The sequence below is a fragment of the Halomarina halobia genome (assembly GCF_029338575.1).
Taxonomy (GTDB): Archaea; Halobacteriota; Halobacteria; order Halobacteriales; family Haloarculaceae; genus Halomarina; species Halomarina halobia.
This window is the reverse complement of the sequence record NZ_CP119992.1, coordinates 493,851-714,035: the sequence shown is the minus strand read 5'-3', so window position 1 is coordinate 714,035 and position 220,185 is coordinate 493,851. Positions and strand designations below refer to the sequence as shown.

Annotated in this window: 232 protein-coding genes, 3 tRNA genes and 2 pseudogenes (2 of these 237 running past the window's edge); 116 read left to right on the top strand and 121 right to left on the bottom strand. The window is 69.7% G+C overall.

The window, feature by feature from the left end; all coding sequences use genetic code 11:
* From ppc to P1K31_RS03775, 3 genes are all read left to right on the top strand, one after another.
* Window positions 1–2,640: the 3' portion of a phosphoenolpyruvate carboxylase gene (gene ppc, locus P1K31_RS03785; RefSeq protein ID WP_276304948.1), read on the top strand. It extends 48 nt beyond the left edge of the window; 2,640 of the gene's 2,688 nt are visible here — the last part of the coding sequence; the start codon falls outside the window, past its left edge; its stop codon occupies window positions 2,638–2,640.
* 60 nt (window positions 2,641–2,700) lie between these two features.
* Entirely contained in the window at window positions 2,701–3,420 is a 720-nt protein-coding gene (queC, locus tag P1K31_RS03780) for a 7-cyano-7-deazaguanine synthase QueC (RefSeq protein WP_276304947.1), read from the top strand.
* An 86-nt stretch (window positions 3,421–3,506) separates the two neighbouring features.
* Window positions 3,507–3,668, top strand: coding sequence for a hypothetical protein (locus P1K31_RS03775; RefSeq protein WP_276304946.1), 162 nt, complete (start codon window positions 3,507–3,509; stop codon window positions 3,666–3,668).
* Between the two features lie 260 nt (window positions 3,669–3,928).
* Here the strand turns inward: P1K31_RS03775 and P1K31_RS03770 are convergent, their stop codons facing one another.
* Window positions 3,929–4,414 (bottom strand): hypothetical protein, encoded by a 486-nt coding sequence (locus P1K31_RS03770; protein WP_276304945.1) that lies wholly within the window; start codon window positions 4,412–4,414, stop codon window positions 3,929–3,931.
* An 805-nt stretch (window positions 4,415–5,219) separates the two neighbouring features.
* Window positions 5,220–5,660 (bottom strand): hypothetical protein, encoded by a 441-nt coding sequence (locus P1K31_RS03765; RefSeq protein ID WP_276304944.1) that lies wholly within the window; start codon window positions 5,658–5,660, stop codon window positions 5,220–5,222.
* Window positions 5,661–6,228: 568 nt separating this feature from the next.
* On the opposite strand from P1K31_RS03765, the gene P1K31_RS03760 reads away from it, so the two are divergent.
* Entirely contained in the window at window positions 6,229–6,366 is a 138-nt protein-coding gene (locus P1K31_RS03760) for a hypothetical protein (RefSeq protein WP_276304943.1), read from the top strand.
* Between the two features lie 438 nt (window positions 6,367–6,804).
* Here the strand turns inward: P1K31_RS03760 and P1K31_RS03755 are convergent, their stop codons facing one another.
* The 3 genes from P1K31_RS03755 to P1K31_RS03745 all read right to left on the bottom strand — a co-directional run bounded on the left by P1K31_RS03755 (window position 6,805) and on the right by P1K31_RS03745 (window position 10,831).
* Window positions 6,805–9,441, bottom strand: a complete 2,637-nt coding sequence (locus P1K31_RS03755) for a heavy metal translocating P-type ATPase (protein ID WP_276304942.1) — start codon at window positions 9,439–9,441, stop codon at window positions 6,805–6,807.
* Window positions 9,442–9,564: 123 nt separating this feature from the next.
* Complete coding sequence (locus tag P1K31_RS03750; protein WP_276304941.1) at window positions 9,565–10,155, bottom strand: AsnC family transcriptional regulator; 591 nt, start codon at window positions 10,153–10,155, stop codon at window positions 9,565–9,567.
* 97 nt (window positions 10,156–10,252) lie between these two features.
* On the bottom strand, window positions 10,253–10,831 hold the full coding sequence (locus P1K31_RS03745; RefSeq protein WP_276304940.1) for a peroxidase-related enzyme: 579 nt from the start codon (window positions 10,829–10,831) through the stop codon (window positions 10,253–10,255).
* Between the two features lie 211 nt (window positions 10,832–11,042).
* Between P1K31_RS03745 and P1K31_RS03740 the strand changes: the two genes are divergently transcribed.
* A complete protein-coding gene (locus P1K31_RS03740; RefSeq protein WP_276304939.1) occupies window positions 11,043–11,519 on the top strand; it encodes a metal-dependent hydrolase in 477 nt (158 codons plus the stop codon).
* 25 nt (window positions 11,520–11,544) lie between these two features.
* Here P1K31_RS03740 and P1K31_RS03735 read toward each other — a convergent pair whose 3' ends face one another.
* The 4 genes from P1K31_RS03735 to udk all read right to left on the bottom strand — a co-directional run bounded on the left by P1K31_RS03735 (window position 11,545) and on the right by udk (window position 14,327).
* Window positions 11,545–11,796, bottom strand: a complete 252-nt coding sequence (locus P1K31_RS03735) for an MTH865 family protein (protein ID WP_276304938.1) — start codon at window positions 11,794–11,796, stop codon at window positions 11,545–11,547.
* A gap of 88 nt (window positions 11,797–11,884) precedes the next feature.
* Window positions 11,885–12,046: a hypothetical protein gene (locus P1K31_RS03730; protein ID WP_276304937.1), complete on the bottom strand. Its 162-nt coding sequence runs from the start codon at window positions 12,044–12,046 to the stop codon at window positions 11,885–11,887.
* A gap of 36 nt (window positions 12,047–12,082) precedes the next feature.
* A complete protein-coding gene (locus P1K31_RS03725; protein WP_276304936.1) occupies window positions 12,083–12,874 on the bottom strand; it encodes an HAD-IIA family hydrolase in 792 nt (263 codons plus the stop codon).
* Between the two features lie 814 nt (window positions 12,875–13,688).
* Window positions 13,689–14,327: a uridine kinase gene (gene udk / locus P1K31_RS03720; protein ID WP_276304935.1), complete on the bottom strand. Its 639-nt coding sequence runs from the start codon at window positions 14,325–14,327 to the stop codon at window positions 13,689–13,691.
* A gap of 116 nt (window positions 14,328–14,443) precedes the next feature.
* Here udk and P1K31_RS03715 point away from each other — a divergent pair, with 116 nt between their 5' ends.
* From P1K31_RS03715 to P1K31_RS03690, 6 genes are all read left to right on the top strand, one after another.
* Window positions 14,444–15,178: a sugar phosphate isomerase/epimerase family protein gene (locus tag P1K31_RS03715; protein WP_276304934.1), complete on the top strand. Its 735-nt coding sequence runs from the start codon at window positions 14,444–14,446 to the stop codon at window positions 15,176–15,178.
* A gap of 142 nt (window positions 15,179–15,320) precedes the next feature.
* Window positions 15,321–16,664 carry a 3-phosphoshikimate 1-carboxyvinyltransferase gene (gene aroA, locus P1K31_RS03710; protein WP_276304933.1) on the top strand — a complete coding sequence of 448 codons (1,344 nt, stop codon included), beginning with the start codon at window positions 15,321–15,323 and terminating at the stop codon, window positions 16,662–16,664.
* Between the two features lie 103 nt (window positions 16,665–16,767).
* Entirely contained in the window at window positions 16,768–18,036 is a 1,269-nt protein-coding gene (locus P1K31_RS03705; RefSeq protein WP_276304932.1) for an alkaline phosphatase family protein, read from the top strand.
* A 41-nt stretch (window positions 18,037–18,077) separates the two neighbouring features.
* Window positions 18,078–19,280, top strand: coding sequence for an iron-containing alcohol dehydrogenase family protein (locus P1K31_RS03700; protein ID WP_276304930.1), 1,203 nt, complete (start codon window positions 18,078–18,080; stop codon window positions 19,278–19,280).
* Window positions 19,281–19,320: 40 nt separating this feature from the next.
* The gene (gene mch / locus P1K31_RS03695) at window positions 19,321–20,253 is read left to right on the top strand and encodes a methenyltetrahydromethanopterin cyclohydrolase (RefSeq protein ID WP_276304929.1); all 933 of its coding nucleotides are present in this window, start codon (window positions 19,321–19,323) and stop codon (window positions 20,251–20,253) included.
* On the top strand, window positions 20,250–20,741 hold the full coding sequence (locus P1K31_RS03690; protein WP_276304928.1) for a double winged helix-containing putative transcriptional regulator: 492 nt from the start codon (window positions 20,250–20,252) through the stop codon (window positions 20,739–20,741). The genes mch and P1K31_RS03690 overlap by 4 nt, the downstream gene beginning before the upstream one ends.
* Window positions 20,742–20,799: 58 nt before the next feature.
* On the opposite strand, the gene P1K31_RS03685 is transcribed toward P1K31_RS03690, so the two are convergent.
* The 4 genes from P1K31_RS03685 to P1K31_RS03670 form a co-directional block, all read right to left on the bottom strand.
* Window positions 20,800–21,039, bottom strand: coding sequence for a hypothetical protein (locus P1K31_RS03685; protein WP_276304927.1), 240 nt, complete (start codon window positions 21,037–21,039; stop codon window positions 20,800–20,802).
* Window positions 21,040–21,192: 153 nt separating this feature from the next.
* Complete coding sequence (locus P1K31_RS03680; protein WP_276304926.1) at window positions 21,193–22,806, bottom strand: GTPBP1 family GTP-binding protein; 1,614 nt, start codon at window positions 22,804–22,806, stop codon at window positions 21,193–21,195.
* Between the two features lie 118 nt (window positions 22,807–22,924).
* Window positions 22,925–23,602, bottom strand: coding sequence for a phosphoglycolate phosphatase (locus tag P1K31_RS03675; protein WP_276304925.1), 678 nt, complete (start codon window positions 23,600–23,602; stop codon window positions 22,925–22,927).
* An 83-nt stretch (window positions 23,603–23,685) separates the two neighbouring features.
* Window positions 23,686–24,228 (bottom strand): J domain-containing protein, encoded by a 543-nt coding sequence (locus tag P1K31_RS03670; RefSeq protein WP_276304923.1) that lies wholly within the window; start codon window positions 24,226–24,228, stop codon window positions 23,686–23,688.
* A 364-nt stretch (window positions 24,229–24,592) separates the two neighbouring features.
* Here P1K31_RS03670 and P1K31_RS03665 point away from each other — a divergent pair, with 364 nt between their 5' ends.
* A complete protein-coding gene (locus tag P1K31_RS03665; protein ID WP_276304922.1) occupies window positions 24,593–24,802 on the top strand; it encodes a hypothetical protein in 210 nt (69 codons plus the stop codon).
* Window positions 24,803–25,298: 496 nt separating this feature from the next.
* Here the strand turns inward: P1K31_RS03665 and pyrF are convergent, their stop codons facing one another.
* From pyrF to P1K31_RS03650, 3 genes are all read right to left on the bottom strand, one after another.
* A complete protein-coding gene (gene pyrF, locus P1K31_RS03660; RefSeq protein ID WP_276304921.1) occupies window positions 25,299–26,102 on the bottom strand; it encodes an orotidine-5'-phosphate decarboxylase in 804 nt (267 codons plus the stop codon).
* 176 nt (window positions 26,103–26,278) lie between these two features.
* The gene (locus P1K31_RS03655) at window positions 26,279–27,580 is read right to left on the bottom strand and encodes an oxidoreductase (protein WP_276304920.1); all 1,302 of its coding nucleotides are present in this window, start codon (window positions 27,578–27,580) and stop codon (window positions 26,279–26,281) included.
* Window positions 27,581–27,627: 47 nt separating this feature from the next.
* On the bottom strand, window positions 27,628–28,002 hold the full coding sequence (locus tag P1K31_RS03650; RefSeq protein ID WP_276304919.1) for a DUF7993 family protein: 375 nt from the start codon (window positions 28,000–28,002) through the stop codon (window positions 27,628–27,630).
* A gap of 148 nt (window positions 28,003–28,150) precedes the next feature.
* Between P1K31_RS03650 and P1K31_RS03645 the strand changes: the two genes are divergently transcribed.
* Window positions 28,151–28,810 carry a DUF1028 domain-containing protein gene (locus P1K31_RS03645; protein ID WP_276304918.1) on the top strand — a complete coding sequence of 220 codons (660 nt, stop codon included), beginning with the start codon at window positions 28,151–28,153 and terminating at the stop codon, window positions 28,808–28,810.
* Window positions 28,811–28,856: 46 nt separating this feature from the next.
* Here the strand turns inward: P1K31_RS03645 and P1K31_RS03640 are convergent, their stop codons facing one another.
* Window positions 28,857–29,297, bottom strand: coding sequence for a DUF2240 family protein (locus P1K31_RS03640; protein WP_276304917.1), 441 nt, complete (start codon window positions 29,295–29,297; stop codon window positions 28,857–28,859).
* Window positions 29,298–29,378: 81 nt separating this feature from the next.
* On the opposite strand from P1K31_RS03640, the gene P1K31_RS03635 reads away from it, so the two are divergent.
* Complete coding sequence (locus P1K31_RS03635) at window positions 29,379–29,756, top strand: 30S ribosomal protein S8e (RefSeq protein WP_276304916.1); 378 nt, start codon at window positions 29,379–29,381, stop codon at window positions 29,754–29,756.
* Window positions 29,757–29,997: 241 nt separating this feature from the next.
* Here the strand turns inward: P1K31_RS03635 and P1K31_RS03630 are convergent, their stop codons facing one another.
* Window positions 29,998–30,993 carry a PhoU domain-containing protein gene (locus P1K31_RS03630; protein ID WP_276304915.1) on the bottom strand — a complete coding sequence of 332 codons (996 nt, stop codon included), beginning with the start codon at window positions 30,991–30,993 and terminating at the stop codon, window positions 29,998–30,000.
* A gap of 296 nt (window positions 30,994–31,289) precedes the next feature.
* Between P1K31_RS03630 and phoU the strand changes: the two genes are divergently transcribed.
* Window positions 31,290–31,967: a phosphate signaling complex protein PhoU gene (gene phoU / locus P1K31_RS03625; RefSeq protein ID WP_276304914.1), complete on the top strand. Its 678-nt coding sequence runs from the start codon at window positions 31,290–31,292 to the stop codon at window positions 31,965–31,967.
* A gap of 566 nt (window positions 31,968–32,533) precedes the next feature.
* Here the strand turns inward: phoU and P1K31_RS03620 are convergent.
* From P1K31_RS03620 to P1K31_RS03610, 3 genes are all read right to left on the bottom strand, one after another.
* Window positions 32,534–33,064 (bottom strand): MFS transporter, encoded by a 531-nt coding sequence (locus P1K31_RS03620; protein WP_276304913.1) that lies wholly within the window; start codon window positions 33,062–33,064, stop codon window positions 32,534–32,536.
* Window positions 33,061–33,519 carry an MFS transporter gene (locus P1K31_RS03615; protein WP_379793827.1) on the bottom strand — a complete coding sequence of 153 codons (459 nt, stop codon included), beginning with the start codon at window positions 33,517–33,519 and terminating at the stop codon, window positions 33,061–33,063. Before P1K31_RS03615 ends, P1K31_RS03620 begins: the two co-directional genes overlap by 4 nt.
* 288 nt (window positions 33,520–33,807) lie before the next feature.
* Window positions 33,808–36,027 (bottom strand): CDC48 family AAA ATPase, encoded by a 2,220-nt coding sequence (locus P1K31_RS03610; RefSeq protein WP_276304911.1) that lies wholly within the window; start codon window positions 36,025–36,027, stop codon window positions 33,808–33,810.
* Window positions 36,028–36,157: 130 nt separating this feature from the next.
* On the opposite strand from P1K31_RS03610, the gene larC reads away from it, so the two are divergent.
* Together larC and P1K31_RS03600 are read left to right on the top strand one after the other, a co-directional pair.
* The gene (larC, locus tag P1K31_RS03605; protein WP_276304910.1) at window positions 36,158–37,561 is read left to right on the top strand and encodes a nickel pincer cofactor biosynthesis protein LarC; all 1,404 of its coding nucleotides are present in this window, start codon (window positions 36,158–36,160) and stop codon (window positions 37,559–37,561) included.
* Between the two features lie 22 nt (window positions 37,562–37,583).
* Window positions 37,584–37,850, top strand: a complete 267-nt coding sequence (locus P1K31_RS03600) for a hypothetical protein (protein ID WP_276304909.1) — start codon at window positions 37,584–37,586, stop codon at window positions 37,848–37,850.
* Between the two features lie 263 nt (window positions 37,851–38,113).
* On the opposite strand, the gene P1K31_RS03595 is transcribed toward P1K31_RS03600, so the two are convergent.
* Both P1K31_RS03595 and radB read right to left on the bottom strand, forming a co-directional pair.
* Window positions 38,114–38,866: a hypothetical protein gene (locus tag P1K31_RS03595; RefSeq protein WP_276304908.1), complete on the bottom strand. Its 753-nt coding sequence runs from the start codon at window positions 38,864–38,866 to the stop codon at window positions 38,114–38,116.
* Window positions 38,867–38,932: 66 nt separating this feature from the next.
* A complete protein-coding gene (gene radB, locus P1K31_RS03590; protein WP_276304907.1) occupies window positions 38,933–39,625 on the bottom strand; it encodes a DNA repair and recombination protein RadB in 693 nt (230 codons plus the stop codon).
* An 81-nt stretch (window positions 39,626–39,706) separates the two neighbouring features.
* Between radB and P1K31_RS03585 the strand changes: the two genes are divergently transcribed.
* Complete coding sequence (locus P1K31_RS03585) at window positions 39,707–40,411, top strand: helix-turn-helix domain-containing protein (RefSeq protein ID WP_276304906.1); 705 nt, start codon at window positions 39,707–39,709, stop codon at window positions 40,409–40,411.
* 84 nt (window positions 40,412–40,495) lie between these two features.
* Here the strand turns inward: P1K31_RS03585 and P1K31_RS03580 are convergent, their stop codons facing one another.
* A complete protein-coding gene (locus tag P1K31_RS03580; RefSeq protein ID WP_276304905.1) occupies window positions 40,496–40,885 on the bottom strand; it encodes a secondary thiamine-phosphate synthase enzyme YjbQ in 390 nt (129 codons plus the stop codon).
* A 127-nt stretch (window positions 40,886–41,012) separates the two neighbouring features.
* Between P1K31_RS03580 and P1K31_RS03575 the strand changes: the two genes are divergently transcribed.
* Window positions 41,013–42,017, top strand: coding sequence for a DHH family phosphoesterase (locus P1K31_RS03575; RefSeq protein WP_276304904.1), 1,005 nt, complete (start codon window positions 41,013–41,015; stop codon window positions 42,015–42,017).
* Window positions 42,018–42,159: 142 nt separating this feature from the next.
* On the opposite strand, the gene gcvH is transcribed toward P1K31_RS03575, so the two are convergent.
* Window positions 42,160–42,543: a glycine cleavage system protein GcvH gene (gene gcvH, locus P1K31_RS03570; RefSeq protein ID WP_276304903.1), complete on the bottom strand. Its 384-nt coding sequence runs from the start codon at window positions 42,541–42,543 to the stop codon at window positions 42,160–42,162.
* Complete coding sequence (gene gcvT / locus P1K31_RS03565) at window positions 42,540–43,628, bottom strand: glycine cleavage system aminomethyltransferase GcvT (RefSeq protein WP_276304902.1); 1,089 nt, start codon at window positions 43,626–43,628, stop codon at window positions 42,540–42,542. Before gcvT ends, gcvH begins: the two co-directional genes overlap by 4 nt.
* A 213-nt stretch (window positions 43,629–43,841) precedes the next feature.
* On the opposite strand from gcvT, the gene P1K31_RS03560 reads away from it, so the two are divergent.
* Complete coding sequence (locus P1K31_RS03560; protein ID WP_276304901.1) at window positions 43,842–44,162, top strand: DMT family transporter; 321 nt, start codon at window positions 43,842–43,844, stop codon at window positions 44,160–44,162.
* Window positions 44,163–44,172: 10 nt separating this feature from the next.
* Here P1K31_RS03560 and P1K31_RS03555 read toward each other — a convergent pair whose 3' ends face one another.
* Window positions 44,173–44,406 (bottom strand): hypothetical protein, encoded by a 234-nt coding sequence (locus tag P1K31_RS03555; RefSeq protein WP_276304900.1) that lies wholly within the window; start codon window positions 44,404–44,406, stop codon window positions 44,173–44,175.
* Window positions 44,407–44,469: 63 nt separating this feature from the next.
* Window positions 44,470–44,640, bottom strand: a complete 171-nt coding sequence (locus P1K31_RS03550) for a hypothetical protein (protein WP_276304899.1) — start codon at window positions 44,638–44,640, stop codon at window positions 44,470–44,472.
* A 62-nt stretch (window positions 44,641–44,702) separates the two neighbouring features.
* On the opposite strand from P1K31_RS03550, the gene P1K31_RS03545 reads away from it, so the two are divergent.
* Window positions 44,703–45,143, top strand: coding sequence for a hypothetical protein (locus P1K31_RS03545; protein WP_276304898.1), 441 nt, complete (start codon window positions 44,703–44,705; stop codon window positions 45,141–45,143).
* Here P1K31_RS03545 and P1K31_RS03540 read toward each other — a convergent pair.
* From P1K31_RS03540 to P1K31_RS03530, 3 genes are all read right to left on the bottom strand, one after another.
* Window positions 45,127–45,306 carry a hypothetical protein gene (locus tag P1K31_RS03540; RefSeq protein ID WP_276304897.1) on the bottom strand — a complete coding sequence of 60 codons (180 nt, stop codon included), beginning with the start codon at window positions 45,304–45,306 and terminating at the stop codon, window positions 45,127–45,129. The two genes, P1K31_RS03545 and P1K31_RS03540, sit on opposite strands and share 17 nt — an antisense overlap.
* Before the next feature lie 134 nt (window positions 45,307–45,440).
* Entirely contained in the window at window positions 45,441–47,216 is a 1,776-nt protein-coding gene (locus P1K31_RS03535; protein ID WP_276304896.1) for a Na+/H+ antiporter, read from the bottom strand.
* 105 nt (window positions 47,217–47,321) lie between these two features.
* Entirely contained in the window at window positions 47,322–48,914 is a 1,593-nt protein-coding gene (locus P1K31_RS03530; RefSeq protein ID WP_276304895.1) for a S8 family peptidase, read from the bottom strand.
* A 120-nt stretch (window positions 48,915–49,034) separates the two neighbouring features.
* Between P1K31_RS03530 and P1K31_RS03525 the strand changes: the two genes are divergently transcribed.
* The 7 genes from P1K31_RS03525 to P1K31_RS03495 all read left to right on the top strand — a co-directional run bounded on the left by P1K31_RS03525 (window position 49,035) and on the right by P1K31_RS03495 (window position 55,797).
* Window positions 49,035–49,490 (top strand): NYN domain-containing protein, encoded by a 456-nt coding sequence (locus tag P1K31_RS03525; protein ID WP_276304894.1) that lies wholly within the window; start codon window positions 49,035–49,037, stop codon window positions 49,488–49,490.
* Window positions 49,491–49,525: 35 nt separating this feature from the next.
* Entirely contained in the window at window positions 49,526–50,356 is an 831-nt protein-coding gene (locus tag P1K31_RS03520) for a TatD family hydrolase (protein ID WP_276304893.1), read from the top strand.
* Window positions 50,357–50,393: 37 nt separating this feature from the next.
* Window positions 50,394–50,975 (top strand): DUF2150 family protein, encoded by a 582-nt coding sequence (locus P1K31_RS03515; RefSeq protein WP_276304892.1) that lies wholly within the window; start codon window positions 50,394–50,396, stop codon window positions 50,973–50,975.
* Between the two features lie 185 nt (window positions 50,976–51,160).
* The gene (gene hmgB / locus P1K31_RS03510) at window positions 51,161–52,501 is read left to right on the top strand and encodes a hydroxymethylglutaryl-CoA synthase (RefSeq protein ID WP_276304891.1); all 1,341 of its coding nucleotides are present in this window, start codon (window positions 51,161–51,163) and stop codon (window positions 52,499–52,501) included.
* 198 nt (window positions 52,502–52,699) lie between these two features.
* Window positions 52,700–54,031, top strand: coding sequence for an aminomethyl-transferring glycine dehydrogenase subunit GcvPA (gene gcvPA / locus P1K31_RS03505; protein WP_276304890.1), 1,332 nt, complete (start codon window positions 52,700–52,702; stop codon window positions 54,029–54,031).
* The gene (gene gcvPB / locus P1K31_RS03500) at window positions 54,028–55,497 is read left to right on the top strand and encodes an aminomethyl-transferring glycine dehydrogenase subunit GcvPB (protein WP_276304889.1); all 1,470 of its coding nucleotides are present in this window, start codon (window positions 54,028–54,030) and stop codon (window positions 55,495–55,497) included. The genes gcvPA and gcvPB overlap by 4 nt, the downstream gene beginning before the upstream one ends.
* A gap of 150 nt (window positions 55,498–55,647) precedes the next feature.
* Window positions 55,648–55,797, top strand: a complete 150-nt coding sequence (locus P1K31_RS03495; RefSeq protein ID WP_276304888.1) for a hypothetical protein — start codon at window positions 55,648–55,650, stop codon at window positions 55,795–55,797.
* Between the two features lie 62 nt (window positions 55,798–55,859).
* On the opposite strand, the gene P1K31_RS03490 is transcribed toward P1K31_RS03495, so the two are convergent.
* Window positions 55,860–56,906 (bottom strand): guanosine monophosphate reductase, encoded by a 1,047-nt coding sequence (locus P1K31_RS03490; RefSeq protein ID WP_276304887.1) that lies wholly within the window; start codon window positions 56,904–56,906, stop codon window positions 55,860–55,862.
* Between the two features lie 189 nt (window positions 56,907–57,095).
* Between P1K31_RS03490 and P1K31_RS03485 the strand changes: the two genes are divergently transcribed.
* A complete protein-coding gene (locus tag P1K31_RS03485) occupies window positions 57,096–57,776 on the top strand; it encodes a haloacid dehalogenase type II (RefSeq protein WP_276304886.1) in 681 nt (226 codons plus the stop codon).
* On the opposite strand, the gene P1K31_RS03480 is transcribed toward P1K31_RS03485, so the two are convergent.
* Window positions 57,773–57,874, bottom strand: coding sequence for a C2H2-type zinc finger protein (locus tag P1K31_RS03480; RefSeq protein ID WP_276304885.1), 102 nt, complete (start codon window positions 57,872–57,874; stop codon window positions 57,773–57,775). The genes P1K31_RS03485 and P1K31_RS03480 overlap by 4 nt on opposite strands.
* Before the next feature lie 135 nt (window positions 57,875–58,009).
* On the opposite strand from P1K31_RS03480, the gene P1K31_RS03475 reads away from it, so the two are divergent.
* Entirely contained in the window at window positions 58,010–58,465 is a 456-nt protein-coding gene (locus P1K31_RS03475) for an HTH domain-containing protein (protein ID WP_276304884.1), read from the top strand.
* 2 nt (window positions 58,466–58,467) lie between these two features.
* Here P1K31_RS03475 and P1K31_RS03470 read toward each other — a convergent pair whose 3' ends face one another.
* The 3 genes from P1K31_RS03470 to P1K31_RS03460 all read right to left on the bottom strand — a co-directional run bounded on the left by P1K31_RS03470 (window position 58,468) and on the right by P1K31_RS03460 (window position 60,550).
* Window positions 58,468–59,868, bottom strand: a complete 1,401-nt coding sequence (locus P1K31_RS03470; protein WP_276304883.1) for a dihydrolipoyl dehydrogenase family protein — start codon at window positions 59,866–59,868, stop codon at window positions 58,468–58,470.
* 99 nt (window positions 59,869–59,967) lie between these two features.
* Window positions 59,968–60,153 (bottom strand): DUF7331 family protein, encoded by a 186-nt coding sequence (locus P1K31_RS03465; protein WP_276304882.1) that lies wholly within the window; start codon window positions 60,151–60,153, stop codon window positions 59,968–59,970.
* 214 nt (window positions 60,154–60,367) lie between these two features.
* A complete protein-coding gene (locus P1K31_RS03460; protein WP_276304881.1) occupies window positions 60,368–60,550 on the bottom strand; it encodes a DUF7838 family putative zinc beta-ribbon protein in 183 nt (60 codons plus the stop codon).
* Window positions 60,551–60,660: 110 nt separating this feature from the next.
* On the opposite strand from P1K31_RS03460, the gene P1K31_RS03455 reads away from it, so the two are divergent.
* From P1K31_RS03455 to P1K31_RS03440, 4 genes are all read left to right on the top strand, one after another.
* Entirely contained in the window at window positions 60,661–61,194 is a 534-nt protein-coding gene (locus P1K31_RS03455) for a cob(I)yrinic acid a,c-diamide adenosyltransferase (protein WP_276304880.1), read from the top strand.
* Between the two features lie 221 nt (window positions 61,195–61,415).
* Window positions 61,416–61,682 carry a DUF7553 family protein gene (locus tag P1K31_RS03450; protein WP_276304879.1) on the top strand — a complete coding sequence of 89 codons (267 nt, stop codon included), beginning with the start codon at window positions 61,416–61,418 and terminating at the stop codon, window positions 61,680–61,682.
* A gap of 43 nt (window positions 61,683–61,725) precedes the next feature.
* Window positions 61,726–61,800, top strand: a tRNA-Val gene (locus P1K31_RS03445).
* 233 nt (window positions 61,801–62,033) lie between these two features.
* Entirely contained in the window at window positions 62,034–62,369 is a 336-nt protein-coding gene (locus P1K31_RS03440; RefSeq protein WP_276304878.1) for a hypothetical protein, read from the top strand.
* 125 nt (window positions 62,370–62,494) lie between these two features.
* Here P1K31_RS03440 and P1K31_RS03435 read toward each other — a convergent pair whose 3' ends face one another.
* The 3 genes from P1K31_RS03435 to P1K31_RS03425 all read right to left on the bottom strand — a co-directional run bounded on the left by P1K31_RS03435 (window position 62,495) and on the right by P1K31_RS03425 (window position 65,444).
* The gene (locus P1K31_RS03435) at window positions 62,495–62,866 is read right to left on the bottom strand and encodes a DUF8160 family protein (protein WP_276304877.1); all 372 of its coding nucleotides are present in this window, start codon (window positions 62,864–62,866) and stop codon (window positions 62,495–62,497) included.
* A complete protein-coding gene (locus P1K31_RS03430) occupies window positions 62,863–63,633 on the bottom strand; it encodes a ParA family protein (RefSeq protein ID WP_276304876.1) in 771 nt (256 codons plus the stop codon). Before P1K31_RS03430 ends, P1K31_RS03435 begins: the two co-directional genes overlap by 4 nt.
* Window positions 63,634–63,773: 140 nt before the next feature.
* The gene (locus tag P1K31_RS03425; RefSeq protein WP_276304875.1) at window positions 63,774–65,444 is read right to left on the bottom strand and encodes a bacterio-opsin activator domain-containing protein; all 1,671 of its coding nucleotides are present in this window, start codon (window positions 65,442–65,444) and stop codon (window positions 63,774–63,776) included.
* Between the two features lie 244 nt (window positions 65,445–65,688).
* On the opposite strand from P1K31_RS03425, the gene P1K31_RS03420 reads away from it, so the two are divergent.
* Window positions 65,689–65,820 carry a hypothetical protein gene (locus tag P1K31_RS03420; RefSeq protein ID WP_276304874.1) on the top strand — a complete coding sequence of 44 codons (132 nt, stop codon included), beginning with the start codon at window positions 65,689–65,691 and terminating at the stop codon, window positions 65,818–65,820.
* Window positions 65,821–66,265: 445 nt separating this feature from the next.
* Here P1K31_RS03420 and P1K31_RS03415 read toward each other — a convergent pair whose 3' ends face one another.
* On the bottom strand, window positions 66,266–66,433 hold the full coding sequence (locus P1K31_RS03415; protein WP_276304873.1) for a DUF1059 domain-containing protein: 168 nt from the start codon (window positions 66,431–66,433) through the stop codon (window positions 66,266–66,268).
* Window positions 66,434–66,485: 52 nt separating this feature from the next.
* Window positions 66,486–67,652: a helix-turn-helix transcriptional regulator gene (locus tag P1K31_RS03410; protein ID WP_276304872.1), complete on the bottom strand. Its 1,167-nt coding sequence runs from the start codon at window positions 67,650–67,652 to the stop codon at window positions 66,486–66,488.
* A 164-nt stretch (window positions 67,653–67,816) separates the two neighbouring features.
* Between P1K31_RS03410 and P1K31_RS03405 the strand changes: the two genes are divergently transcribed.
* Window positions 67,817–68,437, top strand: a complete 621-nt coding sequence (locus P1K31_RS03405) for an OsmC family protein (protein WP_276304871.1) — start codon at window positions 67,817–67,819, stop codon at window positions 68,435–68,437.
* Here the strand turns inward: P1K31_RS03405 and P1K31_RS03400 are convergent.
* Together P1K31_RS03400 and P1K31_RS03395 are read right to left on the bottom strand one after the other, a co-directional pair.
* Entirely contained in the window at window positions 68,399–68,899 is a 501-nt protein-coding gene (locus tag P1K31_RS03400; protein ID WP_276304870.1) for a DUF7552 domain-containing protein, read from the bottom strand. The genes P1K31_RS03405 and P1K31_RS03400 overlap by 39 nt on opposite strands.
* An 8-nt stretch (window positions 68,900–68,907) precedes the next feature.
* Window positions 68,908–69,801 (bottom strand): ABC transporter ATP-binding protein, encoded by an 894-nt coding sequence (locus P1K31_RS03395; protein WP_276304869.1) that lies wholly within the window; start codon window positions 69,799–69,801, stop codon window positions 68,908–68,910.
* A 92-nt stretch (window positions 69,802–69,893) separates the two neighbouring features.
* Here P1K31_RS03395 and P1K31_RS03390 point away from each other — a divergent pair, with 92 nt between their 5' ends.
* From P1K31_RS03390 to P1K31_RS03380, 3 genes are all read left to right on the top strand, one after another.
* Window positions 69,894–70,034, top strand: a complete 141-nt coding sequence (locus P1K31_RS03390; RefSeq protein ID WP_276304868.1) for a hypothetical protein — start codon at window positions 69,894–69,896, stop codon at window positions 70,032–70,034.
* Window positions 70,035–70,584: 550 nt separating this feature from the next.
* Window positions 70,585–71,913 carry a hypothetical protein gene (locus tag P1K31_RS03385; RefSeq protein ID WP_276304867.1) on the top strand — a complete coding sequence of 443 codons (1,329 nt, stop codon included), beginning with the start codon at window positions 70,585–70,587 and terminating at the stop codon, window positions 71,911–71,913.
* A 636-nt stretch (window positions 71,914–72,549) separates the two neighbouring features.
* Window positions 72,550–74,139 (top strand): putative sodium/potassium/calcium exchanger, encoded by a 1,590-nt coding sequence (locus P1K31_RS03380; protein ID WP_276304866.1) that lies wholly within the window; start codon window positions 72,550–72,552, stop codon window positions 74,137–74,139.
* A 908-nt stretch (window positions 74,140–75,047) separates the two neighbouring features.
* Here P1K31_RS03380 and P1K31_RS03375 read toward each other — a convergent pair.
* The gene (locus P1K31_RS03375) at window positions 75,048–75,215 is read right to left on the bottom strand and encodes a hypothetical protein (protein WP_276304865.1); all 168 of its coding nucleotides are present in this window, start codon (window positions 75,213–75,215) and stop codon (window positions 75,048–75,050) included.
* A gap of 7 nt (window positions 75,216–75,222) precedes the next feature.
* Between P1K31_RS03375 and P1K31_RS03370 the strand changes: the two genes are divergently transcribed.
* The 4 genes from P1K31_RS03370 to P1K31_RS03355 all read left to right on the top strand — a co-directional run bounded on the left by P1K31_RS03370 (window position 75,223) and on the right by P1K31_RS03355 (window position 79,642).
* Complete coding sequence (locus P1K31_RS03370) at window positions 75,223–76,218, top strand: putative sodium/potassium/calcium exchanger (RefSeq protein ID WP_276304864.1); 996 nt, start codon at window positions 75,223–75,225, stop codon at window positions 76,216–76,218.
* Between the two features lie 523 nt (window positions 76,219–76,741).
* Window positions 76,742–77,209, top strand: coding sequence for a cupin domain-containing protein (locus P1K31_RS03365; protein WP_276304863.1), 468 nt, complete (start codon window positions 76,742–76,744; stop codon window positions 77,207–77,209).
* 412 nt (window positions 77,210–77,621) lie between these two features.
* Window positions 77,622–78,851 carry a Cdc6/Cdc18 family protein gene (locus tag P1K31_RS03360; RefSeq protein WP_276304862.1) on the top strand — a complete coding sequence of 410 codons (1,230 nt, stop codon included), beginning with the start codon at window positions 77,622–77,624 and terminating at the stop codon, window positions 78,849–78,851.
* A 350-nt stretch (window positions 78,852–79,201) separates the two neighbouring features.
* Window positions 79,202–79,642 carry a GNAT family N-acetyltransferase gene (locus P1K31_RS03355; RefSeq protein ID WP_276304861.1) on the top strand — a complete coding sequence of 147 codons (441 nt, stop codon included), beginning with the start codon at window positions 79,202–79,204 and terminating at the stop codon, window positions 79,640–79,642.
* Window positions 79,643–79,884: 242 nt separating this feature from the next.
* Here P1K31_RS03355 and P1K31_RS03350 read toward each other — a convergent pair whose 3' ends face one another.
* The 9 genes from P1K31_RS03350 to P1K31_RS03310 all read right to left on the bottom strand — a co-directional run bounded on the left by P1K31_RS03350 (window position 79,885) and on the right by P1K31_RS03310 (window position 87,448).
* A complete protein-coding gene (locus tag P1K31_RS03350) occupies window positions 79,885–80,658 on the bottom strand; it encodes a nucleoside phosphorylase (protein WP_276304860.1) in 774 nt (257 codons plus the stop codon).
* A gap of 192 nt (window positions 80,659–80,850) precedes the next feature.
* The gene (locus tag P1K31_RS03345; RefSeq protein WP_276304859.1) at window positions 80,851–81,657 is read right to left on the bottom strand and encodes an SDR family NAD(P)-dependent oxidoreductase; all 807 of its coding nucleotides are present in this window, start codon (window positions 81,655–81,657) and stop codon (window positions 80,851–80,853) included.
* Window positions 81,658–81,776: 119 nt separating this feature from the next.
* Window positions 81,777–82,145 carry a hypothetical protein gene (locus P1K31_RS03340; protein ID WP_276304858.1) on the bottom strand — a complete coding sequence of 123 codons (369 nt, stop codon included), beginning with the start codon at window positions 82,143–82,145 and terminating at the stop codon, window positions 81,777–81,779.
* 97 nt (window positions 82,146–82,242) lie between these two features.
* Window positions 82,243–83,607 (bottom strand): cytochrome P450, encoded by a 1,365-nt coding sequence (locus P1K31_RS03335; RefSeq protein ID WP_276304857.1) that lies wholly within the window; start codon window positions 83,605–83,607, stop codon window positions 82,243–82,245.
* A 23-nt stretch (window positions 83,608–83,630) separates the two neighbouring features.
* On the bottom strand, window positions 83,631–84,422 hold the full coding sequence (locus tag P1K31_RS03330; protein WP_276304856.1) for a class I SAM-dependent methyltransferase: 792 nt from the start codon (window positions 84,420–84,422) through the stop codon (window positions 83,631–83,633).
* A 49-nt stretch (window positions 84,423–84,471) separates the two neighbouring features.
* Window positions 84,472–85,341, bottom strand: a complete 870-nt coding sequence (gene sucD, locus P1K31_RS03325; RefSeq protein WP_276304855.1) for a succinate--CoA ligase subunit alpha — start codon at window positions 85,339–85,341, stop codon at window positions 84,472–84,474.
* Complete coding sequence (gene sucC / locus P1K31_RS03320; RefSeq protein ID WP_276304854.1) at window positions 85,338–86,492, bottom strand: ADP-forming succinate--CoA ligase subunit beta; 1,155 nt, start codon at window positions 86,490–86,492, stop codon at window positions 85,338–85,340. The genes sucD and sucC overlap by 4 nt, the downstream gene beginning before the upstream one ends.
* 300 nt (window positions 86,493–86,792) lie before the next feature.
* Window positions 86,793–87,119 (bottom strand): hypothetical protein, encoded by a 327-nt coding sequence (locus P1K31_RS03315; RefSeq protein ID WP_276304853.1) that lies wholly within the window; start codon window positions 87,117–87,119, stop codon window positions 86,793–86,795.
* A gap of 128 nt (window positions 87,120–87,247) precedes the next feature.
* Entirely contained in the window at window positions 87,248–87,448 is a 201-nt protein-coding gene (locus tag P1K31_RS03310; protein WP_276304852.1) for a hypothetical protein, read from the bottom strand.
* A gap of 127 nt (window positions 87,449–87,575) precedes the next feature.
* Between P1K31_RS03310 and P1K31_RS03305 the strand changes: the two genes are divergently transcribed.
* Window positions 87,576–88,529 (top strand): NADPH:quinone reductase, encoded by a 954-nt coding sequence (locus P1K31_RS03305; protein ID WP_276304851.1) that lies wholly within the window; start codon window positions 87,576–87,578, stop codon window positions 88,527–88,529.
* A 48-nt stretch (window positions 88,530–88,577) separates the two neighbouring features.
* Window positions 88,578–89,288, top strand: a complete 711-nt coding sequence (locus P1K31_RS03300; protein WP_276304850.1) for an SDR family oxidoreductase — start codon at window positions 88,578–88,580, stop codon at window positions 89,286–89,288.
* 58 nt (window positions 89,289–89,346) lie between these two features.
* Here the strand turns inward: P1K31_RS03300 and P1K31_RS03295 are convergent, their stop codons facing one another.
* Window positions 89,347–90,348, bottom strand: a complete 1,002-nt coding sequence (locus P1K31_RS03295) for a DUF7972 family membrane protein (RefSeq protein WP_276304849.1) — start codon at window positions 90,346–90,348, stop codon at window positions 89,347–89,349.
* A 190-nt stretch (window positions 90,349–90,538) separates the two neighbouring features.
* On the opposite strand from P1K31_RS03295, the gene P1K31_RS03290 reads away from it, so the two are divergent.
* The gene (locus P1K31_RS03290; RefSeq protein ID WP_276304848.1) at window positions 90,539–91,888 is read left to right on the top strand and encodes a sodium-dependent transporter; all 1,350 of its coding nucleotides are present in this window, start codon (window positions 90,539–90,541) and stop codon (window positions 91,886–91,888) included.
* Window positions 91,889–92,009: 121 nt separating this feature from the next.
* On the opposite strand, the gene P1K31_RS03285 is transcribed toward P1K31_RS03290, so the two are convergent.
* Window positions 92,010–92,636 (bottom strand): uracil-DNA glycosylase family protein, encoded by a 627-nt coding sequence (locus P1K31_RS03285; protein WP_276304847.1) that lies wholly within the window; start codon window positions 92,634–92,636, stop codon window positions 92,010–92,012.
* 151 nt (window positions 92,637–92,787) lie between these two features.
* On the opposite strand from P1K31_RS03285, the gene P1K31_RS03280 reads away from it, so the two are divergent.
* Both P1K31_RS03280 and P1K31_RS03275 read left to right on the top strand, forming a co-directional pair.
* On the top strand, window positions 92,788–94,332 hold the full coding sequence (locus P1K31_RS03280) for an acyl-CoA carboxylase subunit beta (RefSeq protein ID WP_368410879.1): 1,545 nt from the start codon (window positions 92,788–92,790) through the stop codon (window positions 94,330–94,332).
* On the top strand, window positions 94,329–94,571 hold the full coding sequence (locus P1K31_RS03275) for a DUF8022 family protein (RefSeq protein ID WP_276304845.1): 243 nt from the start codon (window positions 94,329–94,331) through the stop codon (window positions 94,569–94,571). Before P1K31_RS03280 ends, P1K31_RS03275 begins: the two co-directional genes overlap by 4 nt.
* Here P1K31_RS03275 and P1K31_RS03270 read toward each other — a convergent pair whose 3' ends face one another.
* Window positions 94,572–95,255 carry a glycerophosphodiester phosphodiesterase gene (locus P1K31_RS03270; protein WP_276304844.1) on the bottom strand — a complete coding sequence of 228 codons (684 nt, stop codon included), beginning with the start codon at window positions 95,253–95,255 and terminating at the stop codon, window positions 94,572–94,574.
* Between the two features lie 118 nt (window positions 95,256–95,373).
* Between P1K31_RS03270 and P1K31_RS03265 the strand changes: the two genes are divergently transcribed.
* Window positions 95,374–97,224 (top strand): acetyl-CoA carboxylase biotin carboxylase subunit, encoded by a 1,851-nt coding sequence (locus P1K31_RS03265; protein ID WP_276304843.1) that lies wholly within the window; start codon window positions 95,374–95,376, stop codon window positions 97,222–97,224.
* A gap of 77 nt (window positions 97,225–97,301) precedes the next feature.
* On the opposite strand, the gene P1K31_RS03260 is transcribed toward P1K31_RS03265, so the two are convergent.
* Entirely contained in the window at window positions 97,302–98,783 is a 1,482-nt protein-coding gene (locus tag P1K31_RS03260) for a DUF4397 domain-containing protein (RefSeq protein WP_276304842.1), read from the bottom strand.
* Window positions 98,784–99,076: 293 nt separating this feature from the next.
* Between P1K31_RS03260 and P1K31_RS03255 the strand changes: the two genes are divergently transcribed.
* The 4 genes from P1K31_RS03255 (at window position 99,077) to P1K31_RS03240 (ending at window position 101,122) form a co-directional block, all read left to right on the top strand.
* Window positions 99,077–99,352: an ArsR/SmtB family transcription factor gene (locus P1K31_RS03255; RefSeq protein ID WP_276304841.1), complete on the top strand. Its 276-nt coding sequence runs from the start codon at window positions 99,077–99,079 to the stop codon at window positions 99,350–99,352.
* A 52-nt stretch (window positions 99,353–99,404) separates the two neighbouring features.
* Entirely contained in the window at window positions 99,405–99,686 is a 282-nt protein-coding gene (locus tag P1K31_RS03250) for a DUF8036 family membrane protein (protein ID WP_276304840.1), read from the top strand.
* Between the two features lie 85 nt (window positions 99,687–99,771).
* The gene (locus P1K31_RS03245) at window positions 99,772–100,077 is read left to right on the top strand and encodes a NifU family protein (RefSeq protein WP_276304839.1); all 306 of its coding nucleotides are present in this window, start codon (window positions 99,772–99,774) and stop codon (window positions 100,075–100,077) included.
* Between the two features lie 100 nt (window positions 100,078–100,177).
* Window positions 100,178–101,122, top strand: coding sequence for a biotin--[acetyl-CoA-carboxylase] ligase (locus P1K31_RS03240; protein ID WP_276304838.1), 945 nt, complete (start codon window positions 100,178–100,180; stop codon window positions 101,120–101,122).
* Window positions 101,123–101,125: 3 nt separating this feature from the next.
* Here P1K31_RS03240 and P1K31_RS03235 read toward each other — a convergent pair whose 3' ends face one another.
* The 3 genes from P1K31_RS03235 to P1K31_RS03225 all read right to left on the bottom strand — a co-directional run bounded on the left by P1K31_RS03235 (window position 101,126) and on the right by P1K31_RS03225 (window position 104,808).
* A complete protein-coding gene (locus P1K31_RS03235) occupies window positions 101,126–102,139 on the bottom strand; it encodes an amidohydrolase family protein (protein ID WP_276304837.1) in 1,014 nt (337 codons plus the stop codon).
* 24 nt (window positions 102,140–102,163) lie between these two features.
* Window positions 102,164–103,390, bottom strand: a complete 1,227-nt coding sequence (locus P1K31_RS03230; protein ID WP_276304836.1) for an HD domain-containing protein — start codon at window positions 103,388–103,390, stop codon at window positions 102,164–102,166.
* Between the two features lie 122 nt (window positions 103,391–103,512).
* Window positions 103,513–104,808, bottom strand: coding sequence for a hypothetical protein (locus tag P1K31_RS03225; RefSeq protein WP_276304835.1), 1,296 nt, complete (start codon window positions 104,806–104,808; stop codon window positions 103,513–103,515).
* A 165-nt stretch (window positions 104,809–104,973) separates the two neighbouring features.
* Between P1K31_RS03225 and P1K31_RS03220 the strand changes: the two genes are divergently transcribed.
* Complete coding sequence (locus P1K31_RS03220; protein ID WP_276304834.1) at window positions 104,974–105,627, top strand: helix-turn-helix domain-containing protein; 654 nt, start codon at window positions 104,974–104,976, stop codon at window positions 105,625–105,627.
* On the opposite strand, the gene P1K31_RS03215 is transcribed toward P1K31_RS03220, so the two are convergent.
* Window positions 105,628–106,026, bottom strand: a complete 399-nt coding sequence (locus P1K31_RS03215; RefSeq protein ID WP_276304833.1) for a DUF6114 domain-containing protein — start codon at window positions 106,024–106,026, stop codon at window positions 105,628–105,630. It abuts the gene before it with no gap.
* A 12-nt stretch (window positions 106,027–106,038) separates the two neighbouring features.
* A complete protein-coding gene (locus tag P1K31_RS03210; RefSeq protein ID WP_276304832.1) occupies window positions 106,039–106,635 on the bottom strand; it encodes a DUF6230 family protein in 597 nt (198 codons plus the stop codon).
* A 274-nt stretch (window positions 106,636–106,909) separates the two neighbouring features.
* On the opposite strand from P1K31_RS03210, the gene cofD reads away from it, so the two are divergent.
* The 4 genes from cofD to P1K31_RS03190 are packed head-to-tail and all read left to right on the top strand — an operon-like array spanning window position 106,910 to window position 110,140.
* On the top strand, window positions 106,910–107,905 hold the full coding sequence (gene cofD / locus P1K31_RS03205) for a 2-phospho-L-lactate transferase (RefSeq protein WP_276304831.1): 996 nt from the start codon (window positions 106,910–106,912) through the stop codon (window positions 107,903–107,905).
* The gene (locus tag P1K31_RS03200) at window positions 107,902–108,726 is read left to right on the top strand and encodes a tRNA-dihydrouridine synthase (protein WP_276304830.1); all 825 of its coding nucleotides are present in this window, start codon (window positions 107,902–107,904) and stop codon (window positions 108,724–108,726) included. Before cofD ends, P1K31_RS03200 begins: the two co-directional genes overlap by 4 nt.
* Window positions 108,726–109,559 carry a triphosphoribosyl-dephospho-CoA synthase gene (locus P1K31_RS03195; RefSeq protein WP_276304829.1) on the top strand — a complete coding sequence of 278 codons (834 nt, stop codon included), beginning with the start codon at window positions 108,726–108,728 and terminating at the stop codon, window positions 109,557–109,559. Before P1K31_RS03200 ends, P1K31_RS03195 begins: the two co-directional genes overlap by 1 nt.
* Window positions 109,556–110,140 (top strand): DUF447 domain-containing protein, encoded by a 585-nt coding sequence (locus P1K31_RS03190; RefSeq protein ID WP_379801542.1) that lies wholly within the window; start codon window positions 109,556–109,558, stop codon window positions 110,138–110,140. Before P1K31_RS03195 ends, P1K31_RS03190 begins: the two co-directional genes overlap by 4 nt.
* Here P1K31_RS03190 and gvpO read toward each other — a convergent pair.
* Window positions 110,137–110,688: a gas vesicle protein GvpO, halophile-type gene (gene gvpO / locus P1K31_RS03185; RefSeq protein WP_276304828.1), complete on the bottom strand. Its 552-nt coding sequence runs from the start codon at window positions 110,686–110,688 to the stop codon at window positions 110,137–110,139. The genes P1K31_RS03190 and gvpO overlap by 4 nt on opposite strands.
* 29 nt (window positions 110,689–110,717) lie before the next feature.
* A complete protein-coding gene (gvpA, locus tag P1K31_RS03180; RefSeq protein ID WP_276304827.1) occupies window positions 110,718–110,999 on the bottom strand; it encodes a gas vesicle protein GvpA in 282 nt (93 codons plus the stop codon).
* A gap of 177 nt (window positions 111,000–111,176) precedes the next feature.
* Between gvpA and P1K31_RS03175 the strand changes: the two genes are divergently transcribed.
* From P1K31_RS03175 to P1K31_RS03130, 10 genes are all read left to right on the top strand, one after another.
* Window positions 111,177–111,809, top strand: coding sequence for a GvpL/GvpF family gas vesicle protein (locus P1K31_RS03175; RefSeq protein WP_276304826.1), 633 nt, complete (start codon window positions 111,177–111,179; stop codon window positions 111,807–111,809).
* Window positions 111,809–112,060, top strand: coding sequence for a gas vesicle protein GvpG (gene gvpG / locus P1K31_RS03170; protein ID WP_276304825.1), 252 nt, complete (start codon window positions 111,809–111,811; stop codon window positions 112,058–112,060). The genes P1K31_RS03175 and gvpG overlap by 1 nt, the downstream gene beginning before the upstream one ends.
* Window positions 112,061–112,067: 7 nt before the next feature.
* Window positions 112,068–112,886 (top strand): hypothetical protein, encoded by an 819-nt coding sequence (locus P1K31_RS03165; RefSeq protein WP_276304824.1) that lies wholly within the window; start codon window positions 112,068–112,070, stop codon window positions 112,884–112,886.
* Complete coding sequence (gene gvpJ, locus P1K31_RS03160) at window positions 112,879–113,355, top strand: gas vesicle protein GvpJ (protein WP_276304823.1); 477 nt, start codon at window positions 112,879–112,881, stop codon at window positions 113,353–113,355. Before P1K31_RS03165 ends, gvpJ begins: the two co-directional genes overlap by 8 nt.
* On the top strand, window positions 113,342–113,662 hold the full coding sequence (locus P1K31_RS03155; RefSeq protein WP_276304822.1) for a gas vesicle protein K: 321 nt from the start codon (window positions 113,342–113,344) through the stop codon (window positions 113,660–113,662). The genes gvpJ and P1K31_RS03155 overlap by 14 nt, the downstream gene beginning before the upstream one ends.
* A complete protein-coding gene (gene gvpL / locus P1K31_RS03150; protein ID WP_276304821.1) occupies window positions 113,655–114,554 on the top strand; it encodes a gas vesicle protein GvpL in 900 nt (299 codons plus the stop codon). Before P1K31_RS03155 ends, gvpL begins: the two co-directional genes overlap by 8 nt.
* Entirely contained in the window at window positions 114,541–114,831 is a 291-nt protein-coding gene (gene gvpM, locus P1K31_RS03145; protein WP_276304820.1) for a gas vesicle protein GvpM, read from the top strand. Before gvpL ends, gvpM begins: the two co-directional genes overlap by 14 nt.
* A gap of 685 nt (window positions 114,832–115,516) precedes the next feature.
* A complete protein-coding gene (locus tag P1K31_RS03140; RefSeq protein ID WP_276304819.1) occupies window positions 115,517–115,705 on the top strand; it encodes a 30S ribosomal protein S17e in 189 nt (62 codons plus the stop codon).
* 140 nt (window positions 115,706–115,845) lie between these two features.
* Window positions 115,846–116,883: an aspartate-semialdehyde dehydrogenase gene (gene asd / locus P1K31_RS03135; protein WP_276304818.1), complete on the top strand. Its 1,038-nt coding sequence runs from the start codon at window positions 115,846–115,848 to the stop codon at window positions 116,881–116,883.
* Window positions 116,884–116,974: 91 nt separating this feature from the next.
* Window positions 116,975–117,349, top strand: a complete 375-nt coding sequence (locus P1K31_RS03130) for a VOC family protein (protein ID WP_276304817.1) — start codon at window positions 116,975–116,977, stop codon at window positions 117,347–117,349.
* A gap of 28 nt (window positions 117,350–117,377) precedes the next feature.
* Here P1K31_RS03130 and P1K31_RS03125 read toward each other — a convergent pair whose 3' ends face one another.
* The 4 genes from P1K31_RS03125 to P1K31_RS03110 all read right to left on the bottom strand — a co-directional run bounded on the left by P1K31_RS03125 (window position 117,378) and on the right by P1K31_RS03110 (window position 123,985).
* Window positions 117,378–117,641: a hypothetical protein gene (locus P1K31_RS03125; RefSeq protein ID WP_276304816.1), complete on the bottom strand. Its 264-nt coding sequence runs from the start codon at window positions 117,639–117,641 to the stop codon at window positions 117,378–117,380.
* Window positions 117,642–117,952: 311 nt separating this feature from the next.
* Window positions 117,953–121,066, bottom strand: a complete 3,114-nt coding sequence (locus tag P1K31_RS03120) for an FAD-binding and (Fe-S)-binding domain-containing protein (protein ID WP_276304815.1) — start codon at window positions 121,064–121,066, stop codon at window positions 117,953–117,955.
* A 349-nt stretch (window positions 121,067–121,415) separates the two neighbouring features.
* Entirely contained in the window at window positions 121,416–122,939 is a 1,524-nt protein-coding gene (locus P1K31_RS03115; RefSeq protein ID WP_276304814.1) for an amidase, read from the bottom strand.
* A gap of 98 nt (window positions 122,940–123,037) precedes the next feature.
* Complete coding sequence (locus tag P1K31_RS03110) at window positions 123,038–123,985, bottom strand: D-2-hydroxyacid dehydrogenase (protein ID WP_276304813.1); 948 nt, start codon at window positions 123,983–123,985, stop codon at window positions 123,038–123,040.
* Window positions 123,986–124,133: 148 nt separating this feature from the next.
* Here P1K31_RS03110 and P1K31_RS03105 point away from each other — a divergent pair, with 148 nt between their 5' ends.
* The gene (locus tag P1K31_RS03105) at window positions 124,134–124,733 is read left to right on the top strand and encodes a CFI-box-CTERM domain-containing protein (RefSeq protein ID WP_276304812.1); all 600 of its coding nucleotides are present in this window, start codon (window positions 124,134–124,136) and stop codon (window positions 124,731–124,733) included.
* On the opposite strand, the gene P1K31_RS03100 is transcribed toward P1K31_RS03105, so the two are convergent.
* From P1K31_RS03100 to P1K31_RS03090, 3 genes are all read right to left on the bottom strand, one after another.
* Window positions 124,693–125,241 carry a hypothetical protein gene (locus P1K31_RS03100; protein ID WP_276304811.1) on the bottom strand — a complete coding sequence of 183 codons (549 nt, stop codon included), beginning with the start codon at window positions 125,239–125,241 and terminating at the stop codon, window positions 124,693–124,695. The two genes, P1K31_RS03105 and P1K31_RS03100, sit on opposite strands and share 41 nt — an antisense overlap.
* Window positions 125,238–125,639, bottom strand: coding sequence for a hypothetical protein (locus P1K31_RS03095; protein WP_276304810.1), 402 nt, complete (start codon window positions 125,637–125,639; stop codon window positions 125,238–125,240). The genes P1K31_RS03100 and P1K31_RS03095 overlap by 4 nt, the downstream gene beginning before the upstream one ends.
* Before the next feature lie 68 nt (window positions 125,640–125,707).
* The gene (locus tag P1K31_RS03090) at window positions 125,708–127,453 is read right to left on the bottom strand and encodes an Nramp family divalent metal transporter (RefSeq protein ID WP_276304809.1); all 1,746 of its coding nucleotides are present in this window, start codon (window positions 127,451–127,453) and stop codon (window positions 125,708–125,710) included.
* Between the two features lie 178 nt (window positions 127,454–127,631).
* On the opposite strand from P1K31_RS03090, the gene P1K31_RS03085 reads away from it, so the two are divergent.
* Together P1K31_RS03085 and P1K31_RS03080 are read left to right on the top strand one after the other, a co-directional pair.
* On the top strand, window positions 127,632–127,808 hold the full coding sequence (locus P1K31_RS03085; RefSeq protein WP_276304808.1) for a hypothetical protein: 177 nt from the start codon (window positions 127,632–127,634) through the stop codon (window positions 127,806–127,808).
* Between the two features lie 56 nt (window positions 127,809–127,864).
* Window positions 127,865–129,226 carry an NAD(P)/FAD-dependent oxidoreductase gene (locus P1K31_RS03080; protein WP_276304807.1) on the top strand — a complete coding sequence of 454 codons (1,362 nt, stop codon included), beginning with the start codon at window positions 127,865–127,867 and terminating at the stop codon, window positions 129,224–129,226.
* A 488-nt stretch (window positions 129,227–129,714) separates the two neighbouring features.
* Here P1K31_RS03080 and P1K31_RS03075 read toward each other — a convergent pair whose 3' ends face one another.
* The gene (locus P1K31_RS03075; RefSeq protein WP_276304806.1) at window positions 129,715–130,374 is read right to left on the bottom strand and encodes an HAD family hydrolase; all 660 of its coding nucleotides are present in this window, start codon (window positions 130,372–130,374) and stop codon (window positions 129,715–129,717) included.
* A 109-nt stretch (window positions 130,375–130,483) separates the two neighbouring features.
* Here P1K31_RS03075 and P1K31_RS03070 point away from each other — a divergent pair, with 109 nt between their 5' ends.
* Genes P1K31_RS03070 through hisD form a run of 3 tightly spaced genes read left to right on the top strand, consistent with a single transcriptional unit; the run spans window position 130,484 to window position 132,946 of the window.
* The gene (locus tag P1K31_RS03070) at window positions 130,484–130,693 is read left to right on the top strand and encodes a hypothetical protein (RefSeq protein WP_276304805.1); all 210 of its coding nucleotides are present in this window, start codon (window positions 130,484–130,486) and stop codon (window positions 130,691–130,693) included.
* Window positions 130,694–130,753: 60 nt separating this feature from the next.
* Window positions 130,754–131,530: an ArsR/SmtB family transcription factor gene (locus P1K31_RS03065; RefSeq protein ID WP_276304804.1), complete on the top strand. Its 777-nt coding sequence runs from the start codon at window positions 130,754–130,756 to the stop codon at window positions 131,528–131,530.
* A gap of 45 nt (window positions 131,531–131,575) precedes the next feature.
* A complete protein-coding gene (gene hisD, locus P1K31_RS03060; protein WP_276304803.1) occupies window positions 131,576–132,946 on the top strand; it encodes a histidinol dehydrogenase in 1,371 nt (456 codons plus the stop codon).
* Here hisD and P1K31_RS03055 read toward each other — a convergent pair.
* Both P1K31_RS03055 and P1K31_RS03050 read right to left on the bottom strand, forming a co-directional pair.
* Window positions 132,947–133,099, bottom strand: a pseudogene (locus P1K31_RS03055) (GNAT family N-acetyltransferase); the annotation flags it as partial.
* Window positions 133,100–133,126: 27 nt separating this feature from the next.
* A complete protein-coding gene (locus tag P1K31_RS03050; protein WP_276304802.1) occupies window positions 133,127–133,492 on the bottom strand; it encodes a hypothetical protein in 366 nt (121 codons plus the stop codon).
* Between the two features lie 31 nt (window positions 133,493–133,523).
* Here P1K31_RS03050 and P1K31_RS03045 point away from each other — a divergent pair, with 31 nt between their 5' ends.
* Complete coding sequence (locus P1K31_RS03045; protein ID WP_276304801.1) at window positions 133,524–133,889, top strand: HesB/IscA family protein; 366 nt, start codon at window positions 133,524–133,526, stop codon at window positions 133,887–133,889.
* 58 nt (window positions 133,890–133,947) lie between these two features.
* On the opposite strand, the gene P1K31_RS03040 is transcribed toward P1K31_RS03045, so the two are convergent.
* The 6 genes from P1K31_RS03040 to P1K31_RS03015 form a co-directional block, all read right to left on the bottom strand.
* Complete coding sequence (locus tag P1K31_RS03040) at window positions 133,948–134,145, bottom strand: dodecin (RefSeq protein ID WP_276304800.1); 198 nt, start codon at window positions 134,143–134,145, stop codon at window positions 133,948–133,950.
* 85 nt (window positions 134,146–134,230) lie between these two features.
* On the bottom strand, window positions 134,231–134,893 hold the full coding sequence (locus P1K31_RS03035) for a DUF2238 domain-containing protein (protein WP_276304799.1): 663 nt from the start codon (window positions 134,891–134,893) through the stop codon (window positions 134,231–134,233).
* Window positions 134,890–135,477, bottom strand: a complete 588-nt coding sequence (locus P1K31_RS03030) for a hypothetical protein (protein WP_276304798.1) — start codon at window positions 135,475–135,477, stop codon at window positions 134,890–134,892. Before P1K31_RS03030 ends, P1K31_RS03035 begins: the two co-directional genes overlap by 4 nt.
* Before the next feature lie 129 nt (window positions 135,478–135,606).
* Entirely contained in the window at window positions 135,607–136,533 is a 927-nt protein-coding gene (locus tag P1K31_RS03025; protein WP_276304797.1) for a metal-dependent hydrolase, read from the bottom strand.
* Window positions 136,534–136,610: 77 nt separating this feature from the next.
* Window positions 136,611–136,925, bottom strand: a complete 315-nt coding sequence (locus P1K31_RS03020) for a DUF7116 family protein (RefSeq protein WP_276304796.1) — start codon at window positions 136,923–136,925, stop codon at window positions 136,611–136,613.
* A gap of 147 nt (window positions 136,926–137,072) precedes the next feature.
* A complete protein-coding gene (locus P1K31_RS03015) occupies window positions 137,073–137,312 on the bottom strand; it encodes a DUF5816 domain-containing protein (protein WP_276304795.1) in 240 nt (79 codons plus the stop codon).
* Window positions 137,313–137,471: 159 nt separating this feature from the next.
* Between P1K31_RS03015 and P1K31_RS03010 the strand changes: the two genes are divergently transcribed.
* Together P1K31_RS03010 and P1K31_RS03005 are read left to right on the top strand one after the other, a co-directional pair.
* The gene (locus P1K31_RS03010) at window positions 137,472–138,815 is read left to right on the top strand and encodes a bifunctional metallophosphatase/5'-nucleotidase (RefSeq protein ID WP_276304794.1); all 1,344 of its coding nucleotides are present in this window, start codon (window positions 137,472–137,474) and stop codon (window positions 138,813–138,815) included.
* Between the two features lie 35 nt (window positions 138,816–138,850).
* A complete protein-coding gene (locus P1K31_RS03005) occupies window positions 138,851–139,249 on the top strand; it encodes a universal stress protein (RefSeq protein WP_276304793.1) in 399 nt (132 codons plus the stop codon).
* On the opposite strand, the gene P1K31_RS03000 is transcribed toward P1K31_RS03005, so the two are convergent.
* The gene (locus P1K31_RS03000; protein WP_276304792.1) at window positions 139,246–140,355 is read right to left on the bottom strand and encodes a mechanosensitive ion channel family protein; all 1,110 of its coding nucleotides are present in this window, start codon (window positions 140,353–140,355) and stop codon (window positions 139,246–139,248) included. The two genes, P1K31_RS03005 and P1K31_RS03000, sit on opposite strands and share 4 nt — an antisense overlap.
* A gap of 76 nt (window positions 140,356–140,431) precedes the next feature.
* On the opposite strand from P1K31_RS03000, the gene P1K31_RS02995 reads away from it, so the two are divergent.
* Complete coding sequence (locus P1K31_RS02995) at window positions 140,432–141,172, top strand: proteasome assembly chaperone family protein (protein WP_276304791.1); 741 nt, start codon at window positions 140,432–140,434, stop codon at window positions 141,170–141,172.
* A 58-nt stretch (window positions 141,173–141,230) separates the two neighbouring features.
* On the opposite strand, the pseudogene P1K31_RS02990 reads toward P1K31_RS02995, so the two are convergent.
* Window positions 141,231–142,474: pseudogene (locus P1K31_RS02990) on the bottom strand (RNA-guided endonuclease InsQ/TnpB family protein).
* A gap of 682 nt (window positions 142,475–143,156) precedes the next feature.
* Between P1K31_RS02990 and P1K31_RS02985 the strand changes: the two are divergent.
* The gene (locus P1K31_RS02985) at window positions 143,157–143,375 is read left to right on the top strand and encodes a DUF8106 domain-containing protein (protein ID WP_276304790.1); all 219 of its coding nucleotides are present in this window, start codon (window positions 143,157–143,159) and stop codon (window positions 143,373–143,375) included.
* Window positions 143,376–143,546: 171 nt separating this feature from the next.
* Here P1K31_RS02985 and P1K31_RS02980 read toward each other — a convergent pair whose 3' ends face one another.
* Window positions 143,547–144,380: an eIF2B alpha/beta/delta subunit family protein gene (locus P1K31_RS02980; protein ID WP_276304789.1), complete on the bottom strand. Its 834-nt coding sequence runs from the start codon at window positions 144,378–144,380 to the stop codon at window positions 143,547–143,549.
* Between the two features lie 64 nt (window positions 144,381–144,444).
* Window positions 144,445–145,233, bottom strand: a complete 789-nt coding sequence (locus P1K31_RS02975) for a DUF502 domain-containing protein (protein WP_276304788.1) — start codon at window positions 145,231–145,233, stop codon at window positions 144,445–144,447.
* Window positions 145,234–145,318: 85 nt separating this feature from the next.
* Between P1K31_RS02975 and P1K31_RS02970 the strand changes: the two genes are divergently transcribed.
* From P1K31_RS02970 to P1K31_RS02955, 4 genes are all read left to right on the top strand, one after another.
* On the top strand, window positions 145,319–145,804 hold the full coding sequence (locus tag P1K31_RS02970) for a GNAT family N-acetyltransferase (RefSeq protein ID WP_276304787.1): 486 nt from the start codon (window positions 145,319–145,321) through the stop codon (window positions 145,802–145,804).
* 406 nt (window positions 145,805–146,210) lie between these two features.
* A complete protein-coding gene (gene ggt / locus P1K31_RS02965) occupies window positions 146,211–148,052 on the top strand; it encodes a gamma-glutamyltransferase (protein ID WP_276304786.1) in 1,842 nt (613 codons plus the stop codon).
* Between the two features lie 77 nt (window positions 148,053–148,129).
* Entirely contained in the window at window positions 148,130–149,311 is a 1,182-nt protein-coding gene (priS, locus tag P1K31_RS02960; protein WP_276304785.1) for a DNA primase small subunit PriS, read from the top strand.
* Window positions 149,308–150,195: a DNA replication complex subunit Gins51 gene (locus P1K31_RS02955; protein WP_276304784.1), complete on the top strand. Its 888-nt coding sequence runs from the start codon at window positions 149,308–149,310 to the stop codon at window positions 150,193–150,195. The genes priS and P1K31_RS02955 overlap by 4 nt, the downstream gene beginning before the upstream one ends.
* Window positions 150,196–150,441: 246 nt before the next feature.
* Here P1K31_RS02955 and P1K31_RS02950 read toward each other — a convergent pair whose 3' ends face one another.
* Together P1K31_RS02950 and P1K31_RS02945 are read right to left on the bottom strand one after the other, a co-directional pair.
* Complete coding sequence (locus P1K31_RS02950) at window positions 150,442–152,706, bottom strand: CDC48 family AAA ATPase (RefSeq protein ID WP_276304783.1); 2,265 nt, start codon at window positions 152,704–152,706, stop codon at window positions 150,442–150,444.
* On the bottom strand, window positions 152,703–152,936 hold the full coding sequence (locus P1K31_RS02945; RefSeq protein WP_276304782.1) for a DUF7127 family protein: 234 nt from the start codon (window positions 152,934–152,936) through the stop codon (window positions 152,703–152,705). The genes P1K31_RS02950 and P1K31_RS02945 overlap by 4 nt, the downstream gene beginning before the upstream one ends.
* Window positions 152,937–153,157: 221 nt before the next feature.
* Between P1K31_RS02945 and P1K31_RS02940 the strand changes: the two genes are divergently transcribed.
* Entirely contained in the window at window positions 153,158–153,946 is a 789-nt protein-coding gene (locus tag P1K31_RS02940) for an alpha/beta fold hydrolase (RefSeq protein ID WP_276305768.1), read from the top strand.
* A 54-nt stretch (window positions 153,947–154,000) separates the two neighbouring features.
* On the opposite strand, the gene P1K31_RS02935 is transcribed toward P1K31_RS02940, so the two are convergent.
* From P1K31_RS02935 to panB, 3 genes are all read right to left on the bottom strand, one after another.
* Window positions 154,001–154,783 (bottom strand): sulfite exporter TauE/SafE family protein, encoded by a 783-nt coding sequence (locus tag P1K31_RS02935; protein WP_368410825.1) that lies wholly within the window; start codon window positions 154,781–154,783, stop codon window positions 154,001–154,003.
* A 9-nt stretch (window positions 154,784–154,792) separates the two neighbouring features.
* A complete protein-coding gene (locus P1K31_RS02930; RefSeq protein WP_276304781.1) occupies window positions 154,793–156,073 on the bottom strand; it encodes an Nramp family divalent metal transporter in 1,281 nt (426 codons plus the stop codon).
* Window positions 156,074–156,319: 246 nt separating this feature from the next.
* Window positions 156,320–157,132, bottom strand: a complete 813-nt coding sequence (gene panB, locus P1K31_RS02925; RefSeq protein WP_276304780.1) for a 3-methyl-2-oxobutanoate hydroxymethyltransferase — start codon at window positions 157,130–157,132, stop codon at window positions 156,320–156,322.
* 151 nt (window positions 157,133–157,283) lie between these two features.
* Between panB and P1K31_RS02920 the strand changes: the two genes are divergently transcribed.
* On the top strand, window positions 157,284–157,514 hold the full coding sequence (locus tag P1K31_RS02920; RefSeq protein WP_379793956.1) for a DUF5822 domain-containing protein: 231 nt from the start codon (window positions 157,284–157,286) through the stop codon (window positions 157,512–157,514).
* A gap of 3 nt (window positions 157,515–157,517) precedes the next feature.
* On the opposite strand, the gene P1K31_RS02915 is transcribed toward P1K31_RS02920, so the two are convergent.
* From P1K31_RS02915 to P1K31_RS02895, 5 genes are all read right to left on the bottom strand, one after another.
* Window positions 157,518–158,054 carry an HAD family hydrolase gene (locus tag P1K31_RS02915; RefSeq protein ID WP_276304778.1) on the bottom strand — a complete coding sequence of 179 codons (537 nt, stop codon included), beginning with the start codon at window positions 158,052–158,054 and terminating at the stop codon, window positions 157,518–157,520.
* Window positions 158,055–158,084: 30 nt separating this feature from the next.
* Window positions 158,085–158,486, bottom strand: a complete 402-nt coding sequence (locus P1K31_RS02910) for a DUF7522 family protein (protein ID WP_276304777.1) — start codon at window positions 158,484–158,486, stop codon at window positions 158,085–158,087.
* Window positions 158,487–158,574: 88 nt separating this feature from the next.
* Entirely contained in the window at window positions 158,575–159,696 is a 1,122-nt protein-coding gene (locus P1K31_RS02905; protein WP_276304776.1) for an acyl-CoA dehydrogenase family protein, read from the bottom strand.
* Between the two features lie 673 nt (window positions 159,697–160,369).
* The gene (locus tag P1K31_RS02900) at window positions 160,370–161,578 is read right to left on the bottom strand and encodes an alanyl-tRNA editing protein (RefSeq protein WP_276304775.1); all 1,209 of its coding nucleotides are present in this window, start codon (window positions 161,576–161,578) and stop codon (window positions 160,370–160,372) included.
* Between the two features lie 61 nt (window positions 161,579–161,639).
* Entirely contained in the window at window positions 161,640–162,158 is a 519-nt protein-coding gene (locus tag P1K31_RS02895; RefSeq protein ID WP_276304774.1) for a helix-turn-helix domain-containing protein, read from the bottom strand.
* Between the two features lie 121 nt (window positions 162,159–162,279).
* On the opposite strand from P1K31_RS02895, the gene P1K31_RS02890 reads away from it, so the two are divergent.
* Window positions 162,280–162,364, top strand: a tRNA-Leu gene (locus P1K31_RS02890).
* Window positions 162,365–162,579: 215 nt separating this feature from the next.
* Here the strand turns inward: P1K31_RS02890 and P1K31_RS02885 are convergent.
* On the bottom strand, window positions 162,580–162,960 hold the full coding sequence (locus tag P1K31_RS02885) for a hypothetical protein (RefSeq protein WP_276304773.1): 381 nt from the start codon (window positions 162,958–162,960) through the stop codon (window positions 162,580–162,582).
* A 209-nt stretch (window positions 162,961–163,169) separates the two neighbouring features.
* Between P1K31_RS02885 and P1K31_RS02880 the strand changes: the two genes are divergently transcribed.
* The 4 genes from P1K31_RS02880 (at window position 163,170) to P1K31_RS02865 (ending at window position 165,827) form a co-directional block, all read left to right on the top strand.
* Window positions 163,170–163,727, top strand: a complete 558-nt coding sequence (locus P1K31_RS02880; protein WP_276304772.1) for a DUF420 domain-containing protein — start codon at window positions 163,170–163,172, stop codon at window positions 163,725–163,727.
* A gap of 53 nt (window positions 163,728–163,780) precedes the next feature.
* On the top strand, window positions 163,781–164,098 hold the full coding sequence (locus P1K31_RS02875) for a DUF5785 family protein (RefSeq protein ID WP_276304771.1): 318 nt from the start codon (window positions 163,781–163,783) through the stop codon (window positions 164,096–164,098).
* A 135-nt stretch (window positions 164,099–164,233) separates the two neighbouring features.
* Window positions 164,234–165,238 (top strand): zinc-binding dehydrogenase, encoded by a 1,005-nt coding sequence (locus P1K31_RS02870; protein WP_276304770.1) that lies wholly within the window; start codon window positions 164,234–164,236, stop codon window positions 165,236–165,238.
* Window position 165,239: 1 nt separating this feature from the next.
* Entirely contained in the window at window positions 165,240–165,827 is a 588-nt protein-coding gene (locus P1K31_RS02865; protein WP_276304769.1) for a hypothetical protein, read from the top strand.
* A gap of 42 nt (window positions 165,828–165,869) precedes the next feature.
* Here the strand turns inward: P1K31_RS02865 and P1K31_RS02860 are convergent, their stop codons facing one another.
* Window positions 165,870–166,559, bottom strand: coding sequence for a helix-turn-helix domain-containing protein (locus P1K31_RS02860; RefSeq protein ID WP_276304768.1), 690 nt, complete (start codon window positions 166,557–166,559; stop codon window positions 165,870–165,872).
* A gap of 524 nt (window positions 166,560–167,083) precedes the next feature.
* On the opposite strand from P1K31_RS02860, the gene P1K31_RS02855 reads away from it, so the two are divergent.
* The 8 genes from P1K31_RS02855 to P1K31_RS02820 all read left to right on the top strand — a co-directional run bounded on the left by P1K31_RS02855 (window position 167,084) and on the right by P1K31_RS02820 (window position 173,274).
* On the top strand, window positions 167,084–167,461 hold the full coding sequence (locus P1K31_RS02855) for a 6-pyruvoyl trahydropterin synthase family protein (protein WP_276304767.1): 378 nt from the start codon (window positions 167,084–167,086) through the stop codon (window positions 167,459–167,461).
* Window positions 167,461–168,543, top strand: coding sequence for a glycosyltransferase family 4 protein (locus tag P1K31_RS02850; RefSeq protein ID WP_276304766.1), 1,083 nt, complete (start codon window positions 167,461–167,463; stop codon window positions 168,541–168,543). Before P1K31_RS02855 ends, P1K31_RS02850 begins: the two co-directional genes overlap by 1 nt.
* Entirely contained in the window at window positions 168,540–169,451 is a 912-nt protein-coding gene (locus P1K31_RS02845) for a class I SAM-dependent methyltransferase (protein WP_276304765.1), read from the top strand. The genes P1K31_RS02850 and P1K31_RS02845 overlap by 4 nt, the downstream gene beginning before the upstream one ends.
* Window positions 169,448–170,050 (top strand): hypothetical protein, encoded by a 603-nt coding sequence (locus P1K31_RS02840; RefSeq protein WP_276304764.1) that lies wholly within the window; start codon window positions 169,448–169,450, stop codon window positions 170,048–170,050. Before P1K31_RS02845 ends, P1K31_RS02840 begins: the two co-directional genes overlap by 4 nt.
* Window positions 170,051–170,099: 49 nt before the next feature.
* Window positions 170,100–170,447, top strand: coding sequence for a DUF7344 domain-containing protein (locus P1K31_RS02835; protein ID WP_276304763.1), 348 nt, complete (start codon window positions 170,100–170,102; stop codon window positions 170,445–170,447).
* A 58-nt stretch (window positions 170,448–170,505) separates the two neighbouring features.
* Complete coding sequence (locus tag P1K31_RS02830; protein WP_276304762.1) at window positions 170,506–171,300, top strand: GTP cyclohydrolase III; 795 nt, start codon at window positions 170,506–170,508, stop codon at window positions 171,298–171,300.
* Between the two features lie 24 nt (window positions 171,301–171,324).
* On the top strand, window positions 171,325–171,837 hold the full coding sequence (locus tag P1K31_RS02825; RefSeq protein ID WP_276304761.1) for a CBS domain-containing protein: 513 nt from the start codon (window positions 171,325–171,327) through the stop codon (window positions 171,835–171,837).
* A gap of 165 nt (window positions 171,838–172,002) precedes the next feature.
* A complete protein-coding gene (locus P1K31_RS02820) occupies window positions 172,003–173,274 on the top strand; it encodes an ABC transporter substrate-binding protein (protein WP_276304760.1) in 1,272 nt (423 codons plus the stop codon).
* A 45-nt stretch (window positions 173,275–173,319) separates the two neighbouring features.
* On the opposite strand, the gene P1K31_RS02815 is transcribed toward P1K31_RS02820, so the two are convergent.
* From P1K31_RS02815 to P1K31_RS02790, 6 genes are all read right to left on the bottom strand, one after another.
* Window positions 173,320–174,114, bottom strand: a complete 795-nt coding sequence (locus P1K31_RS02815; RefSeq protein WP_368410824.1) for an ABC transporter ATP-binding protein — start codon at window positions 174,112–174,114, stop codon at window positions 173,320–173,322.
* A complete protein-coding gene (locus tag P1K31_RS02810) occupies window positions 174,111–174,971 on the bottom strand; it encodes an ABC transporter ATP-binding protein (protein WP_276304759.1) in 861 nt (286 codons plus the stop codon). The genes P1K31_RS02815 and P1K31_RS02810 overlap by 4 nt, the downstream gene beginning before the upstream one ends.
* Entirely contained in the window at window positions 174,964–176,292 is a 1,329-nt protein-coding gene (locus tag P1K31_RS02805; protein WP_276304758.1) for a branched-chain amino acid ABC transporter permease, read from the bottom strand. Before P1K31_RS02805 ends, P1K31_RS02810 begins: the two co-directional genes overlap by 8 nt.
* The gene (locus tag P1K31_RS02800) at window positions 176,289–177,371 is read right to left on the bottom strand and encodes a branched-chain amino acid ABC transporter permease (protein ID WP_276304757.1); all 1,083 of its coding nucleotides are present in this window, start codon (window positions 177,369–177,371) and stop codon (window positions 176,289–176,291) included. The genes P1K31_RS02805 and P1K31_RS02800 overlap by 4 nt, the downstream gene beginning before the upstream one ends.
* A 922-nt stretch (window positions 177,372–178,293) precedes the next feature.
* On the bottom strand, window positions 178,294–179,214 hold the full coding sequence (locus tag P1K31_RS02795) for an endonuclease/exonuclease/phosphatase family protein (RefSeq protein ID WP_276304756.1): 921 nt from the start codon (window positions 179,212–179,214) through the stop codon (window positions 178,294–178,296).
* 330 nt (window positions 179,215–179,544) lie between these two features.
* On the bottom strand, window positions 179,545–179,802 hold the full coding sequence (locus tag P1K31_RS02790) for a hypothetical protein (protein WP_276304755.1): 258 nt from the start codon (window positions 179,800–179,802) through the stop codon (window positions 179,545–179,547).
* 80 nt (window positions 179,803–179,882) lie between these two features.
* Between P1K31_RS02790 and P1K31_RS02785 the strand changes: the two genes are divergently transcribed.
* Window positions 179,883–180,407 (top strand): RDD family protein, encoded by a 525-nt coding sequence (locus tag P1K31_RS02785; protein ID WP_276304754.1) that lies wholly within the window; start codon window positions 179,883–179,885, stop codon window positions 180,405–180,407.
* Here P1K31_RS02785 and P1K31_RS02780 read toward each other — a convergent pair.
* The 8 genes from P1K31_RS02780 to P1K31_RS02745 all read right to left on the bottom strand — a co-directional run bounded on the left by P1K31_RS02780 (window position 180,404) and on the right by P1K31_RS02745 (window position 188,154).
* On the bottom strand, window positions 180,404–181,513 hold the full coding sequence (locus tag P1K31_RS02780) for an ABC transporter ATP-binding protein (protein ID WP_276304753.1): 1,110 nt from the start codon (window positions 181,511–181,513) through the stop codon (window positions 180,404–180,406). The genes P1K31_RS02785 and P1K31_RS02780 overlap by 4 nt on opposite strands.
* Complete coding sequence (locus tag P1K31_RS02775) at window positions 181,510–182,379, bottom strand: carbohydrate ABC transporter permease (protein WP_276304752.1); 870 nt, start codon at window positions 182,377–182,379, stop codon at window positions 181,510–181,512. Before P1K31_RS02775 ends, P1K31_RS02780 begins: the two co-directional genes overlap by 4 nt.
* The gene (locus tag P1K31_RS02770) at window positions 182,376–183,323 is read right to left on the bottom strand and encodes a carbohydrate ABC transporter permease (RefSeq protein ID WP_276304751.1); all 948 of its coding nucleotides are present in this window, start codon (window positions 183,321–183,323) and stop codon (window positions 182,376–182,378) included. Before P1K31_RS02770 ends, P1K31_RS02775 begins: the two co-directional genes overlap by 4 nt.
* Before the next feature lie 57 nt (window positions 183,324–183,380).
* Window positions 183,381–184,847, bottom strand: a complete 1,467-nt coding sequence (locus P1K31_RS02765) for an ABC transporter substrate-binding protein (RefSeq protein WP_276304750.1) — start codon at window positions 184,845–184,847, stop codon at window positions 183,381–183,383.
* A gap of 349 nt (window positions 184,848–185,196) precedes the next feature.
* Window positions 185,197–185,270 (bottom strand) — tRNA-Thr (locus P1K31_RS02760).
* Between the two features lie 6 nt (window positions 185,271–185,276).
* Window positions 185,277–185,762, bottom strand: a complete 486-nt coding sequence (locus tag P1K31_RS02755) for a GNAT family N-acetyltransferase (RefSeq protein ID WP_276304749.1) — start codon at window positions 185,760–185,762, stop codon at window positions 185,277–185,279.
* Window positions 185,762–186,946 (bottom strand): phosphoglycerate kinase, encoded by a 1,185-nt coding sequence (locus P1K31_RS02750; protein ID WP_276304748.1) that lies wholly within the window; start codon window positions 186,944–186,946, stop codon window positions 185,762–185,764. The genes P1K31_RS02755 and P1K31_RS02750 overlap by 1 nt, the downstream gene beginning before the upstream one ends.
* A gap of 797 nt (window positions 186,947–187,743) precedes the next feature.
* Window positions 187,744–188,154, bottom strand: a complete 411-nt coding sequence (locus P1K31_RS02745; RefSeq protein WP_276304747.1) for a type IV pilin domain-containing protein — start codon at window positions 188,152–188,154, stop codon at window positions 187,744–187,746.
* A gap of 446 nt (window positions 188,155–188,600) precedes the next feature.
* On the opposite strand from P1K31_RS02745, the gene P1K31_RS02740 reads away from it, so the two are divergent.
* The 4 genes from P1K31_RS02740 to P1K31_RS02725 are packed head-to-tail and all read left to right on the top strand — an operon-like array spanning window position 188,601 to window position 194,174.
* Window positions 188,601–190,463, top strand: coding sequence for a transglutaminase TgpA family protein (locus P1K31_RS02740; RefSeq protein ID WP_276304746.1), 1,863 nt, complete (start codon window positions 188,601–188,603; stop codon window positions 190,461–190,463).
* Complete coding sequence (locus P1K31_RS02735; RefSeq protein ID WP_276304745.1) at window positions 190,463–191,305, top strand: DUF7269 family protein; 843 nt, start codon at window positions 190,463–190,465, stop codon at window positions 191,303–191,305. Before P1K31_RS02740 ends, P1K31_RS02735 begins: the two co-directional genes overlap by 1 nt.
* A complete protein-coding gene (locus P1K31_RS02730; RefSeq protein WP_276304744.1) occupies window positions 191,302–192,618 on the top strand; it encodes a DUF58 domain-containing protein in 1,317 nt (438 codons plus the stop codon). Before P1K31_RS02735 ends, P1K31_RS02730 begins: the two co-directional genes overlap by 4 nt.
* Complete coding sequence (locus P1K31_RS02725) at window positions 192,615–194,174, top strand: DUF7519 family protein (RefSeq protein ID WP_276304743.1); 1,560 nt, start codon at window positions 192,615–192,617, stop codon at window positions 194,172–194,174. Before P1K31_RS02730 ends, P1K31_RS02725 begins: the two co-directional genes overlap by 4 nt.
* A gap of 30 nt (window positions 194,175–194,204) precedes the next feature.
* Here P1K31_RS02725 and P1K31_RS02720 read toward each other — a convergent pair whose 3' ends face one another.
* Window positions 194,205–195,188: an AAA family ATPase gene (locus tag P1K31_RS02720; RefSeq protein WP_276304742.1), complete on the bottom strand. Its 984-nt coding sequence runs from the start codon at window positions 195,186–195,188 to the stop codon at window positions 194,205–194,207.
* Between the two features lie 94 nt (window positions 195,189–195,282).
* Between P1K31_RS02720 and P1K31_RS02715 the strand changes: the two genes are divergently transcribed.
* From P1K31_RS02715 to P1K31_RS02705, 3 genes are all read left to right on the top strand, one after another.
* Window positions 195,283–195,759 (top strand): Lrp/AsnC family transcriptional regulator, encoded by a 477-nt coding sequence (locus P1K31_RS02715; protein ID WP_276304741.1) that lies wholly within the window; start codon window positions 195,283–195,285, stop codon window positions 195,757–195,759.
* A gap of 137 nt (window positions 195,760–195,896) precedes the next feature.
* Window positions 195,897–196,367 carry an NAD-binding protein gene (locus P1K31_RS02710; RefSeq protein ID WP_276304740.1) on the top strand — a complete coding sequence of 157 codons (471 nt, stop codon included), beginning with the start codon at window positions 195,897–195,899 and terminating at the stop codon, window positions 196,365–196,367.
* A 107-nt stretch (window positions 196,368–196,474) separates the two neighbouring features.
* On the top strand, window positions 196,475–197,725 hold the full coding sequence (locus P1K31_RS02705; protein ID WP_276304739.1) for a cation:proton antiporter: 1,251 nt from the start codon (window positions 196,475–196,477) through the stop codon (window positions 197,723–197,725).
* A 3-nt stretch (window positions 197,726–197,728) separates the two neighbouring features.
* Here P1K31_RS02705 and P1K31_RS02700 read toward each other — a convergent pair whose 3' ends face one another.
* Genes P1K31_RS02700 through glpA form a run of 3 tightly spaced genes read right to left on the bottom strand, consistent with a single transcriptional unit; the run spans window position 197,729 to window position 202,135 of the window.
* Complete coding sequence (locus P1K31_RS02700; RefSeq protein WP_276304738.1) at window positions 197,729–199,126, bottom strand: anaerobic glycerol-3-phosphate dehydrogenase subunit C; 1,398 nt, start codon at window positions 199,124–199,126, stop codon at window positions 197,729–197,731.
* Window positions 199,123–200,424 carry a glycerol-3-phosphate dehydrogenase subunit GlpB gene (gene glpB, locus P1K31_RS02695; RefSeq protein ID WP_276304737.1) on the bottom strand — a complete coding sequence of 434 codons (1,302 nt, stop codon included), beginning with the start codon at window positions 200,422–200,424 and terminating at the stop codon, window positions 199,123–199,125. Before glpB ends, P1K31_RS02700 begins: the two co-directional genes overlap by 4 nt.
* Window positions 200,414–202,135, bottom strand: coding sequence for an anaerobic glycerol-3-phosphate dehydrogenase subunit GlpA (gene glpA, locus P1K31_RS02690; RefSeq protein ID WP_276304736.1), 1,722 nt, complete (start codon window positions 202,133–202,135; stop codon window positions 200,414–200,416). The genes glpB and glpA overlap by 11 nt, the downstream gene beginning before the upstream one ends.
* Before the next feature lie 283 nt (window positions 202,136–202,418).
* On the opposite strand from glpA, the gene glpK reads away from it, so the two are divergent.
* The 5 genes from glpK (at window position 202,419) to P1K31_RS02665 (ending at window position 207,844) form a co-directional block, all read left to right on the top strand.
* Window positions 202,419–203,960, top strand: coding sequence for a glycerol kinase GlpK (gene glpK, locus P1K31_RS02685; protein ID WP_276304735.1), 1,542 nt, complete (start codon window positions 202,419–202,421; stop codon window positions 203,958–203,960).
* A complete protein-coding gene (locus P1K31_RS02680) occupies window positions 203,961–205,040 on the top strand; it encodes a DUF7973 family transport facilitator (protein ID WP_276304734.1) in 1,080 nt (359 codons plus the stop codon).
* Between the two features lie 79 nt (window positions 205,041–205,119).
* Entirely contained in the window at window positions 205,120–206,286 is a 1,167-nt protein-coding gene (locus tag P1K31_RS02675) for an AAA family ATPase (protein WP_276304733.1), read from the top strand.
* Between the two features lie 58 nt (window positions 206,287–206,344).
* Entirely contained in the window at window positions 206,345–206,773 is a 429-nt protein-coding gene (locus P1K31_RS02670; protein ID WP_276304732.1) for a universal stress protein, read from the top strand.
* A gap of 153 nt (window positions 206,774–206,926) precedes the next feature.
* Window positions 206,927–207,844: a mechanosensitive ion channel family protein gene (locus tag P1K31_RS02665; protein ID WP_276304731.1), complete on the top strand. Its 918-nt coding sequence runs from the start codon at window positions 206,927–206,929 to the stop codon at window positions 207,842–207,844.
* Window positions 207,845–207,930: 86 nt separating this feature from the next.
* On the opposite strand, the gene P1K31_RS02660 is transcribed toward P1K31_RS02665, so the two are convergent.
* The gene (locus tag P1K31_RS02660) at window positions 207,931–209,553 is read right to left on the bottom strand and encodes a gamma-glutamyltransferase family protein (protein WP_276304730.1); all 1,623 of its coding nucleotides are present in this window, start codon (window positions 209,551–209,553) and stop codon (window positions 207,931–207,933) included.
* 190 nt (window positions 209,554–209,743) lie between these two features.
* Between P1K31_RS02660 and P1K31_RS02655 the strand changes: the two genes are divergently transcribed.
* Entirely contained in the window at window positions 209,744–210,394 is a 651-nt protein-coding gene (locus P1K31_RS02655) for a DUF1028 domain-containing protein (protein ID WP_276304729.1), read from the top strand.
* A gap of 26 nt (window positions 210,395–210,420) precedes the next feature.
* Here the strand turns inward: P1K31_RS02655 and P1K31_RS02650 are convergent, their stop codons facing one another.
* The 5 genes from P1K31_RS02650 to P1K31_RS02630 form a co-directional block, all read right to left on the bottom strand.
* Window positions 210,421–211,779 (bottom strand): ABC transporter ATP-binding protein, encoded by a 1,359-nt coding sequence (locus P1K31_RS02650; protein ID WP_276304728.1) that lies wholly within the window; start codon window positions 211,777–211,779, stop codon window positions 210,421–210,423.
* Entirely contained in the window at window positions 211,776–212,810 is a 1,035-nt protein-coding gene (locus P1K31_RS02645; RefSeq protein ID WP_276304727.1) for an ABC transporter ATP-binding protein, read from the bottom strand. The genes P1K31_RS02650 and P1K31_RS02645 overlap by 4 nt, the downstream gene beginning before the upstream one ends.
* Before the next feature lie 64 nt (window positions 212,811–212,874).
* Window positions 212,875–213,873 (bottom strand): ABC transporter permease, encoded by a 999-nt coding sequence (locus P1K31_RS02640; RefSeq protein WP_276304726.1) that lies wholly within the window; start codon window positions 213,871–213,873, stop codon window positions 212,875–212,877.
* Entirely contained in the window at window positions 213,873–214,823 is a 951-nt protein-coding gene (locus P1K31_RS02635; protein ID WP_276304725.1) for an ABC transporter permease, read from the bottom strand. The genes P1K31_RS02640 and P1K31_RS02635 overlap by 1 nt, the downstream gene beginning before the upstream one ends.
* A 1-nt stretch (window position 214,824) precedes the next feature.
* On the bottom strand, window positions 214,825–216,489 hold the full coding sequence (locus P1K31_RS02630; RefSeq protein ID WP_276304724.1) for an ABC transporter substrate-binding protein: 1,665 nt from the start codon (window positions 216,487–216,489) through the stop codon (window positions 214,825–214,827).
* Window positions 216,490–216,593: 104 nt separating this feature from the next.
* Here P1K31_RS02630 and P1K31_RS02625 point away from each other — a divergent pair, with 104 nt between their 5' ends.
* On the top strand, window positions 216,594–217,295 hold the full coding sequence (locus P1K31_RS02625; protein ID WP_276304723.1) for a helix-turn-helix domain-containing protein: 702 nt from the start codon (window positions 216,594–216,596) through the stop codon (window positions 217,293–217,295).
* Window positions 217,296–217,352: 57 nt separating this feature from the next.
* Here P1K31_RS02625 and P1K31_RS02620 read toward each other — a convergent pair whose 3' ends face one another.
* A complete protein-coding gene (locus tag P1K31_RS02620) occupies window positions 217,353–218,663 on the bottom strand; it encodes a 5'-deoxyadenosine deaminase (RefSeq protein ID WP_276304722.1) in 1,311 nt (436 codons plus the stop codon).
* 103 nt (window positions 218,664–218,766) lie between these two features.
* Here P1K31_RS02620 and P1K31_RS02615 point away from each other — a divergent pair, with 103 nt between their 5' ends.
* The 3 genes from P1K31_RS02615 to P1K31_RS02605 all read left to right on the top strand — a co-directional run.
* Complete coding sequence (locus P1K31_RS02615) at window positions 218,767–219,090, top strand: ArsR/SmtB family transcription factor (RefSeq protein ID WP_276304721.1); 324 nt, start codon at window positions 218,767–218,769, stop codon at window positions 219,088–219,090.
* A gap of 67 nt (window positions 219,091–219,157) precedes the next feature.
* Window positions 219,158–219,469, top strand: coding sequence for a DUF8036 family membrane protein (locus P1K31_RS02610; protein ID WP_276304720.1), 312 nt, complete (start codon window positions 219,158–219,160; stop codon window positions 219,467–219,469).
* A gap of 146 nt (window positions 219,470–219,615) precedes the next feature.
* Window positions 219,616–220,185 carry the 5' portion of a ferritin-like domain-containing protein gene (locus tag P1K31_RS02605; protein WP_276304719.1) on the top strand. Its footprint extends 150 nt past the window's final position, so only the first 570 of its 720 coding nucleotides appear in the window; its start codon is at window positions 219,616–219,618; its stop codon lies off the right edge, out of view.

Below are 220,185 nucleotides of genomic sequence, written 5' to 3'. Positions count from 1 at the left end.
GCGCTGCTGGAGGACGTCATCCGAACGCAGGAGCCGCCCGAGGCGTTCGAGACGGTCGTGGGGGCGCGCGAGGCGGCGCTCGACTACCGCCGCGGGCGGACCGAGACGCGCGAGGCGCTGCGAGACAGTCTGAGCGAGGCGGATCAGGAGACGGCCAACGCCGTCGCGCGGGCGTTCACCACCTACTTCGAGCTCGTCAACCTCGCCGAGGAGCGCCAGCGGGTGCGCGCCATCCGCGACGCGGACGACGAGGGGACGCTCGGGGACGACCTCGACGCGGCGGCCGCGGAGCTGGCGGAGACGCCCGATCTCGTCCCCGAGATCCTGGCGGACGTGTTCATCGCGCCGACGTTCACGGCCCACCCGACGGAGGCCCGGCGCAAGACGGTGAAGGCGAAGCTGTGGGACATCGCGCGCTACCTGGAGACGCTCGACGAGCGGAACCTCACAGAGGCGGAGCGCGAGCGCGTCCACCGCGCGCTCCGCGCCGCGGTCACGAGCCTCTGGCAGACCGCGCAGGTCCGTGATCGACGGCCGACGCCCGCCGACGAGGCGCGGAACGTGCTCTACTACCTCGACAACGTCCTGCTCGACGTGGTCGGTGAGGTGTACGAGGAGGTCGAGCGGGCGCTGTCGGACGAACTGGGCGACACCGACGTCCCCGAACTGTTCGCCTTCCGCTCGTGGGCCGGCGGCGACAGCGACGGCAACCCCTACGTCACGCCCGACACGACCGAGGAGGTGCTCGAGCGCCAGCGCGAGGTCGCGGTGGAGCGCTACCGCGAGGAGCTGAAGACGCTCTCGGGCGTCCTCAGCCAGGACGGCCGTCGCATCGGGGTCGGGCGCGACTTCGAGCGGTCGCTCGCGCTCGACAGTGACCGCTTCCCCGGCATCGCCGCGGCGGCCAGCGACCGCTACCCGAACGAACCGTACCGACAGAAGCTCCGCCTGATGCGCGAGCGCCTCGACCGCGTGAACGACGTCAGGCCCGGCGGCTACGAGCGCGCCTCGGAGCTCGTGGACGACCTCCGCGTCCTGCGCGAGAGCCTCGCCGCGAACGGCGCGGAGCCGGTGGCGCGATCGCACGTCGATCCGATCCTGCGGCAGGTCGAGACGTACGGGCTCCACCTGGCGAGCCTGGACCTGCGCGACCACCGCGCCAGCCACACCGAGGCAGTGACGGAGGCGTTCCGGCGCGTCGGCGTCGCCTACGACCAGTTGGACGAGGACGAGCGCGTCGAACTGCTGACCGACGCCGTCCTGCAGGAGCGCCCGGTCGTCGACCTCTCGGAGACGGCGGAGTGCTCGGAGACGGCGGCGCGCGTGTTCGAACGCTTCGACCGCCTCTCGGACTGGCAGGACGAGTACGGCCCCGATGCAGTCGACGCCTACTGCATCAGCATGACCGAGGAGCCGAGTCACGTCCTCGAGGTGCTCTTCCTGGCCGATCAGGCGGGCGTCGTCGAGCTGCCCGACTACTGCGCCGTCGACGTCGTTCCGCTGCTGGAGACGGAGGCGGCGCTCTCGGGCGCGCGGGAGCTGATGGGGACGCTGTTCGAGAACGAGGCGTACGGTGCCGCCCTCGCCGCCCGCGGCGACACCCAGGAGGTGATGCTCGGCTACTCCGACTCGAACAAGGAGAACGGCTTTCTCGCGGCCAACTGGGACCTCTACCGGAACCAGCGCCGCCTGGCGGAGATCGCTGACGAGTTCGGCGTCACCCTGCGGCTGTTCCACGGCCGCGGCGGCTCCATCTCCCGCGGCGGCGGGCCGATGAACGAGGCGCTGCTCGCGTTGCCCGCCGAGACGGTGACGGGGAGCGTCCGCTTCACCGAGCAGGGCGAGGCCATCGCCGAGAAGTACGGCAACCCCCACATCGCCGAGCGCGAACTCGAACAGATGCTCAACGCGCAGCTCCGCGCGCGACAGCGCGCCCTCCGGCACGGCGTCGAGTACGTCCCCGAGGACTGGAGCGACGCGATGGAGACGATGGCGGCCGCCGCGCGAGCGGCGTACCGCGACCTCCTCGACACCGAGGGGTTCGTCCGCTACTTCGAGCACACGACTCCCATCACGGTCATCGAGCGGCTGAACCTCGGCTCGCGGCCCGCCTCGCGCTCGGGCGGCGAGCGGACCGTCGAGGACCTCCGGGCGATCCCGTGGGTGTTCTCCTGGACGCAGTCCCGGTGCATCCTGCCGGGGTGGTACGGCCTCGCGACGGGGCTCGACGCCTACCTCGACGACGGCGGGGAGGTCGAGGACCTCCGGGAGCTCTACGCCGAGTGGCCGTTCTTCGGGACGATGCTCGACAACGCGGCGCTCGCGCTCGCCCGCACCGACATGGGGATCGCCGCCGAGTACGCCCAGCTCGCAGACGAGGCCGACCGCGAGCGGTTCTTCCCCCAGTTCGAGGAGGAGTACGAGCGCGCGGTCGAACTCGTGCTCGCCGTCACCGAGCGCGAGGACGTGCTCAGCCGCGAGTGGCTCCGCGAGAGCCTCCACGAGCGCAACCCCCGCGTCGACCCCCTCAACCTCCTCCAGGTGGCGCTCCTCGGCCGGTCCGACCGGACGCCCGTCGGCGAGCGGACCCTCCGCCTCACGGTGCAGGGCATCGCCGCCGGGATGAAGAACACCGGCTGACCCCGACACGAACACCCGAAGGGATAAGCCCGGGACCGCCCGACGGACGACGAGAGCGACATGAGCGACAGCGAATCCGACGCCGACTCCGACCCCGCACCCCGCGCCGTCGTCCTCGTCTCCGGAGGGATGGACAGCGCGACCGCCGTCTACGAGGCGACGGCGCGGGGCTACGAACCCCTGTTCCTTCACACCTCCTACGGCCAGCGGACCGAGACGAAGGAGTACGAGTGCGCCCGCAGGCTCGCGGCGGAAGCCGACGCCGCGGACTTCATGCACGTCCGAACGGATCACCTCGCGCGCATCGGCGGGTCGTCGCTCACCGACGAGTCGATGGCCGTCGCCGACGCCGACGCGGAGAGCGAGGCGGTACCCGCCACGTACGTCCCCTTCCGCAACGCGAACCTGCTCGCGATGGCCGTCTCCTGCGCCGAGGCGCGGGGCGCGGAGGCAGTCTTCGTCGGCGCGCACTCTGAGGACTTCGCGGGCTACCCCGACTGCCGACCCGAGTTCTTCGAGGCGTTCCAGCGCGTCGTCGACGTCGGGACGAGGCCGGACACGCGGATCGGCGTCGAGGCCCCCTTCGCCGAGTGGTCGAAGACCGACATCGCGGAGCGGGGCCTCGAACTCGGCGTCCCCTTCGAACACACCTGGTCCTGCTACCGCGAGGAGGCCCCGGCCTGCGGCACCTGCGACTCCTGTGCCCTTCGCCTCGAGGCGTTCCGCGCGGCCGGCGCGCGCGATCCGATCGAGTACGCCGAGCGCCCCGAGCGGGCGTGACCCTCTCACCGACCGGACGACACCCGCCGCCGGTAAGCGGTCGGCGGTCGGAAAGGTTCATACCTCGAGGAGTGGTATGTCACTTCATGGCAGACACCAAGCGCGGACGCGAGCGCAAGGGCGCTGACAAGGCACATCAGCTCGTCGAGCGCGAGTACGACCGCGAAGTCGCCATCGTCGAATCGCCCGAAGCGGAACCCGAACCCGAAGCGGAGTCCGAGGAGCTCGAGCTCCTCGAATCCGAGTGACGGCCCCCTCCACCCCGTTCAGCGCGGCGTCGAGCGACCGCGTCTGCCGCACCAGTCGCACCTTTATCGCTCGTGGCAACGCGCGTTAACACGCTGGGGTCGCGTGATTCACCCTGATCCGTCGGCGAAGCGTTCCGCTTTTCGACCGAGCTGACGACTCGTCGACGTCTCGCTCGCGAAGCTGCGCCGTTCGGTTCGTCGGGTAGACCGATCATCGAACCGTAGAAAAAGCGCCGTTGGGCCGTGAACCGCTCGGGACTTCAGCCCTGGGACTGCGCCTGCACCTGGGTGTTGGACTGGGACTGGCTCTGGGTGTTGAAGGCACCGCTCTGCTGCTGAGCCTGTGCCTGGAAGTTGTTCTGATCCTGGTCCTGGTAGTTGAACGCGCCGCTCTGGCTCTGGGCCTGCGCCTGGAAGTTGTTCTGGTTCTGCTCCTGGTCGTTGAACACGCCGCTCTGCTTCTGGGCCTGGAGCTGCGTGTTACGCTGGTCCTGGTCCTGCCAGTTGAACGCGCCGCTCTGGCTCTGAGCCTGGAGCTGCGTGTTACGCTGGTTCTGCTCCTGGTCGTTGAACACGCCACACTGCTTCTGGGCCTGCGCCTGGAGGCTCTTCTGATCCTGGTCCTGGTAGTTGAAGGCACCGCTCTGCTGCTGAGCCTGCGCCTGGAGGTTGTACTGGTCCTGGTCCTGGTAGTTAAAGAACGCCGGACACTTCTTCGCGCTCTTCTTGTGGTCCGCTGCGGCCATACCCGCCGTCCCCGCGAGGGCGAGCGACACGACAACAGCTAGAATGATCAGCCGTCGAGAGTTCTTTCCAAACATGGTTATGTTGCTCCGCCGGCGTCCTATCGACACCGACGTAGGGGGATTAGCGGGTCCCGTATTTGTTATGCATCGAGACATGTTATTTAGAATACAAACTTCCACGTGACCGATACGCTCCCGGTTCGAAGGAGGACAGTCGCTATGATAGCGGACTGATCAATTACGGAAGCGGGGGTGAACGTCCGATCGGTCCGAAGCCGAACAGATACGGGACGTGGCGGTTGCCCGACGGTTTCACACTGTTTCTCCGAGAGCGTCGGGACTCGTCGGGGACTAAACCACAACCCGACGTCCGAACGTCCGTAAGGTCCACATATTCGGCGCCGTGGACCTACTGAATTGGGTTCTCTCCCCGTTCTAGCACCGTGAGAACAACAATGACGAATCAGTCCGTAATGAAGGAACGTTGAGGGTTCCACTACCGGGACAACTACCAGAGGAGTGTCACGACTCCGGAAGCGGTTCCTCCGGAGACGCCGAGAGTAGTGTGCCTGCAGCGGGAGGGATCGACGCTCGCCGGTGAGAGACCTCGACGCTCCCGGACCGGCGGTCGGACCGGGGAAGCGGTCACCGGTGACTGTTCCGTCGTGGTACCGATCGCTCCTCGACTCCCTGCTCCCGGAGTAGACAGGTCGTTCACGGAGCGACGCCCCTCCGGTGGTCGAGATCTCGGACCGCTATCGCGTCGGTCGAAAAAGGCGGTTACACGACGGTCCGTTCGGGATCGTCAGCCCTGAGACTGCGCCTGCACCTGGGTGTTGGACTGGGACTGGCTCTGGGTGTTACCGACGCCGCTCTGGCTCTGAGCCTGGAGCTGCGTGTTACGCTGGTCCTGATCCTGGTCGTTGAACGCGCCGCTCTGCTGCTGGGCCTGCGCCTGGAAGTTGTTCTGTTCTTGCTCCTGGTCGTTGAACACGCCACACTGCTTCTGGGCCTGCGCCTGGAGGTTGTTCTGATCCTGGTCCTGGTCGTTGAACGCGCCGCTCTGCTGCTGGGCCTGCGCCTGGAAGTTGTTCTGGTCCTGGTCCTGGTCGTTAAAGAACGAGATACACTTCGTCTGCTGTTTCTTGGTGTGGTCACCGTCCGCCGAGACCGCACCCACGCCGCCGAGGGCGATCATGGCGACCACGGCCAGGATGACGAGTCGTCGAGAGTTCTTTCCGAACATGATTATCTTGGTCCGTCGGCATCCTTATCGACGCCGACGTGAGGTCGGTCGGTCGGTTCCGTATTTGTTATCCACTCCGACATGTTATAGGACAAATAAAATTAAACGGCGCCGATACGCTCACGTTTCAACGGATGACCGTCGTCGTGGCACCGACGTGAACAGTTAGCGGAGTGGAGAGAACGCGACCGATCGGTTCGAAAACGGTACGTACAACGTTCGACGGTTGTCCGGCAGTTTCACGCCACCTCACCCCCAGCGACCGACTATCGGGGGGATTAAACCCCGACTGGGCGCACGATCGGCCTCGACGCGTACATAAACGACGGCTGGAATCTACTCGAACGGCGTCTGTCCCCGTCGGCTGATCCCAGAGACGACGGAGGTGATTCATCCACGTCAGGCGAGTATTGAAATATTGGTTACCGTGATAACTACCACGCCGGTGACACAGCTCTCCGAGCTCTCCTCCCGGGTGCGCTGACAGTGGTGCACACCTCTATGAGGTGACCGAGATTCACTTGTGAGGGCCAAAACAGTCATGGGCGAATCCGGTGTATTGACTCTCATGACGCGAGTAGTACGATCGGCGGTGCAGCATCGGATGCCGGACTTCGGCGAGATGCGCCGGGCGATCCGGGCGCTCTCGGACGTGAGCGACGTCCAGCGGGCGCTCGACTCCGTCTCCCCGATGTACGACGAGTGAGCCGACCAGTTCGGTCCCGGCACTCGGTACGACCGCCCTCCTGAATCACCGGTTCTCGAACTGTTCGCGACTACCAGCGTTAGCGGCCGCCTCCGCGATCACCTGTCGACGTCGTCGAGTCCGAACGTCCCGCCGAGAGTGGAGCCGATCCGGGGTCAGTGCCGGCTACTCGGCGCACGATTGCAGTCGTGGGATCTATCCTATATAATCGAAACGTGGCTTTCCCTGGAGGCGCTTCGTTCTTCGCCCTGAAACAGTCGGAGACGACTGATAGCCCGAGCCGACTGTGATCGACGAGGTGAGTTCTACGATCGAGACGTCCCACCGCGGTCTGCGTTGGACGTAGCGCGATCGAGTACGCGCCCGTCCGATCGTTCGGCCCCGGCACGTTGCGACGGGGTCGTCCGAATCGAACGGGATCGGCGGTCGTCCCCGCCGTCAGCGCCGGAGGAATCCGAGGAGGCGGTAGTCGCGGTCGGGGTCGTAGGCGCGAAACAGCGTACTGTTGGTCAGCACGCTCACGCTGGAGAGGGCCATCGCCGCGGCGGCGAGCACCGGCTGGAGCAGGCCGAGCGAGGCCAGCGGGATCATCGCCGTGTTGTAGCCGAGCGCCCAGAAGAGGTTCTGCCTGATCTTCGCGAGCGTCCCCTCGCTGATGCGGACTGCGCGCACCACGTCCCGGGGGTCGTCGCGCATGAGGGTCACGTCCGCCGCCTCGATGGCGACGTCCGCGCCGCTCCCGATCGCCGTCCCGACGTAGGCGGCGGCCAGCGCGGGCGCGTCGTTCACCCCGTCGCCGACCATCATCACGCGGCGCCCCACCGCCTGGATCGACTCGACGGCGTCCGCCTTGTCCCCGGGGAGGACCCCGGCGCGGACGTTCTCGGGGTCGATCCCGACCCGCTCCGCGACCGCCCGAGCGGTGCGCTCGTTGTCGCCGGTGATCATGTGGACCGCGACCCCCCGCGCGCGGAGCGCGGAGACGGCCGCCGCCGCGCTCTCCTTCGCGGTGTCGGCGGTGGCGACGACGCCGGCGAGGCGACCGTCGCGCGCGACGAGCATTGCGGTCTTACCCTCGCGTTCGAGTCGCTCCATCGTCGCCTCGGCCGGCGCGGGGTCGATCCCCGCGTCGCGCAGCAGCTTTCGGTTACCGACGAGGACCGTCGATCCCTCCACGGTCGCACGGACGCCGTGACCGGGGACGCTCTCGAACGACTCGGGTGCGTCGAGGTCGAGACCGCGCTCGTCCGCGCCGGCGACGACGGCGCGCGCGATCGGGTGCTCGCTGTCGCGCTCTGCGGTGGCCGCGAGGCGGAGGACGCTCTCCTCGTCGGACCGCTCGACGGCGGCGAGTCGACCCCCGTCGGTCGCGGCGTCCCGGCGATCCGACGGGGCCGGGAGATCGTCCGCGGGCACCACGTCGGTGAGGCGCATCTCCCCCCTCGTCAGCGTCCCCGTCTTGTCGAAGACGACGGTGTCGACGTCGCGGACGCGCTCGAGCACGTCGCCGCCCTTGAACAGCACGCCGTGCTGCGCGCCGATGGTGGTCCCGACCATCGTCGCGGCGGGGGTGGCGAGCCCGAGGGCGCAGGGGCAGGCGATGAGCACCGCGCTGGCGAAGACGATCACCGCGAACTCGAAGGCGGTGACGCCCCCGCCGGCCACCTCGGGTCCGCCGGCGACGGGCCCCCAGAGCGGCAGGGCGTTCACGATCCCGGCGAGCGCGTCGGGAGAGAGGTACCAGAGGCCGGCCCACAGGAGGGCGTTGGCGATGACCGCGGGGACGAAGTAGGCGCTGATGCGGTCCGCGAGGCGCTGTACGTCCGGCTGGCGCGACTGGGCGTCCCGGACCAGCCGGACGATCCGCCGGAGGGCCGTCTCCTCGCCGACCCTCGTCGCCTCGACGACGAGCGAGCCGTTCTCGTTGACGGTCGCGCCGAGCACCTCGTCGCCCTCGCCCTTCTCGACGGGGACGGACTCGCCGGTGACCATCGACTCGTCCACGGCGGATTCGCCCTCGACGACGACGCCGTCGGTGGGGATCTTCTCGCCGGGGCGGACCTTCATGCGGTCGCCGACCTCGACCTCCTCGACCGGCACCTCACGCTCGATGCCGTCGGCCGAGACGACGGTGGCCGTGTCGGCCCCCATCTCCAGCAGCTGCCGGAGCGCGTCGCCCGCGCGGGACTTCGATCGGGCTTCGAGATAGTTCCCCAGCGTGATGAACACGAGGATGAGCGCGGCCGTGTCGAAGTAGAGGCCGCCCGCGACGAGACCGAGCAGGACGGCCACGCTGTAGGCGTACGCCGTCGTCGAGCCGAGGGCGATGAGCACGTCCATGTTGGCCCGCCGGTTCCGCACGACCGCGTTGTAGGAGTTCTCGTAGAACTCCCGCCCGAGGAAGTACTGGATCGGGGTGGCGAAGGCGAACGCGACCCAGCCGAGGGGCAGTCCCGTCCTCGGAATTTCCGTCGGGAGCAGGCCGGGCACGAACAGCTCCGCGACGAGCATCGCCAGCAGGGGCACCGACAGCGCCGCGCCGAACAGCGTCAACCGGCGGAGCCGCTCGGTCACCGCCGCCCGGGCGGCGTCGCGACGCGTCCGCCCGCCGTCCGGCCCGTCGCCCTCGTCGCCCCCGTCGCCTCCGCCCCCGTCCTCGCGGATCGGTTCGTATCCGGCGCGCTCGATCGCGGCGTAGAGGTCCTCCCGGGAGGCGTCCTCCGGGTTGAAGCGCACGCGCGCCTCGTCGGTGGCGAAGTTGGCGTCCGCCTCGATCACGCCCGGGACCCCGCACAGAGCGGACTCGACCGTCCCGGCGCAGTTCGCGCAGGTCATGTCCGCGATGGCGACGGTCGCCGTCTCGTCGACCGCGCCGTACCCCGCGTCGTCGATGGCCGCGTAGATCTCCGCGAGGGACGTCCGGCCCGCGTCGTAGGACACGGTCCCCTCGTCGGTCGCGTAGTTGACGGTCACCTCCGTTACGCCGTCGAGCGATTCGAGCGCCCCCGTCACCGTCCCCGCGCAGTTCGCGCAGGTCATCCCGGTGATCCCGAGGCGACTCCGTCGAGTAGTCATCGTTACTCCCTACGGGATACTCGTTCAATCCGGTTCTGCATTCGATTCGAACCTCTATCGGGGTTCCTGCCTAACGATCCAAAGTCGACGTCGGTGACGAGGGGTGGGGCAACGGGTGACGGGCTAGGCTCCCTCGCGGAGCGTCTCGTAGCGCGTCTCGAAGCGGTCGGCGCACGACGAACAGCAGAAGTGGTAGGTCTCGCCGTCGAGGGTCGCGGAGACGCCCTCGCTGGTCACCGTGTTGTCGCACTCGGCACACGAGGGGGCGAACTCCGCCGCGCCGATGCCCGGCGACCACGACTGCGAGGTCAGCAGCCGCACGTCGAGGTCCTCGACGACGTCGAACGAGACGGTGTCCTCGAGGAACGCCCGGGCGTCGCCGTCGGGAACGCGCACGGTGAAGACGAGTCGCCCCTCGGCGGTGGTGAAGAGGTGTTCGACGGGGTCCGCGCCCGCGAGCGACGCGCGGGCCGCCTCGACGGCGTTCTGGGCCACCTCGAGTTCGACGAGGACGGCCACGCCGTCCCGGAGGCGGGAGCGGTCGAGGTCGGCGGTGATGCGGCGGATGATGCCGAGGTCGCGCAGGCGCTGAACGCGGTCGGAGACGGCCGGAGGCGAGAGGTTCACCGTCTCGGCGATGTCGCTGTACGGGCGCCGTCCGTCCTCGACCAACAGGCGAAGGATCGTGCGGTCGATGTCGTCGAGGTCCGACATGGACGAGGGCACGCGCCTTCGATTGAAATCGTTTCCGGCGAAGTGAGTTTCGAAACGAATGTCCCGGAAGCCGTCCTCTGCCGTCGAGACGGCCGGGTCACTCCTCGCGGGAGAGCGTCCGACCGAGTTCGTAGAACTCCTCGTTCGGGCGCATGTCTGCCATCGTCGCGAGCCGGTTCGAGAGGTTGTAGTAGGCGGTCACGCTGCCGATGTCCCAGATGGCCTCGTCCGAAAAGCCGTGCTCGCGTAGTCGGTCGAGATCCGCCTCCTCCACCTCGTCCGGCGATTCGGTGAGCTTCACGGCGAAGTCGAGCATGGCGCGGTGGCGCGGCGAGAGGTCGGCCGACCGGTGGTTCGTCGCGAGCTGGTCGGCCAGTTTGGGATCGTTCGCGTAGATGCGCACGAGCGCGCCGTGGGCGACGACGCAGTAGAGGCAGTCGTTGACGCCGCTCACCGTCACGACGATCATCTCGATCTCGTCGCGTTCGAGGGCGGTGTCCTCCACGAGCGCGTCGTGGTAGGCGAAGAACGCGCGGAAGTGGCTCGGCTTGTACGCGAACGCGCTGAAGACGTTCGGGGTGAATCCGGCGCGCTCGGTCTCCTCCTCGATGCGCTCTCTGAGGTCCTCGGGCAGCTCCTCGCGGTCGGGAACGGGGAAGTTCCGCATCGGTTCCATGATATGTGAACACGGAACGTACCGTCAAAGGCGTTTGCGTACCGACCGGGCGGGAGGAGGAGTCCGTGACCGACCATGCGACGGAGACGGCGGCTGGAACGAGAGACGGGCCGAACGTCTCGATCGGTCGCTCCGACACCGGTATACCCGGGGTACGCCGGCGGGGCGAGGGAACCAGTACGTTCATGCGCCGGCGGCAGACAGCGGGGACATGCACAGGGTAGGACACCTGGGGTTCTCGCTGCTCGCGTACGCGCCGGTCGGAGCGGCGCTGGCGGCGGACGACCCCGCGCTGGCCGTCGCCTGCGGCGTCGGCGTCCTCTCGCTCGCCAGCCTCCCCGACGTCGACCTCCGCCTCCCGCTCGTCAGTCACCGGGGCGCGACCCACACGCTGGCGTTCGCGCTCCTCGTCGGCCTCCTCCTCGGCGCGGGCGGGGGCGCGCTCGACGCGTCGCTCGCCGTACCGACGCCGGATCTCGCGTTCGTCGGCGCGTTCGTGGGGGTCTTCGGCGTGTGCGCGCACCTGGCCGCGGACACGCTGACGCCGATGGGCGTGCCGTGGCTGTGGCCCCTCTCCGGGCGTCGATACACGCTGGGGATCGTCCGGTCGGACGACGCGATCGCGAACTACGGGCTGCTCGCGCTGGGCGCGCTCGCCGCGGCGACGGCGCTGGGCGCCGCACGCTGACGAAAGAACGGGCGGCACCGCCACCTCAGATCTCGTTCTGCGCTTCGAGCTGCGCGAGGACGTCGTCGACGAAGGCGTCGACGTCCTCGTAGGGGAAGTCCCCGCCGCCGAGCTTCGTGTTGAGCTCCATGGCGGTCATGGAGAAGTCCCCCGATTCGAACTTCGTGGACGGCCCGTTCGGGAGGGCCGGGACGAGATCCATCGGGCTGTTGATCGGGTAGTCCGCGCCGCCGAAGGCGTCGATCATCTGCTCGCGGAGTTCTGCTTTGTCTGCCATGTGACGGCTCGACGTTGGCAGACGAACACAAAAAATCGTATGGAACCCTCCGTCGGCCGTCCGGAGTTTACTAGGAGCGGACGCTCGTTCAGTCCACCCCCCCGCGCCGCCGGTAACTGCGGTACGTCATCGTCGACCCGTCGACGATGACCGTCTCGTCGCTCACGTCGACGGGGTCGGGATCGGGCGCGTCGTCCAGGTCCGCGTCGTCGAAGTCGTCGTACCGATATGGAGTGTTATGCCAAACCATGACACGATATGGGGCGTCAGCGCATATAAATCTACGTCAGACGTCTCCTTTCAACACTGTCTCCACTTCCGACAGGTCGTCGATCACGTGGTCGGGGCGGTGTGAGAGCGTGGGGAGGTGTTCCCGCCGCGTCGACCCCGAGAGCACGAGCGCGGTGGTCATCCCGCCACGCCGGCCGAGCGCGACGTCCGTGTCGGGTCGGTCGCCGACCACGAAACAGCGCTCCGGCGGGTGGTCCAGCCGGTCGAGCGCGAGGTCGAGCGTCTCGCGGGAGGGCTTGCCGAGGACGTGGTCGGGCTCCCGCCGGGCGACGCTCCCGACCGCGCGCGTGATCGCCCCCGATCCGGGTAAATCGCGTCCGTCGGCGTCGGGGTAGGTGAGGTCGGGGTCCGTCCCGATGAACGTCTCCGCGGACCGGAGCGCCCAGAGGCCCTCCGCGAGATCGTCGTAGTCGAAGCCGTAGTGGTGGGAGGTGACGACGACGTCGGCGCGCTCGGGGTCGTCGGTGAGCCGGAGGTCGCGCTCGCGAAGCTGCTCGCGGAGGCCGTCGCTCCCGATGAGGAAGACGCGCTCGTCGGCGTGGTGCTCCGCGAGGTAGCTCGTCGTCACGGCGCCGGCGGAGAGGACCCGCTCGGGCGACACGTCGAGGCCGAGGTCGCCGAGGCGTGAGGCGTACGACGCGGGCGAGCGCGTCGGGTTGTTCGTCACGAACAGCACGTCGATGCCGCGCTCGCGGAGGGTGGCGAGGCCGTCTATAGCGCCCGGTACGAGGTGACCGCCGCGGTAGACCGTCCCGTCGAGGTCGACCAGCGCGCCGCGATAGTCCATACCGACCCCTCGGTCGACGGGCGAATAAGGTTCGTCGATGTCGATGTCGATGCGGGGACCACGTCCGCGATTCGAACCGACGGCCGCGGATACGGGGTGATGCTCGACGCCGGAATCAGAGGCCGCGGAGGCCGCCCGGCGTCGGGAAGTCGGGTTCGTCGTTCGTCGTCTCGGGCTCGGAGCGGTCCTCGTCCGGGGTCCGCGTCTCGTTGTCGGTCATTGCGTGTGGTCGTCTCGGCTCCACCCGATTAAGCGCTTGTAGCAATGTGACTAGTAGCCAACGTGGTGTTGTGAACTGTATAAGGTATCCCCTTGGTGACACGAGACACAGCTCCTCGCGCGGTACCGTCTCGGAGGGAGAGGAGAGACCGCCGGCGATTCGGGGCGCGTCGAGCGGTCGACGGGGCGCTCGGCGTTCGCCGGACCCTCGATCCTAGCCGCGTCGTTCTTTACGCCACCGCGAGAAGCCCCACCCGGTCTCCTCGCCACCCGTTCCGTCCTCGGGACGGAACTCGTCCGACGACCGGACTCAGTAGCGAGAGCGAATAACCGTCGTCGTGCACCGTCCGTCCGCACCGATCGACGCCCGTCGTGGGCGCTCCTCGCGTTCGTCGCGTTCGCCGTCCTACCGTTACCCTACGCCGTTCTCGTCGAGGGGGCGATCCTGCTGGGTTCGTCGTCGTCGCGCTGTCGATCCGGCTCTACCGCACGGTCCGGTTTCTCGCCCCGTTCGGCCGGCTGGCGGTCGCCGTCGAGCGCCTGGCGGACGCCGGGCGCGACGGGCGGCGGTAGAGGGGAGAGGTTCGGAGGCGTCTCACGCCTCGATCGCCGAGTCGGCCGCCCGTAGCTCCGCGTGGATCCGCTCGACGAGCAGGTCAACGGCGGAGCGGTTGAGCCCCTCGGGGATGATGATATCTGCGTACTTCTTCGTCGGCTCGACGAACTGCTCGTGCATGGGCTTGACCGTGGCGAGGTACTGGTCCATCACGCCCTCCAGCTCGCGCCCGCGCTCGACGACGTCGCGCTGGATGCGCCGGAGGACCCGCACGTCGGCGTCCGTCTGGACGTAGACGGGGAGGTCGAGTCGCTCGCGCACGCGCTCCTCGTAGAGCGCGAGGATCCCCTCGACGACGATCACCGGGCTCGGTTCGACGGTGACGGTCTCCTCCCGACGGTTGTGGACGGAGAAGTCGTACCGCGGCACCTCGACGGTCTCCCCGCGCAGGAGGGCGTCGAGGTGGTCGGCCAGCAGCTCCCACTCGAACGCCGAGGGGTGATCGTAGTTCACCGACCGGCGCTCCTCGAACGGGAGGTGAGAGAGGTCGCGGTAGTAGTTGTCGAGGGGGAGCCGCGTGACGGGTTCGCCGACGGCGGCCTTGACCTCCCGCGCCACGGCGGTCTTGCCCGCGCCCGTCCCCCCGGCGATCCCGATCACGAACGAGGGTCGCGTCATCTACCTCTTACCTCCGAACGGCGACGCTTGAATCTACGGAAATCCGACGGGGCGAGCGGGGACGGATCGACGCGACGGCCGACGGTCTTTATGGATCGCACGTACCGATCACGGACATGGCGAAGACCGCCGTCCAGCTCTACACCCTGCGCGACGCCGACGCGCCGCTCCCCGACCTCCTCCGCGAGATCGCCGACGCCGGCTACGACGGCGTCGAGTTCGCCGAGCCGGTCCCCGACGGGGAGCGCGACGCGGTGGGCGAGGCCCTCGACCGCACCGGGCTCGCGACCGTCGGCGCGCACGCGGGGATCGACCTCGTCGAGTCGGACCCCGCGTCGCTCGTCGAGTCGTGCGGGACGCTCGGCTGCGATCGGGTCGTCGTCCCCTGGCTCGACCCGGAGCACTTCGCCACGCAGACCGCGACCTACCGCGCGGCGGTCCGGCTCTCGGAGGCGGCGGACGCGCTCGCCGAGCGCGGGATCGACCTCCTCTATCACAACCACACCCAGGAGTTCGCCGACGTGGGCGCGTCGAGCGCCTACGGGCTGCTCGTCCCCGCCACGGTGGGCGTCGGCTACGAACTCGACCTCGGGTGGGCCGCGGCCGGTGGCTACGATCCCGCCGCGATCCTCCGGCGGTTCGGTCCCCACGTCCCCCTGGTGCACGCCGCCGACGTGGACGGGGCGGGCGCGAGCGTCGAACTCGGCGCGGGCGTCGTGGACCTCCCGGCGTGCGTCGGGGCGGCCCTCGACGCCGGCTGCGAGTGGTTCGTCTACGAGCACGACGAGCCGGACGACCCGCTCGAATCGATGCGCCACGGGAGCGAGGAGCTGGATCGACTGCTCGGGTAGGTCGGCGAGCGCACGGCGCCGGAGCGCCGTTCGACCGCCGCGGGAGCGTCGAACCGCGCGCGTCGGACTCCGACGTGCGCCGACCCCGGGGAATACCTGCCCCCGTCGGAACCCTCATACGCCGTCACTACGAGGCCGGCGCATGGACGTACGCATCTCCCGCTCTCCCGTCTCGGGTCGGGCGCGCGCGCCCCCCTCGAAGAGCTACACCCACCGCGCGATACTCGCCGCCGGGTACGCGGACGGCGCGCGGATCGACCACCCGCTCGTGAGCGCCGACACGCGGGCGACGATGCGCGCCGTCGAGGCCTACGGCGGCCGCGTCGCGCCCGACCCGGCGGGGTCGGGTTCGAGTCGGACGGGTTCCGGCGAGGGCGCGGCCGCCGACGACGCGTCCGCGCTCGCGGTCGAGGGGTTCGACGGTCGTCCCGACACCCCGGACGACGTGATCGACTGCGCGAACAGCGGGACGACGATGCGCCTCGTCACCGCCACGGGCGCGCTCGGGGAGGGGCTGACCGTCCTCACGGGCGACGACTCGCTCCGCTCGCGCCCGCAGGGACCGCTCCTCGACGCGATCGAGCAGCTCGGCGGGCGCGGGGAGAGCACCCGCGGGAACGGGCAGGCCCCCCTGATCGTCGGCGGGGCGGTCGAGGGCGGTCGCGTCTCGATCCCCGGCGACGTCTCCTCGCAGTACGTCACCGCCCTGCTGATGGCCGGGGCCGTCACCGAGGGGGGGATCGACGTGGAGCTGGAGACGGAACTCAAGTCCGCGCCGTACGTCGAGATCACGCTCGAGGTGCTCGCCGCGTTCGGCGTGGAGGCGGCGCGCACCGACGTCGGCTTCTCGGTCGAAGGCGGCCAGTCCTACCGCACTGACGCCTACGCCGTCCCCGGCGACTTCTCCTCGACCTCCTACCTGCTCGCCGCGGGCGCGCTCGCCGCCGAGAACGGCGGGCGGGTGATCGTCGAGGGGGCGCACCCGAGCGCGCAGGGCGACTCCGCCATCGTGGACGTGCTCGAGCGGATGGGCGCGTCGATCGAGTGGGATCGGGACGCCGGCGAGATCGCCGTCGAGCGGTCCGACCTGCGCGGCGTCGAGGTGGACGTCGGGGACACGCCGGACCTCCTCCCGACGATCGCGGCGCTCGGCGCGGCCGCAGCCGGCGAGACGCGCATCGTCAACTGCGAGCACGTCCGCTACAAGGAGACCGACCGCGTGGCCGCGATGGCGACCGAACTGGAGAAACTCGGCGCGGCGGTCGCGGAGGAGCCGGACGAGCTCGTCGTCCGCGGGGGCGACTCCGACCTGCGGGGCGCGCGCGTCGCGGGCTACCACGACCACCGCATCGTCATGGCGCTCTCCGTGGCGGGGCTCGTCGCGGAGGGCGAGACCACCGTGGAGGGTGCGGAGCACGTCGACGTCTCCTTCCCCGGCTTCTTCGACGCCCTCCGCGGCCTCGGCGCGGCGGTCGAGTCGGCGTGAGACGCGTGTCGGCGTAGTGGCGCGACGACGAGCGCGCGGTCCGCGCCACCGACCCGCAGGCGACCCCGCCACGCTTTGCCCGTGGGGCGCGAGCGTGGGGACGATGCTCCGACGGGACGTCGCCGCCGACCTCCGCGACGCGCACGAAGACGACGGCTCGCTCCTCCCCGCCTACGGGGACTACTGCTTCGCGAACGTCCCCGACACCGTCCTGTCGATCCTCGGCGGGGACGCGCGCCGGCCGCTTCCCGACGACGTCTTCGCGGGCGTCGAGACGGACGCGAGCCGCGTCGTCGTCCTGCTCGTCGACGGCTTCGGGTACTACCGCCAGTGGCTGCGCGAGCACGAGCGCCACGACCTCCTCGCGCGGGTGACCGAGCGGGGGACGGTGACGCCGCTGACCTCGATCTTCCCCTCCGAGACGGCCGCCGCCATGACGACGATGCACACCGGCCGCCAGCCGGTCGAGCACGGCCTGCTCGGCTGGTTCGGCTACGTCGAGGAGCTCGACGCGGTGCTCCGGACGCTCCCCTTCACGACGCTCGACGGGACGCCCGCGACCGAGGCGTATCCGAGCGCCGACGCCTCGCTCCTGCTCGACGGCCCGACGGTCTACGAGCGGGCCGCGTCGGCGGGGATCGATCCGCACGTGATCCAGCCCGCCGACCTCGTCGGGTCAGCCTACTCGGGGCTGGCGACCCGCGGCGCGACGAGCGTCCCCTACGACGGGTTCGGCGAGATGGCCCGACGGATCCGCGAGGCCCTCGAGGCGGCCGACGGCCCGACCTACGTCTTCGCCTACGTTCCCGACGTGGACGCGGCCGCCCACGAGGCGGGAACTCGGTCGGACGCCTACCGGGCGACGCTCTCCGACCTCTCGACGGCGGTCGAGCGGGAACTCGACCGGCTCTCCCCCGGGACGGCGGCCGAGACGCTCCTCGCGGTGACCGCGGACCACGGCCACGTCGACACCGACCCCGAGCGGAACGTCGACCTCGGGTCGTTCGACCTCGCGCCGCACCTCCGCCGCCGCCCCGACGGGACGCCCCTGCAGGCCGTCGGGGGGCCGCGCAACGTGCAGCTACACCTCCGCGACGGGGGCGCGGGCGGCCACGAGGACGCCGTCCGGGAGGAGCTGTCGGGTCTCGACGCGCGGATGTTCGGCCGCGAGGCGTTCCGTGAGCGCGACCTGTTCGGCGACCGCGCCCCGTCGGCGCGCTTCGCGCGCCGCGAACCCGACCTCCTCGCGCTCCACCGCGACCTGAGCGTCTGGTACCCCGGGAAGCAACTGGGATTCGTCGGTATGCACGGCGGACTGCACCCCGACGAGATGCTCGTCCCCTTCGGGGCCGTCCGCCTCGCGGACCGCTAGAGAGGCGAAGGCTTTTCGCCCGCCGGGGGAATGGACGGTGCATGACAGCAGGGATCACGCCGTTCGTCTTCGACTACGAACCGGGAGCCATCCACTTCGGTCGGGGGTGCGTCGCCGACCTCGACGACGCGCTCGACCGCCTCGGCGCGGCGCGCGCGCTCGTCGTCGCGGGTCGGACGGTCGGGACCACGGAGGCGGTCGTCGGTCCCGTCCGCGACGGTCTCGGCGACCGCCTCGCGGGCGTGTTCGCCGAGACGACCCCGGAGAAGCGGATCGAGACGGCGGTCGAGGGCGTCGAGGCGCTACGCGAGCGCGGCGCGGACGCGCTCGTCGCGCTCGGCGGCGGGAGCAGCCTCGACGTGGCGACGGCGATCCGCGTGCTCGCCGGCCGGGATCTGACGCTCGAGGCGGCGCTCGAGGAGATCGAGGAGGTCGGATACCTCCGGGTTCCGGAGCGCGACGCCATGCCGCCGGCCGCCGTCGTCCCGACGACGCTCGCCGGAGCCGACCTCTCGCCCATCGCGGGGATGAGCGTCCCGCAGGGGGCAGAGCGCGTCAGCGCGGGGCTCTCCGGGCGCGCGCTCATGCCCGACGCGCTCTTCTACGACCCCGACCTGTTCGAGACGACCCCGAACGCGGTGCTCGCGGGGTCCGCGATGAACGGCTTCGACAAGGGGGTGGAGGCGATCTACTCGCGGTACGCGACGCCGATCACCGACGGCACCGCGTCCCGCGGCCTCTCGCTGCTCGCCGACGCGCTGCCCCGACTCGGCGAGGCGGCGGACGACCCGACCGTGATGGAGGCGGCGGCCGCCGGCGTCCTCTGCTGTCAGTACGGCGTCATCCTCCCGGGGGCGATGAAGCTCTCGGTCGTCCACGCCTACGGTCACGGCCTGCGCCGTCGCACGGGCGTCCAGCAGGGGGTCGCCCACGCGGTGATGGTCCCGCACGTCCTGCGCGACGTATTCGAGGCGGTCGACGGCCGGCGGGCGGTGCTCGCGGACGCCCTCGACGCGGACGGTGCGAGCGACGACGAGCGCGCCGCGGGGATCGTCGCCGCGGTCGAGCGCGTGCGCGACGGCCTGGGCCTGCCGGACCGCCTGCGCGACCTCGACGGGGTCGAGCGCGACGACCTGCCCGCCGTCGCGCGGCTGACCCACGAGGACGGCCTCATGGCGAACCGGCCGCGCGGGTACGACCCCTCGCCCGACGACGTGCTGGCGACGCTCGAAGCGGCGTGGTGACGTTGACAAACCCTTTAGCCGAAACCGCGCAACTCCCCGTATGGAGAGTCTCAACCGCATGGCGCTCGACCTCGTCGACGAGGCGCTCGACTTCGCCGAGGAACTGGCCATCGAGACCCACGAACTCGACAACGGCGCGACGGTCGTCGACTTCGGCGTCGAGGCCCTCGGCGGCGTCGAGGCGGGGCTGCTGCTCGCGGAGATCCAGAGCGCGGGCCTCGCCAGCGTCGCCAGTTCGGTCGCGGACGTCGCGGGCGCGCCCCGCCCGGTCGTGGACGTCACCACCGACCACCCAGCGCTCGCGTTACTCTGCTCGCAGAAGGCGGGCTGGGAGGTCTCGGTGGACGGGTTCGAGGGGCTCGGCAGCGGGCCCGCCCGCGCGCTCGTCGCCGAGGAGGAGGAGTTCCGCCGGCTGGGGTACGCGGACGCGTTCGAGTTCGCCGTCCTCGCGATCGAGTCGGACGAACTGCCCGGCGAGGCGGTGGCCGAGCACGTCGCCGACCTCGCCGGCGTCGCGCCGAACGCCGTCTTCCTGCCGACCTACCCCACCGCGAGCATCGTCGGGAGCGTGACGACCGCCGCCCGCGCCGCCGAACTCGCCGTCTGGCGCGCGTTCGAACTCGGCTACGACCCGCTCGACGTGCTCACCGCGAGCGCGAGCGCGCCCGTCGCGCCCGTCGCCGCCGACGAGGAGGCGGCGATGGCCCGGACGAACGACGCGCTCGCCTACGGGAGCCGCGTCCACCTCACCGTCGAGTCGGACTTCGACCGGTTCGACGAGCTGCCCTCCACGGCCCGCGAGGAGTACGGCGCGCCCTTCGAGGAGGTGTTCGAGGCGGTCGACTGGGACTTCTACGACCTGTCGGAGGGCGTCTTCGCGCCCGCGCGGGTCGCGGTGGACGTGGTCGGCGGGCCGACCTACGCCCTCGGCGAGGTGGACGAGGACCTCCTCGCGGCGAGCTTCGGACTGTGAAGTTCAAGGTCGTCCCTGAGCCGCGCCCGCCGTCCTTCGCCCGCGACGCGGCGAGGGCGCTCCCGCTCGTCCCGGGGACCGAGGACGACTGCTGCGCCCGCCTGATGGCCGACGCCGGACTCCCGTCGCGCGACGTCGCGAAGGAGTGGATCACGTTCCTGCGGGCGCTCGGTCTCGCCGCCGAGAGCGACGGGGGGTACTACCGGACGCGCGCCGACCCGACCGACGCCGACCTCGCGCGGGCGTTCCGCGAGCGCGTCCACACCGCCGACGACGTGCTGGCGACGCTCGAGGCGGCCGAGGAGCCGATCTCCCCCGAGGCGGCCTACGAGCGCGTGCGCGGTGACGTGCCGCAGTGGGAGCGCAGTCGACGCACCGACTGGGAGCGCGTCTGGCGCGAGCGCGTCCGCCGGATCCTGGAGTGGGCCGTCGCGTTCGACCTCGCGGAGCGCGTCGAGCGCGAGGGGGGAACGCGATACCGGGGCTGAGACGGAGCGGCCGCTCGGACGGTCGAGGCGTTCGGTCCGGCGGTTCGCCGGCGCGGGGTCAGACCGGCCGCCTGCGCCGCCCCGAGGTGCCCACCGAGAGCGTCCCGACGACCATCAGCGCGACGCCCATCACGGCCAGCACCACCTGGAGCGCCATCGACGTCATGGGGACGAACACGAGGAGCGTCACCAGTGCGGCACCGGCGACGATGAGCAGGCTCCCGCCGCGGAACTTCTGCTCCTCCGTGAGGGTGTCGTCGATATCCCGTACTCGGCTGCCGATGTTGGAGAGCGCCATACGTACCGTTGCCTCGCGATCAACATAAATCGCAACGCTGCGCAGCGAACGGAGCGGTGGAGTGTTATCGAGGCGTCGAGCGCGCCGGCGACGGACGGTGGAGGACGGCGGAGTGCGGTGGAGAGTGGTGGAGAGCGGTGGTGCGCCCCTGGCTCACTCCTCGCCGACGACGCGCGTGATCGTGCCGACGCCCTTGCTCTGGCCCTCGCGGAAGACGAAGCGCTGGCCCTCCTCGACGAGGTACGGGCGGAACTTGAACCGGACGCGCGTCGTGCCGGTGTCGCCCGGGAGGAGCTGGCCGCCCTCGGGCGAGAAGACGGCCGCCTCGCTCACCGTCTCGACGTGGACGACCGGCTCGTAGCCGTCGCCGATGCGCGTCGGGTGGTTGAGCACCATCACCTCGGCCTCGAACTCGCGGACGGCCCGCGGGTCGCTGTCCCGGGGCAGGAGCACCATTCCGCGCTCGATGTCGGCCTCGCGGACGCCCTTGAGGGCGATGCCGACGATGCGCCCGGCCTTCGCCTCGTCCACGCGGTGGTAGTGCATCTCGATGGAGCGCACCTCGACGGGGAGGAACGCGCCGTCCGCCGTCGGACCGAGCAGGAGTTCGTCGCCCGCCTCGACCTCACCCGAGCGGACCGTGCCCGAGGCGACCGCCCCGACGCCCGTCACCGAGTAGGTGCGGTCGATGTACATCGAGAACTCGCCCGCGCCGTCGGCGGTCTTCGGGAGGCGCTCGAACAGTTCGTCGAGCGCGTCGAGCCCCCGCATCGTCACCGCGCTGGTCGTGACGACCGGGACGACGCGCTCCGACACCTCCTCGATCGCCGCGTCGACGCCGTAGCGTTCGATTTGCAGCGGCGTCTTGCCGACGTTGCGCAGGAGGCGCTCGACCTCGCGCTCGACCTCGGCGACGCGCTCGGGGTCGACCACGTCCGCCTTGGTGATGGCGACGAGGGTGGGGAGTTCCGTGGCCAGAAGGATGCCGAGGTGCTCGCGGGTGGTCTTGGTCGGGCCGTCGTCCGCGGCGACGACGAGCAACCCGTAGTCGAGCTTCTGCCCGACGAGCCCGCGGATCGTGGTGCGCAGCCACGGCTCGTGGCCGACCGTGTCGACGAACGAGACGACGCGGTCGGCCTCCTCGACGACGCGCGCGCGGTCGGTCTTCCGGTGCGGGTTCGCGGTGCGGACGGGGCCGTCCCCGTCGAAGCCGTAGACGCCGTAGGAGAGGTCCGCCGAGAGGCCGCGCTCGACCTCGTGAGGCTGGACGTCCATGAACCCGCGCGTGCCGCCCTCGCCGTCGTCCGGCTGACCCGTGACGAGCGAGCCGACGAGCGTGCTCTTCCCGTGGTCGACGTGGCCCGCGGTCCCGACGACGATGTGTCGGTCGTCGGTGTCGAGCATCGCCCCCTCGCGGATCGTGGCGACGCCGACGATGCCGCGCTCGCCGTCCTCGCCGACCCCCCACGTCTGGACCTCCTCGATGTGAGAGCCGGCCTCCTCCGCGAGCAACGAGAGGACGTCCATCGATTCGGAGAAGGTGTCGGGGGCGATTCCCGCGAGCCCCCCGTCGTCGGTGACGCCGACGACGTAGGTCGCCTCGCCGTCCCCCGAGAGGACGCGGTGGCGCAGTTGCGCGGCCAGACTCTCGAGGCGACCGTCCGCGAGGTGAAGTTCGCGCGTGAGTCGTTCCTTGAACTCGACGCTGCCACCCTCCTGCTCGCCGCGTTCGAGCGCCCGCTCCAACACGGCCCGGTCAGGGCTCATTGGGGGTGGTTAGCAACTCCCCGGGTAAAAGCGTTCGCGCTCGCGTGCGTTCGTTTCTCACGGAACCCCACGGAACCGCTCGGGAGCCCTCGGGAGCGCCGGACGCGGGCGCGCTCGCCTACGACCCGCCGCGGATCCGCTCGACCGCTTCGAGGAAGCCGTCCGCGAACGATCCCTCGGTCACGCCGTCGGCGGCCGTCCTCGCCGTCGCGTCGGCGTTCGCGACCGCGTAGGCCGTCCCCGCGAGTTCGAACATCCCGGCGTCGTTCTCGGAGTCGCCGACGGCGGCGAAGTCCGCCGGGTCGTACCCGAGGCGGCGGGCGACCGAGCGCAACCCGCGGCTCTTGTCCACGTCGGGCGCGGTGACGTGGTAGGCGTAGCCCGTGTCGAAGACGTGCATCCCCTCGCTCGCGGCGATGTCCCGCAGCGGCTGGAGGGGCTGATCCACGCTGACGGCCACCTCCGTCTCCCGCCACCGGTTGACGAAGTCGACCTCCCCCCAGCCCAGTTCGTGGCCCGCCGCCTCGTACCGCTCGACCACCGCCTGCGCGGCCTCCCGGTCGCCGTGGAACTCCAGTTCGTCGTCGTCCGCGAGGTAGACCGCGCCGCCGTTCTCCGCGATGACGCGGATCGGGATCCCGAGGAACTCACAGAGGCCGACGGGGTAGGGGAGGGCCTTACCCGTGGCGACGACGACCGGCGCGGGCCACTCGCGCAGCGGTTCGACGACGCGGGGGTCGAGCGCCCGGTCGTCGTCCGTCAGCGTCCCGTCGATGTCGACGGCCAGCGGTTGCATACCGGGAGGGCGGCCGCCGCCGGTATCAAGTCACCGGGGGACGACCGCGTCACGTGGAACCGACTCCCGTACCGACGACGACGCTACTCGGTGAGCCGCTCGTACGCCGCGGTCACGCGCTTGAACTCCTCCTCGCTCCCCTCCGCGGTGTCCGGGTGGGCGGTCTTCACCCGCTCGCGGTAGGCGCGCCTGATCGCCCGCTGGTCCGCGTCGGGGGACAGCCCGAGGATCTCGTAGGCCTCCCGCGCGGTCGGCCCGGCGTCCCGCCGCAGGGGGTTCGGCCGCCGCGTCCGCCGCTGGCCGTTCGCGCGCGGGCCGGTCCGCGCCCGCCGACGCCCCTGCGGTCCCCCGACGTCGCCGCTTCGCTCCCACTGCTCGCGGGGGTCCCACCGCCGCCCGTCGCTCGCGTCCCGGCGATCCTCGACGCGGGCCCGCCGCTCGACGCCCGCGTAGATCCGCTCCACGAGCCGCCCGGACGACTGGTACCACATGAAGTAGGCGACGACGCCGAACGGGACGGCGAGCAGCAGGACCAGCGGCTCCAGGACGAGGCCGACGACGACGAGAAAGAGCGTCAGCCCCGCGAAGACGAGCGTGAGCGCCGAAACTAGCCGCGGACGGTTCACACCCCCGGTTACGGTGCGGACACCGTAAGCCTCTCGCCCGCGGCGGCGAGGCGCGAGCGGCGCACCGCGACACGGTCGTTTAGATCGGATAGATCGTACGTAGCTTGCGTAGACGGCATAGACGGGTATCGGTGAGGCCTGCCGATCTGATTCCGGGATAGACCGCCCGGATGCGACCGATTCGATGGCTTCTAAGCGGCGTAGGAAGTCCGAGATGCACACTACCGCTACCCCACCTTATACGCCATTTCTCTAAGATATCTTAGATATCTTAGATAGATAACTATCGGTCGGGGAGACGACGGCCGGGGAGGCGGCGTCGGCAGCCCGGGCGCTTTTGCGCGTCGGCGTGCTAGCCCGACCCATGAGCGTCTCCGGACTGTGCGAACTCTGCCAGACGAACGAGGTGGTGGACGGCTGCGACCGCTGCGGGAGGCTCGTCTGTGAGCGTCACTACGACCGATCGACCGGGCTCTGCACCGACTGCCTGCTCGAGGTCGGGGACGCGTCGGACAGGGAGGGCGAACCGGATCAACGGTCCGGACCTGACGGCGTGGACACCTACGAGTTCTGAACCACCACCTTTTGCTGCGCTCGTGCGGCGGCGACCGCGAAGCGTGTCGCCGCCGACTCGCTGGCAAAAGCTGGACCAAAACCCTCCTCACCCCCTCAGTCGCTTCGCTCGGGGGTTCGTCGGTCCGCTCGCTCGGCGCTTCGCGCCTCGCTCACGGCTGCCACGCTGGTGTCGGCGGTGGCGGTCTGGGTATTCGAGCCGTTCGCTCGGGCCGTACCTTTATAATCGAAACCGGGACCAGAGCCCCCCGTGACGTGAGAGCCGTCGCGGGGCGCACTGCGGGTGTGCGACGCCACGCCCCGCGAGCCGCCCGCGGCGTCGCCTGCACGCCCACCTTTTACTGCGCTCACTCGGCGCTACGCGCCTCGTTCGCTGGTAAAAGCTGGACCAAAACCCTCCTCACCCCCTCAGTCGCTTCGCTCGGGGGGTTCGTCGGTCCGCTCGCTCCCTTCGGTCGCTCGCGGCACAACACGCTAGCGCACGCTGGCCGCCGCGCCTACCGATACCGGTTCAACCGCTCCTTGAGTCGCTTCGCCGCCTGTCCAGCCGCGCGGTCGAAGGACTCGCCCTCGCCGGCGAAGATGATGCCGCGCGAGGAGTTGACGAGGCCGACGCCGTCGGCCAGCCCGAACTCGACGGCCGCCTCCGCGTCGCCGCCCTGCGCGCCGACGCCGGGGACGAGGAACGGGAGGTCGGGGACGAGTTCGCGGACGCGCTCCAGTTCCTCGGGAGCGGTCGCGCCGACCACGAGGCCGACGTTGCCGCGCTCGTTCCACTCGCCCGCGCGCTGTGCAACGTACTCGAACAGCCGCTTTCCGGGGGCGACTTCGAGGTTCTGGAAGTCCGCCCCGCCGGGGTTCGAGGTGCGACAGAGGACGAACACGCCCCGGTCCGCCCGGGAGAGGAACGGCTCCAGCGAGTCGCGGCCCATGTAGGGGTTGACCGTGATGGCGTCGGCGTGGTCGAGCAGCCCCGCGTACTGGCGGGCGGTGTTGCCGATGTCCGCCCGCTTCGCGTCGAGCAGGACGGGCACGCCCTTCCCCTCGGCGTAGGCGATCGTCTCGCGGAGCGCGCGCCAGCCGTCCGCGTCCTCGTAGAAGGCGGCGTTGGGCTTGTAGCAGGCGGCGTACTCGTGGGTCGCGTCGATGATGCGCCGGTTGAACGCCCAGCGCGGCAGGTCCCGATCGCGGAGGTGCTCGGGGAGGCGCTTCGGGTCGGGATCGAGGCCGATCGACACGACGCTGTCGACCGAGTCGATACGCGCGCGCAGGCGGTCGAAGAAGCCGTCACTCGCGGTCATTGCCCGTCAATCCCGGAGCGACCGCTACAAGCTTTCGATGCTCGCCCGCCCGCGAACTCGGGATCCGCCAGCGCGCCGTCCGCGTAGGCCTCGGCGATGGTACCACGGCCCGCGATGGCGATGTCCGTACGCCTCCGAGGACGGACGGCGACGACTGAACAGTGGCGACGGGAGGGCTACCGGTCACGATCGTACGCGCCGCGGCGCTCGTACTCGCCGCGCCGCCGCACGACCGACGGCGTGCGACACATCCCCGGCGCGCCCGTCGCCTGCGGGACGACGCAGTTGTTGCAGTTCTCGCAGGCGGCCGCCGCCCCCGCGTCGGCCAGCAGCCGGGCCGGGAGCCGCGGCTCCGCGTAGAACGGGCGGGCGAGGCCGACCGCGTCGCACGCCGTCCCGAGCAGGCGGTCGATCCCCTCGCGGGTGCGGATCCCGCCCTCGCAGAGGACGGGGACGTCGACCCGCTCGCGAACCGCGCGACAGAGGTCCGCGTTCCAGCGCGGCTCGAAGTCGTTCGCCGCGATGCTGACGCGCGTCAGCGCCCGGACGAGCGCGGCGCGGCCGCGGCCGCCGAACGCGGCCGCGTAGCCGGCCCGGAACTGCGACGCCTCCCAGGCGCGCCTCGGGTACTCCCCCCGGACGAGGCTCGCGTCCCAGAACGTCGATCCCTCGACGGGGACGAGCGCGTCGTAACCGTAGTCGGCGAGGCGAACGGAGAGCTCGACGGCGTCGGCGCGCGAGAGCCCCCGCCGGACGAACGGCGGTCGGCGCGACTCCGTCGGCACCTTCGTCAGCAGGGGGACGTCCCCCGTCCGCTCGCGGACCTCGTCGTGGACGAGTTCGAGGAAGCGCGCGCCGTCGGCGAACTCGTCGGTCCGCCGGTTGTAGTACGGCGAGAGGAACTGCTGGACGATACCCATGTTCGCCCCGGCGAGGTGGACGCCGTCGTAGCCCGCGTCCGTCGCCCGGCGCGCCGCCCGTCCGAAGTCGGCGGCGAGGTCGTACACTTCGTCGGTGGTGAGCACGTGCGGCTCGTAGCGGAGCGCGCCGATCCGATCGAGCGCCCGCAGTAGCCCCGGCGGGCGCGAGACGGCGAGCTGTCGAAGGTCGGGATGCGCGGCGCGGTACTCGCGGTGCCACGTCTCCAGACACCGCAGCCCGCCGTGATCGAGCTGTATCGCGATACGCCCGCCGCGGGCGTGGACGGCGTCCGTGACCGCCCGAAGGCGCTCTGCCTTTCCGTCGGTGTCGATCCGCGTCATGTTCGGCGCGACGCAGCCGCCCTCCCCGCGAACGATCGTCGCGCCCTGAAAGATCAGCCCCGCCCCCGAGGCGGCCGCCGGTTCGAGTTCGTCGGCGAGGCGTTCCCCGGCGTCGGGACCGTCGCCCGCGCACTCGAGGAGCGGCGCGCGGTAGAGGCGATTGCGGACGCGCAGCCCGCCGATCTCGAGCGGCGCGCCGAGCGGGACCGTGGTCATCGGTCTCCGGTGGGACGAGTGCGGATAAAAGCTTGCGGGCGCGGACCTCAGGCGGCGTCGAGCGCGTCGGCCACGACCGGGAGGACGCGCTTCACCGACGCGCCGTCTTCGACGAAGACGACGGCGCGGGGCGGCCGACTCGCCTTCGGGCGGACGCGCAGGCCGCGTTCGGCGGCCGCCGTCGGAAAGGCGTCGAGTCCGACGCGGAACTCGACGCGGGCGCGGTCGTCGTGGACGTAGACCTCCGCGACGCGCTCGCCCGCCCGCTCGACGGCGTAGGCGAACTCCCCGAACGCGTCGCCGTCCGCGTCCCGAACGTCGGCCAGTTCGAGGCCGGCGAGCGGCCCGTCCGTCCGGGCGACGAGTTCGCTCGCGAGCAGTTCGGCGATCCGGCGGCCGTCGGTCACCCGTTCGTCGGTCATGGTGGGGCTACCCCCTCCGCCCGTATCCCTCCGACGATCCCGGCGGGGCGAGCCTCCGGTACGGCGGCGAGTCGATCCGCGGACGGCCGTCCCCACGGGCGGCCGTCGCGTCCCGAAAGGATTTGTCCGTCGCGTCGCGACTCGGCGTGTGACGTTCAGTATCTGCGTTCGCGAGACCCGCGCGGCCGGCGACGGGGAGCGCGTCCGGTTCGGCGTCGCCGTGGCGACGAACAACCCCGGGATCGGCGTGTTCTGTCCGTTCGTCTCCGGGAACGGGGCGGTAGCGACGCAGCACTACACTGTCGGCGAAGTCGGCCCACGTCTACTCGGGTACCTCGACGACGGCCTCCGCGCGGACGACGCGGTCGCCGCGACCCTCGCCGCGGTTTCCCGACCCCACCTCCGACAGGTCCACGCGCTCTGCCGGGAGTCGAGAGGCGTCCACCACGGGGACGCGCCGTCCGTCTACGGCGACCGCGTCGGGGGGAACTACTCGGTAGCCGGCAACACGCTCGCCGGCGAGGCGGTGCTCGACGCGATCGCGGAGGCGTTCGAGCACGCGGACCCGGACCGCGAACTCGCCGCTCGGCTCGTCGAGGCGCTCGCCGCCGGCGAGGAGGCGGGCGGCGACCGACGGAACGACGACGTTCGGAGCGCCGCCGTCCGCGTCGTCGATCCCGGCGCGCCGATCGCCAACGAGTGGTACAACGACCTCCGGGTCGACGCTTCGCGGACGCCGATCGCCGATCTGACGGAACAACACAAGTTGGCGAAGGACTACCACGCGGAAGCGGCGGCCGAGTGGTGAGGGCGTACCCGGATCACTCTGTGGTCGCCGGTTCGCGGGACTTGCCTCACAGTTCCGACCGCGCGCGGGCGGCGTGGTCGCTCACGTCCACGCCCCGCCGGTGGGCGTAGAGGACGGCCGCGGCCTCGATGGTGACGCCGAGGTCGGACTGGAGCGCGTTGATGCCCGCGACGGCCTCCTGCTTCGCCTCGCCCGCGTCCACGAGCGCGTCGAGGATCCGCTGGAACGTGCTCCGCCGCTGGATGATGGACTCGTCCGGGCGGAAGTCGTCGGGGACGGGTTCGTCCTCCGGATCGAACGCGACGACGAGGTCCCCGTCCTCCCTCGCGAGGAGCCCCTCGCTCGCGGCCACGTCGAGGAGGCGTTTCGCCTGGTCGGGCGAGAACCAGTCGCGGTCGAGCGAGAGCGCGACGACGAACTCGCTCTCGGCGATACGCTCGCGTCCCTTCGCGCGAAACGGGGCGGCGACGGCCTGCCGGAGACTCATGGCGGGAGGGACGTCGCCCGCGGCGTAACCCTGTCGGTCCGCATCGAGCGTTTTAAGCACCTCTCGGGACACCTCCACCGTATGAAGTACCAGGGACGCTCCCGGACCAAGCGCACCGGTGGTCGACGACGCCCGATCCACAAGAAACGCAAGCACGAGCTCGGCACGACCCCGACCGAGACCCGCGTCGCCGACGCGAAGCTCAAGACCGTCGACACGCGCGGGGGCAACGTGAAGGTCCGCGCCATCTCCACGGACGTCGCGAGCGTCGCGACGGACGACGGCGTCGTCTCGGCGACCATCAACGGCGTCACGCGCAACGACGCCAACCCGAACTACGTCCGCCGGAACATCATCACCAAGGGGGCCGTCATCGACACGTCCGAGGGCGCGGCCCGCGTCACCTCCCGCCCCGGTCAGGACGGACAGGTCAACGCCGTCCTCGTGGACGACGAATAGGGGTGAATAGGGGCGAACAGGGGACGAACGCGAACGTGCCGGACCGCCGACCGCAGCGCTCGTCTCCGGGTGCATCGCGTCGTGGGCCGTTTCCTCGTGGACCTGACGGGACTCGATCTACCGGGGATAACCACCTCTCCCGGCGAACCGAGGACCGGAGCCCCGCGACGTTCCGACGGTCGGCGGCGCGGTGACGGAGAAGGGATCGTCCGGGATCGAACGCTTCAGAACGATTTCGGTTCTACGGCTTGGGTGCGGCCTTCTGGAGCGCCGTCTCGGCCACGTTGCCGCCGTAGTCCGCGCTCCGGCCGAGGGAGTCGACGACGAGGCCGAGCAGCTGGGCCTGCTGGGGGTCGAGTTCGCGGATGAGCTTGTCGACCTCGCGGGCCTGCGCGTCGATCTCGTCCACGCGCTCGCGGGCTTCGTTGGCGAGTTGCGTCGCGCGCTCCGAGTCGTCCTCGAGGAGCGCGTCCATCGCCGTCTCGGTGATGTCGCTCGCCTCGACGAGGAGTTTCTGCAACCCGTCCGCGGCCTCCCCGGGGATCTCCTCGAGTTCGAGGGCGTGTTCCGCGATCTTCGTCGCGTGGTCGGCGATGCGCTCCAGTTGGCGGGCGCTCGAGTGGTAGTCGAAACAGCTCTCCCGTCCGAGGCCGACCTCGGTCGCGGTACTCGGGTCGCGCAGCACCGACCGGAACACCCGCGAGGTCATGTACCACAGGCGATCGACGTCGTCGTCGCGCTCGATGACGTCCTGGGCGAGGTCGTCGTCGTTCTCGACGAGCGCCGTGATGGCGTCGTTGAGCATGCTGAGCGCGACCAATCGCATCCTGGTGATGGCGTTGATGATCGAGAGTTCGGAGGAGTCGAGAAGGTCCTGCAGGATGATGTGCTCGCTCGTCTCCCCGATGACCTCGAGCCCGACGAGGCGCTGGGCGGCCTCGCGGATCGCCCGACGCTGCGAGGCGGTGACCCGCGCTGTCTCGAGGTTGATGATGTCGAAGCCGCTCACGTACATCGTCATGACCGCCCGCATCAGCTCCCTCCCCTCGAGGTTCGTTATGTCGAGCGTCCCCTCCGTCCGCCGCTCCTCGCCCTTGGGCGTCAGCAACAACGAATCGTCTTCCGGATAGAACTCGACGATGCTTCCGGCGCTGACGCCGTTGTCGGTCGCCCACGTCTTCGGAAGCGACACCGTGTAGGTCGAGCCACCCGTCACCTGCACCTTGCGGGTTTCCATGTTCCGCTGTCGAGAGCGACGGGCCATAAATCAATCCATTTCTATATATCGAGTGGCGGTCTACAGTTCCGACATGTCACCAGGGGATACCTCGCCGGAAGTACCGACGACTCCGGTTCGACGTCCGGCGACGTCGCGTCGAGCTCGAAACCGGTCGCTCGCGCGATCAGCAGCGGGAATCGAGTAATATGATGACATACGTACCCACACGTCTCGGTCGTGATGTGAACGCAAGCATATTTATTTCGTGAGCGCGCCCACAGGTATATGAACGACACGTCCGTGGTGATCCGCTAATGGCACGACAGGGATACCAAGAGAAGCTGTCCTCGCTCCGCGAGGACGTGCTCTACATGAGCGAAGTCGTCTCCGAGCGTCTCCGGATGGGACTGTCCGCCCTCGAGGGGAAGGACCGCGACCTCGCGATGGAGGTGATCCAGGGCGACGATGAGGTCAACGAACTCTACCTCGATCTTGAGAGTCAGTGCATCGACCTCCTCGCGCTGCAACAACCCGTCGCGGGCGACCTCCGCTTCATCGCCGCCTCGTTCAAGATCATCACCGATCTCGAACGCATCGCCGACCTCGCGACCAACCTCGGGACCTACACCCTCGACGCGAAACGCGACGTCTATCCCGACGTCGACATCCAGGGGATCGGTCAGGTGACCCTGGAGATGATCGAGGACGCCATGAACGCCTACGAGTCGGAGGACGCGGACGCCTGTTTCGACATCGCCGAGCGCGACGACGACCTCGACCGCCTCTGCGAGCGCGCCTCCGAGATCGTCGTGCGGGACCTGATCGAGACGGAGTTCGTGGAGGGGGACGACGAGGAGATCGAGGCGCTCATGCAGGACGTCTCTCGCCTCCTGCTGACCGTGCGCGACCTCGAACGCGTCGGCGACCACGCCGTCAACATCGCCGCGCGCACCCTCTACATGGTCGAGAACAGCGACGAACTGATCTACTAGAACCCACCATTTAACTGCCACCTTTTGCTGCGCTCGCGCGCCAGCGACACGCTTCGCGCTCGCTGGCGGCTCGCTGGCAAAAGCTGGACCAAAACCCTCCTCACCCCCGAGCGAAGCGAGGGGGTTCGTCGGTCCGCTCGCTCGTTTCACTCGCTCGCGGGTGCCGCGCTGGTGCTATCGGTGGTGTTCAGGTCGGTAGGGTGGTCTTGCCGGTCCGTACTTTTATAACCGAGAACGGGACCAGAGACCTCCGTGACGTGAGGATCGTCGCGGGGTGCTCGCGGTTGTGCGACGCCACGCCCCGCGAACCGGACACCCCGCCGCGGCGTCGCCTGCACGCCCACGTTTTGCCGCGGTCGCTCGCTGCGCTCGCTCCCTGGCAAAACCTGGACCAAAACCGCGCCTCACTCCCTGCGGTCGTTCGGCGCGGCCGCTCGTTCGCGCCTGCGGCGCTCACTCGCGGGTGCGCGACGCCACACCCCCGCGACCCCCGCCCCGTCGCGGCGTCGCCTGCACGCCAGGGTGTCGTCCAGCGCACGCAGGGAGTGCGGTGTCGAGTCGAGACCTCACTCTGCGCGGCTCGCCACCGTCCCCTGTACGACTACCAGGAGCGCCCCGAGAGCGACGCAGCCGGTCAGCAGGGAGAGGGCCGCCGACCAGCCGGCTCGCGTCGCGACGCTCCCGACGACGACCCCGCCGAGCGACCCGACGAGGATGTAGACGGTACGGACGAGACCGAACCCGACGCCCCGTTCGTCCACGCTGAGGCCGTCGACGATGCGGGACTGGACCGGCGGGCTCCACGTCATTCCGACGCCGACGAAGCAGGTCGCGAGCGTCGCGGCGACGAGATCCGTCCGGACCGCCAGCAGCGCGTACCCGAACGCTCCGGCGGCGAGCGCCGAGACCGTCGTCGCGCCGCGTCCGATCTCGTCGGAGAGCCACCCGACCGCGGGCTGGCCGACGGTCAGCACCGCGAAGTAGAGGGCGAACAGCGCGCCCGCGGTCGTCGGCGCGAATCCGTGGTGCTCCTCCAGCACTGCGAGCAGGAACGAGAAGGTCGCCACGTCGGCGAACTGGCCGAGCGACGCGATCACGGTCGCGACCGCGAGGTCGCGGCGGGAGAGCAACTCGACGAGCGCGGCGACGTCGGGGCGGTGAGGCCGACCGCCTGCCCGCCGAGCCGATGGACGCCGATCGCTCTCCCCGTCTCCGCGTGGAGATTCGTCAGAAGGGTCGTCGCCGGGGTGTAGTAGAGGCCGGTCGCGAAACCGAGGAGGGTCATGGCGAGGACGAACGTGATCGGACTCGGAGCCAGCGCCAACCCCAGGCTGCCGACCGCGGTGGCGGCCAGCGATCCGAGGACGACGCGACGCTCGCCGACACGGTCCCCGAGCATCCCGCTCGGCAACTGTACGAGGGCGTACCCGGCGGTCATCGCAGTGAACCCGACGCCGAGGACGCTCGTCGTCGTCCCGAGACCGTCGGTCACGGCCGGTACGAGTGGACTGACCACGAACTCGCTGAAGCGCGTCGAAGTAGGCGAGCGCACGGAGAACGAGCGTGGTGTCGCGGCAACGCCGGTCCATCGAACGTCCGGCGAGACACCGAGCTTCGCGACAGAAGCGTTACTGAGACTCAGCGTCCGACGCCATCGGCCGTTCGTCCACCGTCGCACGAGCGCGCCGTTCCGCGAGCGACCGCAGGGAGCGAGCGGACCGACGGAACCCCCGAAGGAGCGAAGCGACTGAGGGGGTGACGCGGGCTTTTGGTCCAGATTTTGCCAGCGGGGGTCCTTCGGACCCCGCGCGGCGAAAGGTGGCAGTTAAAAGCTGGGTTCTTATTGGAAGCCGATGCGGCCGCTCTGTCGCTCCGGGGTGCGCTGGCCGCCGCGGAACTGGTCCTCGATGTCCTCGTAGTACGAGCGGATGTCCTCGGAGATGGTCGGCCGGACCGACTCCATCGCCTGGCGGAAGTGGCGCATCTCGACCTCGTCCGCGTCGTGGTCCTCGCGGAGCGCCTCGATGGCCGCCTCGCGGCAGATGCTCTCCAGGTCGGAGCCGACGTACCCGCCCGTCAGTTCGGCGAGTTCGCGCAGGCTCACGTCGGGCGCGAGCGGCGTGTCGCGCGTGTGGATGCGCAGGATCTGCTCGCGCCCCTCGAGTTCCGGCTCGCCGATGAAGACGAGGCGGTCGAAGCGACCCGAGCGGATGAGCGCCGGGTCGATCATGTCCGGGCGGTTGGTCGCGCCGATGACCATCACGTTCTCCATCTCCTCCAGCCCGTCGAGCTCGGTGAGCAGCTGGTTGACGACGCGCTCGGAGACGTTCGAGCCGACGTCGCCGCCGCGGCCGGGCGCGAGCGAGTCGAGCTCGTCGAAGAACACGACCGTCGGCGAGACCTGCCGCGCCTTGCGGAACGTCTGGCGGATGGCCTTTTCGGACTCGCCGACCCACTTCGAGAGTAGCTGCGGGCCGCGCACCGAGATGAAGTTCGCGTTCGTCTCGTTGGCGACGGCCTTCGCCATCAGCGTCTTACCCGTCCCCGGCGGGCCGTACAGCAGCACGCCCGACGGCGGGGCGATCCCCATGCGCTCGAAGCGCTCGGGGTTGTTCATCGGCCACTCGACGGACTCCTGGACCTGCTGTTTCGCGTCGGCGAGGCCGCCGACGTCGTCCCAGGTCATCTTCGGGAGTTCGACGAGCACCTCCCGCATGGCGCTCGGGTCGACCTCCGCGAGCGCGCCGCGGAAGTCGTCCCGCTTGATGATCATCTTGTCGATGAGGCTCGGCGGGATGTCCTCCTCGTCGAGGTCGATCTCGGGGAGGTACCGCCGGAGGGCCTTCATCGCCGCCTCCTTCGTCAGCGACTCGATGTCCGCCCCGACGAAGCCGTGGGTCTCGTCGGCGAGGTGGGCGAGGCTCACGTCGTCGGACAGCGGCATCCCGCGGGTGTGGATCTGGAGGATCTCCTTGCGGCCCGTCTCGTCGGGGACGCCGATCTCGATCTCGCGGTCGAACCGGCCGGGCCGGCGCAGCGCGGGATCGACGCTGTCGACGCGGTTCGTGGCGGCGATGACGATGACCTGCCCGCGCGATTCGAGGCCGTCCATCATCGTCAGGAGCTGAGCGACGACGCGCCGCTCGACCTCGCCGGTCACGTCCTCGCGCTTGGGCGCGATGGAGTCGAGTTCGTCGATGAAGATGATGGAGGGCGACTCCTCGCTCGCGTCCTCGAAGATCTCGCGCAGCTGCTGTTCCGACTCGCCGTAGTACTTGGAGATGATCTCGGGCCCGGCGATGGAGAAGAAGCTCGCCGAGGTCTCGTTGGCGACGGCTTTCGCCAGCAGCGTCTTACCGGTACCGGGCGGCCCGTGCAGCAGCACGCCCTGGGGCGGCTCGATGCCGAGCTTCTTGAAGATCTGCGGGTGTTTCATCGGGAGCTCGACCATCTCGCGGACGCGCTGGATCTCGCCCTGCAGGCCACCGATGTCCTCGTAAGTGATGCCGCCGCCGGTCTTCTCGAAGCCGGAGATGGGCTCTTCGCGGAGTTCCACTTCGGTATCCTCGGTGATGAGTACGACGCCCTCGGGTTCGGTCTCGACGGCGATGAGCGGGATGGCCTGGCCCGGCGAGCGCATGAACGGGTGGTTCGTGCTCGACATCACGGGCACGATGTCGCGCTCGACGACGGGGCGCTTTAAGATCTGGCGCTTCACCATCCCGGCGGCGTCGCTGCCGAACTGCACGCTCGCCTCCTCGGGCGGCGCGAGCACCAGTTTGTTCGCCTTCTTGGCCTCCGCCTTGCGGATGGTCACCCGCTCGCCGATACCCACGTCGGCGTTCTGGCGGGTGAACCCGTCGATGCGAACGGTGTCGGTGTTCCAGTCCTGTCTGTCGGCGCGCCAGACCTTCGCGGCGGTCCGGTCGCCCCCCTCGATCTCGATGATATCACCTGGACTCAACTTCAGGTGTAGCAGCGTGTCCGGGTCGAGGCGGGCGATGCCGCGCCCCGAGTCGTTGGGGTACGCCTTCGCCACCTCCAGTTGCACTTCGTTCATATTGCGGGGTTACCCGTAGGTCGGGTTCGACCGGGTATATCCCTTTTGCTCGTCACAGTCACGGGTTGGCGTTTCGACGGGTCGAGCGCCGACCACGCGCTTTTTTCGCGCTCCCCGCCGACCGGGTACCATGGACACCATCGCGTTCGACGGGCGCATGGGCGCGAGCGGCGACATGCTCCTCGCGTCGCTCCTCGCCGCCGGGGCCGACCGCGACGCCCTCGCCCCCGTCGAGGACGCCCTCCCCGTCGAGTACGACGTGCGCGAGATCGAGAAGAACGGCATCCTCGCGACGCGCGTCGTCGTGCGGTTGACGGACGACGCGGCGGACCCGGACGGTTCCGAGTCCCGCGACGGCGAGGGGAACGAGCACCGCGCGCACGGACACGACCACGAACGCGACGAGAACGGCGGGGACGAGCACGATCACGGGGGGCGCGACCACGCGCACGCCCACGATCACCCCCACGAACACGCCCACGATCACCCCCACGAACACGCGGAGGGGGCCGGTCCGCTTCGCACCTATCGCGAGGTCGTCGAACTCGTGGAAGGGATGGGTCTCCCGGCGGGGGTCGAGGCCGACGCGAGGGCGATCTTCCGGATCCTGGGGGAGGCCGAGGCGCGGGTGCACGGCACCGACCTCGACGACACGCACTTCCACGAGGTCGGCGCGGACGACGCCGTCGCGGACGTGGTGGGCGTCTGCCTCCTGCTCGCCGACCTCGACCCGGAGCGCGTCGTGACCACGCCGCTCGCGACCGGCGGCGGCGAGGTGTCGATGAGCCACGGCACCTACCCCGTTCCGACGCCGGCGGTCGTGAATATCGCCGCCGAGGCCGACTGGGAACTGCGCGGCGGTCCCGTCGAGGCGGAACTGCTGACCCCCACCGGCGCGGCGATCCTCGCGCACGTCGCGGCCGGCGTCGAGACCCTCCCCACGCTCGCGGTCGAGCGCGTCGGGTACGGCGCGGGCGGCTACGACTTCCCCGAACACCCTAACGTGCTCCGCGCGCTCGCGGGGCGCGCGCGCGGCGGTCTCCTCCGCGACGAGATCCGCGTGCTGGAGACGAACGTCGACGACGCGTCCCCGGAGGTGCTCGGCGGCCTCCACGAGTCGCTCGCGGAGGCGGGCGCGCGCGACGTCTCGATCCTCCCCGCGACGATGAAGAAGTCCCGACCGGGACACCTCGTGAAGGTGATCGTGAAACCCGAGGACGCGGGCCGCGTCGCGCGCCGCCTGGCCGAGGAGACGGGCACCCTCGGCGTCCGCGAGACGGGCGTGCGACACCGCTTCGTCGCCCGGCGCGCCTTCGAGACGGTCGAACTCGACATCGACGGGCGGACCGTCGAGGTGTCGGTGAAGGTCGCCAGCGACGAGGAGGGCCGGGTCTTCGACGCGAGCGCGGAGTACGACGACGCGGCGCGCGCGGCGCGGGAGACGGGCCTCCCGACCCGGGAGGTGATGCGCCGGGCGGAGGCGGCGGTCGGGGACGCCGACCGACAGGTTCGGTCGCGAGAAAGACATAAGTGACCCCCTCACCGAGTGCCGCCGGATGAACCTATCGGCGGCACTCACCGTCCTGCTGGAGACACTGACCACGCCGATCCGCCTGCCGGTCGATCCCCTGTCGCGCCGGGGGTCGCCCGCCTGCGACCACGACGCGGTCACGCCCGACACCGAACTGTACGACGAACGCCGGGACGAGTACACGCGGCTGTGCACCTGCGATCGCTGCGGCGCGCGCCTGGCCCTCCGCTACGAGCGGACGGCGGCCGCGCGCATCGACCGGAGCCCCGATCGACCGCCGAGCGCCGAGTGAGCGACGGCGGCCGCGGTCAGGCCCTACCGCGGACAGCCGCTTCCGTCAGCCCGACGGCGGTCGGCCCGCCCCCGTCCTGCACGACGAGCACGAGGTCACGCAGGTCCAGTTAGCCAGGACGTGTCCATCCAGTGTGCGAACTCAACGTTCGTGTCGGTCGGTTCGGACATGCGGTGGACACGTCGTCCGAGAGGATAAGCGTGCGATCCGGTGGCACCCCACCGGTGCCCTTACCTCGCGCGCGCCGTCCCGCCGGCGGCGCGTCACTCCCTCCGGTGCTCGTCGAGCGCCTCGTCGAGGCTCAACTCCCCGCGGGCGACCCGGCGAGCCAGCGACTCGGTGATGGTGCGGTTGTCCTCGCTGCGCTCGCGCGAGCGGCTCTTTATCACCTGGATCTCGCCGTCGGTGGGCTCGATCTCGCGTCCCTCGACGCGCTCGCCCGGCAGCAGCGCGATGTTGACGGCGGCGAGCACGTCCCCCATCCCGCGCGCCCCGGTGCCGACGTAGGGGGTTGTCCCCGTCTCGTCGACGAGTTCGACCGGCACGTCGGCCGCGAGGTCGTCGACGATGCGCGCGCCGACCAGCCGCGCGCCGTCGCCGATCCGGACGACCGGGTCGACCGCCTCCTCCAGTTCGCGGCGGACGACCTCGGCCGCGTCGGTCGCCGGTACCTGGAACGCCGCGACGACGAGGTCGCCCGAGAGGACGGCGATACCGGGGCGCTCGCCGGGGTCGATGCCGACGACGGTGCGTCCCTCGGCCCCCCGCATGACCGCGAGCGCCTCCTCGACCGCCGCACGGGGGGCCGCCGGGTCCGCGCGGACGACCGCGACGTCGCGTTCCGCCCCCGCGAGCGCCGCCTCGCGGACGTCGTCGTCCGGACCGACGATCAGCAGGCGGGCGTCCGGCGGGAGCGGGTCGTCGAGCTCCTGGGTGGTGAATCCCGCGCCGCGCTCGCGGAGTTCGTTGACGACGCCGTGGTAGACTTCGAAGTCCTCGGTGGCGACGACGATCACGGTCTCACCTCGGGACCGCACGGGCATGTCTCTCTCGCCCGAGTCACGGTCGCCCCCGTGACACGATCAGGGCTCCCCGCCGGCCACCATCCCGCCCTCGACGATGCGAAAGCGGACCGACTCGCCGACCGGCTTCGATCGGTGCTTCTCGAGCGTCGCGCGCCGGTTACCCCCGCGGAAGCGTTCGAGGCGCAGGACCGCGCCCGACCAGTGAGAGAGGGTGTGTCCGCCGAGCGCCCGCGTGCGGTCCCCCTCGGGGTCCGAGAAGACCTGGTTCGTGATGACGACCGCGAGGTCGTAGCGCCGGGCGAGCGACAGGAGGTGGGTCACCTGGCGGACGACCGTCCGGAGCGCCTCGCCCTCGTCGTCGTTCTCGCGTTCGAGGCGGTAGAAGCCGGTCGCGCTGTCGAGGACGATCAGGTCGATCTGGGAGGCGACCTCGGTCGCGTCGCGGACGGCCTCGGCCTGCTCGTCGAAGTCGAGCGCCTCGGTGATCATCACCCGCGAGGCGAGGTCGTCGACGCCGTCCTCGCCGACGCGGGCGCGCGCCAGCTGCTCGAAGCGGTCGATCGAGAGCCCCTCGGTGTCGATGTAGAGGGCGCGGTTGCCCTCGGCGACTGCCTCGACGGTCCCCCCGAGCGCGAGGTTCGTCTTCCCCGCCGCGGGCGGGCCGTACACCTGCGTCACGGTGCCGCGCTCGAACCCGCCGCCGAGGAGGTCGTCGATGGGCGGACAGCCGGTGGGGATGGGGTGGGTCACTACGTCGATCGTTGGACACATCGGGTAAAAACGTCCTCGATACGCCAGCGCTTTACCGTCCGGGAACTCGGGACGAGACGAATGACCGACCTCCGCCACACGCTGGCACAGCGCATCGCCGGTGAGGTGGTGCTGAGCGACGATCCCGGTGGAACGCTGCGCAAGTGGCGCACCGACTTCGACGTCGCGCAGACGGCGCTCGCGGACCACCTCGACGTCTCGCCGTCCGTCATCTCCGACTACGAGAGCGGCCGCAGACAGAGCCCCGGCATCGGCGTCGTCCGGCGGGTCGTCGAGGCGTTGCTCGACATCGACGAGGCGCGCGGCGGGACCCACGTCCGCCAGTTCGCGCGGGTCATCTCGGCGGGCTTCGAGAGCGACATCGTCTACGACCTCCGGGAGTACCCCGCCACGGTCCCGATCTCGCGGTTCTACGACGCCATCGACGCCGAGGAGGTCGTCGAGGGGACCCAGCGTACGATCGCCGGCCACACCGTCATCAACTCCATCGAGGCCATCACGCGCCTCTCCAGCGAGGAGTTCTACCGCCTCTACGGGCAGTCGACCAACCGCGCGCTCGTGTTCACCGACGTGACCCGCGGGGAGTCACCGCTCGTCGCGCTCCGCGTCGTCACGCCGACGCCGAGCGCGGTCGTACTCCACGGAATGGACCGCGACGCGCTGTGGGAGCACGCCCCGGCGCTCGCGCGGGTCGACGGGTTCTCGCTCGCCGTCACCGACCTCGACCTCGACGCGATGCTCGACGCGCTCCGGACGGTCGCCTGACGCTCCGCTCCGCACCGTGGTCGACGTGCCACCCGCGGGACGACGGACCCCGGCGCCCCGACGAAACCGTCGTCGCGACGGGGATCAGTCGCTCCGCGTCGCGGTCACCGTCACCCGCCGCGAGCGCGGGCCGTCGCACTCGACGAGGAGCACCGACTGCCACCGTCCGAGCGCGAGGCGGCCGTCCGCGACGGGGACCGTCACGCTCGGGCCGAGCAGCAGCGCCCTGAGGTGGGCGTCGGCGTTGCCGTCCAGTTCGTCGTGCCGCCAGCCGTCGTCCGCGACTGCGTCCCCGAGGAACCCGACCACGTCGTCGAGCAGGCGCGACTCGGCCTCGTTGACGACGACGCCGGCCGTGGTGTGTCGGACGAAGACGGTGCAGACCCCGGTCGCGTCCGACGGAACGGCCCCGGCGACCCGGTCGGTCACGTCCACCACCTGCGTTCGCGCGTCCGTTTCGACGGTGAACTCCATACCGCGGGGAGGACGGGAACGCACATACCCCCTCCGTCGAGCGACGGCGCGCCGTCCGGGATACGTGATTTTCACAGTGTTATAAAAATAAAGCGAGGTTTATTCGTAAATCGACCGTAGTGTCACCGTGGGCTACGCACAGCAACTCGTCGAAACACTCGACGAGGTCGAATCACTGCTGGTGGTCTGTCACGACAACCCGGATCCTGACTGCATCTCGAGCGCGCTGGCGCTCGAGACCATCGCGCAGGTGGTCGGCGTCGGGACCGTTCGAACCGCCTATAGCGAGGAGATCTCCCACCAGGAGAACCTGGCGTTCATCAACCTCCTCGACATCGAACTCCACGAAGCCGAGGAGTTACGCCCCGGCGAGTTCGACGGGATCGCGCTGGTCGGGCACGCGGAGCCGGGCGTCTACGACGACCTCCCGACGGACGCCGCTCCGGACATCGTCATCGACCACCGGCCCTGCGACCGACCCGAGAACGTCTCGTTCACCGACTGTCGCACCGGTTACGCGACGACGGCGGCCATCGTCGTCGAGTACCTCAGGGCCCTCGACATCGTCCCCTCCGAGCGCCTCGCCTCGGCGCTCCTCTTTGCCCTCCACCGGGAGCGACTCGACCACGTCCGGAACCCGACGGCCAACGAGTACGCCGCCGGGGCCTACGTCCGCCCGTACGCCGACCTCGAACTCGTCGAGCAGATGTACGGGGCGGCGTTCAGCCCCGCGACGCTCGACGCCATCGGCGAGGCCATCCGCGGTCGGGAGGTCAGGGGGTCGGTGCTCGTCACCTCCGCGGGTATCACGACCGAGACGGACGCCCTCCCGCAGGCGGCACGGTACCTGCTCAACCTCGAGGGCGTCCGCACCGTGCTCGTCTTCGGCATCGTCGAGGACACCATCCGGATGAGCGTCCGCTCCACGGACCCCCGCGTCAACGCGGGCGACGTCGTCCGGCGGGCCTTCGACGACGTGGGGAGCGCGGGCGGCTACCGCGACATGGCGGGCGGCGAGATACCGCTCGGCCTCTTCGCCGACGCCGCGGACGACGACGTCGTCCTCCGCTACGCCGCCGAGCAGGTGAGCGACCGCTTCTTCGAGGAGATGCACCTCTACGACGAGGACTGACCGCGACGGAGGGTAGCCACTGTACGCCCCCGGCGGTTCGGCGCCGGCGCGACTGATTACGTATTGCGAAATGGAGTGTATCGTCCCGCGGCGCGTACCGACTACGCCGCGTGCGACACCTGCAGAAACAGCCGGATCGTCGTCAGGCGATCTGCTCCTCGTACTCCTCGGGCGTGAGGAGCGCGTCGAGTTCGTCCTCGTCTACGCCCTCCAGTTCGAGCATCCAGCCGTCGCCGAAGGGGTCCTCGTTGACGAGTTCTGGCGCGTCGAACAGCTCCTCGTTGACGGCGCTCACGGTGCCGGAGAGCGGCGCGTAGAGGTCCGAGACGGCCTTGATGGACTCGATGACGCCGAACTGCGCCTCCTGCTCGAGTTCGTCGCCCTCGTCGGGGAGTTCGACGAACACCACGTCGCCCAGTTCGTCCTGCGCGAAGTCGGTGATGCCGATTCGAGCGGTATCGTCCTCGACGCGGATCCACTCGTGCGTTTCCAGGTAGTACAGGTCGTCGGGTATCTCGAAGCTCATAGGAACGGTGTTTCGGTGATGCGTGCGTCTTTCTTTCGTTCGCGGACGACGACCCCGATCTCCGTACCGGGGTCGGCGTACTCGCGCGGGACGTACCCGAGGCCGATGGGCTCGCCCAGCGTGGGGCTCATCGTGCCGCTGGTGACGGTCCCGACGACGGTGCCGTCCGCGTCGGTGATGTCGTAGCCGCTCCGCGGGACCCCCCGATCGAGGAGCGTCAGCCCGACGAAGCGCTCGTCGGGATCGGTCGCGTCGGCGAGGGCGTCGCGACCGACGAAGTCCGTGTCGAGCGCGACGACGAAGCCGATTCCCGCCTCGTAGGGCGTCCGCGGGTTCGATTCGGGGTCGAAGTCCTGTCCGGAGAGCAGGAACCCCTTCTCGATGCGGAGCGTGTCCCGCGCGCCGAGGCCGCAGGGCTGACACGGGAGGGCGGACCAGACGGTCTCCGCCTCGTCCCACGGGCAGAGGAGCTCGAAGCCGTCCTCGCCGGTGTATCCCGTGCGCGCGGCGAGGACGTCGACCCCCTCGACGGTCGCCTCGGCGACGTCGAACCGCGAGACGTCGCGGATCGCCTCGCCCGTCGCGTTGGCGAGGACGTCCTCGCTGTCGGGGCCCTGCACCGCGAACATGGCGTACGCCTCGGTGCGGTTCTCGACGGCACAGTCCAGCCCCCACCGGTCCCGGTGGTCGACCCACCGCGCCTCCATCTCCTCGTCGTGGCCCGCGTTCGGGACGAAGAGGTAGGCGTCGCCCGCATCGGGTTGATGCGCCTCCGGGAGGGCGTAGACGACCGTGTCGTCGAGCATGACGCCGGACTCGTCGGTGACGGCCGAGTACTGCCCCTCGCCGGGCGCGAGTCGCGACGGGTCGTTCGTGGTCAGCCGCTGCATCAACTCGGTCGCGTCCGGTCCCCGGACCGCGATCTCGCCCATGTGTGAGACGTCGAGGATGCCGACCGATTCGCGGACGGCCTCGTGCTCGGTCCGGATGGAGTCGAACTCCACCGGCATCTCCCACCCGCCGAACTCCGTGAACTTCGCGCGGTCGGCGAGGAGGTCCCGCAACGGCGGTTTCCGAAGGGCCATATGCCTCCCCTCGGGGCGAACGACGTAATGATTTGGTTTGCGCGACGGGCGGGACCGCCGCCGATATAAACCGCATTTCGGGATACAGAATCCGCCGCGTCGCTCCCGACGACCGAGGCGTCGGCGGTCCGCGAGCGGCCGAACGCGCCCCGCGCTGTCGGCCGCTCCGGCGATCCACAACGCTCCTGTGTGCGGCCGGCGTTCGCTCCACCGATGTCGTGGACGTATCTGCTCCTCGCCGCCGCGTTCGAGATCTGCTGGGCCGTCGGGCTCGAGTTCACCGACGGCTTCTCCCGCCCGGTGCCGACAGCGCTCACCGTCGCCGCGATGGCGGTGAGCATGCTCCTGCTCGCGCGGGCGGTCGAGACGCTCCCGATCGGAACCGCCTACGCCGTGTGGACCGGCATCGGGGCGGTCGGGACCGCGGTCGCGGGCGTCTACCTCTTCGGCGAGCCGCGAAGTGTGAGCCGCTTCGCCTTCATCGCGCTCATCGTCGTCGGCGTCTCGGGGCTGAAGCTCACCGCGGGCCACTGACCGACGAAACTCAGCTCTCGAACGGCGGTTCGTCGCGGTGGTTGTCGACGTTCTCCTGTTCGGCCGCCTCCTCCGCGCGTACCTCGGATTCCCGCTCGACTTCCCTCTCGATCTCCTCGTTGCGGCGCTCGCGGGCGGCCTCCTCCGCCTCCGCTTCGGCCTCCTCTCTATCGTCCGGCCCCTCCTCGTCTCGCTCCCCGGCGAGTTCGACGTCGCGTCCGTGTTCGTGTTCGTCGTCGGCCATGTATCGGACTACTCGCGCCGCTCGCAAAGGACTGATGGTGGCGACAGCAAGGTGGGCGACGGGCTACGCCGGTTCGACGACGATCCGCCCGTCGCGGAGCTTGTAGACGAGCCGATCCCCGACCTCGACCTCGGTTCCGGCCTCCGCGAGTTCCTCGCGGACGGCCTTGATGAGGCTGATCCGCCACCGATCCGTCACTTTCGTCGTACCGAGAATCCGCTCATCGTCGGTCATCGTCCGTGGAAGGCAGTCGACACTGTTATGCACTTTTAGCTATTTTGCCGAAATAGGTAACCGTGACTATCGAGGTACGGCGAGGGGGAGAGCGCGGACGGGTGATCGTCTCGAAACGGCCGGAGGGACTCCCGGAGGCCCGGGGGCGGGGCGGGGGACGCCTGACCGTCGGCCCGGGGCTCGGGACGACCTTCGACGGCGACAGCTACTCGACGCCGCTGGTCGTGACCGCGATCGACGACGACGGGTGCGTCAGCTGGAGCACGCCGGGACCCGCGGCCGCGCTCGACCGCGCGCGGCGCGAGATCGACCGACGCGCACCGACGACCGTCCGGTTGCGCGAGTACCCGCTCCTGCTCGAGGTGCTACCGGCGGGGTCGGTCTCGCGGTTGACCTGCGACCTCGCGCTCGCGGCGGGCGCGTCCGGCGTGCCGCTGATCGTGTCGATGGACGCGAACGGTCGCGGCCGGGGGGCCGGGAGCGGACTCAGACGGCCGCGGTGAGCAGCGAGACGGGATCGCCGGCGACGTCGGTGCTCGCGCAGTCGGGACACTCCGCGCCGACCGACCAGTCGGGATCGAGGCGGCGGCCGTCGGGACCGACGAGGCAGGTGAGTTCGACGAGCAGGACGAATCGGTCGGCGTTGCCGCAGTTCTGACAGTGCATGGTCGAAAGACCGGCTGGTGCGTTCGAGCCGCCGGTGGGGGGTACTCGTCCCGCTCTCGCACTTGAAGGTTCGTCCCGGGGATCGAGTGGCCGTCCACCCGCCCTCCCCGATCGCGGGCGTCGAGCGGGCGCGGTCAGTCGTGGGGCGTCCCCGCGTCCCCGTCCTTCTCGAGTTCGACGTCGAGTCCGAACTCCGCCGCGCGCGAGCGCCAGAACTCCGTGTACCCCTCCTCCCCGCGCTCGACGGTGGTCTCCCCGCTCCGCAACTGGTCGAGTTTCAGGTCCACCTCGTCCAGGAGCTGCCTGCCCACGTCGTCGGTGACGACGCCCGACCGAACCGCGTCCATGACGGCGCTCTTCTCCCGCTGAAGGAGCTGTCGCTCGCCGACGAGCAGGCGCTCGCGGCGGAGCTCGGGGTTGTCCGCGAGCAGGGTGGCGATCGCCGTCCGCAGGTCGTCGAGTTCCCGCTCGTACTCGTCCGTGAAGTCCCGGTAGACCTCCCTGGGGAGGTTACCGCGCCCCTCGAGGCGCTCGGCCGCGGAGAGGGCCTCCTCGACCGCTCGGCGACGCCCGACCAGGAGTTCGTACAGCTCCTCGACCTCGGAGCGCGTGACGATGCCGAGCCGCTGCAGGAGGCTGGACATCGTCATCCCCTGGACGACGAGGCTGAACGCGGCGACCCCGAAGACCATCGCGCGCAACTCCTCCCGGTAGGGAAACGGCGTCCCGTCGGCGAGCGAGCGCGGCAGGCCGAGCACCAGGGCGATCGGGATCGAGGCGTGGAGCCCGCCCCAGAGCATGACGTGCTGGTAACTCCGCGGGATCGTCTGTTCGACGAATCGGTTGAGCGCGGTCGCAATGGGGTAGACGGCGAGCGCGCGGGCGAGTAGCACCGCCGGGACGGCGAGCGCGATGAGTTCGACGTGCGAGAGTAGCTGTTCGACCGGCGTGACGACGCCGATCATCAGGAAGACGAACGTGTTGACGAGGAACGCGACGGTCTCGAGGCTGCTGAAGACGGAGATCTTCGTCTGCGGGCTCATGGCGTACTCCGCGCCGCGGTTGCCGATGAACAGCCCCGCGACGACGGTGGCGATGACGCCGGAGACGTGGAGGTAGTGCTCGGCGAGGAGGAAGCTCCCGTAGGCGAGTATCAGCGTGAGGACGGTCTCCGTCATGCGCTCGTCCAGGTTGACCATCACGCTGTACACGGCGTAGCCGGTGAGCAGGCCGACCAGGAGGCCGCCGAGGCTCACCGCGACCAGGTCGAACGCGACGCGGGCGACGCCCTCGACGGTGAACAGCCGGGTGGGGTCCGCACCCCGCACGACGAGCGACAGGAGCGCGGAGAAGAGGACGACGCCGACGCCGTCGTTGATCAGGCTCTCGCCCTCGACCAGGACCGCGAGGCGGTCGGGCGCGCCGAGCTCCTTGAACAGTGCGAGGACGCTCACCGGGTCGGTCGGCAGGATCATCGCCGCGAACAGGAGCGCGACGAGCAGGGGGAAGCCGAACAGCTCCGCGCCCGCCACGCCCAGCACGACGACCGACGCGACGAGGCCGACGACGGCGAGCGCCAGAACGGGGACGAGGTTCCGACGAAGCCGCTCCAGGTCGGTCGTGGCCGCCCCCTCGAACAGCAGCGGCGGCAGGAGGACGAGCAGGATGAGGTCGTGCGAGAGCGCGATGTCGATGTCCACGGCCCTCGTCGTCGCGCCGACGACGGACACGGCGAACCCCGCGAGGAGGAGCGCGACGGTGTAGGGGAACCGCCCGACCTTGGCGACGAAGATCCCGACCCCCGCGGCGATGATGGCGATCGGGAGCAGGTCGAGGAGGATCCCCTCGATGCTCGCGGCCTCCTGTGCGAGCGCGACGAGGGCGACGGGGTCGATGGCGGCGACCGACATGGTTCACTCCACCGGACGAGGCGGGATAAGCGTGGGCGCGCGAGCGCAACGTGTCGAAGACGGAGAGAGGGACGACGGGGCGGCAGACGGGCGCTGAGCGGGCGCTCAGGCGTACTCGGTGACGGTCAACGCGTAGTCGCCGCTCCCGCTGTAGGAGTCCACGAGGACGTAGAGGTCCGTCGAGACGTCCGGGTCGTCGACGGTGACCGACTCCTCGCTGCCGGTGGTCCACGATCGGTAGTCGTAGCTCGACGTGGTGGGACAGCGACCCGTACCGTCGCTCGCGTAGAGGTCGAAGTCCGCGTCGGCCGGGCCGCCCAGTTCGACGACGACCGTGCTCGGGTCGTCGTAGTTCCAGGCGTAGGACCAGCAGTCCTCGTCCCAGTAGCCGTAGAGGGAGTCGCTGACGCTCACCGTCCGGGAGTCGTTCCCGCCGTCGCCGTCACCGCCATCGCCGCCGGAGCCGCTCCCCGGCCGGGTCGTGACGGCGTTCCCGGCGTCCACGCGTCCGCTCCCCTGCTGGCTGGCGGAAAGCCCCACGTCGACGGCGGTGGCCGTGAGGTGGCCGCGCAGCTCCTCGTTCGTGAGGTCCCAGGCGGCGAGGGTGAGGCCGGCGACGCCCGCGACCACCGGCGTCGCCATCGACGTGCCCGAGATCGAGTCGTAGCCGTCGTCCGTCCACGTCGAGAGGACGTTCGTGCCCGGCGCGGCGAGCTCGATCTCCGACCCGTAGTTGGAGTAGGCGGCGAGCGTCCCGTCGGGGTCGAGCGCCGAGACGGCGAGGCACTCCTCGTAGGCCGCGGGGTAGGAGACGGACCCGCCGTAGCCGTTGCCCGCCGCCGCGACGACGAGCGAGCCGTTGCCGTAGGCGTAGGAGACGGCGTTCTTCATCGTGCTCGTGGACCCGCTCCCGCCCAGCGAGAGGTTGATCACGTCCGCCCCCCGGTCGGCGGCCCACTGGATCGCGTCCGCGATGTCGCTCGTGCTCCCCGTGCCGCCCTCGTCGAGCGCGCGCCCGGCGATGACCGTGGAGTTACCGATGCCGGTGACGCCCTCGCCGTTGTTCACCTCGGCGGCGGCGATGCCGGCCACGTGCGTGCCGTGGGTCTCGTCGGCGAGCGCGTCGGGGTACGGATCGCCGTCACCGTCCACGAAGTCGTAGCCGGGATCCGCGGCCACGTTTCCGTCGAGGTCGGGGTGGTCGTACTTCACGCCCTGGTCGATCACGGCGATCGTGACGCCGGCATCGCCGAGCGTGGTGTCCCACGCCGTCGGCGCGTTCACCGTCTGGTCCGCGTACTGGTCGTCGAAACGGGGGTCGTTCGGGACGAACAGCGCCTCGAGGGTGGCGTTCCGCTCGACGTACTTCGTCGCCTCGTACTTCCCGACCCGCTTGCGGATCTCTCGTTCCTCCCTCGGGGACGCGTCGCGGAGTTCGATCGCGGCGTAGCGGAGCGCCTCGTTCCCGTGGCGGAGCGCGACGGTGACGTCGTACTTCCGCTCTAGCTTTCGTTTGATCTTCCTCGCGTGCCTCTCTACCCTCCTCCCGTCCGCAGAGAGGCCGACGAGGAGTTCGTCCTCCTTCGGGCCGGGCGACCGTCCCGGCGTCGCGCCGGCGACGTCTGCGAAGGCACCGACGCCGGCGAGACCGAACAGTTCGAGGAAGCTACGACGGCCGAGCGCGCGTCTTTCACGCATCACGACAGGACAGATTCCACTATACTATTTTATTCTAGCCATATCTATAAGGATAAATATGAGATGGCCGCTGGGAGTAGAACCAGCACGGCTTTAGGCGGCCGCCGGGTTTCGGGGGGTATGAGCGGGTTCGTGCGTCGATTCGTCGGAGGGAGCGACCGTCGCGTCGGGCTGTTCGTGGACGGGCCGAACGTCTTCCGCACCGAGTTCGACGTGGACCTCGACGACGTTCGCGCGGCGGCCGCCGAACGCGGTCGCCTGACTCACGCCCGGCTGTACGTCGACGAGCGCGCCACGCCCGGGCTGATCCAGGCCGCGGAGGCCCACGGCTTCCGGGTGGTGACCACCAGCGGCGACGTGGACGTGAAGCTCGCCGTGGACGCGACGGCGGCCGTCGCGGACGGCGCGATCGACGTGCTGGCGATCGCCTCCCGCGACATGGACTTCAAGCCGGTGCTGGAGACGGCCGCCGAGCGCGGCGTCCGCACGCTCGCCATCGCCCCCGGCGACTACGGGCGCTCGGACGCGCTGTCGAGCACGGCCCACGAGGCGGTGACGCTCGGACCGGCCGAATAGCCGTCCTTTTACCCGGCCGCGACGCACGGACCGACATGGACCCGGTGCTCGACGACCACATGCACCTCGATCCGGTGAACGGTCGCGGCGTGGAGGCGTGCGAGGAGTTCGCCGACCACGGCGGGACGCACCTGCTCGTGCTGAACAAGCCGTCGTGGCACTACGGCGTCGAGGTCGAGGAGGGGGGCGACTTCCAGACGGCCTACGACCACACGGTGGACGTGGTCCGGGAGTCGAACGAGGTGCTCGCCGGGCGCGCGTGGCCCGTCCTCGGCGTCCACCCGGCGCTGATCTCGCAACTGGTCGACCGGGGCTACGCCCCCGAGGAGGCCCGCGACCTGATGCGGGCGGGGCTCGACACCGCCGCCGAGTACGTCGCCGACGGGAGGGCGCTCGCGCTCAAGTCCGGGCGGCCCCACTACGAGGTGGACGAGGCCGTGTGGGAGGCCTCGAACGAGGTGATGCGCCACGCGTTCGCGCTCGGGGCGGACCTGGGGTGCGCCGTCCAGCTCCACACCGAGGACGGCGAGGACTTCACGGAGGTCGCCGAGTGGGCCGAGGCGGCGGGGATACGGCGGGAACACGTCGTCAAGCACTACTCGACGGGCGGCGTGGTCGGGCCGACGCCGAGCGTGCTTGCGGACAGGGAGGAGCTCGTGCGGGCGGCCGAGCGCGGGATCCCCTTCATGATGGAGACGGACTTCATCGACGACCCGGACCGACCGGGCGCGGTGCTCGGCCCGAAGACGGTGCCGCGGCGGACCCGCTGGCTGCGCGAGGAGGGCTACGACGGGGCGCTCGAGCGCGCGCACGTCGAGACGCCGCGGATGGTCTACGGTATCGATACCCGGGCCACGTTAGAATAACGAAAAGGCATATGGCCGGCCGCTCGAAGTCGTGAGTATGAGTACGCCGGAGGGTGAGTACTACACCGAAGAGCGCTGGCAGAACTGGCTCGACCGCCTGGACGAGGAGGGCGTGGACCTCGAAGACGAGAGCTCCGCGCGCCTCCGACTGAACCTGCAGGACGACACGGTCATCGCCGTCGCGAAGGTCGTCTCGGCCTACGACGAGGGCGAACTCGACGAGCAGGCGGCGATGGAGGAACTGGCGGGCATCCAGGAGATCGTCCTCTCGGAGGTCGAGTTCGACGATGAGGACACCCTGATGCTCATCGACGCGGTCCAGACCGCGCTCGTCTGCGTCTTCCACGCCGCCCAGGAGTACGTCGCCGCGGGGGCGACGAGCGACGGGAGCGTGGAGGAGCACGTCGAGGCCGCGCGCAACGCCGAGTCCGAGGAGGACCTCGACGCCGCGCACGTCCACTGCGTGCAGGCCGGCACGCTCATCATCGACGGCCAGGACATGGACCTCTCGCTCGTCGAGGACCTGGACTACGGCCTCGTCGCCGAGTGGGTCGACGGGCTCAACAGCCTCTACGAGGCCATGCGTGACCCCGAGGTCGTCGAGGAGGACGAGGCGTAGGAGCCACAGAGAACGCAGGCAGCGCGGGCGACCGACCCGGTGCACCCCCGGACCCCCACCCGCACCCGACGTCGCACTTCTCTCGACGCCGAGCCGACAGCCGTCGGCCCCGCGTCCGACGGAGTTCGACGAACGACGAACTCATCGTCGTCAAACACTTATATCCCCCGGTCGACTCACCAGCCATGACATCCGTCGGCATCGACGCCATCGAGATCCACACCGGGAAGCTCAAACTCGACCTCGCGAACACCTTCGCGCCCGCGAAGGGTGAGGAGCCGGAGAAGTACACGAAGGGCCTCGGCCTCGCGGCGAGTTCCTTCCCCGACACCTACGAGGACATCGTCACGATGGGCGCGAACGCCGCCCACCGGCTGATGAAGCGACGCGGGCTCGAACCGGCCGACATCGGCCGCATCGACGTCGCCACCGAGTCCGCGTTCGACAACTCGAAGCCCGTCTCGACGTACATCGCGGGCTGCCTGGAGCAGGTCTTCGAGGGCGACTTTCACCACGCCAACAAGGGCGAGCGCAAGTTCGCCTGCATCTCCGGCACGCAGAGCCTGGACGACGCCTACAACTGGATCAAGGCGGATCGCAACCGCGGGCGCAGCGCGCTCGTCATCGCCACCGACACGGCGCTCTACGCGCGCGGCGACGCCGGCGAGGCGACCCAGGGTGCGGGCGCGGTCGCCATGCTCATCGGCGAGGACCCCGACCTCGTCGAACTCTCGACCGAGCAGGGGTACGGGAGCGCCGACGAGACGGACTTCCTCAAGCCCAACCAGCAGTTCCCGAGCGTCGACGGCAAGCGCTCGGTGCAGGTCTACCTCGCGCGCATGCGCGAGGCCCTGGAGGACTTCGAGAGCGTCTCGGGGGACACGCACCCCGACGACTTCGTCCTCGTCCCCTTCCACACGCCCTTCCCCGGCATGGTCCGCAAGGCCGCCCTGCTCGGCTACCGGCACATGATCCGCGACACGAGCATCGAGGAGGAACTCGCCGCCGAGATCGGCCGACAGCCGCGCTACGAGGCGTTCGAGGACGAGGCGGCGTTCCTCGACGCCGTCCGCGAGTACACGGACGCGCTCAAGGGCACCGAGACGTACCTGGAGTGGTACGACCGCGTCATCGCCCCCACCCTCGAGATCGCGCGCGAGGTCGGCAACTGGTACACCGGGTCGGTCCACGTCGCGCGCGCGAGCGGACTGAAGCACGCCCTGGAGAACGACTGGGAGATCGAGGGGAAGAAGCTCCTCGTCGGCTCCTACGGCAGCGGCGCGCAGGCGGAGATCCACGCCGAGACCGTCCAGCCGGGCTGGGAGGAGGAGATCGCCCACCTGACCGTCGACGAGCAGCTGGAGGCCCGCCGCGACATCTCCTTCGAGGAGTACGAGCGCGTCCACGACGCCCACAACCACGACAAGCGGCTGGACGACGTCGAGGAGTTCACCGTCCCCGACGGCGAGTTCGCCTTCGACGGCTGGGGCCGCATGGGCGAGCGCAAGTACCGGTTCGTCGAGTAGCCGGGGCGACTCGCGCCGCCCGACGAACGAGGCTCGGGGACGGGGAGTCCTCCGCGTTCGTGTCCGTCCCGATCGATCTAGTTCACGAAGACACCACGTCCGTGTCGTCACCGACCCGGATCCGACGGTATCATATGCAGTGACTTGTAACGCCGTACCACCAGATGTCCCGCCCACGGACACCCATCACATCAACGCATGAGCAGCCATAACTCCGGTAGTCCCTTCGCGCCGCACACCCCCGAGGAGACGGCGGCGATGCTCGACGCCGTCGGCGCGGCGAGCGAGGAGGACCTCTTCGACATCCCCGACGGACTGCGCTTCGACGGCGCGTTCGGCATCGAGTCGCGAAGCGAGCGGGCGGCGCGCGCGCACGTCGACGCGACGCTCGGACGCAACGCCGACCTCGCCGAGTTCCTCGGTCGCGGTCACTACGACCACTACGTGCCCTCGCTGGTCGATCACCTCTCCCTGCGCTCGGAGTTCCTGACCTCCTACACGCAGTACCAGCCCGAGGTGGCCCAGGGCTTCCTGCAGGCGCTGTTCGAGTACCAGTCGATGCTCGTCGAACTGACGGGCCTCGACGTGGCGAACTGCTCGATGTACGACGCCGCGACGGCGCTCGGCGAGGCGGCGACGCTCGCCGCCCGCCTCCGGCGGGTCTCCGGGGAGACGGTGCTCGTCCCCGACCTGCTCCACGAGGGCCGCCGGGCCGTCCTCGAGAACTACGTCGAGGGCGCGGGGCTCGCGGTGGAGTCCTACTCGACCGACGACGCGAACGCGGACGTCGAGGCGCTCGCCGATCGCGTGGACGAGGACGTGGCGATGGTCTACGCCGAGAACCCGACCGTTCGGGGGACGATCGAGGAGCGCCTCCCCGAGATCGGCGACCTCGCGCACGAGAACGACGCGCTGTTCGTGCTCGGGACGGACGTGCTGGCGCTCGCGCTGCTCCGAGAGCCCGCGAGCGTCGGCGCGGACGTGGTCGTCGGCGAGGCCGCCTCGCTCGGCCTGGGCGCGAGCTACGGGATGGGCCTCGGGCTGTTCGCCTGCCGCGACGACTACCTTCGGCAGGTGCCCGGTCGCCTCGTCGGGGTCAGCGAGGACGCGACCGGCCGCCGGGCCTACACCCTGACGCTCCAGACCAGAGAGCAGCACATCCGCCGCGAGCGCGCGACGAGCAACATCTGCACGAACCAGGCGTGGGTCGCGCTCCGCACCGCCATGCACGCGGCGACGCTCGGCCCGCAGGGGCTCGTCGACCTCGCGAACGACTGCGTGACGGCGACGGCCGACCTCGCGGAGCGCGTGGACGCGATCGTGGGGATGCGCGCGCCGGTCCACGACCGACACCACTTCCGGGAGTTCGTCGCGCACACCGACCAGCCCGCGGCGGCGGTGGCGTCGGACCTCGAGGACGAGGGCTTCGCCGTTCACGTCGTCGGCGAGCACGAGATCCAGCTCTGCACGACGGAGACCAACGCCGCGAGGCGCGACGCGCTGGTGGAGGCGCTGGAGGTGGTCGCGTGAGTGGAGACGAACGCGATCAGGGAGCGACCAGCGGGAGCGGCCGCGATACCCTCGTCTACGACCAGGCGCGCTGGACCGCGGACGACGAGCGGTACGAACCGCTCCTCTCCGAGAAGCACACCCGCGAGGTCGAGGTGGAGTCGGAGCTCCCCGAGCACCTGACGCGCGACACGCTCGACCTGCCTGACCTCTCGGAGCCCGAACTGGCGCGCCACTACACGCGCCTCTCGGAGATGAACTACGGCGTCGAGAACGGGCCGTTCCCGCTCGGCTCCTGCACGATGAAGTACAACCCGAAGTTCACCGAGGACGCGGCCGCCCACCCGAAGGCCGGGATCCACCCCGACCGCTCGCCGGAGAGCGCCCAGGGGACGCTCGAACTCCTCTATCGCCTCCAGGACTACCTCGCGCGCATCGGCGGGATGGACGCCGTGACGCTCCAGCCCCCGGCGGGCGCGGCGGGCGAGTTCGCGGGCATCCTGATCGCCAGGGCCTACCACGAGGCGCGCGGCGAGGACCGGACCGAGGTCGTCGTCCCCGACTCCGCCCACGGGACGAACTTCGCCAGCGCGGCCATGGCGGGCTACGACGTGGTCGAGCTCCCCGGCGCGGCGGACGGACGGGTGGACCTCGGCGCGCTGGAGGCGGCGGTCGGCGAGGAGACGGCCGCGCTCATGCTCACCAACCCGAACACGCTCGGGCTGTTCGAGCGCGACATCGAGCGCATCGCCGAGATCGTCCACGACGCCGGCGGCCTGCTCTACTACGACGGCGCGAACCTGAACGCGCTGCTCGGGCGCGCCCGCCCCGGCGACATGGGCTTCGACGTCATGCACTACAACGTCCACAAGACGTTCGCCACGCCCCACGGCGGCGGCGGCCCCGGTGCGGGGCCGGTCGGCGTCAGGGAGGACCTCGCCGAGTTCCTGCCGGATCCCCGGGTGCGGAGGACCGACGGCGGTTACGAGCTGTACGCCCCCGAGCGTTCGATCGGCAAGGTCCACGGCTACCAGGGCAACTGGCTCGTGCTCGTGAAGGCCTACGCCTACATCGCCCGTCTCGGCGACGAGGGGCTCGCGGACGCGAGCGCGAAGGCCGTCCTGAACGCCAACTACCTCGCCGAGCGGATCGACTACGAGATCCCGTTCGGCCCGTTCCACCACGAGTTCGTCGCGAGCGCGGACGCGGACGCCGCCGACGTGGCGAAGCGCATGCTCGACTACGGCGTCCACCCGCCGACGACGAAGTGGCCCGAGGCGGTCCCGGAGGCGCTGATGACGGAACCGACCGAGGTCGAGAACCGCTCGTCGCTCGACCAGCTCGCGGCCGCGTTCGACGCGGTGGCGGCGGAGGACGAGGCGACGGTCGAGTCCGCCCCCGAGCGGACGGCCGCGCGGCGCATCGACCAGGTGAGCGCGGCGCGGAACCCGCGGCTGTCCTGGCAGGCGCTCGACCGCGAGGAGTGAGATCCCCGGGGGAGGGCCGGTCAGCCCATCCGAGGTAACCGAGTTCCGAAACGTTCACGCCGTTTTCCACCGTTGCGAACCCGCAACGGTCGCAACGAGCGCCCCCGTTTATCTCCACGTCGAACCCACCCGAAACTGGAGTGGTAGCCCGTGAAACTACTCAGACGCGTGTTCGGCGGCGGCGAGGACAGCCCGACCAAGTACCAGTGTTCGGCGTGCCCCGAGACGTTCGAGGCACCCGCTGACGCCGAGGCCCTCCGCTGTCCCGTCTGCGGCGATCGCAACGTCGCGCCGCTCTGAGCGGCGCGGACCCGTCGCTCGGCGGAAGGTCGACGTGACGAGCGCACGGGCCGCGTCCGCGTCTATTCGTCGCGCGCGTGAGCCTCGAGAACCGAGTGTGCCCCCTCGCGCTCCTTCGCGCCGGGGGCGACCCGGATGAACTCCGCCTTCGCGCGCGCCTCGGGGATAGTGTGACCGCCGCAGTAGCTCAGTCCCGAGCGGACGCCGGCGAGGAACTCCGAGAGCGCGACCTCGAGCGGACCGCGGTACGGCGAGAGGCCGTCAACGCCCTCGTCGGCGTCGGGGGTGAGCGCCTTGTCCGTGCGCGCCTCGTTGGCCGCCGTGGAGGCCATGCCGCGCGAGCGCTTGTAGCGCTCGCCGTCCACCTCGACGAGGTCGCCGGGTGCCTCGTCGGTTCCGGCGAAGAAGCCGCCGAGCATGACGGTGTCCGCGCCCGCCATCAGCGCCTTGACGGCGTCGCCGGAGGTTCGGATGCCGCCGTCGGCGATCACGTGGATGCCGAGGTCGCGGGCGGCCGCCGCGCAGTCGTCCACCGCGGTGAGCTGTGGGACGCCCGCGCCGGCGACCTCCCGGGTGGTGCAGTGGGAGCCCGGTCCGACGCCGACCTTGACGCAGTCTGCGCCCGCCGCGTGGAGGTCCCTGACCCCCTGGGGCGTGACGACGTTGCCGGCGACGAGGGGCGCGTCGGGGAACTCGGCGTCGATGCGCTCGACGGCGGCGAGCGCCGCCTCCATGTGGCCGTGGGCGACGTCGACCACGACGCAGTCCGCACCCGCCGCGAGCGTCGCCCCGGTTCGGTCGAGGAAGTCCTCGTCGATGCCGACGGCGGCCCCGACGCGCTCGCCCGCGTCGGCGACGGCGCCGACCTGTTCGACCTGCTCGTCGACGCCCATGAAGCGGTGGATCGTGCCGAGCCCGCCCATCGTCGAGAGCGTGATCGCGGTGTCGACCTCGGTGACGGTGTCCATCGGCGCGGAGAGCACCGGGATCTCGAGGTCGAGCGACGGCGTGAGCTTCGTCGAGAGGTCGACGTGACTACGGCTGTCGACCGGAGAGCGCTGGGGAACGAGCAGGACGTCCCCGTACGAGAGTCCAGTTCTGACGTTCATTCGTGTGAACCCTTGACCCCTGAGGCCGTGGTCCCAGTTAGCTCCGTCGAATTCGCCGCGCGCGGCGAGTGTCAGGGCGACCGGAACGCGTTCCGGCCGTCGTCGCACTCCGCGACGATCACGTCGTTCGTGTCGCGGCCGCACACGTCCGACCCTACAGCTATACTCCTCCCCGCGGAAGGGCCGGTCATGACCTTCGACGCGGACCGCGTCTCGACGGTGACCTTCGACTCGTACAGCACGCTCGTCGACGTCGACGCCGCGGAGGCGGCCCTGCGCGAGCGCGTGGACGACCCGCTACCCGTCTCGCAGCTCTGGCGGGCGCGCTCGCTCGAGTACACGATGGTCGCCAACGAGATCGACGCCTACCAGCCGTTCTACGAGATGAACCGCGACGCCCTCGAGTACGCGCTCGACGCGTACGACGTCGACCTCCCCGAGGCCGAGCGCGACGAGATCCTCGCGGTCTATCACGAACTCGACGTCTTCCCGGACGTGCGCGACGCCATCGAGCGCGTCCGGGACGCGGGCTACGACTGCTACGTCCTCTCGAACGGGAACCCCGAGATGCTCGACTCGATGGTCGCGCACGCGGGCATCCGGGACCTGCTCGAGGACACGATCAGCGCCGACGAGGTGCGGACGTTCAAGCCCGCCCGCGAGCTGTACCGTCACGCCGCCGCGCGGGCGGGGACGCCCATCGACGAGATCGCCCACGTGAGCGCGCTCTGGCTGGACGTTCAGGGGGCGATGCACGCCGGGATGCAGGGCGTCTGGGCCGACCGGAAGGGGTCCCCGTGGGAGCCGTTCGACGGCGAACCGGACCTCACCGTCGAGACGCTTCACGACCTCGCCGACGAACTCGCCTAGTCGACGAGGCCCACGTCGTGGACGTGCCGACGGAGTTCCTCCTCGTTCGAGAACGACCGACCGCAGGCGGAGCACTCGTATTCACCGTCTTCGGACATGTCTCGGAATAGTCGACGCGCCCGTAAAACGCTTGGTGGGCCTGTCAGGGCGTGAGAGCTATCCGCGAGTTTTTGAATTATCGGCTGAGTAAACTATTTGCGCGGGCGATGGTTGATGGTAAGCGGGGAAGTACCATGGCACTAGGGGACACGAGTCGACGTACCGTGGAGGTGTACGTCCGGTCGTTGACGCCGGGCTACGAACTCCGGGGACAGGAGGAGGTGCTAGAACGGTTGCGCGCGTGCGCAGGAACGGGGGAGATCGACGGGTACGACCTGTACGTCTGGGGCTCGGGGATCGACCCCGAGTCGCGGGCGGCACAGACGAAGTTCGGTCGGTTCGTCCTCGACCGACTCGACTTGTTCGGGCGTTGGGCCAAGCGCGCCGGTGCCGAACTGGACTTCTGCTTTCCGACCTGCGCCCGCCACTCCACGGTCACCGGCGAGTCGTTCGTCTGCGTCGAGTTCCCGTCGGTGACGCTCGTGGAGTTCGAGGACGACAGGGTGAGCCACGTCGCCCCCTGTCATCGCGGAGGCGACCACGTCACCGTCAGGAGCCGGCTGAAGACGCTCGAGTCGGCGACGGTCTAGGTCTAGGCCCCGTCCAGCTCGCGCTTCGCCTCCCGGAGGAGGCCGTCTATGATCTCGGGCGTCGTCGGGTGGTACGCCCGGTCGGGGACCTCCCGGACGTCCATCTCGCGCTCGACGACGACCTGCATCGTCTTCGCCATCACGTCCGCGTGGTAGTGGAGCCCCTGATAGCCGAGGACGGTGCCGTCCGTCGCGACGACGAGCCGCGCGAGCCCCCGCGCCGCGTCCTTCACCGCGAACACCCCGTCGCTCGCCGCCTCGCGCGTGACCGCCACGTGGTCGACGCCCGCCGCCTCCGCGGACGCCCGCGAGTGGCCGACGTGCGCGAACGGGTAGACCGCGAGCCCGGAGAAGATCACGTGGTGGTGCAGGTTGTGGTACTCCCGGAGGTCCTCGCCGTCGCGGTGACGGAGGACGTTGTCGGCGGCGAGGATCCCCTGTTCCTTCGCGACGTGGAGGACGGGTTCGCGGCCGTTGGCGTCGCCGACGACGAAGGTTCGCTCCGCGTCGCGCGCCCGCATCGTCGCGTCGACCCAGCCCTCGCCCGGTTCGAGCGAGGTGTTCTCCAGTCCGAGCCCGTCCAGGGCCGGGCGTCGGCCGGCGAAGACGAACACCTCCTCCGCCTCGACGGTGCGCTCCTCGCCGTCGCGCTCGTAGGTCAGTTCCGCGCCCGCCTCCGTCGGGGCGAACGATCGCTCGTCCGCGCGCGTGAGTACCTCGATGCCGAACTCCTCGCGGTAGACGTCGAGCAGGGCGTCGCCGAACTCGTCGTCGGCCTCGTCCAGCGGCCGGGCGTCGTGCTCGACGACCGTGAGGTCGACGCCGCCGGCCTCCGCGAGGTAAGGTGCCATCTCCAACCCCACGTAGCCAAAGCCCACGACGATACCGGACTCCGGCAGGTCCGTGGCGTCGAGCACGTCGGCGCTGGTCGCGTACGACACGTCGTCGAGGCCGGGGACGTCGGGGACGTTCGGGGTCGACCCCGTGGCGACGACGACGTAGTCCGCCTCGATCCGACGGTCGCCGACGGCGACGGTCCGGTCGTCGACGAAGCGGGCGGTCTCGTGGACGAACTCGACGTCGTCGCGCTCCGCGAGGCGGTGGACGGCGGCGCGACGGTGTCGCGCGAAGTTGGAGACGTGTTCGTCCTTCCGTGCGACGACGCGCTCGAGGTCCACGTCGGGGGGGTCGCCCGCGAGCCGATCGTCGACGCGCGCCCGGTATCGGTGTTCCGCGGCCGAGAACACGTCCTTCGACGGCATACACCCCCGGAGGATGCAGAGACCGCCGCCGGGGTCGCCGTCGTCGACGAGTGTGAGCCTGACGTCCGGTTCGTCCGCGAGTCGGTCGGCGACGGCGACCCCGGCGCTGCCGTACGCGCCGATGACGACGACGTGTGTCATGTACGTGCTCGGACACCCAACGGTATAGTCGTTCCTCGGAACTGCGGGCGGCACGCCGGGGAGGCCGCCTCGCGGAGGGCGCCGGGCGGGGGGAGCCGTTCAGCCGTCGCTCGGAGGGTCGCCCTCGAGTTCGACGGCGGTGTCGGACTGGATCCACGCGTGGTGGTTCGACGGATCGTAGAGGATGACCTGTCCGTCGTCCAGAGGGAGGGCGACGCAGTCGAGTTCGAGCGTGTCGGGCGTGTCGGACGGCTGATTCGTCTCGTCGTGAGTTCGCGTGCTCATTGTGCTACGTTCTCGGACTATCTGTCGTCTTACGGCGACCAGTATGACACGGCGTAGCATAAGCCTTCAGAATTCGTGCGCCTCGTTGACAATCCGCGAAGCGCGCGCCGTAATGCGGAACCGGGGGTGGTCGCGTGCGACGGCGGATCACCGACGAAACGACTACCGGGGAACGGTGAAGGACGTGGGGGTAGAGAGAGCGACGACGGACGGTTCAGGCCGACGCGTCGGCGTCGGTGTCGGCGACGATGTCGTCGCCGATCTTCACGATGGCGTGGTCGCACTCCGCGCAGCGCCACTTCGTCTTCTCCCCGAGGTGGATGAGGGTGCTCGCGGTGCGGTAGAACTCGCGCTCGCCGCCGCACTGGGGGCAGTAGTGTCGGATCTCGAGGCTCATGCGTCGCCCTCCGTGCGGGCGTCACTTCACGCTTCGCTTTCTGTCTCCGGGCGCGATGGAGGGGCGGGGTGCCCGGCGGGATATAAGTCGCTGGCGGCGGTAGCGGAGGTATGAAGATCTACACCGGCCGCGGGGACGAGGGGATGACGGACCTGCGGAACATGGAGCGCGTCCCGAAGACGAGCGCGCGCATCGAGGCCTACGGGACGGTCGACGAGGCGAACGCGCTCGTCGGCGTCGTCCGCCCCTCGGGCCACGACGACGTCGACGAGCGGCTCAGGGCCGTCCAGAACCACCTCCACGTCATTCAGGCCGACTTCGCGGACCCGGACGACGACAGCGACGCCCCGCGCGTCGATCAGGAGGACGTCGACCAACTCGAGGCGTGGATGGACGACTACGACGAGGAACTCGACCCGCTGCGGTCGTTCATCCTTCCCGGCGGGAGTGAGGCGGGCGCGAAACTCCACCACGCGCGCGCCGTCGTCCGCCGGGCCGAGCGCCGCGCCGTCGACCTCGCGACCGACGAACCGGTCAACGAGCACGCGATCACGTACCTGAACCGGCTCTCGGACGCCCTGTTCGTCTTCGCGCGCGTCGTGAACAAGCGCGACGGCGAGACCGAGGAGGCCCCGACGTACTGAGCGCTCGCGGCGGCGACGGTCGGAGAAATGGACGGACGCTCCGGCGTAACGCCGGACCCACTGTTGATGCTCGCGCCAGACGGCGGCTGTGCGCCTCGACAGCACGGGGACGACTCCCCTGTCTTTAGGGGAGCCTAAAAGTACAAAAAGATTGCTCTCCTGGTTCCCATCCCGACCTACGGGTCACAACTGTTTTATTCGAATACTTGCTAACTCCCAGCATGAACCGTCACTTCGAAGACGCACAGTACTACCTGAAACGCGCCGGTGCCACCGCCAAGAAGGGCGTCGCACGGGAGATCGAGGGCGTGCAGGCCCGATTGCAGGACCTGCTCGGCGGCGACGAGGAACCCGAGCAGTCCCGGATCGATCAGCTTCGCGCCGAGCTGAAGGAGCTTCAGGAGAGCGCGGAGGGCGAGGCCAAGGAGGCCATCGCCGAGGCCCGCCTCCGACTCGACAGGGTGCGCGGCAAACCGCCCGCCGAGTAGCGAAAGGAAGCGTTAAGTCCCATCGGTCGTTTCTTCCGAGCGCGGGTTGGTGATCTAGTCCGGTTATGATACCTCCTTCACACGGAGGAAGTCGGCGGTTCAAATCCGCCCCAACCCACTTACTGCCGGCGTAACGCGACGAGCGAAGCGAGGACCTGCGCCGGCAGAGTGGTGACGAAGGATTTGAACCTCGGTCGCTCCGCTCGCTCGCGCTCGCTTCGCTCCCTGGTTCAAATCCGCCCCAGCCCACTCCTCTGCGACGCGGCGCGCTCGTCCCGCCCGGACGATCTATAACGGGGCGGCATATGCAGCGGGAAGGCTAGTGTCACCACCCCGCACGATCTACTAGCTATGGCCGGGGATTTCGACGCGTTCAACGAGCAGGTGGAGACCGATCCCGACACCGAAAAGGTGCCGAGTCGGAGCGAGGAACCCGAGGATACCGGTTACGACGGACAGGTGAGCGACGTCGCGGTCGTGGGCGATAACGACGATCGCCTCAAGATCACCGCCGAGTCCTCCGAGGGGGGTCGAGTCGACCGAGAATTAGACACCGAAGAGGCGGGGCGACTCATGAGTCAGTTGGACATCGAAGACGTTCGAGAGTTCGAAGGGCAACCCGTGCTCGTCTGGAAGGACGACGACGGGACGCCCCACCTCGAGTTCGACCTCGAGGATCTGGGATGATCGGTCACTGACCGAGTCGTCCGCCCGGCTTCCACCGGGCGGTAGAATCCTCTCCGCCACTACCTGACGAGTCAGCATCACGGCGACGTTCGAACCCCCTCTGCCCCCTGCACGACCACCTGATCTTAGAGCTCTAAGATCTCTTCGACCGTCGTCCCCTCTAGGCCCGCTTCGACGACCGCCGGGTAGTAGTCGCGGTTCTTCTCCAGCGGTTCGCCGCGTTCGCGCTTGTGCCGGGCGTTGAGTTCGTCGAAGCGGATGTCGAGTTCCCGCCTGAGGTCGTCAGGCAGGTACATGAGCACGCTCGGGCGCTCCTTGATCGACCGCCGGTCGTCCGCGTCGTCCGCGTCGTCCGCGTCGTCCGCGTCGTCCGCGTCGTCCGCCGGCGTCGGGGACCGCTCGTCGGGCGGGCCCCTCGCCGCGTCCGGCGTCGGGTCGGGATCGTCGCGCTCGAACCGTCGCTTCAGCCGATTCGCCCGCTCGTCGCGGTCGGTCATCCGGCCACCTCCTCGAGGTGGGCCGCGCTGTGGGGGAAGGCGTCTTCCATGTCGCAGTCCTCGCGGTGGGTGAAGATCGACGCCCCCTCGTTCCACGCGCGCTTGCGCGCGACGCGCTTCCTGACCTCCCAGGCGGGGATGCGCCCCCCGAAGATGTCCTCGAACCACGCCCTCGTCTCGGTCGCCTCGCCGTCGGTCTCGACGCGGTTGGCCACGAGACCCACGTCGTCGATCTCGACGCCGTACCCCTGTTGGAGCGCGTCGACCTGATCGAAGAGGATCTCGAGCGCGCGGACGGACGTCCCCTCGGCCAGCGCCGGGATGAGCAGGTTGCGACACGCCAGCAGCGCGTTGTCGGTCAGGTTGCCGAGCGACGGCGGGCAGTCGACGACGACGAAGTCGTAGTCCCGGTCGAGTTCGTCGAGCGCCATCCCGAAGCGCTCGCGGCTTCGCATCGCGGTCGTCAGCTTCGGTTCCGCGCTGAACATGTCCACGTTCGACGGGACGACGTCGAACTCCTCGTGTTCGTGCACGAGTTCGTTGATGAGCGACCGCGAGTCGAGGTCGAGGAGCACGTCGAAGAGGCTCGGCGGCGCGGCGTCGTAGGCGTCCGCAAGCCCCGGCCCCTCCGTCCCGTGCCCCTGCGGATCGAGGTCGACGAACAGCACGTCGTTCCCCCGCGCCGCGAGCGCCCCGGCGACGTTGATGGCGACGGTCGTCTTCCCGACGCCGCCCTTCTGGTTCAAAAGTGCTAGCCGGTATGCCATTCCTACGAGTACGTGACGGTTAAGGCGTCTTAACTCTACGTCAGACGAGATCGCTGAATCGGATAAGACGGACGGGCCGGGGTAGATAGCTAATCTAGTTAAGACGCAGGACGCCGTCGCGCCCGTCGCCGGCAGGTCCGCTACTCGAGGATCGTCCGGAGGATCTTCTGTTCGGCGGCCCGGAGGTGCTTGTGGACCGTCGGCGAGGAGACGTCGAGGCGGTCTGCGACCTCCTCCGCCGTGCTGTCCCGCGGCCAGTTGAAGTACCCGGCGTAGTAGGCGGTCTCGACCGTCGTCCGCTGGCGTTCGGTGAGTTCCTCCTCGAGCGAGACCCGGATGCCGTCAGGGGTGTGACTCCGGCGCGGGACGGTCCGCTGGGAGACGAGTTCGGCGTCGGGGACGCGCTCTCGCAGCGCGTCCACGAACTGTCGAACGTCGGTCTGCATGGGGAGTCTGGCGGTGACGCGGAGTTCGTCACGATCGACGGCGACGTCTGCCACCCGCCCGCCGTACGTCGCGACGAGCGACGTGACCGGCGGATCGAGCGCGTGCAGTTCGAACGCGCACTCCTCCTCGTCCTCCCTGATGCACCGCGCGTCCTCGTACGTAGGGTGCCGGAGGACGGTCTCGGCGACGCGGTCGGCCTCGACGTCGGTGATCGTCACGTATTGCAGGTACCGGTCGTCGGTCGCCGGGACGATGCGGTCGAACGTCACCGTGCCCGCCTCGGCGACCGCGTCCGGAAGCATCCGCGAGACCGCCTCGCAGCGGAAATCGACCTCGAGGACGCTGTCGCTCATCAGCGCCTCCTTGCGTTCGAGGGCGTTTATCGCGTGGCCGACGGTGCGGCCGAGTTCGGCGAGCACCTCCCGTTCCTCCGTATCGAACGCACCCGAGGCGTCGGCGTAGAGACAGAGAACCCCGAACAGCCGGTCCTCGAAGACGACGGGGATCGCCACTGACGAGCGATACCCCCGCTCGAGCGCGTGTTCGCGCCACGGGGCGTACGTCTCGTCCGTCTCGAGGTCCTGAATCGCGACCGCCTCCCGGGTTCGCACGGCGCGCGCCGTCGGGCCCTCCGCCGCGTCACCCGAGAGCGGGATCGAGATGTCGTCCAGGTACCCGTCCTCCGCGCCGGCCCACACCTCGGGAACGACGCGCTCGCCGGGCCGGTTGACGCTGCCCATCCACGCGAAGACGTAGGGATCGGCGTCGATCAGCCGCTCGCAGACGGCCCGTTCGATCTCCGAGCGGCGCTCGGCGTCGACGAGCGCGCGGTTCGTGCGACGGATGACCCGATTGACGCGGTTCAGGCGTGCGAGTTCCTCGCAGTGGGCCGCGAGCTCCCGTTCGCGGCGACGCCGCTCGCCGTCGTCGCGGACGAGGCCGACGAAGAGGCGTCGGTCGCCGCACTCGACCTCCCGGAACGAGACGGAGATGGGCACCTCCTCGCCGCCCCGTCGTAGCCCGCGCAGCCTGACGTCGTCCCAGTCGCAAGTTCGCTCGCCCGTGGCGAGATACCGGGAGAACGCGCAGCTGTGGGAACCGGCCAGCGAATCGGGGATGAGCGTCGTCAGCGACTCCCCGACGAGATCGGCTGGGTCGTAGCCGAAGAGGCTCGCACTCGCGGCGTTGGTGAACACGATCGTACCGCGTGCGTCGACGGCGAGGATACCCTCCGAGGCGCTCCCGAGAAGCGCCCGAAAGAGATCCGTCTCGCCCGTTGCGCCGACCGTCGCCTCGTCGTACGCGCACCGTCCGACCCCCTCCCGTACGTCCGCCGTCACGGACGCGCTCGGATCGCCACTCACGAACGGACATTCGCCACTGGATGTAAATATTCGTCGGCCGACGGGGGACTGTCCGGAAACGCACGAGGGCACGGCACCGATACCCCTCGATCGACCTCGACCGGGGTGGGATCGAGCGCGTCTACGGCCGATGGGCGGTCATAACGGGACGAAAGTCCCAGCGTCATCACTCTCGCTGACACATTCGTTATATATCGAGTTACATAGGATATTTTAAATACCATAAAGCTATGATATAACGTGTATGTCCGAGAATGACGCTCTCGAACGGGTTCTCGCGAACCATCCGAAACTGATCGGCGCTACCTACCTGCTGCTGGCGGGCGAGACGACGATGGAAACGACGGGCATCGGTAGCGGATACACCGGCCCCTGATATCCTCCTCGCCCCGAAACACGAGGCCTTCTCCCTGACGTTCCGTATCACTCGGGGGAGAGGCGGTTTACGTCTATCGCGTCGCTACGGTCGAGGTGACCGTCGACGCGGACGGGGGGCGCTCGAGTTCGAGCGTCTCCGCGAGTTCCTCGTCCTCCCCGTAGTCCGCCCGGGCGAGTGCAGCAGGCGCACCCCGGCGTCGGTCAGTTCTCGACCGATAGGAGCCGCAGTAGTCATCGGGGATAATAGGACGTTTCGCAACTAAATCGTCCGGTGGGAACAGTTACGATACGAGTGAACGGCGTGACGATCGGGTCGCGGCCGGCGTGTATGAATCGGATATCGCGATACGAAATCTTCGGACGCCCGGAGAGCGCAACGGTCCCGCCGCTCTCGACCGTCGTTCTACGCGCGAATTATCCACGGACCAGCGAGGTGCGTACGGTTACACGTCTACCATTATCTTCTCGATGTGATCGCGAGACGTCGACGTGTCGTGGACCCGCTCGGCGTGTCGCCGGACGAACTCGACGATCTCGTCCTCGTTCTCCGAGCGAATCAGGAACGCGCAGTCCTCGAACCCGGCGTTGATGCAGCTCACTTCCTTGACCATGTCGTCTCTCCCTCCGTCGGCGGCGGGATCGAACGGTTACCCGTACGGTCTCTTAGCTATTGTCTCGAGTCGCGGTGCCTCGTCGAGCGGACCCCGGTAGGTGCTGAACGGCCCCGACGACGTGCGCGCGGTCGCCGCGTCGCGCGGCCGCCATCGCCTCGCGGAGTCCCTTCTTGGTGAAGGTCTCGAGGCGGACGGCCTTCTGCCTGTAGAATCCGTAGACGGCTTCGGCCCACTCGCGCGCCGCCGCCGAGTCGGTGTCCACGAACGCCCGTAGCGTTCTCGCGTCCGTCTCGCGCACGCCGATGCCGACCCGGTCGTCGAAGATGACGAGTCCGTAAGGGAGGTCGTCGTGTATCAAGAGCGCGAAGTGCTCGCTGGCGCACACCTGGACGCACTTCTCCGGGTAGTTGTCCATGACGTTCTCGGTGACGGCCGGCGGGTCGATGATCTCCGTCTCCATCCCGTCGAGGATCCGTTGCTGGAACTCCCCCACGTACGTCGGGGCGATGGAGAAGGTGTCGAACCCCCGTACCGTCTCCGTCTCCTCGAGCAGCGAGACGAACCGAGCCATCGGGCCGTAGGCGTCGCCGTGTTCGGCGCTCGTCACGGTCGCGTCGGCGAAAACTCCGATATCGAAGTCCGGGGTGGTCTCGCGAATCGCCTCGAGGACGGGCGCGAGCGTGAGCGCGATCCGAGCGTTCGTCTCGAACGTCGACACCGCATCCGTCACCGCCGCGCCGAGCGCCGTGAGCGCGAATCCTCCGTCCGCCCTCTCGATCGCGTTCAGCTCCTCGAGCGATCGGGTGTATCGGTGGCTGGTCGCCCTGGACACGTTCAGCCGCCGCTCTAGCTCCCTCCGGTCCAGCGGCTCCTCCCCGAGCGCTTCGAGCATCGCCGAGTACCTGATGAGATCAGCGAGCAGGTCGGGTGTCGCCGCGGCGGGACGCAGCGCCGTCCGAACGTCCGTCTCGAACCCGGACGCGACGTCCGCGATCACCTCGCCGAGCGCCGTGAGCGCGAACGCGCCGTCCGAGTCCGCTATTAGATCCCGCTCGGTGAGCCAGCCGGCGAGCCGGTAGCTCGTGGCGATCGACACGTCCAGTCGTCGTCCGAACTCCCGGCGGTCCAACCGCCCGCTCCGTAACTCGGCGAGCACCGGGGAGCGCTTGACGAGTCCGACCAGCAGATCGGTCCCCGCCGTGCCGTGGTCCTGCATGGCTAGAAAACGGCGCGACGCGGTATTAACTCTGTAGCGTGCGAGGACGCTACAGTCCGCACACCGAACGGTTTCGCGGATCTCCGTCTCACGAGCCGCGAAATTATCACTGGATGATTACATTTTCTCCCGGCGCGTACGACCGTGCGAGGGAGGTGTTACAGATGACAGAGACCACCCAACGCGGAGAAGAGCGCATCAAACAGGGCGTCGACCTCGAGAACGTGGAGGCGTTCCTCGACTACGCGGAGGCGAACCCGGCGGACGTGCAGTTCGAACTCGGCGCTGTCGGCACCTACGAGGGGCGGGCGATCCACACGAGGGCGAAGACGGGTCCGTACACACTTGGGGGCGGGGAGATCGACCGCGTCGCCCGCGAGTACACCTACCACTTCGGTGGACACCGGGAGGTGGAGGAGGCCGTCGGCTTCGTCGACCCCACGGACCGCCGGGAGGTCATCGAGACCGCGCTGGCCGCCCTCGCCGGCTGCCTCAACGCCGCCGTCTCCATGAGCGCCCTCGCGCAGGGGGTCGAACTCGACGAACTCGAGACCACCGTGCGCATCGAGTGGGACCCGTTCGTCTTCCTCTGGTTGGAAGACGTCGAGGGGGAGGACGGCGCGCCCAGGGACATGTTCGGCGACCTGCAGGTCGAGATCGAGGTGTCGGGCGAGGATGTCGACGAGGGGACCCTCGACGAGATCAGGGAATGGACGGGACGGTCCGCCGTGTACAACCTATTCACGCTACCGCACCGCTGCGAGCCCGAGGTCGGGCTGAAGTGACCGCGGCCAGAGGCGTCCGCCGTCCCGTCGGAGGGGATCTACGCCCGACCGTGCGGCGGCCGAATGCGGGCGAGGCCGGTCGGTCGAGACGCTCCCGCGACGAGCGTGAGCGTCCAGCCGCCCTCGGTCCGTCGCGCCTCGGTGACCGTCGCGTCGCGCGGGAGCGATCCGAGGAGGGCGACGACGATGGGGAGCGTCGGGAGGCGATCGTCGGCCGGCGGGAGCCATCGCCTCGCTGACGACGAGGTCGTGGTGGGGGACGCGAGGGTCGTACCGCCGGAGTTCGGCGCGGTACTCCTCGCCGAGGCGGGCGGCCTCGGTCGCCGTCTGGCGGTCGGGGAAGCGCCGGCGGAACACCGGGGCGGGCCGCTCGCCCGTGCGGGCGCACTGGACGACGAAGTCACCCGTCAGCGTCGAGAGGTCCTCGATCCGGCAGCGGATCTCCCGGAGCGTGCTCCCCATCACGGCGATCACCGATCGAGCGCGCGGTGGGGCGAGATGTGCGGACCGGTCGGGCTCGCCGCGTCGACGGACGCCTCGACGCGGAAGACGTCCTCCAGGAGCTCCTCGGAGACCACCTCACGGGGCGGCCCCCAGTCGTAGGGCTCGCCGTCCTTCATGGCGATGAGGTTGTCGGCGAAGCGCGCCGCCTGTCCGATGTCGTGGAGGACGACGGCGACGGTCACGTCGCGCTCGCGGTTGAGCGAGCGGACGACCTCCATCACCCGCAGCTGGTGGTGGAGGTCGAGGTACGTCGTCGGTTCGTCGAGCAGGAGGACATCGGTCTCCTGGGCGAGCACCATCGCGATCCACGCGAGCTGTTTCTGTCCGCCGCTCAGGTCGCCCATCTCCCGGTCGCGCAGGCGCGCGACGCCCGCGAGGGAGAGCGCGCGCTCGACCGCCTCGTGGTCGTCCGGGGAGAGCGACTCGAACATCCCGCGGTGGGGGTAGCGACCGTGGTAGGCGAGTTCCTCGACGGTGAGGCTGCGCGGCGAATCGTGCTCCTGGGAGAGCAGTCCGAGCTTGCGCGCGAGCGTCTTCGTCCCGAGGGTCTGCACGTCGGTGCCGTCGAGGAGGACCTGGCCGCCCTCGGGGGAGAGCTGGTTCGAGAGCGCGCGCAGGAGCGTGCTCTTCCCGGACCCGTTCGGCCCGACGAGCGCCGTGATCTCGCCGGCCGGAACGACGATCGTGTCGCACTGGACGACCGGTTCGTCGGTCGAGGGGTAGCCGAGGACGAGTTCCTCGCCGTGGAGTTCGCACGCGGGTGTGTCGGCCGCGTCGGATGTGTCGGTCGCGTCGCCTCCGCGCTCCGTGAGCACTCCGCGCTGCGTTTCCCCCTCCCCGGCGTGGCGTCCGTCCTGCATTACCGCCCACCCCGGCGCGATCGAATGGACATTCGGGCGGTTCGAATGCCTCCGGACGCGAGACGTGTTTCGTTCCGTCGCGAGGGCCGGAGGTGGGGATCAGGTGCGTCACGCCCCCCGCGGTCGCCGAGGTCGCGGGCGGGGCCGACGCGCCGTGGACCGCGGTGTACGTCCCCGCTCCGCCGGCGACGGACGCCCCGGACCTCGTAGATCCGCTCTACGCCCCTCTCTGACGGCGTCGGTCGGGTCACGGCTTTAGGTCGGCCTAATTAGTTATAAGCGGTTCGGAGTCCGCGACTCGGTGAGTAGCACTTCGCCCTCGTTCGAGACCGGAGAGGTCCGGCCACCCGTCAATCGCTCTATCGTCCGTTGCTCCCGTCGACCTCCGTCGGACCTCCCATGGTGCTGCTCGACCCGAGGAACGGCGGAGCGGACCGGGCGTCGGACCAACTGAATATCTTACGACGAATCCGGTATAAGGAGTTCGTACGACCAGGCTAACGCCCCAGGGAGTTATTTTCGTTCACGTTATTGTCGCTCGAATCTGAATACGTTCCGTGTCCATCGGGAGCGACGTCGTGCCCCGTGCGGCGACTGACGCGATCGAGATCGGCCGCGGTCGCGGTCGGTCGGATCTCCCGATATTCGGCCGTCGTTTCGACCGAATCTACGCTCCGAAGTCACCGCTCGCCTGGTTCCAACAACGGTTAATATGTGTGTTAATTGTGTAATTGTGGCTGTAATTAATACACTCATAGCCGCTCGTCTATCCGTGATTCGAGAATGACATCCGGTCGATCAACGGAATCGCCGACCGACCGCTCGTCGACGGGCGAGGGCGCGACGCCCTCCCGGACGGCACGGTGGTCGGGACGAAGCATCCTCGCCGCCGTCGTCGCCGTGCTGGTCGTGAGTGCGGCCGTCGGGGCGTTCGCCCTCGCGGGGTTCGGCGCGATCGGCGCACTCTCCGATTCGACGAGCACCTCGGAGGGACAGGCCGACGCGGACCCCGCCGGCGGTGACAACGGCTCCGCGGCGTCGACCGACGACTCGGCGCGGACGACGGACGCACAGCCCGACGACTCCGCCGGGGCGGCCGACGGTCCGTCCGCCAATGAGGCATCAGCCGACGACGCGGCCGACGGTCAGTCGACCGTCGACTACGAGGGGGAGTCCTCGCCGTTCGGATCCAATTCCTCGAACGCGAGCGACGGAAACGGAACGAACGAGACGAACGAGAACGAGACGAACGAGAACGTAGCCGGCGAGCACGGGACCGACGACGGTTCCTCCTCGGACGCGGACGAGACGGCCACGCCCGCACGCTCCGCCGACGCGACGCAGGAGCAGAACCAGAGCGGGAACCAGTCGTCCGACCAGGCGTACGAGGGCGAGAACGGGACCCAGTTCCAGAACCAGACGGCCGATCAGACGCAGGGACAGGCGCAGTCGGGGAACGACAGTACCCAGCGACAGAACCAGACCTACGATCAGGACCAGAATCAGACCTACGTGGGGGACAACGGAACGCAGCTACAGAATCAGACCGTCGACCAGGACCAGGCGCAGCTACAGAAGGGCGACGACGCGAACCAGACGCAGGACCAGGCGGTCGAGCAGGACCAGACGCAGACCGGCGGCGGGAACGACAGTTCGCAGCTCCAGAACCAGTCCGCCTCGCAGAACCAGCGACAGGTACAGAACGGGACCGTGGTCGAACAGGCGCAGGCGCAGAACAACTCGCTGGTGCAGGTCGGCGGCGACGATCAGCAGCAGGCGCTCGGCACGCAGACCGTGCAGGTGCAGGCCGGCGGGAACGTGACGGTCAACCTCGTGCTCTTCGTCCTGCAGTACCAGGACGCGAGCGTCGGCGAGGACAGCCAGCAGCAGGCGCAGGGCGACCAGCAGGTGCAGATCCAGACGCCGGGCGACGCCAACGTGACGCGCACGCTCGTCGTCGCGCAGAACGAGGACGGACAGACCGTCGGTCGGCTCTCGCCGGAGGTGCTCGAAGGGCTCCTCGGCGCGGGCGACCGGCCGGAGACGAACTCCTCCGATTCGCCGGCCGGTGCCGGCACGAACTCGACCGCAGCGACGACCGTCCAGGCGTAGGTCGTCACCCGGCACAGCGTCCTCTTTTACGACCCGGGGAACGACGGCGTCCGAAACCGGATCGCCGTCGACAACTGACCGACGACCGAACGTCGATCGAACGGCGACTGGTCGTCGACCGGTCGTCGATCGAACGGCGTCGACCGCCACAGCGGCGGTCGTCGGGCCGATCGAACGCCGAGCCGGGCCGAGGAAATTTCACATCTATCTGATGTTTCTAGGTGAACGTCCGTGAACGGTTTATCGTCCGTTCAAACCACATACATGGCATCTGTGAGGGGACATCGAATCGGAATCACGTAACATCACAGTAATATGATCAAACACTCGTGCCGCTTTATAACGGGATCGGGGTCGGAAGTGCGTAAGATTCCGTCACCATCGGACACGACGAAAGAGCGTGCCGAGCCGCCGATAATTCGGTTCAATTGAATATTACACCGACAACCGCACCACAGTGCAGGGATGAGACGGTCGACTTAACCCGAAACCCACGGATCCGGACAGGTATTAATCAGATAGGACGTTCGTTTCATCTATCTATAATAAAGTTCCTCTGCGGTGGCGTATTCTCCGCGGATGTTACAAGAAGAACAATCCGAAGAAAGTTCGCGGCGCGACTCTCGTGGGAGCACGATGGTCACGCGCCTGCTGACGATCGCCATGGTGGTGGTCGTCGTCGTCGGGAGCGGGGCCGCCATCGCCGGCGCGGCCGGCGGTAGTTCCGTCACGAACGCGGACGCGAACGAGCAAGAACAGACACAGGGTCACTATCAGGACCTCTCGAGCGAACAGTTCGCTGCGCTGAGCGACCAGGTCGCCTGGCAGGACGCCGACCAGCGGCAGGCCCAGGCCCAGGGCGGGGACGACAACTTCCAGTCCCAGGGGCAGTTCAAGGCCCAGATCGGCATCGGCGAGCAGTTCAGCGTCCTTAGCGCACAGGTGCTGAATCAGGGAAGCAGTCAGGCCCAGGCGCAGGTGCAGACGGGCTACGGTAACGCCCAGAGCCAGTACCAGATCGGCGAGCAGTACGGTGCGCAGGGACAGGTCGCCGTCCTCAGCAGCCAGAGCCTGAACCAGTACGAGTCGCAGTACCAGGTCCAGGAGCAGTCGGGCGTCTTCAACGACCAGTACCAGGGCCAGTACGACAGCCAGGCCGGCGAGAACTACCAGGTCGCTATCCTCAGCAGCCAGGCCCTGAACCAGGGCGTGGCCCAGGATCAGGCCCAGGAGCAGTCCGGCATCGTTAACGATCAGACGCAGGAACAGGGCGTGACGCAGAACGCCGCGCAGGGTCAGCTCTTCGCCGCGTTCAGCGAGCAGGACACGACCCAGACGGCCACGCAAGAGCAGGGTCAGCAGCAGCGCGGTGCGCTCAACGACCAGAACCAGTCGCAGTCCACCGACCAGACGACGGTCAACGGGCAGACTGGCGTGAACAACGACCAGGACACGACCCAGGACAGCGAGCAGGGTCAGGGTCAGAGCCAGGCCGGCGCGTTCAACGACCAGGGCCAGTCCCAGGACGCTGACCAGGCGTCGTCCTCGACGCAGGCGAGCGTCGACAGCAGCCAGTCGGCCGACCAGGACAACTCGCAGGACCAGGGTCAGAACCAGCGCGGTATCGACAACGAACAGAACCAGTCCCAGGACGGCAGCCAGGGCCAGACTCAGGTCCAGACCGCGGACGACAGCGACCAGAGTCAGGACCAGGACGCCGAGCAGGGTGAGGGTCAGAGCCAGTCCGGCGAGGACAACGACCAGGACCAGTCCCAGTCGTACGACCAGGGTCAGACGCAGGGTCAGGCCGCTGAGGACAGCGAGCAGGACCAGTCTCAGGGCTCCGATCAGGACGCCGAGCAGACCCAGACCGGCGAGAACAACGACCAGGACCAGTCCCAGGACACCTCGCAGGGTGAGGGCCAGTACCAGACCGGCGAGAACAACGACCAGGACCAGTCCCAGGACGCCGAGCAGGACGCCGGCCAGTCGCAGTCCGGCGAGGACAACGACCAGGAGCAGAACCAGGACATCGACCAGGAGCAGGGCCAGTCGCAGTCCGGCGAGGACAACGACCAGGAGCAGAGTCAGAGCGCCGCGCAGGACGCGGACCAGAGCCAGAGCGGCGTCGGTAACTCCCAGTCGCAGGACCAGTCCTCGAGCCAGGACCAGTCGCAGGTCCAGCTCGACGGCGACTCGGACACGAGCGCGAGCTCGCTCCTCTGAACGGGTAGCCGACGGTTACGATCCGCAGTACTGTTTTTTCGATCTCGGTCCCGATCGTGAGCGCCCGCAGGGCCCCACAGCGCTCGCAACGCCGACGGGTAAGCGCGGGCGGGCGCCGGACGGCCCCGGCGAGCAAGGGGCGTCGACGAGCGGGTGTCGACAGGCGGACGCCGACTGGCAGGTGTGTCGATCTCGGATCGCGGCCGGTTCTCGACAGAGTCACGTTCGACGCAGCACGGCTATCGGAAGCGGCACGGCTATCGGATTCAACGCGACGTGGCCGTCGAACCGAAGCGCCGTGAGATCGGATCCGAAGCCGCACTGCGGCCGGTTGGAGACCCCATCTCGACCCGTTCTCGTCCCAGCGTCACGCCTATCTCGGCGTCTTCCGCGCCTCGTCTCGGAACCGGCCCGTTCGCTCGTTCCGACGCTTCCCCCCGCGTCTCCGAGCTCTCGGGGCCTCCTCCCCCGGAGGCGTCTCCGCGTCGGAGTGACGTCCACCTCGGAGCGTGTCTCGGAACGTCGGCCGCCCTCGACGAGAGCCGGCCTCGTTCGGCGGTCGGCGAGGACCGGCGAGGATCGACGGTCGGTGAGGATCGACGGTCGGTGAGGATCGACGGGGTCGACAGTCGTCGACGAGCGCGACGAGGGCGACGGCGAACCGTCGTCCCTCTCGCGCTCAGTGCTGCGGTGGCCGGCAACGCCCGATGCGCCGCTCGCAGGTGGGTCCGTTCGGTCGTTCGGTCGGTCGGTTCGGGGACGCCTTCGCCCGCCACGGACCGTACCGGTCGGCCGACGACAGAATCGTGCTAGTCTATCGCATCCGAAATCAACACCGTCATCGCGTAGCGATAATGGCGTAGATAACGGGAGGGGACGGGATTAAATCCCGTCGTACATTTTCTCAATCAGTCTATAATAAAGGCTATCTGTGATGTGTCATCGGCGCGGATGATTCCAAACAGAAGGCGCTCGAATTCGAGCGCAGGAAGGAGATCGACCATCGCGCGGCTCGTGGTGAGCCTGGTCGTCGTCATGCTCGTCGCGAGCAGCTTCGCCGGCACGGTGAGTGCCAACGGAGGCATGACCGCGGCGGATAACGACCAGGACCAATCACAGTCGCAGTACAAGGCCCAGTGGTCGGGTCAGTTCGGAACCGACAACGATCAATCGCAGTCGCAGTCAGCGGGCCAGGCCCAGGCTGAGGCGCAGTCCGGCGAGGACAACGACCAGTCGCAGGCCCAGCAGGGCGTCGAGTTGCAGGCCCAGGGTCAGTTGGCCGACGGCTCGAGTCAGAGTCAGGACCAGAGTCAGAACCAGGAAGAGGCGCAGGTTCAGTCCGGCGAGGACAACGACCAGAACCAGGAGCAGAACGCGATCGAGGGTCAGCTCCAGGGCCAACTGGCCGACGATGCGGACCAGAGCCAGGACCAGAGCCAGGACCAGGGCCAGACCCAGGACCAGTCGGGTGAGGACAACGTGCAGGACCAGGAGCAGAACGCCGGTCAGGGCGAGGGTCAGGTCCAGCTGAACGACGGCGGCGAGCAGAGCCAGGATCAGGACCAGAGCCAGAGCCAGGACCAGAGCCAGGACGGCCAGAACGGCGTCCAGACCGAGTCGCAGAACGAGGGCCAGGTGCAGGCGCAGGCCAACTTCGACTTCGGCGGCTTCCAGCTCGGCGCGCAGGCGCAGGACCAGCAGCGCACGACCGACGGCTACACCGCCGACGAGTCGCAGCTACAGGGCCAGTCCCAGAGCGACAGTCTGAGCGGCGGCGCGCAGTTCCAGTCGCTGAGCGAGTCCGACGAGGACCACACGGAGGCCTACTTCCAGGGCCAGGGGTCCGTCGGGGAGTGTGACTGCGACGGCGAGCAGAGCCAGGACCAGTCCCAGGACACCGGCGCGCAGGATCAGTCGCAGGGCGACATGACCCAGATGCAGGACGAGGAGTCCGGCACGCAGAGCCAGTCGGGCGGTGACGTCGCCGTCGATTCGGCCATCCAGGCCGGCACCGACTCCGGCGACGAACCCGACCAGAACCAGCAGCAGGACCAGAGCCAGAACCAGCAGCAGAGCTAACGCTGCCGCGCGCAGCACTCTCTTTTGAACGTCTGTGTCGTTCGCTAAGCCTAGTAGCTAGTCAGCTAGCTAGAGGGAGTCATAGAACGATTACCACACCAAAGAGCAGGGTGAATGCTGAGGTGGCATGTGCTCAGCGACCCTGCGAGATGATCCTCCTTGCTCCGTGTCTTCGCCTCGTTGTCGCTATCACCAACTACGAACGCGGAGACGATCCGGGAAGCACGGTCATCACGGTGTGAGAAGAGTCCTATGACGCCCTCGAACCGGGCGCGCCCGGGATGCCCGCCAGCGCGAGCGCGAGGTGAGAAGAGTCCTATGACGCCCTCGAACAGTTCACAAACCTGTGTCGTATGGGCGAGAATCGATACATACAGAGGCTGTATCTGTCGTTTCCCGGGGCGATACCAATCGTCTGCTGAGAGCGCTAACAATGATCTTTCGGCAGAATGGCTCCGAGGTCGTTGCGTGTTTAATACGGCGGGTGACGTAGTCATTAGCGGCAATGACACCTACCCCGTTCGTGCAGAAGGAAGATGAAGGCGAGGCCAGTTGGTTTCTCGGCACCCTGGTGACGAATCGGGTAACCGGTGAAGAGACGGATGGAGCATACTCGCTCACCGAACATCTGCTCCCCCCGAACTACGAGATGCCGTATCATATTCATCACGGCGAAGAGGAGCGTTTCTACATCATTGACGGCGAACTCACCCTCCACACTGAGGATGGCACGCTCACGGCGACTCCTGGTCAAACGGTGATTATCCCCCGTGACCAACCTCACGGCTACCGAATTACGAGTGACGAGCCGACCAGAAAACTCGTTCTCCTCTCACCGGCAGGGTTCGAGGAGTTCTTCCACGAGGCGGGTGAGCCTGCTGAAGCACGGGAGCTTCCAGAACCGACTGAGCCAGATATTCAGAAGCTCGAAGCGTTGGCCCCAAGGTACGATCTCGAACTTCTTGGACCGCTCCCTAGTTCGGACGAGTAGCGGGCTTTTGACTCCGGCGGTAGATACACATACCTACGCACAAGCCAATTCACGGCGAATTAGTTGAAAACAACTGCATGTGAACCGTTGTATGACACCCTCAGTCAGCTAGTCTAGACGAGCGTCGGTGTGGCGGCTGTTCGTGGAGCAGATGGCGATGCATCGGGCGACGCCCCCACCCCTCGTGTCCGCATAAATTCGCCCGCGGGAGTCTAGGTGGCATAATCCGGCAATATGATCCCATAGATGGCGTGTGAAATGCACGCACGCCGTCGGATCTCCGCCGACCCCTTCCTCCCGAGAGTTATGCGGACACGAGGGGTGGGGCGGCTTTTAACCCGTGAGACGTCGCGGCCGATGCGGACAATGAAGACGTGGGGTTATTTATTCACGTTGCGCTAGGCGTTCGCGTATGCCCTCGTTCCGGAAGCAGACGGACATCATCGAGAACGACATGGTTCTCGGGGAGGACTGGGTGCCGGAGGACCTCCCCGAGCGCGAGGCCGAACTGTCGCAGATGTACGAGGCGCTCTCGCCCGCGACGCGCGGGTTCACCCCCGACAACATGTTCCTCTACGGGAAGGCGGGACAGGGCAAGACCGCGGCGACCCGGTACGCGCTCAACGACCTGCAGTTGTTCTTCGAGGACGAGATGGACGAGGATCTCACGCCCGTCTACGTCTCCTGTAACGAACTCACCTCCTCCTACCAGGTGACGGGGCAGCTCCTGGTGGAACTCGACGAGGACATCACCGAGCGGCCGAACGGTCACGCCCCGGACATCCTCTACTCGCGGCTGTTCGGTCACCTGGACGAGATCGGCGGCACCATCGTCATCGTCTTCGACGAGATCGACGCCATCGGCGACGACGACCAGATCCTCTATCAGATCCCGCGGGCGCACTCAAACGGCAAGCTGGAGGAGGCGAAGGTGTCGTTCGTCGGCATCTCGAACGACTTCTCCTTCCGCGACAACCTCTCGCCGAAGGTCAAGGACACCCTCTACGACTACGTCATCGACTTCCCCTCCTACGACTCCCAGCAGCTCCGTGACATCCTGAAGCGCCGGGCGGAGATCGCCCTCGCGGACGACGTGCTCGACGACGGCGTGATCGAGCTCTGCTCCGCGTACGCCGCCAAGGACGAGGGGTCGGCGCGACAGGCGATCAACCACCTCTACAAGGCGAGCAAGATGGCCCAGACCGACGGCGACCACGTGGTGACGACCGACCACGTGGAGACGGCCCACGACATCCTGAAGCGCAACCACGTGATGGAGGGGATCCGCGGACTCACCCCCCAGAACAAGTACGTCCTCACCGCCGTCACGCTCCTCGAAGTGCGCGAGGAGACGCCCGCGCGGACGGGCGAGGTCTACCCCGTCTACCGCGAGATCGCCGAGAGCGTCGGGAGCGAACCGCTCGTCCAGCGCCGCATGCGCGACCACCTCCAGGAACTCTCCCTGCACGGCCAGATCGCCCTCACCAGCCAGAGCGGCGGCGTCAAGGGCGGCACCTACTACGTCGCCGAGTTGAACACCGGCCTCGAAGCCACCATCACCGTCCTCTCCGAGATCGACGAGGCGATGCACGAGGTCGCGGAGGACATCCGCGCCATCGCCGACATGAAAGGGATGCTCTGAACCGGAAGGGGTCCGAATCGAGAAGACCCCGACCGTCCGCAGTCACCGGTTCACTAATTGGACGAATGCACATCAAAAACGAAATTTCCAGCCCGTTTATCAGGACATGAGGGGTGTTTCGAACGAAACCGTTTCGTCACGCCGGGATCCGATCTCGAACCCCGGCGTCGTTACGCTGGAGTAACTGGCACTCGCTGATGAGTGTCGTGATCGGCGCATGTCGCGATCGGCGACTGCCGTGATCGGCACCCGTCGGAGCGGGTCGGTACCGCCGCCCACTCGACGGACGACCGTCGGTCCGCTCCGCCCGAACCGACGGGATTTCACCCCCGCGCTCCGAACGGCGGGGCATGACCGATCGCGTCGTTCGCGTCGAGACCGAGGAGCAACTGGCTGACGCGCTCGCCATCCGCCGCGAGGTGTTCGTCGAGGGGCAGGACGTCCCCGAGGACCTCGAGTACGACGACAGGGACGAGGACGGCGAGACGATCCACTTCGTCGCCTACGCCGACGGCGAGGCGGTCGGGGCGGCGCGGCTCGTCCCCTACGACCCCGACACCGGGAAGGTCCAGCGCGTCGCGGTCCGCGAGTCGGTGCGGGGCGAGGGGTGGGGCCGCCGCCTCGTGGACGCCGTCGAGGCCGCCGCGCGCGAGGCGGGCTACGACCGCCTCGTCCTCGACGCCCAGACCCACGCCGTCGAGTTCTACGAACGGCTCGGCTACGAGGTCACCAGCGACGACGTGTTCATGGACGCGGGGATCCCACACCTCTCGATGCGAAAGGCGCTGTAAACTACCCCTCCCTACTCCCTCGGCGCATACGCGCCTCGGTCTCTTCTCACGGGCGCGGAGCGCCCGTTCGAATGGTCAGAGGGACCTACGGTCCCTCTCGACTTGAGGCCGGAGGCTCCATCTCGAATCATGCTGAGCCGCTCGGCGGCCCTGCGACGGTTTCTTAGATGTCTAAGATACACGGACGACCGCAGATACGTGAGATATGGGGACGGCAGGGACGGACGTCGGTTCGCCGGCGGTCAGTACGCCTCGATCGCATCGACGGCGAGGCGTCCCAGCCGCCGCAGCGCCTCGTCCAGGTCGTGTGTGGAGGGATCGCGCTCGGTCCCGACGAGGTAGTCACTCGGGGTAAACAGCGCGGCGGTCGCCCGCTCGCGGTGAGCGGCGACGGCGAACGCGGCGGCGGCCTCCATCTCGACGGTGAGTACACCCTCGGCCGCGTACGCCTCGACCTCGGCGACCGTCTCGCGGTACGGCGCGTCGGTCGTCCACGTGGGACCGACGCGATAGTCGACGTCGGCCGCGTCCAGGTGCTCCCGGACGTGCTCGACCAGTGCGGCGTCGGCGGGGGCGTATCGCTCCGGCGGCCGGTAGTGATACGACGTGCCCTCGTCGCGCAGCGCGCTCGGCGGGACGATCACGTCCTCCGGACCCACCTCGTCGGCCAGGCACCCCGCGTAGCCCGCGAGGAGCACGGTCTCGACGCCGCTGGCGAACAGGCCCTCGAGGAGGAGGGCCGTCGCCGGCGCGCCGACGCCGAACCCCCCGACGATCCCGACGCGCCCGCCCGTCGCCTCGAGCCTGTAGCACGACCCGCCCGCGCGATAGTCCGCCACCTCGGTGCCGTCGTAGCGCTCCGCGACCGATTCGAGGACGACGGGCGCGTAACAGACGACCATCGCCGCGGGGAGCGACCGCGCCCCGGACCCGCGGTCGTCCGCGTACTCGGACGCTCCCCGCGGCGCGAGGACGGGATCGCTGTCGTACTTCTCCGGGAGGAGCGGGACGCCCATGGTGTGCTCTGTCCCGGTTCCGGGAAAAGCGTACCGCGCCCGCGTCCGGGCGGCGTTCAACTCCCTCGGCCGCGACGTTCCTCGCCCACGCCCGCGCTCACGCCCACGCCCACGCCCGCGCTCACGCCCACGCCCACGCCCGCGATCGAGGCGGCGTCCCGTCCCCGCTACCGCGACCGACGCGCCGCCTCGCTACTGCAACCCGAGGTCGACGTTCATCGCGTTGCCGGCCCGGGGGACCCCTTTCGCGGTGACCGTTTCGCCGTTCAGGAACGACGCGGCGGGCGAGCAGAGGAAGCAGACGAGGTCGGCGATCTCCTCCGGGTGCCCGATGCGCCGGTCGGCCTCGTCGCGCGGGGGCATGTCGGCCTCGTCGATGCCGAGGGTCTCGGCGACGCCGGGCGTCTGGATCAGCCCCGGGGCGACGCAGTTGACGCGGATGCCGTGGGTCGCCCACTCGACGGCGAGCGTCTCCGTGAGGCGGATGACGGCGGCCTTCGCGGCCCCGTAGTGGCTCTCGCCGGGCGCGGGGTGCTGGCCGTTCACGCTGGCGAAGTTGACGATCGTCCCGCCGCCGGCCTCGCGCATGTACTCGCCGGCGACCTGCGCGCAGCGGTAGGTCCCGCCGAGGTTGAGGTCGGTGACGGCCTGCCAGCCGTTCTCCGAGATCTCCTCGAAGGGGGCGACGAACTCGCCGCCCGCGTTGCTCACGAGCGCGTCGGGCGCGCCGAACTCGGCGACGGCGGTGGCGAACAGTTCCTCGACGTCGTCGCGGTCGCGGACGTCGCACTCGACGGCGAGGGCGCGCCCGCCGTCCGCTTCATCGACCGCCCGGTTGATCCCCTCCGCGACCGGCCCCACGCGCTCCATCGATCGGGAGCAGATAGTCACGTCCGCGCCCGCGGCGGCGAACGTCTCCGCGATGGCGCGACCGATGCCCTGGCTCGCGCCGGTGACGACGACCGACTGTCCCTCGACCTCGAAGTCCGGTGTGTGCATCGGGTACACGCGGGAGGGGCGGGGAGATCACTCTACCGGTGGCGAAGATCCAGGCGACGGGACGACGGGGGCCGGGGGGCAGGAGGGCCGGGGGCAGGAGGGTGGAGAGACGCGACCGTTCAGCGGTTCGTTCGGATGCGGTACTCGTCGCGGGCGGCCTGCAGCGCCGCGGCGAGGATGCCGAGGTAGTCCACCACGTCGAGTTCCTCCAGACGACCGCCGCCGAACTTCGACGTCGACGTCGTGACCTCGATCTCGTCCCCCTCGTCCTTCGAGGTGGTGACCGTGTCGACGCCCTCGCGCTCGTCGCTCTCGTCGAGTTCGACGTACTCCTCGCTCTCGCCCTCGCCCTCGTCGGACGACCCGCCCCGACGGAGTTTGAGGAGCACGAGCAACACGGCGAGCACGGCGAGCACGCCGACGGTGCGCTTTACCTTCCCGCCGCCGCTGTCGCTCCCGAAGTCCTCGGTGAGTTCTGTATCGGCCATTGGCAAGTCACAGGGTTCACCTCCCGGCTACTTAGCCGCTGAAATAGCGGTAACATGAACCGGTAGCGTGACGTCGCCGCTACCGGTTCATGCGACGTCAGCGCGCGCGGAGTCGCACCTCGATCGGATCGCGGGGGTGCATCGTCAGCGACGGTCGGAGCGACAGTTCGCGGTCGGAGCGGAGCTCGAGCGAGAACCGGCTCGCGATCATGCTCGCGATGGCCTTCGCCTCGACCATGGAGAACTGCTTGCCGATGCAGTGGCGCGGTCCCGCCCCGAACGGGAAGTAGGCGTAGCGGTGGCGCAGGCGGGCGCGCTCGGGCAGCCAGCGGTCCGGGTCGAACGCCTCCGGGTCGTCCCAGTACGCCGGGTCGCGGTGGACGACCCACTGCGGAAGCATCACCAGCGCGTCCTTCGGGACGCGGTAGCCGCCGACGCGAACGTCCGCGTTCGCCTGCCGGAAGAGCGTGTAGACCGGCGGTAGCACCCGCATCGTCTCCTTCAGGACCCGCTCGGTGTAGTCGAGGCGGCGCAGGTCGGCCATCGCGGGCCGCAGTCGCTCCTCTCCTGACCGCGCGGACTCGCTCGTCCGCGCGTCCCCGAGCACGCGGTCGACCTCCTCGTGCAATCGTCGCTCGACCTCCGGATGACAGCCGACCTGATGGAACGCGTAGGTGAGCGTCAGCGCCGTCGTGTCGTGGCCCGCGAGCAGCATCGTCATCATCTCGTCGCGCAGCTGGCGGTCCGTCTGGTCGCCCCTCGCCTGCGCGCGCAGGAGGATCGAGAGCAGGTCCGTCCTGCCCGTCTCCGTCCCGCGGCGGCGCTCGATGAGGTCCTCGACGATCCCCTCGAGCGTCGAGAGGGCCTCGTAGTACTCGCGGTTGCCCGCGCTCGGCATCCACGACGGGGTGAGAAACCGGACCGGGTCGGGTTCGAATCGCGCGCCGAGCGGTTCGAGGTTGTCCTGGACCGTCCGCACGGTCCGCTCGTCAATCCCCGCGCCAAACATCGCCTCGACGATGATCTCGACCGTGAGGCGGGCGATCGGAAGCTGGAGGTTCACCGTCTCGCCGTCGGTCCACCCGTCGAGCGTCGCGGCGGTCTTCTCCGTCATCATCTCCACGAGCCCGCTGATGCGCCCCATGTTGAACGCGGGCTGGGCGAGGTGGCGCTGCTCCTCCCAGAAGACGCCATCGCTCAGGAGCAGGCCCTTCCCGAGCAGCGCCTCGACCGCCTCGTCCGCGAAGTCCGCCTTGCGGAACGTCGGCTCCTCGGTGACGAGCACGCGCTCCACGTCGTCCGGGTTCGACAGCATGTAGGCGTCGACGGGGCCGAGCGTGAACCGCGCCACGTCGCCGTAGGCACGGCGGACGGCGTCCATGAACGCGAGCGGGTCGCGAGCGTAGTGGTAGGTGTTGCCCACGACGGGGTAGCCGGCGGGACCCGGAGGCTGGGCTCGCATACCGAGACGAGGGTCGGAGCGGACTAAAGGGTTCGTTCGGCCGGCCGCCCGGACGCTGCGGGCGCGAGACGGGCCGCCACGCGGAGCCGACGGTAGTCCATCGTCCACGCCTCGCGATCGGGATCGTACCGACCCGACAGCCGATCCTCGACGGCGTCGACGACCGCCTCGGGATCGGAGACGCCGTCGAGGAACGCTCCGGCGAACATCCGGAGCCACTCCCGCAGGCCGTCCCGACCGTCGAGTTCGGTGGGCCGATCGAACAGGCGGGCGACCGTCACCTCGAACCCCGCCCGTTCGAGGACGGTCGCGTACGTTCCGACGCTCGGGAAGTACCACGGGTCGCGCTCGTCCGGGTCGAGACCGCGGGCGGCGATCTCGGCGCGGAGGGCCGCCCGAGCGCTCTCGACGTTGCCCGCCCCGCCCAGTTCGACGACGAACCGCCCGCCGGGGCGGAGGACGCGCGCCGCCTCGCGCACGACGCGCCCCGCGTCCGCCTCGGGCACCCAGTGGAGCGCGGCGTTCGAGAAGACGGCGTCGAAGCTCTCCCGGAGGGGGAGCGCGCGAACGTCCCCCCGGACGAACGCCGAGCCGGGGTGGGCGGCCCGCGCCTCAGCCAGCATCGAGCGCTCCCGGTCGACGCCCACCGCGGCCGCGCCCGCGTCGGCGATAGCGGCAGTGAGGTGGCCGGTGCCGCAGCCGAGGTCGAGCACGCGCTCGCCGCGCTCGGGCGCGAGCAGGTCGAGCACGTCGCGCCCGTACTCGGAGACGAAGCCGTGACGGTCGTCGTACCGGTCGGCGTCCCAGTCGCTCATCGGGTGGCGTGCGGGCGCGGTGGGCAAAAAGCGATCGACGGGGAAGTGCCTACAGGAACTGTTCGACGTTCTCCGCGACCTCGTCGGGCGTGTCGCCGACCGGGACGCCCGCGTCGTTGAGCGCCTCGATCTTGCTCTCGGCGGTGCCGGTGCCGGAGCCGGAGACGATGGCCCCGGCGTGGCCCATGCGCTTGCCCGGCGGGGCGGTCCGCCCGGCGATGAAGCCCGCGACGGGGGTCTCCATGTGCTCCTTGATGAAGGCGGCGGCCTCCTCCTCGTCCTCGCCGCCGATCTCGCCGCACATGACGACGGCCTCGGTCTCGGGGTCGTCCTCGAACAGCGAGAGGGCGTCGACGAAGTCCGTCCCGATGATCGGGTCGCCGCCGATCCCGATGGCGGTGGACTGGCCGATGCCGCGCTGGGTGAGGTTGTCGACGACCTGGTAGGTCAGCGTGCCCGAGCGCGAGACGAGGCCGACGTTCCCCTCGGCGAAGATGTTGCCCGGCAGGATGCCGAGTTTCGCCTCCCCGGGGGTGATGAGGCCGGGGCAGTTCGGCCCGATCAGGCGGGTGTCGACCTCCGAGAGGCGCTTGTAGACGCGCGCCATGTCCTGCTGGGGAACGCCCTCGGTGATGGCCACCACGAGGTCGAGGTCGGTGTCGAGCGCCTCGAAGACGGCGTCGGCGGCGAACGCCGGCGGGACGAAGACGACGCTCGCGTCCGCGTCCTCCTCCTCCACGGCCCCCGCGACGGTGTCGTAGACCGGGATGCCGTTCACGTCCTGTCCGCCCCTGCCGGGGACCGCGCCGGCGACGACGTTCGTGCCGTACTCCACCATCTGCTCGGTGTGGAACTTACCCTCGCCGCCGGTGATGCCCTGTACCACGACGCGCGTGTCGTTGTCGACCAGAATACTCATTGTTCGCCCTCCGTGCCCGCGAATTCGACGGCCCGCTGGACGGCCTCCTCCAGCGTGCCCTCGACCGTCACGAGGTCGGTGTTCAGGATCTCCATACCTTCCTCCGCGTTCGTGCCCGCGAGGCGGACGACGACGGGCTTGGGGATCTCCTCGAAGCTCTCGAGCGCCTCGTTGATGCCCTTCGCCACCTCGTCGCCGCGGGTGATCCCGCCGAAGATGTTGAAGACGACGCTCTCGACGTTCGGGTCCGAGAAGACCATGTCGAGCGCGTTGGTCACGCGCTCGGCCTTCGCGCCGCCCCCGATGTCGAGGAAGTTGGCGGGCGCGCCGCCGTAGTAGTCCACGAGGTCGAGCGTCGTCATGACGAGGCCCGCGCCGTTGCCGATGATGCCGACGTCGCCGTCGAGGCGGACGTAGTCGAAGCCGTACTCGTCGGCCTTCGCCTCCAGGTCGTCCCCGTCGGCGTCGCCCTCCTCCTCCATCTCCTGGAGGTCCGGGTGGCGAAACAGCGCGTCGTCGTCGACGTTCATCACGGCGTCCGCGGCGATCACCTCGTCGTCAGCCGTGACCATGAGCGGGTTGACCTCGATGTCGGTGGCGTCCTTGTCGTCCCAGAGGTCGTAGAGCGTCGTGAGCACCGAGGCGACGTCGCCCGCGACGTCGCGGTCCACGCCCGCGTCGTAGACGGCGTTGCGGGCCTGGTAGGGGTGCATGCCGAACGAGGGATCGACGTGAACGCGCGCGATGGCGTCGGGGTCCTCCGCCGCGACCTCCTCGATGTTGACCCCGCCTCTCGTGGAGACCATGGCGACCGGGCGGCCCACGGTGCGGTCCATCGTGACGCCGACGTAGAGCTCGTCGGTGAAGTCGACGGCCTCCTCGACCAGCACGCTCCCCACGTGCAGGCCCTTGAGATCCATCCCGAGGATGGCGTCCGCGGCCTCGCGGGCCGCCTCCTCGTCGTCGACGAGTTCGATCCCGCCGGCCTTCCCGCGGCCGCCGACCTGTACCTGCGCCTTGACCGCGACGGGGTAGCCGATGCGCCCCGCGGCGTCGACGACCTCGTCGACGGTCTCGGCGAGCTCCGACTCGGGGACCGGAATGCCCGCCTCGGCGAATACTCCCTTCGCCTGATATTCGTGAAGCTTCATCAGGCGGAACCGGGACTGGCGGGCGCATAAATCCCGCCGGTTCGGTGGCAGGTACCACGCGGCCGGCGGTCGGGCGATGACGACGCCGCTCGGGAGCGGAGCGACGGCCGACGGAAGCCACGAGCGCGTGGTGCGTCGCGCGGTCCGCCGAGAGGATGCCAACGGTTAGAGCTTCACAGCTGGTGCCGATGTGTGGCGGCCGACGCGACGCGCGCGACACCCAATCGCAGGAACCTGCGTCGGGCGTCCGACGTGTCACGATCTTCCGTAATAACTCCTCTCATTGCGGAAACGGACGGTTCACGAACGGGATCGGAGGAGACCGATCGCGCCGACGACGACGCCCAGGAGGACGAACAGGGCGGCCCACTGCGCGAGGACGCTCACCTCGAGCGCGTTGCAGCCGTCGTTCACGACAATCCGCGGCCGGACCAGGTCGGACAGCGGCGTCCCCCCGAGCGTCTGAACCGGAACCAGCGCGACCCTCTCGAGGGAGTAGAGCGGTTCGACCCCCGGCGGACACCCCACGTCCGTACTGCCCTCGAAGAGTCCGAAGACCACGGCGACGACGCTCCCGAAGAGCAGTCCGAACCCGAACAGCGACATCCCGACGCGCTTGAGCCCCATGTTCACCCGCATCGAAACCCGCCGACAAACCCCTTTCGCGTCGGTACCCGTAGCGAGTATCGTACGTCGCGATGGATTCCACGGCCGACGAGCCGTCGCGGATCGCTCTGCGGGTACGATACCCGCGATCAGGTGCGATCGGCGTACCACCGGACGAGGTGGCACTCCGGGCAGACGTACGCCTCGACGGTCAGCATCGCGGCCGGCCCGATCGCGCGCCGGCGCGCTCGTTCGGTCACGAGCGTCAGTCGGTCGCCCTCGGTCGAGGTGACCGGTTCCGCCCGCATCATCGAAACCCCGCAGTCCGGACAGCGCGTGTCGAGACTCATGCGGGAGGTTGGACACGAGCGGACAAATCGTTGCATTCGAGCGAGCCGACCGGTCCCCGCCCGGGACAGTCGACCCCGACGGATCGGGGTCGGGTGGCTTTATCGCCTCCCGCGCCCAGGTCCCGCCATGCGCGCGATTCGCTACCACGAGACCGGCGGCCCGGAGGTACTGCAACTCGACGACGTCGATGTCCCGGAACCGGGACACGGCGAGGTCCGCATCGAGGCCCGCGCGATCGGCGTCAACCCCGTCGACACCTACTTCCGCACCGGGGAGTACCCGCCGGCGGAACTCCCGATGATCCCGGGCTCGGACGTGGCGGGCGTGGTCGACGCCGTCGGCGAGGGCGTGGAGGGCTTCGCCGCGGGCGACCGCGTCTACGCGACCGGCCTCGGGAACGACCGCCAGGGGACGTACGCGGAGCGCGTGATCGCGCCGACCGGCCTCGTCGCCGAACTCCCCGAGGAGGTCTCGTTCGCGGAGGGCGCGGCGATGGCGCTCGTCGGCGTGACGGCGTGGCAGGCGCTCGTCTTCCACGCCGAACTCGAACCCGCCGAGGCGTGTCTCGTCCACAGCGGGAGCGGCGGGGTCGGCCACGTCGCCGTCCAGCTTGCCGCCGCGGCGGGCGCGAGGGTCGTGACGACCGCGAGCGAGGCGTACCACGATCACCTGCGCGACGTCGGCGCGCACGCGGTGCTCGACTACCGACGGGACGACCTCGCGGACGCCGTCCGGGCGGCGGGCCCGCCGGACGTGATCCTCGACACGATCACGAACGAGTACTTCCCGTTCGACGCGGAGGTGGCCGCCGAGCGCGCCCGGATCGTCGGCATCGGGAACACCGCCTCGGAGGCGACCGTCCCGATGGGGCCGTCGAAGGGCAAGGACCTGCGCTTCCAGCTGATGAGCATGTACAACACCGACGACACGCGCGCCGTCCTCTCGCGGCTCGCGCGGCTGATGGCCGCCGGGACGGTCGTTCCCGAGGTCGCCCGCACCTACCCGCTCGCGGAGGCGAGCGAGGCCCAGCGCGACGTGCTGGAGGAGAGCTTCCTCGGGAAGCTCGTCCTGGAACCGTGAGCGCGAGCGCGACGTAGATTTATCCGCCCGGCGACCCTCCGTGCCGGCATGTCCCACACCTTCGACTTCGGGGAGCGGGTCGTGCTGGTCACGGGCGCGAGCGGCGCGCTCGGAAGCGCCGTCTGCGAGGCGTTCCGCGACGCGGGCGCGACCGTCGCCGCGGCCGACGTCGTAGAACCGAGCGACGAGGACGCGCAACTGGATGCGGGCGAGGGCGTCCACTTCTACGCGGCCGACTTCACCGACGAGGACGACGTCGCGCGCGTGATCGGGGAGGTCGTGGACGACCACGGGCGACTGGACGCCCTCTGTAACGTCGCGGGGACGTGGCGCGGCGGCGACGCCATCGAGTCGACCGACGTGGAGACGTTCGACTTCCTCTTCGACGTGAACCTGAAGACGATGTTCCTCGCCTCGAAGCACGCCATCCCGAACCTGCGGGAGACCGAGGGGGCGATCGTCTCGGTGTCCGCCCGCTCGTCGCTCGAGGGGGGCGAGGGGGACGGCCCCTACCGCGCCTCCAAGGCGGGCGTGCGCCTGCTCACCGAGACGATCGCCGAGGAGAACGCGGGCGTCGTCCGCGCGAACGCCATCATGCCGAGCGTCATCGACACCCCGGCGAACCGCGAGATGATGCCGGACGCGGACCACGGGAAGTGGGTCGACCCCGCCGACATCGCCGAGGTGGTCCTGTTCCTCTGCTCGGACGCGGCGAGCGTCACGAGCGGCGCGGCGATCCCCGTCTACGGCGAGGCGTAGGCCGTCGCCCGACGCTGCGTCGCCAGACCGCCCAGCATCGCCTCGTCGACCGCCCGGACTATCGCTCGTCGGGCGGGACGAACGGTCCCACGGAGACGCTGTACAGCGAGACGGTGGCCACCCGGAGCATGTACGCGCTGAGCAGCGCCACCGGCGAGACGATGATCGCGAGGCCGGCGCTCACCGCGACGACCAGCACGTCAGGCGGGAGGGACACGCTCGACCGGGTGTAGACGAGCGTCAGGCAGAACGTGACGAGCAGCGCGAACAGGCCGAGGTAGATCAGTCGCCGCGAGAGGCGCGCGAGGTCGCGGTGGATGGCCATCGTCTTGAAGAACTGACGCATCATCGCGATCGCCTTCAGGAGTTCGAAGACGGCGTCGAGGTGCTCGTTGGCCTCCGGCGAGAGTTCGTCGCCGCGCTCGCGCCGGAGGTGTTTCGTCGCGACGAGGTTGTCGGCGTAGGCGGGGCCGAGGAGGGTGGAGACCAGTTCGACGGTGCTCCCGTCCTTCTCGCGCGCGTCGACGAGGCCGTCGGCGTACTCGCGCATGTTCCCGAGGTAGTCGTCGAACGAGTCCTCGCCGAGCCCCGGTTCCCGTAGCGCCGTCGAGAGGCGCTCGACCCTGTCGCGCATCGTCACTCCGACGAGCGAGATGAACCGCGCCGGGTCGTTCGGGCTGGAGGTCTGCCCGGCGATGTCCTCCACCGTCGACCGGAAGTCGACGGTCGCGTCGAGGCGGTCCGAGAGGCCGCTCGGCGACCCGAAGACGCGCGACAGGACGAGCTGGTTGACTGAGAGGGCGACCGTGACGAGCGTCAGGAGGCCGGAGGTGACGCCGCTCCCGAGCAGCGTCGGGAGCATCGTCCCCGGTCTGACGAGGAGGACGCCGAGGCGGATGAGCGCGTAGACGATCCCCCCGACGAGGACGGAACCCCCGACGGTGATGAGGAGGCGGTTTCCGTCGATCAACAGCCACTCCGCGACCGATCCCATCATGTCGTCGTCGCTCGTGCCGACCTCGCTCGCGGGTCGAACCTGGGTCAGCTCGTCTCCGTCCATCGTCGGGAGTGGTCGCGCCGGAGACAAAGAGGGCAGCCTTGCACCTGCGACGCGCCCGACGGAACGCGACGAGGGAACCGACGGGGGTGGAGGGTCGTCGCCGGAGCGACGGTCCGACCGCGACACCAGTTCCGGCCTCGATAACATCCGTGGAGTTTATAGGTAATCTCCGAGTCTGCACTTCTCGAACATGGTAGAACGAGAGACGTGGGCCACGAGGCTCGGGTTCATACTGGCCGCGATCGGGAGCGCCGTCGGTCTCGGGAACATCTGGCGGTTCCCGTTCCAGACGGCCTCCTCGGGAGGATCGGCCTTCCTCGCGGTGTACCTGCTCGCGGTGGTCGTCATCGGCATACCGACGATACTCGCGGAGTTCGTCATCGGCCGTCGCTCGCACCTGGACGCCATCAACGCGTTCAGGCGACTCGGCCGACCGAAGTGGTGGTTCGTCGGCGCGATCGGCGTCGTCGGGAGCTTCTGGACGCTGTCGTACTACAGCGTCGTCGGCGGGTGGGTCATCCGCTACGTCGTCGGGAGCCTGAACGGCAACGCGCTCACCGCACCGGGGGACTACTTCGGGGCGGTCTCGGCGGGCCCCGAGGCCGTCGCCTTCCACGCCGCGTTCATGCTCGTCACCGTCGTCATCGTCGCGTTCGGCATCGAGCGCGGTATCGAACTCGCGACGAAGTTCATGGTGCCGAGCATCGTCGTGCTGCTCCTCGGACTGGCCGTCTTCGCGGCGACCCTCCCGGGGTCGGGCCAGGGGTACGAGTTCCTCCTCGCGTTCGACGCCTCGGCCATCGCCGACAACGCGGCCCAGGTCATCCCGGCGGCGGTGGGCCAGGCGCTGTTCTCGCTCTCGCTCGGCTTCAGCGTGATGATCACCTACGCGTCCTACATCGGAAAGGACGACAACCTCGTCACCGACGGGCTCACGATCGCCGTCGCGAACACGTTCGTCGGCGTGCTCGCCGGGCTCGTCGTCCTGCCGCTGCTCGCGACCCAGACGGGCGACCCCGGATCGGGGGGCCCCGGCGCGGTGTTCGTCGCGATCCCGACGGCGCTCGCGAACCTGCCCGCCGGGCGGGCCATCGGCGTCGTGTTCTTCCTCGTCGTCCTGATTGCGGCGCTGTCCTCGTCGATCAGCCTGCTCGAGGCCGTCACCTCCTACATCGTCGATCGGGGCTACTCGCGGATGCCCACCGCGGCCGGCCTGGGCGGGATCGTCTTCCTGCTCGGCGTGCCGTCGGCGTGGGACACGGCGTGGCTCGGCTGGTTCGACGGCATCTCGGTCTCGCTCTTTCTCCCCATCGCCGTGCTGCTCGTCGTCCTGTTCGTCGGCTGGGTGATGGGTCGCGACGCGGCGGACGAACTACGCCAGGGGATGAGCACCGAGGGGATCGCCCCCGTCTGGCTGTGGGCGCTGCGAACGTTCGTGCTCGTGGCGGTCGTGGGCGTCGTCGCGCTCAACCTCTACGACCTGTTCACGGTCTCGAGTCCGGACGACGCGGTGTACATCCTCCCGCCGCCCTTCAGGTGACGCGCTGACGACCGCTACGCTTTCCCCGCTTCTTCACGGTTCGCGCCCCTTCACGACGCGACGGCGTCCCAGTCGCGTCCGTCGCCCCTCGCGGTCCTCGCTCGGGCAGTCTCGCGCCGCGTTAGCGGACGCGGTAGGAGTCGCCCTCGGGGAGGAAGCGCCCGAGGTCCACCTCGCGGTAGAAGTCGGTCGACTGCAGGTCGGTCAGCGCGGAGACGAGTCGGTCGCGGTCGTCCCCGGTCCACTCGCTCGGGTCGCGGACGGGGTAGACGAGAAAGCCGCTACCGAGGAGTTCGGTGCCGTGGAGCCCCGGCACGTCGTCGGCGAGCGTCGGCGAGCGGGCGGTGTACTGCTCGATGACGTGTCGCGTCGCGCGCTCTCCGACCGGCAGGAGGACGTGCGCGGCGATGGCCCGCAGTTCGGCGTCGAAGAAGCGCTCCATCTCGACGTACTCGCGCTCCGTCGGCGTCCCCTCGACGACGCACATGTGCAGATACGAGAGGAACGTCCGGTTCACCGCCGGTCGCTCGCCGGCGCTCGCGAGCAGTCCGGCGTCGACGAGCGCCCGCTGGAGGCGGAGCCCCGCGCCGTTCGTGAACGGGACGCCGCTGTCCGCCCCGCCGTGCACGCCGGGGTGATCGCCGACGACGTGGAAGTCGGCGTTCGCGTCGCCGTACCCCGCGACGTAGCGGTCGCAGGGCGGGCGCATCCCGAAGGGATTGCTCGTGCGGTCGGTGACGTTCTTCACGCCGACGCGTACGCCGTGGGGGTGAAAAGGTCGTACGGTTCGGTTCCTCGCCGACCAGCGCGGAGCGACGCGCCCCCGGAGAGGGCCGGTACGTGCTATCCCGGTACCCTTTTGACCCGTCTGCACGGACCCCCGATACTCAACCATGACGATGGAGGATCGGATCGAGGAGTTGCGCGAGAAGAGCGCGCGCGCCGAACTGGGAGGCGGCGAGGACCGCATCGAGTCCCAGCACGACCGCGGGAAGCTGACCGCGCGCGAGCGCGTCGAGTACTTCCTCGACGACGGGACGTTCGAGGAGTTCGACCAGTTGCGCACCCACCGCAGCCACAACTTCGGCATGGAGGAGCGCCAGGTCCCCGGCGACGGCGTCGTGACGGGCTACGGCGAGGTGGACGGCCGCAAGGTGTTCGTCTTCGCCCACGACTTCACCGTCTTCGGCGGGTCGCTCGGGGAGGTGTTCGCCGAGAAGGTCTGTAAGGTGATGGATCGAGCGATGGAGGTCGGCGCGCCCATCGTCGGGCTCAACGACTCCGCGGGCGCGCGCATCCAGGAGGGCGTCGCCTCCCTCGCGGGCTACGCCGACATCTTCCACCGCAACCAGCAGGCGAGCGGCGTCGTCCCGCAGATCTCGGCCATCATGGGCCCGTGTGCCGGCGGGGCGGTCTACTCCCCCGCCATCACGGACTTCGTCTTCATGGTGCAGGAGACGAGCCACATGTTCATTACCGGCCCCGAGGTCATCAAGACCGTCACGGGCGAGGAGGTCGGCTTCGAGGAACTCGGGGGCGCGAAGACGCACGCCGGGACCAGCGGCGTCGCCCACTTCTCCGAGGCGGGCGAGGAGCAGGCGCTCGACGACATCAGGCACCTCCTGTCGTACCTCCCGTCGAACAACGTCGAGGACCCGCCGCGGGTGGATCCGTGGGATGACCCCGAGCGCGCCGACGAGGACCTCCTCGACATCGTCCCCGACAAGCCACAGAAGCCCTACGACATCACGGACGTCGTCGACGGCGTCGTGGACGCGGACTCGTTCTTCGAGGTGCAGCGCTCCTACGCGCGCAACCTCGTTGTCGGGTTCGCCCGCCTCGACGGCCACTCGATCGGGATCGTGGCGAACCAGCCGCGCGTGAACGCGGGGACGCTCGACATCGACGCCTCGCTGAAGGGCGCGCGGTTCGTGCGCTTCTGCGACGCGTTCAACCTCCCGATCCTGACGTTCGTGGACGTTCCCGGCTTCATGCCCGGCACCGACCAGGAACACGGCGGCATCATCAAACACGGCGCGAAGCTGCTCTACGCCTACTCCGAAGCGACGGTCCCGCTGCTCACCGTCATCACGCGCAAGGCATACGGCGGCGCGTACGACGTCATGGCGTCGAAGCACATCGGCGCGGACGTCAACTACGCCTGGCCGACCGCCGAGATCGCGGTCATGGGACCCCAGGGCGCGGTGAACATCCTCTACCGCGAGGAGCTCGCCGCGGCCGACGACCCGAAGACGCGCCGCGAGGAACTCATCGACGAGTACCGCGAGGCGTTCGCCAACCCCTACGTGGCGGCCGACCGCGGGTTCGTCGACGCCGTGCTCGAACCGACCGACACCCGGCGACGGCTCGTCCACGACCTGGAGATGCTCCGGAGCAAGCGCAAGCAGCAGCCGAGCCGCAAGCACGGCAACATCCCGCTATGAGGATCGGACTGCCCGAGGACGCCGACCCGGACGAGGCCGCCGCCATCGTCGCGGCGCTGAACGCCCACCTCAGCCGGCAGGCGGCGCTGCTCGCCGCGAACGGCGAGGAGGCGTCGTGGGACGGCAGGCGCTGGTCGTTTACCGGGCGGCTCGAGGCGACGCGCCGTCGCACCCGCCGCGTGCCCGAGTTCGCGCCGACCGACCCCTGGACGGCGGCGGCGCGCGCGGAGCGGTTCTGACTACCCCACCACCCGCCAGTCGTCGACGATGACGCCGTCCACGCCCGCCCGCCGGAGTTCTCTAACTGCGCGGCGGTTCGGGACGGTCCACGCGTTCACCGCCAGCCCGAGGTCCCGCGCGCGGCCGACGCGCCGCCCGCCGTCCAGACAGAGCCGGTACTCCGGGTGGGCGCACTCGCAGCCGAGCCGCCGCGCCCGCCTGATCCCGCGCCGCCACGATCGGCGCTTCGTCGTGAGCTCGCGGGAGAAGAGATAGCCGCGGGGGAGGTCGCTCCGCGCGCCCACCTCCCGCAGCGCCGCCGGTTCGAACGACGAGACGATGACCTCGTTTTCGACGCCCTCCAGGAGGCGAACCGCCTCTCGACCCATCCCCGCGTGCTTCAGTTCGACGTTGACGCCGACGGAGGGGGGAACGGCGTCGAGGAGCTCCGAGAGCAGCGGGATCCGCTCGTCGCTCCCGCCGACGGTGAGCGTCCGGAGGGTGGACCAGTCGGTTCGGTCCACCCGACCCTCCGCGCCCGTGAGCCGACCGAGGCGCTCGTCGTGGAAGACGACGAGCTCACCCGACCCGCAGCGTCGCACGTCCACCTCGATCGCGTCGACGTGCGGCGCGGCGCGCTCGACGGCGAGGAGCGTGTTCTCGGGCGCGTGAGCGGGACACCCCCGGTGTCCGATGCAGCGCATACCCGCTCTGTTCGGTCGGAGAGTACATCAAGCATCGCGACGCGATGTCGTGTCGGTCGGGTGAGAATCGCGGGACGCTTCACGTAGATTTATCTGGCGACTCCTGATAGGGACGATCATGTTCGAGAAGGTTCTCGTCGCCAACCGAGGCGAGATCGCGGTGCGCGTGATGCGCGCCTGCGAAGAACTCGGCGTTTCGACCGTCGCTATCTACAGCGAAGCCGACAAGAACGCGGGACACGTCCGGTACGCCGACGAGGCGTACAACGTCGGGCCCGCCCGGGCCGCCGAGTCGTACCTGGATCAGGAGGCGATCGTCGACGCCGCCCGAAAGGCCGGCGCGGACGCCGTCCACCCCGGCTACGGCTTCCTCGCCGAGAACGCCGAGTTCGCCGCGCGCGTCGAGGCGGAGGACGGCCTCACGTGGATCGGCCCGTCGAGCGACTCGATGGAGCAACTCGGCGAGAAGACGAAGGCGCGGAAGGTGATGCAGGAGGCGGGCGTGCCGATCGTGCCCGGCACGACCGACCCCGTCGAGTCCGTCGAGGAGGTCCGCGCGTTCGGCGAGGAACACGGCTACCCCATCGCCATCAAGGCCGAGGGGGGCGGCGGCGGCCGCGGGATGAAGGTCGTCCACGACCCCGACGAGGCCGAGGAGCAACTCGAGAGCGCACAGCGCGAGGGCGAGGCGTACTTCGACAACCCCTCGGTCTACCTCGAGCGCTACCTCGAAGCGCCCCGACACATCGAGGTGCAGATCGTCGCCGACCACCACGGCAACGTCCGCCACCTCGGCGAGCGCGACTGCTCGCTCCAGCGCCGCCACCAGAAGATCATCGAGGAGGCCCCCTCCCCGGCGCTCTCCGACGACCTCCGCGAGCGCATCGGCGAGTCCGCCCGCCGGGGCGTCGCCGCGTCCGACTACGTCAACGCGGGAACGGTCGAGTTCCTCGTCGAGGAAGATCCCGACCGCGACGCCGACGAGGTGCTCGGCGGGGACGCGGACTTCTACTTCCTCGAGGTGAACACGCGCATCCAGGTCGAGCACACCGCCACGGAGGAGATCACGGGGATCGACATCGTGAAGTGGCAGATCCGCGTCGCCGCGGGCGAGGAAATCGCCTTCGCACAGGACGACGTCGAGATCGACGGCCACGCGATGGAGTTCCGCATCAACGCGGAGAACGCGGCCAACGGCTTCGCGCCGGCGACCGGGACGCTCGAGACGTACGACCCGCCGGGCGGCATCGGCGTCCGCATGGACGACGCCCTCCGACAGGGCGACACGGTCGTCGGCGACTACGACTCGATGATCGCGAAGCTGATCGTCTGGGGGCAGAACCGCGAGGAGTGTCTCGCCCGCTCGAAGCGTGCGCTCGCCGAGTTCGACGTCGAGGGGGTCGTGACGGTCATCCCGTTCCACCGCCTCATGCTCACGGACGAGGCGTTCGTCTCGGGGACGCACACGACGAACTACCTCGACAACGAACTCGATCAGGACGAACTCGACGCCGCACAGGAGCGGTGGGGTCCCGCGGGGGCCGCGGGCGAGGCGAACGAGGACGAGGAGGTCACCGAGCGCGAGTTCACCGTCGAGGTCAACGGCAAGCGCTTCGAGGTGAGCCTCGAGGAGCGCGGCGGCCCGGCACTCCCCGCGGCGGGGGGTTCGAACTCCCCGGGGCGCCAGCGGCGTCCCTCCCGCGGCGGCAGCGGTGGAGGCGGTGGGGGCGACGGCGGCGCGGCCGCGAGCGCCGAGGGCGAACAGGTCGAAGCCGAGATGCAGGGAACGATCCTCTCGGTGAACGTCTCGGAGGGCGACGAGGTCGAGTCGGGCGACGTGCTCTGCGTGCTCGAAGCGATGAAGATGGAGAACGACGTCGTCGCCGAGCGCGGCGGCACCGTCACGCAGGTGGTGGTCGAGGAGGGCCAGAGCGTCGACATGGGCGACGTACTCGTCGTCATAGACTGAGACACGGGAGACACGGAACGCCGCGGCGCTTCGGCGTCCGCTCGCCCGAGAAGAGGTGGGTCGGGTCGCGCGGACGACTACGAACTGTTGTTCGTGAGGTTGTCGGTGAGGTTGGTGTCGTTGGTGAGGTTCGTCGCGTTATCGGTGAGGTTCGTGTCGTTAGTGACGTTGGTGGCGTTGTCCCCGGTCACGTTGGTGTCGTTGGTGACGTCGGTGACGTTATCGTCGGTGACGTTGTCGTCCGTGACGTTCGTCTCGTTGGTGACGTTGTCACCGGGCGCGCCGTCGTCCGCTCCGACGCCACCGCCGACTTCGACCGACACGACGGGCGGTGCGACGGCGTCGATGGTGGCGACGGCCGTCAGCGGTCGATCGTCGGTCGCGAGGGCCGCGGGATCGACCGCACCGCCGTTCGTCGCGTTCGTCGCGTTAGTGACGTTCGTGTCGTTAGTGACGTTGTCACCGGTCACGTTGGTGTCGTTGGTGACGTCGGTGACGTTGTCGTCCGTGACGTTCGTCTCGTTGGTGAGATTCGTCGCGTTGTCAGTGAGGTTCGTGTCGTTAGTGACGTTGGTGGCGTTAGCGACGTTCGTCTCGTTCGTCTCGTTGGTGAGGTTCGTCGCGTTATCGGTGAGATTCGTGTCGTTAGTGACGTTGGTGGCGTTGTCCCCGGTCACGTTGGTGTCGTTGGTGACGTCGGTGACGTTGTCGTCCGTGACGTTCGTCTCGTTCGCCGCGCCGGCCGCGGCCTCGGGCGTCGCCTCGCCGGCGACGTAGAGCGTCGACTTCGTTCCGCTCGGGAGGTAGGTTTGCAGGACGAGCGGGGGACCGTCTGCCCGCTCCACCTGGAGGACCTGCTCGCCGGCGTCGAACAGCACGTAGCTGCTCACGTCGCCGAACTCCCCGTTCTCGGCGACGGGTTCGTCGTCGGCGACGAGGTCGACCTCGCCTGCGTCGGGCGACGCGTGAACGAACCGGACGGCCGCGCGTTCGCTCGTCGGGTTGGGGACGCTCGCGTCTTCGCTGTCCGTGATGACCTGCACCGCAAGCGACTGTTCGTCGCCCTCCGGCGAGAGTTCGCCGACGGCGAGCACGGTCGCGTCCCGCTCGCTCAGCACTCTGAACTCCGGCACGTCGAGGACGACCGTCCCGGGGTCGCCGGCCGGCGTCACCTTCAGCGCGTAGACCCCTACGGGGACCTCGAAGTAGCGCCCCCTGTTGCTCGGCGCGAAGTTCCCGAACTCGAGGCCCGAGACCGCCGGCGAGGTGTCGGTCGGGTTGAAGTCAGCGTCGAGTCCGACGTACACGTCTACCGGAGGCGTATCCGGGGAGAGGTGACCGACCCGAACCCCGCCGGTTCTGATTCCGTCCTCCCCGGGCGGGAAGACCTCGCTGTCCGTCTCGTTACCGTCCTGTTGTGCTGTTACGAACCCCGCGCCGCCGATCGCGCTCGCCGCACCCGCTACGCCGAGCAGCTTGAGGACCGTCCGTCGGTTTGTCTCAGTCATGAGTCGCTCAAAGCAATGTAGGCCGGACAACAGGGTTATTAGTTTTCCCAATTTCTACCCCAATAGAGCGACATCTTATTGTTTTTGAGACGTAATACTGTACATTTATATCTCATAATACCGAAACACATCGTGTATCTCTATGTTTTGATGGTCCGTCTTCCCTGACGTACGGCGGGACGTGGGCTAACCGCAGGGGCTAAACGCGTGCCGACCGTCGGTACGTACGAGACGGTCGCCGCTCGCGTGCCGGGCCACCTGCGCGGCGAGTGACCACAGATGGAGATACGACCACACTCAGCACGGCGAAGAGCCCGTGCTTTCGACGTCCGAGGGGATACGGGATGAAGGGTGATCTCTGGTACGTCCTGGCTGGCACCCGCGGCGGGCGTAACCGGACCCGCCTGCTCCGCGCGGTAGCGGAGCGCCCGCGAAACGCGAACCAGCTGGCGTCGGCACTCGATCTCGACTACAAGACGGTCCGACACCACCTCGAGGTACTCCAGTCGAACGGCATCGTCGAGGAGAGCGGCGGCGGCTACGGCGCGGTGTACCTCCCGAGCGATCAGGTACAGCGACACTGGGAGACCGTCGAGGAGATCATCGCGAAGACCGATTGATTGGGGCGAGAGTTGGGAAAGTATATTCCCCGCTTCGTTTCGGAGACGGGGCATGGTCGGCTGGTTGGACGTCGCCCGCGTCGCGTCCGCGGTGAACGTCGGACTGCTCCTCAGCTTCGGCTACGTCTGGGGACGCAACCACCTCGAACTGCGCACCAGACAGACCCTCGGCCTGCTCGTCTTCGCCTGCTGTCTGCTCGCGGCGAACCTCCTCGCGCTCTACTACGTGACCGCCGCGGCGTCGCTCCAGCCGTCCGCGATCCGCGCCGTGGCGGCGCTTCAACTCCTGCAGGCGGTGGGCCTGCTCGCGCTCGCCTGGGTGACGTGGAACTGACCCCGACGATCCCGCGAACCGCTCCGACGACCGCGCCCCCGTCCGAGCGACGGCGCTAAGACCCGCCGCCCCCTTCTCTCCGGTGATGAGCGTCGAACAGGTAGACGAGGAGGAACTCAGGGAGCGCATCTCCCGCTTTATGATGCGCAACTTCCCGCAGATCCAGATGCACGGCGGGAGCGCCGCTATCCAGGACCTCGACGTCGAGGGGCGGAGCGTCACCATCGCCCTCGGCGGGGCCTGCAGCGGCTGTGGCATCTCGCCGATGACGATCCAGGCGCTGAAGACGCGCCTGATCCAGGAGATCCCGGAGATCGACACGGTCCACGCGGAGACCGGTTTCGGCTCCGACGCGCCGTTCGGCTACGATCCGGACGACGTGCCGTTCTGACCCGCGCACGACCCCGCGATCCCTCCGGTCGATCGTCGCTCCGGGTCGACCCCACCGGAACACCTATAACTAGAAGGGCCAGCGCCGGCAATCGCGGCGCATGAACGAGACGCGACGCCGGGTGCTCGACGCGCTCGCCGACGGCCCCGTCTCGGGCCCGGCGCTGGCCGACGACCTCGGCGTCTCCCGGACCGCCGTCTGGAAGCACGTCGAGGCGCTCCGCGAGGCGGGCTTCGGGGTGGAGAGCGTGGACGACGGGTACCGGCTCACCGCCGTCCCCGAGTCGGGAGCGGCGGCGCTGGAGTTCGGCCTCGACGCGCCGTTCTCCGTCGAACACCACGCGAGCCTCGACAGCACCAACCGACGCGCCCGGGAACTCGCCGAGGGGGGCGCGAACGACGTGGCGGTCGTCGCCGACGCGCAGACCGGCGGGCGGGGTCGCCTCGACCGGGAGTGGACCTCCCCGCCGGGCGGCGTCTACCTGAGCGTCGTCTGCCGGCCGGAGCTCCCGATGGCGCGCGCGCCGCTGTTCACGCTGGCCGCCGCCGTCGCCGCGACCCGCGCCGCCCGCGAGGCGGGTGTCGACGCGCGCATCAAGTGGCCCAACGACGTGCTCGTCCCGGACGACGAGGGCGGGACGCGAAAGCTCGCGGGCGTCCTCACGGAGGCCCGCGGCGAGACCGACCGCGTCGAGTGGCTCGTCGTCGGCGTCGGCGTGAACGTCGAGGCGACCCGCGAGGAGCTCCCGGCGGGGGCGACGAGCCTCCGCGCGGAGGGGGTCGACCCGGACCGCCGCGCGTTCGTCCAGCGGCTCCTCGAGACCTTCCACGACCTCCGTCGTGACCTCGACGCGGTCCTGCCCGCGTGGCGCGAACTGGCGCTCACGCTCGGCCAGCGCGTCCGCGTCGAGACGCCCGGCGGCGAGGTCGTCGGCCGGGCGGTCGACGTGGAGTCGCCCGGAACGCTCGTCGTCGAGACCGACGACGGCCCGGTGCGCGTCACCGCCGGCGACTGCGAACACCTCCGCCCGCTCGACACGTCCTGACCGCTAGAGGAGTACGCGCTTCACGTCGCTCACGCCGGCGCGACGGACCACCGCCCTGACGACGTCCCGCGCGCCGGCGAGGTTGTCCGAGTCGCCGTCGAGCACGAGCAGGCGGGCCTCGCGGCCCGGCTCGACGACGCCGCAGTTCAGCCCCGCGACCTCCGCACCCGCCGCGGTCGCGGCGCGTAGCACCTCGGGCGCGTCGAGGTCGGTCAGCTTCGCCACGAATTCCATCTCGCGGAACATCGACGGCGCGTTCATCATCACGTTGTCCGTCCCGAGGGCGACGGTCGTCCGGTCGAGCAGCTCCTCGATCGGCGGGACGCCGACGCCAGTCACCAGGTTCGACCGCGGGCAGACTACCGCGGGGATACGCCGCTCCTCGATCACGTCGAGGTGTCGCTCGCGGGCGTGGACGAGGTGGACGAGGAAGTCCGGGTCGAGATCGAGGGCGGCGTCGATGTCGTCCGGGTCGCGCTCGCCCGCGTGGATGCCGAACAGCTTCCCCGCCTCCCGGGTCGCCTCGCGCTCCCGGGTGAAGTCGGCGTCCCGCGCGCCGCTCGCGCCGTACCCGTCGGCCGAAGCGAGCACGTCGATCGACCCGCGGCCGAGGACGACCGGCTCCAGGTCGAGCCCCTCGACCGCGCGGTCGAGCAGCCGGACGCCCGCGCTCCCGCCCTCGCGGAACTCGAGGAACGCGCCGGTGCCGCCCGTCCGCATGTAGCGGAGCGAGCGGCGCATCGCCCCGACCAGTTCCTCGTCGCTCGCCGACCGGAGCAGGCGGTGTTTCAGCCCGTCCGGCGGCGCGACGAGTTCGTCCAGCGAGAGCCCCGCGCCGGCTTCCTTGGCGATCGAGTCGCCGACGTGCGTGTGAGCGTTGACGAACGCGGGGAGGACGACGTCCGTCGACTCGACGCGTGCCTCCTCGACGGCCGCGATCCGGCCGTCCTCGACGACGACCCGCCCCTCGACCGGGTCGAGATCGCGCCCGGCGAGTATCGTCCCGTCTACGTGCATAGTCGATAGCGGCGGCCGACGCCCTTAGTTCTCGCTGAACTCGTCGAGCGTTCGGTGGCGTCCCACCCGGACCTCGCTGACGAGCGCGTCGAGGTCGAGCCCGAGGACGCGCTCCGCGGCGTGACCGACCGCCTCCGTGTGCCGATCGGGCGCGTAGACGCCGAAGCGCCACTGGTCGTGCTGGACGCGCATGAGCGCCTGCACGAGCGTGGACTGGCTCTCGAGCCGGCGGATGTTCCCGTTGACGACGACGCGGCTCGTGGACTCGGGGATCGAGGGGCGACCCGGCACGTCGAGGACGACGTGTTCGCGGTCGACGCCGGCCGCCTCGGCCACCTCACGTTCGAGGTCGACGATCTCGCCGTCTCCCGCGTCGAGCAGGGCGTCGGGGACGCTGTCGAGCTCGGCCCACACCGCCCGTTTGTAGAGGTCGCGCCGGTCGAGGCGGTCGGCGTAGCCGGCGGTCGCCTCGCAGTCGCGCAGCGCGGCGAACAGGGAGTGGTCGTCGAACCGGCGGAGCCCCTCGGGGCTGACGTCGGGGGCGTCTAGCAGGCGCTCGGCCGCGCGGCGGAGCATCGCCTTGGCGATGCGCGCGGTGTGGTGGCCGTACACCGCTGGCGTCATCAGGGCGCGCGCGACCAGCAGGCTCTCCGCGGTCTGGACGTTGCCCTCCGCGAGAACCAGTTCGCCGTCGACGAACCGCAGCTCGCGGACGAGTCGCTCGTGGTCGATGGTGCCGTAGGGGACGCCCGTGTGGTGGGCGTCGCGGACGAGGTAGTCCATCCGGTCGACGTCGAGCTCGCCGGAGACCAGCTGGCCGAGTTCGCCGTCGCCGCGGACGAGGTCGGCGATCTCGCCGGGGTCAAGCCCGTGGTCGTCGAGCACCTCGGCGACCTCGCCCGCCCGCAGCAGGTCGTGGACCTCGTCGTGGTACTTGCCCGTGTGGCGGTGGATGACGTCCTCGACGTTGTGGCTGTAGGGACCGTGACCGGCGTCGTGCAGGAGGGCGGCCGCCCGGACGCGGTCGGCCTTCACCCCCTCGATGCCGAGGTGCGAGAGGGTCTCGTTCGCGAGGTGGTAGACGCCGAGGCTGTGCTCGAAGCGGGTGTGGTTCGCGGAGGGGTAGACGAGGGCGACGGTGCCCAGTTGGCTGATGCGCCGCAACCGCTGGACCATCGGGGTATCGAGGAGGGCCTCGGCGACGCCCGACACCTCGATGTGGTCGTGGACGCTGTCCTTGATGGTCGTCATACGCCCGGTTCGTCGTTATAGTTTAAAAACCGTCGCCCGTCGACGTACTGGCGTAATTCGAGGGGGAGCCTCCGACCTCGCGGAGCGAGTAGGAGTGGTCGAGGCGAGCGAGCGGGGGGAGTTTACAGCAGACCGCCGTCGTCGGAACCGCCCGAACCGTCCGGGGATCCGGAACCGTCCGAGCCACCGGAGTCGTTTCCGTCCCCCGAGAGCGCGCCGGTGGCTCCGTCGCTCGTGTTCTCGGCGGTGTCGGTGGTCCCGTCGACGGTGTCGTTCGCGGTGTTCGTCGTCCCGTCCACCGTGTCGTTTGCCGCGTCGGTCGTCTCGTCCGTCGCGTCGCCGACCGCGGCCGTGTCGTTCGTCGCGTCGTCGACGGCACCGGTGGTCGCCTCGGTAGTTTCGTCGACCGTCCCCGTCGCGTCGTCGGTAGTCTCGCCGGCGTCCTCCGCGGTGTCGTCGGTCGCGTCTCCCGCGCGCTCCGCGGTGTCGTCGACCGCGTCGGTCGCATTGCCTGTCGCGCCGCCGGACGCGTCGTCGACCGCGTCCGTCGTCTCGCCGACTGTCTCGTCCGCGGCGTCCGTGGTCTCGTCCACCGTGTCGGTCGCCGCGTCGGTCGTCTCGTTCACCGTGTCGTTCACCGCGTCGGTCGTCTCGTTCACCGTGTCGGTCGTATTCCTGATCGGTTGCGTGACGCGATCGACCGCGTCGCCGACTGGCTCGGTGACGTTCCCCACGGGTCGAGTGGCGTCGTCGACGGGGGCGGTGACGTCGTCGAACGGTTCCGTGACGTTCTCCACCGGACCGGTCGCGTCCTCGACGGGGTTCGTCCCGTTCTCCGACGCGACGGAGACGGGTAGCTGGGCGGCGAGGTCGAGCGCCTCGTCGGACGGCACGCGAAGCGTGAGCTCGGCCGCCCGGCCCGACTCGAAGGAGAGGTCGGTCCGCTCCCCGAGTATCTCCGTGTCGCGGAGGGAGACGCCCACCATGGTGACCTGAAGCGTCTCCGGAGAGGAGGAGAGGAGGTCGAAGCAGATGCGGTCGGCGTCGATCGCCGCGGAGACGATGCGGAACGTCCCCGGTTCGCGTTCCGCCGGTTCGATCGTCGAACTCGCCGCGACCGACTCGATGCTGAGGTCCGACGCGGTCTGTCGATAGGCGTCGACGGTCACGTCGGACAGGGACGGCGAGGGGAAACAGCCGACGACGTCCTCCACCGACAGCGACCCGTTCGACTCGCCCCCCGATTCGGACGTCTCGTTCTCCGACGCCGCGGAGGCGGAAGCGTCGGCGTCGGCGCTCCCGTCGCCTCCCGCGTCGGTCGCGTTCCCTCCGTCGAGCGCGCCCGCCGGGGCGGCGACCACGAACAGACAGACGACGAGGGCGACCACGAGGCCGCCGCGGTGGACGTTTCGTAACACGGTCTCGTTGTAGTGTGATACCGTGTTACAGCAAGTCGCTTGTCCGAGTTATTGCCGGGAGTTTATGTTCCCGCGAATGGCCGTCACGGGACGGAGTCAGTCGTGAAACGGAGCCTGTCATGCGAGCCAGTACAGTAATACCATCGGAGAATATTGTGGTTTTACATGAAGTATGCGACCGTCACGCTCACGCTTCCTGACGGTGGCGTTCATCCCGTCGGCGCGGCCATCGCCGACCTGGAGGGGGTGACGCGGGAGGGACTGCTCCACGTCAACGCCCTGTTCGACGGCAACGGCGTGCTCGTGTATCGCCTCTCGGGGGACGTCTCTCCCCTCGGCCCGATGCTCGACGACCACCCCGACGTCATCTCATACGACCTCGTCGACGAGCCAGACGACGGCCACTACTGCTACGTGTACGTCAAGCCGGGCCATCCAGCGGGAACGCTCATGTATCTCGTCGAGAAGTACGCGCTCATCCTCGACCCGCCGCTCGAGTTCCTCGGGAACGGCCGCCTGCGCGTCACGGTGGCCGGCCGGCCCGAGATGCTCCGGAAGGCGTTCGAGCAGTTCCCTGACGACGTGGTCATCGACGTCGAGCAGGCTGGCGAGTACGTCCCCGGACACGCACAGTTGCTCGCGGCGCTCACCGACCGTCAGCGCGAGGTGCTCGAGACCGCCGTCCAGCTCGGTTACTACGACATCCCGCGACGGGCGACGCACGCGAGCATCGCTCGCGAACTCGACTGCGCCTCCAGTACGATCGACGAACACCTGAGAAAGGCGGAAGCGCGCCTCTTCGGCGCGCTGGTCGGATAACTACTCGGTCTCGGCCGGCGGCTCCCACGCGACGCAGAGCGACCCGCCGGCGACGCCGACGATACTCCCGATGACGAACCCGCCGAGCGCACCGAAGATCGACGCGACGGCGATGAGCATCCCCGCGACGCCGAAGAAGCTCGCCAGTTCGGGCTGCGCGAGCGCGAACACGCCGCACAGCAGGACGAACACCGTGAAGATGAGTCCGATGTACGCGAACTCGGCCGGGACGAGCGCGAACTTGACCGCCAGATCGAGAGGGATGATCCCGATGAGCAACCCCGAGACGATCAGCAACACGCCACCCCAGAACGGCCGCTCGCGCTTCCACGAACTGAACTGCCGTCTGTAGCCGTCCGCCCCCGCGCTCGCCGTCGGAACGTCGAATCGTGTACTCATGTCGAGGTCACCTCACGCGGGCTGGGCGCACGCGCTCTCGGGCATGTCGGCCGACTCGTTGGGGTTGACCTCGGTCTTCACGACCGTCCCCTTCAGCGTGATGGACTCGACGAACTGGCTCTGGGCCTTGATCCGCCCGTCCTCGATCGTGATGGCGGGACTGGACAGCGATAGCTGGTCCTCGACGTCGGAGCTCGGCGCGCCCGCCTCGATCCGCTGGCCCTGGTCGAACGTCAGATCGCCGTTGAGGTAGGTGAACTTCTGCGTGAGGCCGGTGAACTGCACCGTCTCGTCGGTCGTGATGAGCACGCGGACCGTGTCGCCGGTCGGGCTCTCGATGTCCTTATAGAGGTTCAACCCCTCGATCGTCCCCTCCTCGATCTGGGCGACCGAGGCGGGGTACGCGGAACAGTCGCTGTTGTTCTCCAACGTCGCGTACTGCTGGAACCCCTGTCCCTTCAACTCGTCGAACGTGACGGTGAAGCCGCCGACCCCCGCGGTCGGCACCGCGACCGCCACTCCGCCCATGACGACGCCTGCGCCCACGCCGAGCAGCAGGAGGTTACCCACGAGAAACACCGTCGCGAACCGCTTCTTGTCGATTGGCATGGCCTACCGGTACACATCAACCGCGGTCCGTTATCGTTTACCACAGGAATACCCGGTTGTTTAAAACAATACTCTCCATTCCGTGACTATCGTCCCGCGGGCGGTGGCACGAGATCCCCCAGCGCGACCCGTAACAGCGGCGAGGTTCCCTCTGTCACGGTGACTGGTGCGTTCGGACGCCGCGTGCCGAGGCGCTCGTTCCCCGTCGTCCGGGGGAGCCGTCGAGCGGCGGACAGGCGCAACCGTTTAGCGTCGCCGCGCGGGAGTGGCGGGTATGACGACCTTCCTCGCAGGCGGTACGGGCACGCCGAAGTTGCTCGCGGGGGCCGACGCCGTCTTCCCGCCGGGGGAGACGACGGTGATCGGGAACACGGGCGACGACGTGGAACTGGGGGGCCAGTTCGTCTCGCCGGACGTCGACACCGTGCTCTTTCTCGACGGCGGCGTCCTCGACCGCGAGACGTGGTGGGGCGTGGACGACGACGGGGACGCGACGCACGCGGAACTGCTCCGCCTGGCGGAGCGGGCGGGCCTCGACGCCGGACCGCGCTACCTCCCCGAGAAGCGACAGACGGCGGGCCGCGATCTCGCCCGGTGGCGGCGGTTCTCCGGCGTCGCGGAGTTCATGTTCATCGGCGACCGGGACCGCGCCGTCCACCTCACGCGGACGAGCCTCCTCGACGAGGGGCACACGCTGACGGAGGCGACGCGGACGCTCGCCGACGCGTTCGGCCTCGAACGCGACCTCCTCCCGATGAGCGACGACCCGGTCGCGACGATCGTCCACACGCCCGACGGCCCGATGCACTTCCAGGAGTGGTGGGTCGGGCGCGGGGGCGACCCCGGGGTGACCGACGTGGAGTTCCGCGGGGCGGACGAGGCGCGGCCGACCGACGCGGTCCTCGACGCGCTCTCCGCGCCGGTGGTCGTCGGGCCGTCCAACCCGGTGACGAGCGTCGGTCCGATGCTGGCGATGGAGGCCTTCGAGCGCGCGCTGCACGCGACGCCCGTCGTCGCCGTCTCGCCGTTCGTCGGGGATCGCGTCTTCTCCGGACCGGCGGCGGAACTCATGGCGGCGGTCGGCTACGACCCCTCCACCGCGGGGGTCGCGGAGGCGTACCCCTTCGCGGACGCGTTCGTCCTCGACGAGGCCGACCCGACGGCCCTCGACCGGCCCGTCGTGCGCACGGACACGACGCTCTCGGGCGAGGCCGACGGCGAGCGCGTCGCCCGAGCGGTCCGTCAGGCACTGGAGGCGGTCGGCGGATGACGAACGTCGGTCCCTTCGAGCCGCGCGTCGCGCTCGCCAGCCTGAGCGGGGCGTCCGACGCGGCGTGGGCGCGCCGCGCAGCCGACCACGCGGGCTGTGCCTTCCTCGGCGGCATCGCGCTCGACCGCGACACCCGCGCGGCCGCCCGCGCGCTCGTCGCGCGCGAGCGCGAGGAGTTCCTCCCCGACGATCCGGTCGCGTTCGTCGAGCGCGAACTCGCGGCGCTCGACGGCGTCCCCCTCCGGGCGGGCGTGAACGTCCGCAGCGCGACGCTCGATCCCGTCCGTGCGGTCGCCCGCGTCTGCCGGGACCGCGACGCGATCCTGGAGGTGAACGCCCACTGCCGACAGGACGAGATGTGCGCGGCGGGCGCGGGCGAGGCGCTCCTGCGCGACCCCGACCGGCTCTGCGAGCAGGTGGCGGCCGCGAGCGACGAGGGGGCGGTCGTGGGCGCGAAGGTCCGCGCCGAGGTGTCGGGCGTCGACCTCCCCGACCTCGCGCGTCGGATCGAGGCGGCGGGCGGCGAGGTCATCCACGTGGACGCGATGGACTCGGAGGCCGTCGTCGCCGACGTGGTCGACGCCTGCGACCTGTTCGTGATCGCCAACAACGGCGTGCGCGACCGGGCGACCGTCGAGGAGTACCTGGACCACGGCGCGGACGCGGTGAGCGTCGGCCGTCCGAGCGACAACCCCGCCGTCCTCGCGCGGGTGCGGCGGGCGGCCGACGCGTGGTTCGCCGGGGAACGGGGGCCGCCTCCGGGGGAGCGCGCGCCCGAGCGCGAGGGGGACGTCGAGCGGGAGGAGGGAGCCGACGCCTGATGCGCGACCCCGTACAGAACGCCGAACTCGCCCTCCTGCTCGAGGTGGCGGGGACGCCCAAACCGGGGAACGTGGACCGCCGCCGCGACCACCCCGATCTGCGCTTCGAGCACTTCCTCGCCGGGGCGGTCGGAAGCGTCCCCGGACTTCGGCTGGCGGCTGGCGACGCGCCGCTCGGCGACGCGTTCGAGCGGGCCGTCGCGGGGATGGGGGAGCAGTCCGGCGGCAACACGCAGTTCGGCGCGCTGCTGCTGCTCGTCCCCCTCGTGCGGGCCGCGAGCGGGGGAGACCTCTCGCCTGCGGGCGCGCGGCGCGTCTGCGCAACGACGACGGTCGACGACGCCTGCGCGTTCTACCGCGCGTTCGAGGCCGTCGACGTGGCCGTCGACGACCCCCCCGAGGGGATGGAGGCGCTCGACGTGCGCCGTGGGGGCGACGCCGAACCGGCGCTGCGCGAGCGCGGGCTCACCCTGGCGGACGTGCTGGCCGACAGTGCGGGGGTTGACGGCGTCGCCCGGGAGTGGGACGAGGGGTTCCCGCGCACGTTCGAGGCCGCGGCGTGGCTCCTCGCCGACGACGGGCCGATCGCCGACCGCGCGTCGCGGGCGTTCCTGCGGCTTCTCGCTGACGAACCGGACACGTTCGTCGAGAAGCGCCTCGACGCCGAGACGGCGCGGGAGGCGACCGAGCGCGCCCGGGACGCGCTCGACGGCCGAGCGGACCCCGAGGCGCTGGCCGAGGAGTTCGTCGCCCGCGGCGTGAACCCCGGGACGACGGCCGACGTCACCGCCGCGGCGCTGTTCGTCGCGCTCGAGCGCGGGATGGAGGTGTGACCGACGTGTCGCCCGCGGACTGGCCCGTCGAGCTCTCGGGCGTCACCGAGTCGATCGTGACGACGCTCGGTCCGAACGACCGCTGGAACGTCGCCGCGCTCGGCCTGTCCGCGGCGGGGGACGGCCGCGTGACCGCCCGGACGTGGGGGCGCACCCGGACGCGGCGCAACTTCGACGAGCGCGGCGGGGGCTACGTCCAGTTCACGCGGGACCTCGTCGACTTCGTCGAGGCGGCCTGCTCGATCCGCGAGGAGGAGACGCCGGTCCTCGACAGCGCCGACGCCTGGTCTCGCGTGACCGTCGAGGAGTCAGACGCGGGGACGACCGACGGGACGCGGTGGGTCGAGTGGACGCTCAGGCCGGTCGAGTCGAGCGTCGAGCGACGGGCCGTCCCGACGACGAACCGCGCCCGCTGCGCCGTCGTGGAGGCGACCGTGGCCGCCTCGCGGCTGGGCGCGCCCGGCTACGACGACGAGGCGCTCCGGTCGCGCATCGCGTACTTCGAATCGGTGGTGGACTCGTGCGCCGGCGAGCGCGAACGCTCGGCGTGGGAGCGCTTCGAAGAACTGGTGGAGTTCTAAAACTGCTCCTGGTCGGTGTCGCCGCGACGGAAGCGTCGGACGCGCCGGTAGCTCTGGACCTCGCCGCCGCCGCTGAGGTCCACGCGGTACTCACCGATGATGTCGGAGGTGTCGGGGATCGATCGCCGCTCGATCACCTCCACGAGCACCGACCACTCCTCGCCGCCGTTGGCGCGCTCGATAGCGGCGATGCCGTCGAGCGGATACCCGATGAGGTCGGCCGCCGACGATCTGATCGTGTCGCGGACCTCGGCGACGTCGGCGGTCCGCGTACCATCGCCGCTCTCGTCGCCCTCGCTCTGCTCGCTCTCTTCGCTCCCGCCCTCCTCGCCTTCGGCCTCGCTCTCGTCGTTCTCACCTCCCTCCTCGTCTCCCTCCCCGTTGCCGTCGGCGACGACGACCGGCTCTTCCGCCCGGTCGTCCGCGTCGACGGTCGGATCGTCAGGGCCGTGTTGGTAACAGAAACCGTCGCTGTTCGCGGAGCGTGCACAGCGAGTGCCGTCGGCGGTGAGCGCGAGACACTGCGTCTGTTCGCCCTGGTCGTTCATTGTTGAGGGGGTTAGTTATCGGGGATCGCTCACGACGAGGTCTGCTTCGGCTCGACGAGCGGCGACGACCCGATGTCGAGTTCGTTCAGGTCCTCCAGGTCGCCGGACTCGCTCGCCAGTTCGATACGTGATATCTCCTTCGCGTAGTGGAGGAACGTATCGACGGACGCGACCACGACGCGTGCCTCGACGGTCAGGATCTCGATACCGATGATCGAGATTCGCGCCCAGATGTCGATGACGACACCCTTGTCGAGGATTCTGTCGAGTACGTCAGCGAGGCTGGACGTCCCGGGTCGTTGGCTGGACATCGTACGTAACGCCAACTCGACGGGCGTATTTAGACGTTCGCCTTGCTCACTTCGGGCGCACACTTATACGGCTACGTCGTGTGGTTTCACGGCGATGGAGGACTCGTGGAGGCCACCGCAGTCGTCGCCGCTCCGGCAGCGCTCGCCCCGCCCGAACCGACGCGCGGACGGTGCGATATGAGCGACCAGTACCTGTACGTCTACGGCGTCGTCGAGCGCGACGAGATCGATCTCGAGATGGAGGGCGTGGAGGGTGCGACGGAGGTCTACCCGGTCGACTACGGGCCGTTCTCGGCGGTCGTGAGCGACGTGGAGACGCTCGAACCGGAGGAGACCGACGAGAACAGCCGCGCCCACGACGAGGTCATCCGGGCGGTCATGGAGGGCGGTGAGGGCCGGACGTTCGTCCCGATGCGCTTCGGGATGGTGTTCAAGAACGGCCGGACGCTCAAGAGCGTCCTCCGCGAGGCGCGTCCGGCGTTCTCCCGCGCGCTCCACGACCTCGACGGGACGGTCGAACTCGGGGTGAAACTGGTCGCGCCCGAGGAGACGTCCATCGACCGCGAGGCCGTCGCGGAGGACGTCTCCGAGCGACTGTCGGCGGCGAGCGTCGGCGAGGTCGACAACGGACTGTTCAGCGACCGCCTCGTGTTCAACGCCTCCTACCTCGTCGAGCGCGAGTCCCGGGAGGCGTTCGACGAGGCGGTCGAGGGTATCGAGGACGACTACGGCGAGGAGGTGACGGTCCAGTACACCGGACCGTACGCACCGTACAACTTCGTCGATATCGAGATCGGAGCGCAGCGCTGATGTTCGTCGTCGACGACCTGCTCCTCCGGCCGCTGGTCTCGCTGGGTAACGTCATCCACTCGATGGCCATCGAGGAGATGTACGACGTCGACGCGCTGCGTGACGACCTCAAGGAGAACCGCCTTCTGTACGAACTCGGGGAGCTGTCGCGCGAGGAGTACGAACGACGGCAGGACGAGATCCGCTCCCAGATAGCCCTCGCCGAGGAGGCGCGGGAACACCTCAGCGGACGCGTCGAAGTGAAACGGTGACAGATCCATGCCCGACAACGACACGCAGAACGCAGACGAATCGTCTCCGGACCCGAGTGCGCTCGTGGAGGGCGCACGCGGAGCCGTCGAAGAACTCGTGGACGCCCTCGGAGACGGTGACGGGGGCGTCGAAGACGCGGTCGAGGCCGTCGAGGCGTTCCTCCGCGTCGTCGAGGAGGCCGAGGAACTGCTCGAGACCGTCGACGTGACCGAGGCCGCGAAGTCGGTCGACCCCTCCGAGCTCCCCGAGGCCGTCGATACCGACGCGCTGTCCGAGGGCGAGGTGAGCGGGGCCGTCGACCTGAAACGGCTCCACAGGCTCGTCGAACTCGGAGAGGTCTGGAAGAGCGTCGACGTTCGGGAGTTCTGGCGCAACAAGCGCGAACTCGACGACGCGGTGACCGACCTCGTCGGCGACGAGGCGGCCGAGGAGGGTGACTCGATCGTCGACGAGGTCGGGGGGGACGGCGTCGACGTCGACGTGAGTCTCGACGACAGTGACGAGATCCCCACCGAGGCGATCCAGACCAGCGCCCAGCAGCGGATCGCCGAGTCGCTCGACGAGTTCCGCGAGACGGTCCTCGACGCGCGCGACCGCCTGGAGGTCGCCATCGAGACGGCACAGGAGCAGGTGCCCGAGCGCGACTCGGCGTCGTCGCGCAACCCGACCGCCGTCTCGCTGGCCCCCCGTACCCGGAAGCGTCTGGACGTGGGCATCGTCGGTCGCACCTCGACGGTGCCGACCGAGACGCGCTACTCCACCGCCCCGAACTTCGACCGGATCGTGGGGCGTCGGCTCCGCCAGCGGGGGAAGCGCGATGAGTGAACAACCGCAGCGATCGGGGAGCGGCCCGTCGAGGCGACCGCAGTCCGACAGCCTGGCCGACGTGGTCGAGATGGTCCTCGACAAGGGAGTCGTCATCAACGCCGACATCGTCGTGACCATCGGCGAGACGGAGCTGCTCGGGATCCGCCTGCGAGCGGCCCTCGCGTCGTTCGACACGGCCGCCCAGTACGGCCTGGAGTTCCCCGAGGGGACCGACGCGCGCCGGCTCGAACGGGCCTCCGGTCGGGCCTCGATCGAGGACATCGGCGAGGCGCAACCCATCGACGTCACGGCACCCGTCGGGGAGAGCGAGGGCTCCGATGCCGATTCCGACGGAGACGCCCGGGACGGCGGGGACGCCGAGGAGGCCACGGACGCGGACGAGGCGTCCGAGGGTGACGGGAACGGCGAGGGAGCGACCGACGACGCGTCGAACGGAGGGGAGGGGGCAGACGATGACCACGATTGACGTCGACGGCGAGCGGGCGAGCGACGGGCTGCTCTCGCTGGTCATCGCCGTCGTGGAGGTGCTGGTCGAGGCGTTAGAGCGCGAGGCGGTCCGTCGCATGGAGTCGGGGACGCTCACCGACGAGGAGATCGAACGGGTCGGCGCGCAACTGGCCGCGCTGGAGGAGGAACTCGAGGAGCTGAAGGCGAGCCAGGGGCTCGAGGAGCCGGTCGACGACCTGCGCGCGGACTTGGACGGTCTCGTGGGGCAGTTCCTCGATCGCGTCGAGGAGACGCCGACGGGCTGGGAGGTGCGCGACGATGCCTGAGGGGGCCGCCACGGCACCCGCAAGCGACGAGCGTCCGGCGGACGGCGAGGGACGGTACCTCTACTGCGCGGTCCGGATCGAGGACGAGGGGGGCGGAGTCGACAGCGGCGATGGGGGTGACGGATCGGACGACGCCGGGCGGCGCGCCCTCGACGCGACCGGCGTCGACGACGAACCCGTCTTCCTCATCGAGGCCGACGGCGTGGGGCTCGTCGCCCACGAGCGCGCGGAGCCCTACGACGACGACGACCCGACGGTCGTGAGGCGGTGGCTGCTCGCCCACCAGCGCGTCATCGACGCCGCGAGCGAGGAGTTCGGAACCCCGATCCCCTTCCGCTTCGACACGCTCGTGCGGGGCGACGACGAGAGCGTCAGGGGGCTGGTGGACGACCGACGGGAGGCGTTCGTCGGCCACCTCGACGAACTGCGGGGCTGCCGTGAGTACCGGATCGAGGTCGCGAGCGACCCCGAGGCGGTCGAGGCCGCCGTCCTCCGCGAGGACGAGGACCTCGCCGCGCTGCGAGAGCGCGCGGAGGAGGCCGAGGGCGGGACGGGCCACCTCCTGGAGAAGCAGTACGAGCAGCGCCTCGCCCGCGCCCGTCGGGAGCGCGGCGGCGACCGCACCGACGCGCTCGCCGCGCGACTCGCCGAGCACGCCCGCGAGGTGCGAGCGCTCCCGCGCGACCGGCAGACCGCGGGGCTCGTAGAGCGCGAGGATCGAGACACGCTCGCCCGGCTCGCCGTGCTGGCCACCGAGGACGGGGCCGACGCGATCGGCGGCGTGCTGGACGACGTGGCGTCCGAGGACGGCGTCGAGGTCCGGTACACGGGTCCGTGGCCGCCGTACACGTTCGCGCCGACGCTCGAGGGGGACGACGATGGAGCCGCGTAGGGACGACGCGCTCGTCGACCTCGTCGACGTGCTGCTGGGCGACGGCGTCGTGCTACAGGCGGACGTCGTCATCTCGGTGGCCGACGTGCCGCTGGTCGGGCTGAAGCTCCGGGCGGCGCTCGCCGGGATGGAGGCGATGGCCGAACACGGGATGTTCGTGGAGTGGGACGAGCGGATCCGCAAGCGGGCCATCGAGCGGGAGGAGTCGGAACGTTCGGGGACGAGGGAGTTGGACGCGGACGCGGACGACGGCCCCCGCCCCGAACTCGACGGCTGAGTTCGGGGCACGATGCGACGACGACCCCAACGCGAGTAACCAACAGATTTATCCACCCCAGTCGTCGGGGGAGGATACAGCAACTGGTCGCGTGGGGTGTGCCTCTGACAGCACGACGCGCGAAGGTGCCTGAGTGAGCTCCTGTGCACCCTTTCCAGCCCTGGCGGCTGTTGCTGGACTCTGCGGTTTTTATCGAGCGCGGATCGCCGGTCCTCGCCAGCCGCCGGAGCGAGGCGACTGCGGCTGGCGGCGACGGCGTCCCTGGATCTGACCCGCGGCACTCGTGGGCATCGCTCGAAGCGCGCTGTCCCAGGGTTCGGTTGCATCGCCCCGTCCGATCGACGCTTCCTATCGTCGCGACGCGCGCGACGGCAGAGACGGGCGCGAGCGGGACGATCTGCCCGCAGTCTGCCGTCTCCGCCGCGAAGACGAAGTTCGGGCCGAAGCGTTCTCGACGGTCCCGTCCGGTGACGTTCCGGCGTCCCGTTGCCCCCGAGACGGCCGTTGGCGACGAAGGACCGTCGGTCTTATGGCGACGTGAAGGTCAATCGTCCAGTTCGTCCAACACGAATCCGTCCCGACCGTCGTCCGGAGCGACGCGAGACAGTCACAGGCCGGGCGGTGTCTCGTCCGGATCTTGGGACGAAGACGAATGCTTTTAGCCGCGGCGTCGGGACGATACGGTATGGCCATCAAACCCGCCTACATCAAGAACACGGCGAACGTGCTGCTGGAGCGGTACTCGGACGCGTTCAACGCGGACTTCGAGCGCAACAAGGAACTCGTCACGGAGTTCACGAACATCGAGTCGAAGGAGGTCCGAAACCGCATCGCGGGCTACATCACCCGGAAGAAGGGCGGCACCGTCGAGTAGATCGCTTCTCACGTCGAGACACGCAACGCGAGCGCGAGCGGAGCGTCCGGGGGTCCGCCCGAGGGCGGTCGGGGGGCCCCCGTCGCGCCGCGCTTGCGTGGATCACAACCGTTTTCATCGACAGCGACCGAGCCACGGTAATGGCTGTCAGAGTAGGCGTCCTCGGCGCGACCGGTGCCGTGGGCCAACGGCTCATCCAACTGCTCGATCCGCACCCGGACTTCGACCTCGTCGCGCTCACCGCGAGCGACGAGAGCGCCGACAGGCCGTACCGCGAGGTGGCCAAGTGGCGCGTCGACACGCCCATCCCGGCGGACGTCGCGGAGATGACCGTTACCCGGACCGCGCCGGACGCCGTCCCCGACGACGTGGAACTGCTGTTCTCCTCGCTCCCCTCGGGCGTGGGCGAGCGCGTCGAACCCGCGTTCTGCGAGGCGGGGTACGTCGTCTCCTCGAACTCCTCGAACGACCGCAACGCCGACGACGTGCCCCTCACCATCCCGGAGGTCAACGCCGATCACATCGACCTGCTGGAGGTCCAGCGGGACACCCGCGGGTGGGACGGCGCGCTCGTGAAGAACCCGAACTGCTCGACGATCACGATGGTCCCGACGCTCGCGGCGCTCGACCGCGCGTTCGGCCTCGAATCGGTCCACGTCGCCACCCTCCAGGCCGTCTCCGGGGCGGGCTACGACGGCGTCACCTCCATGGAGATCATCGACAACGCCATCCCCCACATCGGCGGCGAGGAACGGAAGATGGAGAGCGAGGCGCGGAAGCTGCTCGGCTCGTTCGACGGCGCGGAGGTTCGGTGGCACGACGCCGACGTCGCCGCCTCCTGCAACCGCATCCCGACGCTCGACGGCCACCTGGAGAACGTCTGGGCGGACACGAACGAGACGGTGACGGCGGAGGGGGCCGCCGACGCGATGCGCGAGTACCCGAGCCTCGACCTCCACTCCTCGCCGGACCCGCTCATCCACGTCTTCGAGGAGCCGGACCGCCCCCAGCCCCGCCTCGACCGCATGCGCGGCGGCGGCATGGCCGTCACCGCCGGGGGCTTCCGCGAGACGGAGGGCGGCGTGCAGTACAACTGCCTCGCGCACAACACCATCCGCGGCGCGGCGGGCGCGTCCGTGCTCAACGGCGAACTGCTCCTGAACGACGGCTGGCTGTAGTACGGCGGCCGGTTTCGAGCGCGCTCGCGTACGGCCCGTAAGAACCGCCGCGACGCGTCCCTTTATTCCGGACCCGCGCGCGGATGCGCGTATGGATCTCATCCACGTCAGGCTGGGCGTCGCCGACGCAGACGAGAGCGCGGACTGGTACGTCGAGCAACTCGGCTTCGAGCGCTCGTGGGAGTTCACCGCCGCGGACGGGAGCGCGCGGCACGTCTATGTCGCCGACGGCAACGGCTTCGAACTCCAGCTCACCGACGCGGAGGGGGAGGACGCGATCGCCGAGGCCGACCGCTTCGACCACCTGGCGCTCGGCGTCGAGGACGTGGACGCCGCGTTCGAGGCGATCGAGCACCACGGCGTCGTGAAGGAGCCGGGCGATCAGCCCGAGGCGGGCGCTCGCACGGCGTTCGTGCGGGACCCCGACGGGCACGTGGTGGAGCTGGTACAGCCCCTCTCGGACTGAACGGTGGCGGTAACCCGAATCGGCTCGTTCACCGGGTCGACTCGGCGGCGCTCTTCTGCCGCTTCAGGGGATCGTAGAGGGGTTCGGCGTAGTGCTCTCCGACGATCGTGAGCGCGTAGAACGACCGTTTACGTCCGTCGATCCGTCGTCGCTCGCGGCGCGCGAAACCGGCGTCGGGTCGGCGGAGGTGGTGGTGGAGAACGTTCCGATCACGTTCGAGCAGATCGGCGAGCGCTCTGGTGTCGAGATCGCCCCGAGTGTACAGGAGCCACACGATGGTGAAGCGAGCCAACTCCTCGACCCGACAGTCGGGATGACGCAGCCGGTCGGACTCCGCGACCCACCCCGCGTCGATCCCCGCGCCGCCGCCCGCGACGGATCAGAGAGGACCGCCCGCGGCCGCCCGCCATTGCCGATCAGGGACGTCAACCCCACGACGAGGCCCCTGTAGTCCATCGGATCGCCGTTCACGGCCGACGGAACACACCCACTGACGGTATCGTGGGCGGCGTGCGGAGCGATTCCCGGCCGATCGACCGCCGCGGGGTGGGACTGAGAGGGGCCGACGTCTCGCCAACCCCCGGGGCCGGGGAGGATCTCGTCTTACCGGAACCGTCCGATCAGCGCCGCCGCCGCGTCCGCCGGCGACCGCCGCCGGTCGGCGTCCGCGTCGGTCCGGAGCTCCCACGGGCGGTCGGCCATCGCGTCCGCGACCCGCTCGATCGGGTGGGGCGGCATCGCCGCGCCCGGTCGGTCGCCGAGTTGGGAGCGACAGGAGGCGCCCGGGGCGGTGACCTCGTCGCCGGGGCTAGTGTCGACCTGCCGGAAGAGGATGCGCCCGATGGCCTGCGATAGGTCGTAGTGTTCGGCCTCGTAGCCGAAGCTCCCGGCCATGCCGCAGCAGCCGGAGTCGAGGGGATCGACCTCGTAGCCCGCCCGGCGGAGGACGCCCACCGCGTGGTGGTCCTTGTTCGTCGCCTTCTGGTTGCAGTGGCCGTGGTAGGTGAGCGATTCACTCACCTGGCCGAACTCGACGTTCTCGTCGAGGCGGTGGGTGTCGAGGAACTCGAGGACGCCGTAGGCGCTGGCGGCGACCTCCGCCACCTCCTCGCCGGTGAGGAGGTCGAGGTACTCGTCCTGGAACATGACGGCGTCGGAGGGTTCGACGAAGACGACCGACCAGCCGTCGCGCACCGACGGCGCGAGCGCGTCCACGTTGTGCCTCGCGCGCCGGCGCGCGAGGTCGAGCATGCCCTTCGAGTAGGCCGGGCGACCGCTGGAGGCGACGTCCCGGGCGAGTTCGACGTGACAGCCGGCGGCTTCGAGCACGCGCACCGTGGCCTTCCCCGGTTCGGGGTAGCTGTAGTTGGTGTACGTGTCCGGGAACAGCAGCACCCGCTCCTCGGCCTCGTCCTGGGGGACCCGCGACCCGCCGCGGGCCTCGAACCAGTCCTCGAGCGTCGTGCGGGTGAAGTGCGGGAGTTCGCGCTCGGCGGCGATGCCGAGGGTGCGCTCCATCGCCTCGCGGGCGTAGGGGAGCTTCGGCGCGACGTTCGAGAGGGGCGCGAGCGCGCTACCGACCCGCGAGAGGCGGTCGATGTCGGCGAACAGCCGCTCGCGGAGGCCCACGCCCTCGCGCCGGTGGTACTGGTGTTTCATCTCCGTCTTGAGCTTCGCCATGTCGACCCCGGTCGGGCAGTCGCTCATGCAACCCTTACAGCCCACGCAGAGGTCGAGCACCTCCGACTGGAAGCGCTCGGAGTAGAGCTCCTCCTCGGGCAGCTCGCCGCTGATCGCGGCCCGGAGCATGTTCGCCCGGCCGCGCGTGGTCTGGATCTCCTCCTGGGAGGCGCGGTAGGTCGGGCACATGGTGTCGGAGGTGGTCTGGCGACAGGTGCCACAGCCGTTACACAGCTCGACGAGGTGGGAGAAGCCCCCCTCCTCGGAGAAGTCCATCGCGGTCTGGGGCGAGATGGACTGGTAGGTCGCGCCGTAGCGGAGGTGCTCGCGCATGTCCGCGCCGACGCCGCGCTCGCCCGCCGGTCCGACGTCGTCCGGCCCGTCGCGGTAGACGACGTTGCCGGGGTGCATCCACCACTCGGGGTCGAACGCGGTCTTCAGCTCCTTGAACGCCGTCCAGAGCTGTTCGCCGTACATCTTCGGGTTGAACTCCGTGCGGGCCATCCCGTCGCCGTGCTCCCCCGAGAACGCGCCGTGGTGCTCCAGCACGAGGTCGGTCACGTCCTCGGTGATGGAGTGCATCGTCTCGATGCCGTCCTCCGTCTTGAGGTTGAGGATGGGCCGGATGTGGAGCGTCCCGCTGCCGGCGTGGGCGAAGTAGGCCGCCGAGGTGCCGTGATCGTCGAGCACCCGCTCGAACTCCGTGACGTACTCCGCGAGCTCCTCGGGCGGGACGGTCGCGTCCTCGATGAAGGGGTAGGGCTTGGGGTCGCCCTCCAGGCTCATGAGGAGCGGGATCGCCGCCTTGCGGAGCTTCCAGAGGTCGGCCTGCGCCTCGTCGGTGTACGCCTCCAGCACCTCGAAGGCCGCCCCGGCGTGGACGAAGTGGGCGTTCGTCTCGGCGACCGCGTCCTCGAAGTCGTCGTGGAGTTCGTCGTCGAACTCCAGCATGAGCGCCGCCGCGGTCCCCTCGGGGATGGGTTCGGCGTACTGGGCGAACTCCGTCGAGTCGAGCGCGAGGCGGAACACCTCGTCGTCCATCAGTTCGACGGCGCTCACGTCGAAGTCGAGCGCCTCCGGGACCGCCTCCATCGCGTCGACGAGGTTCTCGAAGCAGTAGAGCGCGAGGGCCGTCTCCTCGGGCTTCGTGACGAGGCTCACCGTCGCCTCCACGACCACGCCGAGGGTGCCCTCAGCCCCGACGAACAGCTTCGAGAGGTTGATCACCTCCTCGCCCTCGTCGTTTTCGTACATCACCTTGTGCAGGTTGTACCCCGAGACGGAGCGCTTGAGCGTCGGGTAGCGCTCGTCGATCTCCTCGCGGTTCTCCTCGACCAGCCGTCGCGTCTCGCGGTAGACGTGCGCCTCCAGGTCGTCCTTCGAGACGATCTCGTCCCACTCCTCGCTATCGAGGACGACCTCCCGCGTGTGGAGGAGCGATCCGTCCGCGAGGACGACCTTCAGCTCCTCCGTGTAGGCGTCCGTGATGCCGTAGCGAACCGAGTGCGCCCCCGTCGAGTTGTTCCCGATACCGCCGCCGATCGTGGCGCGGTTCGAGGAGGCCGGGTCGGGCGCGAACTTCAACCCGTGGGGCGCGAGCGAAGCGTCGAGGTGGTCCTGCACGACCCCGGGCTGGACCCGCGCGAGGCGGGCGTCCGGGTCGACCTCGAGGACGTCGTTCATGTGCCGCGAGCAGTCGAGTACCACGCAGCCGGGGCCGACGGCCTGCCCGGCTAGCGAGGAACCTGCGCCGCGCGGAAGCACGGGGACGCCGTGGTCGGCGGCGACGCGCACGGCCGCCCGAACGTCGCGCACGTGTTTCGGGTAGACGACGCCCGCCGGTCGAGCCCGGTAGATGCTCCCGTCGGTCGCGTAGAGGAGTTGCGCGTACTCGTCGAAGGCGACGCCCCCGTCTATCTCGTCGCGGAGGTCGCGCGCGAGAGCCCGGTACTCGGCGACGTCGCTGTGCTCGAAACCGAGTGAGGCGACGGACGTCTCGAGATCGCTCGGATCGTAATACCTGTCCTCGACAGCCATGTCTGTCAGTACGGCGCGCGGGTGTTAAGCCTGTGGTGGAAGGTAACTATCCGGACTATCACGGACCCTAATACCGCCGGCCGTCGTTTGGACCGCGACGGTGACGACGGCGACGCCGCACGCGCCGACCGAGCGCTACCGCGACGCCGCGCGACCCGTCGAGATCGCCTGACCGACGGCGAGTGTCTCACCCGGTGAGACGTCGTCCGGGGAGCGCGTGTACGCCCCCCGGCTCCCGACGTTCGGCCGCGTCCACGCGCTCGGTCCCCGCTCTCGCAGCGGTCCGCCGCGGTGCAGCGCGACGGTCGAGACGGAGCCGCGTGGCCGCGACCGTCCGTTCCCGCGTCGGTCACGTCTGCGAGACCGATCGTTCGAACGCGTCGCCCGCCCGGAGAACGTCGGCGTCCTCGAAGCGTCCGCCGACGAACATGAGTCCGACGGGGAGCCCGTCGCTCGTCCCGGCGGGGACCGAGACGGCAGGGTGGCCGGTCACGTCGAACGGGGCCGTGTTCGCGAGCATGTTCAACGCTCGCTCGATGGCCTCGACGCGCGTCAGGTCCTCGCGGACCTCGTGGGCGGTCTGGGGCGTCGTCGGCATGGCGAGGACGTCCACGCCCGAGAGCGCGTCGTCGTAGCGCGCCGCGAGTTCCCGCCGGAGGTTCTGGGCCTTCGCGTAGTAGCGCCCGCGGTAGCGATCCGAGAGGTACTCCCCGAGGATCAGCGTGAGTTTGAGCGTCGTCAGGTAGTCGTCGGCCTGCGCCCGCCGCGCCCGGCCGAACGCCTCCGCGAACTGCGTGTCGTAGTAACCGGTCCCGTACCGACCCACGCCCTCGTCGCGGACGAGCGCGGTCGTCTCCTCGATCACGACGGCGTTCCAGATCGGCAGGCCGTCCGCGTGCATCGGGATCGACACCTCCTCGACGGTCGCCCCCTCGGCCTCGAAGGCGTCGATCGCGTCCCGGACCGCCGCGTCGACGCCGGGTTCGCTCTCCTCCAGTCCGAACCCCTCCGAGACGACGCCGACGGTCACCTCCCCGGGGTCGGCGTCGAGCGCGTCCTCGTACGCGTCGATCTCGACGCGCCCCTGTCGAGGGTCGAGCGGATCGTGGCCGGCGATGACGTCGAGCACGCGCGCGCAGTCCTCGACGGTGCGCGCCATCGGCCCCACGTGGTCGAACGAGTGGCCGAGGCCGACGACGCCCGTGTAGGGGACGAGGCCGTGGGTCGGTTTGTGGCCGACGCCGCCGCTCCACGCCGCCGGGATGCGGATCGAGCCGCCCTGGTCGCCGCCGATGGCGACGTCCACCTCGCCGGCGACGACGGCGGCGATCGACCCGCTCGACGATCCGCCCGCGACGTGCTCGTCGCTCCGCGGGTTGAGGACCGGGCCGGTCGCCGAGAGCTCGCCGCTGCCGGAGAACGCCATGTCCTCCATGTTCAGCTTCCCGGTGATCGTCGCGCCCGCCCCGAGCAGGCGCGTCACGATCGTCGCGTCCGTCCGGGGGACGTACCCCTCGAACAACTTCGAGCCGCAGGTCATCTCGACGCCCGCGAGCGCGACGTTGTCCTTCAGGCCGACCTCGTAGCCGACGAGCGGCCCGTCGTCTGCACCCTCGACGGTGCACTTCGTCACGAAGGCGTTGAGGGGATCCTCGGCCGCGTCCGGACGGTAACCGGAATCGCGGTCGGTGAACTCCACCTTTGGAGTCGGCGCTGACAGTTGGTCGAGTCGCTCGTAGCCCGCGAGCGTTCTCTCGATGACCGCGGCGAAGTCGGCCACCTCCTCGTCCGACAGGTGCATGTGGTGACGGGCAGCCATCGTGCGGATCTCTCCGGGCGTCGGCGGGCGAACGTTCGGCGGCGTGTGAGACATGACGTGACGTACCACGACCGAACCCGACAAAACAGTATCCCCGCGAAACTAGAGGTTCTCGCGTCGGAGACGGTTCCGACGGACGGGCCGGACGACCCTCAGAGGTCGACCCGGTTCACGAACTCGGGAGACTCGGCGTCGAGCTGCCCCACGTTCTCGGCGACGATGTCCGCGAGTCGCTCGTAGTACTTCGGCGTGTGACCGCTGTTGTGGGGGGTGACGAACGCGTTCTCGAGCGTCCAGAGGACGTGATCCGGCGGGAGGGGTTCGGGGTCGGTCACGTCGAGCGCCGCGCCCCGGACGTGGTTGCTCCGCAGGGCGTCCACGAGGTCGTCGGTGTCCACGACCGGCCCGCGCGCGACGTTCACGAGCACGGCGCTCGGCGGGAGCGTGTCGAACGCCTCGGCGTCGATCAACCCCTCCGTCTCGTCGGTGAGCGGGACGGCGAGCACGAGGTAGTCCGTCCGCGCGAGCGCCCGGTGGAGGTCGTCGGTGCCGAGCACCTCGTCGGTCGGCCCGCCCCGCTCGGGGGAGTGGCGCACGCCGATGGTGTGGACGCCGAACCCCGAGAGGCGCTCCACCACCGCCGACCCGATCGCGCCGAGGCCGACGACGGTGACGGTGCTCCCCGCCAGTTCGTGCGCCCGGTAGTGACGCCACTCGCGGCGCTGCTGGCGACGCCAGCCCTCGGGGAAGCGCCGGACGAACGCGAGAATGGCCCCCACGACGTGCTCGGCGATGTTCGGGCCGTGGACGCCGGAGGCGGTCGTCACCACGACGTCGCGTTCGGCGAGCGCGTCGAGCGGGAGGTGGCCGTACCCGGCGTAGGAACAGCCGAACAGCCGGAGTTCCCGAGCCCGGTCGAGCAGGGCCCTATCGACGAGCTTTCCGGTGACGACCTCGGCGTCGGCCGCGAGTTCGCGCTCCTCCTCCGGCGTCTCCGCGACGCGGATCCGCGCGTCCGGGAGGCGCTCCCGGAGTTCGTCGGCGTACGCGGAGACCGGCATCCCGTGGACGCCGTCGCGCAGTACGAGAACGGTGGTCATCGTGTTCGACCGTTCTGCCCACCGTCTATTCAATGTAGGCGGTAGGGCGGCGGACGTTCCGATCGGATCGTCGAGACGGTTCGGAACCGACGCGCGTCGCTCCTCGCGGGGCAATCGATTTACCCGCCCGGGCGAAAGCGCCCCACGCATGAGCGAGGAGGACGGGTTCGTCGGCGACGGGCGAAAGAAGCACGTCACGGTCGATACGGCGGACGGCGAGCGTCACGAGCACGGCGACGTCTACCTGCGCCACTCGGCCGACGCGTTCGAGGTCTCGACCGACTTCGACTTCCCCGAGGCGGAGACGACGCGCTACGCCAAGGCCGACCTCGCCCACGTCGCGGTGAATCAGCACCACTCGGCCTGCTTCGTCACCACGGCGGCGGCGGGCGAGGGAGCGTCGCTCGACGCCCTGCGGGAGTTCCGCGACGGGACGATGTGTCGAACGCCGGTCGGTCGGGCGCTCGTCGCCGTCTACGGGGTCGTGAGCCCCCCCGTCGCCGCGACGCTCGCCGACCATCCCGACGCGCGGACGGCCCGCGCCGTCCGCTGGCTGATCGAGCGCTGCGCGGCCCTGGTTCGGGTGCGCGACGCCCGGACGTCGCCGCTCGCGCGGGGGGCGCTCGCCACGGCGCTGACGCTCGCCTACGTCGCCGGCGTCTGCCTCGCCCTCGCGGGCCACGTGGCGATCCGCGGTCGGGAGCGGCTCAGTCGAGGAAGAACCGCTCGACGCTCTCGCGGGGGCTGAACCCGAGGCCGCGCCCGCGCTCGACGGCGACCCCGTGGCGATCGCCGCAGGTCGCCACCGCCTCGCAGAGCGCGTCGAAGTCGTCGACCTCGTGCAGGCGGTAGGCGTGGCTCGCCCCCGTCGCGGGGTGCACGGCGAGGCGCGGTCGGCCGAGCTGCCCCCCGTCGTGGAGGACGACCCGATCGAGCGCGCCGTAGCCGTACCAGTGGACGGCGTCCGCCTGCAGGAGCACCTCGTCGATGCCGTGGACCTCGTAGATGCGCTCCATCGCCCCCGCCTCCCGGCGGTGCTTCCGCATGCCGAGGCCGAACAGCGGCGTGAGGTAGCCGTACTCCGCGACGTGGAGGCCGTCGTTCGCGAAGAACACCTCGGCGAGGCGCAACGGGAACGACCCCGTCATCCCGAAGTGGACGTGACACTCCACCTCGATGTCAGAGGTCGGCAGGTCCTCGAACTCGTCCGGATCCGCGTCCGCGAGGGGTTCCCCGGGGTCCGCGGGGTCCGTCACGCGTCCGCCCTCCGGCTCTCTTCCTCCTCCCCGTCGCGGAACGCGAGTCGGGCGAACAGCAGCGCCCCGCCGACGAACAGCAGGCCGAAGATCGGGTCCACCTCGAGGGCGGCGTAGAGGCCGGCGGCGACGCCCACGATGGCCACGACCACCGCGACGCGCGTTCGGAGCGGGTACGACCGCCGCCCGGTCCCCTCGCCCCGTCGCTCCGCCCGTCGGACGCGCCGCTCGCCGAGGTACGTCACCACCATCACCGCGAGCGTGACCGCCACGAGGGCGGTGCGGACCGCTCGCGGGACGGTGATCCCGACCGCCGACCGGAGGACGACCGGGAGGGCGATGACGAGGAGGCCGCCGAGGTAGACGACCATCCGGTAGGTGACGAGGAGGTCTAACATCTGCGCTGTCAGTCCGTGTTGGGGCGTTCCGACGTAAAAAGCGTATCCCCGGGGGCGTTCAGGAGCGTTCAGGAGAGGAAGCCGGTGGCCTCCTCCGCGTCCGCGACGGTGCCGCTCGCGTTCAGCTTCGCCCGCGCGGAGACGTACATGGTGTACACCTGCACGACGAGCGCGAGCAACCAGAGGACGTAGCCGCCGGGGGCGCTGTCGACGACGTTGATGGCCGTGCTGAACGTCTCCAGGCCGACCGGACCCGCCAACTGCGACCCGATGAGGAGCACGCTGAAGAAGCCGAAGAAGCCCGTCGCCCACCACATCGCCACGACGCGCGCCCAGCCGGGCTGGGTGTGCTCCGGCAGGCGGGTCGTGTTCAGAATGACCGTGAGCGCGTTGTACGGCCACATCATCACGCCCGCGATGGCCGCGCCGATGACCAGCAGGATCCACGGCTGGCCGAGGCCCATCGTGCCGGTCGCGACGATGATGGCGATCCCCCACAGCGTGAACAGCGTCAGCAGGCCGAGGAACACCCGGGAGAGGTCCCAGCCGTGAGTGCGCCCGTAGCCCTGATAGAGGATGTCCACGCTGTTGCGGACGAACGACTCGACGATGGCGTACTGGGTGCTGAACAGCGCGATGAACAGGACGGCGTACAGCAGCGTCGCCGAGGCACCGCCGAGTTGCGGGATGATCGTGGTCACCCACATGCCGATGGCGTCGTCGACGACGTTCGTCCCCCGCGGGACGTACGCGGACGTGACGGTCATCGCGACCGTCGCGACGACGAGCAGGCCGATGACGAACGTGAGGAAGTGCTCGCGCTGGGTGACCTTCCACCACCCGCGCCAGCGTCGGAGGTTCGTCTCGGTCGGTTCGAACGCGAACCCGTCGTGGACCGTCTCGGGGGTCGCGCCGCGCAGCGGGTTCTTCACGCGTCCCTGGTAGGTGCCCATCCCGTACCCCTTCTCGCGGGCCCACACGCCCTGCGAGAGGTTGATGTAGCCGCCGGCTCCGGCGTAGGCGAGCCCGCCGAGGAACGTCGCGATGTCGAGTTCGTCCTGCGGCGGGAGCGCGCCGAAGCTGACGGCGCCCGCGGGCAGATTCACCAGTTCGCCGGCCGAGCCGACGACGAAGATGAGGACGACGGCGAAGACGATCGCCAGCGCCATCAGCGCCACCTGGACCTTCTCGATGATGTTGTAGAGGACGGGGCCGGCCATGTACGACAGCCAGATGACGACCATCGATACGACGCCGATGATCCACCACTGCTCCGGGGCGACGACGCCGGTCCAGTGGGCGAACACCTCCGCCCCGCCCGCGGCCCACCCGGGCCAGCCGAGGTGGAAGAACCCGGCCGCGAGGAAGAACCACGGCCACACCCAGTGGATGCGGTCGTAGGCCCTGAAGATGCTCTCGCCGGTCGCGATGGTCCACCGCTGCAGCTCCGTGTTGATGAAGAACTGCGTGATGACGCCGACCCAGAACGCCCAGTAGAGCACCCAGCCGTACTGGGCGATGATCGTCGGCCAGAACATCGTCTCGCCGCTCCCGAGCGACGCGCCGAGCATGATCGCGCTCGGCCCCACGATGTGGCTCACCTTCGGGACCTTCGGCAGGTCGGCCTCCCTGAACGACTCCAGGCGACCCGGCTTCGGGTACTCGGCCGTGTGTGGAGCCGTCCGGAGGTCGTCGTAATCGAGATCCCGATACACGGTGTCGCGGTACTGTTCCCCGACCTCGTCGCTCGCGTAGACGTCGTCCCCGACGACACCACCGTCACTCCTCGTCGGATCGTTGGGTGATTCGCTCATAGTCCTCTCTTGTATGTATGACGTTAGGATTAGTCGCGGTTCGTGGTATCTAATCCCACTCCGTACGTCTACGGGCAATGAGTAATAAATCCGTAGGGTGGGTCCGACGCCGATCGGACGTCGCTGCCCGAAGGAGTTAGGGGGCGTGGTTATCCGGCCCTGAACCGTACGGTGTCACATGTCACTGCTCGGGTTCGTGCTCACGCGGACGATACTCGTCGCCGCGGCCATGCTCGCGTTCCTCTTTCTCGTCAACGGCGCGTACGCGCTCTCGGCGATGTTCGTGCTCTCGCTCGCCATCTACGCCTACCTGCTGTACTGGGGCGACGTCCCGATCGAGCAGCGTATCGTGTAAGTCACGCATTACGAACGAGTCACGGCGCTTAAGTCACTACGCGAGGGGGTAGGCGTATGCACGAGGTAGACGTGGCCATCGTCGGTGGTGGCCCCGCCGGCTCCTCGGCGGCGCGGGCGGCCGCCGAGGAGGGGGCCGAGGCCGTCGTCCTGGAGAAGGGCGTCCCCCGCGCCGACCGCGACGGCCTCGGCCCGGACTCGACGGACGCCGCAGGCATCCTCGATTACTGGGTCGACATCATGGACTTCGCCCCCGACGAGATCCCCGAGTGGGTGAAGTGTCGGGAGCTCTCGGGCGCGGAGTTCATCGGCCCGAACGAGTCGATGACCCTCCGGTCGACGGGCATCGAGTCGTCCTATCCGAACTTCGGGTTCACGATGCACCGCGCGCGCTTCGACGACTGGCTCCGGGAACGCGCGGAGGACGCGGGCGCTGAGTACCGCGTCGGCGCGGCCGTCCGCGAGGTCGAGACCGACCACAGGGCGTACACGCACACGCTGACGCTCCGCGACGGCGAGCGGATCAGGGCCGACTACCTCGTCCTCGCCGACGGCCCGCAGCGCACCGTCACGAGTCGCGTGCTCGACCCGCTGCTCCCGGACGGTTCCGTGGAGCGCCTCGCCGCGCCCCGCGCGAACCACATCGCCTACCAGGAGTACCGCGAGTTCCCCGAGGAGGTGTTCGAGGCGGACCTCCTCAAGTTCTGGTGGGGCGCGATGCCGGGCCACACCGCGTATCCGTGGGTGTTCCCCAACGACGGCACCGTCGCCCGCGTCGGCCTCACGATGCCCATCGGGATGGACCTCTGCGAGGTCGAAGACCGGGACTCGTACCGGCTCCTGCGCCCCGAGGACGAGCGCATCCCACAGGGGAAGGTGTACCTCCGCCGCCTACTCGAACAGGAGTACGGCGACCGCTACGACGTGGACGAGCACTTCCCGCTCGTCGAGGACCGCGGCAAGCGGGGCGGTACCGAGACCTATCCCATCTCCTCGACCCGGCCGATCGACTCGCCCACGGTGGCCAACGTCGCCGTCGTCGGCGGGGCGATGGGCGCGACCAGCGCCTTCCACGAGGGGGGCGACCACGTCGCCGTCCGCACGGGGAAGATCGCGGGCCGGCTCGCCGCCCTCGGCGCGCTCCGGGCGTACAACAGCGAGTGGAAAGCGGCGATCGGCGACGAGGTGCTCCGGAGCGTCGCGCTCGCCGAACTCGTCCGGGGGTACGGTCCCGCCGACTGGGACCGGACGCTTCGCACCGCCGGCAACATCGTCGAGCGCGGGGAGGGATTCGGCCTTCGCAACTCGGTCGCCGCGGGTACGGCGGGAGCGAAGCTGTTCGCCCGCTACCAGCGCGTCAAGCGCCGCTACCGCGACGGCCGGTACGTCCAGATCCGCGAGGGCGACTACGCCGTCTGAGCGGAGGGAAGCGCTTATCTCGCCGCGTTCACTATATAAAGTGCGCGCCTCTAGTCCCCGCCCGAGTTCATCCCTCGCGGATGCGATGACAGCGCGGAGAACCCGGGCGCGCGACATTCCGGCGCGGTCCCTCAGGACCGCGCCTTCGGCGGCTGACGCCGCCTCACTGAAACGCGGTGCCTTCGGCACCGTGGACGCGACGGCTGACGCCGTCTCGTCGTTCCGCGGCCCGTCAGGGCCGCGTGCGCCCGGCACGAGGGTTTCCCGACCGACGCGGCACGCAGCCACGGGATGAGGTCGGACGTTAGTGTTCCGGGCGACATTCCAAAACCATCGCCAGCGCCACGCACGTCGCCTGCTATGGGTGTCTAGATGGCGAATCCGTGAGTCAGACGTGGGTCGATCGGCCGCTTACTGCTGCACGCTTATGCGACACGTCCCGCTATCTACGGCCAGAGTTGCTAGTGTTCCGGACGACGTTTCCGTATTTATTTCACGAGCGCGGCGACGTCGTGGAGCGAGTCCACCTCGAACGTCGGCGCGACCGAGAGGTCGACGTCGCGGCGGTGAGAACGCCGGAGAAATACGGAATCCAACTCCGCTCCGTGCGCCGCGACGACGTCGCTCTCGCTGTCGCCGACGTAGAGCACCGACTCCGCGTTCAGGTCCGCGATGGCCCGCTCGATGTAGTGGGTGTTCGGTTTCTTGAGCGAGAGGCTCTCGATGGTCATCTCGCGTCCGTAGAAGGTGTCGAACAGCGGGCGCAGGTCGAAGAAGTCCAGTTTGAACTCGATGGTGCTGTGGTGGTTGTTGCTCACGACGCCCCGCTTCACCGGGAGTTCGGCGACGGCCGTCACGTCGTCGTAGCGACGGCGGGCGTTCGCCCTGAACGCCTCGAACTGCGAGCGCTCGTCGTGACGCTCGCGCGCGTCCCAGAACGTCTCGGCGTCGAGGTCGTACGCGGCGCAGATCTCGTGAAGTCCGTCGACGGTCACGCCGCTCGCGACGTCGAGCAGGTGTCGGCGTTCGGGGTCGTCGACGCCCACCTCGCGGAACGCCGCTCGCGTGGCCTCCAGTTGGGTCTCGCGTGCCGGCGGCTCGACGAGGACACCGTCGCTGTCGAACAGGACCGCGTCGTACTCCGTCACGTCCGTCACGTCCACGCGACGGAGAGTTAGCGCTTTCGACCGGTCGGTCGTCCGCCCGTAGCGTCACGAGCGATAGATTAGATACGCGGCGGTGCGACACGACGTTCGGATGCGACACCAGACGTACGGGAAACTCGCGGCGCTCGTCTTCGCGCTGATACTGCTCAGCTTCGTCGTCCTCGGGTTCTCGCGGGGGATCGTCGGCTTCCGGACCGCGCGCCTGCTCGCCGCGCCGACGACCCTCCTCGCGGCCGCGCTCGCCTGCTTCCTGTTCGTCCGCGGGCTCCTCTCGTACCTGGGAATCGCCGGACTGCGATGAATCAAACCGCGTCTTGATCCACCAGAAGAGCCTTACCGTGATCTTCGATAGAGGAACCTGATGAGTCTCTTGCCGCTCCGTGGCACCCCGACGACCGAACCGGGCGAGCCGCGGGTGGTCGGTCTCGACGGGGAGCGCGCCGACGAGATCTTCGACGTCCTCTCGGCCGGGACGACGCGGGAGGTGCTCTCGCGGCTGTACGACCAGCCGGCCACGCCCGCCGAACTCCGGGACGCCGTCGGTACCTCGCTCCAGAACGTCCACTACCACCTCGGAAAGCTGGAGGACGCGAACCTCATCGAGGCCGCGGGGGTGGGCTACTCCGAGAAGGGCACCGAGATGACGGTCTACGCCCCGACGAGCGAGGCGGTCGTGCTGTTCGCCGGACGGGACGACGACCGCTCGCGCCTCCGGTCGCTCCTCTCCCGGCTGTTCGGCGTCGCGTTCGCGCTCGTGGTCGCCACGCTCCTCCTCCGACAGTACCTCTACGGGCGACTGCTCCCGCGGTTCGGCGGCGGGAGTCCGGCGGGCGGGGACGGCGGCGCGGACGCCGGGGACGGGGACGCCGTGCCGGAGGCCGGCGGGGGCAACGATACCGCCGCGTCCGACTCTGGCTCGAGCGGAGCGGGCAGGAACGAAGCCACCGCGCCCACCTCGTCGTCGGATAACGCCTCCGTCGTCTCGGGGGACTCGGCCTCCACCCCGACCGAGGCGGCCGCGGAGGCCGCCCGCGCCTCCGCCGACGCCGCGGCGGGGCTCGATCCGGCCCTCGCCTTCTTCCTCGGCGGCCTGTTCGTCCTCCTCGCCGTCGGGGTCGCCTGGTACGTCACGCGCTGACGCCGGTCAGCAACCGTTTTCCGCGTCCCCTCCGAATCCGCGAGCATGGACGTCAGACGCGTCGCGGACCTCGGTCCGGCCGACCGGCGCGCGCTCTTCGAGCGCGACGCCGGCGTGGACGCCGCCGCCGGGACCGCCCGCGACATCGTAGAGCGGGTGCGCCAGGAGGGCGACGTCGCCCTCCGCGAGTACGCCCGCGAGTTCGACGACGTGGAGGTCGGCAACCTCGACGTGACCGACGACGCCGGGCGCGCCGCGGAGGCCATCGAGGACGACCTCCGCGAACACATCGAGCGGGCCGCCGCGAACGTCCGGGAGTTCCACGAGGCGCAGCTCCCCGAGGACTGGCGGCGGGAGTTCTCCCCCGGACGGGAACTCGGTCGGCGCTTCAGACCGATCGAGCGCGTCGGGGTGTACGTCCCCGGCGGTGCCGCCGCGTACCCCTCCAGCGCGCTGATGGGCGTGGTTCCCGCGAAGGTAGCGGGCGTCGAGCACGTCGCCGTCGTCACACCCCCGGGGGACCCGATCAACCCGGCGACGCTCGCGGCCCTCCACGTCGCGGGCGCGGACGCCGTCTACCAGGTCGGCGGCGCGCAGGCGATCGCCGCGCTCGCCTACGGGACGGAGACCGTCCCCCGCGTGGAGAAGATCGTCGGCCCTGGCAACCGCTTCGTGACGGCGGCGAAGGCCGAGGTGCGCGGTGACGTCGCCGTCGACTTCCTCGCCGGGCCGAGCGAGGTGCTCGTGCTCGCGGACGGGACCGCGCCGCCCGGGTACGTCGCCGCGGAGCTCGTCGCGCAGGCGGAGCACGACCCGAACGCCGCCGTCGTCGCCGTCACCGACGACGAGGCGCTCGCGACGGCCGTCGCGGCGGCCGTCGAGGAACAGGCCGCGGCGCGCGAGCGGACGGAGGTCATCCGCGAGGCGCTCTCGAACGACGCCAGCGGCGTCTTCCTCGCCCGGTCGATGTCGGAGGCGGTGCTGTTCGCCGAGGAGTACGCCGCAGAGCACCTCGCGATCGTCGCCGACGACGACGAGGCGCTGTCGGAGCGGGTCACGAACGCGGGAAGCGTCTTCCTCGGCCCGAATACCCCGGTCGCCGCGGGGGACTACGCTAGCGGGACGAACCACGTCCTCCCGACGGGCGGCGGCGCACGCGTCTTCGGCGGCCTCTCCGTCGAGACGTTCCTCCGCTCGACCACCGTCCAGCGCCTCTCGCGCCGGGGGCTCGCGGACCTCCGGGAGACGGTGACCACTCTCGCCCGGACCGAGGGGCTCGACGCGCACGCGGCCAGTATCGAGGCGCGGTTCGCCGATGACAGTATCGAGGCGCGGTTCGCCGATGACAGCGTCGAGGCGCGGTTCGCCGACGAGAACGGGGAGAACGGGGAGGACGGAAACGCGGACGCCGAGTGATCACGGGGCGTCCGTCCCCTCTGGCAGCCGTCGCTCGTAGACCGTCCCCCAGGGTTCGTACCCGCGGCGCTCGTAGAACCGCCGTGCGCCGTCGTTGCCCTCCCGAACCGCGAACGCCACGAGGTCGCATCCGCGCTCGCGGGCCCGGTCCTCGACGAGGGTAAGCGGGCGCGCGCCGCGTCACTCCCCCCGGTTCGCCTCGTCCACGACGAGGTCGTGCACCCAGACGTGGCGCTCGTGGTGCAGGACCGACCGGACGGAGACGCCGACGACGGCGACGGGCGCGTCCCCCTCGTAGAGGTAGAACGCGCGGTAGGCGTCGTCGAAGAACGCCCGAACGTCGCCGTCGTCGAGGTCCGAAAAGAGCTGTCCCTGGAGCGCGCCGATGTCGCGTCGCTCCCGCTCGGTCGTCGCCTCGCGGATCGAGTCGGCCGAGTCGGTCATCGCGCCGGCTTCGCACGCCGCGGACGTTCGTTTGGCGGGGCCGTGACAGCCGGTGTCGTCCGCCGACGGAAGGACGGCGACGAGCCGGGAGATCGGCGTCAAGATTAACATCCTGCGGGGAGCATGTTCGGGTATGAGTAGCACGACTGCGAACGCCGACGCCGACGCGGCGGTCGAGGTAACGGAGGAGGCCGCGGAGCAGGCGCTCTCGCTGCTCGACGGCGAGGGGCTCGACACGTCCGAGGCGGGCCTGCGCCTGTTCGTCCAGCAGGGCGGCTGCGCGGGGCTCTCCTACGGGATGCGGTTCGACCACGAGCCGGAGCCGGACGACACCGTCACCGAACACGAGGGACTGCGCATATTCGTCGATCCCGCGAGCATGCGCTACATCGAGGGGAGCGTCCTCGACTTCGAGGGGGGCCTCCAGGGCGCGGGCTTCCACGTCGAGAACCCCAACATCGTGAGCGAGTGCGGCTGCGGCGAGTCGTTCCGGACGTAAAAGAGGTCGAGAGATCGACGAGTCGGTAGCGCCGCCGCGACGTCCGTCCCCGCCGGCGTCACTCGATCTTGAACGCGACTTCGACCTCCGCCTGGTACTCGCGGTCCTCCGCGGTCGCGATCTCCACGCCCTGGTGGGTCACCTCGACCCACTGGACGTGTTCGAGCGTCTCCTCGGCGCGGTTGATGGCGTCGTCCACCGCGGCTTCGAAGCTCTCCTCGCTGGTCCCGATGAGGGTGATCTTCTTGAAGACCATTGCCCGTTACGCTACTCCCCGCTGTGCAATAAGTGTACACGCGGCGCGGGGGTCACCGCGGGCGGCAGGTAGCGCGCCCGCGGCGTCAGTCCGCCCGGCGCAGCGCCAGCCGGGTGCTCAGCGCGTGCGCCACGTCGGTGAGGTGGGCGGTGCCCCAGACGGCGACGATGACCGCGCCGATGGTGTTGAACACCAGGTCGAGCATCGTGTCCTCGACGCCGTACTGCGTGAGGACGGAGGTCGCGCCGACGAGCGCGGCGACCTCGCCGATGAGGAACTCGATGACCTCCCAGAGGACGCCGAAGGCGATGACGAACAGCAGGATGTAGACGAACATGAACGGCCCGGGGAAGCGGTTGCTGTCGGAGTGGAGTTCGAGCGCGCGGGCCCCCGAGTAGCCGACCGCGGCCACCACCGTCGCAGAGAGGGTGTGCGTGAGGTGGTCCCACCACCACACCGACTGGTAGAAGGGGGAATTCATCTTCGGCAGCCCGACGGTGCCGAGCGCGTGGAGGAAGACCGCCGTCGTGATCCAGAGGGTCAGCCCGGGGTCCATCGGGATGCTGAAGTCGCGTTCGAGCAGCGACGGGAGGCGCGTCACGCCGAGCGCGACGGCCGTGTTGACGATGATGCCCGTGTTACCCCGGTCGAGGCCGATGAAGAACATCCCGACGAGACAGACCTCCATCGCCCAGACGAGCTGGCGCTGGCGGCGGTCGTCGATGCCGAGGTACTCGCGGACCCTCACAGGTCCACCTCCAGGCGCTCGGACACGTTGGCGTACCGCCGGAAGTAGAACTCGAAGACGACGCCCGCGACCGCGCCGGCCGCGGTCGAGGCGACGAACTCGAGCATGAGGCCGCGCTGATCGAGCAGGAAGCCCGTTCCGAGGTAGATGTCCGCGACCCAGCGCACCACCGCCCAGATCCCGGCCGCGGCCATCGTCGCCACGACGACGAAGAAGACGGCGAACCCGTAGCTCATCTCGACGGGCGTGAACACGTGGAGTTCGACCGCCACGATGAGCGCGATGGCGGCGACCGCGATGTACGTGGCGACGTCGCTCACGCCCGGCGGTCCGAACGGGCGGGCGAGCAGCGGGAGCGCCGCGAGCAGCACCACCTCCCAGGGGAGCATCGCCCTCGTCGATCGGAGCAGCGCCGCGGGCACGACCGAGACGAGCGCGACGACGGCGGCGAATCCGGCCCACAGCGGGTCGCCGTCGAGCGCGTTGCGTACCGCCACCAGGACCACGACGCCGACGAGCGCCCACGCCAGCCCGGCGTTCAACCGGGCGTTTCGCAGGACGCGACCCAGATCACTCGTCTCCATAACTCGAAGGAAGTGCGGCGGGGTTAGAAATCTTACCCGGGAGTCGGCCGAACCGGCGGTCGGCCGGCTCGGGCGACGGGCGACGTGAGAGGAACGAGCGACGGCCGGGGGGTCGGGCGCTACTCGGCGCTAGCCGGCCACGAGGTAGCCCGCGGTGTACGCGAGGACGCCCAGCGTGATCGTCGCGAGGGCCGTGACCGCCGCCGCGACGGCGGTTTCGGGGCGGTCCCGACGGATCACGTGCGGCGCGCTGCCGAGCGCGCCGACGCCGATGACGCCGAAGACGAACGGGTAGGAGAGGTCGAGCGTCGGCGCGGGGAGCGCGAGGACGGCCCCCGCGTACGCGAGGCCGAACGCGGACCAGGGGTGGACGACGTCGCGCACGCGGCGATCGCGCAGGCGCAGGAACACGACCGCGCCGGCCCACAGCGCGAGGAGTTCGACCGTCGCGGCGCCGAGGAGGTGGAGCGTCGGGTCGGGGGCGAGCGTCACGCGGTGGACGAGGACGGTGGCGTCGAGCGGGTAGAGCAGGCGCGGCGGCTCCCCGGTGAACAGATCGCCGAAGGGGTGGCTCAGCAGGCCGACCAGCGCGGCGCCGAGGACCGCCGCGGGGGAGAGGTCGGCGCGCCGCGCCGCGGCGACGAGCGCGAGTCCGCCGAGGACGAACGCCGCGATGACGAACGCGCCGAGCGCGCCGCTCGCGAGCGCGGCGACGACGACGAGCGCCCCCAGGAGACTACCACCCGCGAGGCGGACCCGCGTCCTCTCGGAGCGCCACGCCGCGAAGCCCGCGGCCGCGACGCTCCCGGCGACGAGCGAGTGGGTCATCGCGCGGTGAACGACGGTGCTCGCGGCCCAGAAGTCCCGTGCGAGGCCGGTGGCGGAGTCCGCGCCCGAGGCGAAGCCGACGACCGCGTAGAGCATGTCCACGTCCGGGAGGACGCCGAACGCCCCCGCGAGGAGGCCGACGGTGAGCGCTCGCTCGCGCGACCAGCCGATCCGCCGAGCGGCGAGGGCGGCGAGGGCGAAGGCGAGCAGACCGTGCCCGACGAACATGCATCTCCTATCTATTCGACACCTAAAAGGCGTTCGTGACACCCGGTGTCTCACCGTCGGCGTGGGGTCGACCCGCGTCAGGTCGGGAGCGCCTGGCTGGACTGCGGGTGGAGAACGTCGTACCCGTCGTCGCCGACGCTCATGACCGCCCAGTCGTAGTCGGGACCGCGTGCGAGGAGTTCCTCCCGGAGCCGGGACGCGCGATCTTCGTTGGTGATGAAACAGCGAAGGTCGACGTCCTCCGTGACCTCGTCGGGATCGTCGGCCGTGACGTAGACGATCCGCCACTTTCGTTCGGCCCGGAGTTCGGAGCCGAGGTCGGTTACGGTGTACCCGAGGTCGGTGAAGATCGTGCGCGCTTCGTCGAGTAGCGGCTTGTTAACAACCACCATTCGTATGCGGATTGTATTCGACGGGGCTTAGTCTTTGCCACGAATTAGCACGATACCCACGAGGGGGAGAACGTCGCGGCCGCGATCACCAGCGGTCGCCGACGATCCCCCTCGGCCCCCGTCCACTCCGGCGGTGATCGCCCGGGATCACTCGTGAGCGGCGTCCCACTCCTCGGCCTTGTGGAGGTTGCTACAGACGTTACACTGGATGCGACCCATCGCGTCGACGGCGGTGTCGAACGTCTCGCAGTTCGAGCAGAAGAAGCCCCAGCGGCGCTCGCCGTCGTCGGTGCGGTAGACCACGTAGAACGGCCCCTTCGATCCGCGCTCGGGTTCGTCACGGGCCACGAAGAGCGTCATCCCGTCGGGATGCGTTCGCGCTTCCATGCACACCCCTCGTCGCCCCGGGCGTAAATATACTGCCGACCGTACCTGTCGCACGGGATTCGACGCGCCGACGACGCGCGTCCGTGAACGCGTACGGACGGCCGATCCCCGCAGGTACAGGCGATGGGTCTTTGTTCCGTCGCACCGCCCGTGGTGGTAGTGTCTCCGCGACTCCTCCACTACTCCGACCTCGAGGGGGTCTACGACGCGCCCGATCGCCTCGCGCGCCTCGCGGGGCGGCTCCGCGAGCGACGCGGCGACGACGCGCTCGTGGTGGGCACCGGCGACAACACCGCGCCGGGCGTCCTCCCGCTCGTAAAGAAGGGCAGGCAGGCCGTCGAGTTCTTCGAGGCCGTCCGCCCGGACGCGGAAACGTTCGGGAACCACGACTTCGACTACGGTCTGGATGCGACCCTCGGGATCGTCCGCGACTCCCCCCAGCGGTGGCTCAGCGCCAACGTCCGCGACGACGGGTCGGTCTTCGGCGAGGAGGCGGGCGTCGTCCCGTCGACGACGCTCGCGGCCGACGGCGCGACCGTCGGCCTCGTCGGCCTCACCGACCCGGCCACGAAGGAGATGAGCCCGCGGGCGAACGGGCTCTCGTTCGCCGATCCGCTCGCCGCCGCCGGCCGGGAACTCGACCGCCTGCGCGACGCGGGTGCCGACCACCTCGTCGTGCTCTCGCACCTCGGCGGCGCGGACGACGACCTCGCGCGCCGGTTCGACGTGGACGCGATCCTCGGTGGTCACGTCCACGTCCCCCGGATCGAGCGCGTCGCCGGCACCGTCTGCACCCGCCCGGGCCCGAACGGCGAGCGCCTGATCGAGGTGGACCTCGACTCGGGAACCGCGACCGCCCACTCCGTCGACGGCGCGACGCCCGACGCGGACCTCCGGGCGCGCTTCGAGCGCCACCGATCCGCCACGGGGCTCTCGGAGGTCGTCGCGCGCGTCGAGACGCCGATCCGACGCACCCGCGACCTCCGGCGGAACGGGGAGTGCCGCGTCGGGAACTTCGTCGCCGACGCCTATCGGTGGGCGACCGACGCCGACTGCGCGCTCCACAACAGCGGCGGCCTCCGAGACGGGCCGCCGCTCGAGGGGGAGGTGACGGTGGCCGACCTCGTGAGCGTGGTCCCGTTCGACGAACCGGTCGCGGTGGCGGCGGTGACCGGCGAGGACCTGCGCTCCCTGTTCGGTGAGGCCTACCGCGCCCCCCACGGCGATCCGAACTGGAACGCCCACGTCAGCGGCGCGGCGGTGGTCTACGACACCGCCGCGCGCGAGGTGGTCGAACTGACCGTGGACGGCCTGCCGGTGTCCGACGGGGCGACCTACCGGCTGGCGACGAACGCCTACCTCCTCCAGGCAAGTCACGAGTTCCCGACGCTCCGCCCCGCCCACCGCGTCGAGACCCACGGCGTCCAGTACGAGGTGCTCGCCGACTACGCCCGCGCGGTCGGGGTCGCCCCCGAGTGCGAGGGACGCGTCGTACTTCGATGAAAAGGTTGAGAGCGTCCCGCCGACAATCCCGGGCAATGACGCTGGTCGTGGTCCCCGTCCGGTACCCCCTCTCCGAGCACTCGCGGGCGACGCTCCGCGAGGGCGTACGGATCGCGCGCGAGCGAGACGCCGACCTCACCGTCCTGCACGTCGACCTCTATCACGACGGTCGGGAGGTCACCCGACTCGACCTCAAGCGGGCCGTCGAAGCCGAGGTCGGTCCCCTGGCCAGGGCGCGCTACCTCGTTCGGTCGGGGTTTCTCGTCGAGGAGACGATCCTCGACGAGGTGGCCGCGGAGGGCGCGGACGTGGTCGTCATCGGTCGCAAGCAGGCGAGCCGCTGGCAGCGGATGATCCGCCAGCTCATGGACGACCCGGACGTCGAGCGGTACCTCAGGCGGAGCCTCGACTGCGAGCTCGTGACGGTCGGTTAACCCCGCTCGTTTCGGTCGGCGTCGGCGTCGTTCGTCCCGATCGAGTCGCCGGGCGTCCGCGTCCGGCTGTCGGTCGCGCGCTTCCCGGCGCGCCGTTCGTCCGCCCTCGCGCCGTCGATCGCCACGTCGAGGTTCCCGCTCGTGTCGTCGAAGACGAGGTGCGAGTGGGGATAGGGAATCGCCACGTCGACGTCCGCCAGCCGCTCCCAGACGCGGCTCTGCACCTTGGAGCGGACGGTGAGCAGCTTGTACGGCTCCTTCACCCAGTAGCGGAGCGTCAGGAGCACGCCGTGGTCGGCGAACTCGTTCACGTAGCACGTCGGCGCGGCTGGGTAGCGCGCGCTCCCGATCCGGATGTCGGGGCCGCCGTCGATGACCATGTCCACGCCGCGGGCGGCGTCCTCGATGAGCTGTCTGGCCTCGTCGAGGTCGCCCTCGTACGTGACGGTGATGTCGAGGCGCAGGCGCGTCCGCGGGTCCTCGGCGGAGTAGTTTACGATGTCACGGTCGCGGATCGTTCCGTTCGGGATCGTGAGGAAGGTGTTGTCGAGCGTGAATATCTTCGTGTACCGGAGGGTGACGTCCTCGACGAACCCGCGCATCTCGGTTCCGGAGTCCGCGATCTCGACCATGTCGCCGACCTCGTAGGGCTGGTCGGCCAGCACGAACAGCCCGCTGATGTAGCTGCCGACGATGGGCGCGAGGATGACACCCACCACCGCCGTGAACACGGTGACCGAGAGGACGAGATCGCCGAGTCGGAGCCCGTAGATCGTCAGGACGACCGAGAGCGCGAAGAGCATCACGACGAGCCGGATCAGGCGAAGAACCGTCCGCGAAACGCTCGGGCGGCGGAACCGCCGCGCGATACGTCGGCCGAGTATCCGGTTGATGAACTTCGAGGCGTACCACGCGAGCGCGAGGATGAAGACCGCGGCGATGAACTTTCCGACCGGCTCCGCCAGGTCCGTCGGGATCCAATCCGGGAAGAGTTCGACGATCTCGCGGGCGAACTTGCTTCCGGTGGTGTTGTTCGTCCCGTTCGTCCCGCCGAGAATCGTACTCCCGTTCCCACCCGACCCGTTCGAGCCGTCCTGTGCCACCATTACAGGTCACTTCGGCGACATGGGAAAAAGAGTTGCGACCCGCGACACTAAGTCACGACACGACCCACACTGACACATGGCTCTCCGTTCGACCGAGCGCGCGCAGTTCGGCGTCACCCACGACAGCGCCCCGACCGAGACGCTGCTGTGTGGCTTCTCCGAGTTCGGGCTGGCCGGCCTCACCGCGGCCGACTACCTCGTGAAGCAGCTCGACCTCACACAGACCGGACACGTCGCCGCCGAGGGGCTACCGGCCATCACGCCCTTCAGCGGGGGGACGCCGCGCAACCACACGCGGCTGTTCTCGCGCGAGGGCCTGGACCTGACCGTCCTGGTGGGCGAGCTGTTCATCCCCGTCGGGATGGCGAAGCCGTTCGCGGACGCCGTCCTCGACTGGGCCGAGGAGGAGATCGCCGAGGTGGCGGTCCTCTCGGGCGTTCCCGTCGCCCACGGACCGGAGCAACATCAGGCGTTCTACATCGCCACCGAGGACTACCGCGCGCACCGCCTCGAGGACGCCGACCTGCCGCCGATGGGCGGCGGGTTCCTCGACGGCGTCAACGGCGCGCTGATGCAGCGCGGGCTCGACTCCGAACTCCGGGTGGCGGTCTTCGCGACGCCCGCCCACGCCCAGACGCCGGACGTTGAGGCGGCGCTCCGCCTGCTCGACGCGACCGAGCGCGTCTACGACCTCGACGTCGACACCGAGCCGCTGGAGTCGTTCGCCGAGGAGGTGAGACAGCACTACGCCGAACTCGCCGCGCGGATGCAGTCCGTCGAGGGGGGTCGCCAGCCGGAGGACCGGATGTACATGTGAATCGCCTCGGAGTCAAGTGATTCGAGAGACCTTCAGTCTCTCGTCATCCCGAGACGGCTCAGCCGTCTCGGACGACCCCGAGGCTTCCCGTTTCTACGACGCGCTTTGCAGACACACGCTGAAAGTCAGGTGTGTCCGTAGGGAGCGCAGTCTCCACGGGCGTGTCTTCGGGCCATCCCAGCCCTAGTTCAGAAAAGCCGCGCTTCAAGACGTTCATCGCCGCATTCGCATCTCTGTCCGTCTCGAATCCACACGCCGGACAGAAGTGTTCCCGCACCCAGATAGGTTTCGCCGTTTCCACACCACATGAGGCACACTCTTTGGTGGTGCCTCGGGCCTCAACCTGAACGACGTGACAGCCGTACAGGTCGGCCTTGTATTCGAGGAGCGTGATGAATTGTCGCCACGCCGCATCTTGCTTGTTGCGAGCGTTGTGCGACTGTTCGAGCATTCCTTTCACGTCCAAGTCCTTCACGAACACAGCGTCGTACTCGCGGACGAGCCACGTCGTTATCTTATGCTGGTAGTCCAGCACCTTCCGACGAATGTGGCGCTTGACCCTCGCCACTTCCCGACGTTGATTCTCCCAGTTGTTCGACCCATCCTCCTTCCGCGACAACTTCCATTGTTCACGGTGGAGTCGGTCGTACTCGTCGTCGAGGGCGAGCCAGTCCACGGTCGTGCCGTCGCTCGTGTGAATGTAATTGAGGATTCCAAGGTCAACGCCGACACTATTGCTTGTATCCAGCGCGTCCACAGCGGGTTTCTCGAGGTCAGCCTTATCGGTTTCGAGCCCGAAGGAGACGAACCAGTCGCCAGTCGTCTTCTCCTTGATGGTGACCTCTTTGATGTCGGCGTCGTCGGGAATCTCGCGGTGATAGCGAATTTTGATGTCGCCGATTTTGGAGAGCCAGAGAGTCGCACCTCGGCCACTCGTGTTTTTGAGTTCGAAGCCAGACTGCGAATACGTCATACTCTGGAACTCTCTCGGTGACTTCCACTTGAGCTTCCCGACTTTTCGACCGTTCTGTTTCTGCTTGGAAAGCCCGTCGAGGTTCTGGTAGAACCGTGCGACGGTTCGTCGCAGAGCCTTCGAGTTAACTTCCGAGAAGACGGGGAACTCGGTTTTCCATCCGGGGAGTCGGTAGTGGTGTTTGTACGCGGAACCGATGTCGTCGGCGTCCACGTTTTCGTACTCGTACAAGGTGTAGTTGTACGCTTGGCGATGAATGTCGATGTGGCGTTCCAGTTCAGCCGCTACTCTTGTGTTGGGTATGCAGGGTAGCGGTGACTGTATCCCATCGCTATGTCTTGATTATTAATGTGTTCACTTAATGGTTTGTATCACGAGTTGTCGGCTTCATCCACGGGGTCGAGCCCCGTAGCATTCACCTTGCACCGCTTGTAAACCCACCTTTTGCCGCGGGAGCGGCCGGAGGCCGCTCCCTGGCAAAATCTGGACCACCGCCGCGGCGCGACGCGCCGCGGCGAGCAATCGGAACGCTTCGCGTTCCGATGACAAAACCGCGCCTCACCCCCTCAGTCGCCTCGCTCCTTCGAGGGATTCGGCGCGTCCGCTCGCTCGACGCTTCGCGCCTCGCTCACGGCCGGTAGAGCTAGCCGTTCGCGTGGACCGCGAGACTCGGAGCGTCCCGCGCTACTCACGGGTACCGTGCTGGCGCTGGCGGTGATGGCGGTGATGGCGGTGATGGCGGTGACAGCGATGATCGCGGTGGTGGTGATAGCGGTGGTGGGACGGTGGGAGCGGTGGTGGCGTCTGTGGTCGGGTGACCTCGGCGAAACACGTCTCTGTCGATCCTCCTCTTCTGTCAGTCGCTCTCGATGGACGTCACGTCGGGCGGTATCTCTCGCTGTCAGATCGACCCGTGATACCGCGATTCACGGCCCGAAACGGTCGTAAACGACCGTTACGGATCGATTCGGTTCACCAAGCATTTACCCGTTCGGACCCTACGGTCTCACGATGAGTCACGTGGACCTGCGTCGTCGCTCCCCGGGCCGCCGCATCCGGCCCAAGACGACGCTGTTCTGTCCGACCTGCGGTCACGAGAGCACCGCGACGGCGGACGGCGACTGGATGCTCGTCGAGCGGACGCGCGACGACGAGCGACAACTCACGTACGAGTGTCCCGTCTGCGGTAGCGTCGTGAGCGTGCACAGCGTCACCCTGGCACACCACTGACCGCTCCGGTCGCGAAGCGTCGCTTTTCCGTACCGTATCCCACCACGTTCGAGGCGACCCTACCGAGTCACCGATCCGCCTCGGATGCTCGGTGCGCCCAACTTTCTTAGACATCTTAGATATCTAAGAAACAGCGGTCTGTGAGCGGGGGCGGTACCCCGAGCGGTCGGGTCAGTCGGTGACGACCCCGTCCACGAGGTCCATCGGCGTCGCGTCGTACGCCGGGTTCTCGATGGTGAACCCCTCCGCGGGTTCGCGCATCACTTCACTCGGGGAGCGGTACTCGTTCTCGAAGACGAAGCCGCTCTCGATGATCTTCGCGCGCGACCCGACGACGGTGACGGGCACGTCGAGCCGGTTCGCCGTCGCGGCGATCGGGAACGTCCCCACGCGGTTGTAGAGCGTCTCCTCCACGATGCAGTCCATCCCGACGACCACGCGGTCGCACTCGGGCAGGACGCAGCCGGAGGCGCTGTCCACGAGCAGGTGGGTGTCGACGCGGTCCATCGCGGCGAGGACGCGGGTGGCCTTCCGCCCCAGGTAGCGCGGCCGGGCCTCCGTCACGTAGATGGTCAGGTGCGCGCCGTCCTGGACTGCGAGCTCGACCGCCTCGATGACGGTCGAGGAGTAGTCGTGGGTGAGGATCGTCGTCCCGTCCTCGAGCAGCGTCGCGCCACGCTCGGCCGCGCGGTGTTTCGCCGTCTCGACCTGCTCGACGGCGTGTTCGACCGCCTCGACCGTGAGCGCCTTCGCCTTCGACAGCGTCTCGGGATCGGCCTCGGTGACGCGCTGGACGATGTCCCGCTGGGTGGTGTAGAGAGAGGCGTGGGAGGGGTTGGCCCGGCGCAGCGCGCTGCTGTTGCGCTCGAGGTCGCGGAGGTACTCCTCGACGGTGGCGACGTCGCGTTCGGTGAGCGTCGCGAGCGCGCGGGCGGCCTTCACCGCCACGATCGACGAACTGTGGGTCTGCATCTCGCGGATCTCCTCGACCGTCTCGTCTATCATGCGTGGGAAGTCGCGGCATTCGAGCAAAGAGCTTCTGGGTGGCCGACCCGGGGCCCGCTGCCGATCACTCGCCGTCGAGCGTCCTCGCGGCGTCGCCGTCTCCGTCGGCGGGGTTGCCCGCGGGGTCGTCCATTCCGAGCGAGCGGAGGCGCTCCGGCGGGATCGCGCGGGAGTCGGCCTCGCCGTTGACCGTGACGCCGCTAGTGACGATCGACTGGACTCCCTCCTCGACGGTCATGTCGACGTCGATGACCCGGGCGCGGGAGACGTGGAGGACGTACCCGCCCATCACCGGGTTCGGGGCCATCGGCATGAAGAGCGTCACCATGTCGTCGTACCCGGCGGTCTCCTCGATGTGCGCGGGCGTCTCGGCCGTGACGAACGCCAGCGTGTACGACCCCTCGGTGGGGAACTCGACGAGCTTCACGTCCCGAAAGCTCTCGACGTCGCTCTCGACGACGACCTCGCTCATCTGTCGGAAGCCGGTGTAGAGCGATCCCACCCCGGGGATCCGCTCGATGCCCCGGTCGATAGCGCCGGTGAGGCGACCGCCGGTCGGGTGGGTCTCCGCGACGATGCCGACGAGGAACACGACGGCGACGAACGCGAGGACGGTGGAGACCTTGAGGACCAGCGGCTGTACGTTCTCCGCCTCCGTCTCCGGGACGTACCCGAGGAACGCGACGACCGGATCGAGCAGTCCGGAGAGGAAGTCGAGCGCGAACACGAACACGAGCAGCGTCGCGAACAGCGGGATCGTGAGCGCCGCGCCAGTGATGAACCACTGACGGACTGCCCCTCGAAGCGTGCGATCCGTCCTCGGTCGACCTACGTTCCGATCCCCCAGCGGCATGTTCAGGCCGACGCGACCGTCCCTCAAAGAAGGACGGGATTCACCCCCGGTGGAATTATATTCGAGAGACCGCATACGTGTGGTAGTGAGCGTCAACGTCGAGTCCCGTATCGTCTCGCCGGGCAGCGACGACTACGTCGAGGAGGCGTGGGAGTTGAAGGAGCACATCCGGCGGGAGGAGGGCGTCCTCAAGCAGCGTCGGGGGTTCTTCGTCGACGCGTACCGGCGTTCGACCGTCTACTGCTACGTATCGCAGGGGGTCACCGAGGAACTCATCGCGTTCGCCTCGACGCGCCGCGACGGCTACATCCTCTTTCTCGCCGTCTCCCCCGAGTTCCGCGGCGACGGCTTCGGGGAACGGCTCGTCGCGACCGTCGCGGAACACCACCCCTCGGTCACCTGTCACGCCCGGACGACGAACCACAACGCCCTCGACTTCTACGAACACCTCGGCTTCGAGATTCAGCGCCGCGTCAACGGCTACTACGAGGACGGCGGCGACGCCTACTACCTCCGCCTCGGCGACGACGCCGGGCTCCGGGAGAAGCTCTCGCGCTTCATGGGGTTCTGAAACCCCACGTTTTGCTGCGGTCGCGTGCCGGCGACACGCTCCGCGGTCGCCGGCGGCTCCCTGGCAAAACCTGCATTGCGAGCCGCTTCGCGGCTCGCAGGCTTCCAGGCCCGCACGCGGGTCTGGAAGGACCACAACCCCGCCTCACCCCCTCAGTCGCTGCGCTCCTTCGGGGGTTCGGCGGGTCGCGGCCTCGCTCTGCTCGGCCGCGCGGGAGTCACGGACTGGTCGCCGGGGTCGGGTCGCATTCGTACCGGTAGCGCGTGCAACCGCCGAGGCGGCGGCCTCGACCGACGTCCGCCGCACGCGAAAGCACTCGGACGGAATTTAGTTGATATTAGCGAATGTAATATATAAATTCACTCTCAGAAAATAATATTTACAATCTCTCCGTCTCCCGAACGTCATGCCAGTTCGCGGCGGAGACGAGAGCGGTACCGAGGACGAATCGACCGAGGTCGAGGGGACGAGGACCGACCGACGGACGTTCCTGAAGGGATCGGCGGCGACGCTCGGCGCGAGCGCGCTGCCGGTCGGCGCGGCGTCGGCGCAGGAGTCGGGGGGCGACGGGATCACGCCGGGCGACGTTCCGGTCGCGCGCAGTTCCGAGGGGATGGTGTCGTCGCTCCACCCGCAGGCGACGTCGATCGGCGCGGAGGTACTGCGTAACGGCGGGAACGCGATCGACGCCGCCGTCGCCGTCCAGTTCGCGCTGAACGTCGTCCAGCCGCACACGAGTGGCATCGGCGGCGGCGGGTTCATGGTCGTCTACGTGGCCGAGGAGGACGAACTCTACGCGATCGACAACCGCGAGCGCGCCCCCTTCGGCGCGGACCCGGAGATGTTCCTCGACGACGACGGCGAACCGATCCCGTTCCAGGAGCGCCGCGCCAGCGGCGACGCGGTCGGCGTCCCGGGCACCCTCCGCGCGGCGGACGTCGCGCTCAAGCGGTTCGGGACGATGGAGCTCTCTGACCTCGTCGGTCCGTCGATCGGTCTGGCGGGGGAGGACGGCCCGGAGGTGACCGTGGATGCGGCGCTCGCCGAGGCCATCGCCGGGAACGCCGAAGTGTTCAACGAGGCCGCGAGCGAGGTCTTCGCACCCGGCGGCGACCCGCTCGCGGAGGGCGAGACACTCGTCCAGCCCGACCTGGCCGACACCTTCCGCACCGTCCGCGATGCGGGCATCGGCGCGTTCTACAAGGGCGAGATCGGCGAGGCGCTCGCCGAGACGGTGCGGGACGCTGGCGGGAGCATGCTTCCCTCCGACCTCGCGCGCTACAACGTCACCATCGACCACCCGGAGTACGCCGAGTACCGGGACGTGACCGTCCGCACGCAGTCGCTGCCGAGCTCGGGCGGGCTCACCATCGGACAGATCCTGAAGCTCGTCGAGCCGTTCGAACTGCGGCGGAACGGTCGCTACTCGCCCGAGACGTACGAGGTGCTCCTCGAGGCGTTCGGCCTCGCCTACGCCGACCGCGGGGAGTACATGGGCGACAAGGCGTTCGTGGACGCGCCGTGGCAGGGCCTGTTCGACGAGGCGTACCTCGCGACCCGCCGCGACCTGATCCGCCCGGATCGCGAGGCGCTGTCGCCGCTCGAACCGGGGAACCCGTGGGACTACCAGCCCGGCAAACCGTACCGCGTCACGCCGGTCGGCCGCGGTGACCTCGAGCAAGGGCGGGTCCGCGACCGCGGGCAGACGACGCACTTCACCACCGCCGACGGGGAGGGGAACCTCGTCTCGTGGACCAGCACCATCGAGCAGTTCTTCGGCTCCGGGCTGATGGTCCCGGACTACGGCTTCATGTTGAACAACGAGCTCACCGACTTCGACGCCGTCCCCGGCGGGCCGAACGAGGTCCAGCCGTGGAAGCGCCCGCTCAGCAGCACGAGCCCGACGATCGTCTTCAGGGACGGGGAGCCGTTCATGACCGTCGGCTCGCCCGGCGGGAAGACCATCATCACGACGGTCGCGCAGATCGTCCTCAACGTCGTCGAGTTCGGGATGGGCGTTCGGCAGGCCGTCGCCGCGCCGCGGGTCTACAAGGACACCGACCCGGAGGTCCTCTGGGAGGCCGGCGTCCCGCGGGGCGTCCGAGGAGTGCTCGGGCGAGCGGGCTTCTCCTTCGAGTCGGAGGCGACGCAGCTCGGCAACGCGCAGGTCATCCTCGTCGACCCCGACTCCGGGGAGTACGTCGGCGCGGCCGACCCCCGACGCCAGGGTGCCGTCGAGGGGATCTGACACGAACACGACACAGTCTCTCGGTCGGGATTCAACCCGACGCCTTCTTGTCCTCGCGCCCGGATGTACCGTGACGCATGAACGATCGGACGCGCGAGTACCTCCGGGGACGGTTCGGCGACTACTATCGACGAACGGAGCTGACGCCGCCCCCCGCGTTCGAGGAGCGCGAGTGGGGGTACATCCCCTTCACGTCGGGGTCGGGGACGACGATGATCCGGCACAACTCCCACCTCGACCTCGGCGACCTCGGGACGTTCCTCTCCCGCGAGCGCCCCCGCCACGTCTACTTCTCGGCGGGGCGCTACGCCGACCCCGGCGCGCGGTCGATGAACGAGAAGGGGTGGCGGGAGTCGGACCTCGTCTTCGACCTCGACGCCGACCACCTCCCCGGCGTGGATCCCGACGGCGACGCCTACGCGGACATGCTCGCCACCTGCAAGGAGGCGCTGTTCAGGCTGCTGTCCTTTCTCGAAGACGACTTCGGCTTCGAGGACCTCACCGTCGTCTTCTCCGGCGGGCGGGGCTACCACGTCCACGTCCGCGACCCGGCGATCCGCCGACTAGACCGGGAGCAGCGCCGCGAGATCGTCGATTACGTCCGCGGCCGCGGCATCGACCGCGTGGACGACCTCACGCGCGTCGAGACGGTCTCCGGTCTCGGCCTGAAGAACCCCGTCGAGAAGCGCATCCTCCGCGCCGACGGCGGGTGGGGGCGGCGCGTCCACGCCCGCATCGTCGCGCTCGCCGACGAGGTCCGCGCGCTCGACGAGGAGGCGGGGGTGGCGCGCCTCCGCGAGTTCGACGGGATCGGCGAGAAGGGGGCGGCGACGCTCTATGCGGCGATGACGGACAACTACGACGAGATCGCGGCGGGTAACCTCGAGGCGGCCGGGCAGTATACCCGGACCCTCGCCGACCTGCTCACCGAGCGGGCCATCGAGGCCGAGAACGCGCCCATCGACGAGCCGGTGACGACGGACATCAACCGCCTCATCCGGCTACCGGGGAGCCTCCACGGCGGGAGCGGCCTCGCCGTCACGCGCATCGACCGCGACGAACTGCGGGACTTCGACCCGCTCGTCGACGCAGTCCCGGAGACGTTCCGCGATCACGAGATCCGCATCGACGCCGACGGTCCGCGGGCCGTGCGCCTGAGCGGGGAAACACATAATATTACGGACGGAAACAATACGGTTCGAGAGTGCGTCGGCGTGTTCCTGATGGCGCGCGGCGACGCGGAGAAGGCGGCAGAATGAACCTCGACGAACTCCAGTCGGCACAGAGCCGAGAGCGGCAGACCGACAGCCTCCAACAGCTCCGGGAGTCCTTCTACCAGGAGGCCGGTCGGTTCATCCGCCAGCTCCGCGAGGAGCGCGAGCGCGCCGCCGAGCGCGCCGCCGACCCCTTCGACGCGCCGGAGGTGCGGCGGCTCACGGACGACATCAAGACCGCCGAGCGCACCGTCGAGGCCATCTACGAGCGGCGAATCGGGAAGCTGGTCAAGCAGGCCAGCCTCGAGGCCGCGGGGATGGCCGCGGACGCGTCGGGGCTCACGCGCGAGGAGCAGGACGTGTTCGGGCGGCTCGTCGGTGCCATCGAGGAGAACCGCGCGCGCGTCCTCGACGACGCGCTCGACGACGGAGCGGACGGCGGCGCACCTGCCCCCGGCTCGACGGGGGGCGAGGGATCGACGGCGGACGCCGAACGCCCCCCGACCGAGGAGGCGTCTCCCTCCGACGACGCCGCTGCCGACGCGTCGCGGAGCGTGAACGCCGCCGACGCGATGGGTTCGGGCCCCGCGGCGTCGCGGACCGATCCGACGCCGACGACCGACGACGCCGGGGATCCCGTTCCCCCGGACGCACCGCCCGAACCGGAGGGCCGGCCGGCCCCCGAGCGCGGCGGTGACGACGACCCGACGCCGCCGGACGCGCCCCGGACGACCGACGAGACGCCCGCGGATGGCTCTCCCGACGACGAGGCGGTCGAGCGGACGGTCGTCCGCATCACCGCCGACGTCGGCGAGATCCTCGGCGTCGACGAGCGCGCCTACGACCTCCGTACCGAGGACGTGGTAACGCTCCCGACGCCGAACGCCCGGCCGCTCCTCCAGCGCGACGCGGCCGAGCGGCTGGACTGAGTCGGGCTGACAGGCGACACGTACCCCTCGCCGACGGCTGTGTCGCGCTCCCGCGGGACCGTCGGCGGCGATGCGTCAACGCACGGCCGTCGCTGGTCCCGTAATCGCTTATAAAATCGAGGGTACGATCGCCGAGCGTCGGCGAACGGCATTATCCGGTGTCGTACTGCGAGCGGAGGAGCACCTGGGGAGGTCGTAGTCGAGCGTCCGCCGAAGGCGGGTGCGAGGCCCCCGGTTAAAAAAGTGCTATTGGAACGTCCGGGAGACCTGCTCGCGGTCGGCGGCGGTCTCGCCGCTCGAGAATGCCTCCTCGATCTCCTCGTAGCGCTCGCGGACCTCGTCGGTGACGCTCGCGTTGACCTCGTCGAGCGCCCGCTCGAAGTGGTCCATCGTGATCCGGACGTTGCCGATGGAGCCCTCGATCTCCTCCCGGTCGACGCTCTTGATGAAGTCGCGGGAGGCGATCATCGCGGCCTCGCGGCAGACGGCCTCGATGTCCGCGCCGACGTAGCCCTCCGTCCGCCGGGCGAGGCGGTCGAGGTCGACGTCGTCCGCCAGCGGCTTCTCGCGGGTGTGGACCCCGAAGATGGCGCGGCGGGCCGCCTCGTCCGGGACGGGCACGTGGACGTGCCGGTCGAGGCGGCCGGGGCGCATGAGCGCCGTGTCGATGAGGTCGGGGCGGTTGGTCGCGGCGACCACGACGACGTCCTCGAGTTCCTCGAGCCCGTCGAGTTCGGTGAGCAACTGGGAGACGACGCGCTCGCCGACGCCCGAGTCGCTCATGTTGCGCCCGCGCTGGCCCGCGATGGAGTCGATCTCGTCGAAGAACACCACCGTCGGTGCGTTCGACCGGGCCTTCTCGAAGACGTCGCGGACGCCCCGCTCGGACTCGCCGACGTACTTGTTGAGCAACTCCGGCCCCTTGATGGAGATGAAGTTGCTCTGGGACTCGTTGGCGACCGCCTTGGCGAGGAGGGTCTTACCCGTCCCCGGCGGCCCGTACAGCAGCACGCCCTTGGCGGCCTCCATGTCCATGGCCTCGAACACCTCGGGGTACTCGAGGGGCCACTGGATGGTCTCGCGGAGGCGCTCCTTGGTGTCCTCCAGTCCGCCGACGTCGTTCCAGGTGATGTCCGGCACCTCGACGAACACCTCCCGGAGCGCGGAGGGCGTGATGCCCTTCAGCGCCTCGCGGAAGTCGTTCTCGGTGACGCGGAGTGATTCGAGCACCTCGGCGTCGATCTCGTCGCTCTCGAGGTCGAGTTCGGGGCGGATGCGCCGGAGCGCGTTCATCGCGGCCTCCTTGGACAGCGATTCGAGGTCGGCCCCGACGAAGCCGTGGGTGTTCTCGGCGTAGACGTCGAGGTTCACGTCCTCGGCGAGGGGCATCCCGCGGGTGTGGACCTGCAGGATCTCCTTGCGACCGCCCTTGTCGGGGACGCCGATCTCGATCTCGCGGTCGAACCGGCCGCCGCGCCGGAGCGCGGGGTCGAGCGCGTCGAGGCGGTTGGTCGCGCCGATGACGGTGACCTGCCCGCGCTCCTCGAGGCCGTCCATCAGCGAGAGGAGTTGCGCGACGACGCGGCGCTCCACGTCGCCGCTCGTCTCGCCGCGCTTGGGCGCGATGGAGTCGAGCTCGTCGATGAAGACGATCGCGGGCGCGTTGTCCGAGGCCTCCTCGAACACCTCGCGGAGCTGCTCCTCGCTCTCCCCGTAGTACTTCGACATGATCTCCGGCCCGGAGATGTCGGTGAAGTACGCGTCGATCTCGTTGGCGACGGCCTTCGCCATCAGCGTCTTGCCGGTACCGGGCGGCCCGTGCAGGAGGACGCCCTTCGGCGGCTCGATGCCGAGCTGGCGGAACAGCTCGGGGTGGCGCATGGGCAGTTCGATCATCTCGCGGACCTGCTCGAGCTCGTCGTCGAGTCCGCCGATGTCCTCGTAGGTGACGCTCGGCGTACCGCCGTTCTCAGCGCTCGGCTGGGAGACGATCTGTTCGGCGGGCTTCTCGCTCACCTGCACCTCCGTCGAGTCGGTGACGACGACGGTGCCGGTCGGCTTCGTCTCCGCGATCTTGAGCGGGATGCGCTGGCCGGACATCGACGAGAGGGGGCCGAACCCGAGCGAGAACGGGACGGTCTGTCCCTTCGTGACGGCCTGTCCGCTCAGCTTGTCGCGGATGTGGCCGCCGATGTTCCCCCGGATGCGGAGGTTCTGCGGAAGCGCCACGGTGACGGCCGTGGCGGGTTTGACGTCCGCCGTCTCCACCTCGACGCGATCGTCGATGCCGACGCCCGCCTCCTGGCGGAGCCGGCCGTCGATGCGGATGACGCCCTTGCCCTCGTCCTCGGGGTAGCCCGGCCAGACCCGCGCGACGGCGCGCCCCTCACCGCCGCGGATGAGGATGTAGTCGCCGTTCTCCAGGTCGAGGTCGGCCATCGCTCTGCGGTCGATGGCGGCGAGCCCTCGCCCGGCGTCCTTCTGTTTCAGGGGTTTGACGGTGAGCTTCATTGTTTCACCTCGATAGTGACGACCCCGTTTTTGATAAACGCTTGCGCGTCGCCGTCGGGAACGGCGAATTCGTACTGCTGGCCGTCGATGACGATGATCGCGGTCCCGTCGACCACGTCGACGTCCGCGTCGCGGACGCCGCCGAGGTCGGCGGCGAACACCACCGAGTCCTCGTAGTCGTACCGGCGGATCGGATCCTCACGCTCTGTGAACCGCTGCTGATTGCTCATAGACTAACTCGTAGTTAGTCACGTTTCTATTTAAACCTTTCCCGAAGAAATCGAGAGACGGCGGAGGGTCTATACTGTTTCGGTGGATTTGCGGTCCGCACCGACAGGCCGTCCGAGGGGTGCGGTCGATGGTCGGCGGAGCGACGGTGTTGTGGCTCCGCCGATGGTCCCGCGACGGTCCCGTGATTTATGTCGCGCCTGTGCGGAGGACGGCCATGGAACTGGAGACGGTCGCGCACGACGGGCGGACGACGTCCTACCGCCGGACGGACTTCGGCGACGGCCCGACGGTGCTGTACGTCCACGGGAGCGGCGGGAACCACGGGGTGTGGGTCCGCCAGTACGGCTGGCGGGGCCACACCGGTCCGGCGGTCGCGCTCGACCTGAGCGGCCACAGCGAGAGCGACGACGTGACGACCCCGCCCGGCCTCGAGACGCTCGACGCCTACGCGGACGACGTGCTCGCGGTCGCCCGCGAGGTCGGCGCGGACGTGCTCGCGGGGAACTCCCTCGGCGGCGCGGTCGTCCTGCGCGTCGCGCTCGACCGACGCGACGACCTCGACCTCGCCGCGCTCGTCCTGTGCGGAACCGGCGCGAAGCTCGGCGTCGCCGACCCCCTGAAGGACGCGCTCGCCGACGACTTCGAGCGCGCGATCCGGACGCTCCACGGCGAGGACATGCTGTTCCACGACGCCGACGACGAGGCGCGGGCGGCGTCCGAGGCCGCCATGCGCGAGACCGGCCGGGCGATCACCGAACGGGACTTCCTCACCTGCGACGCCTTCGACGCGCGCGAGCGACTCGGCGACCTGGACGTCCCCTGCCTCGCCGTGACCGGCGAGCACGACCGCCTCACTCCCGTCGCGTTCCACGAGTACCTCGCCGAGCGGCTCCCCGACTGCGACCTGGCCGTCCTTCCCGACGCGGCCCACCTCTCGATGATCGAGGAGAGCGAGGCGTGGAACGCGGCGCTCGCCGAATTCCTCGATGGATGCGTCGAGCCCGCCTGAGGGCCGACGCCGGACGGCCGACGAACGCGATGACGCGCCGACCCGACGTACCGCCTAGGCGAACGCGACGTACGGGCCGAGCGCGACCAGCACGGCGGCGAGCGCCCGCTTCAGCCTGATCTCGTCCACGGCGTGCGCCAGCCGCCACCCGAGGACCGCGCCGACGAGTTCCGGGACCCCCACCAGGAGGGTCAGCGTCGGCGACACCGCCCCCTGCGCGAGGTAGCCGAACGTCGCGCCGCCGGCGATGAAGACGGACTGCACCTGCGCGGCGGCGACGGCCGCGAGCATCGGCGTTCCGGCCGCGACGAGCAGCGGGACGGCGAGCACCGGGCCGCCGACGCCGAGCGTCCCGCTCACGACGCCGACGCCGAACCCGATGGCGGCGACGGCGCCGCCCCCCGGGCGGTCGGTCCCGCCGCTCCCGCCGCGGGTGCGCCACCAGACGAGCGCCCCCGACAGCGACACGACCGCGCCGAGGAGGATCCCGAACGCGGCGGTCGGGAGCCGCGCGTTCAACCACACCCCCGCGAGCGCGCCGACGACGCCCACCAGGCTGAGCAGCAGCGCGTCGCGCCGCCCCGCTCGCGCCGAGAGTTCGCCCGAGCGGGCGTAGACGGCCGCGCCGAGCAGGCCGGTGGCGACGAACGTCGCGCTCGCGGTTCCGGCCACGGTGGCCGGCGTCGCGGTCGTGAGCGCGAACAGCGCCGCGGTGACGAGGATGCCGCCGGGACCGATGGCGGTGATGCCGACACCGCCGATCAGGGCGACGGCGACGAGCGCGAGTGCGGTGGCGGGATCGAGCGCGAGCGCCGTCGTCGGATCGGGCACGGGCACGGCGACGCCTCAGAGGCTCCCCGAGAGGATCGCGCCGAACACGTCGCCCGCGGAGGAGACGGCGAGGAAGACCGCGAGCAGGACGAGCGACACGTTGACGACGTTCAGCGCGAGGCCGTTGTCGTGCTCGCCCATCGTCCGGTCGTCGTTGACCGCCCAGAACAGGAGCAGGGCGGTGAGCGGCAGGCCGACGACCCCGTTGTAGGCCGGAAAGAGGATGATCATCTCGACGACGCTGAGTCCGAAGACCTCGTGGACGAGCGGCGAGAGCGTCCCGACGGCGACGAGGCCGGCGTAGAGCAGCTTGAAACCCCGATCGTCGGGCGTGACGTCGTGACCGAGCGCCTGCGGGATCACGTACGCCGGCGTCCACATGATCGGGACGATGCTGTTGAACGCCGCGGCCAGCGCGCCGACGAGGAACAGCACCAGCGCCCACCCGCCGAGGACCTCCGCGAGCGCTCGGCCCGGCGTGATGAACGTCTCCAGGCTGTTGATCCCCATCGGTCGCAGCACCGCCGCCGTGGCGACGATGATCGCCACGGTCGTCAGCCCGCCGACGAGGTAGCCGAGGCCGAGGTCGCGGCGCATCGTGGGGACGCTCTCGGCGTCGGTCCACCCCTTCTCCTCGACGAGGATCGACTCGAGGAAGAAGTTCGGCCAGAGCGCCGTCGTCCCGATGATGGCCGCGACGAGCGTGAGCGCCCCCGGATCGGGTAGCGAGGGGAGGAGGCCGGTCGCGACCGCCGCGGGGGCGGGCGCGCTCGCTCCCGCGACGACGAGGTAGGCGATCAGGAGGGCGAACATCATCGCCGTCATCACCTGCTCGATGCGGTCGTAGCTCTGGACCCCGGTGACGATGGCCGCCAGGCCGGTGAGCACGGCGACGGGCTGCCAGCCGACCGCGCCGCCCGAGAGGACGGCGACGCCCTTCCCCACGGCGGCGGTCAGCTCCAGGCACCACGCGACGCAGCCGACCGACAACAGGAGCGCGACGGCCGTCGCGCCGACGCGCCCGAGCTTCCGTCGGGTGAAGACCATCAGTGACTCGCCGAAGATGCCGAGTCGGGCGCTCATGTCCTGGGCCATGAAGCCGAACAGCACCGCCCCGATCGCCGCCCACAGGAGCGCGTAGCCGTACTGTACCCCGGCGGAACTCGCGATGAACACCGAGCCCGAGCCGAAGTAGCTCGCGACCATCACGAACCCGAGTCCGTACCTGTCGAAGAATTTCCGCACCGATGCCCCGATTCCGATACCCGCGGATGACTGTCGTTCGTCCGTGGCCATGTGTAGAGTCCGTCCTCCGAACCGACCGAGAGCGTCCGCTCCGCCGCTACGGCTTCGTCGACTAATCGACCGACCGGACTGTCGTCCGCGCTAACCTCATCGCGCCCGACAATTATAAGCTACGCTTGCGCGTGCCGCTCGCCGTAATGTAGCTCCGCCCGACACGTCGCGCGGCCGGACGCGTCCGAACTCCGCGGAAGCCCCGGAGACGCGAGGCACGCCACGGTCGCGAGGCGATACCGCGCCTCAGTACAGGTGTTCGAGGTCCTCCTCGACGTGGCTGTGCTCGGCCGCGGGGAACGCGCCGGATTCGACCGCGGCGACGTAGTCGCCGACGGCGCGCTCCATCTCGCCGCGGGCGTCGCCGAACGGCTTCGCGAACGGCGGCGTCCAGTCGGAGAGACCCACCACGTCGTGGAAGACGAGCACCTGGCCGTCGCAGTCCGGTCCCGCGCCGATGCCGATGGTGGGGATGTCGAGTTCCGCGGTCACGTGCGCCGCGAGGTTGGCCGGGACGTGTTCGAGCACGAGCGAGAACGCGCCCGCCTCCTCGTGGTCGCGGGCGAGGTCGACGATCTCGCGGGCGGCCCCCTCGTCGGTCCCCTGTCTGCCGTAGCCGCCGAGCTGGTTCACGCGCTGGGGAGTGAGCCCGAGGTGGGCCATCACCGGGACGCCCAGCGCGACGAGCCGCTCGGTCAGTCCGACCGTGTGCGCCCCCGACTCCAGCTTGACGGCGTCGGCGTTCGCCTCCTTGAGCATGCGCCCGGCGTTGCGGACGCTCTCGGCGTCGTCCACGCCGAAGGAGAGAAACGGCATGTCGGCGACGACGAGCGCGTCCTCCACGGCGCGGGCGACGGCCGCCGTGTGGCTCAGCGTCTCCTCGACGGTGACGGGGAGCGTCGAGTCGTGACCGAGGACGGCGTTTCCCAGACTGTCCCCGACGAGAACGACGTCCACGCCCGCCTCGTCCGCGATCTCGGCTCCCGGCGCGTCGTAGGCGGTGAGCATCGTGATGGGCTCGACGCCCGTCTTCCCGAGAATATCGGTAACGGTTGTCATGAGTGAGGTGCCTGCCCGTGCGGACAAAACGTGTTCGATGTGGCGCGCCGCGCGCTCGAACGAAGGGGTCATACCGCACCGCTCCCGAGGGTCGAATGTGTCACCCCGCGTCGAACGTACGGACCCCGAGGGTATCGACTACGGGTGGGTGATGCAGACGACGTTCGTGCTCACCATCGTCGTCGGCGCGCCCGTCGTCGCCGCCCTCTCGCTGTTCGCGCCGCCGCTCGAGACGTGGGGGCAGCGCGCCGAGTTCGCCGTCCGCGTCGGCGCGCTCGTCTGGCTGTGCACCGCCACCGGCGTCTACCTCTACGCGCGGCGGACGGAATCCGGGGTCGAAACCGAGGAGGCCGACGCCGCCGAGGCGGAGGCCGAGGCGTAGCCGTCAGACGTAGCGGAAGCCGGTCCCCGCCCGCCGCGCCGTGAGTTCGTCGCGCTCGGAATCGCCCACGAAGAGCGTCCGCTCCGGGCGCGCGTCGAGCGCCGTCACCGTCGTCAGGAGCGGTTCGGGGTGCGGTTTCTCCGTCGCGACGCTGTCCCGACCGACGAGGGCGTCCACGTGCCGCGACAGGTCGTGGGCGTCGAGGGCGATGCGACAGGCCGCCTCGCAGTTGAGCGAGCAGACGCCGACGGGGACGGAGAGCGGCAGGTCGTCGGCCGCTGGGAGTCGGTCGGAACGCCGCGCCCCCCGGCGCTCGTGTTCGCCGATGGTCGCCTCGACCGCGTCCCGGTGGCCCGCCTCGTCAGAGAGTTCGAGCATCCCCCAGAGGTCGTGGCCGTCGACGGCGAGGCCGCGGTCGCCGAGGACCGTCCCCACGTCCCGCTCGACGACCGCCCAGTCGACGTCGAGATCGACGAGCGTCCCGTCGAGGTCGAAGACCACCGCCTCGTAGTCCGCCCCGTCCGCGTGGTACCCCGTCACGCCGCCGAGTAGGACACGGGAGTAGAAAGGTTACGCGGCCCCCTCGACCGCCCCGACGACGCCCGTGACGTCCGCGTCGGGCGCGAGCGCGAGGAACAGCCCCTCGCCGTCGAATAGCACCCGGAGGGCGACGAACTCCTCCAGGTACGTCGCGAAGGCGCGGCTCTCGCCCGCCGGGGGATAGAGGTCCTCGTAGAGGTCACGCTCGGTGAAATCGAGGTAGATGTAGGAGTGGATCTCCTCGAAGTGACGCGCCATCGCGGCCTCGTCGTCGTAGTACTCGCGCACCCGATCGGTGAGATAGAGCGGATTGAACGACCGGCGGTCGAACTCGACGACGAGCAGCAGGTCGTCGCCCGCGACGTCGAGCGCGGCGGCGCGGGCCGCGTCCGCGTCGAAGTTCACGACCGTCGAGGGGTTCGTGGCCGCCATACGTCCACGACGCGGGCCGGGAGAGATAAGCGTGCCGCCGACCTCAGCCCGGCCACCTCGGATGTAGAGGGAGCGGAGGGAGCCGAACTCAGTCGAGGAGTTCCCGGGCGATGACCGTCTTCTGGATCTGCGTGGTGCCCTCGTAGATGGTCGTGATCTTCGCGTCGCGGTAGAGCCGCTCCACGCCGAAGTCCGTCGTGTAGCCGTAGCCGCCGTGGATCTGGATCGCCTCGTTCGTCACGTCCATCGCCCCCTCGCTGGCGACGTACTTGGCGACGCTCGCCGCCCGCGCGACGTCGGCGGTCCCCGCGTCCCTCTTGCGCGCCGCCTCGCGCGTGAGCTGCCGCCCCGCCTCGACGGTCGCGTGCATGTCCGCGAGCTTGTGCTGGACCGCCTGGATCTCGGCAATCGGCTCCCCGAACTGCTCGCGCTCCTGCGCGTAGGCGATCGAGCGGTCGAGCGCGTCCTGCGCGAGGCCGACCGACTGGGCGGCGATGCCGATGCGCCCGCCGGTGAGGATCGAGAGCGCCGACGACAGGCCGCGCCCCTCCGGCGTGAGCCGGTAGGACGCGGGGATCCGCACGCCGTCGAAGGAGACGCTCGTGGTGTCGCTCGCGCGCAGGCCCAGTTTGTCCTCCCTCGGCCCGACCGTCAGGCCGTCGGCGTCGGCCGGGACGACGAACTGCGTGATCTCGTCGGGGGCGGTCTTGGCGAAGACGATGTACACCCCCGCTCGCTCGCCGTTCGTGATCCACTGCTTGTCGCCGTCGATCAGGTACTCGTCGCCCTCCCGTTCGGCGGTGGTGGTCATCTCCGCCGGGTTCGAGCCGGCACCGGGTTCCGAGAGACAGAACGCACCGACCGGCCGACCGGAAACCATCTCGGGTAGCCACCGCTCGCGCTGCTCCTCGTCGCCGAACTCCGCGATACAGGAGGTCGCGAGGCAGTGGACCGAGAGCGCCGTCGCCACGGCGAGCGTCCCGTAGGCGACCTCCTCGTTGACCACCGCGTAGGTGAGCGCGTCGGCGTCGAACCCGCCGTACTCCTCGGGGACGGTCAGTCCCGTCAGATCGAGTTCCGCGAGGCCGTCCCACACGTCCTCGGGGAAGCGCTCCTCCCGGTCGCACGCCGCCGCGATCGGCTGGATCTCCTCGACCGCGAACTCGCGGACGACCTCCCGGATGGCCTCCTGCTCGGCCGTGAGTGTCATACCCGACAGTTCGAGCCCCCGGGCAAAAGTCACGCGGCTCGACAACCACCTTTTGCTGCGGTCGTGTGGCGGCGACACGCTTCGCGGTCACCGCCGACTCCCTGGCAAAAGCTGGGCCAAAACCCTCCTCACCCTCTCAGTCGCTTCGCTCCTTCGAGGGATTCGTCGGGCCGCTCGCTCGGGCCTGTCGGCCCTCGCTCGCGGATGCTACGCTGGTACAGCCGGTGGTAGACCGTGATCTCTCGTCCACACCTTTATACCGGAAAGCGGGACCAGACTCCCCCGTGACGTAACTTCCGTCGCGGGGCGCCCCGCGGTCGCGCGACGCCACGCCCCGCGAGCAGCCCGCGGCGTCGCCTGCACGCCCACGTTTTACTGCGCTCCCTCGCGCTCGCTTCGCTCGCGCTCGGTCGCTGGTAAAACCTGGACTAAAACCGCGCCTCACTCCCACCGCCGGACTCGCGGTGCTCGTCCGGCGTGCTCCCGCTCGCCTCCGGCTCGCGGGAACTGCGGTCGGGGATTCGGCGCGTCCGCTCGCTCGGCCGTCGGCCTCACTCGCGGGTGCTCGATACCAGACTCCGCGATCCCCACCCTGGCGTCGCCTGTTCGCCGGGACGCGTCGCTGGTCGCACGAGGACCGATCGCTCGTCGACACCGCGGCCGAGCGGAGCGGCTACTCCCCGCGCAGGAACGCCACGACCTCCTCGCCGTCGGCGTCGAGTCCGCCGCCCTGCGCGACCGTCGGGCTGCCACCCCCGCCGCCGCCGAACTCGTCGGTCACCTCGTCAACCACCGCGCCGGCCTCGGGGTCGCCCGTCGTGGCGACCGCGAGCGAGGAGCCGTCGACCAGCGCCACCACGTCCGCGCCGTCGCCCGCGAGCGCCTGCGCGCGGTCCGCGAGGCCGTTCGCGTCCAACCCCTCGACCTCTCCGACGAGCCACGTCCGCCCGTCGCGCTCGATCGTCCCCTCGCGTAGCTCCGCGATCCGGACGTCGACGAGCCGGTTACGGAGGTCGGCCAGTTCCGACCGGAGGTCCTCGCGCTCCTCGCGCAGCCGAGCGACGGCGTCCGGCAGGTCGCCGACGTTCGTCTCCGCCGCTCGCGCCGCGTCGAGAGCGGCGCGCTTCTCCGCGACGCGACGCGCGATCCCGACGCCGCCGACGGCGAACTCCACCCGGGTGAGCCCCTCGCCCGGGTTCGACCGGTCGAGGACCGTCACGGGACCGATCTCGCGTGTGTTCGAGACGTGAGTGCCGCCGCAGGCCGCGGCGTCCCACGGCTCGTCGGCCCCGTCGATCGTGACCACGCGGACGGTGTCGCCCTCGATCCCCTCCTCGGTCTTCGTGTTGAACGCGATCCCGTCACGGGAAAGGGCCTCCTCCCGGGGGTACTCCTCCCAGGTCACCGACCGGGAGTCCCAGACGACCTCGTTGACGAGCCGTTCCAGTTCGACCAGCGTCGCGTCGTCGATCGCCGTGGGCGTCGAGAAGTCCACCCGGACCTTCTCCTCGGTGATGCCGAAGCCGCCGTAGCCGAGGTCGTCGAGGAGCCGCCGCCCCGCCCCGTAGAGCGCGTGGCTAGCCGTGTGGGCGCGCATGCAGTAGGTCCTGAACGCCTCGTCGACGGCGCACTCGACGGTCGCACCGGCGTCGATCCCCTCGGCGGCCGGGTCGCCGTCCCCGGCGAGCACGTGGACCACCCGCCCGGCGCGCTTCTGCACGTCGTCGACCGGGATCCCCGCGATCGCCCCTCGATCGGCGGGTTGACCGCCGCCCTCGGGGTAGAAGTAGGTCCGATCGAGGACGACCTCGCGGCCCTCCCGCGACTCGACGGTGGCCTCGAAGCGGATCGTGTAGGGGTCGCGTGCGGCGTGGGGACTCATCACCCTCTCGGGGGTCGCGCTGGCTGAAAAATCCCTCGAAGCGTCGGGGCGCGACGCTCCGTCACTCCTGGGCGAGTTCGACGTTTAGGCGCTCCTCGAGCGCGCTGATGAGCGATCCGCCGACGTCTGCGCCCGTGGCGCGGCCCTGCTCGACGGCGACGACGTCCGCCTCCCGGACGCCGATCTCGTCGGCGAGTTCCGCAGCGGTCAGTCCCGCGTCCTCGCGGGCCTCGACGAGCCTGTCGCCGTACCCCCGGACGAGGTAGGGGAGGGGGTCGTCCTCGTAGTCGGTGCCCTGCTCCCAGCGGGCGGAGTCGCCCTTGCGCGCGTCGGCCAGGCGGGCGGCGTTGCGGACGGCGCGCCTCTTGCGGTCGCGTCCCCCCGAATCGCGGTCGTCGGAGTCGTGGTGTTGACCGTCGCCCCGCGAGCGTTCGTCGCGTCCGTGGCGGCGGCAGTCCGGACAGACCTGGAGGACCGCGCCGGCTACGTGCGCCGATTCGAGCGACTTACCCTCGGCACCGCAGAGTTCGCACGCGTCGCTCTCGCCCGAGCGGACGCCGCCGGTCGAGTATTTCGCCATGGCCACAGTAGCGGGTTCTCCGTATTGAAACACCCGCTTGCTGACGTATCCCATCCGAAGCGCCAAACGGAAGCGCTTTTATTAGACCGCTGATTACGGGAAGACGCGTACGACACAGCGTGCGTGGGTAGCCAAGCCAGGCCAACGGCGCAGCGTTGAGGGCGCTGTCCTGTAGAGGTCCGCCGGTTCAAATCCGGTCCCACGCATTTTCCGACTCGACCGCAAGGAGAGTCGTGAAAATCGTCAGGAGTGGATTCTGAACCCTGCAAGGCGCGCGCAACGAGCGAAGCGAGTGAGCACGTCTTGCTCCGGTTCAAATCCGGTCCCACGCACTGTTGAGCGAACCACGCACTGCCCGGTGGACGCCCACCGCACACGTGCGGGTGCTCGCAGACAGCACCCACGCAAATTCCTCTCGAAGCTACCTCTCGAGCCACCGCTCTCGCTCGAACGCGGCCGAGACCGCCCGCGGCACGGGACCGTCGTCGAGCGACGCGTACACCCGCCCGTCCGATAGCTCGGTCCGGGCGCGCAGGAGCGACAGAAAGCGCCCGACCGCGGGGGCCGAGTACCGCTCGAGGAGGCGCTCGACGGATTCGACGTGAGTCACGGCCACCTCCGGGTGCCGACCGATCTCCCCGAGCACTTCCGTCAGTTCGGCCGCCACGTACTCGTCGTCGGAACGAACGACCGCGATCGATCCGTCGTCGAGCGGGCGGACGCGAACGTCGGGCGTCGGAACGCGCTCGTCCCCGACGGATTCCCCGATGAGCAGCGCGGAGGGGAGTTCCAGATCGTTCACGATCGACAGTACGCGACACTACGTGGTAAATCGTCGCAATTATGTGTCAAATATTAAAATTCAAGTGTCGAGAATCGACGGTGTCGTACGCCCCCGGCGGTCGGACGGTATGGGGGCGTCGCGACTCCGCGGCGTTACGGTTCCGCTTCCGGGGAACGTCGTCGGGTCGAGGCGGAACAGTGATGCACCGGTCGCGCCGACGTTCACCCGTGCAGCTCCAGGTCAGAGAGCACGTCCCGGCGCTGACGGGCGTGCTGACGGTCGTCTCGCTCGCGCTGGTGTTCGGGGCCGTCCTCGGCTACCTCCCGACGGGGGCGTTGCCGCGCTCTGCGGCGTTCCTCGATCTCATTCCCCACGTGAACGCGGTCATCAGCGCCGTCGCCATCGTCCTCATCGGTTCGGGGTGGTACTGGATCCGCCGGGGGCGCGTCGATCGCCACCGCGCGGCGATGCTCGCCGGGTTCGCGCTGTTCGCGACCTTTCTCGCGCTGTACCTCTACCGCGTGAGCATCGAGGGGCCGTCCGAGTTTCCGGGACCCGCCGCCGTCGAGACGTACCTCTATCTCCCCGTGCTCGCGATCCACGTCACCCTCGCGATCGTCTGCATCCCGCTTCTCTACTACGTGCTGCTGCTGGCGGCGACCCGGCCGTGGCCCGAACTGTCCGCGACGAACCACCCTCGCGTGGGGCGGATCGCGGCGGCGCTGTGGCTCGTCTCGTTCGCGCTCGGCATCGTCGTCTACCTCCTCCTGTACGCGGTGTACTGACGGGCGAAGCCGCGAACGAGAACGCTTTTGCGTCGTCTGTGCGAGGATCGACCATGGCGGACACAGACTGGCCCTACGACCCCGACTCCGACGAGGGGAGCGAAGGGATGCGCAAGTACGGGCAGGCCATCCTCGCGAAGAAGGTGGACGAAGACGAGGACTTTCCGCTGCGCGCCGGCGACTTCCTCGACGAGCACGCCGACGATCCCATCCGCGTCAACTACGACGAGGTCGTGAGCGTCGCGGACATCTTCGAGCACCTCGACGTGGAGGAGTTCGAGACGATCACCGACTTCCACACCGCGATGGGCCGGGCGATGCGCGAGGCCGGCTACTGGAACTACTACCCCGACGGCGACGACCCCGTCTGAGCGGAATCTCTTCGCCAGAGGGACGAACTGAAGTATATGTCGGCGGGTGTCGTGACTGCCTCACATGCACGGCGTGTGGGGGAGCCACCGGGAACGCGGATCGACCGTCGAGCGCGCGCGTCGTCCACTCGGAACATGACCGCCCGCTCGCTCTACTTCACCGGGCCGACGGAGATCGCGGTGCGCGAGCGCGACCGACCGACGCCCGGGCCGGACGAACTGCTCGTCGAGACGGAACTCACGGCTATCAGCTCCGGTACCGAGTTGCTCGTCTACCGCGGGGAGGCCGAACGGGCGCTCGACGCGGACGACACCATCGACGCGCTGTCGGGGACGCTCGAGTACCCGCTGCGCTACGGCTACGCGGCCGTCGGGCGCGTCGTCGAGACCGGCGAGGCGGTCGCCGGGTGGGACGGCGAGCGCGTGTTCGCGTTCAACCCCCACGAGAGCCACTTCCTCGCGTCGCCGGAGGCGGTGGTGCGCGTCCCCGACGGCGTCGGGGCCGAGCGCGCCGCCTTCCTCGCCAACGCCGAGGCCGCCGTCAACTTCGTGATGGACGGCCGGCCGACCGTGGGCGAGCGGGTCTGCGTCTTCGGCCAGGGTGTCGTCGGCCTGCTGACCGCCGGCCTGCTGGCCGAGTTTCCCCTCTCGGAACTCGTCACGGTCGAACCGTCCGATCGCCGACGCGACCTCTCGACCGCGGTGGGCGCGACGCGGACGTTCGACGACGGCGAGGCCGTCCGCGAGGCGTTCTCCGAGGAGGACTGGGACGGCGCTGACCTGACCTACGAGCTGTCGGGCGATCCCCCCGCGCTCGACGCGGCCATCGACGCGACGGGGTACGCCGGGCGCGTCGTCATCGGGTCGTGGTACGGCACGAAACCGGTCGAACTCACGCTCGATGGGCGCTTCCACCGGAGCCACGTCCGCCTCCGGTCGAGCCAGGTCAGTCGCGTGGATCCCGAGCACGCCGGGCGGTGGGACAAGGCCCGTCGCCTCGACGCGGCGTGGGAGCGGCTCGACGCGCTCGAACCCGAGCGGTTCGTCACCCACCGCGTCCCGGTCGGGCGGGCGGACGAGGCGTACCGACTGCTGGATGCGGACCCCGGGGCGGCCGTTCAGGTCGTCCTCACCTACTGAGATGCACGTCACGACGCTCACCGACGGGACGCTCTACCGGTTCGACGAGGGCGGCGAGTACGCCGTCTTCGAGGGGTGTGGCTTCTACACGGATGGAGGGTTCGCCCTCGACCGCGGGGAAGTCGTCCAGACGAGCGGGCGGGGCGTCGATCTCCTGCGCCCCTGGCGGCTCGCCCGGTTGCGCGACCGCCGCGAGGCTGAGCCGGGCTCGTACGACCGCCTCGACGACGTCGCCCTGACGGTCTACGAGAGCCACCGGCGGGCGAGCGTGCTCGCCGAGGGCGCGTTCGTCCGGAGCCGGTTCGTCGAGGCGAACTTCGACGGCGCGGCCACCGCGGCGGTCGCCTCGCCTGCGACGGACGAACTGTTCGACGTGCAGTACTACGACGGCGCTCGCGACCTCGCCGCGTTCGACGACAGCCTGCTCTCGCCCCCGCTGCTCGACACCGACGAGAACGTAGAGGGGTTCGTCGCCCGGAACGTCGAGACGGGACTGGCGAGCTTCCTTCCCGCCGACGAACTCACCGCCCGGCTCGGGGACGACCTCGTGGGGTGTGCGGCCGTCCTCGGAACTGGCCGCCGGCTCTGATCGGGGACGCCGGGGCGAGGGTTCGTCGGGCGCGCAGCGCGTTCAGTCTCTTTCGGTGCTCGCCGCGAGAGGAGTCTCCGCCTCGTCGGTCGCCACGACGGTCGACCCGAGGAGGCGGCCGATGCCCCGTCTGAGCCGACGGGAGATCGCCCGCTGGGAGACGTCGAACTGACGGGCCAGTTCCGTCTGCGTGACGCCCCTCGGTTCGTCGTAGTAGCCCTGCTCGTAGGCGGAACGAAGCGTCTCGCGTTCCCGGTCCGTGAGACCGTACCGCGTCCCCTCGAGACGGTCCCGCGGCGTATACACGCACTTCAGTTCGAGGGCCAGCCCCCGATCGGTGCAGAACTCGATCAGCTCCCGGACCCGCGACCGGTCGGGGAAGCGAAGGACGAACTGCCAGCCGTCGGCGGTTCCACTGGCGCTCAGGAGCGTCGCGTCCACCTCGGACAGCGCGTGGACGATCCCGCTGGCGTCCGGGACCCACGCCGCCCGGTAGAGCCGCCCTGATTCGATCCGCGCGATCTCGGTGAGCGATTGGATCTCGGGAGATCGGCGGACGAGAGTGGCGAACTCGTCGAAGTCCCCGCCGTCCCACGCCCAGAAGAGGGGAATCACACCGTCGTCCGTCGGCACGACCCGTTCGAAGTCGACGCGGACGTCGGATTCGGACGCTATCGCCTCCCCGAGCGGGAAGTCGTGTAGCGGCAGGTGGAACTCTCCGATCGACACCATACGCCACCGATGGGGTGCGAATCGGAAAACGTCGCGGCAGGCGATCGAAGGGTCTCCGCCCGATGGGGATTTACCCATAGCCGGGAGAGACCATATCCCAGAACCGACAGCGGCAGCGCGACCGGTCGGGGAAGTACTCGGTGGTTCTGATGGGCGAGTGAGCCGTTTCGACGTAGTGGTCGACCATGGCCCTCGTCATCTCCGAGCGCGAACACTCCTCTCCAGTCTGTTCCGTCCAGACGCACTCGGCGCAGTAGGCTATGACCACGTCCGGTGTTGGGCCCGGAACCGGTTGAAGGAACAGCGTCTACGTATACGGTACCGAGATCCCGCCAGACTGTCTCGAACCGAGACCGATCGACCCCGGACCGCGGCTCCCGACGCGTCCAGTTTTATCTGTCACACCGCCGTAGGTGCGTATCGGCGTCCATCGAGCGTCCGGCGTCAGCGGCTCGTCGGGCCCGTACCGAGTTGCCGACCGGTCGGACGCGTCGCGCACCCGAACGCCGCACGATCCACAGGCCATGTACACCGTCACCGTCACCCGCGACCTCATCGCACAGCACTTCCTCACGGTGCCGAACCCCGGACCGGAGGGCGAGCTCCACTCCCACCACTTCGGGGTCGAACTCACCCTCAGGGGGCCGGAACTCGACCGGTACCGGTACCTCACCGACATCGACGCCGTGAACGCGATGCTCGACGAGGTGGAGGCGCGCTACGCCGACGAGACGCTCAACGACCTGCCCGAGTTCGAGGGGGGCAACCCGAGCGTCGAGCGCTTCGCCCGCGTCGTCTGGGAGCGGGTGGCGGAGGCGCTCGATCCGGACTACGTCGAGGCGCTCGAGGTCCGGATCTGGGAGGACGAGACCGCCTGTGCGGGCTACGAGCAGTCGGTCTGATGCGCGTGGGCCTCGTCCTCTACGGCGACCTCGACGCGCGGACCGGCGGCTTCGGCTACGACCGGACGCTCGTCTCCGATCTCCGCGACCGCGGCGACGACGTCGAGGTCGTCTCTCTGCCGTGGCGCACCTATCGACGGGGCCTGCTGGACAACCTCGACCCCGCGTTCGTCGAGCGCCTCGTCGGCGAGTACGACGTGCTCCTCCAGGACGAACTCGCCCACCCGTCGCTCGTTCTGACGAACCGCCGACTGCGCGCCCGCCTCGATTGCCCGCTCGTCGGCGTCGTCCACCACCTCCGGCGCGACGAGGTCTCGGGCTGGCGTCGGCGCGCCTACGGCGCCGTCGAGCGGGCTTACCTCGATGCGCTCGACGGCGTCGTGGCGACCAGCGAGGCCACCCTGGCGTCGGTGCGCGACCTCGCGTCCGTCGAGCGCGCGCTGGTCGCCCCGCCCGCCCGCGTCCAGTTCGACCCGCCCGCGGTGGACGTCGACGCGCGCGCCCGGGACGATCCCCTCCGCGTCGTCGCGCTCGGGAGCGTCGTCCCGCGAAAGGGGATCGACGCGCTCCTCGAGGCGCTCTCGCGCCTCGACGCGCCGTGGACGCTCACCGTGGTCGGGAGCCTGGCGGCGGACCCGGCGTACGTCCGCCGGCTGCGCGGACTGGTCGCGGACCGGGGGCTCGACTCGCGCGTGGCGTTCACCGGGGACCTCCCGGCGGACGCCGTCGCCGCGATACTCGAACGGAGCCACGTGCTCGCGCTCCCGTCGCGCCACGAGGGGTTCGGCGTCGCCTACCTGGAGGGGATGGCCTTCGGCCTCCCGGCCGTCGCCAGCGCGAGCGGCGGGGCGCGGGAGATCGTCGAGGACGGCGTCACCGGGTACCTCGTCGAGCCGGACGACGTGGGGACGCTCTCGCTGCGCCTCGCGGAACTCGAGGCCGACCGCGACCACCTCGCGCGGCTGGGCGAGGTCGCCCGGGAGCGCGCGGCACGCCACCCGACGTGGGACGAGACGGGACCGAGGGTGCGCGAGTTCCTCGCGGAACTCGCCGAGCGCCCCGCCCGGAGGGAACGCGCGTGACTGACGACGGCTTCCTGCGCTACCTCCGCGCGAAGCGGACCGTGGACGACCGCGCCGTCGACCGCCGGGTGTTCGACCGCCTGCGCGAGGGGCTCGCCGGGCGCGAGTCGGCGCGCGTCCTCGACGTCGGCGCGGGGCTCGGCGCGTCGCTGCGCCGGTTTCTCGCGCGCGGGGCGCTCCCCGACCGCGTCGAGTACGCCCTCGTGGAACTGGACGAGGCGACCCTGACCGCGGCCCGGGAGTCGCTCCCCGCGTGGGCGGGCGAACTGGGCTACGAGGTGTCGGAGAACGCCTCGCTCGGGGGCGACGCGCTCCTCTCGCGGGGCGAGGAGCGCGTGCGCGTCGAGTTCGTCCGCGGCGACGCCCTTGCCGTCGCGCCCGGGCGCGAGTGCGACCTGCTCGTCGGGCAGGCGTTCCTCGACCTCGTCGACCCGTCGGCGCTGCCCGACCTCCTGTCGTGCCTCGACGCGGGCGGCCGCTGGTACTTCCCCATCACGTACGACGGCGGGACGCGCTTCGCCCCGGCCCATCCGCTGGACGACGCCGTCGAGCGGGCGTACCACGCGCACATGGACGCGCGGCCGAAGGCCGGGAGCGCCGCCGCGCGGGCGGTCATCGGGGCGCTGCCCGATCGCGCCGACCTCCTCGCCGCGGCCGGATCGGACTGGGTCGTCCACCCGGAGGACGGGGGATACCCCGCGGACGAGGCGTACTTCCTGCGGTACGTCCTCGACACCGTCGCGGGGGCGGTCGGCGAGCGGACGGCCGACACGAACGCCGACGGCGGCGCGGCGACCCTCGATCCCGACGCGCTCGAGGAGTGGCTGACGACGCGCCGCGCGCAGGTCGACGCGGGCGAGTTGACGTACGTGGCCCACCAGCTCGACCTGCTGGGGCGGACGCGATGAGGCCCGTCCGGGTCGAGGAGGCCGAGGTCGTCGCCCACTGGCTCCGCCTCGAACCCGACGCGTCGGACGACCCGTCCGCCCTGTCGCGGGCCGACGCGCTCGACGCGCTGCTCACGGCGAACCCCGGCGCGGCCGCCTTCGTCTGGCAGGTCAGGCCCGCGACCTGGTACCGCCTCCGGCTCCCCCGCGAGCGCTTCGGTCGACTCCGGGTCATCGAGGGGCCGGAGGAGCTCGGCTGGCACGCGCTCTCGCCCGACGGGACCGTTCTCGGGGCCGCCCGTCGCATCGAGGAGGGCACGACGCGCCTCCCCGACTCGTCGACGATCGACGTCGACCTCGTCGAGCGGCTGGCCGACGACCTCGCCCGCGGGGAGGCGCTCCCGGCGGTCGTGGCGACGACCCGCCGGGGCTGCGCGCCGACGCACGTCGTCGACGGCAATCACCGCGCGACGGCGACGGGACTCCACCTGCTGCGGACCGGCGCGTACGAACCGCTCGAGGCGTACCTCGGCGTCGGCGCGAACCCCGTCCTCGCGCCGATCCGGGAACGGCTCTGTGGGGCCGCGAGACGGCTGCTCGACGGTGACTCGATCCAGTGAGGGATGTTCTCACGACACATACTTGCCGCCCGGCGTCGAATATCGTACCATGGCGACGAGATCTCACACCGCGGAGCTACCGGGGGACGTCGTCGACGACCTGCTCGCCGCGCCGCGTCGTCGTCGGCTGCTGGGGCTCCTCTACCGCCGCGACGAGCCGACGGCGCTCGCGACGCTCGCCGCGCACATCGCGGCGGCGGAGGCGGGCGTGCCCGTGGAGGACGTCCGACCCGAGGACCGGCGGGCCGTCTGGTGGGCGCTCCACGAGGAGGACCTGCCGAAGCTGCTGGCGACGGACGTGGTAGCCTACGACTCGACGCGCGACGCGCTCTCGCTCTCGCGGGCGGCCGCCCAGTTCGAGGGGCGGCTCGCGGGCCTCGCGGCGGACGACCGGTAGATCCCGGGGAAACCGGTAAAACCAAAGAGGCATACCCCGCCTCGCTATATCGACGCCTGTGACGAGCACACAGGTCACCCTCATCCAGATCGACAACTACGGTCCGTGGACGGTCACGCCGGAGCCCCGACGGGAGGTCGACCTCCAGACGCTCCAGTCGCGCCTCTACGCGGACCTCTCGCAGCTGTTCGGCAACCGCGAGGGGTACGTCTTCTTCACTCGGTTCGACAACATGATCGCGGTGACGAACGGCCTGGACCGCGACGCCCACGCGCTGATCCAGGAGTCGGTTCGCAACCGCTACCCGGTGACGATCAGCCTCGGCGTCGCGGTGGACGAGCGGCCCGCCGCCGCGCTCGGACGGGCGAGCACCCTGCTGCAGGACGCCGGCAGCGCGCAGGACGAGACCCGACAGGAGATCCTCCAGGGCGACCCGCTCCCCGAGGCCGAGCGCGGCCCCGAGGACGTGCAGATCGCCCACTTCGACGTGAACGACGCGACGGGGAAGTACACAGACCAGCTCAACGCCTTCGACACGTTCATCCACATCGAGCAGGGGTACGCCGAACTCATGCGCTACATGCGCAACGCCCACGACTCGCTCTCCTTCTTCGTCGGCGGCGACAACGTCATCGCGGTCTGTCCGGACCTCGCGGAGGAGGAGTACCGGGACGCCGTCGACCACGTCCGCGACATGGTCGGCGTCGAACTCAAGGTCGGCGTCGGACGGGCGCGAACGGCCCAGGACGCGGGCATGCAGGCGAAACACGCGCTCGAGGTCTGCCGCGAGCACCGCACCGACGTCGAGCTGGACTGGCGACTGGAGGAAGCGGGAGCCGGGGATAGCTTTTAGTCCCGACGTGTGATACCATCGGGCATGGATGGGAGTGTCACCGTGCGCGATGCGATGACCCGGACGTACGTGGGCGTGACCGAGGGGGACACCCTCGCCGGGACCGCGGCGTTGCTCGTCGAGGAGGACGCGACGTGCGCGGTCGTCCTCCGGGGCCGCGAACCGGTCGGCGTCGTCGGACAGGGCGACGTGCTCGCGGCGTACGTCCGGGGCGACGCGGAGCGGGCCACCGTCTCGGACGTGATGAACACGGACGTCGAGACGGTCCCCCCCGATACGTCCGTGGTCGCCGCGAGCAACCGCTTCAGCGGGTCAGTTCATCGCCTGCTCGTCACCGACGGCGACGAACTCCTCGGCGTCCTCACCGAACGCGACATCCTGACGGTGCCCCAGGGGTCCGGCTCGTTCGACGACGAGATGCGCACCTCGACGCCGAACTACGGCGAACAGGGCATCTGCGAGGGCTGCGGGACGCTCACCCGCTCGCTCGCCGTCGCCGACGGACTCGCGCTCTGTGCCGACTGTCGCGACACCTGAGCCGTCCGTCTCGCTCCACGGCGGCCCGCTCTCCCACGCCCCACCTCACCCGACCCCACCCTACTCCGACCCCGCCGCTTCGATCCGCTCCCCGCCGTAACTCGGAAAACGCAGGTCGAAAGAGAAGATAGGTTTATATCTCCACGTTTGATACCCCCGAACACCATGCGACATGGCATCAATCGGCGTCATTTCCTGAAGGGAGCGGGGGTCGCGGGCACGACCCTCGTTGCGGGTTGTCTCGGCGGCAACGGAAACGGCGGCGGCAACGGCAGTAACGGCGGCGGTGGCGGCGGCGGTGGCGGTGAACTCCGGGTCGGCATACTCATGCCGCTGACGGGCGACCTCGGCACGCTCGGCAAGCCAATCGCCGACGGCGCGAAGCTCCCGGTCACGCAACTGCAGAACTCGGATACGAACTACGACGTCTCCCAGCAGACCGAGGACACGGCGACCGACCCCAACCAGGGGGTGACGTCCGCCGAGACGCTGGTGAACTCCGGCTTCGCGGCGGTCACCGGCGCGGCGGCGTCGAGCGTGACCATCCGGGCGGCGAACGAGGTGTTCGTCCCGAACGAGGTCTGCGCGTGTTCACCCGCGAGTACCTCGCCCGAGATCACCAACCTCGACGACGACGACCTGATCTTCCGGACGCCCCCTGCGGACAACATCCAGGGACAGGTGCTCGCGCAGGTCGCGGCCGACGAGGGCGCGGGGAGCGCCTCGACGCTGTTCGTCAACAACGACTACGGCCAGTTGCTCTCTCAAGAGTTCGCAAACGCCTTCGAGAGCGAGCAGGGCGGCACCGTCAACCAGACGGTGTCGTTCCAGCCGGGGCAGTCGAGTTACTCCTCGCAGCTCCAGCAGGCGCTCGGTGGCGATCCGGACCTCCTGCTGGTCATCGCCTACCCCGAGAGCGGGATCCAGCTCTTCCGGGACTACTACTCCGGGTTCGACACCGACATCCCCGTCCTCGTGACGGACGGACTGCGCGACGGGCAACTGCCGACGGAGGTCGGCAACGCGATGTCGAACGTGCGGGGAACCGCCCCCAGCGCGGCGGGCCCCGGCCGCGACTTCTTCAACCAGCAGTGGGAGGACCAGTACGGCGGCTCCCCCGGCGTGTTCACCGCGCAGGCGTACGACGCGACGGCGACGCTCCTGCTCGCGCAGGCGGCCGCCGGCGACCAGTCCGGCGCGGCCATCGCCGAGCAGATGCGGACCGTCGCGAACCCGGAGGGCGAGGAGTTCACGCCGGACAAACTCCCCGAGGCGCTCGAGGCCGCGGGCAACGGCGACGACATCAACTACCAGGGCGCGTCGAGTTCCGTCGAGTTCGACGACAACGGCGACCTCGAGACCGCGGTCTACGAGCTGTTCGGCTTCAAGGAGGGCGGCGGCATCGAGACCATCGAAACCATCGAGTTCGGCGGCTGACGGCGGAGATCGAAAACCGACTCGACTCGTTCTTTCGCGGCGCGACTACCCGCCGAGGAACTCCCGTCTGACCTCCTCGTCGGCCAGCAGCGCGTCCCCGGTGTCCACGAACCGGTTCCGTCCGTTGACCAGCACGTAGCCGCGGTCGCAGCGCCGCAGGGCCTCCTTCGCGTTCTGCTCGACCATGAGGACGGCCGTCCCGGCGTCGTTGATGGCGTCGATGCGGTCGAACATCTCGTCGACGAGGTCCGGCGCGAGCCCCGCCGAGGGCTCGTCGAGCAGCAGCAGTTTGGGATCGAGCATCAGCGCCCGTCCCATCGCGAGCATCTGGCGCTGGCCGCCCGAGAGCGTCCCCGCCTTCTGCGTGTCGCGCTCGCGCAGGATGGGAAAGCGGTCGTACACCGACTGGAGGCGCTCCTCGGGCACCGAATCGAGGATGTACGCGCCCATCTCGAGGTTCTCCTGGACCGACAGCGACGGGAAGACGTTGTCGTTCTGCGGGACGTAGCCGATGCCGTAGCGGATGACCTCCTCGGGGACCATCCCGGCGATGTCGTGGCCGTCGAAGGAGATCCGACCGCCCATGTGGGTCGTCAGCCCGAAGACGGACTTCATCGCGGTCGACTTGCCCGCCCCGTTCGGTCCGACGATGGCGACGTACTCGCCGTCGCCGACGGTGAGGTCGAGGTCGGAGAGCACCTGCAGGTCGCCGTAGCCCGCGTCGAGGTCCCGGACCACGAGCAGCCCGTCGTCCGGTTCGCCCGCCGCGGCCGCCCGTCCGTCGGTCGTCGGTCCGTCGGTCGCCGGTCCGTCCATCGCGTCGGGGGGCGCTTCGCTCATATCGTCTCCCCCAGGTACGCCTCGACGACCTGTTCGTTGTTCCTGATGTCCGCTGCCTCGCCCTCGGCGAGCACCTTGCCCTGGTGCATCACGATGATGTGTTCGCAGTTGTTCATGATCACGTCCATGTCGTGTTCGACGAGGAGGAACGTGTAGCCGTCCTCGCGCAGGTCGTGGACCCGCCCGAGGAGCTTCCTCTCGAGCGTCGGGTTGACCCCCGCGAGCGGCTCGTCGAGCAGCACCATCTCCGGGTCGGTCATCAGCACGCGCGCCATCTCCAGCAGTTTGCGCTGCCCGCCGGAGAGGTTTCCCGCGAACTCGAACGCGAGGTGGTCGATCTCGAAGAACTCGAGGGTCTCCCAGGCGCGCTCGTGGAGTTCGCGCTCCTGTTCGACGACCTCGCGCCGGAGGCCGGGGAGCACCGATCTGACGAGCGACTCGCCGACCTGTCCCCGCGGCGCGAGCATCACGTTCTCCAGTACGGTCATGTCGTGCAGTTCGCGGGCGATCTGGAAGGTGCGAACGAGCCCGCGGTTCGCGATCTGGTCCGGGCGCAGGCCGGTGATCTCCTCGCCCTGGAAGTAGACGTGGCCAGCCGTCGGGTCGTGGACCCCGGTGATGCAGTTGAACGTCGTGGACTTGCCCGCCCCGTTCGGCCCGATGAGCCCCGTGAGCGATCCCGCCTCGACGGAGAAGGTCGCCCCGTCGACGGCGGTGATACCGCCGAACTCCTTCCGGAGGTTCTCCACCCGGAGCGGGAGCCCGCGGGGCGTGTGTCTCGCGGCCGCCTCGACCGCCGAGTCGGCCGTCTCGGCCTCGTCGACGGACGAGTTCGGGGCCGTCCCCGCGTCACTCATCCGGATCACCCCGGCCGTCGGTCGCGGCCGCGCGGCCCTCCGGTCGCCTCGTGAGGTCCACGGCGGCGGCCGGTTCGATGCGGTGGCCGAGCAGCCCCTCCGGGCGGCGCTGCATCAGGTAGACGAGCAGGACGCCGACGACGACGAAGCGCAGTTGGTCCACGTGGGCGATGGTGTAGCCCACGAGCGGCCCGACGTCGAGCGACGCGAGCGGCGCGACCGCGTCCGCGAACGTGTTCGGCGTCGCGATACCCTGGAGGAACCCGACCTCCCCGAGCAGGTTGTTGAGGTACTGCGGGAGGAGCCACAGCACGCCCGCGAACAGCCCCGCGCCGAGGACGCTCCCGGTGTTCGACCCGGAGCCGCCGATGATGAGCGCGATGAAGATGTAGAAGGTGATGTCGGGGCGGAAGGAGTTCGGCTCGACCGCGTTGATGCCGTAGACGTACCAGAGGATGCCCGCGAGACCCATAAGCGCGCAGCCGACCATGAACACCTTCACCTTGAACATGCGGGTGTCCTTGCCGAGCGAACTGGCCACGAGTTCGTCCTCGCGGATGGCCTTGAGCACGCGGCCGAACGGGGAGTTCGCCGTCCGCGACAGCAGGAGGTAGACGACCGCGACGACGACGACGACCACGAGGGCGTAGACGAAGCCCTCCACCGCCGTGCTGCTGTCGACGCCGACCGCCTCGAAGACGGCCACGATCGCGTCGCCCGCCCCGGAGTCGAAGACGGCGTCGAGGGGGTTCTCCGGCCAGTTTCGGAACCCCTGGCCGCCGCCGGTGCCGAGGGTGACGCCGGCGATCGTGAACTCCCTGGCGGGCCGCGAGAGCGCCGTCAGTCGGATCACCTCGGAGATGGCGAGCGTGGCGATGGCGAGGTAGTCGGCGCGCAGGCGCAGCGCCGGGAACGCCGTCGCGAGGCCGACGAGCGAGGTGGCGAGCATCGCGCCGACGACGCCGAGCCAGAGGGGGAGGCCGAGGCCGGGAGGCGACCCGGTCGGCGATCCGCTGAGCATCCCGAAGGTGTAGGCGCCGACGGCGAGGAAGCCCGCGACGCCGATGTTGAACAGTCCGGCGTACCCCCACTGGAGGTTGAGCGCGAGGACCGCGAGGGCGTAGACGGCCGTCAACAGCGTCAGGTTCGCGAACAGGCGGAAGATCCCGCTCGTGTTGAACCCGATGACGCTCCCGACGACGGCGAAGAGGGCGTAGAGCGCGACCATCATCCCGAGGACCATGAGCGCGTCGCGGACGGGGCGGTCGAGGGCCGTCACCCGCTCCCTGACGGCGTCGAGGCCGCCGAGACCGGCGCTCATGCCGTCGTCACCCCCCCGAAGAGCCCCTGCGGGCGAACCAGCAGGACGACGATGAGCAGGAGGAACGCGATGGGGTCGGCGAGGTCGACCCACGGCCCGGTGAGCCAGACGCGGGAGACGTTGCTCGCCACGCCGAAGATGATCCCGCCGGCGATGGCTCCGTAGACGGAGCCGATGCCGCCGAGGATGACCGCGGCGAAGATGAACAGCAGCAGCATCCACCCGAAGTCGAAGATGATCGTCCCCCGCGAGAGGACCACGAGGTAGCCCGCCGCTCCCGCGAGTCCGCCGCCGAGCATCCACGTCCAGCGGACCACCCGCTCGGTGGGGATGCCGGTCACGCGCGCGAGGTCCTTGTTGTCGGCCATCGCGCGCATCGCCTTGCCCAGCTTGGTGCGCTGGAGCAGCAGATGCACCCCGAGCATGAGCACGACCGATATGACGACGAGCGTGAGGTCGTGGGCGTTTATCGGCAGGCCGCCGACGTTGAAGCTGACCGTCCCCCCGGTCACGCCGCGGCCGTTCAGGTCGAACACGAACGCGATGAGGTATCGGAGCGCGAACGCCACGCCGACGCTCGCGATGAGCAGCGAGATGCCGCCCTGGTCGCGCATCGGTTTGTAGACGAGTCGGTCGAGCACGAGCGCCACCGCGATGGTGACGACGATGGCCCCGATCAGTCCGACGACGATCGCGAGTGGCGTGCTCGTGATGCTTACACCGGGGTTCGCCTGGACCAGCAGGAGGCTCGCGAGGTCGGTGACGCCGAGCCCGCCGACGACGAAGGCGACCGCCCAGCCGGAGAACCCGCCGACCGTCACGTACTCCCCGTGCGCGAAGTTCGCGAAGCTCAGGATGCTGTAGGTCAGTGAGAGGCCGATACCGGCGAGCCCGTAGATGAGGCCGAGTTTGAGCCCGTTCCAGAGGTAGCGCCCCAGCGTCTGCGGCGGGAGCGCGCCCGTCGCGAGCTTCGCGACGACGTCGAACACCAGCAGGAGCCCGATCACCGTCACGACCAGGGTCGCCGGCTGCTGTATGACGAGCCGCCGTCCGCGCGAATATGCGTCACTTACGCCCATGAGTGGTAGTCACGCGGTAGCTCTGACCCGGGGGATAAAAAACCCATCACTCCGTGTCGAGTGGGTTACATACGTTCAGGAGCGTCAAGTCGTCAGCCAACGCCCGTTGCGGACCGGAGTTTCTCCCCCGGGAGGCGAGCGCCGACGGCGGCGAAATGAGCGGTGGCGTTACATACCGCGCCGTCCCTCCTGCGGGTGGTGCGGGCGCGGAAGCGACCGAGCGCCGCCCGGGAACGCCGATCCGTTTCGGCGGCGATCCCGAAGCCGCCGCCGAACTCCCGAGGTCCGACCGGGAATCCCTGAATTTCACGATTGCCGATCCCTCTCGATGCTTAACAGACTCCCCGGCCTGCGCAAGCTACTTTTACGAGTAGCCGGTAGGCGCTAGCGAGTCGACGCGCCCGGAGCTGAGGTTTACGAACGATGACCGACCAAGAATCCGAAACGCCGATCGAGGAGTGTCCGAACTGCGGCGAGACCGTGCTCAGCGCCTACATCGAGGACGAAGAGTGTCCGAACTGCGCCGAGGAGGCGTGAGCGGGCGAGCGCGACAGACCTCGCCCCAGTTCCGCGCGCTCGCGAGGCGGACTGATCCGAGTGAAAAACGACGCACCGCCCGCGGACAACCGTGACGGGTCAGTAGCGAACCACGGTTTTCCTACCTGTGTCGGCCGCAGAGCGCCGCCCGCAGCGATGCGCTCGATCAATAAAGCCACTAAGACAGCGTGAATAACGTTCCGCGTGGGGTGACCGTCGCGTGGGCGGGAAGCGTGCGCCTCCTGACACCGCCGACTCCCTCCCGACGCGCGTCGGGCCGCATTCGACGAACCGCCTCCCGCCCGCGCCCGCGCTGTCGCGGTCCGAGCGGACGTCCACCGCCTCCGCCGAGAGGTACTCCGCCGCCGACGAACGTCGCTCGAACCTACCGCCAAGGGAGCCGGCGGCGTGACCCGAACTCGACCTCCGTCACGACGGGGAGGTGATCGGATCGATACTCGCCCGGTCGAACGTCGAGCGTCCGATACCAGTCGACGGCGGCGGTGTCCGCGGTGAACACGTAGTCGATGCGGTCCTCGATCTCGGGCGTGAACCCGTGATAGGTCCCCCACGGACCCGAGACGGTGTCCGTGTCGGCTTCCCGGCGGGGGTCGAACAGGGGGCTAGCGGGGCTCCCCGCCGTCCCGGTCAGTATCTGATACGGCCGCTCGCTCGGCTTGGAGTTGCAGTCGCCCGTCACGACGACGTCCTCGCCGGCCATCGCCCGCTCGTCCGCGCGCTCGCGGACGAGCTTCGCCGACTCGACCCGCGCCGTCTCCCCGACGTGCGAGAAGTGCGTGTTGCACAGCCACAGCCGCCGGCCGGTCTCGCGGTGTGACAGGCTCGCCCACGTCGTCACGCGTGGCAGGTCGGCGTCCCAGCCGACGCTCGGTTCGTCGGGCGTCTCGGAGAGCCAGAACTCGCCCGTCTCGCGCACCCTGTACCGGTCCGCGCGCCACGCGACGGGGACCATCTCGCCCTCACGGTCGCCGTCGTCGCGGCCGACGCCGTACCACTCGTAGTCGTCGAGCGCCGCACGGAGGTCGTCGTACTGGTTCGGCTGGGCCTCCTGAACGCCGAGCAGACCCGGGGCGATCTCCTCGACCGTCTCGACGACCCGGGGCAGCCGTTCGTCCCACGAGTACTCGTCCTCCGGGTTGTCGTAGCGGACGTTGAACGAGCACGCCCGCACGGTGGTCGGACGACCGCCGGATCCGAACCGTCGATCGCCGATTCGCGTCGCGCCGAGCGCCGTCACACCGCCGAGCAGGAACCGTCGTCGGGACGTGTTCCGATCAGTGAACATCAAATTTCAGCTCGGCATGACTGTATTTTTACCTTCCTATGAGTGGTACGTCCCGCTCCGTTCGGGGCCCGCGCGCTCGGTAGGGCACACCCCTCCGGCCGCGAGGTTGGAACGGCTCGGGCGTCGTCCGGACCACTCCGTACGAGACCCGATCCCACGCCACGTTGCGACGCCTGGACGGCGACGGGTTCCGGGCGGTCGTGGACGCGCCGGACGGCCCTCGACGTGTCCGCGTTTCGAACCGGTGGCGGCGGCCGGCCTCCGACGCCGAACCGTCGAGCTGTAAGCCGACGGGCCGCTGTGGTGGTCGGGAGCGAGTGCTCGGTCCGGCTACTCGATGTCCGAACGGAGCGTGAGGAGGCTGTAGGCGACGACGACGGCCGCGGCGATCGCGAACACGGTCGCGTCGAGCGTCCAGCCGCCGCCGATGCGATAGAGGGCCCAGGCGGTGAGACCGACGACGACCGCGACGACGGCGTGTTTCCAGCGCGCGACGACCACCCGTCCGAACCGGTTCCCCTCGAGTCGGTCGGGGAGGTCGTTCGCGCCCCCGCCGACACCACCGTCTGCCGTACTGCCACCGGACATGTTCCCACACAACAATCCACACGGTCCTAAACCTTCGGACGGGAGGGAACCTTTTCGTACCGCGTAACGGGAGTAGGGGCATGGTGACTGCGGGCGGTGACGACGGCGAGCCGTGGACGAGCCGCCTGCTCGGTCTCTTTCCGACGGCGCGGCCGCCCGTGCCGGCGCTGGACACCGCCGGCGACCGCGACGTGCTCGCCGACCGCGCGCTCGCGGGGATCGCCGACCTGTTCGCGTGCTACCTGCTCGTCGAACTCCCGGCGCTGTATCTCCTGGACGCGCTCGCCGGCGGGACGCTGGTCACCGCCGCCGTCGCGCCCGCGCTCTCGGTGGCGGCGCTGGTACCGCTGTACGTCACCTACAGCTTCGGCTTCGAGTGGCGCTACTCGCGGACACCGGGGAAGGTGTGGCGCGAGCTGACGACGGTGACGGGCGACGGCGACCCCTGTACGCTCCGGGCGAGCGCCGTGCGGAACCTCCTCCGGTACGTCGATCTCCTCGGCGTCCCGCCGCTCGTCGTCGGCGTCGTGAGCGCCGTCCGATCGCCGACCGGACGGCGACTGGGGGACCGCCTCGCCGGGACGGTCGTCGTCCGGACGCGCTAGACGCGCGCCGCCGTCGCGGTGCCGATCTGGACGCCGGTATCGGGGTCGAACAGCATCACCTCCTCCGGATCGATGACGATGCCGTACTCCTCGCGGTTGCCCTCGAAGTCCGCGCCGGTGACGACGGTCACCTCGCCGAACTCCGTCTCGAAGAAGCTGTGCGTGACGTCCCCGAGCGGCTCGTCGAGCAGGTGGGTCGCGGGGACGTTCCCGTCGACTCCGCGGACGACGCCGAGGTGCTGTGGCCGGATCCCGACGCGGACCGACTCGCCGAGGTAGCCCTCGAGCGTCGCCGCCGACCGCGAGATCGGGTACTCGTAGTCCCCGATGCGAACCCGCGCCTCGCCGCCGCGATCCGCCACCCTGCCGTCGAAGAACTGGGTGGTGGGTTGGCCGATGAAACTGGCGACGAACTCGGTTCGAGGGTCGTCGTACACCCGTTTCGGCCCGCCGACCTGCTCGATCTCGCCGTCGTTCATCACGGCCACCCGGTCGCTCATCGTCATCGCCTCCTCCTGGTCGTGCGTGACGTACAGCACGGGACAGCCGATGCGGTCGGTGACCTGCTCGACCACCGGTCGGAGTTCGCGTTTGAGCTTCGCGTCCAGGTCGCTCATCGGCTCGTCGAACAGGAAGACGGCCGGATCGCGGACGAGCGAGCGTCCGAGCGCGACCCGCTGCTGTTGACCCCCCGAGAGGTCAGCCGGGCTCTTGTCGAGCTGGTCGGTGATCTGGAGGAGGCCGGCCGCGTCTTCCACCTTCCGGTAGCGCTCCTCGCGGGAGAAGCCCGCGATCTTCAGCCCGTAGGCCATGTTGTCGCGGACGCTCATGTGCGGGTAGAGCGCGATGTCCTGGAACAGGAGCGCGACGTTGCGCTGTTGGGGCGGGCGGTCGGTCACGTCGCGGTCGCCGAAGCGGATGCGGCCGCCGGTGGGCCTGTCGAGCCCGGCGACGCACCGCAGCGTCGTCGTCTTGCCGCACCCCGAGGGGCCGACGAGCGTGACGAACTCGCCGTCGTCGATCGTCAGGTCGATACCGTCGACGGCGACGGTCGCCCCGTCGCCGTCACCGAACACGCGCGTCAGGTCTTCTATGTGGACTTTCATAGCGAGCGGATCTGGAACCCCTTCAGCAGGTAGCTCTGGAGGAAGTAGGCGAACGCGAGCGGCGGGATCGTCATCAGCAGCGACGCCGCCATCATATCGCCCCACGAGAACGTGTACCCCTGTGTGATGAGCCGGAGGATCCCCGGCGCGAACGTGGTCGCCTGGTTCTCCGGCAGGAGGATGCGCGCGAACGTGAAGTCGTTCCACGCGATGGCGAACGCGAACAGCGCGGCCGCGATGACCGCCGGTCGCGTCTGCGGGACGATCACGTCGCGGAACGTCCGCCACCGCGAGGCGCCGGCGATCCACGCGCTCTCCTCCATCGACTCCGGGATGGTCTGGATGTACTTCCACATCAGCCACACGGAGAACGGCATCGAGATGGCGGTCAGCGCGAGGATGAGGCCGACGCGCGTGTTCAACAGCCCGATGGACTGCCAGATGAGATACAGCGGGAGCCCCAGCACGATGGGGCTGAACATGTAGCCGAACAGGAGAAACCGGGCGAAGTTCTCCTTGTGACCGAAGTCCACCCGCGCGAGGCCGTAGCCGGCGATCAGCGAGATCACCACCACCGCGATGACCGTCCCGATGGTGACGACCGCGCTGTTCAACAGGTAGAGGCCGACGTCGCTGCTGAACAGCACGTCGTAGTTCGACAGCGTGAACGATTCTGCGCTCGGTACCCACGTGGTCGCCCGCAGCGCCGACTCCGTCTTCAGCGAACTCTGGAACATCCAGTAGATCGGAAACAGGATCAACGCGAAGAAGAGCGTCGCACTGATCCCCAGGCCGATCCGGTACAGCCTGTCGGCGGTTCGGTAGTCGAGGCCGAACACGCCGGTCGTGTCCGCGTCGGTGCTCACGTCTTCACCTCCTCGCTAGGATTGAACGCCCAGAAGTAAGCGACCCCGCCGACCGCGAGAAACACGAACATCACGACCGCCATCGCGTTCGCGAGGCCGTAGTTTCCGGCCACGAACGCCTCGCGGTAGGCCAGGACGGGCAGCGTCGTCGTCGCGTACCCGGGCCCGCCCTGCGTGAGGATCCAGATGAGGTCGAACTTGTTGAACATGAAGATCGACCGGAGCAGCACCGCCACGAGGATGACCCCCTGGATGCGCGGCAGCGTGATGTCGCGGAACATCTGCCACCTGTTGGCCCCGCAGATGCGAGCGGCCTCGTAGAACCGCGGGGGGATCGATCGGAGCTGTGCGAGCGTGAAGATGGTGATGAACACGGAGAACTTCCAGCTCCCGATGAGGATCACCAACGGCATCGCCAGCGACTTCTGCCCGAGCGCGAACTGGTTGACCCCCCAGAGGTCGAACCACTCGGAGCCGACGACGTGGAGCACGCCGTAGAAGGTATCGAACATGAACAGCGCGACCAGCGACACCACGACCGTCGGGACGAGGTACGCGGTGAACACTACGGCGGTCAACAGCTTCTGGCCCCGGGCGATGCGGTTGAGCGTCAACGCCATCCACAGCCCGACGACCAGTTGCAGCAGCGTGCTGCCGACCATGAACACGACGCCGCGCCACAGCGACTGCCAGAACCTCGGCACCCGGAACACCTCGGCGTAGTTTGACACCCCGGCCCAGGTCCAGTCGGGGTTGAGCAGCGGAATGTCGTGGAGCGACGCCCAGATCGCAAAGCCCACCGGGATGATCGAGATGATCAGGTACAGCAGGACGACGGGGAGGACGGTTCCGACGCCCACGAGCGTCTCGCGGTCGACCGGGAGCCTATCGACCGGGAGGTCGAACCCGCGGGCGTCCTCCGGTTCGATGGTCTCACCCGTCACGATCGGTCCCCCGTCGATAGGCGGTCAGAGAACCCCTCGCGGCGGAGTTACTGGCCGTCATGTCATCTGTCTCCTGCCTTCCTCGACGCGCTTCTTGCACTGTTCGAGTCCGAACTCGTAGGCCTCCTGCGGCGTCGCGGTCTCGGTGACCACCTGGTTGACCATCTCCGCCTGGAAGAAGAACCGGTAGTAGTAGACGCCGACCGGATGGTTGGCGAGCACGTCGGCACCCTCGATGTTATCGTAGTACTCGGGGACGATCTCGGTTCCCACCCGCTGGAGCTTCTCCAACAACCCGGGGTAGTCCTCCCACAGGCCGTAGCTCTCGAAGGCGTCCGTCTCGATGATGTCCCGGTAGATGGGGAGAAACCGCGTCGGCTCCGTCTCGTACATCCTCGCGCTTCGGTCCGGGTCCTCCGCGTACAGCCACGAGAGGAACGTCTTGCCCCCCTCGGGGTTCTTCGACGCCGAGAACACGTGGTGGCCGTCCGGCGTCGGGTTCGAGAGATACGAATCCTCCTTCGCGATGCCGCCCTCCTCCCAGAGCGGCATCGGCGCGACGCCGGTGTTCTCGGCGAGGGCGTCGTTCCCGGCGCTGGCCGCGACGCCGCCCGGCCACACGTTGAGGTTGTACTGCTGGGCGAACTGGCCGCCGGCCCAGTTCCGCAACGAGGTACCCCACCCGATGTTGGTCGGGTCGGGCGAGTACTGAGCCAGTTCCTTGAAGTACTCGAGCAGCGTCACGATCTCCTCCTCCGGGAACCACACCTCGACCTCCTCCTGCGTCTCTCGATCCGTGAACCGGATCTCCTGTGCGCCCATGTTGGCGAGGTACGTCTGGAACTCGTCCTGCGCCTTGCCGACCTTCGAGCCGGCGAGTCCGTATCCGCGGATGTCGAGGTCGGACTCGTCGATGGCGCGGGCGTTCTCCAACACGCCCCGAAAGGACGTCGGTACCTCCAGGCCGAGTTCGTCGTACACGTCCTCGCGGTAGATGAACGTCCCTGCGTACGCGCCGTGGGGGACCTCCCAGTAGGAGTCGCCGTCGTGGTACGGCTGGGAGATGAGTTCCCCGCTCTGCTCTTCGGCCTTCGCGACCACGTCGCCCACGTCCGCGAGTTGATCCGACGCCCAGAGGTCGCCGACCTGCTCGAAGGTGGACGTGTTGATGGCCGGCGGGTTGCCGGCCTGGACGAGGTTAGCCAGCCGGTTCTCCTGATCGCCGGAGAACCCGGAGTACTCCATCTTGACTTCCACCCCCGTCTCCTCGGTGAAGGCGGGGACGAGGTCCTCCTCCCACTTCTTCTGCCAGGCGTCGTTGTTGTAGTCGGTGAGAACGTGAACGGGCGATCCGCCGTCACCGCCGCCGTCACCGTCTCCGCCGCCGTCACCGCCGCCACCGGTGCAACCGGCGAGGCCGATACCGGCTCCAGCGCTCGCTAGCGCCAGGGCCCGTCGTCGGGTGATCGACCACTCGTCGTCCACGTCGTCCGGTGCTGCCACTTCGTGTTCGTTGCTAACCATTAGCTCGATTGCTACTCATTCCAATCACTAATAAACATGAGGTACTATGTTATCAAAAGTAGAGTGTAGACGGAATTGCCTGAATCCGTTTCGTGGCAGGGGGGAATCCTATCGGCTGTCCGTAGCGCGACGTCGTGGCCTGTTCGCGTCGTCCGGGGTGCCTCCGCTCCGGCGGTAGTCCCGCGCTCACGCGACGGCGGCGTACACGCCGGAGTGGAGTGCCACGCCGACCTCCGTCCGTTCAGCGGGGCGAGCGGAACGAACGTCGAGTCCGGGGTCGCGCGCTCGACGACTCGACCCCGCTCGTGAAAACAGGTTTCGGTCGGTGGCGACTCCGACCCCCGGGGGAAGCCAAGGGTGGGATTCGAACCCACGAATTCTCGATTACAAATCGAGTGCTTGAGCCGCCCAAGCTCCCTTGGCGCGCCCCTATGAATCGTTCTCCTTCGGACCCATATCGGTTTCGCTGTCCTTCGCCATCGTGATCCGGTGGGGGCGGTAGCCGAAGCGACGGTAGAGCCGCCGGGCGTCCTCGTTCGCGGCCATCACGTCGAGCGTGACGACCTCGCACCCGTCGACGTGGAGCGCCTCCTCGGCGGCGCGGAGGAGCGCCGTCCCGACGCCCTCTCCGCGCCGCTCCGGACGGACGAAGAGGTTCTCGACGACCCCCTTCGTCACGGACTGCTCGTAGGTGCCCGTCTCCGGCGCGAACATGACGAACCCGACGATGTCGTCCTCCTCGCGGGCGACGAGCAGGCCGCCGGTGACGACCGAGCGTGCGATCGCCTCGCGCACCGTCTGGCGGTTCTCGGCGGCGGCCAGGTACGAACCGTAGCGGCGCTGTCCCTCGGCGAGCGCGACCCAGAGGTCGGCGACGGCGTCCACCTCCTCCATCCGGAGCGCCTCGATCTCCATCAGCGCAGCGCCTCGACCGCGGGCAGCGACTCGCCGGTGAGCATCGCGAGCGCCGCCCCCCCGCCCGTGCTGACGTGGTCGAACCCCTCGAGGTCGAGGTGGCGGATGGCGGCCGCGGTGTCGCCCCCGCCGACGATGGTGTACTCGGCGGCCGTCGCGGCCGCGAACAGCCCGTCCGTGCCGGCGGCGAAGCGGTCGTCCTCGAAGACGCCCGCCGGGCCGTTGAGGATCGCCGTGCCCGCGTCTTCGAGCACGTCAGCATAGGCGTCGACCGTCGCGGAACCGATGTCCATCGCCGGTTCCTCGACCGGGAGGTCGGCGACGGCCACCTCGACGCGCTCGCCGTCGCGTTCGACGGCCACGTCGACCGGGAGGTGGAGGCGGTCGCCGTACTCGGAGAGCAGGCGCTCGGCCTGCGCGAGGCGGTCGCCCGCGCGGTCGTTGACGACGCGCGTGCTCTCCGCGCCGAGGTCGACCCCGGAGACGTGCAGGAACGAGTTTCCGACGACCCCCGACGTGAGGACGGCGTCGGCGAGACCGGAATCGAGCACCGACGCGGCCACCTCGATGGAGTCGTCCACCTTCGCCCCGCCGAGGCAGTACACCCGCGGCGTGGGCGTCTCCCCGATGTTCCCGAGCGCGTCGAGTTCGCGCTCCATGACGCGCCCGGCGTAACCGGACAGCCGGACGGGGAAGCCGACGATGGAGGGCTGCGCGCGGTGGGCCGCCGCGAAGGCGTCGTTCACGTAGGCGTCGAGGACCGGCGCGAGCCCCCGGACGAGGTGCGTCTCGGCGGCGTCCTCGGGCGGGAACTGCAGCACCTCCTCGCTGTAGAAGCGCGTGTTCTCCAGTACGAGCACCGTCCCGTCGTCGAGCCCCTCGACGCGCTCGCGCGCGGCGGCAGAGAACGTCGCGTCGACGTACTCGACGGACGCGGGGAGGAGGTCGCCCAGGCGTGCAGCGTGGGACTCGAGCGTGGTGAAGTCGTCCCCGCCGGGACGGCCCTGGTGGGCGAGCACGACGACGCGCGCCCCGCGGTCGGCCAGCTCCGCGAGCGTCTCTCGGTGCGCTCGCAGGCGGGAGTCGTCGTCGAGCGTTCCGTCCGCTCCGATCGGACTATTGATGTCGACGCGCACCCCGACGGCGGCACCCTGCGCGTCGAGGTCGTCGAGCGTCCGTATCATGGGCGAGTCTCCACCACGTCGGAGCAAAGGTGTTGTGCTTGTCCCCATCGACCGACGGCGACGGACTGACGCCGCGGAGAGCGGTCGTCTCAGCGGACGCTCGAATCACCGGCCGAGAGGGTCGGAGCGACGACGAGAACCACTGGGTTCGGGGTGAAAGAGCGGGCGACGACCGACCGCGAATCCGAACGGTTCTCCCACCGAACCGTATCATCCCCACCTGTGTCCCCCGTCGGGAACGGTATCGATTCGCGGTCGGTCGCACCCTGTAGCGAGGAGACACCCCATCCGAATATATTTTTTCGAACTATACGAGAAGATCATAAATATATACCGATAGTAGACTACCGAGGCATCGGTACCTGAACTTTGAACGGCTCCGATCTACGTCGTCCGGTCGCCGTATCAATACTCCGACGCGTCGGACGCCGGTCGCTCGCGGGCGTCGGGAGGAGTCCGCTCGACGCCGTCGCGTATCGGGGTTGAATAGCTAGCCACCGCGCCTAACGAGTGTAGCGACGTAAGATGAAATGGCTGGTGCCGCCAGTCGCATGGAACCGTCATCCAACACCGCCTGCGGGCCGCCGCTCCGCCGCACCACGGCCCCACTCTCCACGGCGGTCGGTGTCCCACACGGGACACCCTGTCTGTCACCATTTCGTGCCGACGACGAGGGCGAGAGCGTGCCGATCTCCTGCCGAATCGATTATCGCTACGAAGACTGGTGACGCGGTCGCTACCGGGGATGGTCTTCAAAAAAACGGGGGTAACGAACGCCCGGGTGGGCGCGTGGCGACTTAGACCCTTTCGGTCCTGTCCACGATGGTCGTGCTGGTGCCCTCGTCGTTCGCGACGACGACCACCTTGTATCGCTCACCATCGGTTAGGCCTGTGACGGTCGTACTCTGACCGATACTCGTGAGACTACCGGAGTCGACGGTAGTACCCGAACTCACCTCAGTCACGGTGTAGTCCAGCGTCGCCGAGTCGGACTGCCGGGAGTTGAACGTGATGGAGATCTCGTCGTTGGCGGAGTCGAAGTTCACCGACGCGCCCGCCTGTACGTTCGTCTGGATGTTGTCGCCGAGTCCGAGGACGAACGTGCCGATTACGGCCGCCAGAATGACCGTGATCGCCACCATGAGGATGACGCCGATCACAGGGCTGACGGCCCGCTCGTCCGCGTTGAGTAGCTTTCTGAAGTTCATGTCTTGTTGTGTTCCCACCGTGTCACGAGCCGACCGTCGACCGCACGCGCGGTCGTGCGGGAGCCCGCGTCCCCGCCCCGAAGGGCGAGGAGCGCCGATCCCGCGAGGCCGACCTCCCACGTGCCAGTGGTTACCCTTCCGTGCGATACCTCCGCTATTAACACTTACTTCTGTTGCGGACTGTTTTGGATCCATGAGGGTAATTACTCCCTCTGAACCGCTTTCTCAGACAGCGAAAATCGACTTACGTCACCCGGTTCGTCTCTTGCACGGATCGATCATGATGATTACCCTGCCCGTCGAAAGGTATCAGTTCGACAGGAGCTCCGTTCGGCCGCGTGATCTACCTTCTCCTCGGGACTCCCCCGGAGTGATCCCTCGTCGATAAGTATCTATTGCGTGAATAGCTCGAAAAAACATATATGCGATAGAGACAGATATCCGCTGTGACACTGGAGAGTCCGGACGCGCGCGCTCGAACGGACGATTCCGGCGGGACGGGCGGCGGTCGGCGGGGGCGGACGGTCCTCGTGCTCGTCTGTCTCGTCGCCGTCGTGACGAGTTCGACGCTCCTCCCGTCGACCGGGCCGAGCGCGGGGCCTGTCGACCGCTCGCCCGGTCTCGGAGACGCCGTCGCGCCCGTCGCGGACCTGTTCGCGCGCGCGGCGGGCGGGCCGTGGTCGGGACCGGGCGTCGGTTCGCGCGCGCCGGGCGAACTCGGGGCGCTCGCCGATAGCGAGCGCCTCGCCGTCGGCGGTTCTATCGGACCCCGCGAGGGGAACGGCATCGCGACGCTCTCGCGGACGCCGCACTTCACCGTCGAGAGCCCCCGGCCGGCCTACTGGCGGTCGGCGTCCTACGCGACCTACACCGGCGGCGGATGGGAGCGCGCCGAGGACCGTCGACGGTTCGCGGGCGAGACGCCCCGGAGCGCCGACGGGACGCTCGTCCAGACGGTGACGCTGAACCGCTCGGCGACGGTCCTCCCGGCCGCGTGGCGACCGATCGACGCGGCGGTCGAGTCCGATCGCCGCCTCTACGAACGCGGCGGCGGCCTCTCCGTCGACCGGTCGCTCCCCGCCGGCGCGACGTACACCGTCGTCAGCGCGCGGCAGACGCCCGACGCGGCCGCGCTCGACGCGGCGGGGGCCGACTACCCGCGACCGATCGAGGAGCGGTACGCGCGTCTCCCGCCGTCGGTGCCCGATCGCGTGGCGTCGTTCACCGCGCGTCTCACCGCGGACGACGGGACGCCCTACCGGACGGCGACGACCGTCGAGCGGTGGCTGCGGGAGAACAGGGCGTACTCGCTGAACGCGACGCACGACCCCGACCGGGACGTCGTCGATCAGTTCCTCTTCGAGATGGAGGCGGGCTACTGCGAGTACTTCGCCGCCTCGATGACCGTCATGCTCCGGTCGCAGGGGATCCCCGCCCGCTACGTGGTCGGCTACACGCCGGGGACGCCGAACGGCGACGGGACGTACACCGTCCGCGGCATGAACGCCCACGCGTGGGTCGAGGTCTACTTCCCCGATCACGGCTGGGTGGCGTTCGATCCGACGCCGGCGGACGCCCGTCTGCGGGCCGAGCGGGAGGCGCTCGGCGACGCCGATCGGGGTCGCGGGCCCGAGGCGAACGGAACCCGCGAGGAGACGCTCCCCGGAACCGCGACGGGACTACTCCCGGTCCCCGACGGCCGAACCGCGAGCGTGGTCGCGGCCGGTCTCCTCGCGCTCGCGGGAGGGCTCCTCCTCGTCGCCTCGCGGCGTTCCCGACGCGACCGGATCCGGAGGCGGCTCCGCGCGTGGGGGAGCACGCTCCTGACCGTCCTCTCAGCCGGTCTCGCGGGCCTTCTGGTGGGTTTCGCGGTCGGAGTCGTCGATCGACTGCGCGCGTTCGACGGGCGATCGCTGGCGCGCGCGCTGGGGTGGGCGCTCCCCGTGCGAGTCGCGGACGCCGTCGATCGGATCGGCGGACGGCGACTTCTCGGACCGTCGGCTCGCCCCCCCGGTCCTGCCGCCGTCGAGGCCGGGGGCTCGACCGCCGACCGCGACGATCGGGAGGCGGTGGGGCGCGCGTGGCGACGGCTCGTCGTCGCCCTCGAACTCGATCGGTGGCGGCACCTGACGCCCGGGGAGATCGCCCGTATGGCGAAGGCGAAGCGGTACCCCGCGGACGCGGTGGACGCCCTCACGGACGCCTTCCGGGAGGTCGAATACGGCGGGCGGGATCCGTCCCCTCGGCGGGCGGCCGCGGAGACGGCGGTCGACGCGCTCCACGAGGAACGCAAGGAGCGTGAGGGCTGATGCTCCGGCGGATCGTCCGACCGGCGGCGGTGGCGTTCGGATCGGCCGGCGTCGCGCTCGCGCTCCTCGACGCGCTCGTTCCCGGCCCGCTCGCACCGACGCGAGCGGCGCTCGGGTCGTCGCCAGGCGCCCCCGGTCCGACGGCCGCGACCGCCGTCCTCGGCGTCGGCCTGGTGCTGTACGCCGCGGTGGCCGCCCGCCGCGGGGCCGCAGAACCGGCGGATCGCCCCCTGGCACCGAGCGCGCCCGCGCCCGAGGTCGCGCGGACCGACGAGGCGCTCGTCGGCGAGGGGTTCGACGAGAGCTACTGGGCGCTCCGGCGGGCGGTGACGGACCGGCGCGTCCCCTTCGAGGAGTCGCTCGACGGCCTCCGCGGCGTCCTCCGGGAGGTCGCGCGCGACCTGCTGGTCGCCTCGACCGGCGATCCGCCAGACGCCTGTCGGGAGCGTGTCGCGACCGGCGAGTGGACCGACGACCCGATCGCGGGGGCGTTCCTCGGCGACGACCGCGCCCCCGCGGTCCCGATACGCGGGCGGATGTGGGCGTGGCTCGCACCCGGTCGGGAACTCGACCGTCGCCTCGATCGCACGCTCGACGCGCTCGACGCGCTCGCGGCCGACCTCGACGGCGTCGATCCGCGCCCGGTGCGCCGGTTCGAGCGCGGGACGCTGTCGGACGAACCCGCCGGCTCGACCGGCGCGGGGGAACCGACCGACGGAGCCGGGGCGACCGACTCGGACGGCTCGAGCGTTCCGACTGAGGGCGTCGGTTCCCCCGGGGGCGGTTCGCCCGCGACGGGTCCCGCCGATGCCGACGCGACGGAGGCGGTCGGACCGTGGTGACCGCGGCGACCGAACACCCCCGCTTTCGGGGGGCGCTCGCGGGAGCGCTCTTCCTCGCGGGCGTCGGGTTCGCGACGGCGTCGCCCCCGATCGTCCTCGCGGCGGTCATCCCCCTCGCGTTCGTCCTCTACGACACCGCCGTGGGGGTTCCGGACGGGACGGTCGCTCTCTCCCGATCGTTCGACGCCGCCGAGGCGGCACCGGGCGACCTCGTGACGGTGACGCTCGCCGTCGAACACGTCGGGAGGCGGCCGCTCCCGGACGTTCGCGTGGTCGACGGCGTCCCCGACGGCCTCGCGGTCGCCGAAGGGTCCCCACGGGGCGGGCTGTCGCTGCGCCCCGGCGATCGGACGACGATCGAGTACGCCGTGCGGGCGCGTACCGGTGCGTTCACGTTCGGTCCCGCCACGGTCCGCCTCCGGAGCGTCAGCGCGGGGACCCGCGTGACCGATTCGGTCGCGGTCTCGGGCGACGCCGCCCTCCGCCTCGACCCGCGCGCGGCGGCGGTCCCGCTCGACCCGCGGACGCGATCGCTCGCCGGATCGCTGACCGGGCGAGCGACGGGCGACGGGACCGACTTCCACTCGGCGCGGGCGTACCGGCCGGGCGATCCGCTGTCCCGGATCGACTGGCGTCACTTCGCCAGGCATGGCGAACTCGCGACCCTCGAGTTCGACGAGCCGAGGGCGACGCGGGTCGTCCTCGTCGTGGACGACCGGGCGGCCGGCCGCGCGATCGCCTCCCCCGGCGGACCGAGCGGGGTCGAGCGCTGCGTTCACGCCGCGGCGCGGATCGCCGCGACGGTCCGCCGGTCCGACGCCCGCCTCGGTCTCGCCGTGATCTCCCCGCCCGACGCGGGCGGCGTCGCGTGGGTCCCCCCGTCGAGCGGTCGCGGAGCGGCCGCGACGATCGACGCGGCGCTCGCCGCCATCCCGGACGGCGAACCGTCCGACGCTGCGGGCGTCGTGTCGCTCTCCGCGGGGCCGGCCTCGACCGACCCGTCCGTCGGGGAGCGCGTCGACCGCCTCGCTCGACACCTCCCGTCGGACGCGCGGGTGATCGCCGTCTCGCCGCTGCTCGACGACGGTGCGACGACTCTCTGTGAGCGGTTGCACCGCCACGGCCACCCGACGACGGTCGTCTCGCCGGACGTGGTGTCCGGGACCTCGCCGGGACGGCGGGTCGCCCGGCACCGCCGCACCCTCCGGGTCGGCGCGCTGCGCGCACGCGGCTGTACCGTCGTCGTCTGGCCCGCGGCAGGATCGCTGGAACTCGCGTTCGCGACCGCCTCCTCCTCCGCCCGGACGGCATGACGCGGGACGACGCCGCGCCGATCAGGGGGTCGCCCCGCCCGCACGACCCTTCGTTCGTCCCGTCGCGAATCGGCGCGACCGCGCTCGCGGCGCTGACCCTCCTGACCGCGCTCTGGTACGCTACCCTCGTCGGCGCTATCATCGCCCTCGGATGTGCGATCGCCGGGAGCCTCCTGCTCGCGGTCGCCGCGGTGGCGCTCCGCGACGACGATCCGCACCGGGTCGCCCTCGGCAGCCTGGCCGGGGTCGTCGCGCCGGCGCTCGTCCTCTACGGGGTGTCGAGGCCCCTCTCGCCGTCCCCGTCGTCCCCGCCGCCCGTCGGCACGGCGGCGCTCGTGGCGGTGCTGGCGCTCGCGGTGTTCGCCGCGAGCGCGACGGTGCCCGCCGCCGTCGGTTACCGACGGCTGTGGACCGCGGCGAACGCGCTCGGACGGTCGCTCGTGCCGCCCTCTGTCCTGCTCATCGCCGAGGTGGGCGTCGCCGCCGTCGCGCTCGCGCCGGGCGTCGGCCGCGCCCTCGACGCGGCCGGCGACGCCCTCGGATCGCTGCTGCTCCCGTCCGGTTCGGTCGCCGTCGGCTCGTTCCTGATCGTGACGGGGGCGGCACAGGTCGCCACCCGCCGCGCCGTGCGGCGGCTCCCGCTCGCCGCGCTCGCGCCGGACGCCCGCCGCCGGGGCGTCCGTGAGGCCGGAGAGCGGGTGGTGCACGCCTGCCGGTTCGGCCCGCTCTCGCTGGTCTGTGGCCTCCTCGTCGGCGCGTTCGAGGTCGCCGGGTCGCTTCCCCTCGCCTATCGGGCGCTCCCGTCACCCGTACGGGGTGCGCTGGTGGCGCTCACGACCGCGCCCGCGATCCGGTGGCCGTCGCTGGCGTGGCTCGCACTCGCCCTGACGGTGATCGTCGTCGCCCGCGCGATTCGAGAGGCGAGCCGCCTCCGCCCCGCCGGCCTCGTCGGGGCGCTCGCCCCGATGACCGGCGGCGCGGTCGCGACGGCCGGTTTCCTCGCCGTCGGGGGCGCGTCGCTCGTCGAACGGCTCGACCGGACGCCGGTCGCGGGCGACTTCGCGGCGTTCGTCGCGGCGATGTTCGGCGGGCCGACCCTCGCCCTGATGGCGGCGTTCCTGGCACTGTCCGCGGCGTACGGCCTCGTCGTCGCCCTCCCGCTGCTCGCGGGCCTGCTTGCCGTCCCCGACCGGGTCGCCGGACCCGCCCTCGCGAGCGGGGCGCTCCTGGTCGCCGCCGCGCTCGTCGCCGCAGTCCACGGCGAGACGCTCGCGCTGTTCGTCGGGGTGGCCGTCGCGATGCTGGTCTGGGACGCGGGGGAGTTCGCCACGTCGCTGGCGGAGGATCTCGGCGGCGCGCGGACGCTTCGCCCGCCGGAGTTCGTCCACGGCGCGGCGAGCGCCGCCGTGGCGGTCGTCTCGGTCGTCGCGGCGGCGACGCTGACCGCCCTGATCGGCGGCGGAGGAGGGGAGACGTCCTCGTCGGTTCTCCCGGTCGCGCTCGTCGGCCTCGCCCTCCTGGTGGCCGCGCTGCGCGGGTCGCTTCGCGGCGATTGAGGCCGCGACGGTCGCGCTCGGAGCGGACGTTCAGCGGCTCGTGACGGCGGGTACCTCGAGGTCGTCGAGGAGGTCACCGACGACCGCGGCACCGTCGTCGCCGCGGACCGTCGCCTCGGGGGCTAACGCGAGTCGGTGCCGGAGAACGGGCACCGCGAGGCGCTTTACGTCGTCCGGGACGGCGTAGTCGCGCCCGCGGATCGTCGCCCGCGCTCGGGTCGCCTCGAAGAGCCGCTGCACCCCGCGCGGCGAGACGCCGATCTCGACGCGGCCGTCAGTCCGGGTGGCGCGCGCGAGGTCGACGATGTACTCCCGGATCCGACCCTCGACGGTCACCGACTCGGGGTGCCGGAGGAGCGCGGACAGGGTTGATCCGTCCACGACCCGTTCGACGGTCGCGCTCGGCGTGGTTCGGTTGGCGCGTCGCTCCAGCAGTTCGAGTTCGCCGTCGCGGTCGGGGTATCCCATCGACGCCGTGAGCACGAAGCGGTCCCGCTGGGCCTCGGGGAGGGGGAAGGTGCCGGCCTGCTCGACGGGGTTGGCCGTCGCGACGACGAAGAAGGGCTCGGGCAGCGCGCGCGTCTCACCGTCGACGGTCACCTGCCCCTCCTCCATCGCTTCGAGCAGCGCCGACTGGGTCTTGGGGGGCGCGCGGTTGACCTCGTCGGCGAGCACCACGTTCCCGAAGATCGGCCCCCGCTGGAACTCGAACTCGCGCGCCCGTTCGTCGAAGACGTGCGAGCCGGTGACGTCGGCGGGCAGGAGGTCGGGGGTGAACTGGATCCGCGAGAACGACAGACCGAGCGCCTCGGCGAACAGGCGGGCGGTGAGCGTCTTCCCGGTTCCCGGCACGTCCTCGATCAGCACGTGTCCGCCGGCGACGACGCCGGTCAGCACCGTCTCCAGGAACTCGCGCTCGGCGACGACCGCCTCCCGGATCGTATCGACGAAGTCGGTACAGATCGACTCGAACCGATCCGGGGACGGCGAGGGAGGCGACGATGGAGACGACATTCGATTGTACTGATTACGTGAGTTATCCTATATCAAATATTCGCACCGATCGACGGTAACGTTGATTTTCGCCCGCGGTAACCTCTCGGCGGGAATGAAGAACGGTAAACTGGACGACGTCGACAGACGGATCCTCTACGAACTGCAACGGGACGCGCGTCGCACCTCCTCGGGGGACATCGCGAAGGAGATCGACATCTCGGCGAGCACGGTTCGAAACCGCATCCAGCGACTCGAAGCCGCGGGGATCATCCGCGGTTATCACATCGACATCGACTACGAGCGGGCGGGCTACCCGCTGTACACGAAACTCATCTGTACCGCCCCCATCGACGAGCGCGAGCAACTCGCCAAGCGCGCGCTCGAGGTTCCGGGCGTCGCCGCCGTCAGGGAGGTCATGACCGGCGACGAGAACGTCTACATCAACGCGGTGGGGGAGGACCACGACGACCTGAGCCGCATCGGGCGCGAACTGAGCGCCCTCGGCCTCCGCATCACCGAGGAGGAACTCATCAGGAACGAGTACGTCTGCCCGTACCACGGTTTTCTGGGCCAGGAGCGCCAGGACTGAGTCCCGTTCACTCCCGATCGGCGCACGGACGCGGCGGATTACATCACCGGGATCCAGGACAATCCAGCAAAATAATCGTTCATAATTCACGTACCGATCGAGTCACCGCCATTCTTATAACGTTTTGATTCCTATCCGTGAGGGTACAGGGTAGTACGAAGGCCCCGAGCCTCGCCGGGCGGAGCGGGGCGAACTACAGCCACGACATGACCGTACTGATCATCGGTGACGACGCGATCAACCGCGCACTCGCGGGGCGACTCGACCGTTGCGGGCACCGAACGGTGCTCGTGGGCACCGACGCCGACGCGATCGAGGCGGCGCGCGCCGCCGGGCTGACCGCGCACCGCCTGGACGTGACCGACGCCGAGGCGCTCCGATCGGCGTCGCTCGACGACGTCGCGACGGCCATCGTCTCGACCGACGCTGACAGCGTCAACCTGCTCGCCGCCCAGACGCTCGTCAAGTACGTCGACCGGGTGGTGGTCAGGATCAACGATCCGCGAAACGAGGCGGCGTTCGAGGGGCTGAACGTGGATCGCGTCTGCACCACCACCACGCTCGCTGACGCACTCGCCGAGACGGTCGAACGACCAGTAGCACGATAACTCGATACCATGATGAGAACGAAACGGAGAGCGACCGCGACGCGAACAGCGCCGGCGTCACCGACGCCGCGAACGACGACCGCGATCGTCCCGGACGAGGTCAACGGATGGTAGCGGGCGGCGGAGAGATCGACATCCTGAACCTCCTCTTCGTGCTCGTCGTGGCCTGGACGTTCGGTGCCGCGGCCGAGCGCGTCGGCTACCCGGCGATGATGGGCGAACTGTTCGCCGGCGTCGTGTTCGGTCCGGCGATACTGGGACTGCTCCAACCCTCGGAGACGCTCGACGTGCTCGCGGAACTCGGCGTCTTCCTCCTGATGGTGTACGTCGGCATGGAGGTCGATCTCGACGACCTGTTCGAACTGGGGCCGCAGGCGCTCGTCGTCGCGTTCGGCGCGTTCGTCATCCCGTTCGGGCTGGGCTACGGCGCGGGGCTGATCATCGGCGTGTCGACCGGCGGCGCGCTCTTTCTCGGCCTCGCGATGGCGGCGACGTCGCTCGCGACGAAGTCCCGCATCCTCGTCGACCTCGACATCCTCGACACGCGGATCGCCAAGATACTGCTCGGCGGCGCGCTCGCCTCCGACGTGGGCGTGCTCGTCGCGTTCGCCGCCGTTCTCGGGTTCGTTCAGGCCGGCGTGATCGACGCGACGGCGATCGCCGTCACCCTGCTGGAGGCGGTCGCGTTCTTCGCCGCGACGCTGTTCATCGGGTACCGCTTCCTGCCCCACGTCTGGGAGCAGTTCGATACGCTGCGCCAGCGCTACGGCTTCGTCGACAAGACGACGGCGTTCTCCATCGCGCTGCTGGTCTCGCTCGTGTTCGCCGGGCTCGCCGACCTCGCCGGGCTGCACATGATCATCGGCGGGTTCGTCGCCGGGATGTTCCTCCGGCAGGCCGACCTCCACGAGTCGCTCTACCGGCACATGCACGACGTCATCTACGACCTGGCGATCGGCTTCTTCGCGCCCATCTTCTTCGTCACCGTGGCGTTCGAAATATCGCTCGACATCTTCACGCAGAACGCGGGGCTGCTCGCGCTGCTGGTCGCAGTCGCCTTCGTCGGCAAGATCGTCGGCTCGTGGCTCTTCTCGCTCCCGACGAACCTCACCTCCCGAGAGGGGGTGGTCATCGGCTTCGGGATGAACGGCCGGGGGACCGTCGAGATCATCATCGCCTCCATCGGCCTCTCGAACGGCATCATCAGCCAGGACCTGTTCTCGGTCCTGGTCTTCCTCGCCATGTTCACGACGGCGATGGTCCCGATGACGGTGAAGTGGGGGGTCGACTGGCTCAGCGCGGCGGGGGAACTCGTCTACATGGACGACTCGCCCGTCGAGACGGAGGCAAGGAGCTGACGCTCACTCGACGACGGCCGCCTCAAGCACTTCGAGCGGGTGGCGGATCTCGTAGCCGGTTCCGTGCTCCATCTGCATCGCGCAGGTGGGACACTCCGTCATGCCGACGCTCGACTCGACGGCCTCCATGTGCTCGAACATCTCCTCGCCGATCGCCATCGAGACGTCGTAGTTCTCCCCCTTCCAGCCGTAGGTGCCGCTGATCCCGGAACAGGAGTCTCCCACGTCGGTCACGTCGACGCCGTCGAGGTCGGCGAACACCTCGCGGGACTGGTTCGCGAGCCCCTGGTTGCGGGCGTGGCAGGGCGCGTGGTAGGCGAATTCCCCGAGCGACACCGCCGAGTCGGCGAGCGCCGAGGGGAGGTCCTCGTGGATGCGGAGGTACTCGACCGCGTCGTAGGTGTGGGCGGCGACGGCGTCGGTCCCCTCGAAGTCGAACAGTTCCGGGTACTCCTTCCGGAGGGCCATCGAACAGGAGGTACAGGAGCAGACCACGTCGTAGCCCTCCTCGATCAGTTCGCGGAAGGTCTCGACGTTGAACCGCGCGGCCCGCCGGGCGTCGTCCATCATCCCGTTCGCGAACATGGGGGTGCCGGAGCAGCGCTGATCGGGGACGGCCACCTCGTACCCGAAGTGCTCGTACACCCGGACGAGGGCCTTCGCGACCTCGGGGGTGTTGTAGTTCGCGTAGTCGCCGTGGAAATACGCGACGCGCTTGCGGTCCTCGTCGCCGCGCTCTGCTCGCGTCCGCTCACGGCTACGCCGTTCGCCCTGTCCGAGGCGGCGCAGCCGCCTCGCTTCCTGCGCTCGCGCTTTCGAGGCGTCGTCGCCGCCTCGCTCGTCCCACCACTCGCGGAACGTCTCGGTGGCGAACGCCGGAAACTCGCGCTCCGACGTGATGCCGAGCACGCGCTCGTTCACCAGCTTCGTGATCCCGAGGCCCATCACGAGGTTGGTGAGCCGCGGCACGCGCGAGCCGAGCCGCGCGAGCGTGCCGTAGTTGGCGAGGATCCGGTCGCGCAGGTAGGTGAGCGAGAGGCCCTGCTCCTCGACGTACTTCGCGCGCGCCGTGTTGTGCATCTGGCTCAGCGGGACGCCCGAGGGACACGCCGAGTCACAGCGCATGCAGTTCGAGCACTGCTTGATCGAGGCGTCCACCTCCACGTCCTCCTTGCGCGTCAGCCGCCACTGCTCCGGCCCCTGGAACTTCGGGCCGGGGAAGGTGTCGTCCACCTCCGCGACCGGGCACGAGACGTCACAGCTGGAGCACTTGTAACAGTCGTCCGTGCCCGGCCGGAGGTCCATCTCCTCGGCCTCCGGGAACACCTGTACGGGGTACTCGTCGTCGAAGGCGTCGTCGGTTCGGTCCGTCGCGTCGCTGGGGTCTACTGAGTCGCTCATGTGGTCCTCTCCGTGGTCTCTCCCGCGATCGTTCCGGCCCGGACGCCCGTGGCGAGCGAGACGCCGCTGCCGGAGCACTCCGCGGCGAAGTCGTAGCCTCCGAGGACCGCGCCCGCGGCCCGGAGGTTCTCGTAGTGCGGGTCGTCGGTCGCGTCGAGGGGGCGGAGGTCGCGGTCCACGCGCACGCCGAAGCGGGCGAAGGGGTGGGCGTCGAACGTCCGGTCCTCGAACCAGTCGTAGCGGTCGTCGGGGTGGGGGACGCGACAGCCGAAGACGGCCTCGCGGACGCCCCCGCGATCGGAGCCGATGCCCTTGCCGACCAGCCCGCCGGTGGCGAGTACGTACTGGTCGGCGCGGTAGGGCACCACCCGCCGCTCGTGGCGCACCCGGACGGCCTCGATCCGATCCCCGTCGGCCTCGTGGTCGACGACCGGGACGCCGTTGGTGGCGCGCACGCACGCCTCGTCGGCGGCGGCGTAGAGGCGCTCGGCGAGGCGGATCCCGGGGAGGCTCGGCGGCCCCATCGGCACCTCGAACACCGCGGCGTCGAGGAGCCGTTCGAGCGCCCGGCGCACCTCCTCGGGACGGTCGTGGCCGAGGAGCGCCGGGAAGCCGACGCGCTCGGCGTCCCCGAGGTGGGGTCGGACGAGCTCCGCGAGCGCGGTTCGGGCGGCGACCCGCGACCCCTCGTGCTCGACGAGCGCGTTCTCGTCGAGCGCGCGCGCGAGGCGCGTGACCGCGGCGTCGTCCCGGAAGTCGCCCGGGAAGGGGAGGGTCGCGCCCCGTACCTCGAAGGGGACGCCCGCGGCCCGGAGGTGATCGGCGGCGTAGCCCGCCGAGAAGTCCGTCACCGTCTCGAAGCCGACGAGCAGCGCCTCGCGGTCGTCGCTGGCGAGGCCCGCGGCGACGCCGGCGGGGTAGCGGGCGGTCGGCTTGATCGCGCCGCCGTGGGTCGGCACCAGCGCGTTGCGGTCGGTGTGGCCGCCCCGGTAGGAGTCGCCCGCGAGGTCGTCGAAGAGGGCGAGCCCCTCGCGGACGCCCTCGCTCCCGAGGCGCGCGTAGGGGTGGGGGTGGTCCTCCGGGAGGGCGTCGATGGCCTCGAACGGGTCGGCGAGCGGGTCGGGGTCCTCCCCGTCCGGCGCGTAGCCGAGTACGTCGATCAGCCCGGAGGCCTGCCGGAGCGTGCTCTCCTTGTGCGAGACGAGCCGCGTGCGCGCGCCGGTCCGCGCGGCGGCGATGGCGGCGGTCACCCCGGCCAGCCCGCCGCCGACGACGAGGACGTCGTCCTCAATCGCCATGCTCGCCCCCGTCGAAGGCGGCGAAGTCCACCCGTCGATCGGTCCGCGCCGGATCGCGGTCGCGGTTCATCGTCGCCGCGTGGAGCGCGTGGTTGAGCATCGCCTGCGAGAGCTGCTCGCCCCACAGCGCGTGTCGCTCGCCCTTGTAGCGCTCCCGGTAGAGGTCGTCGAACGCGGCGGTGACGGTCGCCTCGTCGTACTCCGGGTGGAGTTCGAACGCCATCCGGTGGGCGCAGAAGCCGCCCTGGCAGTTGCCCATCGAGGCGCGGGTGCGGATGCGCGCGGCGTTGAGGTCCGAGCCGGACTGGGAGATGGCGTCGCGTAACTCGGCGCGAGTGACCGCCTCGCAGTCGCAGAGCACGGGGTTCGGCTCGCCGGTGCGAAGGACCTCGTCGGCGCGGCTGCCGAGGCGCTGGACGCTCCGGCGGCCGATCGGCGACCGGAGGCCGAAGTCCGCCATGTAGTCCCGGAGGACGGAGAAGTCCTCGCTCCCGGGGAGGGGGACCTCCGCGGTTCGGCAGGGGGCGGAGACGCCGAGCTTCTCGCAGACGTGGTCGGTGATCGACTCGGCCATCATCCGGTAGGTGGTGAACTTCCCGCCGACGATGGAGGTGAACCCGGGGAGGTCGTCGCGCTCGTCGTGGTCGAGCAGGAAGTAGTCGCGAGTGATGTCCGTCGGGTCGGCCGTCCCGGTCCCCGGCGGTTCGTACAGCGGGCGGACGCCCCAGAACGAGCGCACCGTCCGCGACTCCGCGAGGATCGGGACCAGCTTCGACAGCTCGTCGATGAGGAGGTCCACCTCCCACCCCTCCTCGGGGTAGTCCTCGGGGTCCGCGACCTCCTCGTCGGTCGTCCCGAGGATGGCGGTCGTCTCGTGGGGGACGACGATGTCGGCGTCGCCCTTTGGCCGGCAGCGGTTGACCACGCGGTCGACCTGCCGGCAGTTCATCACGACCATCGCGCCCTTCGACGGGCGCACCTCGACGTCGACGCCCGCGAGCGCGCCGACGCGGCCGGCCCACGCGCCGGTCGCGTTGACGACGTGCTCGGCGTAGATCTCCTCGGTCGAGCCGGGGGTCCCCTCGCCGTGCCCGCCCGGGCCGTCGCCGTGGCGCACGCGGACGCCGACGACGCGGTCCCCCGGGCTCGCCGACGGCGTCCCGGAGGCGCGTCGTCCGCCGCCCTCGACGAGCACGTCAGTCACCGCCGCGTGCGTCTCGACGCGCGCGCCGAACTCGATCGCGCTCGCGGCGTTCGCCACGCAGAGGCGGAACGGGTCCACAGCGCCGTCGGGGACGCGGATCGCCCGCGTCACGTCCGGCGAGAGGTACGGCTCCTCGCGCCGGATCGTCTCGCCGTCGACTACCTCGGCGGGGATGTCGCAGGCGCGACAGCCGGCGAGCTTCTCCTCGAAGTAGTCGTCCGGGTCGCCCTCCAGCTGGACGAAGTAGCCGCCGGTCATCTCGACGCAGTGGCTCGCGATCTCCCGGAGGACGCGGTTCTCCTCGATGCACTCGCGCGCGCTCTTCCGATCCGAGACGGCGTAGCGCCCCCCGCTGTGCAGCAGGCCGTGCATCCGGCCCGTCGTTCCGTGGGTGAGGTTCCCCTTCTCCACGAGCGTGACGTCGACGCCGCGCATCGCGAGGTCTCTCGCGATACCGCACCCGGTCGATCCCCCGCCGATAACTATGACCGCTGTCTCCGACGCCATCGGTTACTGCCCGAAGGAGGGCCGGGGTGTACTTTATTTTATCGCGACTGCGGCTTCGTCGGTAAAGATATGTGTCCGAACCCGGACCGGTCGGATTGTGGACGTGAGCTATCCGACAGATCGCCCGTATCAGGCCGTATCTGTCGGCGGCCGTGAGGAAGATTTATAACGATATTCAATATTGTTTACCATCGTAGACCGTGCGGCGATAAATAATCGATCGTCGCACCGGGGGCGAGCGGCGTCACGGTCCGCCGCGGCGCTTCTACGGAGGTGACCCACAGTGCAAGACGAGACATACATCGGTGCCATCGACCAGGGGACGACCGGAACGCGGTTCATGGTCTTCGACCACGGCGGCAGGGTCGTCGCGAACGCCTACGAGACGCACGAACAGATCTACCCGGAACCGGGCTGGGTCGAACACGACCCGGTCGAGATATGGGAGAACACGAAGACGGTCGTCACGCGGGCGCTCGCGGAGGCGGGCCTCGAAGCCGACCAGCTCGCCGCGCTCGGCATCACCAACCAGCGCGAGACGACGCTCCTCTGGGACGCCGAAACCGGCCACCCCGTCCACAACGCCATCGTCTGGCAGGACCGCCGGACGACCGACCGCGTCGAGGAGCTCCAGGAGGCGGGCATGGCCGGCACCATCCGCGAGAAGACCGGACTGGAGGTCGACGCCTACTTCTCCGCGACGAAGGCCGAGTGGCTGCTCGACAACGCCGACCCCATCAAGCTTCAGCGCGCCCGTCCCGAGGACGTGCGCGACCGCGCGGAGGCGGGGGAGATCCGCTTCGGGACGATCGACGCGTGGCTCATCGACAAGCTCACCGGGAACCACGTCACCGACGTGACGAACGCCTCCCGGACGATGCTGTACAACATCCACGACATGGAGTGGGACGAGGAGCTCCTCTCGGAGTTCGGCGTCCCCGCGGCCACGCTGCCCGAGGTGCGCCCGTCGAGCGACGCCGACTACTACGGCCACACCGACCCAAACGGCTTCCTCGACGCGGAGATCCCCGTCGCGGGCGCGCTCGGCGACCAGCAGGCCGCCCTGTTCGGCCAGACCTGCTTCGACGCCGGAACGGCGAAGAACACCTACGGGACGGGCTCGTTCTTCCTGATGAACACCGGCGACGAGCCCGTCGAGAGCGACCACGGACTGCTGACCACCGTCGGTTTCCAGCGCTCGGGCGAACCCGTCCAGTACGCGCTTGAGGGGGCCATCTTCATCACCGGCGCGGCGATCCAGTGGCTCGAGGACATCGAACTCATCGACAACCCGGCCGAGACGGAGACGCTCGCCCGGAGCGTCGACTCGACCGACGGCGTCTACCTCGTCCCCGCGTTCACGGGCCTCGGCGCACCCCACTGGGACGGCCGCGCCCGCGGCACCGTCGTGGGGCTGACCCGCGGCACCCGCAAGGAGCACCTCGTCCGCGCGACGCTCGAGTCCATCGCGTACCAGACCCGCGACGTCGCGGAGGCGATGGAGGCCGACTCCGGCATCGAGATGGGGACGCTCCGCGTCGACGGCGGTGCCGTGAAGAACAACTTCCTCTGTCAGCTCCAGTCCGACATCGTCGGGACCGACATCGTCCGCCCCGAGGTGGACGAGACGACGGCGCTCGGGGCCGCCTACGCCGCCGGCCTCGCGGTCGGCTACTGGGAGACCGTGGACGAACTGCGGGACAACTGGCAGATCGACCGCGAGTTCACCCCGGAGATGGCCGCGGCGGAAGCGGACGGCCTGCACGCCCGCTGGATGGACGCGGTGGACTGCTCGCGCGGCTGGGCGACCGACGGGGGTGACTGAATGGCGCAGATCGACCTCTCGGGGCTCTGGGCGCTGGAGATGCTCATCGCGGCGTTCGCCGGCGGCGCGTTCGGCGCGGCGCTCGGCGCGCTCCCCGCGTTCATCTTCACGGGGTTCATGGTCATCGCGGGGGAGGCGGCCAACATCCTCGGTAAGGCCGTCGCCGACGTCGGCGGCCTCGACCCCGCCGAACTCGAGGCCGTCGGCATCACCGGCTCGATCGCGTTCGGCCCCGTCTTCGGTCCCCACATCAGCTTCGCGGCGGGCGCTGCGGCGACCGCCTACGCCGCCCGCAAGGGGTACATCGACGACCCCGGCTTCGACTACCACCCCGCGAAGGACATCCCCTACGCGCTCGGGACGAAGCCGGACGTGCTCGCGGTCGGCGGGATCTTCGGGATCGTCGGCTACTGGATCGCCACGCTCTCCGGCGCGCTCTCGCTCCCGTGGGACCCCATCGCGATGGGCGTCGTCCTCTCGGCGCTCGTCCACCGCGTCGCCTTCGGCTACCCCATCATCGGGGACACCTCGCAGGGACTGCTGAACATGAAGCCGTTCGAGCGGGAGGAGCTTCGCGTCATGGGCGAGCACGCCACCGACGGCGGAGCCGAGAACTCGCGGCTGCTCGTCGAGCCGTGGCTCCCCCACCAGTACAAGTGGCCGAACGTGGCCGCGATCGGCGCGGTCGTCGGGGTGCTCGCCGCGTACACCGCCTACGTGACCGAGAGTCCGTTCCTCGCGTTCGGCATCAGCGCGGCGAGCCTCGTCTTTCTCAACCTCGGGGTGGCGAACATCCCCGTCACGCACCACATGTCGCTCCCCGCGAGCACGGCGGCGCTGGCGCTCGTCCCGCAGGGGACGCCCATCGCGGAGGTGTCGATGGTTACCGTCCTCGTCGTCGGCGCGGCCTTCGGGCTGATCTGCGCGCTGTTCGGCGAGCTGTTCCAGCGCGTCTTCTACGCGCACGGCGACACCCACTGGGACCCGCCCGCGGCCGGCATCGTCTTCGGGACGTTCCTCGTCGCGGTGCTCGCGATACTCGGCGTCTTCCCGCAGAGCGTCTGGGTGCCGCTGCCCTGACCCCTGACGCCGCGCGGCTGACGGGCCGGACGCCCGGTGCCGTCACCCCGCGCGATCGATCTCACCACACCTACCGTAGATGGACTTCGAGGAACGCATCCTGAGACGACAGCGGACCAACGGGGACGCCCGACTCGTGCGCGACGACGACGCGGTGAACCCGCTCGCGCACCTCGACGAACCGGTCGGTCGCGGCCCCGTCCTCGAGCGACTGCTCGACGCCGTCGCCCCCATCTTCGAGGACGGACTCCCGGCCGACAGCTACCTCTGGGGGCCGGCGGGAAGCGGGAAGTCGGCGCTCGTCACCGCGCTCGTCGATCACCTCTCGCGGCTCGTCGTCGGGGGGCACCGGGCGATCTACACGACGACCCGAGGCGGCGCGGCCGCGCCGTCGCTCGCCGTCGAGTACGTGGACGCCCGCGAGGCCAACAGCGCGTTCGGGCTCTACTACGCGGTGCTCGACGCGCTCTCCGACGACCCCATCCCGCGCGGCGGCGTCCGAACCGACGCACTCAGGGAGCGCCTCGACGAGTGGCTCTCCCGGCGGAACCGGCGCGTCCTCGTCGTCGTCGATCACGTCGGCGAACCCGAGACGTACCCGGCGTCGTTCGCGACCGAGCAGTTCGCCCCGATCTCCGGGTCGGTTGCGACCGTCTGCGTCGGACGGGAGCCCCCCGACGACGGGTGGGACCCCGGACGGGTCGTCGAGGTGCCGGCGTACGACCGGCACGCACTGGAGGACGTCCTGACGGCGCGCGCCTCCCGCGGACTGGCCGCGCGCGCGGTCCGCCACGAACAGCTCGCCTGCATCGCGTCGTGGGGCGACGGGAACGCCCACGACGCGCTCTGTGCGCTGTTCTGCGCGGTCGACGCCGCGCTGGCGGCGGGGGCGGATCGCCTGGACGACGACCACGTCGAGGCCGGGATGGCGGCGGTGCCGCGCGGCGGCGTCCCCATCGGCCGCGTCCTCGCGCTCTCCGACGCCCGGCGGATCGTCCTCAGGCACCTCGTGACGCTCGACGCCGAACAGCGGACGTCGGTCGGGGTCACCGCGGAGGCGATCGCGGCCGCCCCCGACGTGGCGCTCTCCGTCGGGACCGTCACGCGGGTGCTGTACGAACTCGCCGAGGACGGCATCCTCGACCGCGTCGCGGTCGCGGCGGACTCCGGCCGGGGGCGGCCGCCGAGCCGCCTCGAACCGCGGTTCTCGACGCTCGCGTTCCGGCGACTGTACGACGCGGCGTGAACCGACGCCCCGTCCGGTGCAGTTAAGCGCGTTTCGAACGAGGGTGCACGCGACAGCGATGTACGAACGGATTCTCTTCCCGACGGACGGAAGCGAGGGGGCGGACGACGCGCTCGACTACGCGCTCTCGCTCGCCGAACTGTCCGACGCGACGGTCCACGTGCTCTACGTCGCCGACACGAACCGCGACAGCCTGACGGTCCTCGGCGGCGAGGTGGTCGACGCCCTCGAGGAGGAGGGCGAGCGCGTCGTCGGCGAGACGGTCGAGACGGTCCGGGCGCGGGGCGTCTCCGCCGTCGGCGAGGTGGTACAGGGCGAACCCCACCCCTCGATACTCGACTACGCCGACGACGAGGGCGTCGACCTGATCGTGATGGCGACCCACGGGCGGCGCGGACTCGACCGCTACCTCCTCGGGAGCGTCACCGAGAAGGTCGTCCGGACGGCGTCGGTGCCCGTGCTGACGGTCCGGATGGACGAGGAGTAGCGGGTCGGGGACGCGTTCTCGGAAACACCCGCCGGATGCATCGCTACTTTATCGTACTCGTGAGTAACGAGGGCCGAACGCGGATCGAGGTGCGGCGGGAGGCCGGAGTCGAACGAACGTCCCCGTCCGCCGCGCGTCGCCCGCGCTCTGTTTATGAGCTTCGGAACGCACTCCACGGCGCTGTTACAGTCCGGCGACCTGATCCCCGACAGTCCGGCGGCGGCCGTCGAGACGTACGGCGGCCTCATCGGCGACGTCGTCGCGTTCGTCGCCGCCTTCGTCGTCGTCTACCTCCTCGGTCGCCTCCTGCTCGTCCCGCTGACCAACCGCGCGATGCGCGCCCGCGACTTCGATCCCACGATCCGAAGCCTCGCGGAGAACGTCGTCGGCGTCGGCGTCCTGTTCGCGGCGATCGCGGTCGCGTTCACCGTCGCGGGGTTCGGGGTGTTCCTCGCGGCGTTCGCGACCGTCGGCGGCGCGCTGGCGCTGGCGCTCGGCTTTGCCGCCCAGGACCTGCTCAGCAACTTCGTCGCCGGGGTCTTCATCCTGAAGGACCGGCCGTTCGAGATCGGCGACTGGATCGAGTGGAACGGCATGGAGGGCGTCGTCGAGGACATCGACCTGCGCGTGACGCGCGTGCGGACCTTCGACAACGAGCGGATCACCGTCCCGAACTCCGAACTGGCGAACAACGCCCTCACGAACCCGGTCGCGTACGACACGCTCCGGCGGACGTTCGTCTTCGGCATCGGCTACGACGACGACATCGGCCGCGCGACGCGGGCCATCCTGGAGGAGGCGGCGGCGGTCGAGGGCGTCCTCGACGACCCGGAGCCGTCGGTTCGCGTCACCGAACTGGGCGACTCGGCCGTCGGCCTCCAGGCGCGCTTCTGGATCGCCGATCCCTCCCGCGGCGACCTCGTGGGGGTGCAGTCCGACTTCGTCCGGGCGGTGAAGGAGCGCCTCGACGCCGAGGGGATCGACATGCCGTACCCCCATCGCGAACTCACCGGCAGCATCGACGTGGGCGGGGTGATCGAACAGGAATCAGCCGCACGCGCGAACGACTAAGAGCGAGAGCGACCGGGCCGCGTCAGTCGTCGGGAGCGTCGGTCGGCGGCCGGTAGGTGCGAGGCGTCTCGAGGACGGCCGCTCCGTCAGTACCCGACCGCGAGACCGTCCTTGCGCGGCTCGGTCGCCCCCGAGAGGATCCCCTCCTCGTTGCGGACGATCTGCGCCCCGCCGAACTGCGAGGCCGGAAGGGTCCGCACGTCGTGGCCCTTCCGGACGAGCTTCGGCGCGATGCCGTCGGCGACGCGCTCCTCGAGCGCGAGCGTGTCGTCCTCGCGGTAGCGCCACCGCGGTTCGTCGAGTGCCGCCTGCAGCGAGAGGTCGTAGTCCACGAGGTTCGAGATCACCTGTACGTGGCCCTGGGGCTGCATGTAGCCGCCCATGACGCCGAAGGCCGCCCAGTCGTCGTCGCCGAAGCGGGCGAGGCCGGGGATGAGCGTGTGGAACGGACGCTTGCCCGGCGCGAGGCGGTTGGGATGGTCCGCGTCGAGCGAGAACGACGCGCCGCGGTTCTGGAGCGCGATGCCCGTGTCGCCGGCGACGAGACCGCTCCCGAAGCCCGCGAACCGGGAGTTGATGTAGGAGACGACGTTGCCCTCGTCGTCGGCGACGCACAGGAGCACCGTGTCCGCGTCCTCGGCGCGCGCCCCGGGGACGCCGAAGGAGGCGTCAGCGAGCCCCTCGCCGTCGAGTTCGCGCGCGCGCCGCCGGGCGTACTCCATCGAGCCGAGTGGAGGGATCTCCTCGTAGTCGGGGTCGGTGATGTAGTGGTGGCCGTCGTGGAAGGCGAGCTTCGTCGCCTCGGCGAACTCGTGGACGCGCTCGGGGGAGTGAAGCGGGTGTCGGGCGGCGTCGCGCACCCCCGCGATGTTGAGCGCCTCGAGGACGACGAGCCCCTGGTTGTTCGGCGGGAGCTCATACACCTCCGCGCCGTTGTACGTCGTGCTCACGGGATCGAGCAGCTCCGGTTCGAACGACGCGAGGTCGTCCGCGGCGAGGAGGCCGCCCTTGGCCCGCACCTCGGTGACGATCCGCTCGGCGATGTCGCCCTCGTAGACGACGTCCGCGCCCTCGTCGGCGACGCGCCGGAGCGACCGCCCGAGGTCCGGGAGGCGGACGCGCTCGCCGACCGTCGGCGCGCGACCGCCCGGGAGGTAGGCCTCGCGGGCGTGCTCGTCGGCGAACAGCTCCTCGCCGTGACGCCACTGGGCGGCGACGACCTCGGTGACGGGGTACCCCTCGGTCGCGTACCGGATCGCGGGCGCGAGCACCTCCTCCATCGAGAGGCGGCCGAACCGCTCGACGGTCAGTTCCCAGCCGCGGGCGGTGCCGGGGACGGTGACGGTGTGCGCGCCGCGCTCGGGCATCGTCGCGTCCGCGTGATCGACGCCCGCCTCCGCTGCGACCGCCTCCCGGACGCGCTCGCGGGTCGCGGCGGCGGGCGCGCCGCCGCAGCTGCGCATCGCGCCGACGTCGTCGTCCGCCGTCCGGTAGAGTGCGAACACGTCCCCGCCGAGGCCCGTGCTCGTGGGTTCGACGACGTTCAGCGCCGCCGCGGTGGCGACGGCCGCGTCGAACGCGTTCCCCCCACGCTGGAGGACGGTGATCCCGGCCTGGGACGCGAGCGGCTGGCTGGTGGCGACGATCCCGCGCTGGCCGTAGACCGTCGAGCGGCGCGAGTTGAATCTGTCCAGATCTACCGTTGGCATGCGCGTTAAATTCACGCAAACCGCCGAAAGCCGCGGGCCGAATAGTTTCGGTTGGGACGGATACGGGGGCGGTTCGGGGGCGTTCAACCGGCGTTACGCCCCCGTGTCGAGGGGTTCGACGCCCCGCGTCCCTGCCCCCCGCGGACGGGGATCCGACAGTATATGTGTCCCGCGGCCTCCGAGTCGCGTCGTGACGTTCTCCATCTGCGTCCGTGAGGAGACCGACGACGGCGCGGCCTTCGGCGTCGCCGTCGCGACCGACGCGCCCGCCGTGGGCGCGCTCGCCCCCTGCGCGAGCCACGAGGGGGCCATCAGCACCCAGAGCTTCGTCAACGTTCGCCTCGGGCGGCGGGGCGTCGCCCTGCTGCCCGACCTCGCCGTCGACGACGCGCTCTCGGGGCTGCTCGCGCGGGACGACCACGCCGAGTTGCGGCAGGTCCACGGCGTCGACGCCCGTGGGACGGCGTTCGCCCACACCGGCGAGGGCTGCGAGGGGTGGTGCGGCCACGTCGTCGACGAGGAGCGCGGCGTCACCGCCGCCGGGAACATGCTCGTCGGGGAGGAGACCCTCCACGCCGCCGCGGCGGCCTACGTCGACGGCGACGGCCCGATCGGCGAACGGCTCGTCGGCGCGCTCGCGGCGGGCAGGGAGGCGGGCGGCGACGAGCGGGGGCACACCTCCGCCGCGCTGAAGGTCAAGGCTCCGGAGACGACGATCTACCACGACCTGCGCGTGGACGAGCACGAGGTGCCGATCGCGGAACTCCGCCGCGTCTACGAGGCGGCCCGCGAGGCGAGCGAGACGTTCACCGAGGCGAAGAAGTCGCGGATCTTCGACTGAACGCATCGGGCGATTCGCGGCGCGAATCAGGGATTCTCGACCGACACGCCCGACGCGTCGGTCGGTTCCGCGTCCGCCCCGTCCGTCGGCTCCACGCGGTGACAGTCCGCGGCGCGGTCCGGCCCGAGCGGGACGCGCTCGGGGGCCTCGTCGGCGCACGGCGAGGGGAACGCCGCGTGGACGACGCGCGTCGCCTCCTCCTCGTCGCCGGCGACGACCGCCCGCGCGGCCGCCTCGACCGCCTCCGCGGCCTCCTCAGGGAGGTCGCCGCGGTCGCCGGGGAGCGACTGTTCGACGACCGCCGACGCGACCGACGCGTCGTCCGTCGGTCGTCCCGCCGCCGCCAGTTGCGCCGCCACGGCCTCCGGGTCGAGAGCGCCGTCCTCGACGCGCGTGCGGAAGGTGAACGCCCGGCGGAACGCCCCCTGGTCCCCCGGCCAGTCCGCGGGCGGGACGATCGCCGGACAGCGCGTGTGGAAGCGGCAGCCCGACGGCGGATCGAGCGGCGACGGGACCGCCCCCCGGAGGACGACGCGCTCGCGCCGCGCCTCGGGGTCGATCCGCGGCACCGAGGAGAGCAACGCCTCCGTGTAGGGGTGCTGTGGATCGTCGAACAGCGCCTCGACCGGTGCCGTCTCGACGATCCGCCCGAGGTACATCACGGCCACGCGGTCCGCGATGTGTCGGACGACGCTCAGGTCGTGCGTGATGAACAGCAGCGAGAGGTCGAACTCCTCCTTGAGGTCCGAGAGCAGGTCCAGGATCTGCGCCTGGACGCTCACGTCGAGCGCGGAGACGGGCTCGTCGGCCACGATCAGGTCCGGCTCGACCGCGAGCGCGCGGGCGATGCCGACGCGCTGCTGCTGCCCGCCGGAGAACTGCCTCGGGTGGCGGTCCAGGTGACTCGCCCGCAGGCCGACCCGCTCCAGCAGCTCCTTGGCGCGCTCGGTCCGGTCGGCGTCGCTCCCGCCGATGCCGTGGACCTCCATCGGGGCCGTGAGGATCTGGCCGACGGTCTGGCGGGGGTTGAGCGACGCGAGCGGGTCCTGGAACACCATCTGCAGGTCGCGGCGGTACGGGCGCATCGCCCGCTGGGAGAGCCCCGCCAGTTCCTCGCCGCGGTAGCGGACGCTCCCGGCCGTCGCGTCGTGGAGGTTGAGCACCGTCAGCCCCAGCGTGCTCTTCCCGCAGCCCGACTCGCCGACGACGGCGAGGGTCTCGCCCTCACGGATCGCGAGGTCCACGCCGTCGACCGCCTTCACCGACGACGACGATCCGACGACTCGGTCGAGTAGCCCGTCGGACTGGTCGAAGTGTTTCTTCAGCCCCTCGACCTCGAGCAGCGGGGGCCGTCCGTCAGCGTCGCGGCGTTCGGCGTCGGTCACGGTCGATCACCCCCGGGGCCGCGACGGAGACAGGCCGCCTCGTGGCCGTCCCCGCCGACGGGTCGGAAGTCGGGATCGCGTTCGAAGCACTCGCGCGTCGATTCCGGACAGCGCGGCGCGAAGTGACAGGCGTAGGGGATGTCGATGAGGTCCGGGACGTACCCCTCGATCGGCCGGACGTCCGCCTCGGGGTCGTCGAGGCGGGGCGTGCTCGCGATGAGCCCCTGGGTGTAGGGGTGTCGCGGGTCCGCGAACAGTTCGTCGGCGGGGCCGCGCTCTACGATCTCGCCCGCGTACATCACCGCCACGCGGTCGCAGAGCTCGGCGACGACCGCGAGGTCGTGCGTGATGAACAGGACGGACGTGTCGAAGGCGTCCTTCAGGTCCCGCAGTTCGTCGAGGATCTGCGCCTGGATGGTCACGTCGAGGGCGGTCGTCGGCTCGTCCGCGATGAGCAGGTCCGGCTCGCAGGCGAGCGCCATGGCGATCATCGCCCGCTGGCGCATCCCGCCGGAGAACTCGTGGGGGTAGTCCCGCGCGCGGGCCGCCGGTTCGGGGATCTGAACCGCCTCCAGCATCTCGATGGCACGCCGCCACGCCTCGCCGTCTCTCGCGGCACCGAGGATCTTGCGCTTGACCTCGGCGGGGAGGGAGACGGACTCGTCTACGTCCTGGTGGAGGCGGACCGTCTCCGCGATCTGCTCGCCGACGGTGAGCGTCGGGTTGAGGCTGTTCATCGGGTCCTGAAACACCATCGAGACCCGTCCGCCGCGAAGTTCCCGCAGTTCCGCCTCGCCCTTTTCGAGCAGCGACTCGCCGTCGAGGCGGACGTCGCCGCCCGCGATCTGTCCCGGCGCGTCGACGATGCCGAGGACGCTCTGGGCGAGGACGCTCTTTCCCGACCCGGACTCCCCGACGAGGCCGACGATCTCGCCGGACTCGACGGTCAGGTCCACGCCGTCGACGGCGTGCACGACGCCGCGATCGGTGGGGAACTGCGTCCGCAGACCCTCGATCTCGAGGAGCGTCACGGCGACCACCCCGCGCGGTCTCCGCGATCGGGAAGGTGACGGCGCGACGTCGTCGCGGTCCCGGTCATCGCTCCTCCACCTCCCCGTGGTCGACGTCGAAAGCGTCGCGCAGGCCGTCGCCGAAGGTGTTGAACGCCAGCACGGTGACCATGATCGCCAGCCCGGGGATCACGGAGATCCACCAGGCCCGCTCGATGAACTGCCGCCCGTCGGAGAGCAGCAGCCCCCACGTCGGCGTGGTGGGCTTCACGCCGAGGCCGAGAAACGACAGGCCGGCCTCCGCGAGGATGGCGAGCGGGATCATCAGCGTCGCCTGCACGATCAGCGGCGCGACGGCGTTGGGCAGCATCTCGCGCAGCATGATCCGGCGGTCGGACATCCCGACGGCGCGGGCGGCGGTGACGTACTCGGCCTCCCGCAGCGAGAGCACCTCCCCCCGGACGAGCCGGGCGAAGTCGTCGATGTACGCGATGCCGATGGCGATGACGACGTTGACGACGCCAAGCCCGCCCGAGAGCGCGATGATCGCCACCCCGAGGATGAGTTCGGGGAAGGCCCACTGGAAGTCCACGTAGCGCATCAGCAGGCTGTCGATCCAGCCGCCGTAGTAGCCCGCGAGGACGCCGATGGTCGTCCCCAGGGTGAACGCGACGGCGAGCGTCGCCATCGCCACGAGCAGCGAGACGCGCGCGCCGTAGACGAGCCGCGTCAGGATGTCGTGGCCGAACGAGTCGGTCCCGAGCGCGTGGAAGACGCGCTCGGTCTCGCCGTCGCCGTCGAAGTCGCCCGCCGAGTACGACCCCGGTTCCTTGAAGAAGCCGAACGTCGCCTCGGGGTCGTGGGGCGCGACGACCGGCGCGAGCGCCGCGGTGAGCACGAAGACGACGATGACGACCGCGCCGAACAGCGCCAGCTTGTCGCCGAGGATCCCCTCGGCCAGGCGCTGGCGCGTGCTCCGGTGCTCCTCGGTCCGCTCGGGGCGCTCGTACTCGGGGGGCATCTCGCCGGGGCCGAACTCCCCGCGCTCGCCGAAGCCGGGACCCGCGGAGGTGTCGGAACTCATCACCCCTCACCTCCATAGCGGATGCGCGGATCGATGGCGGTGTAGGCGATGTCCACGACGAGGTTGGTGAACACGAGCACGCCCGCGACGAGCAGGATGACGACCTGCGTGACTGGGTAGTTGCGGTCGAGCATCGAGTCCACGAGCAGGCGACCGAGCCCCTGGATGCTGAAGACGAGTTCGACCGTGACGCTCCCGACGAGCACGAGCGCGAGCTGGATGCCCGCGACGGTGACGACCGGGATGAGCGCGTTCTGCAGCGCGTGCTTGTACAGCCGGGTGCGCGACCCGACGCCCTTCGCGAGGGCGGTCTTCATGTACGGCTCGTCGAGCACCTCGAGGAGCGACGAGCGCATCATCCGCATCACGACCGCGCCGTAGGGGAGCCCCACGGCGATCCCGGGGAGGACGATGTGCTCGAACCACGGGACGAACCCCTCCTCGGTGGGCAGCCCGACGATCGGCAGGAGGTCGAGCCAGACGCCGAACACCAGCGCGAGCAGGATCCCGACGAAGAACGCCGGCATCGACAGCCCGAGGAACGCGCCGACGGTGGCGACGTAGTCGACGGGCTGGCGCTTCCTGGTCGCGCTCACGATACCCGCCGGGACGGCGACGGCGAGCCCCACGACGACGGCCACGAGCGCGACGGAGAACGTCCGCGGCGCGGCCTGTCCGACGAGCGTGGCGACCGACTGGCTCGTGGTGATGCTCTGGCCGAAGTCGAACGTCAGCAGGTCGAGCATGAAGTCGGCGTACTGGACGGGGAGGGGGTCGTTGAGCCCCAGCTGGTCGCGCAGGGCGCGCTTCGCCTCCGGCGTCGCCTCCTGGCCCAGCATGGTCTGGACGGGGCCGCCGGGGATCGCCCGGAGGCCGAAGAAGACCGTCGTGGCGACGAGCCACATGACGAACAGGGCGTGTGCGACGCGCTTTGCGATGTACCGGCGCATGCTAGCCGTCCAACCGCACCGTATGGAAGTTCCGCATGAACGGGATGTGAGAGAACCCCTTCACGCGGTCAGTGTGGGCGGCGATGTCGTTCTGGTGCATGAGGTAGGCGTGCGGGACCTGCTCGATCAGCCGATCCTCGAGTTCGTGGAGGATCTCCGTGCGCTTCTTCCGGTCCAGCTCGCGGCGCTGCTCCGCCAGCAGCTCGTGGACCCGCTCGTCCTCGAAGTTCACCCAGTTCCAGACGCCCCCGTCGTCGGGCAGCCGATAGAAGTTGTACAGCGACTGGTCCGGGTCGGGATCGCCGACGCTCCCGCTGATGGTCGTGTCGTAGTCGAGTTTCTCGTAGCGCTCCCAGTAGGTCGAGGAGGTGACCTGCTCGATCTCGACGTCGAAGCCGGCGGCGTTCAACTGCTGTCGCATCGCCTTCGCGGCGCGGGTGTCGCCCTGCGCGGTCAGGATGGAGAAGCTCGCCCCCGCGATGCCCGCCTCCTCGACGAGCTGTTTCCCCGCATCCGGATCGTGATCCTGGATCGAGGGCTTCTCGTCGCGCCACGCCCACTCGGTCGCCTTGTTGATCGGGCCGGTGTCCGGGAGCGCGTTGCCGAAGTAGGCCGTCTCGACGAACTGTTCGTTGTCGATGAGCTTCGCGATCCCCAGGCGGCCCTTCCGCGAGGAGAAGACCTCCTTCGTCTCGTTCATGGCGAAGCCGTACCAGTTCACGCCCGGCGAGACGGAGGCGGTGACGCCGCTCGCGCCCTCGACCTGGTCCAGGTTCTGCAGCGGCACGAGGTTGGCGAAGTCGATCTCGCCGCTCCTGAGGGCGTTGACGAGCGTCGCCGCCTCCGGGATGGGCTTCACGTCGATGCCGTCGAGGTAGGGAAGCGCGTTGCCGTCCTCGTCGGTCTCGAAGTAGTCGTCGAAGGCGTCGAGGACGAGCTTCGAACCGACCTGGTGTTCGCGCACCTGGAACGGTCCCGTGCCGACGGGCTCGGTCCTGTAGGCCTCGGCACCCATCTCCTCGATGGCCGTCTTCGAGACGATCGTGGCCGCCCGTCCGGGGCCGCGCGTGAGGTAGACGAGCGCGGGGGCCATCGGCTCCTCGAAGTTGAGCGTCACCGCGTAGTCGCCGTCGACGACGACGCCGTCCTCGTCGACGGGTTTGAGCGTACTCAGCTTCGACGCCGCGGGTGCCTCCTCCGAGATGGTCCGCTCTATCGTGTACTTCACGTCGGCGGCGGTGAACTCGGAGCCGTCGTGGAACGTCACCCCCTTCCGCAGGTCGAAGCGGATCGTCGCGCCGCCGTTCTCGACGGTCCAGTCCCTCGCGAGGTCGCCGCGGATGGTGAGGTCCTTCTTCAGCGTGACGAGGCCGCTGAAGACGTTCGCCGCCACCTGGAAGTACTGGCCGACGCTGATGTAGGGCGGATCGAGCACGTCGATGCTCCCGGTGAACCACCCCGCCCGGAGGCGGCCGCCCGTCCCGCCGGACCCACCGCCGCCGCTCCCGTTGCCGTCGCCGCCGCTTCCGCCGTCGCCGCCGAGGCAGCCGGCGAGGCCGGCCATCCCCGCCGCGCCGAGCAGCTTCAGGGTCGTCCGCCTGTCGATCGTCGGGCCGCTCAGATCCTCCGGCGCGAACCGGGACGTGTCCGAGTCGCTGGATGTCATACGGCAAGTACTGTGAGAACGTGTCCCATTATGATGGGGCCGAATATACTCGGTGTCATGGGCCTGCGACAGCAGGGGGACGCCGATCCGTCCGGTGGGAGCGCGTGAGGGAAGTGATCCTCCTGATCCGCCACCACGGCGAACCGGAGAGCGACATCAGCGCGAGGTACCCGGAGGTGACCCTCCAGTCGCGCTCGTCGATGACCGGCCGGACGGCGAGCAGGAAGCGCATCATCGAGGTCAGCGGCGATCCGGCCGTCATCCCGGCGTTCCTCGACGAGTTCGGCGAGGCGGACCCGATCCTCGCGCTCGAACCGCTCTCGCCCGTGAACCGCGAGCGCGTGTTCGTGGCGATGACCTACGACGCGTACAAGTGGGACAGCATCTCCGAGCGCCTCTCGGACATGGGCATCCACTACCGGAACGGGACGACCATCACCGCCGGCTGGGAGCGGTGGACGCTCTACCTCGGCGACGACGACGACCTCCCTACCATCGTCGGGGCGATCGAGGGGGCGGGCAACGAGACGCGGCTGGTCAGGAGCGTCGAGTTGAGCGATATCGACGTCAACGAGCAACTCGACGTGACGGAACTCGTCCGCGAACTCACGTCCCGACAGCGGGAGGTGCTCGCAACCGCCATCGAGCGCGGCTACTACCGGGTGCAGCGCGAGTCGACCATCGAGGAGATCGGCGAGGAGGTCGGGATCGCCCCCACGACGACGTGGGAGCACCTGAAGCGCGCGGAGCACAAGGTCATGCGCGAGATGGCGGACCACCTCGACCGACCCGCCGCCCGACGGTGACGGCTCTCGGCCTCCGACGGGGGAGTCGCGCCCGTCGGAGCGCGCGGAGCCGGGCGGTCAGGCGTCGAGCCGGTCGGCGAGCGACGCCGCGATCTCGCGGGCGCGCGCCCGGATCGCGTCGGCGTCCGCGACGACTACCTCGCCGCGTTCCTGGAGGATCTCGCCGTCGACCATCGTGAACCGCACGTCGTCAGCGTGGGCTGCGAAGACGGCGTGCGAGTAAGGGTCGTACGTCGGCGTCGCGCGCGTGACGTCGGTCGTCAGGCCGATCACGTCCGCGCGCCAGCCCTCCCGGAGCGCGCCGACGCGCTCGAAGCCCGCCGCCCGCGCGCCGTTTCGCGTCGCCATCTCGAAGACGACCCGCGCGGGCGTCGCCGTCGCGTCGAGCCGGTCCACCTTCTGGAGGAGGCTGGCCTGGCGCATCTCGGTGAACGGATCGAGGGTGTTGTTGCACGGCGGGCCGTCGTTGCCCAGCGCGACGTTGATCCCCCGGTCGAGGTAGTCCGCGACCGGCGCGATCCCAGAGGCGAGTTTCATGTTCGAGGACGGGCAGTACGTCACGTTGGTGCCGGTCTCCGCCAGCACCTCGCGCTCCGTCTCGTCGGTCCAGACGCAGTGAGCGAGCACCACGTCCTCGCCCGTGAGGCCGACCTCGTGGAGCCAGTGGACGTTGCGCATCCCGGTGTCCTGCTCGACGGTCTCGATCTCGCTACGGTTCTCGCTGGCGTGGGTGTGGATGCGCACGCCGTCGTAGCGGTCGGCCAGTTCGCGCGCGCCACGGAGGCACTCCTCGGTGCAGGAGACGGCGAAGCGCGGCGTCAGCGCGTAGCGGATGCGCCCGCCGCGGGTGTCGTGATAGTCCCGGATGAGCCGCTCGGACTCCGTCAGTGCCGTCTCGGTGTCCTCGAGCAGCCCCTCGGGCGCTCGCTTGTCCATCATCACCTTCCCGAGCAGGCCCCGGATCCCCATCTCGCCGGCCGCCTCGAAGGCGGCGTCCGCGTGGGCGACCGAGAGGTGGTCGACGGCCGTGGTGGTGCCGCTCTCGATCAGTTCGAGGTAGCCCAGTTCGGCGGCGGCGCGCATCTCCTCGGCCGAGAGCGACGCCTCCATCGGCAGGACGTAGTCGAACAGCCAGTCGAGCAGTTCCGCGTCGTCGGCGATGCCCCGCCCGAGGCTCTGGACGGAGTGGACGTGCCCGCCGACGAGCCCCGGCATGAGCAGGTCGTACTCCCCCCGCTCGCGGTCGGGATACCGATCCAGGAGGTCCTCGCGGGGACCGACCGCCGCGATCCGCGATCCCTCGACGACGACCGCCCCGTCCTCGACGACGGTGCTCGAATCGACGAGCACCGTTCCTGTGAGAATCATCAGTCTCCGCTCTCTCCGAGTCGGAGCGTCGTGAAGTCAGCTTTGATCCGTAGGAGTGACGGACCGTGTGCGTTCTTTACCCTTCGGTACGAAGGGGGAGTCGATGGAGGCGGCTCTCTGGTACGTGCTCACGGGGACTCGCGGCGGGCCCAACCGCGCGCGAATCCTCCGGACGCTCGACGAGCGGCCGAGAAACGCGAACCAGCTCGCGGAGTCGCTCAACCTCCACTACGAGACGATCCGCCACCACCTCGACGTTCTCGTCGACAACGACATCCTCGTGACCGGCGGCGACGGCTACGGCGCAGTGTACCTCCCGTCGCCGCGCGTGCGACAGCAGTGGGACGTCGTCGAGTCGATCCTCCAGGAGGTGGACGACGGCGAGGAGCGAGCCGAAACCGATACGGAGAGTGACACCGACTCATGACTGAACAGGAAGGAACCATGACCCCGACAGGAGAGCGTCCGTCGGCAGCGACCGTCGAGGGATCGCTATGAGCGCACTGATCGACCTCATGCGGGTAACGCTCGGGGTGAACCTCGTCCTCCTCGTTGCCCTCCTCTACGTCTGGGTCCGCAACTACCTGCAGTTCCGCTCGAAACACACCCTCGGGCTGTCGCTGTTCGGCGTGTTCCTGCTCGGCGAGAACGCCCTCGCGCTCTACTTCTTCGCGTTCCACCCCGTGTTGACCCCCTGGGTCGCGGACCCGACGCTCGTCCCCCGCCCGGCGCAGATCGCCATGCTGAGCCTCCGCGTCCTCGAGTTCGTCGCGATCGGCGTCCTGCTGTGGACCACGTGGGACTGACGGCGCTCCCCTCGCCCTGCCACGCCGAAGTCTACCGATTACGTGACTGTCCCGCGAGGAAATACAGCCGAATTTCGGTCCCAGTTCGGAAAACGTTGACGTTCCGACATTCCGTCCCATCAGTCGGCGCACTACCGCGCACGACTATGAAGGACTCTACCAGCGAACTCGACGGAACGCAGGGATCGGGTATCGACGACGGAACGGACCTCGGAACCGACAGGCGTGGCTTCCTCTCGACGGCAGCGAAGATCGGTGGCGGGGCGGCGCTACTCTCGTTCGGCGGCACCGGCCTGGCCGCGGCCGCCGACGGCGAGGGATCGGACGACGATCCGAGCGACGTCGAGATCCTGAACTACGCGCTGACGCTCGAACACCTCGAACACGCGTTCTACCGCGACGCGCTGCAGACCTTCGACGAGGAGGACTTCGAGGGCGTCTACAGTCCCGGCGCGATGATCTTCAACAGCCCGCGGCCGCGCTACGGGACCTACCAGCGCTTCGAGAGGATCCGCGACGACGAGAAGGCCCACGTGGACGTCATCTCCCAGACGGTCGAGAAACTCGGCGGCACCCCCGTCCAGGAGGCGGAGTACGACTTCCCGTACGACGACGTGAACGGGTTCGTCGGCCTCGCGCGGACCTTCGAGAACCTCGGGGTGGCGGCGTACGCCGGTGCCGCCCCCATGATCGACAACAAGGACCTGCTCTCGGCG

Coding starts and splice junctions, on each gene's coding strand:
- P1K31_RS02780 (WP_276304753.1), bottom strand. CDS start 181,513: ATGAAAGTCCACATAGAAGACCTGACGCGCGTGTTCGGTGACGGCGAC.
- P1K31_RS03265 (WP_276304843.1), top strand. CDS start 95,374: ATGTTCGAGAAGGTTCTCGTCGCCAACCGAGGCGAGATCGCGGTGCGC.
- P1K31_RS02945 (WP_276304782.1), bottom strand. CDS start 152,936: ATGAGCAATCAGCAGCGGTTCACAGAGCGTGAGGATCCGATCCGCCGG.
- P1K31_RS03005 (WP_276304793.1), top strand. CDS start 138,851: ATGACGCTGGTCGTGGTCCCCGTCCGGTACCCCCTCTCCGAGCACTCG.
- aroA (WP_276304933.1), top strand. CDS start 15,321: ATGGACGTACGCATCTCCCGCTCTCCCGTCTCGGGTCGGGCGCGCGCG.
- P1K31_RS02980 (WP_276304789.1), bottom strand. CDS start 144,380: ATGATAGACGAGACGGTCGAGGAGATCCGCGAGATGCAGACCCACAGT.
- P1K31_RS02630 (WP_276304724.1), bottom strand. CDS start 216,489: ATGACATCCAGCGACTCGGACACGTCCCGGTTCGCGCCGGAGGATCTG.
- P1K31_RS03635 (WP_276304916.1), top strand. CDS start 29,379: ATGAAGTACCAGGGACGCTCCCGGACCAAGCGCACCGGTGGTCGACGA.
- P1K31_RS03045 (WP_276304801.1), top strand. CDS start 133,524: ATGAGTAGCACGACTGCGAACGCCGACGCCGACGCGGCGGTCGAGGTA.
- P1K31_RS03430 (WP_276304876.1), bottom strand. CDS start 63,633: ATGGCATACCGGCTAGCACTTTTGAACCAGAAGGGCGGCGTCGGGAAG.
- P1K31_RS03610 (WP_276304911.1), bottom strand. CDS start 36,027: ATGAACGAAGTGCAACTGGAGGTGGCGAAGGCGTACCCCAACGACTCG.
- P1K31_RS03435 (WP_276304877.1), bottom strand. CDS start 62,866: ATGACCGACCGCGACGAGCGGGCGAATCGGCTGAAGCGACGGTTCGAG.
- P1K31_RS02675 (WP_276304733.1), top strand. CDS start 205,120: ATGGACTTCGAGGAACGCATCCTGAGACGACAGCGGACCAACGGGGAC.
- P1K31_RS03450 (WP_276304879.1), top strand. CDS start 61,416: ATGAACCGTCACTTCGAAGACGCACAGTACTACCTGAAACGCGCCGGT.
- P1K31_RS03090 (WP_276304809.1), bottom strand. CDS start 127,453: ATGAGCGAATCACCCAACGATCCGACGAGGAGTGACGGTGGTGTCGTC.
- P1K31_RS02850 (WP_276304766.1), top strand. CDS start 167,461: ATGCGCGTGGGCCTCGTCCTCTACGGCGACCTCGACGCGCGGACCGGC.
- P1K31_RS03665 (WP_276304922.1), top strand. CDS start 24,593: ATGAGCGTCTCCGGACTGTGCGAACTCTGCCAGACGAACGAGGTGGTG.
- P1K31_RS02785 (WP_276304754.1), top strand. CDS start 179,883: ATGGTGACTGCGGGCGGTGACGACGGCGAGCCGTGGACGAGCCGCCTG.
- glpA (WP_276304736.1), bottom strand. CDS start 202,135: ATGGCGTCGGAGACAGCGGTCATAGTTATCGGCGGGGGATCGACCGGG.
- P1K31_RS03755 (WP_276304942.1), bottom strand. CDS start 9,441: ATGACTACTCGACGGAGTCGCCTCGGGATCACCGGGATGACCTGCGCG.
- P1K31_RS02670 (WP_276304732.1), top strand. CDS start 206,345: ATGTACGAACGGATTCTCTTCCCGACGGACGGAAGCGAGGGGGCGGAC.
- P1K31_RS03380 (WP_276304866.1), top strand. CDS start 72,550: ATGGTCACGCGCCTGCTGACGATCGCCATGGTGGTGGTCGTCGTCGTC.
- P1K31_RS03330 (WP_276304856.1), bottom strand. CDS start 84,422: ATGAGCGACTGGGACGCCGACCGGTACGACGACCGTCACGGCTTCGTC.
- P1K31_RS03220 (WP_276304834.1), top strand. CDS start 104,974: ATGAAGTATGCGACCGTCACGCTCACGCTTCCTGACGGTGGCGTTCAT.
- P1K31_RS03460 (WP_276304881.1), bottom strand. CDS start 60,550: ATGAGCCTCGAGATCCGACACTACTGCCCCCAGTGCGGCGGCGAGCGC.
- P1K31_RS03070 (WP_276304805.1), top strand. CDS start 130,484: ATGCGACACCAGACGTACGGGAAACTCGCGGCGCTCGTCTTCGCGCTG.
- P1K31_RS02820 (WP_276304760.1), top strand. CDS start 172,003: ATGCGACATGGCATCAATCGGCGTCATTTCCTGAAGGGAGCGGGGGTC.
- P1K31_RS02975 (WP_276304788.1), bottom strand. CDS start 145,233: ATGCCGCTGGGGGATCGGAACGTAGGTCGACCGAGGACGGATCGCACG.
- gcvH (WP_276304903.1), bottom strand. CDS start 42,543: ATGAGCTTCGAGATACCCGACGACCTGTACTACCTGGAAACGCACGAG.
- P1K31_RS03230 (WP_276304836.1), bottom strand. CDS start 103,390: ATGACGACCATCAAGGACAGCGTCCACGACCACATCGAGGTGTCGGGC.
- P1K31_RS02870 (WP_276304770.1), top strand. CDS start 164,234: ATGACCGCCCGCTCGCTCTACTTCACCGGGCCGACGGAGATCGCGGTG.
- P1K31_RS03580 (WP_276304905.1), bottom strand. CDS start 40,885: ATGGAGTTCACCGTCGAAACGGACGCGCGAACGCAGGTGGTGGACGTG.
- P1K31_RS03465 (WP_276304882.1), bottom strand. CDS start 60,153: ATGAGCACGCGAACTCACGACGAGACGAATCAGCCGTCCGACACGCCC.
- P1K31_RS02635 (WP_276304725.1), bottom strand. CDS start 214,823: ATGCGCCGGTACATCGCAAAGCGCGTCGCACACGCCCTGTTCGTCATG.
- P1K31_RS02660 (WP_276304730.1), bottom strand. CDS start 209,553: ATGCCAACGGTAGATCTGGACAGATTCAACTCGCGCCGCTCGACGGTC.
- P1K31_RS03215 (WP_276304833.1), bottom strand. CDS start 106,026: ATGAGTACACGATTCGACGTTCCGACGGCGAGCGCGGGGGCGGACGGC.
- gvpG (WP_276304825.1), top strand. CDS start 111,809: ATGTTCGTCGTCGACGACCTGCTCCTCCGGCCGCTGGTCTCGCTGGGT.
- P1K31_RS03250 (WP_276304840.1), top strand. CDS start 99,405: ATGGTCGGCTGGTTGGACGTCGCCCGCGTCGCGTCCGCGGTGAACGTC.
- gvpJ (WP_276304823.1), top strand. CDS start 112,879: ATGAGTGAACAACCGCAGCGATCGGGGAGCGGCCCGTCGAGGCGACCG.
- P1K31_RS03735 (WP_276304938.1), bottom strand. CDS start 11,796: ATGGCAGACAAAGCAGAACTCCGCGAGCAGATGATCGACGCCTTCGGC.
- P1K31_RS03270 (WP_276304844.1), bottom strand. CDS start 95,255: ATGCGCTGCATCGGACACCGGGGGTGTCCCGCTCACGCGCCCGAGAAC.
- P1K31_RS03770 (WP_276304945.1), bottom strand. CDS start 4,414: ATGGCCGCAGCGGACCACAAGAAGAGCGCGAAGAAGTGTCCGGCGTTC.
- glpB (WP_276304737.1), bottom strand. CDS start 200,424: ATGGCGATTGAGGACGACGTCCTCGTCGTCGGCGGCGGGCTGGCCGGG.
- P1K31_RS03715 (WP_276304934.1), top strand. CDS start 14,444: ATGGCGAAGACCGCCGTCCAGCTCTACACCCTGCGCGACGCCGACGCG.
- P1K31_RS03175 (WP_276304826.1), top strand. CDS start 111,177: ATGAGCGACCAGTACCTGTACGTCTACGGCGTCGTCGAGCGCGACGAG.
- P1K31_RS03730 (WP_276304937.1), bottom strand. CDS start 12,046: ATGGTTTGGCATAACACTCCATATCGGTACGACGACTTCGACGACGCG.
- P1K31_RS02840 (WP_276304764.1), top strand. CDS start 169,448: ATGAGGCCCGTCCGGGTCGAGGAGGCCGAGGTCGTCGCCCACTGGCTC.
- pyrF (WP_276304921.1), bottom strand. CDS start 26,102: ATGACCGCGAGTGACGGCTTCTTCGACCGCCTGCGCGCGCGTATCGAC.
- P1K31_RS03560 (WP_276304901.1), top strand. CDS start 43,842: ATGTCGTGGACGTATCTGCTCCTCGCCGCCGCGTTCGAGATCTGCTGG.
- P1K31_RS02700 (WP_276304738.1), bottom strand. CDS start 199,126: ATGAGCGACTCAGTAGACCCCAGCGACGCGACGGACCGAACCGACGAC.
- P1K31_RS03765 (WP_276304944.1), bottom strand. CDS start 5,660: ATGTTCGGAAAGAACTCTCGACGACTCGTCATCCTGGCCGTGGTCGCC.
- mch (WP_276304929.1), top strand. CDS start 19,321: ATGGAGAGTCTCAACCGCATGGCGCTCGACCTCGTCGACGAGGCGCTC.
- P1K31_RS03340 (WP_276304858.1), bottom strand. CDS start 82,145: ATGGCCGATACAGAACTCACCGAGGACTTCGGGAGCGACAGCGGCGGC.
- P1K31_RS03440 (WP_276304878.1), top strand. CDS start 62,034: ATGGCCGGGGATTTCGACGCGTTCAACGAGCAGGTGGAGACCGATCCC.
- P1K31_RS02825 (WP_276304761.1), top strand. CDS start 171,325: ATGGATGGGAGTGTCACCGTGCGCGATGCGATGACCCGGACGTACGTG.
- P1K31_RS03000 (WP_276304792.1), bottom strand. CDS start 140,355: ATGGTGGCACAGGACGGCTCGAACGGGTCGGGTGGGAACGGGAGTACG.
- P1K31_RS03470 (WP_276304883.1), bottom strand. CDS start 59,868: ATGACACACGTCGTCGTCATCGGCGCGTACGGCAGCGCCGGGGTCGCC.
- P1K31_RS03345 (WP_276304859.1), bottom strand. CDS start 81,657: ATGCACACACCGGACTTCGAGGTCGAGGGACAGTCGGTCGTCGTCACC.
- P1K31_RS03140 (WP_276304819.1), top strand. CDS start 115,517: ATGGCCATCAAACCCGCCTACATCAAGAACACGGCGAACGTGCTGCTG.
- P1K31_RS02750 (WP_276304748.1), bottom strand. CDS start 186,946: ATGATACGGACGCTCGACGACCTCGACGCGCAGGGTGCCGCCGTCGGG.
- P1K31_RS02860 (WP_276304768.1), bottom strand. CDS start 166,559: ATGGTGTCGATCGGAGAGTTCCACCTGCCGCTACACGACTTCCCGCTC.
- P1K31_RS02735 (WP_276304745.1), top strand. CDS start 190,463: ATGCTCCGGCGGATCGTCCGACCGGCGGCGGTGGCGTTCGGATCGGCC.
- P1K31_RS03105 (WP_276304812.1), top strand. CDS start 124,134: ATGAGCGAGGAGGACGGGTTCGTCGGCGACGGGCGAAAGAAGCACGTC.
- sucC (WP_276304854.1), bottom strand. CDS start 86,492: ATGAAGCTTCACGAATATCAGGCGAAGGGAGTATTCGCCGAGGCGGGC.
- P1K31_RS03745 (WP_276304940.1), bottom strand. CDS start 10,831: ATGGAACCGATGCGGAACTTCCCCGTTCCCGACCGCGAGGAGCTGCCC.
- P1K31_RS03640 (WP_276304917.1), bottom strand. CDS start 29,297: ATGAGTCTCCGGCAGGCCGTCGCCGCCCCGTTTCGCGCGAAGGGACGC.
- P1K31_RS03350 (WP_276304860.1), bottom strand. CDS start 80,658: ATGGGCGTCCCGCTCCTCCCGGAGAAGTACGACAGCGATCCCGTCCTC.
- P1K31_RS02920 (WP_379793956.1), top strand. CDS start 157,284: ATGCAGACGACGTTCGTGCTCACCATCGTCGTCGGCGCGCCCGTCGTC.
- P1K31_RS02640 (WP_276304726.1), bottom strand. CDS start 213,873: ATGAGTTCCGACACCTCCGCGGGTCCCGGCTTCGGCGAGCGCGGGGAG.
- P1K31_RS03540 (WP_276304897.1), bottom strand. CDS start 45,306: ATGCACTGTCAGAACTGCGGCAACGCCGACCGATTCGTCCTGCTCGTC.
- P1K31_RS03685 (WP_276304927.1), bottom strand. CDS start 21,039: ATGGCGCTCTCCAACATCGGCAGCCGAGTACGGGATATCGACGACACC.
- P1K31_RS03020 (WP_276304796.1), bottom strand. CDS start 136,925: ATGGTGGTTGTTAACAAGCCGCTACTCGACGAAGCGCGCACGATCTTC.
- P1K31_RS02720 (WP_276304742.1), bottom strand. CDS start 195,188: ATGTCGTCTCCATCGTCGCCTCCCTCGCCGTCCCCGGATCGGTTCGAG.
- gcvPA (WP_276304890.1), top strand. CDS start 52,700: ATGAGCAGCCATAACTCCGGTAGTCCCTTCGCGCCGCACACCCCCGAG.
- P1K31_RS02680 (WP_276304734.1), top strand. CDS start 203,961: ATGGCGCAGATCGACCTCTCGGGGCTCTGGGCGCTGGAGATGCTCATC.
- P1K31_RS03515 (WP_276304892.1), top strand. CDS start 50,394: ATGAGTACGCCGGAGGGTGAGTACTACACCGAAGAGCGCTGGCAGAAC.
- P1K31_RS03245 (WP_276304839.1), top strand. CDS start 99,772: ATGAGCGTCGAACAGGTAGACGAGGAGGAACTCAGGGAGCGCATCTCC.
- P1K31_RS02810 (WP_276304759.1), bottom strand. CDS start 174,971: ATGAGTGACGCGGGGACGGCCCCGAACTCGTCCGTCGACGAGGCCGAG.
- hisD (WP_276304803.1), top strand. CDS start 131,576: ATGGACGTCAGACGCGTCGCGGACCTCGGTCCGGCCGACCGGCGCGCG.
- P1K31_RS02615 (WP_276304721.1), top strand. CDS start 218,767: ATGGAGGCGGCTCTCTGGTACGTGCTCACGGGGACTCGCGGCGGGCCC.
- P1K31_RS02955 (WP_276304784.1), top strand. CDS start 149,308: ATGAACCTCGACGAACTCCAGTCGGCACAGAGCCGAGAGCGGCAGACC.
- P1K31_RS02950 (WP_276304783.1), bottom strand. CDS start 152,706: ATGAAGCTCACCGTCAAACCCCTGAAACAGAAGGACGCCGGGCGAGGG.
- panB (WP_276304780.1), bottom strand. CDS start 157,132: ATGACAACCGTTACCGATATTCTCGGGAAGACGGGCGTCGAGCCCATC.
- P1K31_RS03355 (WP_276304861.1), top strand. CDS start 79,202: ATGACCGATCGCGTCGTTCGCGTCGAGACCGAGGAGCAACTGGCTGAC.
- P1K31_RS03015 (WP_276304795.1), bottom strand. CDS start 137,312: ATGGAAGCGCGAACGCATCCCGACGGGATGACGCTCTTCGTGGCCCGT.
- P1K31_RS03115 (WP_276304814.1), bottom strand. CDS start 122,939: ATGTCTCACACGCCGCCGAACGTTCGCCCGCCGACGCCCGGAGAGATC.
- P1K31_RS03360 (WP_276304862.1), top strand. CDS start 77,622: ATGCCCTCGTTCCGGAAGCAGACGGACATCATCGAGAACGACATGGTT.
- gcvT (WP_276304902.1), bottom strand. CDS start 43,628: ATGGCCCTTCGGAAACCGCCGTTGCGGGACCTCCTCGCCGACCGCGCG.
- P1K31_RS03165 (WP_276304824.1), top strand. CDS start 112,068: ATGCCCGACAACGACACGCAGAACGCAGACGAATCGTCTCCGGACCCG.
- P1K31_RS03290 (WP_276304848.1), top strand. CDS start 90,539: ATGGTAGAACGAGAGACGTGGGCCACGAGGCTCGGGTTCATACTGGCC.
- P1K31_RS03600 (WP_276304909.1), top strand. CDS start 37,584: ATGAACCTATCGGCGGCACTCACCGTCCTGCTGGAGACACTGACCACG.
- P1K31_RS03385 (WP_276304867.1), top strand. CDS start 70,585: ATGACATCCGGTCGATCAACGGAATCGCCGACCGACCGCTCGTCGACG.
- P1K31_RS02795 (WP_276304756.1), bottom strand. CDS start 179,214: ATGTTCACTGATCGGAACACGTCCCGACGACGGTTCCTGCTCGGCGGT.
- P1K31_RS02745 (WP_276304747.1), bottom strand. CDS start 188,154: ATGAACTTCAGAAAGCTACTCAACGCGGACGAGCGGGCCGTCAGCCCT.
- P1K31_RS03415 (WP_276304873.1), bottom strand. CDS start 66,433: ATGGTCAAGGAAGTGAGCTGCATCAACGCCGGGTTCGAGGACTGCGCG.
- P1K31_RS02855 (WP_276304767.1), top strand. CDS start 167,084: ATGTACACCGTCACCGTCACCCGCGACCTCATCGCACAGCACTTCCTC.
- P1K31_RS03155 (WP_276304822.1), top strand. CDS start 113,342: ATGACCACGATTGACGTCGACGGCGAGCGGGCGAGCGACGGGCTGCTC.
- P1K31_RS02705 (WP_276304739.1), top strand. CDS start 196,475: ATGGTAGCGGGCGGCGGAGAGATCGACATCCTGAACCTCCTCTTCGTG.
- P1K31_RS02805 (WP_276304758.1), bottom strand. CDS start 176,292: ATGAGCGCCGGTCTCGGCGGCCTCGACGCCGTCAGGGAGCGGGTGACG.
- P1K31_RS02725 (WP_276304743.1), top strand. CDS start 192,615: ATGACGCGGGACGACGCCGCGCCGATCAGGGGGTCGCCCCGCCCGCAC.
- P1K31_RS03210 (WP_276304832.1), bottom strand. CDS start 106,635: ATGCCAATCGACAAGAAGCGGTTCGCGACGGTGTTTCTCGTGGGTAAC.
- P1K31_RS02610 (WP_276304720.1), top strand. CDS start 219,158: ATGAGCGCACTGATCGACCTCATGCGGGTAACGCTCGGGGTGAACCTC.
- P1K31_RS03675 (WP_276304925.1), bottom strand. CDS start 23,602: ATGCAACCGCTGGCCGTCGACATCGACGGGACGCTGACGGACGACGAC.
- P1K31_RS03200 (WP_276304830.1), top strand. CDS start 107,902: ATGACGAACGTCGGTCCCTTCGAGCCGCGCGTCGCGCTCGCCAGCCTG.
- P1K31_RS03030 (WP_276304798.1), bottom strand. CDS start 135,477: ATGGAGACGAGTGATCTGGGTCGCGTCCTGCGAAACGCCCGGTTGAAC.
- P1K31_RS03025 (WP_276304797.1), bottom strand. CDS start 136,533: ATGTTCGTCGGGCACGGTCTGCTCGCCTTCGCCCTCGCCGCCCTCGCC.
- P1K31_RS02895 (WP_276304774.1), bottom strand. CDS start 162,158: ATGGCGAAATACTCGACCGGCGGCGTCCGCTCGGGCGAGAGCGACGCG.
- ggt (WP_276304786.1), top strand. CDS start 146,211: ATGCCAGTTCGCGGCGGAGACGAGAGCGGTACCGAGGACGAATCGACC.
- P1K31_RS03740 (WP_276304939.1), top strand. CDS start 11,043: ATGCACAGGGTAGGACACCTGGGGTTCTCGCTGCTCGCGTACGCGCCG.
- P1K31_RS03335 (WP_276304857.1), bottom strand. CDS start 83,607: ATGCGAGCCCAGCCTCCGGGTCCCGCCGGCTACCCCGTCGTGGGCAAC.
- P1K31_RS02875 (WP_276304771.1), top strand. CDS start 163,781: ATGGCGGACACAGACTGGCCCTACGACCCCGACTCCGACGAGGGGAGC.
- P1K31_RS02755 (WP_276304749.1), bottom strand. CDS start 185,762: ATGGAGATCGAGGCGCTCCGGATGGAGGAGGTGGACGCCGTCGCCGAC.
- P1K31_RS02910 (WP_276304777.1), bottom strand. CDS start 158,486: ATGGCGGCCACGAACCCCTCGACGGTCGTGAACTTCGACGCGGACGCG.
- P1K31_RS03680 (WP_276304926.1), bottom strand. CDS start 22,806: ATGAGCCCTGACCGGGCCGTGTTGGAGCGGGCGCTCGAACGCGGCGAG.
- P1K31_RS03455 (WP_276304880.1), top strand. CDS start 60,661: ATGAAGATCTACACCGGCCGCGGGGACGAGGGGATGACGGACCTGCGG.
- P1K31_RS02930 (WP_276304781.1), bottom strand. CDS start 156,073: ATGGCCACGGACGAACGACAGTCATCCGCGGGTATCGGAATCGGGGCA.
- P1K31_RS03655 (WP_276304920.1), bottom strand. CDS start 27,580: ATGACCACGGTCCCGCTCGGCGCGCCGCTCGAGATCGGCGGGCTGCGC.
- P1K31_RS03085 (WP_276304808.1), top strand. CDS start 127,632: ATGTCACTGCTCGGGTTCGTGCTCACGCGGACGATACTCGTCGCCGCG.
- P1K31_RS03305 (WP_276304851.1), top strand. CDS start 87,576: ATGCGCGCGATTCGCTACCACGAGACCGGCGGCCCGGAGGTACTGCAA.
- P1K31_RS02765 (WP_276304750.1), bottom strand. CDS start 184,847: ATGGTTAGCAACGAACACGAAGTGGCAGCACCGGACGACGTGGACGAC.
- P1K31_RS03775 (WP_276304946.1), top strand. CDS start 3,507: ATGGCAGACACCAAGCGCGGACGCGAGCGCAAGGGCGCTGACAAGGCA.
- gvpA (WP_276304827.1), bottom strand. CDS start 110,999: ATGTCCAGCCAACGACCCGGGACGTCCAGCCTCGCTGACGTACTCGAC.
- P1K31_RS03110 (WP_276304813.1), bottom strand. CDS start 123,985: ATGACCACCGTTCTCGTACTGCGCGACGGCGTCCACGGGATGCCGGTC.
- gvpO (WP_276304828.1), bottom strand. CDS start 110,688: ATGAACGACCAGGGCGAACAGACGCAGTGTCTCGCGCTCACCGCCGAC.
- P1K31_RS03280 (WP_368410879.1), top strand. CDS start 92,788: ATGGAGGATCGGATCGAGGAGTTGCGCGAGAAGAGCGCGCGCGCCGAA.
- P1K31_RS02620 (WP_276304722.1), bottom strand. CDS start 218,663: ATGATTCTCACAGGAACGGTGCTCGTCGATTCGAGCACCGTCGTCGAG.
- P1K31_RS03485 (WP_276304886.1), top strand. CDS start 57,096: ATGACCTTCGACGCGGACCGCGTCTCGACGGTGACCTTCGACTCGTAC.
- P1K31_RS03395 (WP_276304869.1), bottom strand. CDS start 69,801: ATGCAGGACGGACGCCACGCCGGGGAGGGGGAAACGCAGCGCGGAGTG.
- P1K31_RS03760 (WP_276304943.1), top strand. CDS start 6,229: ATGACGCGAGTAGTACGATCGGCGGTGCAGCATCGGATGCCGGACTTC.
- P1K31_RS03400 (WP_276304870.1), bottom strand. CDS start 68,899: ATGGGGAGCACGCTCCGGGAGATCCGCTGCCGGATCGAGGACCTCTCG.
- udk (WP_276304935.1), bottom strand. CDS start 14,327: ATGACGCGACCCTCGTTCGTGATCGGGATCGCCGGGGGGACGGGCGCG.
- P1K31_RS03630 (WP_276304915.1), bottom strand. CDS start 30,993: ATGGAAACCCGCAAGGTGCAGGTGACGGGTGGCTCGACCTACACGGTG.
- hmgB (WP_276304891.1), top strand. CDS start 51,161: ATGACATCCGTCGGCATCGACGCCATCGAGATCCACACCGGGAAGCTC.
- P1K31_RS03480 (WP_276304885.1), bottom strand. CDS start 57,874: ATGTCCGAAGACGGTGAATACGAGTGCTCCGCCTGCGGTCGGTCGTTC.
- P1K31_RS03295 (WP_276304849.1), bottom strand. CDS start 90,348: ATGGACGGAGACGAGCTGACCCAGGTTCGACCCGCGAGCGAGGTCGGC.
- P1K31_RS03065 (WP_276304804.1), top strand. CDS start 130,754: ATGAGTCTCTTGCCGCTCCGTGGCACCCCGACGACCGAACCGGGCGAG.
- P1K31_RS03410 (WP_276304872.1), bottom strand. CDS start 67,652: ATGCAGGACCACGGCACGGCGGGGACCGATCTGCTGGTCGGACTCGTC.
- P1K31_RS03405 (WP_276304871.1), top strand. CDS start 67,817: ATGACAGAGACCACCCAACGCGGAGAAGAGCGCATCAAACAGGGCGTC.
- P1K31_RS02985 (WP_276304790.1), top strand. CDS start 143,157: ATGAGTCACGTGGACCTGCGTCGTCGCTCCCCGGGCCGCCGCATCCGG.
- larC (WP_276304910.1), top strand. CDS start 36,158: ATGGACACCATCGCGTTCGACGGGCGCATGGGCGCGAGCGGCGACATG.
- P1K31_RS03555 (WP_276304900.1), bottom strand. CDS start 44,406: ATGGCCGACGACGAACACGAACACGGACGCGACGTCGAACTCGCCGGG.
- P1K31_RS03275 (WP_276304845.1), top strand. CDS start 94,329: ATGAGGATCGGACTGCCCGAGGACGCCGACCCGGACGAGGCCGCCGCC.
- P1K31_RS02905 (WP_276304776.1), bottom strand. CDS start 159,696: ATGACACTCACGGCCGAGCAGGAGGCCATCCGGGAGGTCGTCCGCGAG.
- P1K31_RS03095 (WP_276304810.1), bottom strand. CDS start 125,639: ATGTTAGACCTCCTCGTCACCTACCGGATGGTCGTCTACCTCGGCGGC.
- P1K31_RS03315 (WP_276304853.1), bottom strand. CDS start 87,119: ATGGGGCTCAAGCGCGTCGGGATGTCGCTGTTCGGGTTCGGACTGCTC.
- P1K31_RS02800 (WP_276304757.1), bottom strand. CDS start 177,371: ATGGGCGTAAGTGACGCATATTCGCGCGGACGGCGGCTCGTCATACAG.
- P1K31_RS02865 (WP_276304769.1), top strand. CDS start 165,240: ATGCACGTCACGACGCTCACCGACGGGACGCTCTACCGGTTCGACGAG.
- queC (WP_276304947.1), top strand. CDS start 2,701: ATGAGCGACAGCGAATCCGACGCCGACTCCGACCCCGCACCCCGCGCC.
- P1K31_RS03420 (WP_276304874.1), top strand. CDS start 65,689: ATGTCCGAGAATGACGCTCTCGAACGGGTTCTCGCGAACCATCCGAAA.
- P1K31_RS02815 (WP_368410824.1), bottom strand. CDS start 174,114: ATGAGCGAAGCGCCCCCCGACGCGATGGACGGACCGGCGACCGACGGA.
- P1K31_RS03080 (WP_276304807.1), top strand. CDS start 127,865: ATGCACGAGGTAGACGTGGCCATCGTCGGTGGTGGCCCCGCCGGCTCC.
- P1K31_RS03490 (WP_276304887.1), bottom strand. CDS start 56,906: ATGAACGTCAGAACTGGACTCTCGTACGGGGACGTCCTGCTCGTTCCC.
- P1K31_RS02665 (WP_276304731.1), top strand. CDS start 206,927: ATGAGCTTCGGAACGCACTCCACGGCGCTGTTACAGTCCGGCGACCTG.
- P1K31_RS03310 (WP_276304852.1), bottom strand. CDS start 87,448: ATGAGTCTCGACACGCGCTGTCCGGACTGCGGGGTTTCGATGATGCGG.
- P1K31_RS03475 (WP_276304884.1), top strand. CDS start 58,010: ATGGCACTAGGGGACACGAGTCGACGTACCGTGGAGGTGTACGTCCGG.
- sucD (WP_276304855.1), bottom strand. CDS start 85,341: ATGAGTATTCTGGTCGACAACGACACGCGCGTCGTGGTACAGGGCATC.
- P1K31_RS03130 (WP_276304817.1), top strand. CDS start 116,975: ATGGATCTCATCCACGTCAGGCTGGGCGTCGCCGACGCAGACGAGAGC.
- P1K31_RS03300 (WP_276304850.1), top strand. CDS start 88,578: ATGTCCCACACCTTCGACTTCGGGGAGCGGGTCGTGCTGGTCACGGGC.
- P1K31_RS03535 (WP_276304896.1), bottom strand. CDS start 47,216: ATGTCGGTCGCCGCCATCGACCCCGTCGCCCTCGTCGCGCTCGCACAG.
- P1K31_RS03585 (WP_276304906.1), top strand. CDS start 39,707: ATGACCGACCTCCGCCACACGCTGGCACAGCGCATCGCCGGTGAGGTG.
- priS (WP_276304785.1), top strand. CDS start 148,130: ATGAACGATCGGACGCGCGAGTACCTCCGGGGACGGTTCGGCGACTAC.
- asd (WP_276304818.1), top strand. CDS start 115,846: ATGGCTGTCAGAGTAGGCGTCCTCGGCGCGACCGGTGCCGTGGGCCAA.
- P1K31_RS03235 (WP_276304837.1), bottom strand. CDS start 102,139: ATGCACGTAGACGGGACGATACTCGCCGGGCGCGATCTCGACCCGGTC.
- P1K31_RS03650 (WP_276304919.1), bottom strand. CDS start 28,002: ATGACCGACGAACGGGTGACCGACGGCCGCCGGATCGCCGAACTGCTC.
- P1K31_RS03550 (WP_276304899.1), bottom strand. CDS start 44,640: ATGACCGACGATGAGCGGATTCTCGGTACGACGAAAGTGACGGATCGG.
- gvpL (WP_276304821.1), top strand. CDS start 113,655: ATGCCTGAGGGGGCCGCCACGGCACCCGCAAGCGACGAGCGTCCGGCG.
- gvpM (WP_276304820.1), top strand. CDS start 114,541: ATGGAGCCGCGTAGGGACGACGCGCTCGTCGACCTCGTCGACGTGCTG.
- P1K31_RS03370 (WP_276304864.1), top strand. CDS start 75,223: ATGACCGCGGCGGATAACGACCAGGACCAATCACAGTCGCAGTACAAG.
- P1K31_RS02715 (WP_276304741.1), top strand. CDS start 195,283: ATGAAGAACGGTAAACTGGACGACGTCGACAGACGGATCCTCTACGAA.
- P1K31_RS03530 (WP_276304895.1), bottom strand. CDS start 48,914: ATGCGTGAAAGACGCGCGCTCGGCCGTCGTAGCTTCCTCGAACTGTTC.
- P1K31_RS03750 (WP_276304941.1), bottom strand. CDS start 10,155: ATGTCGGACCTCGACGACATCGACCGCACGATCCTTCGCCTGTTGGTC.
- P1K31_RS03040 (WP_276304800.1), bottom strand. CDS start 134,145: ATGGTCTTCAAGAAGATCACCCTCATCGGGACCAGCGAGGAGAGCTTC.
- P1K31_RS03525 (WP_276304894.1), top strand. CDS start 49,035: ATGAGCGGGTTCGTGCGTCGATTCGTCGGAGGGAGCGACCGTCGCGTC.
- P1K31_RS03725 (WP_276304936.1), bottom strand. CDS start 12,874: ATGGACTATCGCGGCGCGCTGGTCGACCTCGACGGGACGGTCTACCGC.
- phoU (WP_276304914.1), top strand. CDS start 31,290: ATGGCACGACAGGGATACCAAGAGAAGCTGTCCTCGCTCCGCGAGGAC.
- P1K31_RS03120 (WP_276304815.1), bottom strand. CDS start 121,066: ATGGCTGTCGAGGACAGGTATTACGATCCGAGCGATCTCGAGACGTCC.
- P1K31_RS02835 (WP_276304763.1), top strand. CDS start 170,100: ATGGCGACGAGATCTCACACCGCGGAGCTACCGGGGGACGTCGTCGAC.
- P1K31_RS02790 (WP_276304755.1), bottom strand. CDS start 179,802: ATGTCCGGTGGCAGTACGGCAGACGGTGGTGTCGGCGGGGGCGCGAAC.
- cofD (WP_276304831.1), top strand. CDS start 106,910: ATGACGACCTTCCTCGCAGGCGGTACGGGCACGCCGAAGTTGCTCGCG.
- P1K31_RS03255 (WP_276304841.1), top strand. CDS start 99,077: ATGAAGGGTGATCTCTGGTACGTCCTGGCTGGCACCCGCGGCGGGCGT.
- P1K31_RS03520 (WP_276304893.1), top strand. CDS start 49,526: ATGGACCCGGTGCTCGACGACCACATGCACCTCGATCCGGTGAACGGT.
- P1K31_RS03700 (WP_276304930.1), top strand. CDS start 18,078: ATGACAGCAGGGATCACGCCGTTCGTCTTCGACTACGAACCGGGAGCC.
- P1K31_RS03195 (WP_276304829.1), top strand. CDS start 108,726: ATGCGCGACCCCGTACAGAACGCCGAACTCGCCCTCCTGCTCGAGGTG.
- P1K31_RS02995 (WP_276304791.1), top strand. CDS start 140,432: ATGGCTCTCCGTTCGACCGAGCGCGCGCAGTTCGGCGTCACCCACGAC.
- P1K31_RS03240 (WP_276304838.1), top strand. CDS start 100,178: ATGAACGAGACGCGACGCCGGGTGCTCGACGCGCTCGCCGACGGCCCC.
- P1K31_RS02900 (WP_276304775.1), bottom strand. CDS start 161,578: ATGAGTCCCCACGCCGCACGCGACCCCTACACGATCCGCTTCGAGGCC.
- P1K31_RS03705 (WP_276304932.1), top strand. CDS start 16,768: ATGCTCCGACGGGACGTCGCCGCCGACCTCCGCGACGCGCACGAAGAC.